This is a genomic window from Algoriphagus confluentis (assembly GCF_036245625.1).
Taxonomy (GTDB): Bacteria; Bacteroidota; Bacteroidia; order Cytophagales; family Cyclobacteriaceae; genus Algoriphagus; species Algoriphagus confluentis.
In genome coordinates, this window is sequence record NZ_BTPD01000008.1 from 1 (window position 1) to 230,686 (window position 230,686).

A 230,686-nucleotide genomic window follows, 5' to 3' on the forward strand; every position below is an offset into this window, starting at 1 on the left:
GGTAGATCAATTGAAGTAAAACCGAATGGTCCACTTCGTCAAAGAATCCTTTCAGGTCGATATCCACAATGTCCTGATAGCCATCATTCCTGCCTGTATTCTAAGGTTTAAGCAAGAAGAATTTCAGTTTTTTTACGCGGCGTATTTTAAAGTATCTACATAGTCGGAATTTCGGTTGACAACAGCAAAAGCCCTTGCAAGAAGTTTATTTCTGACAATGTTAAGGGTACTCATTTTGCTTTTTCCCTCCTTGATTCTTCTCTTGTAATAGGTCTTCATTTCGGTGCTGTATTGGATAGCCGTTCCTGCACATAATGTCAGCAGTGTTTTAATTCTCTTATTCGCCAGCGTACTGGTTTTGGTTCTTCCTCGATAGGATGTACCTGACTGGTTGGGAAACGGTGCTGTTCCTGCATAACTGGCAAACTTCCTCCAGCTATCAAATAGGGTAAACCCTTCTGTTAAAACGATGAGTGCAACAGCTGTCTGCGGGCCTATACCTTTGATAGAATTAATCAGCTTGTATTGGTTCAATAACAGCTCATCTTTGCGTAAAAGTTTATCTATTTCTTTCTCTACGGTTTCGATCTGCTTATCCAAACAAGCGATCACTTCGGTATTGGATTTTTGATAGACTTTTAATTTGTTTCCTGAGACAACAGCCTCATATTCTTTGATACGAGTTATATATGCTGCTCTGTCTTTTACAAGTCGCTCTCTGTAATTAAACAGCTTTTTGAGGTCCTGGATGACCTTTTTGGGAAGAGTAGTAGGGATAATCTTCTCCTGCTTTTCATAGAGATATTCAGTTATATCTTTTGAATCTGCCTTGTCAGACTTCCCTCTTCTTATTCCTAAAGATCGCTTTAATTCAAGTCCTGAGATGATACAAAATGGAAGGGAGTGCTTCTCAAGAAACAAAGCAAGTTCTGAAGAGTAAATCCCCGTGGATTCGAATCCGAAAAGCAATTCTTTAGCAAGTACTAATCCAGAGTTTTCCATCACCCATTCCACCAGCTCCTGATACCCCTGTTCATTATTATCAAAGACTGCGTGACAGTGGTTGATCTTCAGATAGGCATCAAGGGTAGATTTACTTACATCGATTCCGATAATTGATTTGAATTTCATAATTTAGATGTTGAAGTTTAACGAAAGAGAGTTGCGGAAACTAAAACCTTTATAAGGCCTTCAAGCCTAAAATTCTAACTGGTTACTGGCAACTCAATTAAGAATGGGGACTGATACAGGCACTAGGTCACTAGCCTATGCGGCAGGAAAGTTCACCCCATTCTTTTTTAATTTATTAAATCTCTGAGTTACTTAATAATCGGAAAGATATTAGCTCTGATATTCCCAAATAATTCTCCTTTGCAAACCTAAAGGTCGGCAGACAGGGATGTTTTTCAGGGCTTGTGTTAGAGCCTTATGGATGTTCTTTTCGGGACGGAAGCCATAGCTGTGATCTTCGAATGTGAGTTCATATTTGGTCATCAGTACTTGGCTTACCGCCTGTTGGAGCCATCTGTCTACCACTGTGGGAACTCCAAGTAATCTGGTCTTTCCATTACTCTTGGGAATTTCCACTCCCTTGATAGGTTTGGGTACATAACTATGGTTGAGGATGGAGGTCAGAAGGCTGTTCCTATTGCTTTCCAGAAAGGAAAACAGTTCGGTGACCATCATATCGTCCACACCTGCCGAGCCTTTGTTCTGCACCACCTTTCGGTAGGCTTTGAAGAGGTTCTTACGGTTAAGTACTTGTTCTATCATTATTAAAACTGGTAACCTTGTCCGCTTAGGAAAAGGCTATTCCGCAGGACGGAACTCCTCATCGAATTTGGACGTAATCCAATGTTCAGTCCTTCGCCAGTTTCATGAGGCCTCCATAGTTCTTATGGCTCGTTTCTGCTAGCTACTATGACCTCTGCTGACTTCTCTTGAATGTTCTCGACATCCAGAGATCTCCCCAGGTAAGAGCATATTCCTTCCCCCAATCTCCACTGGATCTACCAGGCAGGCACTTGATGGTTCCCCACCCTTGGGACGTCAGTATGCTGTGCTACCTTATCCGACCTGTCAGGCCTCCTTATCCAGTTCCTGTTCGTTGGAACCGGGGTTTGCAGGCTCGCTTCCTTCAGTGCATGCCTTACGACAAACCACCTTGCGACTTGCTAATGCTTCAGGGCGTTACCCCCGCGCATAAGGGACTTTCACCCTCTGGAATAATTTGATATCTTCGATATCAGATGCCCATGCTGGGCACACACAGCACCTTGGATACAGCGAGCGGTTCCAAGTAAATAGAAAGTTTAGTATCTTAAGAAGTTAGGAGTAGGCTGGAAGAGAACGGCTCCGAATGCCCGCCGTCTCCAAGCTGAATCCCGTTGTGCGTCATTTAAGGAGTGCGTTAATTAAACGAAAAGAATCAGTCACACAATTGAGTTTTTACGAAAATCGGAATTGAAATATTTTTAAAATGATACAAATTAGACTTATTGCCATATTTTAAATCTCCAAAAACTATCACCCCTACCCCTCCTAGTCCTTGACTTCCAAAAAGCAAACTTCAGAGATCAGGCAAATTAATACCCGAATACCTGCAGGATTTGGGTATTTTCCAGGAAATAGTAAATAAAAAATGCATTGAGGCAGATCGCCGAAATGCTGTTCATCCCCATGGCCCAGGAATAGCTGGCATATTTTTCATCCTTTCGGATAAATCCAAACCAAATCAGAAAAAATAACATCACCGGAGCCATAGCCCCCAAATAGACCCAAAGGATCGAATCCTGATTTTTATCCAAAAAGTACCAAACGAAGGCCAATCCGGTCAGTGCGAAAAAGAGGCTGGAAAAAAGAAAAGTGCCTTTTATTCCCAGCTTCAGGCTCAGGGTCAAATCCCCCCTTCGGGAATCTTCCCCATGCTGATAGACCTGAGTAAGCGGGTAATTTCCCCATAGCATCAGACTGGTCAATAGCCCCGGTGTCACAACGTGGGCCTTGAAAATCACATGCCAACCCAGATCACTTAGACCTGCGTAGGCCATCGCAAAGGTGAAATACCCCTGAAAAAATCCGGCAATCAACCAGCTCGCCCAAGGGTACTTTTTAATCCGGATGGAAGGATGACTGTAGGCCATGCTGACCAGTCCATAGACTGCCAGCATGGAGGCGAAACTCCAGCTGATCAACGCTCCCAAAATCAGGGCAATCACAAAAAAACTTTGAGCCAGCCAAAAAAGGTCTTGGGTGACTTTGGGTGGATTTTTCAGGCCTCCTATGCTCTCCTCATCCCGATCAAAAAAGCTGTTGTATCCGTTGCTGGAAGGGTAAAGAAAAAGGTGCAGCGCCAAAAACACCAATGCGAGCCTACCCTCATTGAGATTGGGAGTCAAGGCCAAAGCAAAGAAAAAAACAGGCATCAGGAATAGAGAAAATGGGATTCTCAAATGACTGATGCTGGAGCGGGTGATCATAGGGATAGGGATTAGATAAAATAACCTTATTCTTTGGGCTTAGTTGTCAAAGAGACAGACCAAAATAGAAATAATCGCTTAACTTGAATCAATGAATCCCAGCATAATTAGTATCGGGCTTGCCAGTCCCGGAGATCCGATTTCCCAAGCTGAAATTGCCCGCTTCATGCAGACTGCCCATCAATTGGATGAATTGGAAAGCAGAAAATTGGGGTTTTTGTACAAAATGTCCGGCATTGAGACCAGACACAGCGTCTTGAATGATTTTGAAAAAAAGGATTACCGGGATTTTTCTTTTTTTCCAAAAAATAAAGAACTGAGCCCGTTCCCTGGGACCAAAGCCCGAATGGAAATCTTCCAAAAAGAAGCTCCCGGGCTGTCTCTCCAGGCATCCCGGACTGCCTTGGATCAGGCTGGAGTCACCCCCGAGCAGGTCACCCATCTGATTTTGGTCTCCTGCACGGGCATGCTCGCGCCGGGAATAGAAATGGGCCTCATGAATGGATTGGGAATCCCGGACTCAGCCGAGCGGTTTTGTCTCCATTTTATGGGCTGCTATGCGGCCTTCAGCGGGATCCGATTGGCTGATAAAATCATCAAAGCAGAACCGGAAGCCCAGGTTTTGCTGGTTTCGGTGGAGCTGTGTACCCTCCATTTTCAGAAGGAATACACCGAAGACAACCTACTGGCCAATTCCCTTTTTGCGGACGGAGCGGCGGCTGCCCTGATCAGAAAGGATGAGTCGGGACTGAAAATCAACGATTACCTGAGCCAAGTCCTGAGAGAGGGAGAAGAGGATATGGCCTGGGGAATTGGTGATTTTGGATTTGAAATGAAGCTGAGCAAATACATCCCCAACCTTTTGGATCACGGAATCAGAGAGCTTTCGGCCTTGTTTGAAAAAAAATTCAACCTCTCAAAAATAAGTCATTTCGCTATCCACCCGGGAGGAAAGCAAATCCTTCAAAAAGTGCAGGAGGCGTTTGGATTAGCCCCTGAGGTCAATCTCCACGCCATGGAGGTCTTAAGAAAGTTTGGAAATATGTCCTCAGCCACTATTCTTTTTGTACTCGAACGAATGATCCGGGACCCCCATGTATCGGGAGAGATCCTTTCCCTCGGTTTTGGACCCGGACTGACACTGGAAACCCTCCACCTCACCAAGCAATGAGCCGATTTGCCCAAAGAAGTACCCAAAAAGAGCTCATGGACGACCTGGATTGTTCTGGTCCTGTTTTGGAACAGACCCTCCGGGAACTGAAAACCATCAATCGCTGGCTGGGCGGAAATCACGTGACTACCGACGGTTTGGAGACCCTGATTCAGGCTTTTCCCCAACCTTCCTATTCCATTGCAGACTTAGGCTGTGGGGGGGGAGATATGATCCGAATCATGTACGAGTGGGCAAAAAAGAGACAAATCAAGGCTGATTTCACCGGAATTGACGCCAATCGGAACATTATTGAGTTGGCCAAGGTTAGACAAAAAGATCTGAATCCCGTACGATGGGAAGTGGGCAATGTTTTTGATCCGGAATTTTCGGCCAACAAGGTAGATTTTGCCACTTGCACACTATTTACCCATCACTTTACTGATCGGGAACTGGTAAATTTATTGATTGCCATTCGGAAAAAAACGAAGTTGGGCTGTGTCATCAATGATCTTCACCGACATCCTTTGGCTTATCATAGCATCCGAATATTGACCAGACTGTTTAGTAAGTCTCCGATGGTTCAACACGATGCTTCCCTTTCTGTACTGAGGAGCTTTTCCAGAAATGACTGGAAAACCATTCTAAAAGAAGCCGGAATCGAAAATTACCAAATCCGTTGGTTTTGGGCTTTTCGATGGCAAATTTGTATAACGTTTAACTAATTAATCATCAATTTTCTAAACTATGGAACTTTCACCGGATACCATCAAAGTACTTTGGGAAGAGGGAATCAGTCTAGCTGCCCAAATCGTCCCTTCACTCATTTTTGCCCTTTTATTTTATCTGATCGGTAAATTTATCGTCAACAAGTTAGTCAAAGGGTTTCGCTTGATTCTGGAAAAACGGGAGGCAAACCCCTCTCTGAACAGCTTTTTGGTAGGACTGGTCAAGGCTTTACTTTATGTCTCCCTGTTTATTGGTGTAGCCACGATTTTGGGTGTGCCCATGTCTTCCTTTTTGGCCATTTTGGGTGCTGCCGGTTTGGCAATTGGTCTGGCCTTGCAGGGTTCCCTGTCCAATTTCGCAGGGGGAGTTTTGATTTTACTTTTCAAGCCCTTTAAAGTGGGCGATGTGATTACCGGTCAAGGTCATACCGGTACCGTCAGCAAAATTGATATCCTCTACACCCATCTGTTGACTTTTGACAATAAAGAAGTAGTCATCCCCAACGGAAACCTGGCCAATTCGGATGTGGTCAACATTACCGCCCAGCCGACCCGGAGGGTAGATTTGACAGTAGGGGTATCTTACAGCACGGATTTAAAGAAGGCAAGACAGGCTATTTTCGACATCCTGAAAAACGACGAACGGGTACTTCCCGAACCTGCGCCTGTGGTATGGCTGAATAATTTTGGGGACAGTTCTTTGGATCTGGTCATTCGCGCATGGGCAAAAAAGGAGGATGTCTGGCCGGTATATTTTGAGACCATGGAAAAAATCAAAGAGGCTTTCGATCAAAACGATATCGAAATCCCATTCCCTCAGCGGGTGGTTCATCAGCTATCTTGATTGAAGGAATTCAAACAAAAAGGCGACAAATTCAGAATTTGTCGCCTTTTTCATGACCTCCCAAATCAGGATCTTGGAAGGGTAACCGTTCGGGTAGTACCATTGAAAGTGATGGAAACTTCCCTGTCACAGGTATCCGAACCGAAATCTATTTCGATTGCTCCTCGCGTCTCTACTCTGATGAGCATTACCCCTTCGCTCGGCATCCTGATACCTGAGCGAATGCATCGTTCTGCAAATATCAGTGGAGAGGTGATTTCCACCACGTATGAATTCCCTTTTCGGTTGACTCCACGACTGCCGCCATCTACTGCATAGATGATCCCTCGGTTTTCATTGGGTAAAAAGACCCGTTTGGTTTGTCTGGATTCAAAAGTTCTGAAAGTGCCATCAGGCCAGGTTACTTTCCCTCCCTCGACCACTGTTTTGAAGGTAAAGAATCGATCGTTGGCATTAAATCCCTCATTAGTCAAAACTCTTATTCCCTCGATCTTACGATCATCCACATAGTAGTTTTCGAAAGTAGTAGTGATTACTGTACCCGGTGCCCAATATCTTCCGGTATAGCTAACGATGATTTTACCCTTTCGGGTGACTCCTCTCGGACTGGTACAACCTTCTCCGAAATCAATAATCATTTTCTTTTCATTGGGAAGCCACTCGATTTTTACCCGTTCGCAGAGGTCTTCCTCTAGGGTTACGAGAGTTCGGTCGGTGAAGCCATTCCTTTGAAATCCAGTCAGGGCTACTTCATCCACGTCTTCCAAAGTGGCAGTGAGGTCCATTTCTTGGGAAGTTTCCTCCGTGTCATTAAGCTGATCCGTAGGGTTGGCATCTTCTTCTGAGCTACAGGCAGAAATCAAAAAGAGGCCTGCCAGCACAGAAATCTTAGCAAGGGACAAATAAGTTGGTTTCATGATAGATAGATTTTTGTGAAAACTGCCCTTTGGACTTGCCTTGGAGAAATTGGTTTAATAGCGGACCAAAATTTCTTCCAAAGATTTGCGCTGAAGGTCAGGAACATAGGTTTCTTCTTTGGCAAAGCCTACTGGAAGCAGGAGAAAAGGTTTTTCATTTTCGGGCCTGTTCAGAATTTTGGAAAGGAAATTCATCGGACTGGGTGTATGCGTCACTGTGACCAAACCGCACTGATGAATAGCTGCAATCAACAAGCCACAGGCAATCCCCACCGATTCCGATACATAATAGTGTTGAATCTTCTCCCCGTTTTGGATTCCATACGATTGCTTAAATACGACAATCAGGTAGGGAGCTTCTTCCAAAAAGGGTTTTTCCCAATCGGTACCCAAAGGCTTCAAGTCAGCTTTCCAGTCTTCGGGCATTCGCTGGGAATAGCTGATTCGTTCTTCTTCCTCAGCGGCTTCACGTATTTTCTTTTTGATATCCGGATCGGAAATGAGACAAAACGTCCAAGGCTCTTTGTGTGCACCGGAGGGGGCCGTGCCTGCCGTTAGAATAATATTTTCCATCACCTCCAAAGGAACAGGACGGGAATCAAATTCCCGGACGGTTCTTCTGAGGTTCATTTCCTGAAAGAATTGCTTGGCCTTTTCTTTCAATTCGGCTTCTGTAAGCTCTGGCCTCCGGTAGCGGACATGCAAGTGGCCGTTTATTTCTTTTTTTTCCATTTCATAAAAAAGGCTATCCCTAAAGATAGCCTCCTCATTGGAATTAAGTAGTGGTATTAGTCTATGGTAAACATTTTAGCTCCTCCCGGGTAGGTGATTTCTACAGTTTTGTCACAGGTGCCAAATCCATAATCGACCGAGACCGTAATCTGGGAATAGGTAAAGCTAAGCACCCCACTGCTCGGGATATAGATCCCTTCGTCCACACAGCTTTGCTTTACAATCAATGCATCCGTAACCGCGGCAGAATAGTTTTTCCCATCTCGACTGAGTCCCGAGGCAGTTCCGGTAATGGAGGCTTCGTAGCCCGACTCGCTCAAAGAAACCACCCGGGTTTGATCAGAAGTATAGGTCACTGAAGAATTATCAGGCCAAGTGATTTTCCCGTTTTCGATTTTCACCCGAAGGGTAATTCGGCTATTGACCAAATCAATTCCTGCATTGGTAATGGTACGGGTCCCATCGATCCGGATGCCGTCCACTTCATAGCCTTGGAAAGTGGTGGATATGGATGTTCCCGGAAAAAGGAAGTTGTTCCCGGTATATACCATTGTGATTTTTCCCTTTCTCAGCACTCCATTTGGACTGGTACATCCCTGTCCAAAATCCACCACAATGGTTTTCGTATTCTGATTGTGATTGACACTGGCTCCGGCGCAAAGATCCGCAGTAGCGGTGGTCCTCAATCCCAAACCGCTGCTCTGAAGAACTTCCAAAGTCAAATAGTCCAAATCTTCAAAGGCAGCGTTGATCACAAATTCATCCTCCACCAAATCCAAACTTGGCTCCGGAACTACGGGGTCAGAATTCTCTCCGCATGAAAACATGCCAACAGAAAAGACTGTCAAAATTAAAAGAGAGAGGTGAGTTATCTTTTTCATAGGCTTTAATTCGTTAAAAATCAGGCAAATTTATTTACTATTTTCTTCATTTTTTGTAGGAACAGGTTTTTTATTCCTTGGTTTACCTACACATCCTATATTCTGAGTAAGCGATATTCCCTCAGGCAATATTCCCATTCCTTCTCGGGGATCCCATTCCTCAGTATCCGGAATGGGGAGTTTGGGCAGCTTTTCTTTCGATTTCATTTGGAGTAGGATTGGATTGGCAACCTTTTTCTAACGCCCTGAGTGCGAATTTTTATCTTTGACCATGGGAATATTTGATTTTGATCCTCAAGGTCTGGAAGACAAATTGAAAAGTACGAAAAAAAGAGAGTCAATTCTTTCACTCGGTAGGTTAATCGCATTTTTTGCAATTCTGGGACTCGGGGTTCTCAGCATCTCAGACTCACTGGGGTGGCTGGTTCCGACCCTAGGTCTGGGGATTGTTTTTCTCTACCTGATCCGAAAATTCAACCACACCCTGGATCAGCAAAAAATCTATCGTGCGCTGGCCCTTTTGGCAAGCCGAAAGGCACAACGTAGGGACAGAAACCTGAAAGGGCTTGATTCGGGGGCGGAATTTGCAGATAAGAACCATCCTTATTCCGGGGATTTGGATCTTTTTGGGGATCATTCCCTTTTCCAACTGATCAATCACACCTATTCTCCCGCTGGCAAATCGAAGCTGGCCCAGGTGATGAAAGAGTCTTTCAGTCCTGAAGAGTCCCAACAAAGAAATCTAGCAGTACAATTTCTTTCCAATCGTCCGGATTTTCTGCGGGCTATGGAAGCTTCAGGAGTAGCTTTTGCGAAAGATATTCCGCTTTCCGAAGCCTGGAAAAAATGGTTGGGAACCCAGGAAAAAAGACCGAAGATCAATCAAGTTTTCGCAGTATTGGGACCTTTGGGAGGTCTCTTCCTTTTGGGCGCCACCATTTGGGGAAATCTTCCCCAAGGGTATTTAGGATTATGGGTAATTCTGGGTACGGTAGCGCTAAGTCTGGTTTTTAATCCGCTTAAGCAAGCAGCAGAAGCCCTTCCTGTCTCCTCTCTTTTAAGGTCGTTCAGCGTACAGGCTCATTGCATTGAGCAAGAGACTTTCCCAACTCCTCTTCTGGAGGGAGAAAAAAGAAAACTTTTTGGCGGAGACAGATCCATAAGTCTCCAACTGAGTCAACTGGACCAACTGGCGCTTTGGGTACAAAACCGAATGAATCTGCTTTATATCCCGGTCAATCTTCTGTTCTGGACAGATTTTATCCTTTATGATCGGCTTTTGTCCTGGAAATCCAAAGCGGGCCCATCTCTTTCTACCTTACCAGAACATCTCGCCGACTGGGAAGTTTGGGTGTCCTTGGGTGCATTTGAACTGGAAATGGAAGGGAAAGGAAAAACTCTTTGGGCTCCAGAACGGCTATTTGAAGCCGAACAGATGGTTCATCCACTCCTTTTGCCTATCCGGGCTGTCCCCAATTCCCTGAAATTGGATGAAAATCAGAAATTAGTGCTGTTGACCGGTGCCAACATGAGCGGAAAAACCACCTTTATGCGCACCTTAGGCACCAATTGGGTTTTGGCCCAAATGGGCCTTAGCCCCTTTGCCCAATCCCTCACCTTAGGAGATTTCAAGCTGTATACCAGCATGAGAAATACCGACAACCTCGGCGAGAGTGTAAGCTCTTTTTACGCAGAGCTATTCCGTATCAAAACCCTGATAGATCGGCTGGACTCGGGAGAGCGGGTTCTTTTTCTCCTTGATGAAATTCTAAAGGGAACCAACACCGAGGATCGAATTTCCGGATCAAGGGCTTTGGTGGAACAGATTCTTCAGACCCGCGGATTCGGAATCATCTCGACCCATGATATCGAGTTGGCCGATTTGGCCACTACCCAAAAATCGGTCAGCAATTACTCCTTCCATTCCGAAATTCAGGATCAGGAAATCCGATTTGACTTCCTTCTCAAGGAGGGTGCTTGCCCAAGTTTCAATGCCCACAAATTGATGGAATTGATGGGAATCAGGTTCGGGCAAGGATAAGCTCGGACCTTTCCTTGATGGAAAGAAAAAATTAATTTTCATAGGAAAATATTCACAATGTTTTTTAGATTTCGGGAAGTCAATTAGATTCATCGAGAAAAACCAGAATCCGCTTGGCTTGAACTTTGTTTGAATTATGCAGAGCAAACCTTCTCTTTGAGAGGATAAAGCTTCCATAAGTAACTTTTATTTAACCTAAACTAAAAAGCCATGAGTTCTCTTTTGTATTTCATCGCAGTCATTTTAATCATCGGATGGATTTTTGGGGTGTTTGTCTACAGTGTTGGGGGATTAATCCACATTTTGTTGGTCTTTGCAGTGATTGCTATTTTGCTGAGACTGATTCGGGGAAAGGGAGTCTGATCTTTCTGGAATTTCCAAGATTTCGGGGATAAATCCTTAATTTTGGGTCTTCTATGACCCATATCTCTCAAAATCAGATTTTAGGTGTTTTGGGTGGCGGACAGCTCGGAAGAATGCTCATCCAGTCTGCCATCAATTACAATCAGGAAATTCATATTCTCGATCCGGATCCGAATGCTCCCTGCAAGGATATTGCACAGCAGTTTCAGGTCGGATCACTCAAGGATTTCGACACGGTTTATGCCTTCGGCAAAAGCTGTGACGTGATCACCGTGGAGATCGAGGCGGTGAATACCGATGCTTTGCAAAACCTGGCCGATGAAGGGAAAAAAGTTTTTCCTCAACCTCATATCCTGAAATTGATTCAGGATAAAAGGGAGCAGAAGAAGTTTTATGCCCAGCAAGGGATTCCAACGGCAGATTTTGTCCTGACTGATACCAAAACCGATGTCATTTCCAAAAAGTCCTTTCTTCCGGCAGTCAATAAGCTGGGAAAAGAAGGCTATGATGGACGTGGGGTTCAGATTTTGCGAAGCGAGGCCGACTTGGATCAGGCTTTTGATGCACCCGGATTGCTTGAAAAATTGATTGACTTTGACAAGGAAATCGCAGTGACCGTAGCCCGAAATGAAAAGGGGGAGCTGACCGCCTACCCGGCTGTGGAATGTGCTTTTCATCCTACGGCCAACCTGGTTGAATTCCTTTTTGCGCCTGCTGAAATTTCCGCCGAAGTAGAAGCCAAAGCTCAGGAAATCGCCAAAGCCGTCATCCTGAAACTGGGCATGGTCGGAATTTTGGCCGTGGAAATGTTCGTAACCAAAACCGGCGAAGTCCTGGTCAATGAAATCGCACCTCGTCCGCACAATAGCGGTCACCATACCATCGAAGCCAACTTCACTTCTCAATTTGAGCAACATCTGCGCTCCGTGATGAACTGGCCCCTAGGCAATCCCGACCTGAGATGTCCCGCTGCCATGATCAATCTGCTTGGCGAAGATGGATTTTCTGGCCCTGCCATCGTGGAGGGAAAAGAAGAAGCCATGGCAGAAAAGGGAGTATACATTCATTTGTATGGAAAAAAACTGACCAAGCCTTTTCGCAAAATGGGCCACGTGACCATTTTGGATGAAAATGTGGAAAGTCTGAAAGCCCGAGCACACCGAATCAAAGAATTGATCAAAATAAAATCAAACGCATGAACCCTCAGGTAGGAATCATCATGGGAAGTCAGTCTGACCTCCCGATTATGGCAGAAGCTGCCCAGTTTCTCGAAGAACTCGGAATCGCTTACGAGCTTACTGTGGTCAGTGCGCACCGCACACCTCAGCGGATGATCGACTATGCAGGTTCGGCACGCGAGCGTGGGATCAAAGTGATCGTGGCAGGAGCGGGGGGGGCTGCCCATTTGCCTGGGATGGTGGCTTCCCTGACCAGTCTACCCGTGATTGGAGTCCCGGTAAAAAGCTCCAACTCGATCGATGGTTGGGACAGTATTTTATCCATTCTCCAAATGCCAAGTGGGATTCCCGTGGCAACGGTTGCACTCAACGGAGGGAAAAACGCAGGGATTCTAGCCGCTTCTATCGTGGGTGCTTACGATGCTGAGATCGGGAAAAAGATGGATGCTTTCAAGACAGGACTTCGTGAAAAAGTCGAAGCATCTGCCGCCCAGATCGAGGAAAAAGGCTGGAAAGCGGTGTTGAAGAAATGATCAATGGCCAATTTTCAATGATCAAAATTCAATAACCCATACCACCCCATGAACTGGAATAAGCCTATCAAATTCAAATTCGGTGGTGAGGATTGGGAAATGCCCCTTTCCACCCTGCTTTTGCTTATTTTTTTGACCCTGATCTTAATGCTGGGAGGTGCTTGGTTGGGGTTTCAGTTTGGGGCAGGACAGGTTTAAGTTTGAATCTGAATTATGTGATTGTAAATTTTATGTAAGGGAAATGATCTTTTCCTTTCATTTAGTAACAATTGTCTTTTTTTAATTTCTATTCAGTTTTTCCATAATTTGATTAATTCCTTCACCAATCAACCGAATTATGAATACAAAGCGATTATTACCCGCCGTATTTTCCATGGCCCTAACCCTATCATTCGTGGGGTCATCCCACCAAATTCTGGCCTAGTCTTCTTGGACATCTCCCACTTACCAAAAAGAGGCTGATCGCAAAGTGATCGTGCTGGCCAAAACCACCAATTCCGGTGCGAAGCGAATGCTCGAAAATGAAACAGTTGCAGAACTCAAGGCAAACGGAATCCAAGCCATTCCTGCGTATTCCAACTTTATTGAGGCGGATTTGGTATCAGAGGAGACATTTATGGCCAAAGCCAATCAGCTGGAAGCGGATGCCTTGCTCGTCTATACCTTCAATCCCCCCACCACGGAGTACAAAAACTCACCCACAGTAAGTGCAAGTGCAGGAGTACCGGTACGGGTTGGGATTTTTAGTGGCTTTTTGGGAACCAGCGTCCCTGTTGCAGGTGGTCCAAAGCGGGTAGAAAAATTCTCCGGTTCAGTTTCATTTTTCAACAAACAGGGACCGGATATGCAGTGGACATTGAATATCGGAGGGAAAATCGGTTCGGAAGCATCCAAACAAGCTCGATCTGTCTCCAAAAATGTGGTGAAAACGGCAATCGGTGACGGGATTTTTTGATTCAAAATCCCAAGAGAAGGGAGAGAAAGGAGGAAACTTTTCCAAAGTTCCAAACTTTGGAAAAGTGGATTCCCTAACTTGAACCCATGAATCACCTGATCCAACTAAGACATACCCTCCACCAATTCCCAGAAACCGCTCTTGAGGAAAGACAAACCGCTCAGCGGATTTTAGAGTTTTTTCGACCTCTTGCCCCCGATCAGACCTACCAAAATTTGGGAGGAACAGGTCTAGCTTTCCTTTTTAAGGGGAAAAAACCCGGCAAAAGGCTGCTCTTTCGCTGCGAACTGGATGGATTACCAATAGAGGACTTGAACCCGAGCGATCACCAAAGTCAGATTCCCGGCAAAGGACATCTCTGCGGACACGATGGACATATGACGATTCTTTGCGGTTTGGGTGAAAAACTAGCTCAAAACCGACCTGAATCCGGAGAGGTCGTGCTTCTTTTCCAGCCGGCAGAAGAGACTGGAGATGGAGCGAAAGCTGTCCTTTCGGATTCCAGATTTGAGCAAATACGACCTGATTTTGCCTTTGCACTGCATAATCTACCCGGCTATCCGCTCCATCAGGTGGTGATGAGAAAGGGAACTTTTGCCGCAGGAAGTACAGGGATGACCATCACACTGACCGGCAGGACCTCTCATTCCGCCCATCCGGAAGCCGGTATCAATCCCGCCGAGGCACTTGCGAAACTGATTCAAGAATTGCCCAAGTTGCCTCAGGAGGCAAATGGCTTTGCTTTGCTGACTTTGATCCATGCAGAATTAGGAAGCTTGGCCTTCGGTACCAGTGCGGGTAAAGGAAGCCTGAGTATGACTCTGAGAGCCTATGATCAGCAAGACCTGGACGAACTGATAGAAAAAGTAAAGACCACAGCTGAAGCCATTGCCACATCCGAGCAATTGAAAGTTGAATTCTCTTTTGTCGAACAATTTGCAGTTTCGGTCAACGATCCAAGTTTGTACCCAGAGGTGGAGAAAGCCGCCAAGGGTCTTGGTTTAAGTTTGATCGAAAAGTCAGACCCCTTCCGTTGGTCAGAGGATTTTGGCTTGTTTTCCCAGATTTGTCCATCCTTTTTGTTTGGTTTGGGTGCAGGGGAAAATTGCCCACAACTCCATGAAGGAACCTATGATTTTCCGGATGAAATGATTGAGACGGGAGTGGGCATGTTTTGGAGCCTTATCAAAAATTCCTAACAATCACCCTTTTTTCAGAACTCAGGAAACGTTTCCCCTACCATCCTCCACCAAGCGCCTTATACAACACGGCATAACTGCTCAGCAATTCCTGCTTGGTGCCTGCATAGTTGAGCTGGGCGTCAAAAGCCTGCCTTTGGGACTCCAAGTATTCCAAATAGCTGGTGACACCCTGATTGTATCGCTCCTGGGAAAGGTACTGCGCCTTGACCGCCGCTACCACATGTGCCTCCCTCGCGATGAGTTCTTTTTTCAGGGAGCGGATGTTGGCCAAGGTATTTTCCACCTCCTGATACGCATGCAGGACTGTTCTTTCGTAAGCCAAAATGGCCTGCCGGGTCCGGCTTTCTTCGATATCCACTTGTCGCTGCAAGGCTCCCCAGTTGAAAATCGGTCCAGCCAAGGAAGCCCCGATATTCCAGGAAGCACCATTACTTCCAAGCGCTGAAAACTGGGTTCCTGCCACGCCGATTAGCCCGCTGAGAGAAATATTCGGCAGTCGGTTTGCTTTGGCAGCCCCGGTGACCGCATTCTGCGCGATGATTCCCTGCTCCGCTGCCAAAACATCGGGGCGTCGAGCCAGCAGCTGCATGGGCAGTATCTCAGGAATAAAAATATCCAAAGACTGCTCTCTCAGTGGAATTCCTGCCTCTATGCTTCCCGGAATATCCCCGGTGAGCACGCGGATCAGATTTTGGGTCTGAACAATCAGCCTTTCCCAGATAGGCACACTTCCGGCGGCTATAGCAGTCTGGATTTGAGCTTGATTGAGATCGATTTCGGCTATGATTCCTTTTTCAAAGCGGGCTTCGATGATGGTCTCCATGCTGTCCCTCAGCGCCAAGGTTTGCTGGGAGATTTCCAGACTTAGTTGGTACTCCAAAAGCTGAAAATAGGCATTAGCCACCGTACTGACCAAGCTGAGTCTAGTCGCCCGATAGCCTTCAGCCGAAGCCAAGATATCCGCACGTGCGGCTTCGTTGAGTCTTCGGAATTTACCCCAGAAATCAAGCTCCCAACTCAATGACCCAAAGCCTGTTAAGAGATTGCTGGTTGGGATGGAGTTGTTAAAGGCAAAATTACCCCTGCTGGCACCGGCACTGTAGCCCACTGCCGGGAGCATTTGGCTTTTTTGGACGGCCAAGGCACTTTGGGCTTGCTGAATGGTCTCCGCTGCAATCAGGAGATCCTGATTTCTTTCCAAAGCCTTTGCCACCAAGGTATCCAAAACCGGATCCTGAAAAAGATCAAACCAAATGATGTTTAGCGTAGAATCCAACTCAAGGGTATCTACCTTTACCTCTGAAATCGTTTGGGAATATCCCGGATCATTTTGTTGAAATCGATCCGTGACCGGCACCGTCACCCCCTGATAATTCTGTCCCGACTTACAGGCAGCCAACAAAAGACCTGCAAAGAAAATTAAGCTTAGCTTCTTCATGGCTGAGTGGATTTAATTTTTTGAAGGTCTCTTTTCTCTTCATACTTGGCTAGCTTCCCTACCAATACAAACAGCATGGGATAAAAGAACACCCCAAGCAGAGTCGCTACCCCGATTCCTCCCAGAAGGGCCATTCCCATGACCTTTCTCGCTTCTGCCCCGGAGCCGGATGCTAAAATCAAGGGCAAAACCCCAAGGATAAATGAGAATACCGTCATCAAAATGGGTCTGAACCTGAGTTTGGCAGATTCCACTGCGGCATCGAAAAGAGTAAGCCCTTCGTCAAACTTAATCTTGGCAAACTCGACAATCAGGATGGCATTTTTAGCCGCCATTGCGATCAGCATGACCAAGGATATCTGAGCGAAAATATTGTTCAGATAAGCTTCATCGACCAATCGAGCCAAGTAGAGAAACAAGAATGCTCCAAATAAGGCAAATGGAGTACCCAAAAGAATCGCGAACGGCATTGACCAGCTTTCGTACTGAGCCGCCAAAATCAAAAAGACAAAGAGAAGAGAAAACGCAAACACTATTCCCGCCTGTCCGGAGGCTTTTTTCTCCTGATAGCTCATGGCATTCCAGCTGTAGCTCATGTCATCCGGCAATACTTCTGCAGCTACTTCTTCCAGGGCATCCAATGCTTGGGCAGAGGAAAATCCGGAAGCAGGAGTCCCGGTGACTTCTGCAGAACGATAGAGATTGAAGCGGTTGGTATAGTCTGGACCCGCAGTTTTTTTGACCCCGACAAAACTGGAAACCGGAACGGACTCTCCTTCACTGTTTTTGACATAGAAAAGTTCGAGGTCATTTTCGTTTTGACGATACTCAGGTTCGGCTTGAACATAGGCTTTGTACAATCGCCCAAACCGATTGAAATCATTCACATAGGCCCCTCCCAAAAATGCAGCAAAGGTGGTGTAGACGTCATTCATTCGAACTCCTGTTTTGAGCAATTTGTCCGAATTGATCTCGATGGAGCGCTGAGGGACGACCGCTTGGAAGGTCGTAAAAGCCGAAGCGATTTCAGGCCTCTCCTGAGCAGCTTTGATAAATGCATAGGTGTTTTGAGCTAAATAGGCCGGGTCTTTTCCTCCCTTATCCTGAATCATGATGCTGAATCCGGAGCCATTACCCAAACCGGGGATGGCCGGTGGGCCAAAGCTGATCGCCATTCCTTCTTGGATTTCTTTGGCAAAAATCCGGTTCAATCGAGCCTGCATTTCCCGGGCAGTGGTCTCTCGCTCGTCCCAAGGCTGTAGGGTCAGAAACATAAAGCCGGTGTTGGGAATAAAAGCATTCGCAAGCAAACTGAATCCAGAAAGACCCGTTGCATACTTCACCTCAGGCTGGCTGAGGACAATCTGCTCGATCTTTTTCATCACCGCATCCGTCCGCTGCATGGAAGCGGCATTAGGTAGCTGCAGGTTGATATAAATGTAACCTTGGTCTTCTTCAGGCAAGAACCCTCCGGGAACCATGGAACCAAAAATCCCAGGAGCAACCAAAGAGATCAGAATGTAGAAGGCTCCACGTTTGAGTTTTCCGGCAAATACTTTCGTAACACCTGTATAGCTTTCGGTACTTCGGTCAAACCAGGCATTGAATTTCCCAAAAAACCTCCCCAAGAACCCCTTACCTGCTGCCTCGGGTTTTTTCAAAAGCAAAGCACAAAGCGCCGGGCTCAAGCTCAGCGCATTGATCGAACTGAAAATTACCGAGATAGCAATTGTGATTGCAAACTGCTGATACAACTTGCCGGTAATCCCGGCCATAGCAGCTACCGGGACAAACACGGCCACCATAACCAATGTGGTCGCGATAACCGGGGCAGTTACTTCCTTCATGGCGTGCGTGGTCGCATCTTTGGGACTCATCCCTTTTTGAAGATTGACCTGAACAGCCTCCACCACCACGATGGCATCGTCTACCACGATCCCGATCGCCAACACCAAGCCTAGGAGAGAGAGGGTATTGATCGAAAATCCCAAAAGTGGGAATACCATAAAGGCCGCAACAAGGGAAACCGGAATCGCCAAAGTAGGGATCAAGGTCGCTCTCCAATCCTGGATAAAAAGGAAAACGACCAAAATCACCAAAACCAAGGCGATGATCAGCGTTTCGATGATCTCATTGATTCCGGCTATAATGGGCTCGGTAGAGTCCAGAGAGACATCATAGGCGATACCTTCCGGAAAACCTGCCTTCAACTCTTCCATAGTCCCGATCACTTCCTCTGCCATAGCAACTGCATTGGACCCAGGCGATTGGTATAGGGCAATGATCGCACATTCTTTTCCATTGAGGCGGGTGAAGGCATTGTAGGATTCTACGCCCAGCTCCACCCGGGCAATATCTTTAATCAAAACCTGACTTCCGTCAGAGCCAGACCTTACGACCACGTTTCCAAATTCTTCTTCAGTCACCAAACGATCCGGAAGCTTCACGGTGTAGGTGAATTCCGTCCCGGCTGGAGCTGGTTCTGAGCCAAATTTCCCTCCCGGAGCGATTACGTTTTGCTGACGGATCGCATCGGTGATTTCCGGAATGGTAATCCCCAACTTCGCCAATCGATCCGGTTTGACCCAAATACGCATGGAATAGTCACTCGCTCCCAAAACCACCACCCGTCCGATTCCTTTGAGTCGGGCCAGTTGATCCTTAATGTTGATGCTGGCGAAATTGCCCAAAAACTGCTGATTGTAAATTTCCCCGGGAGAAGTGAGAGTGATCAGCATGAGAATATTGGGCATGGACTTTTCGGTCTTCACTCCAAGTCTTTTCACCTCTTCAGGGAGCTTGGGAGTAGCTGCTGCAGCCCGGGTCTGGGTAAAGACTGTATTCATATCCGGATCGGTGCCCAGATCGAAAGTCACATCCAAAGCCAAAGTACCGTCATTTGCATTGGTGGACTTCATGTAGAGCATGTTTTCCACTCCGTTGATTTCCTGCTCCAGCGGAGAGGCCACCGACTGCTCTACGGAGATTGCATTGGCTCCGGTAAAGGCAGTACTAACTCTGACCACAGGAGGGGTGATCGCAGGATATTGCTCAATAGCCAGTCCCAAAATGGATATCCCTCCCACAATCACCATGAAAAGTGCAATGACTATCGCAACAATGGGCCTTCTGACGAAGAAGAGGTGTTGGTTTTCTTCCAATTTGCTCATGGCCTCAGTCTTTGTATTGAGATTCAAATTGGAAAGGAACCGGCTCGATCACCAGTCCCTCGGCCACTTTTTGCAAGGCCTCTAAAACTACCTGATCTCCCTCCTTTAGTCCGGAATCAATTAAGTAGTAATCCCTGTATGGGCCTAGAATCTGCACCTCCTGTTGCCTGACTTGATTCCCTTCGCCCACCACAAAAACAAAAAACCGACCCTGAAACTCATTCACAGCCCGCTGGGGAATGATTACCCCGTTTTCTACAGATCGGATAGAAGCCCTCACTCTGGCAAATTGACCGGGACGAATCAGGCTTTCAGGATTGGGAAAAGTGGCCTGAACCAAAATGGTCCCCGTATTGGCATCGATCTGACGATTGATAAAGTCCACATAGCCTTCGTGATTGAATACACTTCCATCTGCCAGAATAAGTTTGAGGGGCTGAGATCTTTGGGCTTGATTGTGATTTTCCTGATACTCTCTGAAAAGCTGTAGATAGTCATTTTCTGAAAGGAAAAATTCCACCCTGACCGAGTCAATGATCGAGACTGTATTTAAGATAACCGGGTTGGGGTCGCGTCCCACAAATTCTCCTACTTTAGCATTGGTCTTGCCGATCAATCCGCTAATGGGTGACTTGATACTGGTATAGCCCAATTGGATATTTTGAAAATTCACACGGGATTGGGCTGCCTCTACCATGGCCTCTGCTGATTTTTTCTTACTGATGGCAGCGTCCAGATCTTTTTGGGAAATAGCATTGATCTCCGCCAGAGGCTGGTACCTCGCCAAATCATTTTCTGCCTGGGTCAGAGAAACCTTGGCCTCGGCCAATTGGCTCATGGCCGTGTTGACATTTTCTCTCAAAGGGTCAGGATCGACGGTGTAGAGCAAATCCCCTTTTTTTACCATTCTCCCTTCCTGAAAATGGATTCCCTCCAAAAACCCTTCCGTCCTCGCCCGGATGGGAATGTCCATCTTGCCATAGATCTGTGCCACAAAGTCTTTTTCCAAATTAACCTTTTGACTGATCACATCAATCACATGGATTTGGGGCGGTGGGGGGGCTTGGACGGTTTGGTCTTTTCCGCAGGAAAAAAGTAAAAGAGTCAAACCAATGGCAGCGAATCTTGATTTCATGGAAATGGAATTTTTTAAATTCTCTGGTAATTTACCTGAAAAAGCAAATTATCTTAGCCAAACCCCATTCCTGATTCCATTTACCAAGTGTTTTTTCAAAAAATTCATACAAAAAATCCCGAAGATCTCTCTTCGGGATTTCATTTTATTTTTTGCTCTGGGCTTTTTTCATCGGATTGTCTCCCATTGAAGCTCCTCGGACTCCGCCTGCACCTTTGAATAGTTCAAAGCGTGTGGGCTGATACTGTCTTGGCCAATAATTGCTACTTTCGTCGATGTCAGCAGTCTCCCGCTTGGGATCAAGTACGAAGCGAACCACTTCTTTTTGCTTAGCAAAAACTTTGGTCACCTGAGACTCATTTTTTCTCCAGATTTCTGCTGGAATTCGCTCGATCTCAGAAGTGCCATCGGCATAGTGGAATTCGATAATCAAGGGCATCACCAAACCACCGACGTTTTTGAAGGTCATTTCGTAGAAATTCATGTTGCTGTTGAGCAAGGCTTTTTCCTTTTCAGTCAAGCTAGCCATGAATTTCTTGTAGGCATCCTCATCTTCCGGTGTCACGGTAAATGGATTGTAGCTGTTGTAGAAATCACGGGTGGCCGGGTCGGCTTCGACTACGGTTTGTTCCACGTCAGTTTTATTATACTCTTTGGAAACGTAGGTTTCTTCCCGGTCAAATTCAGCCTTTACATCCGCCTTTTTCTGAGCAGGAGTTCGGTTGTCCAGCTTGTACCAGCTTACATTTTCGATGGAAATATCCACCGGTTCCGTGTCATAGAACCAACCTCTCCAGAACCAATCCAAATCTACAGCGGATGCATCTTCCAGCGTTCTGAAGAAATCATCCGGAGTTGGGTGCTTAAACATCCATCTTCTAGAATATTCCTTGAAAGCGAAGTCAAACAACTCTCTGCCCATGATAGTCTCCCGAAGGATATTCAAAGCAGTGGCAGGTTTGGCATAAGCATTTGGTCCAAATTGGATGATGTTTTCAGAATTGGTCATAATCGGCTCGAGCAAGTGCTTCTCACTTCTCATGTAAGGCACGATTTTGTGAGCTGGACCCCGACGGGAAGGATAATTTCTATCCCACTCTTGCTCAGCCATAAACTGCATGAAGGTATTCAAGCCTTCGTCCATCCAAGTCCACTGACGCTCGTCGGAGTTGACAATCATCGGGAAAAAGTTGTGCCCTACTTCGTGGATAATCACGGAGATCATCCCGTACTTGATCGCATCAGAGTAAGTACCGTCTGCGTCCGGACGTCCATAGTTGAAGCAGATCATCGGATATTCCATCCCGTTGCTCGCCTCGACAGAGATGGCTACAGGGTAAGGATAATCAAAGGAATGTGCTGAGTAAGACTTCAGCGTATGAGCTACCACTTTGGTGGAGTACTGCTCCCAAAGGGGATTTCCTTCTTTGCCGTAGTAAGACATGGCCATCACATCTTTTCCAGCCAATTTCACTGCCATGGCATCCCAGATGAATTTTCTAGACGAAGTCCAGGCAAAGTCTCGGACATTTTCAGCCTTAAATACCCAAGTCTTTTTGCCGGATGCTTTCTTTTTCTCCAAAGCCTCTGCCTCTGCCTGAGTTCGGATGATCACTGGCTCATCGTAGGTCCGCTTAGCCTTGTTCCAACGCTCCAGTTCGGTGGAAGAAAGGACTTCCTCAGGATTCTGCAGTACCCCAGTCGCACCGACCATGTGGTCAGCAGGCACGGTGATCCGCACTTCGTAATCCCCAAAAGTCAAAGCAAATTCTCCTGAACCCAAAAACTGCTTGTTTTGCCAGCCTTCGAAGTCAGAGTACACGGCCATTCTTGGAAACCACTCCGACATGGTGTAGAGGTAGTTGCCGTCTTTTGGGAAAAATTCATAACCCGGACGGCCTCCGATAAATCCCATTCGGTCGGTGATGTTAAAGCTCCAGTCGATGGAGAACGTAAAGGACTCTCCAGCTTTAAGTGGCTGAGGAAGATCCACGCGCATCATGGTCTTGTTGATGGCGATATTCAGAGGATTGCCATCAGCACCTTTGATCGAAAGGATTTTGATATCGTGATCATCCGAGTGCCAGAGAATTCCTTCCAAAGCCCGCATGGACATCCTAGGTCCTATGCTGGATTCGGTCACTTTTGGGGTGTCGGAGTCTTTGCCCCGGTTGTTTTGATCGAGCTGCAGCCAAAGGTAAGTGAGCTGATCCGGGGAGTTGTTGATGTAGGTAATTGTTTCGGAGCCTTTGATCGACTGATTGTCATCATTGAGTTCGACCTCGATCACATAGTTGGCCTGCTGCTGCCAGTACATATGGCCCGGGGCCCCGGAGGCAGTCCGATACACGTTGGGTGTGCGGAGCATGGTGCCGAGTTGCTCAAATCGCACGGCATGGTTTTGCTCGGTATGCTGAGCCAAGAGTGGGGAGATTCCTGCCAGTCCCAAAGCAGCAATCGTGAGTAGTTTTTTAGTCAAATTCATATTCGATCTTTTTCAATTTTCTAATTAACAACTTGATGTCTAAACAGAAAAGAATTCTGTTTTGGGTGGTTATTTTTTACCAAAATTTGGTTTCCAACATCAGCATACAGGCAATACCCAACACAAATGCGGATACGATCAGTGTCCAGTCCTTTCTATTGACCCCGGCTAGGTGCAGAAGAGAAGTCACCACAAGAAATGAGGCGACAATTACGATTTGGCCCACTTCCAGGCCGATATTGAAAGCCAACAGGGGCTGCCAGATACTGGCTTCTTTTCCCAGTAATTCCTTTAGGTAATTGGAAAAGCCCAAACCGTGAATCAAGCCAAAAAATCCCGCGAAGAAGTAATTCAGAGAGACACCTTTCCCATTGGAAGGTTTGGGCTTAAACAGGGTGACCAAGGCAGTAATGGCAATGGTGACAGGAATCAAAAACTCGATGACATCCGAGCGGACATTGACCACATTGAACGTAGCCAAAGCCAAGGTCAGGGAATGCCCGATGGTAAAGGCAGTGACCAGAATCAGGATTTTTTTCCAGTCCCGAGCCACATAGACGGCGCAAAGGGCTAGGACAAATAAAATATGGTCAAATCCGTTGATATCGAGGATATGCTGAAGTCCGAGTTTGAAGTAAAGCTCAAATGAAGACATAGATGGGTGTAAAGCTTCTGAAAGAGTTAAATTGCGGGCAATAATACACCGAAAATCCCAAATCCGGCTTATTTCCTACACCAAATGCAACACGCTTACATTTTCATTCTTTCCGCATGGATGAGCCTGCTTCATCCTTTCTTTATCAGCCTCACCGAAATGCGGTACAATCCTGCTTCCCAAAAAATGGAAATTGCCCAGAAGATCTTTTGGGATGACCTGGAGGTGGCTATGGGAAATGAACTGAAAGAAAAAGTGGATTTTCTCAATCCCAAGGACAAAGCTAAACTGGAAAACCAAATCAAAACCTATCTCCTGAAGCATAACCAAATCTGGGTCAATGGCAAATTGCTCACGCTAAATTATTTGGGCCATGAGGTGGAAGAGGATGCGGCTTGGTTTTACCTAGAGTCATCCCAGGCGGAAACTCCCAAAACGGTGGAAATGAAAAATACGGTGCTATTGGAGGATTTTGACGGGCAGCAGAATATCGTCCATGTTTATTTTCAATCCAAATCGCCCCGAAGTATGCTTTTGGGCAAAGGAGAGGAAAAGGGGAAGGTGGAGTTTTAAAAAAAGATTTTAGACGCAAGACGCTAGATACAAGACCCAAAGAATTTCCCAATCTTTAACTTTTCCAAAGTTCCAAACTTTGGAAAAGTTTTCAATCCAAAGCTCGAGGTCTTTTAGAAGTAGAAAAACAATAAAGCGTGTCAAGTTAAATTTGGATACCAAAAAAGCCGCCAGAAACTCAATTCTGACGGCTTTTACCATTTTACTGTCGGTGTTTTCCAGTACCAAGTTGGGAAAGACATCTAGTCTATACAAATTCCTTTGTAAAGAAAGTACACCCTTTGTCAAACCAGCTTTCTCCTTTTTTGACTGGAATCAGCTCTGCATCAAAAACATCATCTCCTCGATATCCCAGACCTTGGAGTTCATCACTCCCCAAATATTCATCCATTTCCGGAGCTAGATCAATAACCAATTTATGGTGGATTAAGTAAGCAGCATTTAGCACCAAATAGCGAGGGTCGTTGTTTTCCGGCTCTGCAAACTTCAGCTGGGCCACTTGCTCGAGCATGGAAATTGGAGGATACCAAGAGTCCCCGGCATGCTGCCACTCCCGATCTTCTACCTCCATAGGAGTCAAGGGTAGTCTATAAGTAGCTATCAAGTAGGCAAGAAGTTCCCGGGCTTGCGCTTCGGGAGAAAGTTCAGACTCGTATAGTTCGGTTATTTTTCGGTTGAGTTCTGATTCAGATTCTACCCATTCTTCCAGACTGGGCCAAGATTTATGTTCCATAGGTTTCTTTGAAAATAGAAAGGAAAACCAAAGGCTGTCTCATAAATCGTTTCGTTGTCAGCCTGAGCGGAGTCGAAGGCCATTTCCAGCTTCCCGCACAACATTTCCATCTCGAGACTCTCGTCTCTCAAGTGCTCAATGTGACCAACTCTACTTTTTGAGACAGCCTTTGGATGCTGTTTTATTTATAAAACTGTTTTCGAAGACCATTTGGACCACCCCATTCCTCATCAGGGATTTCCAGAGGTTTGAATTCGATGCCTTTGTCCATTTTTTCGTTCTGGAGTTCGGTTTTTAACTGTTCTGATATAATAATGTCAAAAACGCCAAAGCTTCTAAGATGTAGAAAAGGCAATGAGCAACTTTGTTTCATAAATAGTTTAACCGATCTAATCTTACTCAAATGATTAAGCTTGGCTTTTTCAAATTCTAATTTTTCATTGAGGTTTTGAAACTTTATTTCTTCGAATTTTTCACCAAATTCAATGGGTATTCCATTTTCTTCTTTTTCAACCCAGCCTTCACAGAGTTCAAATATTGACCTATCAAAATCTACCTCATCATCGTCAAATTGAATAAAATCAGTTATCCAATAGTCATTTAAAGTTTTATTTCCCTGAATCAGCGGGCAGGGTATGTACCTTACGTTTCCTTTTCTATTTTTTTCAAAGAGTTCTTTACATCTAGAGGAAAGGATTTTTCGGCTTCCCAAATCAGAGGAAGGTAAATAAAAATCTTTCAAACTAGATTTACCTTTAATGATTTGTTTTGGAGAATTTCCAATACTTGGAATACCATCAAAATTCATATACCCTATGATGTTTTTTTCTTCTACTTTAAGTTCCCTTTTCGCACGTTCACACATGATTTGAAGCTGGTAGTATTTTATTTCCATATTACGTCATTAATTTTTCCTCCTGGAGGGAGAAGTTCTATTTTGGATCTAATTTTTGCAATTTCCTGATTTAAAAATAAATAAGCTTGTTCAGGCGTTGCGTTGGGATTTGTAAGATTGTAATTTTCTAATACAGCAAAGACCCTTTGATTATAGGCGGGGTGATTTGTATTTTGGAGTGACGGAACCGCTATACCATTATTAAATTCATTCATATGAAAAGGATTGTCCTTTGCTTTAGCCGCTTTTTGGATTACAGGATGATTGGCATGCTCCAAAGGTAAGATAGGATTAGCAATGGGAAAGAAAAGCCAGCCCAAGACACATTGGGCTGGCTTTTGGGATTAGTTGTAAAACTGCTTTCGAAGACCATTTGGGCCATACCACTCTTCATCAGGAATTTCGAGGGGTTTGAATTCGATGCCCTTGTCCATTTTTTGGTTCTGGAGTTCGATTTTTACCTCTTCTGTTATTATGAGCTGAAAAATTCCTGTTGAAGGAATAGAAAGAATAGAATAAGGGCACCCTTCTTTTATAAAGATTTTATAAGGATTCAACTCATCCATATACCACATTTCATTTAATTCAAACTCTTTTAAGTGGGCTAAACTTTTAAAAGAAAGAATTTCAATGTTTTTTTCATATTTATCTTTTTGGTTACTTTCTCCCTTAATCAAATTTCGATTTACATATAGAAAATTAGATTTGTTGAAATCCACCCATTCATCGTCAAAAATTACCTTATCTGTAATCCAAAATCCATCCATAATCTCTTTTCCTCTTCGAACCGGGCACGGATAAAATTTAATATTTCCTTTTCGGTTGGATTCTAAAAAAGACTTTGCTTTAGATGATACAATCTCACGCATAGTTAAATTCGAGGAGGGCTGGTAGAAGTCTCGAACTTTTCCTGTTCCCTTTATTTGTTGTGTATGGATTTTGTGATTGGATAAGTCTCTAACTTCTCTTTCTTGGGCTCCTAAGATCAAATCCCCATCATTTAATTCAACATCGTGATGAATCTTAGCTACATTATCCATAATAATTACCTCATAATATCTCATTGGAATATCAGATCATTTATTTTTACAGTTGGGTTATCATTGATTAATTGAGATAATTCTTGCATTTTTTCTTGAAGAAATACCATAGCTTGCTCTGGTGTAGCATTTGGATTTCTTGAATTCCACCTGTCTAAAACACCCCTAATTCTAGTATTATATGCCGGATGGCTCGTATTTCTCCACGAATCTACAGCTACCCCGTTGTCGAATTCATCCATATGAAAAGGATTGTTTTTTGCTTTAGCCGCTTTTTGGATTACAGGATGATTGGCATGCTCCAAAGGTAAGATATGATGTGCATGTTTAGTAGGGTCAGTTAGTCCTATGACTCTTCGAAGGTTGGTCCCTCCAAAAAGAATCTCATTTCCATTTTTGGCCCATACATGGGTGATTCTTATGCTTGTTCCGGGAATTATACCTTTTAGTCTAATTGCGCCTTTTATGGTTGTCGAAAATAGGCCAATGACGGGAGTAGCGGCGACTAGACTGAGATTTCCATTCAAGTTATCCCCTTCCAGATAGTAAAGGCCGGCATTGAGTAAGTCTGCAGGAGTACCAAGCCCTTCTATCATTCCGATCGCATCCAAAGTCAGGTGAATTGCCTCTTTAGCAGTCTCATAATAGAGCTTTGTTGAGGACCAAGTGGGATTTTGATTTTTAAGGATCAAATACTTAGCAATAAAGTAATTTTGAAACATTATCCGGATTGGATCCGAAGTAAAGTCCGCCTCTGATTCTGACAATAATCCCTCGACTGAAAGAATAAACCCTAAGTTAAAATTTCCGGACAAGGCCCCATTAACCCCGGCAGAAATGGTAAACATCGCTGCATCTTGATCTAGGTTGGGATCATTCTGTATGGCGGTTTTTAGTTCCGAAGAAAAAGTAGAATTAGTACTCAAATAAGCTAAATGCCACTGCGATAGTGGATATTCCGTGAGTAGGTTATCGATTTGAGATGCATTTCGAGTTAATGTGAAGGCAGGTGCTCCGAAGTCAGAAGCTGAACAATCCATGCACATCATCGAAGATTGAGGTCGGTCATATGCTTTTCTCATCATAGCAGAACCACAGTTTATAGTTACAATTTGGTACTGCCCCGGGCATCCACATTGATGAGTATGACCTCCATCACATGTGCATTTTGACCAACTAACTCCCCAAATGCAAGGTCCTGAATCACCACCCCCCGAAGGAATCGTTGCTATGTTTCCTCCAGAAGACCCACCCCCACCGTTGAATCCACCAAAATTTAAGGTCACTTCATCGCAAGTAACAGGATCTCCATTACTATCAAAAATCCCATCACATCGTTCGAGAAATTCCGGATTGGAGTCATTGAAAAAGCTTGAAAAAGGAAACCGCTTGATGGTAACCCCAGAAGCGAAAATATCTTGGCTTTCTTCAAAGGCCCGATATTGCGTGCTGTCAAACTCGTATTGCAGGATATATTGCTCAAGTACATTATCTGTACTATCCGCCACTAGAACCAAATTAAAAGTGCTGTACTTATCCCCTTTTTCCAAAAAAGGGACCGTATAGGTTCTTCTCTTTAAAGTATCGGTATTGACAAGTGAAGACTCCAGATCAAAGGTAAAATCCGAAAGTTGACGCATTTGGGCCGATTCGATGACATTGAAGCCAATTCTTTTTTCCAGTCGCTTTCCAAGAGACAGAATCTTGTCTTTGGAAACTTGGCTGATTTGATTATGCCCAATCAATTGTTTTGAAGTTTCAGGCTCTTTAGCCAGTTCTTCGAGGATTTGCATTTCACAGCTCCAAAAAAGCAGGATAAATGCGAAAAAGATAAGATTTCTCATAAGGTTTTTAGTTTGAAAATAAGGGGGGGGGGGGGGGATAATGTCAATACCCTATATAGGGTATTTTTAAGGGGTTTTAAAAAAAATAGACCTGTCTGGTTTTCAAAACCTAACTGGCCTAATGGAAAAAAACCGCCAGAAAATTCATTCTGACGGCTTTCAAAAATTAATAATCAACAAAAGGTTTTTACACTTTTAAGAAAAAGATTTACTCTATTCCTTAAAATCGAAGGATTTAGAAACTCTTCCCTTACCATTCACTTTTTTAAGGTGTCTGCCTTTTTTTATTGTTTAGCCTGTATCCAAAATTAATTTCAAAATTGATTGGCAACCAACCATCTGAACCTGTAAGGTCAAAATAGTAAACTGGCCCTAAACTTCCCAATAAGGTCCAACGCTCATAGTCCCGCTTAAATCCCCAAGTTGGGCCAACGGCCATACTATAGTTCTCGTTGGTTCGGACATTCCCCGCAATCCTTGGACCGTAGAAGAGATAACGCAGCGCCACAAATTTTTTACTTTTTCTACTTCCTGAACTCACCTTGTCCAGGTTGTAGTATTTTCTACCTTGGACATCCAGAAATGGGGCTATCTGACCTTGGAATCCATTCTCTCCAAACATGGTATTCAACTCTGGATAAGATCCATTATACCCGATTCCAACATTGATTTCTAATGTTGTTGTTTTTCCTGTCGGGGTTTCCCATGCGATTCCCGGATTCAACACATTGAGCCGTATTTGTTTTTCTTCCTGTCCAAAGGCGAAGCCTGAAAAAAAGAGAAAAAGGGGTAAAACAAGAGTTAATTTCTTAGTCATTCAATTCTTTGGTTATTCTAATTCCTTTTAATTCACCTAAAAACACCGAAGCACCATAAACTGAAGCTGCCTCGATATCATACATTTTCTTTGCAGAAGATAAAGTAGGTTCAATCACATCTTTTGAAAAGGAATCAAAGGTTCCTATCCCATTGGATGATTTATAGGTGATTCCATAAAACCGATCAATAACAAAACTCAACTCGTTAATATTTTGACCCGAAATTTCATGCCTCGATATGGCCATTTTTATTTCATCTGGAAAAACTACCCGGTATGTTTTTACATGCTCCTGCTTGATTTCATAGGAAGCAGAGACAAAATACTGCTCGGCCTCAGTCCAGATTTCTTTTGTAATCTTAGAATAGGAAGCCTTAAGGATCTTTTTAAGCATTTTTTCAAGCGTGGAATAGGAAATTGGCTGAACTCCTAAAAAGGGTATTCTGACACTAGTTAAATTTCCGCTGGGTAAATCAAAATTGGTGAACTTCAAAATCTCCTGAGATACTTTCTTACTAGGAAAATTTTGGTATCCAATGGGCATAGAATAAGGAACCTTTATATTTAGTAATAATCCATCCCAACCTAGTACAAGTTTTTCGGCCTTTACATTGTTAGTCAAAGCCCAAATTCCAGTCCAACCTTTCTTTTGAAGTTTAGCATTTAGTCCTACTGTCCTATAAAAAAAATAATTAAAGTCGTATAGTTTTACCCTTAGCCTAAATGTTGTGTTGTAATTTTGGGTAAAATCTGAATTACCTCCAAAAGCACTTTCAAAAATTTTACCAACCGCAGTCTTTGCCCCATAATTGTAATTTGTAAATTTTTGATAATCGCCTTTTGGAAGAGCATATTGAGGCTGGGGTGCGAGAACAAGGAAGTCATTTGCCTGATATATTATATTTTCTGAAGGAACAGGAGTTGTGGTGGTTTGCGAACTGCCACCCCCAAATGTATCTTCAAAATAAACATCATCACCTCCTTCGATGCCAGCTAAAGTTCCGCTTGAAACTCTGGCATTTTGCTTACTTTCTTTTTCAAAATGAGAAACAACCTTCAAAAGGTTTTCATAATTATCATTTCTAGTGTAGAAAGTCCCGAAAGGGGTGACCTTAAAAATGGTTTTCTCTAATTCAATTTCCATTTTATCATTGAGAAAAAGCCTTAGAGACATATCTGGTACTAATTCAGAAATAGAATCTACCAGAGTTTCTGCAGGAATTGACCGAAAATTAGGGGATAATTGATCCAAATTATTTTCCAAGGCCTGAGAAAGACTTAAAAAGTTTGGAAATTCTTTTTTCTTAACTTGAAAATCTTGTCCCCCTGAATGGATATTTTCATGATTCACCCTTGAAATCAAATCTTCAAATTCGGCTTTTGATTCAAAAATCAATCTGTCACTCGATGATGATAGGTCGGGTTCATTTTTATCAGCAAAAGGAATTTCAGAACAACTAAAAAGAAGAGAGGTTATGGATAAAAGCAACCCTCGGCTAATTAAGTTTGTGTTTTGTGTTTTCATAAAAATTTGTTTAAGAACGCATCCAATATATCTATCAAAAAACCCTTTAAAAATACCCTATATAGGGTATTTTTAAAAGGTTTTTAAAAAAAACAGACCTGTCTGGTTTTCAAAACCTAACAGGCCTAATGGAAAAAAACCGCCAAAAAAAATTCATTCTGACGGCTTTTTAAAATCCGAAATCAAAAATCCGGAATCAAATCTTCTCAAATATCCTTCTAAAGCTCGTCGCCTCAGCGATTCGGCCATGAAGCTCAGAGATAGCTACACGCTCCTGTTCGGTGGTGTCCCGGTGACGGATGGTGACAGTATTGTCTTCCAAGGTCTGATGATCTACCGCAATACAGAATGGTGTTCCGATCAAGTCCTGACGGGTATAGCGCTTGCCGATGGATCCGGAATCTTCGTAGATGATATTGAAATCGTACTTCAGCAAGTTGACGATTTCTTGGGCTTTCTCAGGAAGTCCATCTTTTTTCACGATAGGAAGGATGGCTGCCTTAACCGGGGCTACTGCTGGATGGAACTTCAGGTAGGTTCTGCTTTTCTCCTCTGTTTTCTCCTCTGTATAAGCATTGCAAAGCGTCAACAAGAACAATCGATCTGCTCCAATCGAGGTCTCGATCACGTAGGGGATGTAGTTTTGGATGATCTCCGGATCAAAGTACTGCTGCTTTTTCTTGGAGTATTCCTGATGAGATTTCAAGTCAAAGTCGGTTCTTGAGTGGATGCCTTCCACCTCTTTGAATCCAAACGGAAACTCAAACTCAATGTCCATCGCTGCATTGGCGTAGTGTGCCAACTTTTCGTGGTCGTGCTTGCGGAGCTTTGCAGCAGGCGTACCCAAAGCCAAATGCCATCTCATTCGGGTGTCGGCCCACTTCTGATACCAATCGAGCTCGGTGCCAGGGCGTACGAAGAACTGCATTTCCATTTGCTCAAATTCCCGCATACGGAAGATAAACTGACGGGCTACGATCTCGTTTCTGAAGGCTTTTCCGATTTGAGCAATTCCAAAAGGAACTTTCATTCGTGCCGTTTTCTGCACATTGAGGAAGTTGACAAAGATCCCCTGAGCTGTCTCCGGACGTAGGTAGATAGTCGAAGCATCTTCCGCTACCGAGCCCACTTGGGTGGAAAACATCAAGTTAAACTGACGTACATCGGTCCAGTTGGAAGTACCGGAGATTGGGCATTTGATGCCTTCGTTGGTGATCAGATCACGCACGCCAGCTAAGTCCTCAGCTTCCAGCAATCTCGCCAAAGCAGCGGTCAGAGACTTGGCTTTTTCCACCTGTCCTTCATTTTCCAGCTTGGCAGCATGTTCTTCCACTAGCACATCTGCACGATAGCGTTTTTTGCTGTCCTTGTTGTCGATCATGGGATCGTTGAAAGAGTCCACGTGACCGGATGCTTTCCAAGTAGTTGGATGCATAAAAATCGCTGCATCGATCCCAACAATATTGCCGGATACGCGGGTCATGGTTTCCCACCACAAGCGCTTGAGGTTGTTTTTTAATTCTACTCCATAAGCCCCGTAATCGTACACAGCTTGCAAGCCGTCATAGATTTCAGAACTAGGGTATACAAATCCATACTCTTTGGCATGGGAAATTATATCTTTCAATTGGGCGTTTTCGCCGGGAGTTTCTGTCTTTGCCATAGGGCGCAAAAATAAGGAAACAAATTGATTTCAAACGTCAAGAACCAAAAGGTATCTCACGAAAATTTGGCTTCTTAAAAAGCAAAAAAACCTCAAAATCATCGATTTTAAGGCCTATTTTAAAATCAATTAGACTACCTAATCGTATACTTAAACCCTATCCCCCCTCTTAGGTAATTTCCATATTCGTTATAAAAAATGGGGGCAACCTCTATCAGAAACCCAAAGTTTTTATTGTTGAAGGGCTTGATCAGCGCGCCTACCGGAATCGCAAAATAAGTCTCATCGTAGTAGCGATCCTTTCGAGGATGGTAATGATCAAAGAGTCCGAGGCCAAGTCCAAAATAAGCGTTTACCTCACTTTTTTGGACAAAATTATAGGCCCCGACCAATTCCAGTCCCAACTCTCTTCCCAGACCCAACCTACCGTCAAAAAAGAGGGTTTTGTCCGGATTGGTGCCTACAGTGATGAAGTTGCGGGTATTTTGAAGATTGATCCCCACACTGACTTGTGCCGAGGAAAGCTTAACCAGTCCCAAAAGAAATAGGGATAGCATGAGCAGCTTTTTCATGGTAAATAACAGATTGGTTTGGAATCTCCTCTTGGCAAAGTCCAAGCCAATTTTGCTTACCAAGCTCCTTCTTCCCGATGGATTTTTCTGCCTTCCTTGGAGGAAATAAAGGCTGCTTCTATCAGTTTCAGGACTACAATCGTCTGGTTTACAGTCACTAGAAGCTTTTCACCTTTCAGAATTGCATCGGCTACATTTTGATAAAAAATGCGGTAGTCCCCTTTTTCAGTTGGAAGCGGGCGCGCTTCATTTTCAAGATAGAGCTTGCCCCAACGCTCTTCCGGTTCTACTCCCCAATTATCCCCTTCGGGTCTTTTTCCATCCTTGAAAGCCTGCTCCTGTACATCCAGAAAAAACTTTTGGTAGCTTCCTTTTTCTCCCAAAAGCAAAAACTTGGGGGTCGCCACATTGACCAAAACTCCCGCAGTCACTCGGGCTTTGAAGCCAGGATAAAAAAGTGAAATATCAAAGTAATCATCAGATACTGCATGAGTGCGCTGTTTTTGGATATCTGCAAAGATGCTGTCAGGTGCACCGAAAAGGAGAACAAGCTGATCGATCAGATGAACCCCCAGATCATAGGTAATTCCATTGCCGGGGACGTCTTTTTCCCGCCAGTTTTCGGAGATCTGAGGTCGGAATCGGTCAAAATGTGACTCCACATAGACCAATCTTCCCAAAGTCCCCTCAGCTACTAGTTTTTGAAGGGTCCGGAAGTCTCCGTCGTATCGGCGATTGTGGAAAACACTGCATACCAGTCCTTTTTCTGAGGCGATCTTTTGAAGCTCCTCTGCCTCCCAAGAGTGAACGGTCACCGGCTTATCGACCACCACATGCTTTCCTGCGAGGAGGCATTGCTTGGCCATCGAAAAGTGGAATTCATTGGGCGTGGTGATGCAAATCAAATCAGCAGCATCTGCAAGCAGCAACTCATCGAGACTTCGGAAAGTCTTGACATTAGGGTATTTTTTCTCGCACTTGTTTGTACTGCGCTCTACGACGGCCACCAAGTCCAAATCAGGACAGACATCGATAAGCGGAGCGTGCATTTTTTCAGCTACGGAGCCGTAGCCGACTAAAGCGGTTCGAATAGGAGGATTCATAGGAAATTCACAAATTCATTTCCTTGGCCTTATTGAGCAAATCGACCATGGAATTGACCTGAAGTTTTTGATTGATGTTTTTACGGTGAGTTTCAATGGTCTGTATGCTGAGGTTCAGCGAATCGGCAATATCTTTATTGATCATGCCTTCAGTGATCATTTTAAGAATTTGGGTTTCCCGGCGAGAGAGCCTGTATTTTTCCCTAAACCCATCAAAAAAAGGACCCTGCTTAGATTGCTGAATCACCCGGTCAAAATTTTTGATATACCTTCCTTCATACACTTCGGTAATCGAGAAAATCAATTCGTCCGGATCGGCATCTTTGAGGATGAAGGCATCAGCACCGAAAGCTACTGCGTCTTTGAAAATTTTTTCGTCGTCGTACATGGACAAGACGATCACTTTGATTCCCGGGTGGTGTTTTTTGCAATGCTTAAGCACCTCAAAACCGTTCACCACTGGCATATTGAGATCGGTGAGCACAATGTCCACCTCATTTTCCTCCAGGTATTCCAAAAGCTCTTTGCCGTTGGGAAATACCTCCTGAACCAAAAAACCCTCATGCTCTTCGATCAAGCCCTCAAGGGCTTTGGCAAACAATTTATGATCATCTGCTAGGGCAATCCGAATCATTGGAAAAAGGTTAGGGTGATTTTTGGTTGACAATTCACTAAGAACTTCTTAAAAATAAGGTTGAATTTTCATTTTGCAAAGGGAATTCCCAATAGCGGATAAAAAGGTTCCTATTTTGGCGGGTATTGTCCGGATTGCATCTGTCCGCTTGTCCATTTTTTCTGTCCGCCATCGGGGTTTGAGTGTACGAAAGCGTACAGATATTTTTGGCAAACCCGTCTAAATCAACGGTTTTGGCCTGTTTTCATTTTGGGACTGCTTTTGGCATTAACTCTCATACGAAAACAAACCAACTTATTTACTGCCATGAATACTTCAATCTTTTCCCAAAAAAACGTCTGTGCGGCTCTGGGTTTTGCCATGGCAATTACCATTGTCCTCAAAGCAAAAGCTGAAACTCAACTAGCACAGCAAACTGCCCGATTTGAAATCACTAAACCAACTACTCCACAAATCGGAACCATAGCTACTCCCGGTCCTGAACTTCTTCAGGTAGACATTTATAAAACTCAGCCTGCCCCCGCGCATACGGCGCCTGAGGTGGGATAAAGAGTGACTCGTAAGGGTTAATTTGGTTGATTGTTTGGTTACAAAAAAGAGACGGGTTTTACCTGTCTCTTTTTTTGTTTGAAGCAAAGCAGGATTTAAACTCTAGCTTATTGCTCCGCATCTATTTTTGATATTTAACTTTCAGTGATGGTATTCAATTTAGCCAAAAAGCTGTTGTAGTATTGCCTTCCGACCTGGACCACTGCTCCGTTTTTGAGGTTGATATCTTTGGTATTGAAGCTTTCGATCTGTCCCAATTGTACAATGAAAGACTTTTGCACTCTCAGGAAAAGGTGGGAAGGAAGAATTTCTTCGATTTCCTTCATGGATTTGCGGATGCTGTAATCCCTGTTTTTAGTAAAGATGGTAACCATGTTTCCATTGGCCTCCACGTAATACAAGTCTTCGTATTGCACCCGCTCAAAAGCATTGTCCGCTTTGATAAATACGGCATCATCCACCAAAAACGGGCTTTCATTGCCGACCTTGACTACGGCTGCTTCCGGAGCAGGCTTTGTCCGCTTATTGTACAGGACGATTTCTACAATCGCGTGAATGTCATTTGTGTTGAAGGGCTTTACAATAAACCCTGCCGGAGCAATTCGCTTGGCCCTTTCGATAATCGTTGGGTCACTGTATGAAGTCACAAAGACCAAAGGAGCATCGACCATTTGCTTGACTATTTCCCCCAATTCGATCCCGTCCTTGTCGCCCTTTAGCTTGATGTCCATGAAAATGAGATCAGGACGATATTTCTTGATGATCTTGATACACTGATTGGCAGAATTGGCGATATCAATATTGACATAGCCCAGGAGTTCTAATATTTCCTGAATGTTTTCTGCGATGCTGATTTCATCTTCTACGATCAGTATTCTTTCGTCTTTCATAGGGCAATAGCGATAGTGCTTTGATGTGTAAACTAAAAGTGAACACCTTTAGTGAAACTAATGTCCAAATTTTCTTTCGAAAATCAAATGCTTTTTTTTGCCTATGAAATCAAAGACTCATCATTTCTTTGAATCTAGCAGCCTGTCTTCGGCTCACTTCGATCCGGTCTCCTCCACGAAGAGTCACTACCAAGCCTCCGTTAAACCAAGGCTCGATCGCTTCCACCCAACCCAAATTAATGATGTGTTTTCGGCTTGCCCTAAAGAATGACTTCTCATCCAGCCTGTCATCCAAGGCATTGAGGGATTTGTGAATCATCGGCTTGAAATTGTCGAAATAGACTTTAATGTAGTTTCCGTCTGATTCAAAAAGACGCACATTCGAAAGTCTCACAAACCAGCAACGGTCTCCGTCTTTGACAAAAACCTGATCATCGAGAGTAAGTTTTTTATTGTTCTGGTACCCTCCGTTTTCCTGATTTTTGGCAGCTCCTTCGATTTTTCCGATCAGTCGGTTGATCGCTTCCTCCAATCGCTTGGGCTCAATCGGCTTCAGGAGGTAGTCCAGAGCATTGACCTGAAAAGCCTTGAGTGCATATTCGTCATATGCGGTTGTGAATATGACATGAGGTACATGATCAAGCTCCTCCAAAAGATCAAAGCCCGTCTTTTCAGGCATTTGGATATCCAAAAAAAGGACATCCGGCTGAAGCTGTTCGATTTTCTCTTTGGCATCATCCACATTGACTGCTTCACCCACTACCTCAACGGTTTCGAGTTGGTTTAGCAGAGTGATCAGCTCTTTTCTGGCCAATCTTTCGTCATCAATTACAATTGCTCTCATTATTATAGGCTTTCGTTATTCTAAAGTAACTCTTTGTTTCGGAATTTTGATTTCGGTTATGACAAATTGGTTTCCCGAGTTGAAGATCCGGAAACTGGACCTATCCCCGTAGAGGAGTTTCAGCCGCTGCTTGGTATTTTCCAATCCATGTCCCCCTTCTTTTTTCTTTTCTTTTGACTTTTGGTTGGTCAGATACCCGCTGTTTTTCACTTGAATATACAATTCGTCCTGGAGACCTTCCCTGCATTTGATCTCGATCAGGCCCCCTTTGACCAAATTAGAAATCCCATGCTTGATAGCGTTCTCCACAATAGTCTGCAGCATCATGGGGGGAATCTTGTAAGAATAGGCCTCATCTTCGATCAGGTAGACCACTTCCAGCCTCTCCTCAAATCGGATAGACTCCAAAGCCAGGTAATCTTTGACTGTCTCCAACTCATCCCCAAAGTCAATCACCTGCTTTTTGTCCATCATTAGAGAAAACCGGAGCATGTTGGAAATACGAGTTATGGCTGTCTTTGCTTTTTCAGGGTCTTCGTCCACCAAAGCCCTCACCGAGTTCAACGCATTGAATATAAAATGGGGGTTGAGCTGACTTTTCAGGTGATTGAGCCGGATTTCATTGATTTTGGCCTCGTACTTCAGGCTGTTGTTGTAATTGTCCAAAAAGTGAAATAGGAAGTAAAGCAGAAACCAAAAGGAGTAATAGAGAAAGCTGACAAAAAGGTTGACCACAATCACCAAAGCCCGAAAATCCTCTCCGGGATTCAGGGTTCCAAAGGCAATGTTGATCAGAATTTGCGCCAGCACATTGACTACCGCCAATGAAAGTAAGGCCAATAAAGTCTGAACCAAAAGCCGGAAAATTCCCAGCTTGAACCACTCGTATGTTTTCACCACATGCCTTAGGGCATGAGTAGACAGTAGGTAAAAACATGCAAGGGAAACAAATGCCCAAAGCTGAACTGAGGAAATCCCCTGAGAAAGCGATGCAAAAAATATGTTGACAAAGGCGAAGCTTCCCCAACCGATGATCTGCAAAATCCAGTACAGCCTGACTCTGTTCATAGTAAGGTCAAATATAGGTCACCCAAAAATTCCCCATATCTTAATTTGATAAAAGGGCGAGTGGGTTGATTTGGGCGTCAATTTGAGCGATTGAGCTCCATGGCAAGAAATTTCCCGGTATGGCTTTGGGGATGAGCTGCCACTTTTTCCGGCGTGCCACTGACTACAATGGACCCACCGGCATTGCCTCCTTCGGGACCCAGATCTACTACATAATCTGCCATTTTGATTACGTCCAGGTTATGCTCGATGACCAAGACGGTATTTCCCTTGTCCACCAACTTCTGCAACACGCCCATGAGTAAATCTATGTCCTGAAAGTGCAGGCCTGTTGTGGGTTCATCGAGGATATAAAAGGTCTTCCCGGTATCCTTCTTGGAGAGCTCTGTAGCTAACTTGACACGCTGAGCCTCCCCTCCGGAAAGCGTGGTGGCGTGCTGTCCCAAAGTGATGTACCCAAGTCCGACATCATTGAGCGTCCTGATCTTTCGGAGGATCTTGGGCTGATTCGCAAAGAACTCTACTGCTTGCTCGACAGTCATATCCAGTACATCCGAGATGGATTTTCCTTTAAACCTCACCTCTAAAGTCTCTCGGTTATATCGCTTGCCTTTGCAGGTTTCGCAAGGGATATGCACATCCGGGAGAAAGTCCATTTCGATCAGTTTCATCCCGGCTCCTTCACAGTCCTCACATCTCCCGCCTTTCACATTGAAAGAGAATCTTCCCGGCTTATAGCCTCGGATTTTGGCCTCAGGAAGCTCAGTAAAGAGCGTTCGAATATCTGAAAACACACCCGTGTAAGTAGCCGGATTGGAGCGGGGGGTCCGACCGATCGGGCTTTGATCCACCTCGATTACTTTATCCAAATGATCCAATCCTTCTATGCTCTGATAAGGCATGGGCTCCTTTTTGGAGTTATAAAACTGCCTGTTAAGAATGGGGTAAAGGGTCTCGTGAATCAGGGTGCTTTTCCCACTTCCGGATACTCCTGTTATCAAAATCAAAGTTCCCAATGGAAGCTCCAAATCGACTTTTTTCAGATTGTTTCCGCTGGCACCTTTGAGGGTAAGAAACTGGCCTTTCCCGGGTCTTCTTTTTTTGGGAACCTCCATGCCCAACTTTCCGCTGAGATATCGGGAAGTCACAGAGCCGTTGTTGAAAATATCCTCCGGGTGTCCTGCTGCTACCACATGCCCTCCATGTCTGCCGGCGCCGGGCCCCATGTCCAAGACAAAGTCCGATTCCAGCATCATGTCCTTGTCATGCTCTACCACCAGGACGGAATTTCCCAAATCCCTCAGGCTTTGGAGAGCTTTGATCAGCTTGACATTGTCCCGCTGATGCAGGCCGATACTTGGTTCGTCCAAAATGTAAAGCACTCCGACCAACTGAGTTCCAATCTGTGTGGCCAGCCGAATCCGCTGGGCTTCTCCGCCGGAGAGGGTCTTCAGCGGGCGATTGAGCGAAAGGTAATCCAGCCCGATATCCATCAGGAATCCGATTCTTTTTCGAATTTCTTTCAAGACCTCCACTCCGATGATTTGTTGTTTTTCGGTCATTCGGCTCTCCAAGTCTACAAACCAATCGGATAAGCCACCGATATCCATCATGGCCAGCTGTCCGATATGCTTTTCATCGATTTTGAAGTGCAGTGCTTCCTTCTTCAGACGGTATCCTTCACAGTCAGGGCAAGTCTGGGTAATAGTAAATTCGGAAACCCAATCCTGAATTTTATCCGAACTTCCTTCTTGGTATTTCTGGAGGAAATTGACAATCCCCTCGAATGTGGTGTGCCACTTGGTCCCGGGATATTTTACCGAGTCTACCGCTACTTCGACTTTGTCCCCGTAGAGCAAAACCTCCACGACCTTTTCCGGAAGGTTTTTAATGGGCGTGCTCATGGAGCATTTGTAATGCTTCAGGATGGCCTCAATCTTTTTAAATATCCAGATATCCCTATACTCTCCCAAAGGAGCAATACCTCCTCGGGTAATACTCAGATTGGGATCGGGGATGATACTCTCCCGGGTGATTTCTTCTGTAATTCCAAGCCCATTGCAGGTAGGGCAGGCTCCGTACGGGGAGTTGAATGAAAAGGTATTCGGTGCCGGTTCGTCATAGGACAATCCTGTCTCGGGATCCATCAGATACTTGGAAAAATGATGGATGTCTCCGTTTTCTTCACGGATCATGATCACCCCTTTGCCATGCTGAAGAGCAGACTTGAGCGATTGGGTGATTCGAAACCGGTCCGATTCCTCCGCTACGATTCGGTCAATTACAATCTCGATATCGTGAATTTTGTATCGGTCCACCTGCATTTTCGGAACCAACTCCATGACTACCCCATCTACCCTGACTTTGGAAAAGCCCATTTTTCGGATTTGCTCGAAAAGCTCCCGATAGTGTCCCTTTCGGCCTTTGACGACGGGGGCGAGGATGTATAATTTTTTCCCCTGAAACTTGGAGAAAAGCTGCTCAATGATCTGATCCTCGGTCTGCCGGATCATTTTTTTCCCTGTAAGGTAGGAATACGCCTCTCCCGCTCTCGCAAAAAGCAAGCGCATAAAATCATAAATCTCAGTCACCGTCCCTACTGTGGACCGGGGATTTTTGGAGGTGGTCTTTTGCTCGATGGCAATGACCGGTGACAGGCCGTTGATCTTATCCACATCCGGGCGCTCCAATCCCCCCAAAAATGAGCGTGCATAGGCAGAAAAGCTTTCCATGTACCTTCTTTGCCCTTCTGCATAGATGGTGTCAAAAGCCAGAGAGCTTTTGCCGCTACCGGATAGCCCGGTCACCACAACCAGCTTGTTGCGGGGGATGCGTATGTCCAGATTTTTGAGATTATGTTCTCTGGCTCCGAAAATTTCAATAAACTCTTCGGTTCCAGCAGGGGATTTACTCATTGGAATAGGGAAAATTTCAAACGGCGAAGTTACGATTTTTTGGGCGGAAGACCGGTCCAAATTCAACTATTCCCAGATGGAATACTGCCATGGAGGCACATTTCAGGCAAATGGCTGATCTATGGAAGGGCTGGGCTGCGAGAACCATACCGGTCCATTTTCGGTCATATACACACAATCCTCGTGTCTTACCCCAAACTCCCCTACAATGGAAATGTTTGGCTCGATGCTGAAACACATGCCGGGCTCCAGGATAGTTTTATTGCCTCGGACAGCATTTCCCCATTCGTGCCCATCCATGCCAATCCCATGTCCAGTCCGATGAGGCAATCCGGGAAGTTTATAATCCGGACCAAAGCCCGCATCGGAAATCACCTTTCTTGCAGCAGCATCCACCGCTTCGAGTGGTGCCCCGATTTGTGCAGCTTTATACCCTGCCATTTGGGCTTCTTTTTCCAGATTCCAGATTTCCAGCTGTCTGGAAGTGGGTTCTGCCCCAAAGACGAGCGTTCGGCTGATGTCCGAATTGTATCCCTCTACCGTGCAGCCACAATCCACCAAGACCACATCCCCAGCCTTCAACACCTGAGGCTTGGTCGTGCCATGAGGAAAAGCCGAGGCCTCGGCAAAATTGGCTAGGGCAAAGGCATGCCTTCCTCCCATTTTCTGATGAGCTTGAGCGACTGCAGCCGAAAAAGCGGAAGGACTTACTCCCTCTTTCAGCGCGGAAAAGCCCAACTTCATTGCCTCGATAGTAAGCTCGGTGGCCCGCTGCATGAGGGCAATCTCCGTCGGAGACTTGATAATCCGGCAAGGAATAGTGACCGGATCTGCACTAACCAAGTCAAATCCTCCTGCTACCTGCCGGAGCCCATCCGCAATAAAAAATCTGACCCGCTCTTCGATCCCTATCTTGCCCGAGCGAGCTCCAGAGTCCAAAATGGCTTTTTTGATCTGCTCATAGGGACTTTCGTCTTCTTCCCAAGGATACACCGCCGAACCGATTGTGATCCGCTCCTCTAGTCGATCCTGCTCAAACTTAGGACAGATATAGCTCACCTCTCCCCGGGCAGGAATCACTACGACCATGGGTCGTTCACTTTGGCCCCAAGTCATCCCGGTGAAGTAATTCATGGAAGTACCCGAGTCCAAAACAATGGCCACCATTCCGTTTTGCCCCATCAAGTTTTGGGCTTTAGCGATTCGACTTTTCCTTTCTTCCAGAGAAATGGGCTGAATATCTTCTACCCGGGAGGTCAATTTTTCCAATTGGGACTCAGTCGAAAGAGTACTCCCAGCCCAAGCTGAAGTGCCAGTGAATAGGGAGGTACCAGCTCCCAAAGCGGTGATTTGCATAAAGTTTCTTCTTTTCATGATTGGATTGGTGGAATAAAGAGTGGCTAGATCATTTCGGGAGCTGAATGTCATAGGCTCGGCCCTTTCGGACATTCAGGTTGCGATCTCTTAGCCAAGGGTTGTATAGTTTGAGTTGTTTGTAAGAGCTTCCCTGACTTTTGGCCCAAGAAGCCAAGTCTTTGATATCTTCATCCACACGGACTGTTTTCAAGTCAGGGTTTTGGTAATAATCCTTTTCCTTCAGGTGAAAACCAAATTCGCCAGGATTCTCAAAAATCACTTTAAATGCCAAAATCCGGAAAAGGTACCGACTTGTCTCCTCATTGAGGTAGAGGTCATAGTAGCTGGAATGCAGCTGCTCTTCCTGTCTACGCGAAAAGCCACTTTGACCCATGTTGTAGCTAGCGGCCACGGCCGTCCAATCCCCAAATTTCGCATGAGCTTTTTTCAGGTATTCAGTGGCGGCTTGGGTGGATTTTTCGAAATGGTAGCGCTCATCCACATCACCCGTCACTTCCAGCCCATACTCTTTGGCTGTACTTTCCATAAACTGCCAAAATCCTCTTGCCCCGGCGGGAGAGACCACATTCATGAGCCCACTTTCTGCCAAGGCCAAGTACTTGAAGTCATCGGGAATGCCTGCCTTTTCCAAAATGGCTTCGATTTGGGGAAAATACTTCCCGGATCGCTTCATCAGTAGGATCATATTCGATTCCCAATAAGCATTCACATAAATCTCCCGCTCCAGTCTTTCCAGTACATCCGGCTCCTCCAGGGGAACTTTCTCCCCGGCAAAGCTCAGTTCCTTGGGCAAATCGAATAAACGAATGGAATCCCGACTACTCGAAGAGGGATAAAGCACAAGTGGTTGCTCCTGAAAAGTGGATTCCACAGAAGGGACTTCGGGTGTATTGGACCAATAAGCCATTGCAGACAGAAAAACAGCCGCAACACAAAAAGTGTATAAAGAAATAAGATGAAAACGGGACATGAAGATATTGGGAAGGGTCAGATGACCAAGGTAATTTTCTTCCGAAAATATACCCAAAAACTTTATGCAAATGGCTTGATTCGGGTGTCTTTATCCTGGTTCAAAAAACTTTATATGATTATCCGCAATGATACCAGTAGATCAAAATGGCCTCGACTTCGCTCGGCCTCTGGGTTTGGAGTTAATTATGGGAGGGGAGAAAACAAACGGTCACCGAGCAAAGTCCAGGTGAAACCATATAAAATTCGGTAACTGGCAGGATTGCGGATAATCGGAAAACTTTAAATTAAAAACCTAAATCAATCCTGATGCTATCGTCAAGCCTTTATCCCTTCATCATTTCCAAAATCTCATCCAAATACTCTCTGGAGTTGGAAAGCCTTGGCACTTTATACTGTCCTCCCAACTTTCCTTTTTTACCCAACCAAGCTTCAAAGAGTCCGGGTGAAGCGGAGTGAAGGATCAGTTGCTTCAAAGCAAGGTCTTTATGCCGCTTGGCATCATAGTCTGAGTTGATTTCCCGAAGTCGCTGATCCAGAATCCGGGTGAAGTCGTCCAGATTTTCGGGAGATTTTTTGAATTCCACCACCCATTCGTGCGCTCCTTTAGAGCCAATCCCTTCAAAGTAAACAGGAGCTGCGGTAAAATTGGTAATGCTGGAGTCTGTCTTTTCACAGGCAAATTGAATGGCGTTTTCGGCATTTTCCACAATGACTTCTTCTCCAAATGCATTGATAAAATGCTTAGTCCGCCCGGAAATCCGGAAGCGATAAGGCCCTGTAGAGGTGAATTTGACCGTATCCCCGATTTTGTATCGCCATAGCCCTCCATTGGTGGAGATGACTAGTGCATAGTTTTTTCCTACCTCTACCTCCTTCAGTGGGAGAATCTTTGGATGTTCATTTTCCCACTCCTCCATCGGGATAAATTCATAAAAAATACCGTAATCCAGCAATAAGAGTAGCTCATCCGAATCCGGCTGATCCTGAACTCCAAAAAACCCCTCAGAGGCATTATAGGTCTCCATATAGCGCATTTTTTCGGAAGGAATTAGCTCTTTAAATAGCGCGCGATAAGGCCCAAAAGCCACTGCACCATGGAAAAAGACCTCCAAATTTGGCCACACTTCCAGAATGTGCTTTGCCTTTTTCAATTCAAGAATACGCTGAAGCAAGACAATGGTCCAAGTCGGGACCCCTGCGATGGAAGTGACATTTTCGTTCATTGTCTCCCGGGCCATTTTCTCGATTTTGGCCTCCCATTCACTCATCAGCGCCGTCTCCAAGGAAGGAGTGCGGGCAAATTGTGCCCAAATGGGAAGGTTTTGCATAATGACTGCTGAAACATCCCCTGCCCTGGCAGTTCCCTCTGGATTCAATGGATTCTTCTCCAAAGTACCCCCAATGGAGAGACTTTTTCCGGTAAATAATTTCGTATCCGGGTGATTGCTAATGTAGAGCGAAACCATGTCTTTACCCCCTTTGTAGTGGCACTCTTCCAGGCTTTCTTCGGAAATGGGGATGTATTTGCTTCGTGAAGAGGTCGTACCTGAAGACTTGGCAAACCATTCGATAACAGTATTCCAGATTACGTTTTGCTGGCCTTTCATCGTCTTTTCGATAAATGGCTTGAAGCTTTCGTAGTCAAAAAGCGGGACTTGGGAAGAAAAATCGGTGTAGGTCTTTATTTTTTCAAACCCATATTTTTTCCCGAATTCTGTCCTGATTCCTGCCTCGATGAGTTCACGAAATGTAGCCTTTTGGACTTCTTGGGGATTATTTTTGAAATGGTCTATCTGTACCAAGCGGCCTTTGAAAAGCCAGGTCATAAACGTATTGAGGACCTCCATCAGTTAAAAATTTTGCGTTTCAGCTCAAATTGGCTTCCAAGGTAAACCTTTCTGACCTGCTCATCGGCAGCGAGCTCTTCGGCTGTTCCGGCTTTTAGCAGCCTGCCTTCAAACATGAGATAGGCTCGGTCAGTGATGGACAAGGTTTCATTTACATTGTGGTCGGTGATCAAAATGCCTATATTTTTGGTCTTTAGCTTGGCTACTATGGTCTGGATTTCTTCTACAGCGATCGGATCCACCCCCGCAAAAGGTTCATCCAAGAGCACGAACTTGGGATCTACGGCCAAGGCACGGGCGATTTCAGTTCTTCTCCTTTCTCCACCGGAGAGCACCATACCCAGATTTTTCCGGACATGGGTAAGGCTGAACTCCTCCAAAAGCATCTCCACTTTTTCCTTTTGCTCAGCCTTGGGCATTTTGGTCATTTCGAGAACGGCCAAAATATTTTCTTCTACGGAGAGCTTCCTGAATACAGAAGCCTCCTGAGCCAGATATCCGATCCCAAGCTTGGCTCGCTTATACATGGGCAAGGAAGTTATCTCTTCCTTTTCCAAAAAAATCTTCCCTTCGTTGGGCTGGATCAGACCTACGATCATATAAAAGGAGGTGGTTTTTCCGGCTCCATTTGGACCTAGGAGTCCCACGATCTCTCCCTGTTCTACTTCGACTGAGATGTCGTTGACCACACGACGGCCTTTGTATATTTTCACGAGGTGTTCGGCAAGAAGCTTCATATCAATCGAATTTGATGTCTTTAATGTAAAGTTGCAAACTGCTTTTGTCCCGGAAGAAGTTTTCCCGGATTTCTGCCAAAATATCAAAACGCATCCTTCCCCGAAGCATATTCACCGTAGTCAGATCCGGATCTTTGGCCCGGTCGGCCATCCCAAACCCCAAGCAGACCGGAGTGGTCAACTGCCCGTCCTGAACGATTTTAAATCTCAAGTGCTTGTCTTTCAATACAGTGACATCTTCTGCATACACATTGCTGATCCGGAAGACCGGCTCGGTATTGCCGGGGCCAAAAGGCGCCATCTGCTTCAAAATATTGTAAAACCGGTAATTGATCTGATCTAATATCAGCTCGTCGTCCACTTCAATCACCGGCTTGAGGTGAATGGCTTCAATCCGGCTTTTGACTACTTGCTCAAACTTGGCCTGGAAAGCAGGCACTTTATCCACACTCAGTGTCAGTCCTGCGGCATATTTATGCCCTCCAAACTGATCCAAGAGGTCGGCGCATTCCGCGATGGCTTCGTATATATCAAAATCCACCACCGAACGTGCACTTCCGGTAGCTTTATTGTTCGACTCGGTCAGAATGATGGTGGGACGATAGTATTTTTCGATACATCGGCTGGCCACGATTCCAATTACCCCTTTGTGCCAGTCCTCTTTGAACAGCACGGTAGAATTCCACTCGGCTTGCATTTCCCGCTCAGCGAGCATTTCAAAGGCTTCCTTGGTGATATTTTCGTCAAAATTCCTCCGGGTGGCATTCACCTCATCGACCAGCTTGGCCCGCTCGATGGCTTCGTCCAGATTGGAAGAAATCAACAACTCCACCGAAGCCTGGGCATGTTCCAGTCTTCCGGAAGCATTGATTCTAGGCCCTATTTTGAAAACGATATCCGAAATTTGGATTTCCTTTTCCACTTTGGCCTGAATGATCAGCGCCTTCAATCCCGGTCTTGGATTGTTATTGATTCGATCTAATCCAAAAAAGGCCAAAATCCGGTTTTCTCCGGTAATCGGAACGATGTCCGCTGCGATGCTTACAGCCACCAAATCCAAATAGGGGTACAGCCTAGACTCTTCTATCCCATGGGATTTGGCATAGGCCTGAATCAATTTGAAACCTACTCCACAGCCACTGAGCTCCTTGTACGGGTAGGCACAGTCTTCTCTTTTGGAATCTAAAACGGCGATGGCTGCAGGAAGCGTTTCGCCAGGTGTATGGTGGTCGCAGATGATAAAATCCACTCCCAATTCAGAAGCTAAGGCCACCTTGTCGATGGCTTTGATTCCGCAATCCAAGGCAATCACGAGTGTAAACCCACTTTCTGCAGCGAACCGGACGCCCTTTTCCGAAATCCCATAGCCTTCTTTATATCGATCCGGGATGTAAAAATCTACATCGGTGTAGATCCCTTTCAAAAAACTATACATCAAAGCCACAGCTGTGGTGCCGTCTACGTCATAATCCCCGTAAACCAGAATTTTCTCTTCACTTTGGATCGCCTGATGGATTCGGTCCACAGCCTTGTCCATGTCCTGCATGAGAAAGGGAGAGTGGAGCTGACTGAGATTGGGACGAAAGTAATCCTTAGCCTGATCAAATGTCTCCACACCTCTGTTGATCAGCATATTGGCCAGAATAGGATTCACATTGATCTCTTTTCCGAGCTTTTCGATGGCTGACTGAGAGGCTTTGGGTTTTTGTTTCCAGACGTACTCCATGAGATAAAATTACAAAAGTAATTGAGATGAGCCCCTCAAAACTACAGAGGGAAGATAGGGTATAAGCGAACATTCGGACCAAAAAGTTTCTATTCTCCCCGATTTCGTCGCCTTTTATCCTGACGATAGTATGACAGAAAAAGCAAGGGAGAAATCAATGCCTTGAGCTTCCAGTTGTTTTTTTCATGAAAACTCAAGCCCGTATCTGCATTTACTTCCCGATACATCCGGAAAGCCGCTACCGCATGAGCGATCACGATGAGAAACAATATGGAATAAATCAGAAGTTCGTTCATAGCAATTCGATTGTCTGAAAACCCGGAAATCCACCGGCCTTTGCAAAGAAAGCTTAGCTGCTTTTCCTGAGAATAAGTGCAGCCCAGTTTTCACGGGTAGAAGTTTTGACCCAATTAAGCCCGAGCTTTTTCCCCAAATCCACCAAATCCTCCACATCCTCAGCGTAAAATCCACTCAACAGGAGATACCCTTCCGGCTTGAGGAGTGTAGCATAGATTTCCATTTCATCCAGAAGCACGTTTTTATTGATATTGGCCAAGACAATATCAAAGGGTCCTTGGGGATTGACCTGCCTGATCGTGCCTAGCCCCATTCGGGTCCGCAAGCCATTGAGGTCAAAGTTTTCATTGCCATTATCCACGCACCAATCATCGATATCAAAAGCCTGAACCTCAGCAGCCCCAAGGAGATGGGCCATAATAGCCAAAATCCCTGTTCCGGAGCCTACATCCAAGACTCGCTTGCCCTTATGGTCTAGTTCTCCCTGATGCTTGAGCATCTGAAAGGTCGTGGCATGATGGCCGGTGCCAAAGGACATCTTCGGATTGATCACAATCTCATGTCGATAGCCCGACTGAGAAGGATGAAAAGATGCCCGCAAATACACCAAGTCTCCCACAGCAATGGGATCGTAGTTTTTCTCCCACTCCTCATTCCAGTTGACTTTAGGCATTTTGCCCTCGGTGAGCTGAATTTGGGCAGCGTCCCGATACCTATCTATCAGGGCATTGAAGGATTGCCTATCGAAGCCATCCTCGGGAATATAGGCATCAATCCCATCGTCTGTTTCTAAAAAAGAGTCAAAACCGATCTCAGATAGCTCAGCGATCAGTATTTCCCTGAATTCTTCCAGGCAGTTGATTTTAAACTCCAAGTACTCCATAGCGATTAGGTTCAATGAGGACACAAAGAAAAGGTCTGCGGAAACACAGACCTAATTTTAATTTTTCCCGAGGGAATGGATTAGAATGACTTGATGATTTCGATAAAGTCTCTGGACTTGAGGGAAGCTCCACCGATCAGTCCACCGTCCACATCCGGCTTGGAAAAGAGCTCCTTGGCATTTCCCGGATTGGCACTACCTCCATAAAGGATCGAGGTAGCATTGGCGATGTCTTTCCCGTATTTGCTGGCAATATGTCTTCTCAGGGCCGAATGCATTTCCTGAGCCTGATCTGCAGTGGCTGTTTTTCCGGTACCAATAGCCCAAATGGGCTCATAGGCGATGACTACTTTTGAAAAATCCTCCGGAGAAAGGTCAAAAAGACTTTCGGTCAGCTGGAATTTAACATTAGCCTCGTGGGTGCCTGCCATTCGGATTTCCAAGGATTCTCCACAGCAGAAAATCGGCGTCAGTCCATTGGCCAAAGCCTGCTTCACTTTGGCAGTGAGCAAGTCATTGGATTCCTTGAAGTATTCTCTCCGCTCTGAGTGGCCCAAAATGACATAGCTTGCTCCGAAAGAGGCCAATATTTTTGCCGAAACCTCCCCGGTGAAGGCTCCTGATTCCTTGTCTGAACAGTTTTGGGCTCCCAAAAAGATTCCTGGAGTATCCCCGATCAATTTTTTTACAGGTAAAAGGTGCGGAAATGGCGGATTGAGTACAGCGATGACATCCTTGATGGATTCATCTTTATACATATTGACAATCTCGGAGGTGAGTTTTTGACCCTCATCGTAGGTCAGATTCATTTTCCAATTGCCGGCAACGATTTTCTTTCTCATGGTAGGCTAAAATTTATTTGGTTTGAAAAAAGAGTAAGCAGGAGTATTTTCAACCAAAATTACCAAAAATGTCCAGCTGGGGAAAAAATAACGACTATCAGACCCCAAAAAATTATTGGTCAGTACAAGAAGCCAAAGAAAAAATCCAAAATTTCTGTGCTTATCAGGAGCGCTGTGCCTGGGATGTAAGGAGAAAACTTTTCGAAAAAGGAATACCGGAAAAAGATATTGAGGACTTGCTCGATTTTTTGAATCAGGAGGGGTATCTGGACGAGGAGCGCTTTGCCCGGTCTTTTGCCCGGGGAAAATTCCGCCTGAAAAAGTGGGGAAAAAACCGGATTCAGCAGGAATTGCGTATGCGAAAAATCAGCCAAGCTTCCATCCGTGCCGGGTTAGAAGAAATCGATCCGGAGGAATACTACGATACCCTTTTGACCCAAACGGAGAAGAAATGGGAGTCCACCCTGGAAAAAGACCTCTACAAAAAACGCTTCAAAGTCATCCAGTACCTAATGAGCAGGGGATTTGAACAGGATTTGGTTCAGGAAGCAGTGGGCAGTTTGCAGTAGGCAGTAATTCCGACTACTGCTTACTGTCAGCTGTCGGGATCATCTCGCTCATAATCTTTGCCGATAGCAAGGAAAGCGGAATCCCTCCACCGGGATGGACACTTCCTCCACAGAAATAGAGGTTTTTGATCTCGGAAGAATAATTGGCGTGGCGAAGAAAAGCCGCAAAGCGATTGTTGGAACTGTTGCCGTAAAGCGCTCCGTTGGCTGAGGAAGTTTTGAGCTCGATGGTGCGTGGCTCGAGAATTTCCTCTACTTCGATAAGCGGCTCCAAGTCGGTCTTCAGTATCCGGTTGATTTTTTGAATGATGGACTTTCGGGCATCAGCGATGAGTTGATCCCAATCCTGTCCTTGATTGTTGGGCACATTGATCATGGTAAACCAGTTCATGCATCCCGGCGGGGCGTCGTCCGGCTTGTATACAGAAGTGATGTTGATATAGACAGTGGGGTCCTCATAGATGCTGCCCAGCTTGAATATATGCTCAAACTCCCGCTTGTAATCTTCCGAAAAGAGGATGTTGTGCAGGTCCAGTTGGGGAAATACCTTCTTGATTCCCCAGTAGAAAATCAAAGCCGAGCTGGATTTGGGCTGTTCCAGGAGCTTTTTGGGTTGCTTTTGTTTTTTCAGAATGGTCTTGTAGGCATTGACCATGTCCATATTGTTGACCACCAGATCCGCCGGGATCTTTTGCTGATTTACTCGAATGCCGGTGGATTTTCCGTTTTCGACCAGGATTTCTTCCACCGGAGAGTTGAAATGAAACTTGACTCCCATGCTTTGAGCCAACTTAAACAGACTAAGGGTGATGTCATGCATTCCCTTTTTTGGAAAAAATGCTCCGATATTGAACTCCAAGTGGGGAATGATATTCAGCGTGGCGGGTGTCTGATACGGATCGGAGCCGTTGTAGGTAGCGTAGCGATTGAAAAGCTGCACCATTTTTGGACTGGAAAAAAGCTCCTCATTAGCCTTGTTCATAGTCGAAAAAATACCCAGTTTGCCCATTCTCAGATAGGACTTGAGGGCCTGAGGGCCGGTCCAAGTACCCAGCTTGTGGAGAGAGCTGTGCATAAATAAAGGAGCGAGATGATCGTAGATGTAGGCCGATCTCCGGAGAGCCTGCCGGACATGAGCGCCGGACTCGCCTAGGCGCGTCTCCACTTCCTCAGCAAATCGATCCAGATCCGACCAAGCCTTCACCTTCTTTCCATCCTCCCAAAAATAGTGGCAGGCTACATCGAGCTTTTGGTATTCAAAGTACTCCTTGGGATCTTTTCCCGCTAATAGAAACAGTTCTTCCACCTGCTCGGGAAGAGTAAAAAGAGAAGGACCTGCATCGAAGCGATACGCTTGGAGTTGGATTTCGGAAAGTTTTCCTCCCGGATAGGAATTGGCTTCGAAGACCTCGACCTGATAGCCCTTGGAAGCCAATCGGATGGATGAGGCTATTCCGGCTATTCCGGAGCCGACGATAACAGCTTTAGCTGGCATGAATGCTAGGATGAGTTGGTTCTAGATCAAAGAAAGTTTCTTTCAACGTTCAAAGAGTCAATTTCTCAAGATTGTTTAAAATTATCTGATTATCCGTAATCAAGCCAGTACATAAATTAGGAGGGATAAGTCTTTCGGGTAATCGACACCGGAAGACCGGCACCAGTCAACGGTACCCCCAGATAAATACGTATCTCTTCGGGACTTTTTTCCTGATGGAAAAGCGAATTTTTCCTATAAAACCTTCATTCTGTTCTGCTTTTAAGGACTTTGACAAATTCTTTCAGCCAAGGAGTCAAAAAAAGGAGCTCATGGACTGCCAAGAAAGCCGTCCCTACTAGCCCGGATTTGCTACACCGAGAGGTCCAAAACCCTTTGGATTAGGTATCGGTTGCACCGGAGTTAGCAAGGCTAGCTTCTGAAAATGGAATTTCCAGGTAAACCTTCCATTTTCCTTCTGCCTTTTTGAGAAGAAAAAATCCTCCGGCAAGAAATTCTGCTTCAAATTCCCGGGCTTTCGCCAATTCCAAAACGGCTTTGAATTTTGAGTCCTTGAGATCCTTGAAAGCCAAAGTCATGTGGGGATGGTAATTCCGGTCACTCAGCTCATCGACGAGATGAAGTTCTTTTTTACAAAAACTCTTCAATGCAGACTGGAGAAGAAGTAAGGGTGCAGATAGCTTCACACTCAAAAACACCACCCTTTTTCCAAAAGTCTGTACCTTCCCCAACTCAACCTTGAAGGGCTTAAATCGCAAAGAAAACCTGTTGAGCTGTTCTATCAAGACTTCCTCCTTGGCTTCATTGTAGGAAAAGGGCATTTTCAGCGTAATATGTGCCGGAGACTTGAGCGCATACTTCACATTGAATTGATCCCGAATCTCAGATTTGATGGATTCCGCCTTTTCCAATATTTCTTTAGGCGGCATAAGTGCCAAAAAATACTTTTCCTTCTTTTTCATCCCTGCTAAGTTACCTCAAATAGGAGATTCAAACCTAAATCAAAAAAACTGTTCTATTTCCCCAATCAATCCTTTAACTTAAGGCAATTAACCCAATTTACTATGAAGTATTTTCCTAAGGTGATGATCGGCCTCGATCTTACTGAAATGGACGACATCCTGATCAAAAAAGTAGCCGCCTTGGTTGAGTTTCTTGGTATTGAAAAATGCTACTTTATTCACGTTGCAAAAAACCTGGAAATCCCTCAAGAAATCCTCAATCAGTACCCTGACTTGATTGCACCCACGGATGAGTCCATCGAAGCAATGATCGCTTTGAAACTGAAGGAGTACCATTTCCCTACCTCTGTGGATACGGAAATCTTTGTGGAAGAGGGAAGTCATCCATTGGACACTTTTTTGCGCTGGGCAAAGCTGAAGGATGTGGATCTGATCATCATGGGACGCAAGGAAGAACTGGCCGGCCATGGAGTTTTGGCTGACGGTGTGGCAAAAAAGGCTCCTTGTTCTATTTTACTCCTGCAGGAAAAGCGCCCGGTGAAGTTTCCCAAAAAAATCATTCTATTGACCGACTTCTCTTCACACAATCATATGATTTACGAATTCGGAGAAAGGATCGCCAAAGACCTCGATGCAGAGCTTATCCCACTCCATATCTATGATGTACCGGTGGGGTATTCCAAGACAGGCAAAACCTTCGAGGAATTTGCCGAAATCATGAAAGGAAATGCAAAAAATGATTACCGGAAATTTATTTCCAAACACGAAAACCCGGCTGCTGAATGTCAGATGCTGCTGAATGATGGAAAAAATATCGGAGTACAGATCTCCGAATTTGCCAAATCGGTGGATGCTGACCTTATTTTGCTGGGATCGAGAGGCCGAACCTCCTCAGCAGCAATCCTGCTGGGAAGCACGGCAGAAAAAGTCATCCATAACAATAAGTATCTTCCCATGCTGATTTTCAAGAAAAAGGGTGAAACCATGGGCTTTTTTGATGCTCTATTTAAGATTTAATCGGCTTGGTCAAGTAAAAACAAGCCTGATCTCCTTTGCCCTCCTGATTGAACAGGAGGGCTTTTTGTTTCATTTCCTTTAGCTCTTTGGAAGTATAGACAGGGAGGATTTGTTGGGGATCCAGGGGCTGATTCCGTTCGTAGGCTTCGGTACCCCAAAATTGAAAAGCGTCCGAATCAAACTCCACCTCTTCCAGGGTAAACCCCGTTTGGTCAGCCAAAATACCCAAACCCGAAACAGACGGGATAATCAAGTGCCGGGGAGCGTCGAGTTGTACCCAATATTCCCGTTTTTCTTTCCAAACTTCAGCATCTGCCACCGGACAACGGATCAGAAGCTGCCCTCCCGGATTGAGCTTTTCAAAGCAAGTGGACAAAACCTGACGGGGATCCTCCAAATGCTCAAAGGAATGGTGCATCATGATCAGATCATACAATCCTTCTGCCTGATCAAAACTCATTTTATACAGGTGGATGCCCTCGTCCAGACGTTTATTTTCTGGAATGAAAGGGTCAAAACCCGACAAATTGGTATAGCCGGAGGCATGAAGTTCGTAAAGCAATTGACCATTTCCACACCCGATATCGGCGATTTTTTGGTCAAAGCGCCGATGCACTTTACCTAACCAGTACCCATAGGACGGAGACAAAATCCCGGCTGCAAGGAAGATTTTCAACCGGATTTTCTTGAGCACCTTTTTCCAATTTGGGGAAGCTTGGAGGTCAAGGAATGAATAATACTGCTCGGGGTAAAAGCTCCCCAAATTCTCCGGGGACTTCTTTAGCTGGATGGATCCGCAGGTAAGGCATTCCTGATAAAGAAAAGACCCGGGAAGTCGAAACATTCGCTCCTGGGCCACGAATTCCTTTTGATCCTTGCTACCGCAAAACCTGCACCCTACTTGGTTCTGATCAATAGGCGTTTTCACGGTTGAAAATCAATTCATAAACGGTCTTGACCATGATTTCCATATCCAATAGAAAAGACCAGTTGTTGATATAAAAGTAGTCCAGCCTCACTCTGGAGCGGATTTGGTGCGGATTCTCGATTTCTCCACGATATCCCCTTACTTGGGCGAGACCGGTTATTCCCGGGCGGATTTTATGGCGGGAATTGTATCGCTCGATTTGGGTTTTGAAGGTCTCATTCATCGGAATGGTATGAGGCCTAGGACCCACGATAGACATATCTCCGCTCAGTACGTTGAGAAACTGCGGCATTTCATCCAAAGAGGTATTTCTGAGAAATGCTCCGATCCGGGTGACTCTGGGGTCATTTTTGGTAGCTTGCTGGGTATCCGCATAGTCATTGGGAGTCATGGACCGAAACTTCAGACAATTGAAAACCCGATTATTCACGCCATTCCTTTTCTGAATGAAGAAAATCGGCCCTTTCGATTCCATTTTGATTAAAATTCCTACAAGAGGGATCAACCAAGAGAGGATAAAGAGGGTAACCAAGCTGGCAAACATCAGGTCAAAAGCCCGCTTGGCCAGGCTATTGATGGGATGATCAAGAGGTATATCATTGACATTGATGACAAAAAAGTCTCCATATCGGGAAAAAGAAAGATTTTTCTCCAGCTGCAAGCTTCCGCCCGGGATCATTTTCACCTTGATGTAATTCTCATCTGCAAAGTCAATGACCTTCTTTACCAACCCCGGTTCTAGGTGCTCGTGAATGTAAATCAAATCCAAATCCAGTCTTGGAGCCTGTTCAAAGAAAGTGGAAATACCCCCTCGGGTCTGATTACAATCCGCCAGATCATCAAAATAACCCAGGAAATTGATGCCAAAATCCTTCCTGATTCTAAAGACATCTGCCAATCTCGGACTTGTCCCGCCTTTTCCGACGATGACCGCATTTCGGTAGTTTTTGCCCTGAATCCGATAGACCCTTAGGGCCATGTGTGTACCTACCCGGAATGACCCCATGAAAATGAGGAGCAAACTGCCAAAACCCAGCATCTGAAGCCATCTGTTTTCTTCCAGCTCCAGTGGGGTCCAAAGAATCGCCATGACGGCCAAAAACCAAAACAAGGTAATTCCCAGATTGCTCAGGGTGTGGTCATAATCTTCAGTCCTCCCGATCTTGTAATCCTTTCGCAAAACAGAGATCAGCAGCCAGGCACCCGCAAGAGGCAGATAGGCAAAAAAGGCTATTTCATTCAAAATACCCAGCTTTTCGAGGAGAAAATCCGCGAGCCAAAGGGTAAAAAGAACTACTAAAAAATCGGTTAGTGTAAATAACCATGGAAAATAGATATCGAATCTTCTCTTCATAAAAATTGGTGATTCCTAAATGGGCTTATTCGCAAATCCGTTAAAATTCTATGCCATTTTTGGCTTTGCGACCTAAAATTAAGAAAGAAATTATCAAGCATGCTTACTTTTGGGATTATTTGTCAATTCTTCACGCCTCTCGGCCAGCTATGCAATTTATCCGAAATCTTTTTGCCTCGTCAGACCATCCTCAATCCCTAGGTGCCAAATTCAGGAAGCAAAGACTGGCGAAATTTGAGAAGCTTTTTTTTAGAAATTTTCGGCTCGAAAAACCCATTCGTATCCTTGACGTGGGAGGAACGGACTATTTCTGGAAACACAGTCAAATCCCTCAAATTCCCAACTTGAGAATCACGCTGCTGAACCTGCACCAGGAAGCACCCAAACACGCGAATATAGAATCCGTAATCGGAGACGCGACTCACATGCCGGAGTTTGAGGAGGGAAGCTTTGATCTGGTTTTTTCCAACTCGGTGATCGAGCACTTGTACACCTACGAGAACCAAGAGAAAATGGCCAAAGAAATCCGAAGGGTCGGAAAAAAATTTTTCGTCCAGACACCCAATAGGTATTTTCCAGTAGAAGCCCACTATGCCTTGCCTTTTGCCCAATACCTTCCGGACAAATGGCTGTTTGCGCTGCTTACCAAAACCCCCTTAAGCAGGATGAAACGTTGGGCTCCTCAAGATGCCGAACAATACATCAAAGAAATCAGACTTTTGAATGAAAAGGAATTGAGAGCGCTCTTTCCGGGGGCAAAAATTCTAAAAGAACAATTCGGGGGACTCACCAAGTCCATCACTGCCCACAATCTCCGCTAATCGGCAAACTGAAGCCGGACTAAGTTGGCATAAAAGCCTTCTTTTTCCTGAATCAGCTCCTGATGGCTTCCCTGCTCTACAATTCGGCCTTCGCTGAGCACGTAGATTCTATCTACTTGCCGTATGGTAGCCAATCGATGAGCAATAATTATCGTAGTCCGGCCTTTCATCAGCTCATCGAGCGCCTCCTGCACCAGTGACTCCGACTCCGCATCCAAGGAAGAGGTAGCCTCGTCCAAAATCAAAATGGCAGGATCTTTCAAAATCGCCCTGGCGATAGCCACCCGCTGTCTTTGTCCTCCGGAAAGCTTCACTCCCCGCTCACCAACCAAGGTATCCAAGCCTTCGGGAAACTGGGAAATAAACTGCCAGGCGTTGGCTTTTTTGGCAGCAGCAATCAGTTCCTCTTCCCTGGCATCCGGCTTGGCATAGGCGATATTTTCACGAATTGAGCCTCCAAAGAGCAAAACTTCCTGAGGGACAATGCCGACTTTGCTTCGCAAGGCTTTCAAATCCCAATCCTCCACATTTCGGTCATCCACACGGATTTCACCTGATTGGCTGGAATAAAATCGGAGTAGCAGCTGGATAAGGGTGGACTTGCCGGCGCCAGAGTGTCCTGCCAAAGCGACTTTCTCTCCGGGATTTACCAAAAAGGAGATGGATTTCAATACCTGAATCTCGGGACGGGTAGGATAACGAAACCCTACTTGATCAAATTCAATTTTGCCTTCAAATCGACCCGCTTTACTTCCTCCTTCGGCTTCCGTATCCTCTCCGAGAATTTCCAGTACGCGCTCAGAGCTACCGATGGCTTTTTGCAACTGGGAATAAATATCTCCTAATCCCGCGATGGACCCTCCGATAAACGTAGTGTATAGCACAAAGGAAACCAACTCACCCACACTCATCTCGCCTGAGGCAACAAGACTTGCTCCATACCACATCACCCCAACAATGCCACCAAAAAGCGCAAAAATGATGAAGGAAATAAATGCTCCCCGGTATTTGGCTGTTGTCAAGGCTACTTTCACTACCCGATTGAGCCCCCTGCCATACCGGTCTGATTCGTAGGCCTCACCCACAAAGGACTTGACCGTACTGATCGACTGCAGCGTCTCCTCTACAATCACATTGGCTCCGGCAAGTTCATCCTGGGTCTTTTTGGAAAGCCTTCGAATAAACCGCCCAAATACCATGGCAATGACTACAAGGACTGGAAATGTCCCGAGCATGAACAGGGTCAATTTCGGCGTATTGAACAAAAGAAAGCCTACCCCTGCCACAAGCGTGATGACCTGCCTAAACAACTCCGCCAAGGTAGTGGAGAAGGTATCCTGAAGCTGACTGACATCTGCCGTGATTCTACTGATCAATTCCCCAGTCCTCCTGCGGTCAAAGAAAGTCATAGGAAGCCGTACCAATCGGGAATAAAGGGCCTGTCGGATATCGCGCATGGAGCGCTCGGATACCAAGGCAAAAAGCCAAACCCGGAAAAAAGAAAACACACTCTGTATCGCCAGAATAGCGATCAAAATCAAGGCGATGGAATTGACATCCGTAACGATCCACGCACTGCCTTGGGCCGTATCAATCAACTTGCCTGCTACGTAGGGAAAAGTGAGCAGCGTGAGTGAAGAAAACAGAAGAAAAACCAAGCCTCCGAAAAACGCCCATTTGTAAGGCATCAAAAACCCGAAAATCCCTCCCAGCTTGCTTAGATTCTGCTTGTTCAACCTCCGCTTCTCCTCAGGCTCCAGAGCAGTTCCTCTTTGTTTTGCCATTATTTATTTGGTGATCAATGGGCAAAAGTAGGGCTTTGCAAACAGAAATGACAAAAAAATCACACCTCAGGATCATTCCTCACCGATTAATCGTCCAGCAAGCGATGAGCCAGTGACTCCCCCAAGGCCGCCGAATGCTTAAATCCATGCCCGGAGCAGGCCGAAACCAAGAGTGCCTTTGAATCTCCTCTCCATGGCTCGATGACAAATCTTGCATCCTCAGTGACGGTATAAAAGCACACTTCTGACCGGATAAAATTTGGCCTGAGACCGGAAATTCTTCCTCTTACCTTTTGCTCCCAAAACTCTTTCTGCTCTTCCCAACTTACCTCACGTCTGAGCAGGTCCGGGTGATCGACCTCCAAAAAAGACTCGGTGGCCATTTTGATGGACTGTCCATCCAGAGAAGGAAATCCATAGATAAAATCCTCCGCATCAGGACCAAAACCCCACATCCATACCGGGGTATCTTTCCAGGAGAAACTGGGATCAACTTCAATCCAATGCAAGATTTGCCGGCAGATCTTAAACCTCTTTTTGGCAGTTTCAGAAAGAAAATCTTTTACCCACCCACCTGCCGAAATAAGGAGTTTTTCAGCCAAATAGGTTTGTTCGGGAGTTCTTAAGCAAAAATGATTGCCCTCCTTTTCTATCCCCAAAACCGGAGAGTCCAAGGCTAGCTCGGCTCCTTGCTCTCCGGCTAATCGAAGTTGGGTCCCTATAGCCAATTCTGGCCTGAGGTAACCGGCTTCTTTTTCCCAGTAAACTCTTCCTGAATTGGGAATCCGGAAGGCAGGAAACTGATCGCTGACCTCCTTAAGGTTTGGCAAAGCATGGGCGATCTGATGGTTTTTGGCAAATCGGGCTGTCCGATCCCAGAAGCCCTCCGAGCCATGCTTGGCCCAGGGTTTTTCCCCCGAATCGATAAGGATCCCTCCCGTCTGGGTAAATATCCGAACCCCACTCTTGGCTTCCAATGCTCTCCAAAGCTCATGGGAGCGCTTGGCCAAAGCTACATAATCCTCTCCTTCTCCCACGGCCAATCGGGTGATTCTGGACTCTCCATGACTTGAACTCAAGGTATGAGGTGGAGCAAATCGATCCAATCCAAGAACCCGCTTACCGGAGAGACTGAGGTGATAGATTGCCGCGCTTCCGACTGCACCCAGTCCAATCACCGCTGCATCGAAGATTTCCTGTTTTTCCATTCCGGGGTTTCTTTTTGATACAAGGTAGACACTCCGGACAATCAAAAAAAAGCCGGAATCAAATCCGGCTGCAATTTTAATTTTTCCCCATTTGGGCATCGATAAGCTCTCTTTTGAGCTTACGTTCGCGCTCGAGGGTATTTTTTCGATGCTGATCAAATTCTTCCTGAACTTCCTCAAGATCCTTTTTGGCTTTTTTGATTTTGCTGAAGCTTCGGAAATATTGCAAAGAGAAAAAGGCAAGAAAACCGGCCAGTACAGTCACCAAAGTCCACATCATCGAGGAATAAACCGTCTTTTGAATATTTATGCCCAGAAAGGAAAAGCTTTCTTTGGCTTCAATGGCTGCTTCCTTTTCTTCAAGGGCTTCATTGAGGGACTGGGTGATTGCTTGGATACTGTCTGTCTTGGTGATTTGAGCATTCTTTAGGTCACTTACCTGTACTCTCATCGTTCGGAGCGAATCCAAAATATTGGATTTGAGTTTCTCCAGGTTCGCCTTTTTTACTACCTCATATTCTTGGAAGTTATTGGAGACCTCATAGATGTATTCAAACTGGCTTTCGATGGTACCGGAATTGAGGGATTTTTCAGAGGTGCTTCCTTCTTGAGCTTGAAGACAAAAGAAAACGCCAAAAAGAAGAGGCAGAAGAAGGGTAAATTTTTTCATCCAGATACTTTTTCAGGTGGTTTTCAATTCGTTTTTCAATAAACGTGCCTTTTTGAACCCAAAGGCATTTTTTTTCAAGTTTAATCCATTTATGAAAAATAAATCTCCAAAAACCGGGATTTCTAATCCATTGAAAATACATCAAGTCAAGAATAATATTGATTTCCAATGATTTATAGTAAATTTCTTAGAAACTTTTCCAAAAACAAAAGCCCAGAGGGCGAATAGAGGGGGAATGGGAGGATGGACTTGGGCAAGTTTTGCTTGCAGGTGGCAGCAGAGCATGGGAAGGCCTTTCCTGGGGCCATGTAAACCTATAACATCAGATGAAACTGAGAACTTTTAAAATTTGGCTTTTTTTACTTCCTCTAGTGGGGGTATTGGGAGTTTTGCTTTTTGTCCAATCCACCAACAACAGAGAAGAGCTGGAGCAACAGCACATTCGGAGCATTGCTTCCCTGAGTAAGGACATTCCTGCTGCGCTTGCCGATTATCTGGTCAGAGTAGACACCTATATTCTCCGAAAAGCTTTTGGAGAACTAGAGGGAGATTTGGGTCAAAATGCCCGCGATGTTCAGGCCTATTTGTCAGGTTTTCAGCCTGAAATCCTATCCCTCCGGTTTGTGGAAAAGTCCAACTTGCCCGCTGAAACGCTAGAAATCAATCAAACCAAGGTGAGAATACGAAACCGGCCCATACAAATCCGAAAAGAACTTCTAGCCACCTTCAATGGAGCAGTCACCTCCAAGAGCTTCATCGTCGGCAAGCCTGAAAACGGGAAAAACAGCTTGCTGATTGATTTGGATGTGCCTATACGGGAGCTTTTCCGAAAACTGGAGAAAAATGATTACACCTTCCAGCAATTTTTTCTCACTGACTCAAAAGGGACTATTCTCTATCCCAAAGAAGAAGAAGGTACGCAGATTTTCGATCCCAATTCGGACACTAAGTCAGACTCCCTGGTCAGCTACAAATCGGGAATATCCATCCAAAACATCAATTACAACCAGAGAATTTACAGAGCATATAGTCAAAGTATCAGACTTGACCCGCTCCAACTTTATTTTGTGGGGATATATGACGATGCTTATTTCCAAAAAGTAGGCCTGAGGATCAACTACAATCTACTAAGCATTCTCCTTTTCACTTTGGTCGTGCTAATTTCTTCTTTGCCCATTCTTACCTTGGTCAATTTGGGTAAAGGTGACAAACTATCTCAGTCCAGAATCATCCAAGTGGGTATTTCTTTGATGGCCTTGGCCGTGGTCATTGGCTTTTCACTTTCCTTCACCAAAAACCGCATTATTCCAGTCGAATCTCTCCACGGGGAAATACAGCAAGCTGTCCGGGAATTTGGAACGAAAATCGCCCACCACGACTCCCTATTGAGCCAATGGGAGGGAGGAGAACCAGTGACGAAAGACCAAGTCAATGAATACATTCTCATCGATCCCAAAAATGGGTTGGTCAAAAATATTCTATTTGTAGGCAACAGCGGAAGTACGGCTCTTCACGTCAAGTTTGGCGAAGGAATATCTTTTATTGACCTCAGTGATCGGGAATATGTGAATTATTTCAATAAGGAAGACAGTAAATCACGGTTTATCAGTTCTCATTACAGCAGGGGAAATGGCAATCTGGAGTCGGTGATTTCTCACAAAGAAAAAAATGGATTGGTCAAGGCCATCACCTACACTCCCGGTCTGAGTAAGGGGCTCAGTGAAGATTTTCGGATTTTGTTGGTTAAAGATGAGGGTTCTCTTTTGTATAAAACCCAAAAAGTGGAGTCCTCCATTTCCAATTTGGAGGAATCAGTCAGTCAGGAAAAATGGAGTGAAATCCGAAGTTTGATGAACAACAATCGGGAAATTTCCCACACCGTAAAGTTGGAAAGCCCAATATATCTCAATGGCCACCATTACACGGCATTGATCAGCAGGATAGAAGACCAGAATTTCGATCATTCCCTATGGAGTATTTTTATGGTAAACATCAATCTTTACCATGTCTTTTCTGCCCTTACCTCTCTGGAAGGAATCGTCTTCATTTTAGGGTACTTTTTGTTTCTTCTGGGTACACTTCTCCTCCAACAAGCCGTCCGAAAAAATGAAAACCGGCAAGGATTCAAATCTTTCCTTTTTGACTGGCTCGTTCCGACAAAAAACCGGCAGGGAAAACTTTTCTTCCTGATGATTTTTTACTTTGGCCAATTTCTGGTCATTCTGGGGATCTTGTATTTGAACCACTTCAACCATCTTCAAACTCTTTTTCTTCTGATCTTCTCTACCCTTCAGATTTCTTTTGCCAATCTGCTCATGGCTAAACTGGAGAATCTCAGAGAGAAGACTGCTCCCAGCGAAATGATTGCAATTTTTCTGGTAGGGATTACCCTCTTGGTATTTACTCTTGCCATCAATCCTGAGACTGGTCGCGCCATGGGGATTCTAGCGGTATATGGTTTGGTTTTTTCCGTCCTTGGGTTTAAATCGATTCAATATAACTTTCTGAAATTCGAGAAAATAGGTTCTCAAAATCAACTCACGATCTATCTGCTGGTCTGGTTTTTCATGATTGGCTTTTTCCCGGGATACCTTATCCAGTCCAAAACCCAAAAATTCGAGCAAGTAATCTGGAACAGTCAGCACCGATCCACTCCCATTGTACACGGAGGAGGATTTGAAGTGTTTGAAAAAGCGCGACGGAGCATGATGGTAGCCCTGACCGACCCTTTTGATCCAAAAATCCAAAATTTCATTGCTCCAGATCAGGCTTTGGTGAAGGCAGCCTGGGAAGGTCAGCCTTTCCGACTTACCAGCAGCTGGATGCCTTTTTTCTTCTTTGGTTTACTCTTGACGGTTACTTTTTTTATTATCCGATGGATTCAAGATTCCATTTTCTTTGACTTCAATCCCCATTTTTCTCAAAAACAAGCCCTGGGTGGACCATTTAACTTTATTTGCTGCATCCATTCGGGCCAAAAATCTCCCGGGCTCCTTGTTTCACCCGCCCACAAGCTTGACTTCCAGTTTGAGTCTTTGCCCAAGGAGGAGGAAATAGGACATCGGGAATCCTATCTTTTCCTTAATGTGCACTGCCTCGAAGATTTGATTTCCCTAGCCAAGATCATTGGAAAAATCAAGAAAATGGAGGGCAAGGTCACCCTCTTTTCCGGCACCCTGTGGAAACAACTCTATTCCAGCCTGAAGACGGACCGGGAAAAGACGGTATTCTCCGAGGCCTTTTCGGATTTTAACTTCAGTGTGGAAGAGATCCATGACCCTTACTCAGCAGGTATTTATTCGGAAGATGAGAGTCTCACCCAGGTCAAACTAAAAAAAGCCTTTTATGCCAACATTTGGTCGGAATTGAGTTTGGAGGAAAAATTGGTATGCTATTACTACGCAGAAGCTGGTTTCTTTAACCCCGCCGCCGAAAGCACTCTCATGGATCTGGCGCAGAAGGGGATTATCAAAGACAATCCTGAATCCAAACAGGAAGGTGGATGGAGGGAATGGCGCTTATTCAGTCCGGTATTCAGGCAATTTATCCTTTCCAATACCAGCCGGGAGGAAATTCAGCTCTTTGAAGATTACGAAAAGAAAAACGGCAATGTCATGGTAGTCCGTACCGCTGCGATCAGCTTTGTATTGATTTGTATCGCCATGGTCGGAATTTTTGACCGGGCATTTTTCAATGAAGCCTACGCCTATCTCACGGGAGGTTTGGGAATCTTGGGTACGCTCTATTCCATGTTCAACCAGGGGATTTCAGGGCTATTCAAAGGAAAAACCAAACCGTGAGCGGAATTTTTGATGAATTGTTAGGGCAAAGAACTTCCCGAAATTAGTTTAGGCAAAAAGTTGCTCCAATGAAATCGGCTCCTCTGATTCTGTTTTTTCTAGCTCTCATTCACTCACTACCGGTGCAAGCTCAGCAGCCCTCTCCTTTGGATGTAGGCATTTACGCTTTCGAAAAGGAAGAGTGGGAAAAAGCGGCCAAGGCCTTTGCGGAATGGTTGAGAGCTCACCCGAATGATGCACAGGCCTTTTGGTTTAAGGCTCAGGCAGAAGAATTTGGAAACCATTTGGAAGCTGCCCTGACGGATTACAATAGCCTGCTGACTTTGGAACCAGAAAACGGAGAAGCCTATTTTGCCAGGGGTCGGGTAAGGTATCAGCTCAAGCAATACGATGAGGCACTCGATGATTTTGAGGACTTTCTGCTCAATCCCACCGGGGAGACCAACCGCATTTTGTTCAAGATTGCCCCGGGAGATCAAGGGGTGTCCGAGGTCACTACTGCCCAATCTTTTACTCCTGATTTAGCTTATTTTCATATGGGGCTGTGTGCCATAGAGCTGAAAAATTATGAATTGGCTTTGAGCTATCTCGATTTGGCCATTCAGGAAAACCCCCGCAAGGCGGACTACTTCGCGGAGCAGGGAAGGGCCCTTTCCCGTCTGGGAGAAAATATGGCTGCGATCGATGCCTACCAGAGGGCATTGGACCTTGACCCCAACCACAAAATAGCCAAACAAGGTCTCGCCGCCACTCAAAACGGCGGGGATGCCATACTCATAGAGGAACTAAATGAACTGATAGCCAACGGATCGGCAAACTATCAGACCTACAAGCAGCGGGGATTTTATCGGATGAATCATCAGGACATGCCGGGTGCTTTGGAGGATTTTTCGGAATCTATACGGAAGAATGATGAGGATCCGGAATCCTATTTCTATCGAGCATGGGCCTACAAAAACCTGAGAAGATTTGACCAAGCGGAGGAGGATTACTCAGCAGCCATCGCCCTAGAACCCCAAAATCCCAATTACTTCCTTGCAAGAGGCCAAGCACGCTATCAAAACGGAAAAGCAGAGGAAGCTTTGGCAGACTTTACGCTTGCAAGCAGCATTGATCCTGAGGACCCGAATCTCCACTACCACAAAGGAATAGCCCTGCATAGAATGGGAAAAGCCCAGGAGGCCTGTCAAGAATGGGTCCTTGCTGCAGAAGGAGGAGTAGGCGCGGCGCTGGAAGCAATCAAAAAAGTCTGTCAGTAAGCTAGAGCTCTTGGACAGGTCTTACTCTCGATGCCAGGATAGCCGGTCTCCAGGAGGCCAAAAGGGTAATGCCAATCACAGTAAGGCCTATCCATACCAAATCAGTGCCTACGATCCGCACCGGATAGGCATCTACCACGGCAGAAGAAATCCCCAAACTGACCAAACCAAATTCCTGCTGCGCCAAAACCAAGGCTATTCCCAAAATCAAACCCAGAAATGCCCCGCTGAGCGCAATCAGCGCGCCTTGCTTTAGAAAAATCCGCTTAACCAGCTTCTCTGAGGCCCCCATTGCCTGAAGCACCGCGATATCCTTCTTCTTTTCTATAGCTAGCATACTCAGAGAAAAGAAAATATTGAAGGAGGCTATAGCCAAAACAAAGGACAGCGTAAGAAAGACAAAGAGCTTTTCCAACTTTACGGTGCGGATCAGGGTGGCATGCTGCTCATCGGTATTTTTGACCAAAAAATCAGGTCCAAGATGGAGCTTAAGCGCTTTCTGAACAGAGGCCACCGAATAGCCCTCAGCCACTTTGATCTCCAAGGAGGTCCTCTTTTGCCCATAGTTGAGCAAATCCCGGACAAAATTCAAAGGCGCAATGACATATTCGTCATCAAAACGCTGCTCAATACTGAAAAAGGCCTTGGGCTCCAATACAGCAGAGTTGTACAATTGGGAAGGGTCTATACTCGCTGCTGAACGGGGTGCCTTGGGATAAAAGACTTTCAGAATCGAATTCGGAGCATCCAGATTGACAGAAAGAAAAAAACCGACTCCTCTTCCCATAATGGCGGCAGGTCTCAAATCAGTACCCAAAGTGGTATCTCCCCAAAAGTAGCCTTTGGAAAATCTACCCTGCTCCAGGAAATTGGGTGAAACTCCCTTGAGCCTGGCTACCAGCTGATTTTGATTGTATTCGACAAGGGCATTGTCTTCAATCACTTCGGTCAATACAGCGACCCCTTCCAGATTTTGAATACTTTTCAGCCAATCCTCCTTTGCCAAAAAGCTTTTCCCCCGGGCAGGCTCGATTTTCAGCTCTGCATCGAAGCTGGCAAACAGACTTCGGATCAAATCCTCCAATCCATTGAACACCGACATGACCACCACCAAAGCAATCGTCCCCACAGCCACCCCAATCATGGAAATGATGGACAGGACAGTGATGAAATTCCGCTTCTTTTTGCTGCGAAAGTACCGGAGAGCAATAAAGCTACTGGTGTTCAAGGTGAATCGTATTAATCTTCCTCTTCTTCTTCCTCCTCAGGTGCAGGTGGAATGTTGAGACCTGAGATGATTTTGTCCATATGCTGGGCATAGCTGGCGGAATCGTCCGGGAAAAAGGCCAGTTCTGGGATGATTCTTACGGATTTTCCAATTCGCTTACCCAAATGATGTCTGATTTCCTTTTTGTGATCATTGATTAAATCAAAAGCTTGGTCCTTATCGGCAAGCAAAAAACTCAAGTTGACTTTGGCAAAGCCCAAATCGGGGCTTACTTCCACCCGAGTGACCGTCACCATGGTGCGCCCGATCAGATGTCGGGCTTCTTTTTGAAAAATCTCTCCCAATTCCTTTTGGATCAATTTGGCGTATTTTTTTTGTCTTTGGCTTTCCATCAGAAGTATTTATGGTACAAATTTAGCGAAATACTTGGGCATGCTTTAATTTCGGGGCAAAACCCAATCCAACTCAACCCAATACCTTGCTTAGATTTTTTAAAGTCAACGATCCGTTTCGCCTCATTGGGGTAGCCCTTCATCTAGTGGTGTTTTCTGTCGTGTATCTGATTTTGTTTCCTTTTCCGATGACAGAACCTCTTCTTCAGTGGATGGTTTTGGGTGAGCGACTGGGAGAGGGCTTTTTCCTCTACAAAGACGTGGTAGACGATACCGGACCGCTCTCCGCTGCTTTTTTTATGGCCATGGACTTTATGTTTGGCCGGAGTCCACTGGCCTATGCGATCTTGGGAAGGATGTTAATCCTCATCCAACTGAGCTACTGGAACTTCACGTTGATTCGTTACCGGGTTTTTGACGAAAACACCTATTTGCCGGCCATTATCATGGCGGCCTTGTTTCATTTTTCCTTCGACATGCTCACACTTTCTCCGGCTTTGCTGGGAAGCACATTCTTGATTTTGGCCTTGAGCCAACTCTTTTCCCAAACTGTTCTCCAAAAAGAAACTTCCGAATCTACCCTTTTGATAGGAATTTATGGAGGAATAGCCACCGGATTCCATTTGAATTTCGGGTTGATTTTCCCTTACATGATCTTTACCGGACTCTTGATTTCGGGTTTTTCTTTCCGGCAGTTGATTTTGGCCATAGTCGGATTTCTGCTTCCGGTTCTCCTCATTTTGGTTTTTTATTTTTGGAATGACAGCCTTCAGGATGCTTTGGAGATCCTTCCTTTGGTCTTTACCTACGATGGATTTTCGTATCAATCGGTGTACAGTTGGCTGATTTTGGGGGCATTTCCCGTCCTACTTGCCCTCTTTGGCTACTTCCTTGGGACATTCCAGCGGGGCTCTACCATCAACCAGCAAAAACAAAGGCAGCTGATCATTACTTGGATGCTTTTTGGTGCGCTTGTTTTTTTCTTTGTCAAAAGGCAGGCGGGTTTTGAGCTGTTGATCTTCTTGCCGGGATTTACTTATCTGATTACCCAGTTTTTCCTCTATGTAAGAAGAACCTGGATCGGTGGTCTCTCCTTTGTACTCCTGATAATGGGTTTGCCTCTAGGGGCCTTATTTTTTTGGAAAAGTCAGACTCAAGGCAACAAGGCATACTTTGTTTCCAAAAATTCCGATTACCCTGCCAAAAATCAAAAGATCATGATTTTGGGCCAAGAAATGGATCTGTATCTGGAAAATCAGCTCGGTGGTCCCTTTTTGAATTATCATCTTTCTCAGGCTTACATCGAGAAAGAAAAAGATTTGGAAGAAAAATCCAGGCTTTATTCCAAAGTGTTTTTGCAAAAACCCGAACTCATTTTTGATTCAGAAGGCGAATTCAAAAAGCTTCTTTTGGAATTCCCCGCCCTTGAGTCCCTCTATTCGGAAAAAACACCCGGGATCTTTGTGAAAGCAAAGCCTTAAATTTTTGAAATTCAGGCTTTTCAGATGTAAATTCAGCTGAGATTCTTTTTCTCTTGGCTGAATTGGACCTTAACCTGTTTTTTTATGAATTCTATTTTTGAATTACTTGATACCTTGGATCCTTCCGAAAAAACCAAGCTGCTCAAGCTCAGTGCCATCAAAAATTCGAAACAGTCCAAGAAGTTCAAATTATTGAAGGATTACATCCTATTCCCATACCGGGAAGATTCAGACTATTGCACCAGATTGTACTCTATCCAGTCTTCTGCTGCTTTTGTTCAGCTCAAGAAACGGGTTAAGGAAGATATCTATGAAATGATACCCTGCCTGGGGGCCAATCAGAAAATTTCCCAGGAAGCCCAAAAGCGCATCGCCTGCACCCAACTGCTCATGCAGAGTCAATACCTGCTATCCAGAGGCCTGGAAAAGGCCGGAAGTAAAACACTGGAAAAAAGTCTAAAGACAGCTGTAGAATCGGACCTTCCCGATTTGATCCTGTGTGTATTTGATACCGCAAAAAGTTTTGGGCTGGAGGGAGTCATCCAAAACCAGGATTTGCCTCAACTGGAACTCATTGTGAAAAGCCACCTTCAGATTTTGGTCAATAGACATGTAGGACAAGACACCTCCAAGTCAGACCAAAATCCGAATCTGGGCTTGGTGCTGAACCATCTCAATTTAGAGCAGAAGCAATGGGAATACCTATCCCTGATTCGGGAGGCTCTTGCCAACAAAGACTTGGAAAAAGCGGAAACCTTACGGAAAAAATCTGTTGCCTTGTTTGAAAAAAGCAAATCCACCGAGGAAATCAATCAGGAATATATCCTGGTCCAACAACGAATTCTAATTCATACCGGCAAATTCAAGGAAGTCATTCTGCGATACAAGTCTCTGGACAATACGCGCTGTCTGGGATTCGAAAACAGACTGGAACACATCCAATACCAATGGCTGGCACTCTACTACCTCGGCAGACTGGAAGAGGCTCAATCCCTACTGAAGAAATCCCTGAGCAAACTTAACCCGGAACTGAATTCCAAATGGAAGTATTGGGAGGCCTGTCTGCATTTTCGAATGAATTCATTTAAATCCGCCCTGAAGCTCATTCACGATTGCCAGCCTCATCTGAAGTATGCGCCGAATTTTTATCTGGGATCCAAAATGCTGGAATTGATGATTCTTTTTGATCAGAATGATTCCGACTGGCTGGATTACAAAATAGAAAACCTCCGAAAGCTGATCTCCAGATGGGCAGGAAAAATCAATCCGAGAATAGAAGGCGGATTCAAGCTTTTCTCCAAAATCCAGAAGAAAAATCTGGACGAGACCTCCGAACTAATCATTACCAATCAGGAAATGACAAATCTAGTCCAAGCCAGAGGAAGGTATTTTTGGGACCCAACTGATTTTGAACTGGTCCGATTTGACTCCTGGATTGAAAAGAGGCTTGAGTGAGGAAAACAAGCATCTTCCCCGCTGATCAGGGCATAGAGCAACAAAAGACAGAGACTGACCCACTAGGGAAAAAAAAGATCACGGGAAAACTCACGTATCCACTATTGAAAGCGGGTATGCACTCCTCCTCAAACCAAAGGATTAGATAGAATTTCCGGTTAAAATCCCCAGGTTAAAATGGAAACGTTAGGTTTCGAAAAATCGGAAGACTATCCATAAATTTAATTTACAACAAAAGTTAAGTAAAGAGGGAAATTCGCCAGTTATTGCAATCTGACAAGAATTTTTAGCCTTTTTTCAAAGAGAATAGATGTCAAACTATTCCTTTCAAAAACCAGTCAATTTATTGATTAATAATACTTTATATTTTTTTATTTTTTAGGATTTTGGTTAAAAACAGATTTTTTTTTCCTGTTAATTGGTATTTGATCTCGCTAGCTTTTTTCAGTTTTTCCAGCACCAAATTTTTACCGATGATTCACTCAGCCTTGGAATTTTTGACCCAGGAGCTCAACTCCTTTATTAAGCTCAAAGTTGGCGATCCGATCACCAACCGGGTGGTCCTATCGAGTGTGACCAATGAACAGGGAATTGCCATACCCGATCAGTCGCTGGGATTATCCCTGATCAATATTGAAGAAGAGCGGACGAGCAAAGACCAGCAAAACCGATTCATCAATGCGGTGGGCAAAGTGGAAAAACGAAACCCGGATATCCAGCTAAACCTCTATGTTTTAATTACTGCCAACTTTCAAAACCGTCTGCCCAACAACTCCTCCGATGACTATGTGGAAGGACTCAAGCAGCTAAGCTATGCCGTTGCTTTCTTTCAGAGTAAAAGTGTGTTTACCCAAGAAAACAGTCCCAGTTTGGCTGGTTTTGACGGGGATTTGAAAAAAATATTCGTAGAGCTTTACAGCTACTCCTTTGAGCAGCTGTACAACTTTTGGTCAGTGGTCGGGGCAAAATACCTCCCCAGTGTCCTGTATAAAGTGAGAACTATCCGTGTCCAGGAAAATGCAATCCAGCAAAGCGGAGATCCGATAGAAAAAATCTACCTCGAATCCAGACACAAGCCATGAACATTCTCTATTCCCGTCTTTTTGAAATCCAGCTCCTTCATGATTTTTTCAAGGATGGAATTTCCCAATCCCTCAGCCTTACTCCGGACTCGTCTACCCATCATCTGCTGAAAAATGGAAGAATGCTCACCCGGTCCCTCCCAAAGGGGATGATTGTTCTTTTTCGTGCCGAGGAAAACCTTACAGATCCGGAGACTCCCCTACAGGTACCCTGCAGATTCAGATTTTTTATCAACAGTTCCAATCCCTCATTTCTCCACACCATTACGGATTGGGACACACCTGTAAAGGAATTCAAAACCGGATCTTTTTTCCACTTTAAAAACAACCCTGCCAATGCCTCCTCGAATCCGACAACACCTGAGACGCTAGGGTATCAAATTCTGGATGGACTCAGACCCAAAGACCTGCTGGAACAAGTAAAACTATCCACTCATCCCGCCTCGGTCATTTTCCGCCTTCGGGACGAAGCAGGCAACCTCATTTCATCAGGAAAAGACAGCGACGGCAATCCTCTCCCTTTGGATTTACCCCTGTCTCCGGATGATTTGGAGATTTTTTCTCTGAGAGTGGACCTGAAAGACAAGGCAGACGGAATTTATTCGCTGGAGCTGAGAAGCCAGACAGATACCGAGACGCTTTTTTACAAGGCCTATTTTTTCTCCAGCGACGCCATTGGCAATACCTCCATGGGTATTATGGAAATCAGCTATGTAAGCAGCCCAGCCAGACTCTACGGGGAAATGGAATACTATGCCCTGAAATTGAAAAGAAAAGCAACCCGCTGGACCTACATCATTGTCAACCAAAACAAAAAACTCAACCTCGGCACCAATCAGCTGTCCATCAGAGACCGAGGGAACCCACTGGGCACTCCCTATGGGATATACACCTTTCAGCAGGATGGAGGAGCTCCTCATCCTGATATCAGAGTCAACAATGCAGAGACCGTCATATTCAAGTCTCAGGTACCGATTCCCTTCTTCGAAAGCCCTAAGCTGAATTTGGAACTTCGACGAACTCCTGGAAACCGGGTGTTGTATGCCAATCTTCCCAATCCTCTCCGAAATGGAATCGCCAAAACCGACGGAGGAGAGGCTTTCAGTGAAATTTTCGTCTTTATCTAAACCTTTCTTTCCCCATGGCAGAATTCAAAACTCCAGGAGTGTACATCAAAGAAATCTCCACCCTTCCTGCCTCAGTGGTTCCGGTAGCTACAGCTATTCCGGCCTTTGTAGGCTACACAGCCAAGGCTGAGAAAAACGGAATTACTATCCCTACCAATAAGCCTACGCGGGTTACATCCTATCTCGAGTACCAGGAAATTTTCGGAGATTCTTTTTTTGAAAATTACCAAATCACCATCAATTCGGATGGTACTTTCGCCATCCCTGCACTCAGCTCGCCTTCCCCCTACTTGATGACCTATCAGGTCTACATGTATTTCAACAATGGCGGGGGACCTTGCTGGATCGTGTCTACAGGAATCTATGCCAACTCTCCTGACTCCAATTCCATTGATGTCAATGAGCTGATTGCAGGAATCCGGGCTCTCGAGCAAGAAGATGAACCCACCCTTCTTCTAGTCCCCGAATCGGTGATTTTGGATGCCACAGACAGAAAATCCCTTCATGACCAGATGCTGGCTCAGTGTGCAAAGCTCCAAGACCGATTTGCACTATTTGATGCCCTTCTGGATACCGGGATGAGCGTTGCAGAAAACGGAAATCAGTTTCGTGCCGAAGTAGGAAGCTCCAATCTGAGCTACGGAGCTGCCTATTTTCCTTCCTTGAGAACTATTCTCTACAGAAACTTCAAAGAAGATGCGCTTACAATCATCGACAACAGGACAGGAGCAGGGCTCGGACCCTTTCACGGACTGTCCCTTGCAGAGATTGGAGCTGGTCAGAAATTTGCCACCGGCACGATCCGAATTACTGATTTTGATAACATCGATGACGATAGCTTCCAAATCGGCGGAGACACGTATTTGGAAGGGTCTGAATTCGACAAGGACACCAGCAATATCACTACTGCAGGCAGCCTTACCACGGCCATCAACACTCCAACCAAAGCCCTCTATGGAGCCAGCCGCGAGGGAGGCTCAAACCTAATCACCCTCAAAGCCAAGATAGAAGGTGAGGCGGGAGGAGACCTTACCCTTACTTACACAGACAATGGAGGAGGAGGGGCGACCATCTCAGGATCAGGGACCTTCACTTGGATAGCTCCGGACAAGGCCCTCTACAATGCCATGGTAGCCGACCTCAAATCCCGGTTGGTGGATTTGTATCCTTCCGCTTCCATGGCAGGGATATATGCCCGGGTAGATAGTCAGCGGGGGGTGTGGAAGGCTCCAGCCAATGAAGACGTCCGGTCTATCAGCAGACCTGTTTTGGCAGTCAGTAGCGAAGAGCAGGGATTGCTGAACGTGGATGCAACTTCAGGAAAATCCATTAATGTGATCCGCTTTTTCCAAGGGAGGGGAAATCTGGTATGGGGAGCACGGACCCTGGCAGGAAACGACAACGAATGGAGATATATCCCAGTGAGAAGGCTTTATCTGTTTGTGGAAGAATCCATCAAAAAGGCCACCGAATTTGTGGTTTTCGAGCCCAATGATGCCAATACCTGGCTTCGGGTGAAGACCATGTGCGAAAACTTCCTGTCCAGTCTTTGGAGAGAGGGAGCATTGGCAGGCGCAAAGCCGGAGCAAGCATTTTTTGTGCACGTGGGTCTAGGCAAAACGATGACGGCCCTAGACATTCTCGAAGGCAGAATGAATGTAGAAATCGGACTTGCCGCAGTAAGGCCCGCAGAATTCATCATCCTGAAGTTTTCCCACAAGCTTCAGGAATCCTAATCTCAACCTCACCATAATCAATAGAACCCATGTCAAACTTCACAACACCGGGTGTTTATATTCAGGAAATTTCCACCTTGCCCGCCTCCATCGCGGCGGTGGAGACAGCCATTCCGGCATTTATAGGACATACACAGAAAGCCGATGGGGGAGCTCTCCGGGTACCTACGCGGATTAGCTCCATGCTGGAATACGAGGCTATATTCGGCGGGCCCAATCTTGAGGGAATATCAGTTAGCATCCAGGACACTTTTACTGGACTTGATGGTCAGCCAGCTACCCTTCAAACCCGGAAAATCACCGCTTCACTTAGCGGCAGTCCTTCGCCTTTCAAAATGTACCCTAGCCTTAGGCACTATTTTGACAATGGTGGAGGCCCCTGCTACATCGTCTCGGTCAACACCTATTCCAGCAATCCCACCAATGATGGACCCACCGTTTTGGGAAGTCTAAGGCATGGGTTGGCTATGCTGGAAAAAGTGGATGAACCTACCCTGATCGTTTTTCCGGATTACATGACCGTGGCCTCGTTTCAGCCCGTTTATACCGATGCCTTGGCTCAATGTGACAAACTTCAGGATCGGTTTGTGATCCTAGATGTCAAGGAAAATACCACGAATCCCTTTCAGGATGCCGTCAATTTTCGAAACAACGGAATAGGCTCCGGAAATCTAAAGTACGGAGCAGCCTACTATCCCAACCTCAAGACTTCCTATTCTTATGGGTTCAACCCCTCCGCAGTAATTCTTGCGCAGAGCCATGAATACAAGGGTTTGGGTACATCCAACCCAGTAATTTCTAACACCCTGAATGGAGTAACTTTAGCTTCTCTTGAAGCTACAGACCCTAGCCTTCATCGAGCCATTTTCGCGGAAATCAACAAGCTCAAAGTAGATCTCCCCCCTTCTCCGGCAGTGGCTGGGGTGTATGCACGGGTAGACAGTCAACGAGGAGTGTGGAAAGCTCCTGCCAATGAGGACATCCGAGGAGTAGTAGGCCCCGCAGTGAAAATCACCAATGAGCAACAGGCTTCCCTCAACGTGGACGCTTCCTCAGGAAAGTCCATCAATGCCATTCGGACTTTCACAGGGAAAGGCACACTGATTTGGGGTGCGAGAACCCTAGCCGGAAATGACAACGAGTGGAGGTATGTGCCGGTAAGGCGTCTTTTCATCTTCATAGAAGAATCGGTAAAAAAAGCCACCGAATTCGTGGTCTTTGAGCCCAATGACGCCAATACCTGGCTCAGAGTAAAAACCATGATCGAAAATTTCCTCTCCAAGCTCTGGAGAGACGGCGCTTTAGCCGGGGCCAAGCCTGAGGATGCCTTTTTTGTCAAAGTTGGTTTGGGTGTGACCATGACCGCACAGGACATTCTGGAAGGCCGGATGAACGTAGAAATTGGCCTGGCAGCAGTAAGACCTGCCGAATTTATCATACTCAAATTCTCTCATAAGCTTCAAGAAGCCTAATCAAAACAGCAAACACTTTAACCTAAATTATTATGGCAGTAGCATATCCTGTTTCCGTCTTTCATTTTCAGGTAGAATGGGGCGGTACCCGTATTGGATTTACCGAGGTCTCCGGCCTTTCCATAGAATTGCAAACCATCGATTACCGGGAGGGCAATTCCCTTGAATATCATGTAACCAAAATGCCGGGAATTCCCCAATACAGCAATATTTCCCTCAAGAGGGGAGTTTTTGCAGCGGACAATGAATTTTTCCAATGGCTAAACACCGTCAAGAAAAACAAAATCGACCGAAGAGACCTCACGATCAGCTTGCTCAATGAAGAGCACGAACCCATCATGGTATGGAAGGTGAAAGAGGCTTGGCCTTGCAAGGTAGAAGGTCCTACGCTCAACTCAACCGGAAACGAAGTGGCCATCGAGACGATCGAGCTTTGTCACGAGGGACTAAGCATAGAGACTACTTAAGCCATGGCTTTTTTCTATCCTCCCACAGGATTTCACTTCCTTGTACGATTTGAAGGGCTAGCTCTCAAATACCCCGGAATTCCCGATGTGGGATTTCAGGAGGTAAGCGGAATAAGCGCTGAAATCGGGGTGGAAGAGTATTCGGAAGGGGGAGAAAACCGCTTCAAACACCGTATGCCCAATCCGGTGAGCTATTCCAATCTTTCGATGAAAAGAGGGATGATGAGTGGGTCCCCTGCTGCCAAATGGTTTAAAAATGCAGTAGAAAACTTCAGTTTCGAGCCTCAGGACATTACTGTGATTTTGCTCAATGAGGACCACATCCCCCTTCAGGCTTGGAATTTTTTCAATGCCTGGCCGGTGAAATGGGAAATTGAAGGACTCAATGCCATGGAAAGCGGATTGATGATCGAGTCAATGGAATTTGCCTATCAGTATTTCAGAAGAATACAACCTTCCGACCTAAGCCCAATTTAACTATGCCCATTGAAATCAAGGAGCTCATCATCCGAACCACAGTGGATACCCAAAACGAAAGGCCAACGGGTAATCAATCCCCTAGCCCAAACACCAATGCATTGATGCAAGGGCTGGAAGAACTGGCCAAGGTGATCAAAGAGAAAAACGAAAGGTAATCAGCGACTATGGCACTAAAGGACATCTTCACCCCTATGGGCGGTCTGGAAAAGCTGAAAATCACAGCTTTTTCGGATGACAACTACGAAACCTCCACCGCGCATTTTGTGGTGATGTACAATCCTACCACTTACAGCCAGGAGGTTAAAAACAAGTGGGTGGCTGAAGAAGGCCTTGCAGACGGGAGACAAAACCAATTTAAGTCTAACCAATCGGAGGACGTTCAGTTTGAGTTTCTTTTTGATGCCACTAGTGCTTCCCCCCCTTCCAAGGACTCCCCTGCCAATTTGGACCTTTCCTATTTGGGTGACCTTGCCCCGGACCGGGACAAAATCGGTGGAGAAAAAGTCTCTGCAATAGAGATCATAAAAGAAGACAAGCACGTGGACCGGGCGATTACCCGTTTTTTGGAGATCACCCAAAAAATCCAGCCCACCACCCATCAGCCCAATTATCTTCAAATCAACTGGGGCGCTTTTCAATTTAGAGGAGTTCTCGAAAGCGCCACGATTAACTACAAGCTATTCAACAATGCCGGATTACCAATTCGGGCCACCGTCACTGCCAAGTTTAAGCAGTCCATTTCCAGAAGTGAACAAGCCGCGGAGACAGGCCGTACTTCTCCGGACCTCACTCATCTGCGTACCGTCAAATCGGGCGATACTCTTCCACTGATGTGCCATCGTATTTATGGAGACTCCTCCTACTACCTGGAAATCGCCCGAATCAATAAGATCAATAATCTCCGCCTGATCCGTGAAGGACAGGAACTCATTTTTCCTCCACTAGCCAAGTAAAAAGCAATGCCCATAGTACCCGTATCAGCCCGTACCAATCCGAATCTTGCCACTTTCAAGATTCTTTCCGAGGGGACAGAAATTCCACCGGAAATCGGCGTGGCTATGATCGCAGTGACCCGAGCCGTAAATAAGCTTCCTGCCGCGAGAATCGTACTGTTTGATGGGGATGTAGCCTCAAGAGACTTTGAGATCAGCGGGGGCGATTTTTTTATTCCCGGAAAAAAAATTACCCTTAAAGCTGGCTACAACAATGACGAAGAGGTCATTTTCGAAGGAATAATTATCAGACATGGTATTGAAGCAAGGGGTGGGGCGTCCAAGCTGATATTGGAACTAAGAGACCCTGCAGTAAAGATGACCATTGGAAGAAAAAACAAATACTTTTTTGACTCTAAGGACTCTGAAATCATTGAAGACCTCATCTCAGCCTATGGGCTCAGCAGCGATGTGGAAGCTACCGCTACCACTCACAAAGAAATGGTCCAATTCTACTGCTCAGATTGGGACTTCTTGGTGACCCGGGCAGAACTCAACAGTAAACTGGTCTTGGTAGAAAACGGTACCGTGAAAATCAAAAGCGCAGAAATTGCTGCCGACGCCAAGCTGGACCTGGAGTTTGGGACTAACGTGGTGGAGATAGAGGCAGAAATGGATGCCCGCACCCAATACCCTTCCAGCAAAAGTAAAGGCTGGGATATAGCCAATCAGGAGCTTTTGGAGCTGGAATCCCCTGATCCGGGTATTGATTTCCAAGGTGATCTTTCCGGTCAGGACCTGGCCGAGGTGATTGGATTGGAGGATTTCACCTTGCAGCATGGAGGAGCCTTTTCAGGCGAAGAGCTACAAAACTGGGCAGATGCAAACATGTTCAAGAGCCGACTCTCCAAAATCAAGGGCCAGCTCAAAATTCACGGAGATAACACCATCAAACCCGGGGATATGGTCCAACTCAGTGGTTTTGGTTCCAGGTTTAACGGAAAAGCTTTTGTCAGCTCGGTGTACCACGAGGTATCCCCCAATCAAAAGTGGTTTACTACTCTGGGGCTGGGGCTGGACCATCGGTTTATTTCTTCGGTGTTTGACGATATTCTGGATGTACCTGCTGCGGGACTGGTTCCGGCCATGAAAGGATTGCATATCGGGAAAGTCACCGGATTGGAAGATCCGGATGGGGAAAACCGGGTAAAAGTGCTTTTGCCCATGATTGATTCCTCTTCAGAGGGAACTTGGGCCAGATTGGCCACGCTTGATGCTGGAGGGGAAGGAGTCAGAGGGGCTGTTTTTTATCCTGAAATAGGAGATGAGGTCATTGTCGGCTTTATCAATGAAGATCCACGCCAGCCCATTATTCTGGGATCCCTGTTCAGCTCGGCCAATGCCAGCCCCATTGAAGTCAATGACGACAATTTCAAAAAAGGGTATACCAGCAAATCTGAGCTAAAACTGCACTTTGACGATGAAAAGAAATCCATAAGGATAGAAACTCCGGGAGGGAGAGTAGTCGAAATGAATGATGAAGATGGCCTTATTTCTCTTGAAGATGAAAACGGAAACAAGGTGATCATGGACAGTGAAGGAATCACCATGGAGTCCTCCGCTGATTTTAAAATCAAAGCCACCGGGGATGTGAAAATCGAAGGAATGAACGTCGATGTCGAATCTTCAGCTCAGTTGACCGCCAAAGGTGGAGCAGGTGCAGAATTTTCTTCTTCAGGGCAGACTGCCGTGAAAGGTTCTTTAGTACAGATCAATTGATTGATGCCAAACGCTGCAAGAGTAGGAGACACAAGTAACCACGGGGGAACAGTCATTGGCCCCGGAGTACCTACTGTGCTTATTGGAGGTATGCCTGCTGCCGTGATGGGAGACAACCATGTCTGCAGTCTTCCTCCCAACAGTCATCAACCCACAGTCAGTGCCTTCCTGTTGGGAAGTAGCACCGTGATGATCGGAGGAAAACCTGCCCTGAGAGCAGGGGATACCTGCGTTTGCGGGGCATCAGTAGCAGTGGGAGCGCCGACTGTCATGATCGGATAGCAGGATTAATTTAAAAATGGAAGCTGGGGTATTGCCAATGCATTTATTGGTGTCCCCTGAACAAGAAAAAAATGAAAGAGAAAAATACCTATTTGGGAAGAGGCTGGGCCTGGCCCGTTAGCTTTCAACAGGAAGTGGGCCAAGTCAGTTTGGCCGAAAATGAGGAGGACATTCGTCAAAGTCTCATCATTCTGCTCAATACCTCCATGGGAGAGCGGGTATTGCGTCCGGAGTATGGCGCCAATATGGAAGATTTGCTTTTCGAGTCGCTCAACGTGACCACAGCCACCTTGATATCCAACCGAATCCAGAGGGCAATTCTTTTTCATGAACCCCGAATCCGTGTGATTCAAGTGGACATGCGTCCTGATTACCAAGGAGGCCGAATCGAGGTCTTGGTTGAGTATCTGATCCTAGCTACCAACAACCGAAGAAACCTAGTCTACCCTTACCTATTTATTGAAGCTACAGATATAGCCCAATGAGCAGCGACTCCTGTCATAGCGTCCATATACCCCATCCGGGAACTCATCAGGCCAACCGCCTCTTGGAAAGCCTTTTGCCCGAATACGTGGCTGTCGACGAGCGGAGTATCGAGGAGTTGAAGCAGTTTGCCATCAAGCTGGCCTTTCAACTGAAATTCATTGAACCTGCAGGAGATACAGGCAAGGACTGGAAAAATTTTTTCACTCAAGAAATTCAGCCTGAGCAACTGACCGCTCCACATTTTTCTCTCTTTCTGGCCTTTCTACAAAACTACACCCTACTTCAAAAAGACCTAAATTCCCTAACGAAAAGGCATTTAGACTTTTTTTACCGGGATGTGTTGAGAATCCGGGAAAAACCCGCCGAGCCCGATCAGGCCTACCTGATTATCCAACTGGCCAAGCATGTCGGAGAGTTTTTGATTCCTTCTCTTACTTCCTTCAAAGCAGGAAAAGATGGATTGGGTTTTCCTGTTTCATTCAGGACCCAGTCCAATCAAGCCGTCAATCAGGCTGAGGTAGCAGAAATAAAAGCCTTGTTCAGAGATGAATTTTCAAGGTTTTATGCATCACCTATAGCCAATTCAGAAGACGGAAGCGGGGGGGAAATCACTCAATCTGAAGGAGGATGGAGTACTTTTGGAATACCCAATGCTCTTTTTCCAAATGCTGACCGCCCAATTGCTGTGGTGGGATTTGCTGTTTCCTCTCCGGTTTTGTCCTTGGCAGAAGGAGAAAGAAAAATTAGCCTGAGTCTGCTTTTTCATCCTGCAGAGCAGCTCTTGGAGAATTTGAACAAGCTGAATCTCAACTCTAGTTTTCGGTTTTGGCTGAGTGGAGAAAAAGACTGGATAGCTGCAAAAACAGGGGGCGAAAAATCCCATGCCCAAGCTATCACAGATGCCTTGAATTTTATCAATTCTGTAAAAACATGGCAGGACATTGCCGGAATCGAGCCTCAGGCCGGCCCTATCTTTGACGATCCGGAGAGAGGGTCTCATCGCCCCTTTTCCGGATACGATATCGGCGAAATCACTGCCAAAAACATCTTGGCTTACAGAGATAGCCTGGACGACAAAGTTTTTGATGAATTGGAGGAGGTAAAAGAAGTGAGGGGAATGGGCGAAGACAAATACCATGACCTGATTTACTCTTTCCAAAAGCAGGCCCATCAAATCATCAACCGAGGATCAGATGGTATTGAACTGATTCTCAATTTCTCCTTGAGCCCAGAGCAAGAGGCTGTAGTCGGGTACAAAGAAGCCGTCCTTCTTCAGAAGTTTTCTACCACACAGCCAGTTTTGAAAGTGGAGTTGGCTCCGACAGCACAGAGCTATTCTTACTCCATGCTTCAAAATGCCAGGCTGAAATCCGCAAAGCTCGGAGTTGACGTCTCTGGGATTCAAAACCTCATCTTGCAAAATGACCAGACAGTCCTTCCTGTAGGGAAAAACATCCACCCATTCGGATTCCGTCCTACCAAAGGGTCCCATTTTTACCTAGGCAGTAGAGAGGTCTTTTCCAAAGGACTGACTAGTCTCGCTATCCAATTGGTTTGGTCTGGACTCCCCTCCACCGGCGATGGTTTCAAAGACCATTACTCAGGATATCCAGTAGCATCCAACTGGGCAAATCTAAACTTCAAGGTAGAACCTACTTTACTAAAAGATAGAGATTGGATGAAAAAACCATCCTCTACTCCTTACTTGCTCTCTCTTTTTGGTCCCGACAATTCTAACCCGCCTTCAGCCACTATCAAGCTAAACTTGGATGGATCATTCCTACAAAACCTGGGTCCCCGTCCGGAATTGGATGAAATTGACAGCTGGGGGCCGGACAAAAAACAGGGATTTTTACGCTTGTCTCTTTACGGTCAGGATTTTGGACACAGCGAGTATCCCAATCTTTTCGCGAGTGAGGTGCTTAAAAAACTGGACAACCCCGATCTACCTCTTCCCAAAGAACCCTATACTCCAGAGTTGAAATCGGTAAGTCTTACTTATACGGCCGAGGACCTTTTTACTCCGGAATCCGGCAAATGGAGCCAGTTTTTTCATATCGGTCCCTTTGGAGAAGCACTTATTCAGGAGAAAAATCCTCCTCTCATTCCTCAGTTCACTGCACAGGGAGAATTGATGATCGGATTGAAAAACCATCTTCCAGGACAAAGCATACAACTCCTATTCCATATTCTGGATGGAAGTGGAAATCCCGAAAAACCATCCCCGGTGGTATCCTGGAGCTATCTGAGTGGAAATACCTGGAAGGCAGTGGACAAGTTGGATCTGGTCATAGATCAGACCCGTGGTCTGATTCAGACCGGTCTGATCCAATTTACTCTGCCCAAGGCAGCAGACTCCAGACATACTCTTTTGCCCGACGGACACACTTGGCTCAAAGCCTCAGTGGCAGAAAATGCCGATGCCTTACCCAAGTTGACCGATATCCTGGCACAGGCTATTGAGGTCACCTTTGACAATCAAAAAAATGATCCCAACCGCCTGGCTCAAGCTTTGACCGCAGGAACGATTTCCAAGCTAAATGTCAGCCAAAATCAGATCAGCAAGATCCATCAGCCTTTTTCCTCTTTTGGGGGAAAAATGGCCGAGGCAGAAGAAAACTTCTACACCCGGGTAGCCGAACGACTCAGGCATAAGCAGCGTGCGGTCACCAAATGGGACTACGAGCATTTGGTCTTGGAAGAATTTCCCGAAGTCTATCAAGTCAAAGCCCTCAATCATACCTACTACGAGGGAAATCTACAGGAATATCGCGCCTTGGCTCCAAGGCATGTGACTCTGGTAATCATCGCCAATGTGCAGAACAAAAATGCATTGGATCCACTCAGGCCCAAGGCCAGCGTCTCCCTGCTCAGCAAAATCAGGGAATCGGTTTTGAAAAAATGCTCAACGGGCGTACTGCTCCATGTAGTCAATCCGGTGTATGAAGAGCTTCAGATCAAAACCAAAGTCCGATTTCTTCCGGGTGTGGACCAGTCGATTCACACCAAAAAACTGGAAGATGACCTAAAAGCATTTCTCTCCCCCTGGGCTTTTGAACCCACAGATCAATTTCAGTTTGAGGGAGAAATTCACAGTTCAGTCATTCTCCATTTTATAGAAAAGCTTCCTTACGTGGATTTTCTGTCCTGTTTTGAACTCTATCATCTGATCAAAAACCCTATCAACGGGCAGCTGATTTCCCGAACCCGGGTAGAAGAAGGCAGAGGAAGCAGAGGAGTTTCCATCCTCGGGTCAGTGGGTACCCTAGGCCGCTATGGAGATCACTTGATAGAGATCCTGGAGACTGAAGATTGCCAATGCGAGGACAATATAGTGCCCGAAAAAGCAGATATCCTCTCCTCAGAGAGCAGCGATATGGAGGAAAAATATTGATCAGCTATCCTATGCAAGAACCCGTCACTATATCCAAAAGCAACTTTCCCAGCCCGGCATCGGATTACCGGCTGCTGCGCAAGGAGGCCTTGGCATACATCCAGCGGCTTTCGGGAAACATTTGGACCGACTACAATGCGCATGACCCGGGGGTGACCATTCTGGAGGTCCTTTGCTATGCCATCACTGATCTGAGCTTCAGGACTCAGTTTCCGATTCAGGATTTGTTGGCAGACCCCAGTGGGTCATTAGCCGGGCAGTTTTTTCAACCTTCACAAATACTTCCTTCCAAAGCGCTTACCCTGACTGATTACAGAAAGCTCCTTATGGATGTGGAAGTCATGGATGAGGCCCCTGATTCAATCTGTCCCAAAGCCGGAGTAAAAAATGCCTGGATTACGCTGAGAGAAAGCAATGAACTCCCCGTATTCCCAGACAGAAAAGCCAAAAAACTAGCTTACCAACCTTTCCCAGCAAAGGAACAGGCCTTGAAAATGGGAATTCTCTACGATGTACTCTTGGAGTTTGATACGGTTCCGGTCTTGGGTGATCTGAACGAAAATCAACTCAGCATGGAAATCGAGCTCACTGAGCATCCTGAGCTGAAAGGAACGATTCTGGATATTCAAATAGAGTTTCCCCGCTGGGACCAAACCCTGGACTGGACGAATTCTCTAGCCATCAAAAAAGCGATTCAGTCCATTGATATCCAATTTCAAAACCTGCCTTCCGGAATCGACCTAAAGGCAAAGATTCAACCCTCTAAAAATATTAAACTGGAGGGCTCCATAATGACCAACACAGGTCCTCAACCTCTGGATGGTCTGCCTACCCTAAGCAACCAAATCAATCAGCTGATCTATCAGGATGAGGAAGGGGCCTTGGTTCAATACCGGCTAAAAACCGATAAAATCAGAGAAATTCTGGCCGAGGTCAAGCGAACACTGCATGCCAATCGCAATCTCTGTGAGGACTTTGTGGATTTTCAAGCCTTGAAAGTGGAGGAAATATTGGTGTGCGCGGATATCGAACTTAGTCCGGAAGCTGATGTGGAAAAAACCGAAGCCGCGATTTTTTCGGCTATAGGCGATTTCCTGTCTCCTCAAGTCAATTTTTACAGCCTCGAAGAAATGATCGACCGGGGCAAAGAAGGCAGTCTTCCAATTCTGAAAATCCAACAGAACCCTGCCAAGCTATGGATCAATCTATCTCAGGAAAACTTCCCCAAACCCGGGGCAAAGCTGAGCATTCTCGGCAGTGGCAACAACGCCGGAACCTATGAGGTATTGACTGCCCGATTATCACCGGATGGTACCTGTGAACTGAGACTTTCTCCCAACTTTTCGAGCTCTCTACTCCGTGAAGATGATCAGGTCTACCTTGGCGATTGGGACAATGCAGCAGGGACACCAACAGAAAAAATATTCGAAGGCCCATTGTTAAAACATGGCTTTATCGATGAGAAGGAACTGACCTTGGCCGAAAGGAAATCCCAAATTCACGTCTCCGACCTGATACACTTGATTATGGATATTCCTGGAGTGGAGGCGGTGAAAAACATTCAGATTGCCAATTTGCCTCAAGACGATCCCAAAGGGACTATTCCATCCAAGAGTGTCCGATGGTGCCTCAAGCTGGCCTTGGAAAAAAATTACATTCCCCGGCTGAATGTACCCCTGAGCAAACTGACTTTTTTCAAAGAAAACCTACCCTTCATTGCCAATAGAGAAGAGGTGGAGGACCTGCTCGAAGATATCCAAAGCGGCAAACGTCCTCAGAAGAAGTCCGGGCTTGTAAAAAACTTCCTTCCACTGAGTGGAGAACATCGGGATTTGGAAAATTATTTTTCCATTCAAAATGATTTCCCCCTTGTCTACGGACTTGGGGAAGATGGCATGCTCCCTCAGGGAGAGGGCCGGCCACAGCCCCATCAGGTAAAACAGCTCAAAGCCTATTTGATGGTTTTTGAGCAATATCTTGCCAACTACCTTTCTCAACTGGCCCATTTAAAGCATCTGTTTTCCCATAAAAATGAAAAGGATCAATTTGGCAATCGTTTGGTGGACCGCACTTATTTTTTCCAAAATCTTTCTGAAGTCATCGTCCAGTCCGACGGAAGGTTAGGAAATAAAGTACCTGACTCAGCCGGGCTATGGAAAAACCTGGGAGACTTAAAAGAACTTCTCGGGGAGATTACCGAAAGCAGAGAGACTTTTCTGATAAGGAGAAATAAATTTCTTAACCATTTGCTGGGGAGGTTTGCCGAGTCGCTGACCGACTACGCCCTACTTTCGGAACGAATCCATGCCCTTCAGGCTCAGGATAAGCTGATCGATGACAAACTCCACCTTTTACAAAACTACCCCGCAATCGGTGCAGGACGTGGACTGGGATTTGACTATTCGATTTTGGATCACTTCTACCATCAGAGAAATCTATCCGGATTAGAAGACCGCATCGGGGCTTTGTACGGAATTCGAAAGAAAAGCTCCGACTGGTTGATTTTCAGCGCTCATTTTGTTTTTGAGGAAAACACAGGTGTATGGTCAGTTCGAGTGGTAGACGATAGTGATCAACCCATTTTTGAGCTTTTGGACAGCTTTCTCACTCAAATAGAGGCAGCAGAAGCCCTTGAAAAAGCCCTCCTACTCGGGTCTTTGAAAGAAAATTACCTTTTGTCCGGAGATCCGGGATCCATTCAAGTTTTACTTGTCCATCTGGGTGTACCCATCGGGGCCAGTATCCGACAGGACTTGATGAGTTCTGCAGAAGGAGGAGACGCGGATATATTGCTGGGCCAAATCCATGAAATCCTACTCGGAGAGTTTATGGAAAATCCTCGTGCCAATAGAAAAAACCTAAGCTTGGGATTGAAAAACTGGGTAAACTACTCCATAAGCACCTCCTTGGGGCCAGGCATTCCTGGTTATGAAGTGGAGTTTCATTTTTTTGACGCTCCTTTTGGAAAAGGAGAGGAGATCCTGTTGGGTAAAATCCTCAGGGAAGTTCCCGGCGAAACGGATCCTGCTCAGCTGGAAACCTTGGCTGAGGAAGATTTTGAAAATCACCTTTGGCAGCTGGTCGCTGCTGCATCAAAACCATCAGGGTATCAGGTTCCCGAAGATACCAAGAACCCTTATCGAATACAGCTCATTGACCCGCTACGAGGAGGACTTTTGGCAGAAAGCTCAGCCGCAGACTTCAATCAATCACTCGCAAAAGCCCTCGAAGATGGAGACTGGGGAGAAGCTTGGCTACTCGCCAAAGGGTCTCCACCAGAATCCTTTCATCTCAATCAGGCAGTATCCCTTGGGTCAAAAATTGTCCTTCAGGGGACTCCTCAAGCTAAAAAAGGAGACAAAATCCTATTTGAACAGGACTTGCTTCTTTCCTCCGTGTCACTCGAAACCCATGAGCTGATGGTAGAAGGGGATTTGAGTCAGGTAATCCAATTCTTTCCGGAAGTTCAGCTTGTTTATACTGATGGAGGAAAAACCTACCTGAAAGAAGTCTCTATCCTTTCGGTACGTTTTGATGGCACCTCCACCCGAATAGTAACGGCTTCAGCGCCCAAAATAAGCTGGGAAGGAGGGTCCATCAGCCTTTCCCGGCAGTTTGAGGTAGTGGATATGGATGGAGCAAAAGCTCTGGTAAGAGGAGAAGAAGAGATGCGGGCCATCGATAAGCTCAAAACTTTCTTTTTGAACCAGTTTTTCAGCCATGAAGGCACACACCTTTTCGAACACATTCTTCTACGCCCCAAACACAAGGGAAAATATTCCTTTTCCGAAGAAGGCAGTCCGGTCACCGAGACCTTGGAAGACCGACTTTTGGATCCCCATTTCCAAGAAGAATGTCAATGCACCCTGGATGACCCTTACACCTGCATGACTCACGTGATCTTGCCGTTTTGGGCTGGCAGATTTACCAATCGGGATTTGAGAAAATTCCTGGAAAACAAATTCAAACTAGAAGCACCGGCACATGTGTTTTTGACGATCTGCTGGATACATCCCAAGCACATGGAACAACTCGAGAGAGCCTGGAAAATCTGGCTGCTCGAAAACCTGAAACAAGCATCACACCCCAAGCAATTAGCTCAGGCCCTTGGGAATCTGATCGAAATACTCGAAAAAGTCCGCAATGTCTATCCCTCCGGTACACTTCATGACTGCGAAGTCGATGACAACCTGGACCAGTCGATCATTCTCAATTTCTCATCCCTGGGCGAATTTTAAACCTGCACGATCATGAGTCAGCTCATCAACAACTACCCCATTTTTGAAGGAAGCCAAGTCCTCACCAGCGACCAGTTGAATCAGCTGGGGGCATATCTGGATCAGCAAAATCGGCTCACCCGGTCCAAACTCATCGGTATGGGCATAGCCTGTGGATTGAAAGTCCTTCCCTTTTCCAACGGACTGAGGATTTCCAAGGGGCTGGGGATTACTTCCGAGGGATTTTTGATCCAGATCGGGAGACAATTTGACGCTTCTCACTATCGCCCTTATTCTCTACCCGAAGGGGTCAGCTACAAGCCCTTCACCGAAGAAAAGGTTGAGCTCTTCGAACTGCTCAGCGAACAGCCTGCCGATGATCCTTCGGTAAAAAAACTGAATTCTCCGGCAAACTTCCTGAACAACAAGTTTGTCCTGCTTTTCTTGGAAATATTTGATCGGGACCTCAAATCCTGCCTGGGAAATGCCTGTGACGATAAAGGAATAGACCGAATCCTCACCCTTCGTAGACTGGTAGTATCTCAGGCAGATTTGAACAAAATCCTGAAATATTCCCAAAACGTAGAGCATGATCTCTCAGTTGATCAGGGACTACCTCTTTTTCCTTTTCCCAAGCCTCGCTTCCGTCCAGATGGGGACGAATCCCTTGAGCCAAGAGCTTTCATCAAGCACTACCAAGAGACAATCAAAAAGGTAATCAACAAAGAATTTTGGGAAGTTTTGGCCAAAGGATATAAGGTCTATGAGCCTATTTTGGAGAAAAGCTTTGCTTTCAAAAATCCTTTTGCAGGAGGAGAAATCCAGAATAAAATCCAAGACTTGATGAAGGCCTTGGATACGGACCCTAAGGACATTTCGGGTATTCAATACCTCTATGACTTTTTCAAAGAGCTTTGCTTAGCCTGGGAGGAATATTTACAGACTGGGGAATCGCTCTGGTTCTCCTGTCCTACGGACCCATCATTGTTTCCGCTCCATATGATGCTGGGAAGGGCGATTTCAGCCAATGAGACTGCAGAAGAATTCTATCGCTTCAGGCACGGATGGATTCAGCCTCCCATCTTCAATGACCAGCGGATTTTGAAAGAAACCCTCGCTCAGCGCTATCGCCGGCTGGTGCTGATGATCGAAACTTTTGAATTGGCCATCCTTGTCAAAAATCAACCGGAGAAGTTTCCGGTCAAAATCACTCCGAGTAGAGAAAAATACGGAAAACTAGGCGAGCGAAGTCTTCCCTACTACTATGCGATCAAATCCAAAGGAAAGTCCGGAAGCTGGTTTAGCCTGGAGCAGTCTTGGCCAGATCCTCAGGAAAGAAACCTGACCTCTTCCAAGAGGGCTGAAATCCTAGGCTACGACAATCAGCCCGATACGCCGAAAAAGGATGGAAAATTTATCGAAAGCCCTTTAGGTTTTGACTTGGAATCTTACCCCTTCTTGCGAATTGAGGGCCATTTGGATAAGCCCATCGAAGAAGCAAAGAAGGCGGTTTCACAGCTAATCCGTTCGTTCAATTTGGATATCGAAGTGGAGGCGCTCCATATTGATAAGGCCGAACTAGCCACAGAAAATCGTTGCCATTGGCATGATTTGCAGGAAGAATATGTTCATCATCGACTGCTGCTTCACGGCACCCTGCTTGACATAAAGGAAATCGCGGATTTTGTACAGCGGGTGAGAAAAGAGGCCATTGAGGAGAATCTTTCTCGGGCCAAAGTGAATATAGAAGAGATGAAGCCCATAGAGTGGCTCAACGAATGGCTGGAATTGCTGCCTACCTGCCTTGCAGACTTGGATTGGTCCGCCTTTCAGGCCGCATACAAGCGCTTGCTTCAGGGGGTATTGGATTTCCTACTGGTCCAAAACAAACTGATTGAGCGGCTCAAACTACCCCCAAACAGCCCCGACTCCTTACTGACACTTTACAATGGCATCCTCCATCGGATCTCTCCAGTACTCTATCGGTTGATTGATCTGGTATATTTTACCAAGCTCAAAAGACTCTATCTGAGCTACCTGCATCGGGTAAGTTTCATGGCCAATTCGAAGCAGTTTGCCCATTTTCTCAAAGCTAATCCCGGAATGACTCATGAGGCAGGTGCCTATCGGGGAGGAACTTTCTTTCTGCTCTACCACAGCAAATCTGACCGGGTGATTGGAGACTTTAGCCTGAAGGGCAAATCCTGCGACTGTGCCTGTATGGATGCCTGCGAAAATTTCGATTGGGGATTGTTGCCTCCTTTTGCCAGACCGGATTTTGCGATCACTCTAGTCAACAGAAAAATCCTCGTAGAAGTCACCTTGAATGACCTGCCTCAGGACAGGTCCTTTACCGTTACCTTACTTGACTCTCTCACCAAAAACGGCGGGCGTGTAGAACACGGACAGTCTAATGTGACTTTCATCTATACTCCTCCGGAAAACTACACGGGCATCGACCATTTTGAATACATGCTCCTGGATACGGAAAGCAAAAAGTCCGATCGGGGAAAAGTGACCATCCATATCCGTGGAGAAGCCAGCGGATGCTATAGCGCCGAAATATTGGCCTGCTGGAATCAAGGTCAAAAATATGTGCAGACCGCACTCAGAAACAGAGAAATTCCACAAGAGAACCTGAACGAAGAACAGGCGATTCAGGCCCTGCTTGCCAGTCTTAGAGAGTCCAAAGGGTTTACCTTGATCGAAATGACTCAAGGAGTCTTGGAAGAATATGAGGCTAAACAAAGACTACTCACCTGTCTGGGTCTGCCGGCTATGGAAGACGACGGGAAAATCCTCGATCAACGAATCCTTGACTACCAAGCCAAAAACTGCGGACCTCAGGAAAACGAATGCAAAACCATGCAGATCAAGGGAACTGTCACGGACTGGCGAACAGGTGAAGCCATTCGTGGCGCTTCTGTCTCAGTCAAAGGCACACAGATGGGCACCAAAACCTCTGACAAGGGAACCTTCGAACTCGACCTTCCTTCCCCGGGACAGACTATTGTCGTCCAGGCTCAGGGATATTTGGAAATGGAGGAATTCATCTGTTCTCAAGACCAGGTGACCATCCCACTCACCCGCTTTGAGCGAGTGGAAGCCAATGGGGTAGCAGTTGACTTTAAGGCATTGGATACCCTGGTCATCCGCGACTTGGCAGCAAGCAGAAACTTGGCTGTGACAGAGGAAATGTCCAAAGACAAAATGATCGAAGTTATCCTCGCTGATAATCCGACTTTCCTGATCAAAGAAGAAGAGCTGCCCAAGCTGAAAAATGATTCCCTGAAATCCATTGCTGAAATCAAGGACATCAGAATTGGAGCTTCTGATAACAAAACCTCGATAATCGATAAAATGATTCGCAGATGAGCAACAGGCATCTCATCCACAGGCAAACTCTCGAACTGAACTACTCCAATGAAGAGCAGGCCAGAAAAGATTTGCCGCAATGGGGAGATCGCTTCCGGTCATTCATCCTTCCCACTTTGGAAGAAGTTTTCGATGAACTGATCCCAAGCCACCGGAAAATACGACTGGAAAAGTTGGAGTTGGATTTGGGGAGAATGGCCAGAAATCTCTCTCGAGAAGAGCTCAAAAAAAGGATAAGAGCAGAGTTGATCGAAAAAATTGGCTACGGCCCAAGAGTGGTCCCTTCCTCTCCTTCCTTGGGCGAAAAAAAACACGTTCATTCTAGGGATATGGAGCAGCTGATTCACTTGGTCAGAACAGGCCAATACCCTTGGTGGATCGGTCTTAATGAGCGTAAAAGCATAGGCACCCTTATTTTTCAAATCCAAAAAGATAGCCCAATTCCACTCCAAAAATGGCTCTTATCCAAGCCTTTGGACCTCAAGCAAAGCTTGCGATTGCATTACCATCTGGGACCAAAAGCCTCCCAAGACCTGCTTTCTTTCCTTTTCCCTGAATCAGAAAGGCGATTGATTCGGATCCTCAGGTTTCTACGAGAGGCTGAAAAGATCTCCTTGCTTAGAAAAAATCTTATGATTCATACTTTTTTCCAAAAAGCCATTGAGCAGGCTTTTGTGCCCCGGCCTGATTCAGGTCTCTGGGGAAAGTGGCTGGATGAACAAGTATTTTCTCCCAAGCCAGAAGTTTCAATTTCCCCTACAGCCTTGGCCGATTTCCTTTTGCTTTTCGCCCAGATTCCTGAAGTGAGAAAGTCTTGGACCAAGTCAGGAGAAAGGAATTGGGCTTTGGCCAGGGAAGTCTTTGTTGGGAAAAAAGAGAGGACAGATGCTCCGGAAAATCAGGCCATAATACAAGCCAAAGCCAAGTTTTTCAAAGCGATTGAAAAACAGGAAAACCCGAAATCAAGCAAACAAAGCCTACTCACGGGAAAAGAAAGAATAGCAAGCCCCGAGGAAAAAATACGTCTTGCGCGATCAAGCCCGGCATTGGAGGAAAGTTATCAGATCCGCAATGCGGGATTGGTCTTGGCTGCACCCTATTTCCCCTTCTTTTTCGAAGGATTGGATCTGACTCGAAACCGGAAATTCATAAGTGAGCAGGCCCAGCTTCGTGCTGTTTTGCTCACTCAGGCTTTACTTGGCACCACCTCAGAACTGGAAGAAGGAGATTTGGTATTGAACAAAATCTTGTGCGGAGTAGGCTTGGATCTACCTATCCCTTTAGAATTGATTCCTAATAAACCTGAGCAGGAGGAAATCCTCAACCTGCTGGACTCCATGGCAAAAAACTGGACGGTCCTGAAAAGTACCTCCGGCAAAAGTATGGCCAAGGGATTTTTCTTTCGCACCGGCATGATCCGGAAAGTAGATCAGGGGTTTCAGCTCCAAATAGAGCGAAATCCCATTGACCTGCTTGTAGACCGCCTGCCATGGACAATCAGCATTATCAAGCTTCCTTGGATGAGCCAAACCCTTTTCACTCAATGGTAAGCTTATGAAACAAAACGCAAAAGCTATACAGCTAGAGCTGGACTGGCTTCATGAGATCCTGAAGACCCGCTCCACTATCAATTCCCGTCCGGAATCGGGGCCAGAAGATCTTTTGGACTTGCCTGCCCCTGACCTGAGCAGAATTGAGTCCGATTATTCCACTCTGATCCAGAATTACGAATTGGGTCCGGCTGAGCGGTTTTTGATCATTTTGGCAGCAGTGCCACACATCCGGCCACAGCTCTTGGACATGTTTACCGCAAGAAATCAACACACCCAGCAGATCTACACGGAATTTGGAGTCAGAAAAGGAAAAACGGGACACGGCATTTTGCCCACCGGAGAAATGGTCCTGTTCATACTTTCAGGGAAAAATCTGGAAAAGCGCTTCTTTTACCAAAGCCTTTTTGATCCTCAGGGTGTGCTGTTTAGAGAAGGGATTATCCGAATCTCCGGTACTGACCCCGAGGAGTCCTTCCTCAATGGAGTCCTTACCCTTTCCCCTGAGATTCTCGAGCTGATCACCACTGGAAAGCCACAAAAGCCGACTTTTGGTCCCGATTTTCCTGCCCAGCAACTGAAAACCTCCATGGATTGGGAGGATTTGGTATTGGAAGAGGACATCCTCCTACAGCTCAAGGAACTCGAAAGCTGGCTAAAACACAGGGATTATCTCTTGGAGGAATGGGAAATGAACCGAATTCTCAAACCGGGATTCAAGGCGCTATTTCATGGCCCTCCCGGCACGGGAAAGACATTGACCGCAGCTCTTTTGGGTAAAAAGATGGGTTTGGATGTCTATCGGATCGACCTTTCTCTGATGATTTCCAAGTACATCGGAGAGACAGAGAAAAACCTGGCCCGGGTATTTGAGAGAGCAGAGCGCAAGGACTGGATTCTATTTTTCGATGAGGCGGATGCCCTGTTCGGCAAACGAACCGCCGTAAATGACTCCCATGATCGCTATGCCAATCAGGAAGTCTCCTATTTGCTTCAGCGGATAGAGGACTTTGCCGGCTTGGTCATTTTGGCTACCAATCTCAAGACCAATTTGGACGAAGCTTTTATGCGAAGATTCCAGTCCGTGATCTATTTCCCCGTTCCGGGATTTGAGCAGCGTCAAGAGCTGTGGAAAAAGGCCTTTCCGAAAAAAGCCCATATGGATCCGGAGATAGATCTCTATGAAATCGCAAAAAAATACGACCTCACCGGAGGCAGTATTCTGAATGCCGTAAGACACAGCCTGTTGATGGCACTGGAAACCAAAGAAAGAATAGTCCGGCTGGAGGATCTCCGGGAAGGGATCCGAAGGGAATATCAAAAAGCAGGTAGAACCATCTAAATCCATTTTGAATGAGAAAAAAGGTCCGAAAAAAGCCTGAGCCCGAGGAGGAAATGATTCCTCAGGTGATAGAGGAAAAAGAAGAAATTCTATCCAAAAAGGAAAAAGAGGGGATGACTCCAGTGGATAAAGAAAAATCGGAGATGAAGACTTCCGAGCCCGGAAAGCTGATGAATCCGCTTTAATCAAGGAATATGGGCGCAGTAGCTGAAAAACTCTTTCCTCCTTCTCCGGCTCTACATGTAGGAGCCCGGATTCAGCCTGCCCTGAAAGTCGGTAAACCTAACGACAAGTTTGAAAAGGAAGCAGAATCAGTCGCTGACCGGGTGATGATGATGCCCACAGCGGATTCACCTCCTTTGATGGCTTCGTATTCTTCAGAAATCCAGCGCCAGCAAGAGGAAGAGGAAGAAATACAGATGCGCCCCCTTTTCCAGGGAATTTCGAGGGTCTCTTTCCAACCCGAAGAAGAGGAGGAAGTCCAAATGCAGACTGAGGAAGAAGAGGAAATCCAAATGTCTCCCATTGTTGAAGGAATATCGAGAATTGCTCTTCAATCCGAGGAAGAGGAGGAGGTGCAAATGCAGGCCGAGGAGGAAGAGGAGGTGCAATTAAAGGAGATAGATGCTGGCCCACGGGAAGTATCTCCTTCTTTGGGCGCTCAAATCCAAACTACCACAGGCGGAAGTCCTCTCCCTTCTGGTGTCCTGAAGGAAATGGGGGCAAAAATCGGAGCTGATTTTTCAGAAGTGAAAATCCATACGGGTCCTAAAGCGGCTCAAATGAGCGATGCGTTGGGAGCTCAGGCCTTTACCCATGGAGGAGATATTTTTTTCAATGAAGGCAAATATCAGCCGGAGACTCCTCAGGGTAAGCACCTCATCGCACATGAACTCACTCATACCGTACAGCAGGGAGCAGCTGTTCAGAGAAGTCCAAAACCTGAAATTTCCACCTCCCAACCGAAAGTACAACGCCTCCCCTATGCGGTAAGAGAGGGACTTTCCCGCTTTGCCAGCTATATACCCGGCTATACTTTGCTTTGCGTGATTATTGGCTATGATCCTTTGGCCGGAAGAAATGTGGAGCGGAATGCAACCAACCTACTCGGGGGTCTTCTCGGGCTGATCCCGGTTTTTGGAACCCTGCTGTTCAACAAACTTACCGAGTTGGGCATCATCCAATCGGCCATGACTTGGGTGGAAGGAGAAATGCAGGCACTCAATCTCACTACAGCACGACTGGAACGAACTCTGGAGCAGGCTTGGGATGAGGCTAGTCTTTTCTCAGGTTGGGATGAAAACATGGCCGTCTTGGACAGGACCTTTGGTCAGCTCTACAGAGACGTGATCACCTTTGCCGGGAGGGTGAAGGACAAGATTTTTGAGCTTGTCAAAGAAGCCCTAATGGCCGGTCTCAAAGCACTCGCGGATGCCTTCCCCGGTTATCCTTTATTGGTCAAGCTTTTGGGCAAAGATCCCCTCACTGGACAGGAAGTTTCCTCAACGACGGCCGAGAAAATTGAAGCATTTCTCCTTCTGATCGGAAAAGAGCAGGAACTGGAGCGGATGAAAGCGGAAGGAACCCTTCAGGAAACGGCAGACTGGATTGACGCTGAACTGGCCGCTTTAAATTTCAGCTTTGAGGAAATCAAAACCCTATTTGATCAGGCTTGGAATGCTTTTTCTTTGGAAGATCTGAGAGATCCTCTGGCTGCCTTCCGAAGGACCATCGCCATTTTTGAGCCTTTCACCACAAGGGTATTCACCTTTGCTGCCAATGTGGCCCTGAAGGTTCTTGAGTTTATCAAAAACGCCCTTCTGGCCCAATTGTCAGCCTATGCCCGAGAGCAACAGGGATATCATTTGATCACAGTGATATTGGGCAAAGATCCCTTTACAGGAGAGGAGGTCCCGAGATCTACCGAGAATCTAATCCGGGGCTTTATGGGACTTTTGCCCGGTGGAGAGGAGCAGTTTCAGCAGATGCAACAGACTGGAGCCATTGCCCGAATGACGGCCAAGGTGGATGCTGCTGTAGCCAGCCTGAACTTCAGCTGGGAATACATCACCGGGCTTTTCCTTACGCTCTGGAATAGCTTTACTATTCAAGATGTCTTCCATCCTTTGGATGCGTTTGTGCGAATCGTCCAGACTTTGGCAGCTCCAATCCAACGCCTGATTTCCTTTGTAGTCACCATTGTACAGATCGTAGTAGAGGTCCTTTTGGTGGTGATGAACTTCCCGATAGAAACGGTTCAGCAGATCATCGCCAATGCCCAAAGTGCTTTTGAAGACATCAAAAGGGATCCGATAGGCTTTCTCAAAAATCTACTTGCAGCTGTCAAACAGGGCTTTGTGCAGTTTTTCAACAATATCGTCACCCATCTTTTGGGAGGATTGAGAGATTGGCTTTTTGGGGAATTGGCCTCTGCAGGAATTACTCCTCCCGCAGACCTGAGCTTCCAGTCCATTTTGGGCTTTGTATTGGATACACTTGGCCTTACCATTGACAATGTTTGGGAAAGATTAGCCCTGAAAATCGGGGAAGAGCGGGTAGCCCAAATCCGGGGAGCTATAGATCAGCTTACTGGCATTTGGACCTTTATTAAGGATGTTTGGGAGCGAGGACCGATCGCTATTTGGGAGTATGTGCAGGAGCAGCTGAGCAATCTTTGGAATTTGGTCTTGGAACAAATCCAAGGCTGGATCATGACCCGAATTGTGGAGCAGGTGGTCGGAAAGCTCCTGGCCATGCTGGATCCCACAGGCATTATGGCCGTGATCAATAGCTTTATCGCTTTCTACCGCGCTGTGCAATCCTTTATCGAGAAGTTCCGGGAGATGCTTGAAATCGTCAATTCCTTCGTGGCCGGAGTGGCCAATATCGCCCGGGGATCGATTGGTGTAGCAGCTAACTTTTTGGAATCTGCCTTGGCAAGAGCCATTCCGGTTGCGATTGGCTTCCTGGCCAATCAAGTAGGCTTGAGAGGTCTGGGAACCAAAATTGCTGAGATGATAGGAGCCCTGCGGGAAAAAATCAACGGAGCCATCGACTGGTTGATAGATAAGGCTTTGGCGGCTGGCGGGGCTCTTTTAAATCTGGGTAAAAAAGCAGCAAGTTCCGCTTTGGGCTGGATTAAGGAGGTCTTGGGTCTGGAAAAACGCTTTGAAGCCAAAGACAAATCCAAGCATCGGCTTTTCTTTAAAGAAAAAGACGGGAAGCCCCAACTTATGCTCAATCCAGATCCGGCAAGCCCACTTCGGGACTGGCTTGATAATCTTCAAATCGATGCAGCCACAAAAGCTAAGGCAGAAGGAGTCGTGGCCAAAATTGAGGCAGAGTATAATAAACCGATTACGGCAACGGATGAAAATGCGATCAAAGACGAAGAACGTGCAAAAGCAAAAGCCATAGGAAAGCTGATGGATGAGTTGACTTTGACCTTGAAAACCATCTTTGATGCTTCTTCAGCCACCATTGTAACCCCAAAATTCGGAACCCTGAAAGGAGAATACGGCACTTGGATGAAAGTGGAAAAATTGGGTACTCCCAATGCCGGGCTGGGTTCCTCGCCATCTGTCAGTGAAGGGACCAATTACCAAACCATCAATCAAAGAAAAAGGGGCAGTGGTTCCTATTATGTAAAAGGTCATCTTCTCAACGAGAAATTGGGCGGGACTGGAAAGGAGTGGGAAAACCTGACTCCACTAAACCGAAGGGCGAACGGAGACCATGAGCGCATCGCGGAAAAAAGAGTGAAAAAGGCAACTGCTGCAGGAGCTTTGGTCAATTATTTCGTGGAAGTAATTTATAAACGAAAGAAACCCAAGATTAAAATAACCTCTTCTTCCTCAACGGAGGATAAAATAAAAGTTGCAGAAGCACAGGTTCCTACCAAACTGGTTTGTGAAGCTGAGATCATAACTCCAGCTGTTTATTCCAAAACTGGAAAAGAAGAAACTTCTCCTTTGATTCCAAAGGGAACAACTATACTCAATGATATCGATCGGGATGCTTACGAAACGTAATTTTTCAAATCTTTTAACACCGATTTATCCCTTCCTTTTTCTGCAATATCGTTACCTTTAGTCCATGATTAAATCTTCCATAAAACTGCTGACAGGCCTAAGTGCAGGCTTGTTGGTCATGGGTTGCAGCAGCTCCTCTTTTCTTTCTGCCCCTCCGATTTCCACCCAAAATACCTCTCCAAGAATCACCGAACTATCCGAAGTGGAATCCCAACGTTGGGGACACTTGGATTTGGTTAGGGATACCGTTCCCGGAATGAGTGTGGACCGCGCCTATTCAGAGCTTCTCAAAAAGAAAAAAGGCCAAACTGTAGTAGTGGCAGTCATTGACTCAGGAATAGATCTGGATCACGAGGATATCAAAAATGTCCTCTGGACCAATCCTGGAGAAATAGCCGGTGATGGAATTGACAATGACGGAAACGGATACATTGATGATATCCATGGCTATAATTTCCTTGGAGAATCCTATCATGAGCAACTGGAATTTACCCGAATCCTTCGGCTGAAAATAGGTGACGAAGCCTTACAACAAGAGGCAAAGGCTGAGTTGGAAAAAAGACTTCCTGAAGCTAAAGGCACCTTGCCTCAACTCAAGCAGATCGAACAGTTTGTGAGTATGGCCCATCAAAACATGGTCAAGGGATTGGGTAAGGAAAATTATTCTTTGGCTGATTTGGAATCCTTTGACCCAAAAAACCCTCAGGAAGAACAGCAAGTGGGCGTGCTGAAGCAAGTGTTTGGTATGGGAGAGGATATACCTGCTGTCCTGAGCAATCTGAATGAAGGCATCGAATATTACTCTGCCCAATTGGACTACAATCTAAATGTGGATTTTGACGGAAGAAAACCCGTCGGAGACGACCCGTATGATCTAAATGACACCGACTATGGCAATGGAAATCCCAATATCCGTGACGAAAAAGAAAGCCACGGAACGCATGTGGCCGGAATCATCGCCGCACAGCGCGGCAACAAGCTTGGAGTGGATGGAGTAGCCAAAAATGTCCAAATCATGGCTATTCGGGCAGTTCCTGACGGAGACGAATACGACAAAGACATCGCAAGAGCTATTCGCTATGCTGCAGACAATGGAGCCAAAGTGATCAATGCCAGCTTTGGAAAATCCTTTTCTCCCAATTCGGAATGGGTTTATGATGCATTGAAATATGCCGCAGCGAAAGATGTGCTCTTCGTCCATGCCGCTGGAAATGATGGAAATGATTTGGACCTCCCTTCCAATCCCAACTATCCCAATGACCACGAAATGAAAAACAGTCCGGAGATCATAGACAATTACCTTTCAGTCGGAGCACTGACCTCCTCCTATGGCCCGGATTTGATTGCTTCCTTCTCCAATTACGGGAAGGTGAATGTGGACATATTTGCTCCTGGCGCGGAAATCTATTCAACCACACCCAACGATGCTTATGAGTTTAAGGGAGGCACCTCTATGGCTGCACCAGCGGTAGCAGGAATTGCCGCATTGATTCGTTCTTACTTTCCTGAATTGACGGCAGCACAAGTCAAGCAGGTTATTTTGGAATCAGGCTTGAGGGTGGATCTTCCAGTCAAGGTCGGAGGAGATGAAAAGAACCTTATTGAAATCTCCAAAACCGGAAAAATTGCCAATCTATACAATGCCTTAATTCGGGCAGCTGAGCTCAGCCAATAAGTGGAAATCTAAAGCAAAAAGCCCCCATTTTCAGCTTGAAAAATGGGGGCTTTTTTATGGGTCCATTTACTTTCAGGTGCAGGCGATTTTATTTACCCGGTTTTGGTGTCTTCCTCCTTCAAAGTCGGTGGACAAAAAGATTTCCGTCAACTTTTCTACCAATTCGTAGGTGATAAACCTAGCAGGGAGTGCCAATACATTGGCATTGTTGTGCTGCCGCGCCAAAGCAGCTAGGTCTTCATTCCAGCAGAGGGCTGCACGGATGCCTTGATGCTTGTTGGCGGTAATCGCCACTCCATTTCCACTTCCACAGATGACTATTCCTTGGTCAAACTCTCCGTTTTCGATCGCTGAACATAGAGGATGAACATAATCCGGGTAATCTACAGAAGCAGAAGAAAAAGGACCAAAATCCTTAACCTCGTAGCCCAAAGACTCCAGCATTTTTACAAGCTTTCCTTTATATTCAAATCCGGCGTGATCTCCGCCTATAGCAATTTTTTTCATGGTTTTATTCATCTTCAGATCCTCGTTTTCTTTGGTATTCCGCCTCTTTCAAGGCCCGTTTCTTTTCCAGTCTTTTGGCAATGCTGATGCCGATTTCATACAATACCAAAATCGGCATGGCGATCAAGAGCTGACTGATTACATCCGGAGGAGTAATGATGGCCGACACCACCAAGATCACCACGATCGAATGCCTGCGGTAGGCCTTGAGCATCTTGGAAGTCACCAAGCCTGACATGGAGAGGAAATAGACCACTACGGGCAATTGGAACATAATGGCTGAGGCCAATACCAGCATAGTCAAGGTAGTGACATAGGAAGTGATGTCAAACTCATTGGTAATGCTCGGATCCAGCTGATAGTTGGAGAGGAAATTGATCGAAAGCGGAGAAAGGACATAGTAGCCAAAAGCCGCGCCTAGCAGAAACAGAAGGCTGACGAAGAACACCGCTCCTCTTGCAGCATTTTTTTCCTGATCATACAGTCCCGGACTGATAAATCTCCAAACTTCCCAAAACACGTAAGGAAAAGCAGCGATAAAACCCACGACAAAACTGGAAGTCATGTGCATGGAAAACTGCCCAGTCATCTGACGGCTTTGGATGGTAAATGGGAGATCATCAATACAAAGCGCAGTAATTCCCAAGGAATTGCCGATTTGACAAAGTATCCGATAGGTAAAGAAATCGATCTTGGACGGGCCCAAAATAAGCTGTCCAAAAACGATGTTTTTGGCCAAAAAGGCCAAAACGGTGAAGATCAGAATAGCGGCAACGGACCGGAGAAGGTGCCAACGCAAGGCCTCCAAATGGTCCAAAAACGACATTCCTTCTTCTTCCTCTTGATATTGATCTAATGCCACTTTGGGGGAGAGTAATTAATACAGGGGAAACTGAATCATCCAATCGTTGACTTCGGATTTGATTTTGGCCAGAGCAGCCTCATCCGCATGATGTTGCAAAGCTCGGTCGATCAAATCCACGATCTTGATCATGTCTTGCTCTTTCAGGCCTCGGGTAGTCACCGCAGCGGTTCCCACTCTCATCCCTGAAGTCACAAATGGTGATTTGGTATCAAATGGCACCATATTTTTGTTGATAGTAATGTCGACTTTGCCCAAGGTCTCTTCAGCGAGTTTGCCGGTCAAGTTCTTGTTTCTCAGGTCGATCAGCATCAGATGATTGTCTGTACCTCCTGAAATGATTTGATAGCCTCTAGATACGAACTCATCGGCCATGACGGATGCATTCTTTTTTACCTGCAAGACATAATGCATGTATTCGTCGGAAAGCGCTTCTTCAAAAGCCACCGCTTTAGCTGCAATGATGTGCTCCAAAGGCCCACCTTGAGTCCCCGGGAAAACGCCCATGTCCAACAGGGAGGACATCTTTCGGATTTCCCCTTTGGGAGTGGTCAAACCCCAAGGATTATCGAAATCATCCCTCATCAAGATCAATCCTCCTCTGGGACCTCTCAGTGTCTTGTGCGTCGTGGTCGTCACGATATGACAATGCTCCAGGGGATCATTGAGCAAACCTCTTGCGATGAGTCCCGATGGATGGGAAATATCCGCCAAAAGCAGTGCGCCTACTTCATCTGCTATCTCCCGCAGCCGCTCGTAGTCCCAATCTCTGGAATAAGCAGAAGCCCCGCAGATGATCATTTTGGGTTTTACGGCTAGGGCCTTTTCTTCCACCTTGTCGTAATCGATCATTCCGGTCTCTTCTTCTACCCCGTAAAAATGCGGCTGATATAATTTCCCGGAGAAATTGACCGGAGAGCCATGGGTCAAATGACCGCCATGAGCAAGGTCAAATCCCAAAATGGGATCCCCTGCCTTGAGGCAAGCCAAGAAAACCGCAGCATTGGCTTGGGCGCCGGAATGGGGCTGAACATTCGCCCAGGTAGCGCCGAAAAGTTGCTTGGCTCGATCGATGGCGATCTGCTCGATTTCGTCCACCACTTCGCACCCACCATAGTACCGCTTGCCGGGAAGCCCTTCTGCGTATTTATTGGTCAATACGCTGCCTGCTGCTTCCATCACCTGCTTGGAGGTGAAGTTTTCAGAGGCAATCAACTCAATTCCTCTCTTTTGTCTGTTTTCTTCCTGGTCAATCAGATTGAAAACCAACGAATCTCTTTTCATAATCGGGGGGTTGAAAGCAATTTATCCGGCCGCTAGAATTTTTCTATTTGTGCCAGTTCATAAACAAGTCCCAAAAATAGCCTGAAAGTCCCTATTATCCAATGTGGAGTGAGACTTCCATTGGCTAAATATCAGGGGAATTTCTGAAGAGAATCCAAGTGGGACTTTCTCCTTTTCTGTGCTGATTCCAATCCTTCCAGCCCAGCAAAAAATAAAGATCTTCATCAATTTCGTATTTTTGGGCATGTTTGACTTTAAGTTCCAACCCGAAACATATTTTTCTGAGGAAGCTACCTCCGTACTTTTGATCCGGATCAGTTTTCCTGAAAGCACCTGGGGAGAACAAATCAGCATTTATGCTCATCAAGGTCAAGGCAAAATCACCTATGAAGCCGTGGATTTTTATGGAAGTGAATACCTGCTTATTACTTCATCGAGCTTCGAGCCTTTGACTTTTGATGATGCTGTCTATTTAGTGGAAGGAATGCAGCTACACCCCGAACAAGAGGAATCCGGTATGCAGCTGGTTTTGGATGGAATCCCGGAGGCAGAAAGTATCTTCTATCCCGAAATGAAACGGTATTTCGCCGAAAAAAGAAAAAACTTCGGATTGGATTAAAAGTCCAAAAGGGCCTGCTTTTGCTCAGATACTTCTTTGGTTCTAAACCAATATTCGTAGGTATCAAAATCCAAACAATCACTCAGCTCGATTCCCTGAAAAATGATTTTCTTCAAAGAATCCATAGGCAACCAAGCACGCAAGGCTCGGATTTCATCCCTCGATAGCTGAGAAAGTTGAATCCATTTTTGCCCATTGATAAAAATCGGTATAAGTTTAGTCATAGAAAAACAGCTTATTTCGAAGCAAAACTAAGCTGATTTTCAAAGGGATACAAAAAAACCAAATTAAATTTATGTTAACCGAAAATAATTTTTAGAATCTTTGGCAATGACTGGAGCAGTAGTAGCATTTGCCTGTTTGTTTTTGGGCCTGATTCTTCAAAAGGTCCCACGCTTTTCAGCTGAAAACGCAGCAAATTGGGTACAGACCTACCTCATCTACATCGTACTCCCTGCTTTGGCTTTATTGTATATTCCCAAAATCAACCCTTCCTGGAATCTGCTTCTTCCCATTTCTGCGGCATGGTTTACATTCCTTCTTTCTTGGGGGATTTTCGGCTATTTGGGAAAAAAGCTGAATTGGGGCAGAAATGTAACCGGTTGCCTGATTATCGTAGCAGGGTTGGCCAATACTTCTTTTTTAGGATTTCCGGTGATTGAGGGGCTTTATGGAAAAGAAGGTCTACCCCTTGCCTTGCTGATTGATCAGGGAGGTTCCTTTTTGCTGGTTTCTTCCCTTTCCATTTTGGTAGGCTCATTGTATGGCAATCACCAGGAAAGTCTGGCCAAAGTTCCGCTACGGATTCTCAAATTCCCACCTTTTGGATTTTTGGCAGGAACACTCGCCATGAGCATTTTACAAATTCCTACTCCGGAGATTTTACTTCCGTTTTTGGAATTTGTAGGGAAAACGATGCCCCCCATGGCTCTTTTGGTCATTGGATTGAGATTTTCCTTGGATATGGAAGCAATCACCTCCCGGTTTTTCTGGTATGGCATGGGCTATCGGCTGATTTTGGCTCCGGCAATGGTCGCTTTGATCTACACCAACTGGATGGACAGCCAATCGTTGGAGTACAAAGTCACCGTGTTGGAAAGCGGCATGGCTCCTATGATTACAGGATCGATTATCGCGATCCAATTTGGACTTCAACCCAAGCTGGCCACGCTCCTTTCCGGATTGGGAATGCCAATTTCAGCGATCACTTTGGGGGTTTGGTATTTGATTTTGGGTTAGCTCTTTCCCCAAAATTCATCCAAAACACCTAGAAACTCAGCGTGGATAGCTCCATTGCTGGCCACAACATTTCTTCCAAAAATGTAATCCTCGCCCCCGGAAAAATCCGTCACTTTTCCACCTGCTTCCTGGACAATGATCACTCCGGCTGCTACATCATAGGAGTTGAGATTATATTCGAAAAATCCCTCAGTGCGACCCGTGGCTACATAACAAAGGTCCACTGCTGCAGATCCCAATCTCCTCAGTCCATGGGTCTTTTGCATCAGGGCTTTCATGGAGTTGAGGTATCGGTCAATAAGTTCAAAGTTATAGTAGGGAAAACCGGTGGAAATCAGAGAAGCTGACAGATTATAAGCCCCGCTGACATGGATTCGGGTATCGTTGCAAAACGCGCCGGAGCCCTTGAGCGCATAAAAGCATTCGTGACGATTGACTTCATAGACCACACCCATGATTACCTCTTGCTCTTCCATCAAAGCAATGCTCACTGAAAAGACAGGAATGCCATGGATAAAATTGGTTGTTCCGTCCAGAGGATCAATAATCCAATTGTATTTTTCCCCCAGGGTTTGATTGGTCCCTTCTTCAGTGATAAAGCCAGCTTCAGGAAGAATAGAAGACAACCTCTCTACGATCATCCGCTCCGCCTCCTTGTCCACATAGGACACCAGGTCATTGAAGCCTTTGTGCTCTACTTTTTCGACGTCAAAATGCTGCCTTTCCTTTCGGATAAAAGAACCCACTTCTTTTGCAATCTGTTGGGTTTTCTCCAAAAGCCGGGCAAGGGTTTCTTTAGTAAGCATGATGGGGGGGTGTATTTGGTTTTTTGACTTGACTAATCCCGAAAATAGGAAAAGGTTTGAAGATTGAACGTTAATTTTCGCTCAAGTTTTTCAATCTTCTGATTTCCAGCGGGCTTGCTTTCGCTCTTGCTTTTCCTCCCGGGTTTCTTTCTTCTCCGGCTTTCCGGCGACGAGAAGGACCAATTCTCCTTTCAGAAGGTGGCTTTCGTAGTAGGAAATGAGCTCAGAGAGGGTTCCCCTTACATTTTCCTCATGAAGCTTGGTCAACTCTCTAGATACTGCGGCCTGACGATCCTCACCAAAAGCCTCCGCAAGTTGCTCGAGAGTCTTCATCAAGCGATGGGGAGACTCATAGAATATCATGGTGCGGGTCTCCTGAAGCAAGGAGTCAATGCGGGTTTTTCGGCCTTTTTTATGTGGAAGAAATCCCTCAAAGACAAAACGATCGTTTGGGAGTCCACTGTTTACCAAAGCAGGAACAAAAGCTGTAGGTCCGGGCAAGCACTGGACCTCAAGCCCATTGGCCAGTACTTCTCTGACCAATAAAAACCCCGGATCAGAAATGGCGGGAGTTCCTGCATCGCTGACCAAGGCAAATACTTCTCCCTTTCGCATGCGCTCTACCAATTTTTCAACGGCCTTGTGCTCGTTGAAAATATGGTAACTCTGCAAAGGCCGTGAAATCTCGAGATGCTTGAGCAAAATGCCGGAGGTACGGGTATCCTCGGCCAAAATAATATCTACGGACCGAAGTACCTCTAAGGAACGGAGGGTGATGTCCTTTAGATTCCCGATAGGGGTAGGGACTAGGTAGAGGCTGACTGAGGGAGTATCACTCATGAAGAGAGCTGATCGATGGCTTTGGCTAGCTTTTGGTCTTTCTCAGTGACCACATTGCCCGCATCGTGTGTGGTCAGTTCAATAATCACCTTGTTGTAGACATTGCTCCAATTGGGATGGTGCTGATGAGCCTCTGCCAGGAATGCCACGCGGGTCATAAATGCAAAAGCTTCCTGAAAATCAGCAAAAGTAAATGTTTTTTTCAATCGGTTATTTTCCTCGGTCCACATAGTTTTTTCTATTTAGAGTGAAATGACGCCTTCGATGGAACTGGCTTGCTCGTAAATCTCGATGACCCGGTCAGCACTCTCCACCATCATCTGCACAGTGGTACTGACATATTTTCCCCCAGAGCTGGGCTTCAGGATTACCTCATGAGTGGGGAATAGAGCACCAACTTCGTCTTCCTTTCCGGAAGGCACAATAAACTTAAACATATACAACATGGGAAACTGGCCTACCGCTTCCAGCTTTTCCTTGAATGAATCTTTATCAAATTTTCTTTCTTTCATCAGATCTATACTTCTGGACGATTTACAAATCAAACAAAAAACCCATGTTTTTCAACATGGGTTCCTTTGTAGCTAATTAAAAGAATTTGTAGCGGTAATCTTTTACATCTGCCAAATCCTGCAGGGCCATCATGATTTGGTAAGACATTCGCTGGGAAGCGTTTTGGGTGAGCTGAGTTTGATAACCCGTGTAGTCTCCGATTTCTCCGGCAGGAGTCAAGGTATTCATCCGGGCTACGATTACCCCAATATCTTCCTGCACAGGTTGGGTAACCTGACCTGACTCTTTCAAGGAAAACAGGGCCCCGATTGCTTTCGGAGCAAACCCTACCCCCGGAATAACAGACGTACTCAATCTCAGGTCGGGGAGGTTGTTCAAAGAGGCGTCATTGAAGACTGCTTTCATTTCTTCCAAAGTAGCCTTGCCAGAAATCTTCTCCTTGATCATCGCTGCTTTTTTCTCATTCATCACCTGCTGCTTCACTTGCTCGCGTACATCCTCCAGTTTGGCATCTCCTTCTTCTTTCTTTGCTACCAATGATGCAACCACATAGCTATTGTCCAACTCAAATACCGGGGAAACCTCTCCAATAGATGCATCTCCAAAAGCCCACATGATTACTGAACGGGCATTGGTCAGGTTGTTCAGGTTTCTTGCGTTGGCATCCACGTTGTTAGCTTGGATGATTCTGTAGTTGTTGTCTGTTGCATTTTCGGTAAACTGATTTCTGTTTCCGCTTTGCGCAGCAAACGTATCCGCATTTCTGTAAGCCTCATCTCTGGTGGCATCAGAAGCGACCAATTCAAGTTCCAGAACAGCAAGTTTGGTATAATCAGACTGAGGCATTTCAGTGACTTCAATGATGTGGTAGCCATATTCAGTCTCCACCAGGCTTGGCAAAAGACCAGTAGCACGAGCTGCATAGGTTGCATTGGCAAAAGGCTCCACGAAGTCTTCTTTGGCAAACCAACCGAGATCACCACCGTTTTGGGCCGTTCCGTCCTGACCATATTGTCTTGCGGCTACAGCAAAGGCAAGTCCGCCTTTGATCTCTTCCAACACACTTTGAGCTTGATCTTTTACGGAAGCTTTTCCGGCATCGTCCATTCCCTCAGTGCTGAATAGGATATGAGAAGCTCTCATTCTAGGTGTACCAGAATACTGGTCAGTCACCTTGTAGGTCACGTAGGTAGAATTGGCAGTGATGAATGGTCCGTAAGTTTCACCTTTTTGAATTTCACCTACATTGCTGGTCAGGCTAGCCGGTAGCTGATCACCGGGTCTGTAGGTTTGGAAAGGGAACTGGACTTCAGAAAATCTGCTTACGAAAGCAGAATCTTCTGTGGCTGCTTTCAACTCTTCTGTAAGCTGAGTAATGTTTGAAATTACATCAGCTGAATCCTGACCGCTAGGCAGAATACTGAAAGACACGTATTCGATATTTGCTGAGTTTCCAACTTGAAACTTGGCCTTGTTCTTATTCAAGTAAGCAGTAAGCTCGCTGTCTGAGATGGTCACTTCGCCATCGGGAATCACATAGTAAGGAATGTAAAGAATAGAGGCATCGGCGATGGAATTTGCTGCTTTGTATTCCATTTTTGCTTCAGCTGTAGTTGCATACTCAGAGGTAGCAAGGAGATTGTCGTATTTCACCCGCTTTCTGGACTGTGCGAAAAGCTGCTCTTGCTGTGCCCAAAAGGCTTGCTGTGCAGGATCCGCAGTCTCCAAGGACTGAAGGAAAGAAATCAACTGATTTTTGTCAAACTGACCGGTCTGAGGGTTCACCAACTGGGCACGGAGTTCAGGCACGATGTTTTTGCCCTGCACCATATCCACAAGTTCTGCATCAGATACAGTCAAGCCTAGCTTTTCATATTCTTCGTCGAAAACCCGCTCCACGATCATTGCCTGCCAAGCCTGCTCTCTCACGGAAACCATTTCAGCCTCTACCGGGGCACGCCCTGTTCTTTGCTGAAAGGAGAATTTGAACTCCTCGATTTTTTGAGAGTATTCCTCAAGCGTGATATCCTCACCCGCTATTTCTCCGACAATATTCTGATTGCTGCTGAGCAGGGTAGAATTGGGACTTAATAAATCTCCACCCAGGAGAAATAAAATCAACCCGCCGGCGATCACACCGATTGCGAGACCTGTCCGCTGTCTTATTTGCTTAATTAACGCCATTATTTTGTACTACGCTTTTTAGAAGTGTCGCAAAATAATAGCATTACCCTGGAAATTCAAAATCCCATCCCAACAAAGTCCAGACTCAAAAAATCTCTGAATCACTGATTTTCAGCCTAACCGTATCTATTCGGTGAGCCTGTTTGGACATCACAGTAAAGGTGTAGCGCCCGATGGTGACGCTTTCACCCTTGTTGGGCAGGTTTTCTGTAAGGGAAAGAATCAAGCCAGAAAGGGTCTCAAAGTCTCCATAGGGCAGTTTCCATCCGTATTTTTCATTCAGATAGTCAATCTCATGCCTTGCGCTTAGCAAAAACTCATGCTCGTTGATCTTTTGCTCCACCAAGTCATCCTGATCGTATTCATCGTCGATTTCTCCAAAAATCTCCTCAATAATATCTTCCATAGAAACAATTCCGCTGGTCCCTCCAAACTCATCCACAACCAATGCCAAGCTTTTTCTTTCCTGGATAAACTGAATCAGCAATTCATTAGCCAAGCCGGATTCCGGAGTGATGATGATCGGAGTCAGGATTTCCTCAATGGTCTTGGGTTTTTTGAACAGCTCCAGCTGATGGCAATATCCAATGACTTCATCTATGGTCTCCCTATAAACGATCACCTTGGAATGACCGCTTTCTTCAAATACCTTTTTCAAATCCTGTATGCTGTCTTCTACCTCCACAGCTACGATGTCTGTCCTTGGAATCATGCATTCCCGGATACGAATCGTTTTGAAGTCCACCGCATTGTCAAAAATCTTCGTATCGATCTCCACTTTTCCATTGGTACTTTGAGATTGACGAAAATGCTCCTTGATAAATGAATTCAAATCAGTAACCGTAAATACCGGCTTTTCCTCGTTGTATTCCAGCCTAAGGATTTTGGTGATAAAAAACCGGGACATCTGCACTATTGCCCAGACCAAAGGATACATGGCCATGTAAATGCCCCAAAAAGGAATCGCAAAAAAACGGAGCATGCTGTTGGGGTTGAGCATAAAAAGGCTTTTGGGAAGAAATTCCCCCGTAAATAGAACCACCAACGTGGAAAGCAAAGTCTGAATGATCAACACAGAACCCTCGTTGTTAAAAAAAGGCGGAAGTAAAGCGCGGATGGGAGGCTCGAGAAGAAAAGCCATAAAAATACCATACAGGACTAGCATAATGGTATTTCCTATCAAGGTGGTTCCGATAAATTGGCCGGGATTGTTGACAAAGCGACCTAAGATCTGTCCTGAAAATATTCCCTGCTTGCTCTGCAGCTCAATCTGAAGCTTATTGGAAGAGATGAAAGCCATCTCCATTCCGGAAAAAAACGCCGAAAAAAGAAGGGTAATCAATACATAGATCAAATAGGAAATTTCCATACTCAGCGTTTCTTTTTCTTTGTTTCCGGCCTAGAATCAGGCTTTGAATCTACGGGATTGCTGTTTTTTCTAAGCTGAAACCAAAACAAAAGCCCTACAGCCATCATAAAAATAGCATAAGACCCCGTAATTCCCACGGTCAATGCCTGGTGAATCCCGATGATAATCAGGGCCAGTGCCAAAGACAAAATCAATACATCTCCCAGCTTCATATTCCTTCTCCCGGTAAGAGGGTACGGCTATCCCTCACCTGCTTCAACTGATAGTTGGAAAAGCTGTCGTCCGCTTCCATTCCCGTCCCGTTGAAGAGGGTTTGCCGTTCCTGTATGGTTACAAATTTATCCGTGTAGATTTTTTTCTCCGCCTGATTCCAAAAGATCTCCTCGGTCTGCAGCTTTTGGTCCTTGATCAGATTCTGTATCTGCACATTTCCTTCACCGCGATACAGATTGGACTGCTTGTCAAAATACCCCCGATCCGCCCGCATGGTCGTCTCCAGAACCCCTTGAACTGTGTAAAATTTGATGTCGATTCCCTCGGGAAATTCCAGATTACCGTTTTTAAACTCCAGCTGAAGCGGAGCTTCAATTTCAGACCGCAATACAGCAGAATCGCTGTGAATCAAAAGCACATCCTTGGCTTCATTGATCGGGCCATCGTAGACTTGGAGGGCATCGAGATTGACTTCCTGCCCGCAGGAAAATAAGCCAAAAACGATACAAATTCCAATCCCAAACAGGCGAAAACTCGAATTCATAGAGCAAAGATAGGTTTTCTTGGAATTCCTTATCAAAAGAAAAAGGGCAGCCTTTCGACTGCCCTACCTTCAGATTATTTCAAAGCTTAGTCTCTAGTAGCCAAAGTCACGGTCTCCCCTACCCAGCATCCGGTACTGATGGAAGAACCTGGCTGTAAACCTTCGGTAAACAATTCCTCTTTGGATGGGAAGCGAGATCTTGCCTCAGCCATTTTGGAAGAGTTGCCTGCGCGCTGATAGGCCGCATGAGCAGCGATAAAGATGGAGTAATCCTTCGCACGGCTTTCACCACCCCTACAGTCATTGAAAGAAGACATGTACAAGTCCCCGATCAGAGAATAAGCAGAAGAGGTCAATTCTGGATCCAAGGAGGCAGCTTCTCTAGCGGCAGTTCTTGCGGCAGACTTTCTTCCGGCTTGCGTATGGATTTTTGCCAATTCCATCTGGACTTCGCCTTTCTGCTTATTGGTTTCGGCCAAGGTCAATGCCTTCTCTAATACTGGCTGTGCTTTTTCGAAATCTCCGGAAGCCATGTATCGCATCGCTCTCACCTGAGAAGTTGCAAAAGTTGGGCTTGTAGAATCTTTCAATTCCAAAGCTGCCATGAAGGAGTTGGAGGAAAAACATTTATACTGTACGGAATATTTGAAAATCTGATCTGCAATCTCCAAGTTGGTCGGATCGGCAGCCAGTTTTGGCCCCATTGTTTTTTCGATGAAGTCACAGTTGATCAGCTCCATATTGATCAATACCTGCTCCAACAAGCTTCTTGAGCTGGTCACATCTTTACCTTCTGCCTCTGATTTATTGAGCAATTCGCTCGCCATGTCATACTTTGCCAAAACCTGCTCTCCGGTATAGGCTTTATTGTAAGCATTGTTTCGGTAAATCAAGTCGAAATAGGCTGCAACCAATTGATGATTGATGTTCCCGTTAAGCTCCATGGCTCTTTCGAAATCAGCTACCACATTTGGAATTCTTTGCTTATCACTCTTAAAGAACTGATAGCCGAAATAGGCTTTGTTTTCGATCCACTTGGGGGCGTTGTCGAAAAGCTCTTCCCTCTTGTCGTAGATCGCCATCACACTATCTTGATAGATTAGCTTTTTGGCTGCATCTTCTGTCTTGTCAGCGGCGCCTTTGTACACATTGACTCCATTGATATATAGAGATTCATTTAGGTTGGGCACATTGGTCAATAGCCAATGCAAGGGCTTGGTTGCCTCAATGAATTGATCAGATTTCATGTAGTCGGTATAGGCGGCGTTGAGTTCACGCGCCTTGGCTTCTTGAGCAGGGTCAGCCGGCCAGTTCCAGCCGTCCTGAGCCTGTACATAGCCAGCCAACAGCATTGCTCCCAGGGCAAGAAAGGTTGATTTAAGTTTCATATCTGTAAGGTTTTAATCGGTTGCTATTTATTTTAATCAGGTTTACCCTAATTTGGTTTCAATTCCTTTTGATTTACTCGAATACTCGCTTGTAAAACCAACTGTTGTCATTCAGGGAAAGGCCTAAGGTAAAGTTGATATAGGTTTCTCTGATCAGTCCGTTCTCCAGTGTCCCTCTTCGTCCTGCTTTAAATGCAAAGTTGATCAGGGACAGTTGATTTACAGGAATAGAGGTTCCAAAGTTGATGCCAATATCTGTGACTTCGGTCTGATTAAGCACGTAAGGAGTCCGCTGATACTCCAATCCAAAGCGGTAAGTAGCCCGCTTGAAGATGTTGTCAAAGTCCAAGTAATCAGGCACAATTTGAAATCCAAGCCCCACTTTTTGGGTCGATTGAAGATTCAGAGGGTCACCGAAAAAATTTCTAAATTCTGAAAAGTCTTGGTATTGACCTTCCAAGCCGATAGCGAATTTGTTCATTTTTTCGTAGGAAACGCCAAATCCATAAAGTTCTGGGATATAAATACTTCCTTTTACATTGTTGGCGATCAGGTCTCCATCCGAATCCGGGTCGCTAGCTTGGTTAATTCCTGCCAATTTTGCAAAACCGGTTCCATTAACCTCGCCTAATCTCTGATAAATGGCACCAAAGTGCAGGTTACTTTTTTCTGCGACCTTTAATTGGTAATGGGCACCTGCCTTGAAGCCTACATCGGAGACTGTTAATCTTTCATAATATTCTGAAGGATTCCCTACCTCTGAGTTGTTTTGGTTGAAAACAAACAACTGATTGTTTCGGATAGAGGACCCGAAAAGGTATGATCCATGGAATCCTATGCTCAGGTTTTTGGCCAAAAGATACCCAAAACTCAGGTAGGCCTCGGAAATACCTCCAGTTCCAGTCAGAAAATTACTTGCAGTCAAGTCCGAGTTGTCCACCTGACTTTGAACCTGCAGGTTGTAATTCACACTGGTCAACTGGCTCAGTCCGATTCCAGAAGTAAATTTCCCCGGCTTAAATGGCAATGAGATCGCGATGTAAGAAATACCTCCACCGTCCACCTGAGAGGATTCCTCCCCATTGGCTACATTGGATTGGTCGTAATTGAATGCTACCTGAAAATTAAAAATGGTATTTCGGGTAGTCAGCGCGGGATTGACCACATTGGCATGCCATCCCGTTCCATAGCTGATGCCCAAGCCTCCCATGGCCTGATTATGTGTGAGTCCGGAATAGTTGAATTCCCCTACGCCCAGCGCAGAATACACAGAGGAACTGTTTTGGGCGTAGCCCGAAAAGATGACAGAGAGGGTGCAGCAAACACCCAGAAATTTCAACCCTATTTTACTCAACATTGTGGTTTAGAATACAATTCAGTCCGTGCAGAACCAAATTTGGGACTACAAATATGTGGTCTTTTGCCAATGAAACAAAAGAATGAGCGTCTCCCCCGCAGATAAATACCCGAATTTCAGGAAATTTAAGACCAAAGGCTTCTATATGCCCTAAAAGTTCATATTCCAAGCCAAACCAAACCCCCGATTGCAAACATGAAACGGTCGTATCCCCGACAAAAGACTCGGGTTTGGTCCTTAGGTCCACCAAGGGAAGTCGGGCAGTAAAGGAATTCATCGCTTTGGCACGCATTTCCATTCCGGGACTGATCACCCCTCCAAGAAATACTCCATGCTCATTCACTACGTCGTACGTCACACAGGTGCCCAAATCTACAGCGAGCACAGGTCCTTTTCCAGCCCTACTCCAGGCGCCTACAGCTGCCGCTATTCGGTCCAAACCTAAGGTATGAGGGGTGGCATAGCCATTTGAAATGGGCAGAAGGGAATTTGAGCTCAGAAAATGAAAAGGAAAGGGTAGTTTCTTTTTGAGCTCCTCCTCCGAATAGCGAACTGAACTGATCAGCACCTGAGCGTAAGAGTGTCTGTTCCATTCCTTCACAGCTAGCTCAAGAGAGGAAAAAGTATCCTCAGCAAGAAGCTTTTTCCCTTTAAACACTGCCGATTTGATACGGGTGTTGCCTATATCCACTACGAGATTGCTCATCGGGGACGAAAATAGACAGAAATTAGCCCGAGGCTTTTTCCTTCCTCCAATTATCTTTGATACACCGCGTTACTTAACAATCTTTAACCCGCTGTCTCATGCCTTACTCCACTTACTCCATGATCGGTCTCATGTCCGGCACTTCCGGTGACGGCCTGGATGTGGCTTTTGTAAACTTCAAAAAAGAACAGACTTGGCAATTCGATCTTGAAGAAGCCAAAACCTATCCTTTTCCGGAAGGCTTGGCGAGCAGACTCTCCCGGGCTCATCTACTTTCAGCCTTGGATTTGGCACTTTTGGATGTTGAATTTGGCCAATGGATGGGAGAGCAGGTAAAAGCTTTTTGTCTGGAATTTGAAGTAAAACCCCGCGCGGTGGCTTCACACGGGCACACCGTTTTTCATCAGCCTCAGCAACGGCTAAGCCTGCAGATAGGCAATGGCTGGGCCTTGTATCAGGCCTCAGGCGAGCAGGTAATCAATGATTTTAGAATGCGGGATATCCAATTGGGTGGTCAGGGGGCCCCTTTAGTGCCGATGGGAGATCAGCTCTTGTTTCCACAGGTGGACTTTTGCCTGAATCTTGGAGGCATCTCAAATATTTCCTTCGAAAAAGGAGGTAAGAGAGTCGCCTTTGATATCAGCCCATTTAATTTGCTATTCAATGCCGAGGCCCAAAAACTCGGCAGGCCTTATGACGACAGAGGTGAATGGGCTAGATCCGGAGAGCTTCATCTTCCTTTGCTCGATGAGCTCAACTGCTTGGATTACTATCAAAAGACAGGGGCCAAATCCCTGGGAAGGGAGGACATGGAGCACATTTTTAATCCAATTCTTGAAAAATCTGGGCTGCCCTCCAGGGATCTCCTCCGCACACTTACCGAGCATTATGCCTATCAGGTAGCGCAGGTGATTTTGGAAAACAAAGTCAAAGAAAAACCCATGATCCTGATCACAGGAGGAGGGGCTTACCATACCTTTTTTGAGGAGAGATTGAGCCATTACCTCAAGCATTCCTGGGAGAAATATGCTGCCAGCAAAGAGCTGATCGAGTTTAAAGAAGCCCTGATTTTTGGATTTTTGGGACTTTTGAGGCTCTTGGGGGAGACCAACACCTTAGCTTCTGTCACCGGGGCAGAAAAAGACAGTTCGGGAGGAGTGATTTACTCCTGACCGGTTATCCCAAAGCCTTGAAGCAGACATTTTTATTTTTCTATTTTTGGGCCTGAATATAAACCCAATAAAAAGATGCAGGAACTGCTCAAAAAATTTGAGAACAAGCAGCCGGAGATTGTCTTTGAGTGGAGCGATAGCGAGACTGAAGCAGAGGGCTGGGTAGTCATCAATTCCCTCAGAGGAGGAGCCGCAGGCGGAGGTACACGGATGAGAAAAGGATTGGACAAAAGGGAGGTAGAATCCTTGGCCAAGACTATGGAAGTGAAGTTTACCGTATCAGGACCGGGCATAGGTGGTGCCAAATCCGGGATCAATTTTGACCCGGCTGACCCCAGAAAATCAGGGGTACTCGAGCGATGGTACAAGGCAGTCATGCCTTTGCTGAAAAACTACTACGGCACTGGCGGAGATCTCAATGTAGACGAAATTCACGAAGTGATTCCCATCACAGAATCCTATGGACTCTGGCATCCACAGGAAGGTATAGTCAATGGACACTTTCATGCCAACGAACCTCAGAAAATCCGCAAAATCGGTCAACTCCGCCAAGGAGTCTCTAAGGTGCTGGAAGATCCCAAGTTTACTCCCAACGGCCCAAAAAAATATACCGTAGCCGATATGATCACCGGATATGGAGTCTCCGAAGCAGTAAGGCACTACTACAGTCTTTGGGGAGGAGAGCTTAGGGGAAAACGTGCCGTGATCCAAGGCTGGGGAAACGTAGGGGCAGCTGCGGCCTGCTTCCTTGCGGTAGAAGGAGTCAAAATAGTCGGCATAATCGATCGGGACGGAGGATTGGTCCGGCAGGAAGGGTTTTCATTGGATGAGATCAGAGAGCTTTTTCTTTCCCGTAAAGGAAATAAGCTTACTCACGATTCCTTGATTCCGTTTGAGGAAATCAATGCGAAAATCTGGGATTTAAATAGTGAGATTTTCATTCCTGCGGCAGCTTCCCGACTGATCACACAGGAACAAGCTGGCAGAATGGTCAAGGCCGGCTTGGAAGTCATTTCCTGTGGGGCCAATGTGCCGTTTGCAGATCCGGAAATTTTCTTTGGCCCTACCGGACTCTGGACCGATGAGCGGGTGGCTGTAATTCCTGATTTCATCGCCAACTGTGGGATGGCCAGAGTTTTTGCCTATCTCATGAGTGACAAAGCCGAGGTTACTGATCAGGCGATTTTCAATGATGTCTCCCTAACGATCCTAAAGGCTTTAACCAAAACTTTCGAAAAGAGTCAGGCCAAAACAAAGATTGCTCAAAAATCCTTTGAAATAGCCTTGGCACAACTCGTGTAAAAACCGACTACCCATATCCCCCGGATGCATTATCTTTTGGTAAAATCATCCGGGGGTTTTTCATTCCGTTTGGACAATTCCCCTCAAAAATTGTAGTTTAGCAGTTGCTCTTTTTGGTAAAAAAGTTTCAAAAAAATCGATAATTTATCCAAATAGAGAACCCCAGCCCATTCAATCGACCCAATGAAGAAATATCTAATAAGTTTTGCGCTACTTTTCGGAATATTATTTTTTGGACTCTCGGAAGCCAGTGAGACTCTGGCAAATGGAATGGATAATTCGGTGGAATTAATCCAATCTGCTGTGGATTCAGACCCCACTTCCGGGGATGGCTCGGAGATTCATGCAGAGGAAGACCACGGGGAAGACCACCATGCTGCACCGGCTTGGCTGGTGATCCCTTTTGTCACCTTGCTGTTGATGATCGCTACGGGACCCTTATTTTACGAACACTTTTGGCACCATAATTACCCTAAAATCGCTGTTGGTTTCGCCATTTTGGTAGTTTTATATTACCTTTTTGTGTTGGGCAATGTCCACGGGCCTGTGCATGCATTGGCAGAATACGTCCAATTTATTGCCCTACTCGCCTCCCTTTATGTCGCCTCGGGGGGAATTTTGATTGAAATTGATAAAAAGTCCACCCCGACTGCAAATGTAGCGTTGCTTTTGATTGGAGCAGTAATATCCAACCTAATCGGGACCACAGGAGCTTCCATGCTTTTGATCCGGCCCTTTATCCGGCTCAACAAGAATAACATCCAGCCTTATCATATCGTCTTCTTCATTCTGATGGTCAGTAATGTAGGAGGTTCCCTGACTCCTATCGGAGACCCACCTCTTTTCCTAGGCTTTCTCAAGGGAGTCCCATTCTTCTGGACCATTGAGCACAATTGGCCCGCTTGGGCCATGGCCTTGATTTTACTCGCCCTGATTTTCTACTTCGTCGATAAGAGATTTGGTCAGGCATCCGATGAGGAGTATGCAGAGGAAATCACCTACACCAACAAATTTTCTATGGTGGGAACGAAAAACTTCGGCTGGCTGCTCGTGGTGATTTGTGCCGTCTTTCTGGACCCGAATGTGATTGAAGGGGTACCTGCGATAGAGTATGATGGACAGAAATTTTCCTATATCCGGGAAGTCATTATGCTTTCTGTAGCATTCTTTTCCTATAAATTTGCCGATCAGCGGGCACTTAAAGGCAATGAATTCAACTTTGAACCCATTCGTGAGGTCGCCTTTATATTCATCGGAATATTCGGAACGATGATGCCAGCCTTGGAATTGGTCGGCAATTTTGCCAAGTCTCCGGAAGGTGCTGCTTTGATCACGCCAAATACTCTGTATTGGGGGACAGGTACCCTTTCCGCTGTACTGGATAATGCTCCTACTTATCTGAATTTTCTGGCAGCTGCTATGGCTTCCGAAGGATCGGATATCAGCAACATCGCCCAAGTCCGGGAATTTGCCGCCAATACGATGAATGATTCCGATACCACCTTCCAGTTGCTGGCTATTTCGATCGCCTCCGTCTTCTTTGGGGCTATGACTTATATCGGAAACGGGCCCAACTTTATGGTCAAATCCATTGCAGAGCAAAACGGAATCAAAATGCCTTCTTTCTTTGGCTACATTATCCGATTTACTATTCCGATCTTGTTGCCTATCCTATTCCTTGTTTGGCTGGTGTTTATTGCCTTTGCTTAATTATTCCATTCTGATTATCCGCAATGATACCACATGACAAATTAAATTAGTAGATATGAAGGCCCATGTTTAGTAGCCTAAGATCCAAAGGATCGACACAATTCATAACCCCCGGTGTAACCGGGGGCAAAGTCAGAATAGTAGAAAATGAGCCCTGAAGGGGTGAATAGTCGAAGTTTCACCCCTCCAGGGCTCAACGAAGGGAAATTTTCAATTGCTACCCTGCACTTCGTACAGGGTCATGAATGGTTTGGCTCCTTCGGAGCTACTTAAAAATTCTGCGAAATTCTCAAAGTCTTAATCTGCATTTACTTTAGTGCTGGTACAATTGCGGATATACATTTATTCCATTTACTCCAATGTGCCTTCTCAAGAATCAAAATCTCTTGAGAAGGCTTTTGTTTTTTAGCTCAACCTCTTTTTCTACAACGGAAAACTATTTTTTTCATAGGTTTTGAAATTTTCTGCAAGGCTTCTTATTAAATTAGTAATTTCAAAGAAGTTGACTTCCTCATTTTTCTCCAAAAATGAAAAAACCGGCACTCTCCATATTGTTTCTGCTCGTCATCTTATTCTCCTGTCAGGAGGAGGATTTTCTTCCCCGTTGAACTCAATTGATGCTTAATCCCAATTTATCCCAGTTCCCCGACTCGGTAAATCCATGGAAGCCTTCCAATCCTGACGGAATCCAGATGGGGGTAAGCAGGGAGGTTTTTATGAGTGGAAATCGATCCTTGTTCGTTGAAAACCCAGTTCGGGAAAAGGCTTCCGCCGCCTCTTGGTCACAAAATTATACTGGGCCAATGCCTGAACCGGGAAGTACTTTAGAACTGGTCTGCTTTATCAAAGGAAAAAATGTCCAAGACCTAACTGCAGGTGGAAGGGTATATATTATGGTAAGGACATTTCCCCAGATTAATCAAATCAGTGGAGTATCTACCGCATTGGATATGCAAGGCGATTTTGATTGGGTTTTGGTAAAGGCAACTTTGGAAAACTTTCCGAAGGATGCAGAACGAGTCGAGGTAAGTCTCAATGTAACCAATCTCACCTTGGGAAAAATATATTTTGATGAAATCAATCTGACCGTAAAGTAAATCCAGCCTGATTCCTGTTTGCTACAAGCTAAGCTCCTGATGCCGAAAACAATCCGTCAGGTGATCATTGATCAGTCCGGTCGCTTGCATATGGGCGTAGATGGTCGTTGATCCGAGAAATTTAAAGCCTCTCTTCTTCAAGTCTTTGGCCAAAGCATCCGATTCTGCTGTGGTGACTGGATAAGGTTCGCCCCGTTTCAGGGCATGTTGAATGGGCTTGCCCCCTACAAAACTCCAGATATACTTGGAAAAAGTCCCGAATTCAGATTGGACTTCGATAAACCTCCGGGCATTGGTGATGGCGGCCTGAATCTTCAGCCGGTTTCGGATAATGCCCGAATCCTGGAGCAATTCCTCCACATAGCTGTCCGGAAAATCTGCTACTATCCAGTAATCAAAATCGGCGAATGCCCTTCGATAGCCTTCTCTTTTCTTCAATATGGTAGCCCAGCTCAATCCAGCTTGGGCCGATTCCAAGACCAAAAACTCGAAGTGTACCCGATCATCATATACAGGTACTCCCCATTCCGTATCGTGGTAGTGGATGTATTCCGGAAAACCCAGACACCATGGGCAACGAATGATTTCAGAAGAAGGCATAGAAAAGGCTTTGGATAAAAGTAGCCAAGAATTGGGAATTCCTATTTTAGGGCCTTATTTTTTCCGCTTTACCTATCAATTAAAAAATGCATTACACCTCCCTCCTTGAAGTCAGTGCCGGGTCTTATGCCCAAAACATTGAATTTCTCAAATCAAGAATCTCACCTCATACCCAAATCTCTGCCGTGGTAAAGGGCAATGCCTACGGACACGGAATTGCCCAAATGGTAGAAATAGCTGAAAATGCGGGAATCCGGCATTTTAGTACCTTCAGCTCGGATGAGGCGAGAAAGGTCAGGGCTGCGAAAAAACAGGAATCCGAGATCATGATCATGGGGATGCTCTACCCGGAAGAATTGCCCGAGTTGATTGTTCAGGATATCCAATTCTACGTTTTTGATTTTTATCGTTTAGAAAGAGCCATTCAAGCGGCCAAAATGGTCGGACAACCTGCCCAAATCCATGTGGAAGTAGAAACCGGGTTTCACCGAACCGGCTTCGAAAAGGGCCTTTTGCCCCAACTTATCCCTGTTTTGAAAGAAAACCGCGAGCATTTGGTCCTAAAGGGAATCTGTACTCACTATGCCGGAGCAGAAAGCTCTGTAAATCATGATCGGATACGGGAACAGATTAATAAATTCAAGGAGTTCAAGAAGATTCTTGAAGGAGAAAAAATTTACTTCGAACGCACCCATACCGCTTGCTCCGCCGCCACTTTACTTTTTCCTGAAACTCATGCGGATATGGTGCGGATCGGTATTGCCAGTTATGGTTTTTGGCCGACACAGGAAACCTTTTCCCTATTGAAGCACACATTGGAAAAGGAAAATCAAAATCCACTAAAGCGCCTCATTACTTGGAAATCAGAAATCATGAGTTTCAAAAAAGTGGCAAAAGGAGAGTTTGTGGGCTATGGCATGAGCTTTTGTGCTCCTCGGGATTTGAATTTGGCCATTGTGCCAATCGGCTACTCCCATGGATACGGAAGAAACCTCAGCAATCAGGGGCAGGTCTTGATTCAGGGCCAATTTTGTCCGGTGATTGGGACAGTCAACATGAACGCCATCGCTGTGGATATCTCCCATTTGGAAGCCTGCAAACCCGGAGAAGAAGTGATTTTGATTGGTAATCAGGGGGAAAATGAAATCACTGTCGCCTCTTTCGCAGAAACCTCACACTTAGTCAACTACGAAATGCTGAGCCGACTTCCTTCGGAGATTCCCCGCAGGGTGGTGGACTAGTAGAAAATGATGGTTTTGTTGCGGAAGGGCAACACCTTTCTGTCAAGATGGTATTTGATGGCCTTGGAGAGCGTCACTTTTTCTACATCCTGACCGATTTGCACCAATTCGGAAACAGTATTGTGATGCCGAACCCGGGCTACTTCCTGCTCGATAATCGGCCCAGCATCCAACTCCTCTGTGACATAGTGGGCAGTGGCACCGATGATTTTCACTCCCCGTTCGTAGGCGGCATGATAGGGTCTTGCCCCAACAAATGCGGGTAGAAAAGAATGGTGGATATTGATAATCCGATTGGGAAAACTTCGGATAAAGTCTCCGGAAAGAATCTGCATGTACCTGGCTAAGACTACAAAGTCCACTTGATGCAATTTCAAAAGCTCAAGCTGACGGTTTTCAGCATCTGTTTTGTTTTGAGCTGCGACGGGAATGTGGTGAAAAGGAATTCCGAAAGCCCTGACTACATCTCCCAAATCGCCATGATTGGAAATCACCAAAGGGATATCCACCTCCAACTGTCCCGAATGATGCCTTCCCAGGATATCAAAGAGGCAATGAGAAAGTTTACTCACAAAAATGGCCATCCGTGGTTTGGGAAAATTGAAATGAAGGGAAAACTCCATCCCAAATCTTCCAGCAACCTCCTCTGCAAAACGGGCGCTGATCTCATTTTCTTTAAGCGCAAAAGAATCCAACTCCCAGGAAGCCCTCATGAAAAATCTCCCCATCTCCTCATCCACATGCTGATCTACTTCCAGAATATTGCCCTGATAGGTAAAAAGAAATCGGGAAACTTCAGCCACAATTCCCTTTTGGTCTGGGCATTGAATGATAAGTATAGCCTTTTTCATAGCTGTAAAAATTTAGGTTCGTTATGAATTCCAGATTTTCCATGCAGCTTCAGCCTGGAGTTCGAGCATATCTTGCCCGTTTTTGGCTTTTCCCCCCCGATCAAGGCATTCCTGCATCAATCTGGTAATCGGAGGATTGTAAACCAAATCATAGACCAAATTGGAAGCAGTCAACTGATCCAATGGCAAATCAGGAATTCCTTCCACCTTGGGAAAAGTCCCCAAAGGAGTGGTATTGATCAGGAGAGGGTAAGTGGACAAAAGTCCAGATTCCGATTGGAGCTGCTGATAGCTCAGTGTGTGTTCTCCTGGACTTCGGGAAACCGACAAATACTCCACGCCCAAATCTTCTAGGGCTTTTTTCACCGCCTTGGAAGCTCCGCCTGTGCCCAATACCATTGCAGGGGGAATCTGATTCTCCAACCACGCTTGGAGGGAATGCTTGAATCCAACGTAATCGGTATTGAATCCTTTCTTCTTTCCTTCTCTAATTCGGATACAATTCACTGCTCCAATCGCCTGACAGGCAGGGTCCAACTCATCCAGGAAGGCCATCACCTGCTCTTTGTACGGGATGGTCACTGCCATTCCCTCCAGCTCTGGATTTTCCTCCAAAACCCTTGGAAAATCCCCGATTTGAGGGATTTCATACAGCTCAAACTGACAGTCGGCCATGTTCTCATTTTCAAACTTTGCGGTGAAGTATTTTTTGGAAAAAGAATGTCCCAAAGGGTAGCCGATCAGTCCGAATTTTCTCATGCTTTCTGCAATTTGGAGGCCAGCCATTCGATCAGCAGCACAATCCCGATTCCTCCGAGGAAAGCCAAGATGGCAGAAAGAATAAGTGGTTGCTCGCCTACTTTATCTAGGTACTCAGTAGGCAGAATATTTTCTGTCAAAAAAGGCTTTTGTTCTCCACTTGATGAAGTCCTCCAAGCAGTGACGATTTTCCATGGCCAAAGCTCATTGACCGAACCCAGCATAAATCCGGAAAGTAAGCCTATCGTCACAGAATAGTATTTTTTGAGCAAGTAAGCAATTACCCTACTGAAGGATAAAATTCCTACCGCACAGCCCGAAGCAAAAATTGCAAGAGTCAGCAAATCCTTATCAGACACTGCCTTGAGGATCGTCTCGTATTTTCCCAAAATCAAAAGAATAAAACTCCCGCTGATTCCCGGCAAAATCATCGCACAAATAGCGATAGCACCTGCCAAAAAAGTAAACCAATAGGCATCAGGTGTAATAGTAGGAGGGAGATTGGTCACCCACCAAGCCAGCGCGGTGCCTAAAATCAAAGCTAATATCACCCCCAGATGCCACCTTTGTATATTTTTAAGGATCAAAAAGGCACTGACCAAAATCAACCCGCAGAAAAAAGACCACAAGGGGATGGGGTGCTCTTCCATCAGGAATGTAATCAAGCGAGAAAGCAAAAATATGCTCGACAGAATTCCCAATAGCAAGCTGAGGAGAAAGGTACCGTTCACCGCCCGGTAGAATTTCTTGACTTCCAAGTCCTTCAGCAAGTGTAGGTTGGTCAAATTGAAGGAATTGATGCTGTCCAGAAGGCGGGGATAAATTCCAGCAATGAGCGCAATTGAGCCCCCGGAAACTCCGGGTACAATATCAGCAGCTCCCATGGCCATTCCTTTTAGGTAATTGAGCCCGTATTTTTTGATGCTATTCATAAAAAAGAAAGGCTGACCGACAAGCCGGTCAGCCTAAGTGAAGTTGAATGTTTTAGAGCTTGATTTCTCCCAAGAAGTGGTCGAAAGTATCTCCCCTAAGACCCAAACGGATCGTTTCCAAAGGAATCACTTCAGAAGGGCTGATATTTCCCAGATTGACATTGGCTCCCAAAAGTTTGATAAACCAAACTTGTTGGGATTTTTGAGGAGCTTCCCAGATGATTTTTTCTTCCGGCACCTGGGTAAGAATTTCCTCCACCAGACCTTGACGCACTTCACCAGAATCCCGGAATAAGCCTACATTTCCTCCTTCCCGCGCCTCACCGATCACCTTCCAAGCACCGGCGCTAAGCTCTGTCTGCATCTGCTCGATCCACTTGTAGGGAGGGATGATTTTGGCGGCATCCTTGGAACCCACTTCAGAAAGGACGGTAACCTGCTGAGCTAGGGTAGAGATAAATTCACACTTTTTGTCGTGATGGAGAGATATCGACCCGTCAGAGACTTCAGCAAATTCCAGCCCGTATTTGTCCAGTACCTTTCTGTAATCTTCAAATTGGCCCCGAACGATGAAGGCTTCAAATAAGGTTCCTCCAAAATAAACAGGAATGCCTGCTGACTTGTACACTGCTATCTTTTCAGCCAGATTTTTGGTCACGTAGGAAGTAGCCCATCCAAGCTTGACAATGTCCACATAATCGGAACAGCTATCGACAAAGTCCTCTGTTTCTCTGAGGCTCAATCCTTTATCCATAGCCATAGTGAATCCTGTAGTACGTGGCTTATCCGTCCGTACAGGGATATTCTTCAATTCGTAATTCATTCGCCAGGTTTTAATGATTAGAGGGAGGGATGGTCGTCCCTATACTGGGCAATGATCTTGTAGATCGCCTTTTGTTGCTTGAGTTCGGGCATTAGGTCATACAAGATGGTGTGCCTATCAAAGTCCAAAGTTAAGGCATTTTCCAAATATGAAAACGCTTCTTTGTATTTGCCCATTTTTATTAAGTAAACCACCATGCGATAGTGAAGTTCTGCTTCTTCCGGGGTTTCGTCAATTCCCTCTTTGACCACATCGATTGCCTCCTCGAATCGGTTTTGCTCAAAATAGATCACCGAGAGGTTGACATAGGTCTCCATGATTCCGGGCTCCAGGTTGATAGCCTCTTCATAGGCTTCTGAACTTGCCTGAAGATTGCCCAAATTGAATTCTGCATCGGCCAGACCTACCCAGTAATTGGGATTGTCTTTATTGAGGTTGAGTGCTTTTTTGAAATAATGAATGGCTTCAAAATACTTTTCCTTTTTGAGCATACACATGCCCAATCCAAACCAGGCATCGTCGTATTCTTCATCCAGTTTTGCTGATTTTTTGAAATACTTGAATGCCTCGTCTATTTTCCCCAGTTTTTCGTAGGCCGCTCCCATGTAGCAGCAGTTCTCAGCATTGGCCCCTTCGCAGTTGATTGTATTTTGATACGCTTCTAGGGCCGCTTCATACTGTTGGGTATTCATCAGGGAGTTGCCCATATTGAAATGGGCAGAAGCAAAGGAGTCGTCTATCAAGAGAGCATATTCATAGGCACTGATCGCTTCCTCAAATCTTCCCAGACGATTGTAAACCACGCCCAAGTTGTACCATGCTCCTGCAGAATAGGGATCCTGATCGATAAATTCCTGGTAAAACTCCAGAATTTCGTCAAAAGAGCCCTCCTCTTCGGTAATCATGGCCAATTGGAATAGGGCATCCTCATGATTGATCCGATTTTTGACGGCTTGCTTGAAATAATCACTTGCCTTGGTATTGTCCCCTTTGGCCCGATATAAGTTCCCTAGAGAATAATACACTTCGGCTTTATCTTCAGCCAAAGGCAAGAAGTTTTCCAGCAAATCAATACCTTCTTGAGGGTTTCCTGCCAAAATATTGGCGTTAGCCAGGGCAAGGAGGATTTCTTCGTTGTTTGGGGAGAGGTTATTGAGGTTTTCCAGAATGGAAAGCCCTTCATCCAGTTCATCATTGAAAATCAGACATTGGGCCTGAAGTAGTCGGATTTCTACGGAAAAGGGGAATTTTTCCAAAGCAAATTCAGAAGCTCTGAGTGCTTTGAGGAATTTCTGCTGATCAAAGTAAAAGCGGATGATGTCTTCCAGTTCTTCTTCTTCGAAATAGAGGTCCAAATTGGATTTCAGGGAATTTTCAAAACGCTCAACGAGCTTTTTGTCTTCTTCCCAGTCGTGATCATGATCTCCGGTCATTCGAATAGGTTAAGGTTTTCATAAGATACCAATAAATCGAGTAACGAAAAATGTCCTGAGGTTAAAATTTGTTGGTCAGAATAGATTTTTTTGGGGACAGATTCGGGTTTTCGCTACGGTTCACCTCAACAGCAATTGGCAAGAATAAGTTTACTTTTCCTTTTTGGTGGCCCATCGGATACTATCCTCCAAGGAATGATAACGAAAATCAAGTAATTCCTGTACTTTTTCATTGGTGAAAAAGATCTTCTGCTGGGCAATGCGTATAGTTTGGCTGTTCAGAAGACTCTTCCGTATACCGAGAGCTTTTAGCATTCGATTAAAAAATGAGGCAAAACCTGCCCATTTTCTGGAAATCGGGATAAATGGTGCGCTCAAGGATAAGATCTCCGCCACTTTTACGAAAAAATCTCTGTAAGCAATGCTTTCTTTATTCAAGATAAAGCGCTCCCCCCAAGCTTCTTTTTCGACCAGCAGTCTTGCCAACCGGGCTGCATCACGGACATCGATGTAATTGAGGTCTCCCTTGGGGTAAAATTTGTTTCTGTTGATGACGTACTCCAAAATAGCGGTACTGCTCCGGTGATGGTCAACTTTACCAATCAAAATACTCGGATTGAGCACCATTACTTCCAATCCTTCTTGCTGTCCTCTCCATACCTCGAGCTCTCCCCAGTATTTTGAAATGGCATAATCCGTATTGAGAGGAGACTCCACCCATTTGAAATTTTCGTCCAGTACGTTCAGTTCTTGTGAGCGGCCTATCGCAGCCACCGAACTCACATGGAGTAGTCGGCCCACCCCCTCGAGCAGCATCGCATTGACCAAATGAGCAGTACCTTGGGTATTGATGGCATAGAGGCCCTCCTTTTCTCCGGGATGCAGGGAGACCATCCCGGCTGCATGAATCACCAGATCCATTCCCCTGATGGCTGATAGCAGTGACTCCATGTCCCTTACATCGCCTTCGTGCCAGTGGATTTCAAAATCCAGGGACTCGAGCAAGTCAAGCTTGGAGTCTTTTCTTTTCAACCCGTGAATTTTCCCCAATTTGGAAAACTCCCTGGCTAAAAAACTGCCATAAAGGCCTGTGATACCGGTGATGAGAATGTTCATAAAAAGATCAAAGTCTGGAATTGATCCATTCCATATTTTTGATTTTTTGGTAGATTTTTTGGTTTTTAGGTAATGTTCCCAGCATATCGATGTATCGGCTATTGTGGCAGTCAGTCCCCAGAAAAGAAACCACCCCCCGCTCAATCAGCATTTCACCAAATTCCTTTACCTGTTTGGAATAAAACCCGGTCAGGGAAAGAAGGTTGACCTGAAAAATCAATTTTCTGTCGATAAGTTCTTCTTGGAGCTTTTTGTCAGAGAGCAGATACTGATATCTTTCCGGATGGGCCAAGACGGGCTGAAATCCCGCCATTTCCAAATTAAAAATGATATCCAAAAGCATCTGTGGCTTATTGATGAAGCCCGTCTCGACCAAAATGAACTTGTCCCCGAAGGTGAGCATATCCTCGCCTGCTTTCACTTTTTCCAAAAAAATCTCATCCATATAATACTCCGCTGCCGCATCGATTTCAAGGGAAATTCCTGCTTCTCTAGCGGCTTTTCTCAAGTCCTCCAAACCCAAACGAATAATTTCCGGTGTATTGCGGTAGTATTCGGACATAATATGAGGTGTGGTGATGATCTTCTTCAGACCAAACCCTTCCAGTGACCTAAGCAAGGTCAGCGATTCTTCCATTGACTTAGAACCGTCATCTATGCCGGGGATCAAATGAGAATGCATATCCGCACCCAGCCAGCTCAAATCCAATCCTTCAATTACTTCTTGCTTTCTTTTTAGAAAATCCAACCAGCTCATCAGAGTCCTCCTGTTTGTTCTTTAAATTCCTGAATGCTAGGCCAAAGTTTATCTTTTTCTGAGATAATCGGATCACTTACTCCCCAATCTATACCCAAGGCAGGATCATTCCACAAAATTCCCCCTTCGGATTCGCGATTGTAGTAATTAGAACATTTGTAGACAAATACAGCATCCTCCAAAACAGCAAACCCATGAGCAAATCCCTTGGGAACATAAAAAAGATTGAACCGCTCTGAATCCAAAACAGTGGAAAAATACTTCCCGAAAGTCGGTGAGTCTTTCCTCAAATCTACCACTACATCCAGCACCTTGCCGCTTACTACCCGAACGAGCTTGGCTTGAGCATGAGGCTCATGCTGAAAATGCAGTCCTCTGACCGTTCCTTTCTGAGAAAATGACTGATTGTCCTGCACCCACCTCTCTTCTATTCCCAAATTGGTAAGCCAATCTTCCCGAAATGACTCCAAGAAATATCCTCGGTCATCATGAAAGATTCGCGGAAAAATTTCCACCAGGCCATCCAGATTGGGTATCTTGCGCAACTCCGCCATGAGGATATATTTTCTTCGGTTTATTGGAGGGCAAAATAACCACTCTACCAGAGAGTATCCTAACTATTGTGGGGAAATATCCCCAAATTTGCACTAAGATTCCACCAAAAAGGTTGAGTTTTAAAATCCTCAAAGGCAGGCCAATTGCCGGATAAGGCAAGCGCTTTCCCCCGAATATCATACCATGAGTAAACTTTCCAGAAAAATAAAAAACCTCTACGATACCGCACCCAAGGTAGAAACTGCTGTTTTGGTGACCCTGATCCGACAGCAGCAAAGTGAACAGGAAATTGAAGAACATCTTGAAGAACTGGCTTTTTTGGCTGAAACTCTCGGTGTGAAGACGCTCTATCGATTCACCCAAAGAATGGAAAAACCAGATATCCGGACTTTTGTGGGAAAGGGAAAATTGGAAGAAATCCTAGCCTATGTGGAGCATTTTGGGGTGGACATGGTCATATTTGACGACGACCTTTCTCCCTCCCAAATGCGGAATCTAGAGAACGAGCTGAAGGTGAAAATCTACGACCGCTCTCTTTTGATTTTGGATATTTTCTTGAAAAGAGCCCAGACCGCTCAGGCCAAAACTCAGGTAGAACTGGCCCGATTCCAGTATTTGCTCCCCAGATTGACCCGAATGTGGACCCACCTAGAGCGGCAAAGGGGTGGAACAGGTACCCGGGGCGGTGCCGGTGAAAAAGAAATCGAAACGGATAAGCGGGACATCCGCAATAAAATCACCCTACTCAAAGAGAAGCTGAGGGAAATCGAAAAGCAGGGAGTGACCCAAAGAAAGGGGAGGAAAGGTGTGGTCAGGGTAGCCCTGGTAGGATATACCAACGTGGGGAAATCTACCCTGATGAATCTAATCACCAAAACGGACATCCTCGCAGAAAACAAGCTTTTTGCCACGGTGGATTCCACGGTAAGGAAAGTCGTCTTGGATAATGTCCCGTTTCTCCTCTCAGACACCGTCGGATTTATCCGCAAGCTCCCCACTCACCTGATAGAATCATTTAAATCTACTCTGGATGAAATCAGGGAAGCAGATCTATTGGTTCATGTGGTGGACATATCCCATCATGCTTTTGAAGATCATATTGCCGTCGTTTCTCAGACTTTGAGAGAAATCAAGGCCGGTGACAAACCCGTGCTGCTGGTATTCAATAAAATTGACCAAGTCCAGCAGATGCCCACCGAAGAGGAATCCATGCATATCAGCGAGCATGAGCTTCAGGAAACCCGTTATCTGGATTTCAAAGCCCTTTCAGATGCTTATGAAAAGAAAAATGGAATCAAGCCTGTTTTTATGGCAGCTGGCACAGGAGAAAACGTGGATGGATTCAGGGATGCTTTGATCGCAGAGGTGAAAAAACAACACAGGAAAATCTACCCTCACTATCTGGAAGATGAGGTGGTAGATTGGAAAGGGAAATCTGAAGAATAGAATTCCTTAAAATCCGGGAATAGAAATGCCATTCACTCTTCGGTACAGATTCAAGGCATATTTGTCTGTCATTCCGGCTACAAAATCCACTAAAGCTCTCAGCAGCGGATAAGGATTCACCTCTGCGCCCCAGCCTTTCATCGGAAAATCCTCCGGAAGGAGCCTAAGGATGCTTTTGTCCTGTCCGGAGAAAGCTTCCGGCTGGTAAAAGTGGTGATAGAGGGCCTTGGAAAATACGGAGAGCAAGCCCTCCAAAACCTGAAAACCGGCGGCTTCTTTTTCCAGAACCACCTTGGACCGGTAGATTTTTTGGATCGAAACCCGGGAAATCTCAGCAAGGGACTTGGCCGAAGGAATCATATCCGTGAGCGCCTTGTCAAAAGTCCCTTTGCGCATGTTTTCTTCGTATTTGGCAAACACCTCCACGGATTCCTGAATCAGCTTGCCGATTGCAAGAGCACGTAAAGCTCCCAAATTCTGATTGATTGACCGATCTTTCAGTTTTTCAGGGTCAAAGAGATTTCCCAGGATAGGCTTGAGCAAGTCTACCGTATCCTCAAAATCCACCAAGCCCAGTGTGCATCCGTCCTCCAGGTCGATGATGCTGTAGCATATATCATCAGCTGCCTCTACCAAAAAAGCCAAAGGATGTCGAACCCAAGAATCGCTGCTCAGTTTTTCTATTCCCAAGACCTCAGTCATCTGCTCAAAATCAACCGACTGATTGATGAAAAATCCATACTTTTTCTGGCTCTTCCGAGCGATATCCCGCTGAACAATCAGGCTGGGTCTGGGATATTTGGTAAAAGCCGCCAAAGTAGCATAGGTCAGTTTCAGCCCTGATTCTTTGGATACAAGCATTCGAAAACCCTGGGCATTCCCCTCAAAATTGATCAAATCAGCCCATTGATCTACCCGCACATGCCTTTCCCAGCATTTCCCATCGGGATGAAGGCGAAAGAAATCTGAAATAGCCTCCTCACCGGCATGCCCAAAGGGAGGGTTTCCGATATCATGGGTCAAAGCCGCAGCTGCTACTATAGCGCCTATGTCAGAGGAGTCGATACCTTGAGATTGAAGGTTTGGAAATTTCTTTATTAATAACTCTCCAGCACCTTTGCCAAGTGACCTTCCCACACTGGAAACCTCTAGACTATGGGTCAACCGGGTATGGACAAATGCCTGGTCAGGAAGGGGAAAAACCTGAGTTTTATCCTGAAGATTGCGGAAAGGCGCAGAAAAAATAATCCGGTCATAATCGATCTCAAATTCGCTTCGGCCCGCATTGGAGTTCACTTTCAACGGATTATCCCCAAATCTTCCTTTGGCCAGAAGTTTTTCCCATTTCATCATGCCCAAAAATAGAAACACCTATTCAAAAAAATCACATCAGCCGGTAATATTGAAAAGGACAATTTCATCCTCTTGTCCCAAAATCATCCGGGAATGAATCAATTAGACTAACTTTACTGCGTGAATCACTTCAAAATCAATCTCAGCTTTTTCTTTTGCCTACTTTTGGGATTTTCCTGCACTGGCCCTGACGAAAGCCCAAAGGCCTTAGTCAATATCTTTTTGGTAGATGCCCCTGCTCAGTGGGATTCGGTGGTGGTAGAACTTCAGGGTGTGGAGATTGAATTGGTAATCTCCGGTAGAGAAGGGCAGATAGAAACCGTCTTTTTACCCTATGAACCCGGCAATAAACAGGTCAATGTTTCTCTGCTAGTCGGAGGGGATATTCTTCCCATTTCCAGAAGAGAGTTTCAGATCGGAAATATCACCAAGGCCACTTTGAGATTGGGTACCAATAATCTACTCTATCTGGGCGAACGAGCCTATCCTCTTCGCCTTCCAAACGGGCAAACGGACTTTCCGGGAGATCTTTCAATCAGTATGGAGCCGGGAATCTCTTACGATATAATCGTGGATTTTGACTTGGAGAAATCAATTCAAGTCACCCAATCAGACCCGCTTACTTTTTCTTTTCAGCCTACTTTGGACATCAAATCAGGAATCGGACAGGGAACGGTACAGGGGAGCGTATCCCCCACCACTCTCAAGCCCGCCATCTATGCCATTCGGGATTTCGATTCCCTCAGTACCCATATGAACCCTAGCGGAACTTATGTATTCCGTCTCGATCCGGGAACCTATTCTATCTATGTGGATCCAAAGGATGCCAGCTATCTTCCGGACACTTTGCAAAACATTCAGGTAAGAGAGGGGCAGCGGACTAATGCAGAACGCATCACACTCAGCAAGAAATAAGCATGCATAAGAAGGAGTACATGCAACGGGCCCTTGAATTGGCTGAAAATGGAAGCGGATTTGTAAGCCCCAATCCAAAAGTCGGCTGTGTGATCGTGTATCAGGACGAGATCATAGGAGAAGGATGGCATCAGCAGTATGGGGGGCCTCATGCAGAAGTAAATGCAGTGAATTCTGTAAAAAATCCAGCTCTGTTTTCAGAAAGTACGGTCTATGTTACTTTGGAACCCTGTGCGCATTGGGGAAAAACCCCTCCCTGTGCCAATCTTTTGGTAGAAAAAAGAGTGAAAAAAGTAATCATCGCTGCCAAAGACAGCAACCCCTTAGTGGGAGGGAAAGGAATTGAAATCCTGAAAAATGCAGGAATTGAGGTGGAAACAGGCATTTTGGAAAAAGAAGCCCGATGGCAAAACCGACGCTTTTTCACCCAAATCGAAAAGAAGCGTCCCTATGTGATCCTCAAATGGGCGCAAACTCAGGATGGTTTTATCGCTCGCCAAAACTTCGACTCCAAGTGGATCAGTAACTCCCAAAGCAGGCAGCTTGTCCATCAATGGAGAGCTGAAGAAGATGCGATTCTGGTAGGAAAAAACACTGCCCGATATGATAATCCCACACTCAATGTCCGGGATTGGGTGGGGAAAAACCCACTCAGGATAGTCATTGATTCCCAGTTGGAACTTCCTCAGGAATTGCATCTTTTTGACCGAAAAATTCCTACGCTGATATTCAATTCCATTATGGAAAAAAAGGAGGAAAATCTGGAGTGGATCAAACTAGACGGTATTTCTCCAAGTTCGATTTTGGAATCTCTGAATACACGAAGAATCCAAAGCCTGATCATAGAAGGGGGAAGTCATGTGCTCAGGCAGTTCATTGAATCCGGACTTTGGGATGAATGCAGAGTATTTACCTCTACTACCCAATTTGAAGAGGGAATTCCCGCTCCCCAATTGAACCAAAATTCATCAGAAACCCTTTTCATCGGCACAGACCGACTTGATATCAATTACCATGGCTGAATCCCTATTTCTTCCCGAAGCAGCTACCAAAGCTGAGAAGTATGAATCGCTTATCCCGCAAATCGAAGCCTTGATTACTGGTGAGCCCGATCTTTATGCCAATCTGGCCAATATCACAGCAGCACTCAGAGAGGCATTTGGCTTCTTTTGGGTAGGTTTTTATTTGGTGAAAAACGAGCAGCTCGTACTCGGACCCTTCCAGGGGCCAATCGCTTGCACCCGGATTAATTTTGGAAAAGGGGTTTGTGGAACAGCCTGGAAAGAAAAGAAAACCCAGCTCGTGCCGGATGTAGATGCTTTTCCTGGGCATATTGCCTGCAGCTCTGCTTCCAAGTCAGAAATCGTAATTCCAGTTTTTAGAGGAGAGGAAGTGGCGATGGTTTTGGATGTAGATAGTGACCAACTTGCCGACTTTGACGAGATCGACCAAAAATACCTTGAAGAACTGATGGTGATTTTGGGAAAGAGCTTGTAAGCAGGAGACAAATTCTTAACTTATTGGTATATAATTACATATATGCCAAAGATTTTCGAATACTTCGGAATTATACTTTTCTTTTACTCTAATGAACATGAACCCATTCATGTCCATGCTAAAAAAGGAGAATTTGAATCCAAAGCTGAGTTCGAGATTATAGAAGGGCAAATTGAAAAGATAACTATTAGTTCGGTTTTCGGAAAAAGGCCCTTGAAAAACAATGATTTAAAACATTTCCAGGAATTTTTGGATAAGTTTGGTTTAAAAATCGTTGAAAAGTGGGTAGACTATTTTATATACCATAAGAGGGTCGAGTTTGAAAAAATAAATTCAAAACTAAAGTGATAATTCAGGTTAATAAATATCAGGAAGACAATCCCATTATCGAGGTAATTCTGGCCACATGGATTGCTGATTATGTATTAGAAATAAAATTTAGTGATGGGAAAACCAATAAGGTTGATTTTAAAAAGTTTCTTAGTAATTCATCTCATCCCGAAATCAGAAAATATCTCAACCAAGACTATTTCAAATTATTTAAGATTAAGGATGGAAATTTGATCTGGAATGATTACGAAATGATTTTTCCAATCGAAGACCTCTATTCAGGAATGATTCTATGAAATTACAAAGGATCTGACCACTTTCAGAGTCTTTTCCTTCGCTTCAATCATCCCCATATGGCCTACTCCTTCCAGTTCGACATACTGGGTAAAAGCCTCATTTTGTTTTCTGCTTGCTTCAATTTTTACTGCACCGTCTTCGGTTCCTGCTATCAGTAACTTTGGACCTGAAAAATTCTCAAGCACTTCCAGTCGATCCTTCCGGTCCCTCATCGCTCGGGAATAGCCAATCAATCCCTCGAGACTGGACCTTTTGGCATCTTCAATTGCATTCTGGATTTCAGCTGCCAGCTCTTCTCTTCTGGCTTCAGGAAAAAGTGGGGGCACAAAGGAGGTGACAAACTTTTCTACCCCATTCTTTTTGAGAAAAGCAACTGTCCGGTTTCTCATTTCTTTTTTCTCCTCATCATCGGCAAAAGCCGTGGAGTGAAATAATCCCAAGGCTTGGATTCTGCTTCCCATCAATTCCAGCAAGGCTAAAGCAACATAGCCTCCCAGGGAGTGACCAATGACTATGGGATTTTGAATATGCTGCTCTTCCATCCACTCCTCCAACTGCACCGCCACTTCTTCCAAAGTGATCCGATCTCTTTCAATTGGAGAATCTCCAAAACCCGGCAGATCCGGACAGATCACCCGAAAATCAGAGGAAAGAGCTTCCGCAAAAGGAATCCACATGTTTCCGCTTTCGCAAAAACCATGTATGAGGACGACCGGTTTACCCTGTCCCTTTTCAAAAAAATGGATCATAATGCTTGTGATTAGGCAATCTGCACCTCTGCTAGAGCGCGTACAGCTTCAGCAATACCTTCTGGGTCAAATCCGCATTCTCTGTGAAGCTCAATCTGCTCTCCGTGCTCGATGATAGCATCTGGAATACCCAAGCGCTTTACTTGCGCATAGTAACCGTGGTCCATCATCCATTCCAGCACGGCAGATCCAAAACCTCCCATCAGGGCTCCGTCTTCAACGGTAATTACCTTCTTGAATTTACCAAAAACTTCATGTAGCATCTCTTCATCCAGCGGCTTAACAAAGCGCATATCATAATGCGCAGGGTTCAATCCTTCTTTAGTCAAAGTCTGACAGGCATCCACAGCATAATTGCCAATGTGCCCAATGGACAGGATTGCCACATCTTCTCCTTCTTTTACTATTCTTCCCTGGCCGACCGGGATTTCTCTCATTGGAGTTTTCCATTCTGGCATGACTCCATTTCCGCGAGGATAACGGATTGAGAATGGGCCACCAAACTGAGTGGCTGTATACATCAAGTTTCTCAACTCTTCTTCATTCATTGGGGCGGAGACCACCAAATTGGGTACACATCGGAAATAAGCGATGTCGTAGGCCCCATGATGCGTAGGTCCATCCGCTCCGGCAAATCCCGCTCTGTCAAGACAGAATACTACCGGAAGGTTTTGCAAGCAGACATCATGGATGACTTGGTCATAGGCCCGCTGCATAAAAGACGAATAGATATTACAGAATGGTACTAAACCCTGGGTAGCCAATCCTGCAGAAAAGGTCACCGCATGCTGCTCTGCAATCCCCACATCAAATGCCCGGTCAGGCATGGCCTTCATCATAATGTTGAGCGAAGAACCCGAAGGCATAGCCGGCGTCACTCCCATGATACGGGAATCCTTTTCGGCTAATTCCACGATTGTATGACCAAAGACATCCTGGTATTTAGGAGCTTGAGGTGAAGTAGGCACTTTTTTGAAGATCTCTCCGGTCACCTTGTCAAAAGTCCCAGGAGCATGCCAAGTGGTTTTATTTCCTTTTTCGGCCGGCTCATAACCTTTGCCTTTCACGGTCACACAGTGAAGAATTTTTGGGCCCGGAATATCTTTAAGGTCTCTTAAAATTTCCACCAGGTGATCCACATCATGTCCGTCTACAGGACCAAAGTAACGGAGGTTGAGGGATTCAAAAAGATTGCTCTGCTTTAGTACGGCAGATTTGATTGCTCCTTCGACTTTAGAAATCACTTCTTGGGCACTGCTGCCAAACTTACTCAGTTTGCCCAGCATTTTCCATACTTCATCCTTCACCTTATTGTAAGTGTGAGACGTGGTAATATCCGTTAGATAATCTTTGAGCGCTCCGACGTTGGGATCAATGGACATGCAGTTGTCATTGAGAATGATCAACAGATTGGTATCGCTCACACCAGCATGATTCATGGCCTCAAAAGCCATCCCGCCAGTCATAGATCCATCACCGATCACGGCCACATGCTGAATGTTGGATTGCTTGTATTTGGAGGCTACGGCCATTCCCAAGGCTGCGGAAATGGAGGTACTGGAATGGCCCACTCCAAACGTATCAAATTCGCTTTCTTTTCTTTTGGGAAAGCCGGAAAGGCCTCCGTACACCCGGTTGGTATGGAATTGATCTCTACGCCCGGTGAGAATTTTGTGCCCGTAAGCCTGATGCCCCACATCCCAAACCAACTGATCTTCAGGGGTATTGAGCACATAATGCAAGGCAACTGTCAGTTCAACCACACCCAAACTGGCCCCGAAGTGGCCCCCGTAAACGGATACATTGTCGATGATAAACTGCCTGAGTTCATCGCAAATCTGAACCAGATTGTCTTTCGAAAATTTTTTTAAATCCGCTGGGGAATTGATCTGGGAAAGAATCGGTCCGGGTGATATAGACATAGTCGAGTGAGTTTCTTTTAGTCTGGAAACAACTTGCAGGCCAAAGAGTTTGTTTGATTAGGAAATTCAACTGCTCAATTTTATCCAAAGTGCATTATTTGGCTGAGCCCCAATTATTTTATTTGAATTGAATATCTTTGGCTACAAGGAGGCAAAATTAACCCAAATATTTAAATATCCGGTGAGTTTCGAGATCAAATTACCCTTATTCGAAGGACCGTTCGACCTTATGCTTTTTTTTATTGAGCGGGACGAACTGGATATTTATGACATTCCTATATCCAAGATTACCAACGATTTCCTGGAGTACATCCATCATTTGGAAAAAATGGAAATCGAAGTAGCCAGCGAGTTTATTCTGTTTGCTGCTACCTTGATGAAAATCAAATCCAGAATGCTGCTTCCTCGTCCTGATCTCAACGAACACGGAGAAGAGATTGATCCGAGGGAAGAACTCGTCAGGAACCTTTTAGAATATAAAAAGTACAAATCTGTGGTAGCCGACCTTTCTGACATGGAATCAGATCGGATGGCAAAAGAAAAAAGAGGGAATATCCTGAGGGAGCTTCAGGCACTAAGTAAGGTAGAGGATGTCGATGCTGAAATGCAGCATGTGGACCTTTACAAACTCCTCAAAGTATTCCAAAGATGCATGGCCAAGATGGCCGCGAGAACTGAGGAAACCAAGCACACGGTAATCCAGTATCCCTATACCATCGAACAGCAAAAAAATTTCGTTTTGGAAAAAACCAGCTTTAAAAAACAAGTCCCATTTACCGATTTCATTGATTACAAACCAGAAAAGATTTTTGTGATTTACACCTTTCTCGCTATACTCGAGCTCCTTCAGCTCTCCCAAGTCACGATTATCATCGGAGAAGGGTACAACAATTTTTGGGTAGAAAAGACTGAGCCTGTCGCTGCAGCCTGATTATGAAGGTAGATAACAAAAAAATCTTCCAAACACTCAACCCCAACAAGGTTTGGGTGCCTGTTCTAATCGGGTTGGGGATTGTTTTTGCCATGTTTTACATGGATCCCAATATCAATGCGTCCAATCTCAAGTCTGTTTTTGACGCTTCCACACCCTATATCCTTTTGGCAATTCTGGTGATCTTTTTTAGGGACCTTGGCTACGTCTATCGAATTCGGGAGATTACAGACCGGCATCTCACATGGACACGGGCAATCTATGTGATTATTCTATGGGAATTTGCCTCGGCGGTAACCCCCTCAGTGGTAGGAGGTACTGCAGTAGCTATTTTTATTCTGAACAAAGAAGGAATAAAGATGGGGAAAGCCATTGCCTACGTAATGGTAACCGCAATCTTGGACAACCTGTTTTTTGTAATCGGTGCTCCGATCATTCTCTACCTGGCGCAGGGTAATATCTTTCCCGACAGCAAACTTTTGGAGACCCAGCTTGGGGATAGCCTGCAGGCAATTTTCTGGCTGAGCTATGGGCTCTATGCCGGATACAGTCTGGTTATGGCCGCAGCCCTTTTCTATAAGCCCCGGGTATTTAAGTGGGTTCTGATCAAGATTTTCTCGATCAAATTTCTTCGTAAATGGAAACACGATGCCCAGGAGTATGGCAACCAAATCATCGAAGCCTCCCGACAACTGGCAGGAAAAACGTATAAATACTGGCTGCCAATCATCGGGATTACGATCTTTATCTGGTCCTCCCGATATCTGATGCTCAATGCCCTGATTGGAGCTTTTGTTGAACTGGACCTGATGGATCATGTGATCGTATTTGCGAGGCAGGTGATCATGTGGATCGTCATGATGATCTCTCCGACACCGGGCAGCAGCGGTACGGCAGAGTTTTTCTTCGGTCAGTTTTTCAGTCAGTTTTTGGGGGGTTACACTTTTGTAACCAGCATCTTATGGAGGCTTTTGTCCTACTACCCGTATTTGATTTTGGGTGCGATTTTCCTTCCAAGGTGGGTGCGGCAAGTCTTTTTCAAAAAGAAAAACAAAGTCCAAGAATCAGAAGAAGAGGAGGAATAGATGATTCAGAGTCTGAAACCGGAGGAAATTCTAAGTATTACAGGAGGAAAACTTCTGGGAGTTTCTGCTGATGCTGAATTTAGCCAAATTAGTATTGATTCCAGACAAATTCTACAGCCTTTCAAGACTCTTTTTGTAGCCCTGCGGGGAGCAAAAGCAGACGGAGCAAACTTTATCCCTATTCTCATCAAGCAAGGAGTGCAGCACTTTCTGGTCCATGAGGATTTTGATACATCAGAACAAATGCTTTCCCAAGCGCTTTTTATTTTGGTAAAAGACACCAAAGTCGCTCTTCAGCAGTTAGCGGCCTATCAACGCTCCCTTTTTACAGGTCCGGTACTGAGCATAACGGGAAGCAATGGAAAAACCATCACCAAAGAATGGCTTGGCCAACTCCTTAGCCAACAATTCAGCGTAGCCAAAAGCCCAAAAAGTTACAATTCCCAAGTGGGGGTGCCTTTGTCTGTTTTTGGGATTCATCCTTACCACCAAGTAGCCATTTTGGAAGCCGGCATATCCAAGTTCGGAGAGATGGCCACTTTGGAGAAAATTATTCGTCCGGATTTGGGCATTTTTACCAATATAGGCAGCGCACACGAAGAGGGCTTTTCCACCATACGGGAGAAAATCCGGGAAAAGCTAATTCTCTTTCGGGAATCCAAGTTTTTGATCTATTGCCGGGATCAAAACCTACTCAGTCAGGAAATAGAAAATGGGGTGGACGCCTCCAGATTGATCTCATGGTCTCAGAAAAAAGACGCTGATTTTAGAATTTCTTACAAAAATGGAGACCATCGGACCCGTGTAGTCTTAGTCAAAAAAAATCTGAGTACCTATACCTTCCAAGTCCCTTTTTCGGATCAGGCTTCCTTGGAAAATGCCACTCATGCCTTGGTGGCGGCTCTGACATTAGGAGAAGACCCCAAATCGATTCAGCAGGGGTTGGATCAACTGCGCCAAGTGGATATGAGGCTCACCCTGAAGCCCGGAATCAACGATTGCCTTCTGATCGATGATACGTACAACAATGATCTGGCAGGGCTCAAAGTAGCCTTGGAGTTTATGAGTCAGCAGCGACCTAAGAGGCAAAAAGTGCTGATTCTTTCCGATCTTCTCCAGCAAGGCTCACCCGAAAAAATCTATGCTGAGGTGGCTGATCTCATCCGATCCTACCGGATTGACAGGATTTTGGCAGTGGGAAAGGAGATCAGAAGACTCGCTGATGCCTTTCCTCAGCAATCCGATTTGTTTCATACTACGGAAGATCTGCTCGAATCCCTACCACTTACCTCTTTTCAAAATGACCTGATATTGGTAACCGGCGCACGGGATTTTGCTTTGGAGAGGATAGTCAATCGCCTGCAGCAGCGGATTCATGGGACAACTTTGGAAATCAACCTCAACGCCCTGACTCACAATTTCAATTTCTACAAAAGACAGCTAAAGCCAGGAACCCGAGTTATGGTCATGGTCAAGGCCTTTGCTTATGGTGGAGGGGCTACAGAAATTGCCAACCATTTACAGACCTTGGGTGCCGACTATCTTGCAGTAGCTTTTACAGATGAAGGAGTCGCTTTAAGAAATCAGGGTATTCGCCTACCCATTATGGTATTGAATCCCGTCGAAGCGTCCTTCGACCTGCTTCGGGAATATCAGCTGGAGCCTGTGGTATTTAGTCCCGTTTTTTTAAAAAAACTTGGTATGTATGCTTCCTTGCATCAAATCAAGATTCCTATTCATCTCGATTTGGATACAGGAATGCATCGATTGGGCTTTGAATCAAAACATCTTGCAGAGCTCAAAGGCTTGATCGCAACCTATCCTGAACTAAAGATCGCCAGTCTTTATACTCATCTGGTGGGTGCGGACGAGGAAATTCACCATGACTTTTCCTTGAAGCAGCTCGAACAGTTTATGGAGATGAAAAAAGAGATTGAATCCATTTTGACCTATCGACCACTGATTCATGCACTCAATTCTGCCGGGATTATTCGCTTTCCGGAGTATCAAATGGACATGGTCCGACTGGGAATCGGGCTGTATGGGGTAGAAGTCACCGGAAAGCACCATCATGAGCTGAAGGCAGTCAGTACACTAAAAACAACCATCTCCCAGATTAAAACGCTTGCTCCGGGTTCTACCGTGGGTTATTCAAGAAGGGGTCAACTTCCTGAAGGAGGCACCATCGCTACCCTTGCCATCGGCTATGCAGATGGATTTGACAGGAGATTTTCGATGGGGAAAGGCTATGTCTTAATCCGGGGAGAAAAAGCTCCTGTGATCGGAAATGTGTGCATGGATATGACCATGGTGGATATTTCCCAAATCCCTGAAGTCAGAGAAGGGGAGCAGGCCATCATCTATGGAGAAGGAATCCCTCTGCGGGATTTGGCTGATCGGATCGGAACCATTCCTTATGAATTACTGACCAATATCAGCTCAAGGGTAAAGCGGGTTTACTATTTGGATTAGCATCTTTTTTCCTAAATTCCCTCATGTATCTGAACAAAAAACGCCTCGCCCACATCGTATTTGATTCAGATGACCGGGCATCCAAACTCTTCGATATTGTTCTTTTAGTACTGATTTTCGGATCGGTTACAGTCGCTATTTTGGATTCCGTTGGTTCACTACACGACAAATACGGGGAGTTATTTTATGTGCTGGAATTGGCCTTTACTTTTCTTTTCACCATTGAGTATGGGCTTCGAGTCTGGCTTACGAGCAAGACATTCAAGTATGTCACCAGCTTCTATGGATTGGTGGATTTATTAGCCATTCTTCCTGTTTACCTCAGCTTTTTTGTGGCCAATACGCAACTGTTGTCGGTAGTACGGGCGCTTCGCTTATTGAGAATAGTCAGAATTCTGAAATTGGGCCGATATCTCGCCGAGGCGGATTTCATCGGAGATTCTTTGAAAGCCAGTGCTGCAAAAATCCAGATGTTCCTTTTTTCAGTATTGACCATCGTGCTGGTTATGGGTACTTTGATGTTTGTCATCGAAGGTCCCGATCATGGATTTACGAGCATTCCGGTTTCTATGTATTGGGCAATTGTGACTTTAACAACGGTAGGTTTTGGAGATATTACCCCTTCTACCCCATTAGGCCAATTTGCAGCCTCCCTGATTATGTTGTTGGGCTATGCAATCATAGCTGTACCTACCGGGATTGTCACTTCTGAGATGGCAAACAGAAAGAGAAAAAGCCACTACGAAAAGCTCAAGACCTGTTTGCACTGTGGTTTTGACGCATTGGAGCCAGAAGATAATTATTGCAGAATCTGTGGGGAAAAGAAGGCCTAGCCCCGCCAAAAGTATTTTTTGCTTAAGTCCTGAGCGGAATAAATACCCCCTTTTCCACTGCACAAATAGGCCGTCAGACAAGCCAATCCCAGAAAAATACCTGCTTCATATCCAAATAGCTCCATGCCCATCACCGTACAGGCCATTGGGGTATTAGTAGCTCCGGAAAAGACTCCCACAAAGCCACATCCCGCCAATAAGGCCAAAGGAAGCGGAATCCAGACAGAAAGGGCATTGCCCAAAGTAGCTCCGGTAAAAAATAGCGGAGTGACTTCCCCTCCTTTAAATCCCGAGCCCAAGGTCAGGCCGGTCAAACCGATTTTTGCCAAAAAATCATACCAAGGCAAAGGCGTCTCAAATGCTTCTAAAATTCTCGGAACCCCCAAACCGATATAGGTATAGGCATCGGTCAAATATACCAAGCCTGCCACCAATACTCCCCCCACCAAAGGACGGAGAGGAGGATAGGAAATCACCTTATTGAACGCCGCTCCAATCCAATGCCCCGTTTCTGCGAAAAGTCTTCCGGCTAGCCCAAAGGCGATCCCGGCAACAAGAATCCACGAAAGATTGATTAGCGTATGCGGAGCTATCTCGGGAATGGAATACGAAGTATGGCCCACTCCCCAAGCCCACTCACAAATGACGTGGGCCACCCAACCCGACCACACTGCAGGAAAAATTGATCGCGGCCTGAATCTGCCGGAAAGCATCCACTCTAAAGAGAAAATAGCACCAGCCCATGGAGTACCAAATACGGAAGCAAAACCTCCTGCCACTCCACAAATCAAAAGTATTCTCCTATCCTCGGCATCCAATGGAATCCACTTTTGGATTTGATCGGCCAAGGATCCACCCATTTGCACTGCAGTCCCTTCCCGTCCGGCCGAGCCACCAAACAAATGCGTAAAAATCGTCCCAAACAAAACCAAAGGGGTCATTCGTAGAGGAATCGGATTTTTGGTTTGATAGAGCTCCTCCAAAAGAAGATTATTTCCCTGCACAGAATTGGCCCCATAATGGTAATAAACATACCCGATACCGAATCCAGCCAGAGGCAAAAGAGCCAAAAGCCATAGGTTTGCTTCACGGGTTTCAGTAGCCCAATCCAGCAAAACCAAAAAGATGGCCGAAGCTGAACCGGACAAAATGCCCACAAGCAAACCAAATCCCAACCATTGGAGTAGATATCGAACCAAAATCAAGATGTAGATTGTAACTAGCGAAGAGCAAAGAAAAGAATCGACTCAGAGATTTGGAATTAAATGACAATTATTAATCGCTCAAAACTGATCGGGAAAGTGTTGCAAATCCGTACATTTCAACCAATCCTTGGATTTTGGGTTAAATAAAAAAATCAAGTATGAATCACATTCTCATCACTGGAGGTTCAGGCCTAGTCGGTCAGCAAATCACCCGACTTTTGGAAAAGAAGGGCTATCAAGTAGCTTGGCTGAGCCGGTCTGCCCAAGGGCAAAAGAGTTTTTTGTGGGATGTGGAAAAAGGAAAAATTGATCCGGAAGCCATGGAATGGGCAGATTCCGTGATTCATTTGGCCGGTGCAGGAGTCGCTGAAAAGCGCTGGACTCCAGAGCGGAAAAAGCTGATTCTAGAATCCAGAACCCAAAGCACAAAACTGCTTTATTCTGCAATTGAAAAGGCTATCAACAAACCAAGCACTTTCATTTCTGCCTCGGCAGTAGGCTATTATGGATTCAATACCGGAACAAAATTAGTGGATGAAAACAGTCCCGCGGGAGATGACTTCCTGGCCCAAGTGGTGATTGCCTGGGAAAATGAAACCAAAAAAATGGAAGCCCTGCACCTACGGACCGTTCTTCTGAGAATCGGGATTGTGCTGGATGCAGACGGCGGCGCATTGGGTGAAATGCTCAAGCCTCCTGTAGCTGCCCCCTTGGGCTCAGGTGATCAGTGGATGAGTTGGATTCATATTGAGGATTTGGCCAGGATGTTTGTTTTTGCCTTGGAAAAAACCACCCTACAAGGAGTATACAATGCAGTCGGACCCAATCCGGCTACCAATCAGCAACTGACCCAAGAGGCGGCTTCTGCCAAAGGGAAGCCCTATTTGGGAATCGGGGTGCCGGGTTTTGCCCTCAAATTGGTTTTGGGAGAAATGGCCGCGATGGTCTTGGGAGGAAATAGGGTGTCTTCTCAGAAAATCCAAAAAGCTGGATTCCAGTTTGAGTTTTTCGAGCTTTCGGCGGCTTTGAGAGATATTTTTCACCAGTAAATAATCGCATTTTCAAATAGGTCATAGTATTAAGGCTCGGGCCAGAGGCTTTATGAGGAATTTAAGCCTTTCCTTATTTATTCTTAAACGCGAGAAAAATATAGCCTCCCAATATCCCTAAAAGACCTCCAATAAATAGGGGTGAAAAGAAATAGCCTATTGTCATCGTGTCGTCAAAACCAGCCTGAACCACTTTGTATACCAGGGTCGAAAAGATCAAAAGGATCAACAAGCTTAGCCAACTTAACATTCTTGTGACAAGTCGATACTGCAATTCAGCATTTTCGGAAGTGATTTCCACGGGGATATTCAGAACGTGAGGGATACTTCTGAAAAGACCCAAGAGCAAGTAGAGGAAAACTCAAATACAGGGAAGAATCCAAATGGTATTTTTTGAGCCAAATCCGTCAGGTTTCCCCTCTTGATTGAAATGAATGGGAATCGTATCTGGAATTTCCGAAAAATAAATCAGTGGGTAAATCAAAAGAAACCCCAAAACACACAGATTGAGGATTTCCAAAACCCAATCCAAGAGTCTCTTTTCGAGCTTAAGTATAGGTCTTTCCATACATTGACTCAAATCCGCTTATTCCTCCCAATGGCAAACCAAAGAATGGTCCCCAGCAAGGGAAGCAGGAGCACGATCAAAATCCAAATCAATTTGTCATTGGAATTGGCAAATCGACTGGTCACCACATCGTAAATGGTGAAAGCGTAGACAAGAAATCCGAGTATTTTCAGCATAGCTTAAGCAATTTTCTTTGTTCCTCGGCCCAATACCAAGTAGGCAATTGGTCCAAATCCCTGGGCAAAAAGGAGTATCACTATCCAGATTAATTTCATATTCTGATCCTTAAACTCCGACTGAATCACATCAAGGATGCAATAAACCCATAAAATGAAATAGGCTAGGGAAAAGAGGAGAAAAATCAAAAATCCTCCACCGATATTTTGAATAAAGGCTAATTCCATATTTAATCTTTTAATGAGTTGGAAATTTTTGAAAAATCAGGATTAAATCCCCTTTTTTCCTTGGTCCTTCTGCTCATGCTCAGGTAGAGAAAAGTCCCTACCATTGGAGCAAAAAGAATCAGAATTATCCAGATCAACTTTTGATTAGGTCCTCGAAAGTCACTTCTTAAACAATCGATCAAGGCGTAGACCCAAAACCCAAAATAAATGAAGATAGAAAGTTGCCAAAAAATCAATCCATACGAAGGTGTAATCAATTCCATGTCGTTTGTTCTATTATTTTTACCACCCGTCTAAAATAGCTTTTTTTGATCAAAGTAGTTAAGAATTTAGTCAATTGATAAAATTTCACTCCATGAAAAAGTTCACCCTATCGGTGCTTTTAGCTCTGATTGCATTGCTCACATTCGCTCAGGATCTGAGTTATTACCTTCCCAAAGGATACACTTACAATCCCGCCATCCCGACGCCCAAGCAGGTTTTGGGCTACGAAGTAGGAGAATGGCACGTCACCCATGATCAGCTGGTCATGTACATGAAAGCCGTGGCTGAAGCCTCAGATCGGGTGATCTTTGAGGAAACAGGTCGCTCTTACGAAAAACGACCGCAGACGCTCCTGACTATTTCTTCACCTGCCAATCTGGCCAAACTAGATCAGATCAAAGCCGATCGGGCCAAACTCCGTGAACCCGGAAGCTCGGTGGACATACAGAATATGCCTGTGGTCATGTTTATGGGCTATTCTGTCCATGGAAATGAACCCTCTGGGGCCAATGCCTCCCTTTTGGCGGCATATCATTTTGCAGCAGCGAATGAAATCGCCTCCGAACTGGAAAACATCGTCCTCCTTCTCGATCCGGCCATCAACCCCGACGGATTAAACCGCTTTGCCTCTTGGGTCAATTCTCACAAGGCCTACCACCTCAATGGAGACCCCGCAGGCCGGGAATACAACGAAGCCTGGCCGAGAGGACGGACCAATCACTATTGGTTTGATCTTAACCGGGACTGGCTGCCTGTACAACATCCCGAATCCAGAAATCGGGTACGCGTGTTCCAAAGCTGGCTTCCCAATATTCACTTGGATTTCCACGAAATGGGAACCAACAGCACCTTCTTTTTTCAGCCAGGTGTTCCATCTCGGGTCCATCCTTTGACTCCAAAAAAGAATTTTGAACTGACTGAGAAAATCGGAACCTACCACGCCAAAGCCTTGGATCAAATCGGGTCGTTGTACTACAATCAGGAGAACTACGATGATTTCTACTACGGAAAAGGCTCTACCTATCCGGATGTACAGGGCTCCATCGGAATCCTGTTTGAGCAGGCTAGCTCAAGAGGGCATTTACAGGAAAGTGCCAATGGGCTGTTAAGCTTTCCATTCACCATCAGAAATCAGTTTACTGCCAATCTTTCTTCCTACCAGGCCGCCAAAGAAATGCGCGTGGAGCTCAATCAGTGGATGAAGGATTTCTACACCGAGATAAAAAACGAAACCACTGCTGATGTCAACAAGGCCTACATTTTCGGGACCCAATCGGATGATGCACGCAGCTTTCATCTGGCAGATTTGATCCTTCAGCATGATATCAAAGTCTTTTCCCTGAATGAAGACGTGACCATCAACGGACAAGAGTTCAAAAAGGAAAACTCCTACATCGTCCCTGCCGATCAACCCCAATACCGATTGATCAAGGCTATGTTTGAGACCCGCACCACCTTCGAGGACAGCCTTTTCTATGACATCTCAGCTTGGACCTATCCCATGGCTTTCGGTCTGGACTACATGGCGCTAAACAGCAAGATTCTGAATTTGGCCAGTGTCAGCCCTGTCGATAAAAACTCATTTACTCTTCGGGAAGGACAGGTCATCGGTCAGCCGGGAGCCTATCAGTATGCCATGGAGTGGACTGATTACTATGCGCCCAAGGCAGCCTATCAGTTGATGAAAGCAAAGTTTCTCGTTCGGGTATCCAATACCGAGTTTTCCACAGAAGAAGGGAAGACATTTGGTAGAGGCACGCTTTTGATAGGAAAAGGAGAATCGGGAATGGACGATTTGGCCTTCCACAGCAAGCTTCAGGAAATCGCCAAAATGTCCACCGTGGATATCCACGCGCTGACGACCGGATACACTTCCGGAGCCAATTTAGGATCCACCTTCATGAGTCCTCTTGATGCGCCAAAAATTGCACTTTTGGTTGATGGCGGTGTGGATAGTTACGAAGCAGGAGAGATTTGGCACCTGCTCGATCAGCGAATGAATATACCGATCACCCTGCTTCCTCTGGATGCCATGTCAGGAGCCAATCTGTCCCGATACAATGTAATCATCATGGCCGACGGCAACTACGGAAGGCTGGGAGGCTCTGGTGCCAATGCGATCAAGTCTTGGGTCAGTGCCGGGAATACCCTGATTGCAAAAGGAGGAGCAGTTCGTTGGTTGATCCAAAATGAAATCGGAAACTTTGCCCAGCGAATGGTGGATAATTCCGAAAAAGGTTTGCAAAAAAGCTATGCGGATTATGACAATGCCACCGGAGCCAAAGGAACCTTTGGGGCCATCTTCAAAGCCAACTTGGATATCACCCATCCAATAGGCTATGGCTATCAGGAAAGAGAAATCCACACCTTCCGAAATGATAACTTCTTCCTCGAGCCCTCTTCCAATCCGTACGCCAATCCTTTGGTTTATACCCAAAACCCATTAGCCTCAGGCTATCTCCACCCGAGCAACTTACCGGGATTGCAGCAAAGTGCAGTGATTAGGGTGTCTGCAGTAGGCAGAGGAAGAGTCATCGGATTTGCTGATAACATGAACTTCCGGGCATTCTGGTTTGGCACCAACAAGCTGTTTATGAATGCCATTTATTTCGGACAGGTCATCGATGGGGGTACAGCCCGCTGATGCATCGAAATCCTGGCTTGAAAGTCAGGATTTCTTTTTGTTTGTTCTTGTTTGCCAAAAATCTTAACATCTTATTTCCATGAAAAAAAATCTAAATCTTCTGATTCTCTTCCTGTTGGGAATGACTTCAGCATTTGCCCAGGAAATGAGCTTCGAAGAATACAATCCCCCCTCCACGCTGAAAGTCCCCCAAAATCCGGTCACTCGTGCCAAATTCCCCTTTGTGGATATCCATAGCCATCAGGGAGGCATCAATGAGGAAAAAATCGATCAGCTGGTCAGAGAAATGGAAGAACTCAACATGGGAGTGCTGGTCAATCTGAGCGGAAGAGGATTTGGCAGGGGAGACAGCAATACCCAACAGGAATACATTCGAGCTATGATCAGGGAGTTCAATACCCATGCACCGGGAAGATTCATGGTATTTACCAATCTGAATTTTGCTGGATTTGGGGATGAAAACTGGAGCCGAATCGCTGTCAAGGAGCTGGAAGAAGATGTAGCTGCAGGGGCTGTGGGTCTGAAGATCTACAAAAGTCTCGGGCTCAACTCCAAAGACATCAATGGCAACCGAATCCCCGTGGATCATCCCGATTTGGATCCGGTATGGGCAAAAGCCGGGGAATTGGGAATCCCCGTGCTCATTCACTCAGCAGATCCGGCGCCTTTCTGGCAACCTATGGATGCCAACAACGAACGGTGGCTGGAACTGAAACTGAATCCCAACCGAAAGCGATCCGATACCGACCCGGTGCCCTTTGAGCAAATCATCGCAGAGCAGCACAACGTATTTGCAAAGCATCCCAAAACCACCTTCATCAATGCCCACATGGGCTGGATGGCCAATGACCTCGACGCCGCGAGTGCGCATTTGGAAAAATATCCCAACGTCAACTTTGGCATCGGAGCGGTGATTGCGGAGTTTGGAAGACAGCCGAGAAGAGCCAAAGAGTTCTTTATCCGATATCAGGACAGATTGCTATTCGGCAAAGACGCCTACAACCCCGAAGAATTCCACACCTACTTCCGGGTTTTGGAAACTGAGGACGAATATTTCCCCTACTACAAAAAGTACCATGCCTTTTGGGCCATGTATGGATTGGGGCTTCCGGATGAGGTATTGAAAAAAGTGTATTACAAAAATGCGCTGCGAATCGTGCCGGGAATGGATAAGTCACAATTTCCGGATTGATAGATCTTTTAAAAAAACTGCAAAGGCCAAGGATTCAAGATAATCATTGGCCTTTTTCCTATATGATAAGTTGCTTTACAAACTGCCTTGACTCTGTAAAGAAAATTGGAAAATCTTAGCAAAGACTCCTGCTTATGTAAAGAAAAGCTTGTTTCCTTTACCTATCGCACTCCCCATGTAAAGCAAATGTTTCCTTTATTTACAAAGTATGGCTTGAAAACCGGTCCATTTATCCAAGTCTGAGATCTCGGAGTTTCCTGCATGACCGCTGCCAAATATTTGAATCAACTGGCTGCCGATGGAGCCCTTCGAAAAGAAAGATTAGGAACGGGGAATTAATATTCAAACGAGTGGTTTTTTGCCTTGCTGAGTAGCAGGAAAAATGAATAGCTCACAGACGACACAGATATCTACAGATCAAATTTATCTGTTTTCATCTGTGTGATCTGTGAGAATATTCTTACTCTTGGCAGCGAATAAATTTTATTTTCCTAATTGAATTATTCTTTTGCTACTCTTTCATCACAATACTCGCCACAAAAATTCAGGCTATCTGCTTGCAGGAACAGTATCGATCTTAATGGGGCTAGCTGTTTGGATTACTCCTTTCTTTTTGGAGGTATCTACCCCTATTTCCAAAATACTTTGGGTTGGCGGAATCCCTTTACTGTTGGGTTTGGGATTGATTTCTACATTCTCCGGCACCTTGATTGATTTTGAGAAGAAAAAGATCAAAAGATATCAAAGCATGTTGTGGGTAAAAGCCGGCAAATGGGAACCTCTTCCCGGGATAAATCATGCTGAATTGATCCACCATACCTATCAGCACCGCAACCTCCCCAATGGAATCAGCCCTACAATTTCTTCTGAAATAACCACCTACAAGTGCGTGCTAAAGCTGGAAGGAAATGAGCTGCTGGTGTTTGATTATGCCAGGGAGAAAGATGCGATTCGTGCCTTGGCACAAATCCAGAAAGGGCTTCAATTGTGTTGATCTCACAGATGACACAGATTTTCACAGATTTTTATCTGCGCTCATCTGTGCCATCTGTGAGCAATTTTTAAAACTTCATTCGTAATCCCAGTAGGAAATTGGTCCCTGCCTGAGGATAGTAGAAGTTTTCGGTGATCAATTCCCTTCCTGTATCTCCCGGCACAAAGTAGCTGAACGTATAGCCGTTTGGCTCATATAGCTCATTGAAGATATTGTTGATCAGTAAGTTGACTTCCAAGCCTTTGAAAAACCTCGGAGTAGCAGAATAGCTGATTCGCAAGTCATTGGTAAAGAACGCATCCAGCGATCTGGCTTCATTGGCCGTATTGTCCAAAAACTGACGACCCACGTACTTACTCAGCCAGTTAAGGGAGAGGTTTTTGCTCGGCTTAAACTCAATAATCGCAGAACCTACCACATTTGGAGAGAAGGCGATATCCGTGTTGGTATAGGTAAACGCCTCTTGCTGAAATTCCTCTACGCTGTAATCGTCGATGTATTCGGTAAACTCCCGGATTTTGTTTTGGCTGAAAGCAATATTCCCACCCAAAGTCCAAGCCGGAGATAGGGCATAGGCTCCATCCAGCTCAATGCCTGCCCGGTAGGAAGAAGCCACATTTTCCCGAATGTAGGCTCCGACATCGTTAATTTGCCCAGTGAGGATCAGTTGGTCTTGGTAGCCCATGTAGTAGAAATTGGCGTTATAGGTGAAGTTGCCAGTCTTTGCACGTACCCCTGCCTCGATATTGTTGAGCCGTTCGGGTCTTGGGACTTCGGTGATGGGATTGTCAATAAAATCCGAGCGGGTAGGTTCTCGGTTAGCCACGGCAAAGCTCGCATACCAAGTTTGCGGACCTTTTTCGTAGGAGAATCCAAACTTGGGATTAAAAAAGGTGTAAGACTCCTGACCGTCCACGATTCGCTGATCGTCATTAACCCCAAAGAAGGAATAATCTATCCCTCTCACCTGCAAATCTCCGAATAGATTCAATCCGGGTTTTACCTCAAAGGTCGCTTTGGAATAGATGTTCCGATCGTCTTTTACCGCATTGTTGTCGTAGTAGCGATCACGGATATCCGTATTTCCTGCCACCCGAGCCCAGATGATTTCTCCAAAATGATCCCCGTCGTAGCGATTGGCTCCACCACCGATAATCAGGTCAAGGCGTCCATCGTCCGAGATATAATTTGCCGATCCCACAAATCCGAAGAAATCATTGTCCAACCAGCGACGACGGATGATATCTGTGCTTTCGATCAGCTCATTCCCAATCTGAACCGGCGACAATCCATAATTTTCAAACGCATCATCCTCTCGGTACTGCTCAAAATATCCTCTACCGTAGGTGTAATGCAGGGCCAAATTGGTTTTCCAGTTGGACCCTAGGATGCCGGTATAGATCAACTGATAGTGATCCTGCTGGTAATTGTCCGTTTCGTTGTCGTAGGTGTAGAAGTTGTAGGTTCGGTCATTTTCCAGCTTGGATTCCGGCAGTCCGTACCAGCTTTGGTAGGTTTGCTCCCTTCCGGAGAAGGCAATCAGCTTGATCACGCTTTTTTCCCCGTAATATCCACCGGAAACAAACCAGCTGCTCAAATCTGAAAAGGCCCGGTCCACATAGCCGTCAGAGGTGATTTTGGATAGCCGGGCATCCACCGCAAAGCGATTGTTGAGCAAGCCTGTCCCAGCTTTGACCGTATTTCTCCAGGTGTTGAAAGAGCCAAAGCCATTGTCCAACTCAGCGTAAGCCTCATTCCTTCGCGTGTCAGTCTGGAAGTTCAGACTCGCTCCAAAGGTGGCCGCCCCATTGGTAGAAGTGCCGACTCCCCGCTGGATTTGGAGGGATTCGACCGAGGAGGCAAAATCAGGCATATTCACCCAGAATACCCCATGGGATTCAGCATCATTGAGGGGGATACCATTGATGGTGGCGTTGATTCGGGTCTGATCGGTCCCTCTGATTCTAAGGCCGGTATAACCTACCCCGGCTCCGGCATCCGAGTGGGACACTACCGAGGGGGTAAAATTGAGCAGGATGGGAATGTCCTGACCCAAATTTCTCTTGGCGATCTCTGCCTTGTCTACCGTGGTAAAGGTAGTTGGCGTGTTTTCGGAAGCACGGGTAGCAGAAACAATAAACTCTTCAGTAAGGAAATCCTTAGGTTCCAATCGGATTTCTATGAGTTCCTGTGTAGGTAAGGTTGTACTTGTCTTTAGTGTCTCATAGCCCAGGTAGGAAACCCGGATTTCAACATTTCCGGAGGGCATTTTACTAAGGACAAATACCCCATCGCGATCGGTGACTGCTCCTCTTCCGGCATTTTCAGCCCAAACAGAGGCTCCCACTAACGGAAGCTGTGACTGGGCGTCCACTACTTTTCCTTTGATGCTGTTTTGAGCCCAAAGAACTGAACTGGCCAAGCAAAGCGCGAGGCCAAAGATTAATTTTTTCATGATACTTATTCCCTTTCGGGAGGTTGAGTGAAACATGGGAAAGCCTAGGGGAGGTTTCCGTTGATTGTTTTACCCGACAGCAAAGCATTCAAGTCATCACTTGCCCAAAGGGTACCGCTTTGGTCAAATTCTTAGAAATGTTTACTCTGCTTTCTCATTTCCCTTCGCCGGCATTACCCGGATCAGGTCGTATGGGTATGATCTCAGCCCGTTGTATTAAGGCACCCCTTATGATCTGGGAACAAAGGTAAGCGTGAAAAGTTTTTTTCCAAGGCCTTAGCTTCAATCCCTTTTTCATAAATTATAGGCCAAACATCAAACCCAAAGCCGTATGCGCCTTTTTAAATTGACCTCAGGAACCCTTTTGGAGACAGATTCTGAACTACTCCTTGGCCCAGAACTCGACTGGGATCAACTACTCGGAAGAGAACATCTACCCAAACTATTGAAGTCCGAAGCCTCCCATTGGGAAAAAATCTCTGCAGAAGATGCCGAACAGCTCAAAGCAGAAGGCCTTTTGGCACCGATGGGCAATCAGGAAATCTGGGCCGCTGGGGTCACCTATTACCGAAGCCGTACTGCACGGATGGAAGAATCTCAAGATGCAGGAGGTGCTGACTTCTACGATAAGGTCTATGGAGCAGAACGCCCCGAGCTTTTTTTCAAAGCTACACCAAGCCGGGTATCCAATCCCGGGGATAAAGTGAACATCCGAAAAGATTCTACTTGGGATGTCCCCGAACCGGAACTGACCCTGTTGATTTCTCCCTCAGGCAAAGTGCAGGGCTTCACCGTAGGCAATGACATGAGCAGTCGAAGCATAGAAGGGGAAAACCCACTCTATCTCCCTCAGGCGAAAGTATATCAAGGCTGTGCTTCTGTGGGTCCTTGTATCCTGCTGCAAGAAGAAATGCTTCCAGACGCTACTGCTATCCGCTTGGAGATTATCAGAGACGGTGCTATGGCCGCCTCGGGAGAAACTACGTTGGCACAGATGAAAAGAAAACCCCAAGAATTGGCCGATTGGCTATTTCGGGCTAACACCTTTCCGATCGGTTGCCTGATGATGACCGGAACGGGCATTGTGCCGGATAATTTCACACTCCAGGCAGGAGATGTGGTCAAAATCACAATTGATGGAATTGGGACTTTAGAAAACCCGGTAGGAAGAATATGAATGTCACCCGAGCGCTGGTATGCGTCCCCTGTTTATGGATCGGAATATCCTTTTCCATAACGGCTCAGAATTTCAATTACCAACAGGATTTCGAAGACTTCCTTGCCAGAGCCCAAAACCCAAATAATGAATATTTCTACTCTACCCTGTTGGCAAGATTTAATCAGGGAGACACCACCTTAAACGGTCGGGAAATTCTTCACCTGTTAATCGGGTTTACTTCAGAGGAGGAATTCAAGCCCTACGAATATTTTCAAAAAGAACGGGAGATTTTCAATTGGGTGGAAGAAAACGAATACCTAAAAGCACTGGAAAGTGCCGATTCTCTTTTGGCAAAAGTGCCAGTTAGCCAACAAACTATTTTGAGCAGAGCAGCCGCGCTTTATTATTTGGAGAGACCAGAAGAATCCGGATTGGAAATCTGGAAATTTCAAAAGATCATGGAAGCGATGGCCTGGTCTGGAGATGGAACAAGCCCAGAAACAGCCTTTTTTGCCCTAGGACCGGCAGATGGGCAAAATTTTATCCAATTATTCCTGGGCCAATCGATTGGAACAATGGGCTCGGGAAGTGATCAGTTTGGCAACTTTGTGGATATTTTGGAAATGGTGTTTATTGATGAAAAGGGTGAGCAGCAGGCCGTACCTGTCTATTTCCAGATCGAACACGCCTCCAAAACCCTGGAAAAAATGCTAAAAAGCACAGAAAATTAGGAGCGTCTATTCAACATCAATTATGTCGCTTTACTTTCAAAAACAAGTTCAACTTCCAGCCTTTTCCCAAGGCTATCATTTGATCACAGAGCAAGTGGAGCAAGCTCTATCTGAAATCCGACAAATCAGGATCGGATTTTTACAGGTTTTTCTCCAGCACACTTCAGCAGGACTCTGCATCAATGAAAACGCAGACCCAACGGTCCGGAAAGATTTCCAAACCTTTGTAAACGAGCTCATTCCGGAAACTTATCCACGGTTTATCCACAATTACGAGGGTGCAGATGATATGCCTGCACACATCAAGAGCGCTTTTTTCGGAACAAGCCTGCAAATCCCTATTTCCGGTGGAAAACTTGCCTTGGGAATTTGGCAGGGGATTTACCTCTGCGAATTCAGAAAAAATGGGGGACCAAGAAATTTAGTTTTGACAGGGTTCGGATTGGAAAAATAATCTTCCGCCTATCTATTCTGCCATTGATCAAAATAATGAATCAAAACTCCCGGCAGAAAGTAATTTTGGTGACCACCTTCCGATTATGAAACTTCCTTATCTCCTGATTATTCTGGGGTTGTCATCTTCTGTTTCTGCATTTGGCCAATCTTCCCCCAATCCGGAACCGAATGCATTTGCCTTTTTGCTGAACGAGCCTATCCAGCTGGATGGAATGCTCGATGAGGAAATATGGACCAACCCAGAAGGCTGGAATACGGGATTTATGCAATATTTCCCTTCGGATACCTCAATGGCCGCTGCTCAGACCAAAATCAAAGTAGCTTTTGATGGAAACAACATCTACATCGCCGCCATCATGGAAAATCTCGGGCCCAGAAAATATGTCTCTACTTCCCTTCGAAGAGATTACCGAGGTGAGCAAAATGACGGTATCAGCTTCGTTTTTGATACATTCAATGACAAAACCAATGCATTCCAGTTTGGAGTAAATCCCTACGGAGTACAGCGTGAAGCTCTATTGGCAAATGGTGGGGCCCAATCCCAAGACTTAAATCTTGCTTGGGACAATAAATGGTATGCCGAAGCCAAAATCATGGAAAATCATTGGCAAGTGGAAGTAATTATTCCTTTTTCCACCTTGAGATTCAATGACGGAGCCCAAAACTGGAACGTCAATTTTTACCGAATCGACAGTGATAAAGGAGAAAGAAGCTCCTGGTCCCCGATTCCGAGAAATTTTCCCATCATTTCTACAGCCTTCAGCAGAAAGCTGATCTTTGAGAAGGCATTGGAAAAATCTTCAGCCAATATTTCCATCATTCCCTATGTCGCTGCCCGAACCTCCAGAAATTTCCTGGAAGGAACTCAGGAGGACCTCACCCCGACTGCAGGAGGAGACGCCAAAATAGGAATCGGACCTGCATTGAATCTGGACTTGACATTCAATCCGGATTTTTCTCAGGTGGAAGTGGATGAGCAGGTGACCAATTTGGACCGTTTTGAGATCTTTTTTCCGGAGCGAAGGCAATTTTTCCTGGAAAACGCCGACCTCTTTGACAGCTTTGGTCAGCCGCGTTCCCGTCCTTTTTTCTCCAGAAGGATAGGAGTGGACATTGACTCTGCAACAGGACAAAATGTGCAGAGTAAAATCATCTACGGCGCCCGCTTGAGCGGAAAAGTTACCGATGACTGGAGGGTAGGTCTGATGAATATGCAAACCGCTACCGATGAGGATGCCGGAATCGCGGGGAAAAACTTCAGCGTGCTGGCAGTGCAACGAAAAGTCTGGACACGAAGCAATATCGGATTGATTTTCGTGGATCGGGAATCTTTGGCTGTGGACGAATTTCAGCAGCTTTTTGATCCCAATGCCTACAACAGGCTGTTGGGAATGGACTTCAACTTAGCCTCTGCAGACAACAGATGGACTGGTAAAGTCTTTTATCATCGGACCTTTGAAGCAGGAGAAACAGAAAATCCTTATTCCTTCAATGCCTATGTGCTTTATTCTGATTTGCATTGGAATTGGAGTTTCAGCTATCAGGACGTGGGAAAGGAGTTCAATCCCGAGGTGGGATTTGTTCCCAGAAAAGATTACAAGCGACTTAATCCGGATGTGAGCTATCTTTTTTATCCCAATTCCAGACTGATCAATCGCCACGGGCCCAGTCTGGAGTTTGAGGGATTTTGGAATGAAACGCTAGGTACCACTGACCGAGACGTCAACTTAGGCTACGAGGTCCGATTCAATTCCCTGGCAAGGTTGGAATTGAGTCTAAGAAATCGATACATCTACCTGTTCAATAATTTTGATCCCACAAGAACCGGTGGAGAGGCCCTTCCAGCAGGATCTGACTATCGCTTCAGAAATCTCTTGGTAGATTACCGTAGCAACCCCAGAAAAATATTCAACATAGAGGCAACAGGAGAGTTTGGACAATATTTTACGGGAAACATCCAGCGCGTCACGAGTCAGATGGGGGTGCGACTAGGCTACATTGCCAATATCTCCATGAATTTCAATTATGCCCGAATTCGACTGCCGGAACCACAAAACGATGCGGATTTGATCCTTGTCGGGCCAAGGATTGACCTGACATTTACCAAGAATCTATTTTGGACCACTTTTATCCAATACAACAATCAGATCGACAACCTGAATATCAACACCCGCCTGCAGTGGAGATATGCCCCAGTTTCGGATTTCTTCTTGGTCTATACGGACAATTACTTCCCGGGAGACTTTATGCCCAAGCAGCGATCCTTGGTGCTGAAGTTGAATTATTGGTTGAATCTGTAAGAATTGAATTGATAGAGACTTCAGAAGGATCTACCAACACTTAACTCATTTACTCGCCTCCACCCGTACTTTTTTTCCTGTCATCAAGATTCTTCTGTAGCCATTTTGGGTGTCCGAGCTTACTTCTTTGCCCAAAATTTTCACTTTGGAAAACTCTTCAGGAATCTCGATGGAAATCCCCCATTTGGACTGGGTCTGCTCCACCTCAATCACCCGAGCTCCCGACTTATCCACATAGCTAAAGTTAATTTCATTGTCCCCCACAATTACTTTTTGAATAGAGGCCTCTTCCCAAGAAGAAGGCATTTGAGGACGGATGTAAATCACCCTATTTCCGGCATCAGGCTGAATCCCAAAAAATTGCATGACGATCGGCACCCCAAAACTATACATGTTCCAAGCTTGGGTAAACATGCCATAGTCGGGAGAAACCTCGTACATGGAACCCGGCAGGGCAAAACCAAAACTTCTGGTCATCCGCTTCAGGTAATCCAATCCCTGATCCGGATTGCCGTAGTTGTTTTCTCCAATGGCCGAAACCCCTGTGGGCAAAGTCATCACCGCTCCGGTGTAGGAAAAACTCTTACTTCCGGCAAAAGACCCATCTTCATTTTCAGCCTGCTCATCCCGATCGATTCCCGTCACGAAAGTGCCGAAAGGATTGGTGTATTTTTTTGCGGTTGCCAAGGCGATTTTGGCTTTCTCAGGATCGGCAACCCCTGTTTCCATAGGCGTATTGACTACCCAATTGTGATAGAGTACAAAGCCTTGCTTTTGTCCTTTTGGTAATGTGGATAACTTGGCTTTTGTTGCTTTCAATTCATCCACAGCCCAAGGTTTGTCCAGGGTATCAGCACGGATTATCGCATCTTCAATCAGGTGTAGCGCCTCTTCAGCTGTACCGATAAAATCTGCATAGCTACCGAATTCTTCCACCCAAAAATCAGAATTGATCTTTGCAGCCAAAGCCTCAGCCGTATGTTGATAACGTTTGGAAAGTTCAGTTTTGCCGAGGATTTCAGCCATTTTTGCCGCATCGGCAAAGGCTTTTTGGGAATAGGCGGCAACATCAATCATCTCGGATTTGAGCCCATGGATCTCCATCATCCCATAGCCATCGGCCAGAAGATTTCCGTCTTTGTCATTTTCCCGAAGCAACCAATCCAAACCCTTTTCAATTGAAGGGAAATATTTTTCCAACAATTCCCGGTCTCCAGTCCAGCGGTATACTTCCCAAATGGTAGAAGCCCATTGGGGAGTCTCGTTGATATTTCCAGGATTGAATACCGCTCCGTTGGTACTGACTTCATGTACAATCCTGCCATTCCCGTTTTCTTTTTCCGAAAGATTGTGGATAAGTTCCAAAGTAGAGTAAACCAAATCCTTCCGACCAGTCGCAATCAAGCCCTGAATCGTGTATTCACTATCCACTCCAAACCACCAGGGATAATCCTGCAAGCCTGCTCCAAAACCCCTTCCGATTCCGGGCACGTCCCGCACCAGCCAATCTGTATTGTATTTGATCCACTCAAAAGCTTTTTGCAAATCTACGTCTGGAATCTTTATTTCCGAAAGTGTGGCCAAAGTCTCGTATCTTCTTTTCTTGGCAAACCAATCAGCATCTAAATTTTTCCTTAGATCTACCAAGGTTTCCATAGCCTTCAATTCACTTTCGGTAGAACCCGCAATAAAAACAGGAATAATCTGCTCAGCGCCAGCAGGGATAGTTACCTCCAGTGAAAAGCCTACTGCAGCACCGTTCCCTTTTGAAGAGAAAGTACAGGAAAGCCCATCCTGAGGGGAAAGTGAAACTCCCTCAGTCGTACCCCAAACAGTAAACCAAGGATTGCCTTGGTCTTTGGCCGAAAAAGTATTGGTCAGTTCATCAAAGGAAACCATATCTGCCTGATCGATCATTCCTGTACGCTCACCCAGCCAGACCGGCATCAAATCTACAAAGGCATTAAACTGAAATCGAACCTTTTTTTCTGACTTATCCACATTTTTGATTCGAAAAAGTACTGTCAATCCTTCCTTTCCGTCTGGGACAAACTGAACCCGCTCCACTTCGACACCAGAACCTTCCAAAGGGAAATGATGGAGATTGCTGAAGGGATAATTGGTAAAAGTCTTTGCCTGATCGAGACAATAGGTCTGCTGATCCCAACTCACAGAAGCAGTAAATCCATCCATCAGTTTGATGGGATGCAGCCAAATGCCTCCCATCTCTCCCTCTACGTGCCAACCCAAATCAGGAAACTGACCATTTTGATGTCCTATAAGGTAAATGCGGTCGCCTGCCGCCGAAAAAGGAGAAGCCAAATAGTCTGCCTTACCGGAAAGCCCTTCCTGCGTAGCTAAGTCTTCGAAAATCCTCAATTCAGGAGTTGTGGTTCCTTGACAGGAAAAAAGCAAAACTGAAGCAAGAAGAGATAACGTTTGGTTTCGCATGGGTTTTTGATTTTTGACCAAAATAGCCCACGAAAGGAACAATAACAGGCTACTTCTCAAAAAAAAACAGGGCCTGAACACAGGAAATCGATTTCTCCCAAAAAACAAAAATAAGGAAATATTTTTTGTGGAACTTTTCAAACACTTTTCTTAAACACCCTGTTCGCAAGTCATGAAGTACAACAGGGTTCTGGTTTGGTTTCGAAATGACCTCAGAGTTTCAGATAATGAAACCTTGTCCAAGGCTATCCAATTGGGAAAAGAAGTTCTCCCGGTTTATGTCTTGGATCCAAGACAATTTGATACAATGGAAATAGGATGGCCAAAGACCGGTTCCTTCCGGGCCCAATTCCTTTTGGAATCCTTGGAAGATTTGCAAAAAACCTTCAGGGAGCTTCGTGGAGATTTGATAATTCTAAGGGGGAATCCGGAACAAGAGCTGCTCAAACTAGCGGAAAAAGCTAAGGTTGATGCCATCTTCTTTTCCAAGGAAGTGACTTCTGAAGAAAGAAAAGTAGAAGCAGCCTTGGAAAAAGGGGCTTTTTCTTTGGGGATCCCTACAGAAAGTTTTTGGCAGAGTACACTCTATCATAAGGATGACTTGCCTTTCCCGGTAAACCAAACCCCAGAAGTATTTACTCATTTCCGAAAGGAAGTGGAAAAGTTGAGTAAGGTAAGACCGACTTTCCCCAATCCTTCAAAAATAAACTATACTAAAGAAGTGGATATCTCCTCGACAGGTATCCCATCCCTCAAAGAACTTGGACTGGAGAAACCCGAGCCTGAATCGAAGTCGTGGATGAAGGTGAAAGGTGGAGAGCGATCAGCGTTCGGGCGACTTCAGTCCTATTTTTGGGATAAAGATTTACTCAAATCCTACAAGGAAACCCGGAATGGGCTGATTGGTATGGATTACAGCTCCAAATTTTCTCCATGGCTGGCTTTGGGGTGCATTTCTCCGAGGTCCATATTCGAGGAAGTGAAAAAATATGAGCGTCAACGAAAAAAGAACAACAGCACATATTGGCTGGTATTTGAATTGATTTGGCGGGATTATTTTCGCTTTATCGCCCAAAAGCACGGAGATAAAATATTCCATGTGGGGGGAATAAAAAATCAAGTGGACTCCTGGCGCAGAGATAAGTCTCAATTTGAGGCTTGGGTGGAAGGGAAGACAGGAGTCCCCTTTATTGATGCCAACATGCGTGAGCTCAAAGCCACGGGATTCATGTCCAACCGAGGTAGACAATTGGTCGCAAGCTTCCTAGTCAACGACCTGGGTGTTGACTGGACTTGGGGAGCAAGCTATTTTGAAAGCCAATTGATCGATTATGATGTCTGCTCTAATTGGGGCAACTGGATGTATGTGGGTGGTGTAGGCAATGACCCGAGAGAAAACCGCTATTTCAATATTCTCCGTCAGGCAAAAAACTACGATCCCAATGGAGATTATGTGCGGATTTGGGTTCCGGAACTTGCGCCACTTTCTGGATTCTCCATCCACCAGCCTTGGGAACTGTATTCGAGTCAATTACGCGAATTAAAAATTCAACTAGGCCATACTTATCCACAGCCCTTAGTCAAAATTTCCAGTCTGGAGAGAGTCTAATTTCCCTTAGGATCTCTTTTTACCAAAAACTTTCTGTTTGCTTTCCAAAACCAAAAATATTGGGAAACTAGAATAAACAAGGTCATAAAACCCAACTCCGACCAAGTCTTAGCTTCTTTCGCTACCGAAAAATCGAAAGTTAGGGTAGGATAAACATTAGCCTGCACAAAGACGAAATAAAAGACCATAAAGAATCCCATCAAGAACAGGGTGGTCTTGGATTTTAAGTATTCCAAAAAATCCTTCATTTTTTCCAATCCATTTGAAAGGATGCCAAATCCGCTGGAATCTGCTTTTTCCGCCTCAGCTCCATCTGATAGAGATATTCACCCAATTCGGTGAAAAAAGGCAAGCCAATGGAGTCCGTCTCATAGGTGTCGTCATTGAGTGTTTGGTTATCATTAAAATACCCTACCGCGCAAACAAAAAACTCTACCCCGTTTTCAAAATCCACGAAATAACTTCCGTCGATCAGGTACCCATAGGACCAACCTGTTTTGTTGAAAATGCGGAATCGATTGGGAATCGGCTCTTTTGACGTTCCAAACTTGAAGAACTTAGAAAACCCATCGTAATACTCTACCGGGTCATAGGAAGGATAGTCGCTTTCGGCAGGAAACATACTCATGTATTTCAAAATGAATTTCCTATGCTCCTCATTGATGGCGAATCGTTCAGACTCCAAAAAGGACTCAGGAAAAATCAGGCGCTGTACGACTCCGTGCAAATCCGATAATGCAAACTTATTCTTATAGGAGAAATCCATAGGTTCCTCTACCAAGGTTCCTTTTACATAATACGCCTTCCCAATTTTAGGATTTCCAGGCACGACATAGACACTGTCAGATTGCCTTTCAGGAAGTTCTAAGAGTGTTTTTCCGGACTTATCCACAAATCGGATAGGGTTGAAATTTCTGTTTTCCTCAGGAGTAGCCGGAAAACTCAGGCGCTGCAAAATGATGGTGTTGTCCAATCCTTTTTCCCGAAGCTTCCGATTGACGTAGTCCATCCCCATCAGTTCATACAGTCGATTGGAGGCATCATTATCCGATACCAAAAGAATCTTTTTGATATAGTGACCGATGCTGGGAAGACCTGATTCGGAGGTAGAATCAGCCAATGCCGGCACTTGGGAAGGTTTCACGGAATCGGTCAGCATGTTTGTCTCGAGAGTCAAACCCTCGATTTGCTGTTCTTCGAGCCATTCCAAAGCCAAAACTGCAATTGGCAACTTCACCGTAGAGGCTGGATAGAAATAATGGGTATCATCCACATGAAGCGGAAAATCCGTGAAAATGGGCTTGCCATGCTCGTTTCTGTCAATCCGGGTAAAAAGAATTTGAACCTGATATTTTTCCGGATCTCCCAAAACTTTGGAGAGCATTGGATAATCATTTAATCCATCCTCAAAAGGAATTGGCTCTTGGTTTTGGCAACCGAAAACCCAAAAGAGAAGCAACAAAGAAGCTAAGCGTTTGATCATTTTTCTGACAATTGATACAAATATTCAAGTAAGACCATCAAGTCACCCAATGTATGGAATCCGGAAAGGACGACACGGCTGATTTTTGGACTATCCGGCTTGGGATAGGGGAAAGAGGAGACAATAATGCCCTTTTTCTCCAGACGATCCGCCAAAGAATCGTCCTTGAGAATAAATACCGGAAAATGTCTCGATCCGGTTACAGAAGAAAAAGACCGGGTTTCCTGACTGAAGATCGCCGAAAAGTCCCTGATTTTTTTGCTTTGTACCTGATAGATTTCCTGAGTCTCTAAGAAAGCCTGAAGATTGGCCGGAGAACCGGGAGAAGCACCGGTAAACACCGTTTGTGATTTCATCCCCCCGATTACTTCCTTTTTGCCAAGGATGATTCCGGCAGGCATAGCCAGGCCTTTTCCCAAAGACCCGGAAACGACCAAATTGATTTTCGGGTCGATCCAGTGGGAATAAGTTCCAAAAACCCCTTTTCCCAATACCCCAAAAGCGTGACTGTCATCAATCAGAAGTGTGACTTGATGTTTTTGGGCGATTTCTTTGGCCCATTCATAGGAATGGATTTCAGCCTTTAGCGGATCCACCGCATTGCCCAGAATAAGAATTTTTCGGGAAGAAAGTAATTCTGACTGCTCTAAACAATGCTTTTTCCATTGTGTAAAATTTAATTGGGAATCAGGAATCAAGTCAGCAGGTAAGATCGCAGGATGGGCATCAGGAGCAATCCAACAAAGATCAGATTGTGGATAAAGCCACTTCCAAGCGGTAATTCCTGCCAAGTATCCGGAACTCATTACCGCAGCAGCTTCTGCCTTTGCTTTTTTGGCAAAAAAGGCTTCAAACTCATCAAACACCTTCAATTGAAGATTATTCACCCGACTGAGCCCATGATTGAACCCATACTGCCGGATGCAATCGAACAATACAGCTTCGTAAAGGGGATCTTGGTCCATACCCAAATAGGAGGTCCCGCTGAAAAAAAGATACTCCTTTTTCCCCACCTGAAACTCAGGTCCCAACCGATGCCCAAGGCGAATTACTTTCAAAACAGAGGCTTATTTGGCAAAAATTTGAGAAGGATCCTGAAAGGATTTGAATTCGAGGGCATTGCCACAGGGGTCCAGGAAAAACATGGTCGCCTGCTCACCCACTTCCCCTTTGAACCGAATGTAAGGCTCGATCACAAACTCGGTCCCGTGAGCTTTGAGCTTATCGGCCAGCTGATGCCATTCCTCCCAGCCCAAAATCGCCCCAAAATGCCGTACCGGAACATTTTTCCCATCCACTTCATTCGTTTTCGCATTGGCCAATTCTTCCGGCTTGATGTGGGCAGACAGCTGATGGCCAAAGAAGTTGAAATCGATCCACCTATCGGTACTTCTTCCGATTTCGCAGCCCAGGAGATCTCCATAAAATTGGCGGGTTTCTTCGATATCCCGAATCGGGAAGGCTAAGTGAAAGGGTTTAAATTCGCTCATATTGCTTACTTTTGAAATAAATTTTTAAGTGCAAAAGACTTTTCCTCCCTAAAGATATGTCAAAAAAGAAGAAAGTATCATTGGTTTTGAGCAGCGGTGGGGCGAGGGGCTTGGCACACGTAGGAGTCATTCAGGAATTGGAGAGAAGAGGCTATGAAATCTCGGAAATCGCCGGATGCTCCGCTGGAGCTTTGGTGGGTGGAATGTATGCAGCAGGGAAACTGAATGACTTTCGGGACTGGATTTGTAATTTGGACCGAATAGATGTCTTTTCTCTGATGGATTTTACCTTCTCCAGCAAGGGATTTATTAAAGGGGAAAAGGTGTTTCATGCCTTAAAAAAAGTGGTGCAGGATTACAAAATCGAGGATTTGGGACTTGCCTTTTCCTGCAATGCAGTCAATGTAAAGACCGGTAAGGAACATATTTTCAAGGAAGGAAGTCTTTATTCCGCCATTCGTGCCTCCGGTAGTATTCCCTCAGTATTCCTGCCTGCCAAGGTTCAGAATCAGTTTTTTATCGATGGGGGAGTCTTAAATCCCATACCCATATCGCTTTTGAGTCAGTCCAAAGGTACCCTGCTGGTAGTAGTAGATGTCAATGGGCTGGAAGAGGATTACATTTCCCCGCCAAAGAAAGATCCCTCGGGAAAGAGCTTCCTGTCCATGCCCAAATGGCTGAAAGAATACCAACAGAAAATGAAGCAATTTTTCCCGGATGAGGAGAAAGAAGCCAAGGAGGTCTCCTATTCAGCCCTCGACTTGGTCACCCGTTCTTTTGACCTGCTTCAGGATCGGTATTGTGAGATGATGCTGGAAAAATATTCAGTTGATGTTTTGATCAAGGTGTCCAGAAAACAATCCGGAACACTGGAGTTTCACCGATCTGCAGAAATGATAGAAATCGGAAGAATCAAAGCCGAAAAGGCCCTGAATGCGATCGAAAATGGAAATAACTGAACTCAATCGCCTCCTTGGCAATGTGGATATCTACCTCTTGGACCAGATCCTAAAAGGTAGATTCGCCAAAGAAATGAAGATCCTCGACGCAGGATGCGGAGAAGGAAGAAATGCCGTGTACTTTATCCAAAAGGAATATCAGGTTTTCGGGATAGACTCCAACGAGACCGCTATTCAGTATTGCCGGTATATGGCCAAAAGTCTGAATCCGGAATTTGATATCCACCGATTTCAAAGGGGTCGGTTGGAGGAGATTCCTTTTCATCACCAAGCCTTTGATGCCGTAATCTGCTCGGCAGTTCTCCACTTTGCAGAAAATGTGGATAACTTCTGGCAAATGGTCCGGGAAATTCATCGGGTACTTAAGCCGGGAGGCATTTTCTGGTTTCGGATGACCACGGATTTTTGTGGGATCTCGGGGAAAAGTGAACCGCTAAAAAACGATAAATTCGGCCTTCTTGACGGTTCAGAGCGGTTTTTGCTCAATTCCAGCCATGTGGATAACTTGCTTCAAATGGGTTTCCGCTTCCTGGAGCATCCCAAAACCGTCCATGTTCTCGGCCTTCGGGAAATGGGAGTTTTTTTGTTGGAAAAGGTCTAGTTTGACAAGTCAATTTACAAATCCATGGAGCTACAATATGCCTTAGAATTGATCGGTACTTTTGTCTTCGCTATTTCCGGCGCTTTGGCAGTTAGGGAAAAAGAACACGATCTCTTTGGCGCAGGATTTACCGGATTCATAACGGCTATCGGTGGAGGAACACTCCGTGATATTTTGCTGGACAGCTATCCCTTGGTTTGGATCGGGGATATTCATTTTCTCTATTCCATTTTGCTGGGAATCTTAGCGGCCTTCCTTTTTCCCAACCTTCTGAGCCGTCTTCGCAAGACCTTTTTCCTGTTTGACACATTAGGCATTGGGTTTTTTACTGTTTTGGGAGTGGAAAAAGCACTGAATCTCGGAGTAAGACCCGAAATCGCGGCCATTATGGGAATGTTTACTGCCGTTATGGGTGGAGTCATTCGGGATACCTTGACCAATGAGATTCCTATTCTATTTCGGAAAGAAATCTATGCTTCGGCCTGTTTGGTCGGGGCAGTTGTTTATTTAATATTTGACTATTTAGGATTGGAACGAAACTACAATCTATTGATCTCCATGAGCATCATCATCTCGATCCGCATGATTGCTATGAGGTACAAGTTGAGCCTTCCCCGCTTGGATTAAGAAAAAAGTGTTCTTTTGGAGCGGATAAAAGAAAGAATCGGCTTTAAAATTTGGTCGAGAAGCGTTTTTATCTAATTTTTCCTTACTTTATTCCATATTTTGAAAAAGAAACTTTTCAACGCCCTTAATGAACCCTAAAGACAGCATAGACTGGAGATCGATTTTTGATCCGACCTCCCTGGTTTACATCGTAGTTGGAGTTGCTTTTGCAGCAGTTGCATTGGAGGCATTCATGCTTCCCAACAAGTTTCTGGATGGAGGAGTAACCGGAATCGCCATTTTGGTGAATTTGGGATATGGAGTGGACTTGAATCTGCTTTTGGTCTTACTGAACATCCCATTTCTGGCTTTGGGCTGGAAGAAAGTGGGCAAAACCTTTGCTATTCAATCGGCTTTTTCAGTGTTTTTGTTGACACTTATACTCCATTTTGTTGAGTTTCCCACGGTTACTCAGGACAAGGTTTTGATTGCGGTTTTCGGGGGATTTCTGATGGGCACGGGGATCGGCTTGATCATCCGTGGGGGAGGCTTGATAGATGGTTTTGAGGTGATTACGGAGTATTTTCAAAAAAACTCGGCCCTCTCAGCCAGTGAAATCACCGTTTTTCTCAATTCCCTGATCATGCTTTCGGCTGCATTTGTTTTTGGCATAGAACCTGCCATGTATTCTATCCTGACCTATTTTACTGCTATCAAGACCACTGATTATGTGGTGGAGGGATTTGAAGAATACACTGCACTCACCATCATCTCCAAGGAGGATGATAAGGTGAAGGAGCTGATCGTCAAGGAATTTGGCAAGGCGATCTCGGTATATAAAGGGGAACGGGGCTACCTACCGGAGACCTTTCATATTCATCACCCCTGTGATATCATAATGACCGTAGTAACCCGACTGGAAGTACACCGGATCAAACTGGCGATTCAGGCCATAGACCCAAAGGCTTTCTTCTATGTGCAGACCATCAAGGAAGTCAAAGGAGGAGTCATCAAAAAAGTCGGAAAAAAACATGACTGATGGAATTTGAAACAATCCAACATACGATCTATCGGGATATTCTGGAAAAACTTCCGGCCCACCTGACCTACCACAATCTGGCGCATACCGACTATGTGCTTCAGCAGTCTGTCTCACTGGCCAAGGAGGAAAATGTGGGGCCCTATGATCTGGAACTGCTAAAACTAGCGGCACTTTTTCACGATACCGGATTTATCGACAACCCCAAAGATCATGAAGAAAAAGGCTGTGTGATCGCCGAAGGGTACCTTTCCCAAGCCTATTCCACCGAAGACCTGGATAAAATCAAAGGCATGATCATGGCCACCAAAATCCCCCAAAGCCCCAAAAACCATCTGGAATATATTCTTGCCGATGCGGATTTGGAATACCTGGGAACGGATCTATTTGAAGAAGTAGGAGAAAATCTATACACCGAACTCAAGCATTTCAATCCCAGCTTTACCCGGCAGGCTTGGGACGAACTTCAGTTGGTGTTTATGGAAAAGCACCACTACCATACCGAATACTGCCGTCAAAACCGCGAACCCAAAAAGCAGGAAAATCTGCTGACGGTGAAGAAGCGATTGGGGTTGGTTTAGTCAAAAGGTAAACTCCATCACCGCAAAGCCCAATTCATCCTCCACATTGACATAGGACCAAAGCTTGCCGTTTTTCCAAAAGTAATTTTCAGGAACTTGTTTCAAACCCTCGATTTTAGTTTCGCCCAAAACCTTGAAGTCTTCATCATAAGCAAAAAGAAATACTTCGAATTTGGATGGATCTCCTTGTTTTTCGCCCAGAAATGTTTTTTTGCCCAAGCGCAAATACATCTTTCGGGTTTCGTCCCAAAGCGGCTCCATGTAATTTAATTCTGCAAAAACTTTTCTTCGATCTTCCCTAAACTCGGCCTCATCAGTGGGGAGATTGTTAACCTTTACCTGCATGCGATTGGGGAACTTTTGATGCTGGATTGGGATAAATGTGAGACTATCTGTGCCAATATCAAATCGGTATAGCCCACTCATAGAGCCTGCAGAAAGGAAGATTTGGCCGTTTTCGAGTGATATATAATTTCCGACTCCAAAGTATCGAACCATTTTGGTCTCTCTGGAAATCGTAGTCAGGGTTCCGGAAAATTCATTAACCGCTTTCATTTCCGGGACAGACTTTCTTCTCAGTGTTTTGGTTGACGGATCAATTATAAAAAGTTCTTTTTCTTTGAATTCTTCTCCTGAAGGCTGAGAGAAGATTCGATATTTCTCGAAATCAAAAATTGCCTTTCCATAAATCTGATAAAGATTTTCAGCCAAAAGCTTATCAATTCCTTCTGGCATGATATTCAAATTCTCTGTTTTCTCTCCCTTGAAATTGTATTTACCTAGAGTATTAAACCCATGGATAAACAGTTCTTCTTTTCCACTTACCTGGAACCCGAGCAGATAAGACCCTATGCCATCGGGACCTTCTTTTTGAAAGGGCGTTTTCCGCACTAGCCTTAAGCTATTGAGGTCAACCTCTACGAGATTCAAAGGATCCCTTTCGAAAAAATACAGAGTATTCCCATCCTCGCTGATTACTTTGGCTCCGAGACCACTGTTGAGAACAAAGAAATCCTCCCCTGCATCGATCAAAACTGTATCCACTGTAAAACTCAGATTCTCCAAGATATTTCCTGATTCGGTCTTTTCAGAGGAGTTTCCTCCACAGGAAAACAGAAGAGGAAGACATAGAAGTAGGGTTAATTTTCTCATAGTTTGTTAAAATTTAAAATCAATCACCGCAAACCCCAATTCATCCTGCACATTGACATAGGACCAGAGCTTGCCGTCTTTGAAAAACATGGGCATTTCAGGCGAAATCTCTAGGAATGTTTCTCCAAGCTGATTTAGGTCCAAATCAAAAAGCGTCACCACATTTTTGTACGACTTTTTACCTCCTTTCGGACTATCCGGTTCTTGGGAGAATCTCCAAATCCGATTTTGAATCGGGTCAAAAACATATCCGCCAAATCGCACTTGGCTTCCCGATTCTTCCATAAGGTTCTCCAATTCCGGAAAGGATTCAGCGATTGACTTTTCAGGCCTTTTCTTCTCATCGGCAGTAAGCTGAGAATGATGGGACTTTAACATCAAAGTATCCTTGGCCAAATCCAAAATATACCCCTCATTGAAATGCACTGAAGAAACAATAATTTTCTGGTCCACTTCCGTAAGAAAGATCCGCTCCACCGTACTCATCCTGAGGGCTCCATCTTCGACCAGCTTAAAAGCAAAAGGGTCTAATTTCTTACCCAGATCGAAGGGATATTTCTTGGCAGCCAGATCCTGAAGGGACACAACCAACATGCCAGCTTGGGTCTGCCCTTTTGAGAAATAAGTGGAAATGAAAAACTTGCCATCCGCCGTCACCATAGCTTCTGAACCAACCGCATCTTCGGGTTCCAATCCACTGAGCACCTCAGGAGTCAACTTGATCAAGGTCATCGAGTCCAAACTGGGATTGAAAATCCGTAATTCCCACAAACCGATAAAGTAGATGTTCCCTTGATTATCCATTTGGATCAATTGAGCATCTCCTGTTCCCAAAGGCCCTTCCCTTTCCATGCTAATTTTCTTCAAAAGAGTCCGGGAATCAAGGTCAAACTGCTCTAGCTCATAATCTTTGGGAATGAAGTTGAAAAATTCACTTTGGTCTTGGGAAACAGTGGATCCTGCCAATCCCCACTGAAGAAACAAAAGCTCTTCTTTGGAATCGATCATCACCGTATCCAGCGTAAAAGTCAGATTCTCTAAGATATTTCCTAATTCGGTGTTTTCAGAGGAGTTGCCGCTGCAGGAAGACAGAAGAGGAAGACTTAGAAGCAGGGTTAATTTTCTCATGGTTTGTTAAAACTTTAACTCCATCACCGCAAAGCCCAGTTCATCCTCCACATTGACATAGGACCAAAGCTTGCCGTCTTTGAAGAAGGTGAATTCAGGCACATTGGTCAATTCGGGCAGAAATTTTTCCCCTAACAGTTTCAGATCGGCATCATAAACAAAAAAGTAAACTTCCGCGCGCTTGTACCAGTTGCCTTCTGCATCTTTAATCGGCCTATACCCAAAGCGGAAGAATTGCTTTCGCTGTTCATCCCAAATCAATTCCCTAAAAGCAATCTGATTCATTTGCTTTTCCATAGCATCTTCAAACTCTTTTTCATCGGTAAACACATTACTTTCAAAATCACCGGTTTTTCTTTTGGGGACTAGTTGATGTTCGAATTCAACCAAGCGCAAAGAATCCTTTTTGTAGTCATACACATACAGGTCAGAGGTGACCGAACTGGTGATATGAAGCGCTTCATTCATGGTTCTCAGCCAAATGTTTTCACCGGTCCTCGCCATCCTTTTTTGCTCTTCGAGTCGTAACAACAAGGTTAATTTTAATGTCTGAAGCATGTTGGGCAGCTCGATACTCTTTCCGGTTTTCGCGTTGGGATTAATTATCAAGAGTCTGACTTCCTTTTCAGAGGGGTCTAGCCTAGTAAGAGCAAACATTTGCTTCTCATCATGGGAAAGGGTAATTCTATTGGTGATCAAGCCTTCTTCATCCACACCCAGTCCTTCAATTTCTTTGAAATTGAATTTTAAGCTTTTTTCTTTCTGACCATTCTTGGTGTAGGTTCCGACATTAATCATGGGAGAAGTGATCAAAAATCGATCATTGGCCAAGGATTGGATACTGGGAGGATTAAAACCAACTGCATTAGGTCCTTCTTTAGAAAATGGATAACTACCAATCAGCTCTAATTTATCCAAGTCTATTTCATTGATCATAGTCTTTCTCATGTCAAAAAAGTAAAGGGTCCTAGCATCCGAAGAAATGGAGGACCTGTTGATTCCATACCCCAAATCAATGATTTCTCCTTTGGGATCGACCACTACCGTATCGATGGCGAGCGTCAGATTCTCTAAGATATTTCCTGATTCGGCATTTTCAGAAGTATTCCCTCCACAGGAAAAAATGAAGGGCGCTAAAAAAAACAGAAAAAGTTTTCTCATAGAAAATAAGTTTTCTACTAAGAAAGCGAGAATAAACTAAGATCAAAAAACTATCTAGAGTTTTTGAGAATCTTAACGATTTACTGCTTTGATGATCAGGTCAAAAACTGCTGTGGGTTGGATTCGTTCCGTGTCAAGAATGCTGGAATCCCCAACCAAAAGCGGCTTGTCCAAGTCCGACTCGGGAATTCGCCCGTGAGCGCCCTTCACTAAGGTTGCATCCAAGGGAATCACATCCATCAAGTAGCGGAAACCCAGTTTTTTCTTCAGCACCTTGGAGCCGATTTTCAGAATCGGGATTTTGATCGCGGGATCCAAAACCAACTCAACAGGATCGTACCCGGGTTTGCGATGGATATCCACGCAGCGCGCATAGTCAGGTGCTTTGGCATCGTCCAGCCAGAAATAGTACGTAAACCAAGAATCTGCATCGGCGATCACCACCAAATCCCCCGAACGGTCGTGATCGAGGTGGTAATCTTTTTTGCCTTGGAAATCCAACACTTTTTCGACACCCGGAGTCTTTTCCAGCAAGGCTTTGACTTCTGCAAGTTTGGAGTGATCGTTGACATGGACATGGGCGACTTGATGATCCGCTACCGCAAAAACAGCGGAGGTTCCCGCATCTAGCGTCTCTCGACCCAATTCATTTTTCACCTGAATCCAGCCCTTTTCCCGGAAAATCCGGTTGAGGTGAATCGGATTACTCACACTCGTAATGCCATATTCAGAGAGCAGCAGGACCTCAGCACCCCGATTTTCAAAGAAGGTAATCAGGTCCTTGGCCAAGTCGTCTACTTCGCGAAGGTCTTTAGCAATCTTAGAAAAGTCAATGCCGTATTTCTGCAGATTGTAGTCCAGATGGGGAATATAGATGAGATTCAGAGTAGGATTGTACCAATCTTCCACCTTTTTGGCTGCCTCGGCGATCCACTTGCTGGATTCGATGGTCGTATTCGGCCCCCAAAAGGTGAAAAGCGGAAACTGACCTAACTCCGCCTGTAGTCGGTCGCGCAGCTCCATGGGTTGGCTATGGCAATCGGGCAATTTGCGGCCATCCGCCGGATAGAGAGGACGCGGAGTCACGGCATAGTCGGCTGAGGAGTACATATTGTACCACCAGAACATATTGGCTATGGTGAACCCGGGATTCTCTTTCCGGAGGACTTCCCATACCTTTTCAGCCTGCACCAGCTTATTGGACTGCCGCCAAAACTTGATCTCGCATTCATCCTGAAAGTACCACCCATTGCCCACAATGCCGTTTTCGGTGGGCCACTTTCCAGTTAGATACACGGATTGAGCCGAGCACGTCACTGCAGGAAGTACAGGTTCGACCACGGCTTGCTTTTTGGAAGCAATCCAATTTTTCAAAAAAGGCGTATGCTCTCCGATCACTCGGGGAGACAAGGCAACGATATCCAGGACTACGGTCTTTTTCATAATTTTTAATCATTTGGCAAAACCAAATTTTATTTACGAATTCAGATTTACGATTTACGACATCCAATTGAACTTCAAACCTTGTTCTCAAAAAGGATAAATCCTGAGAAAAAGCCCAAAACTACTCCGCTCCTCGTAAATCGAATTTCAACAATCGTAAATGCACAGATCATTAAGACTTTCTCAAATGCTCTTTATGGCTTCGACTTTGCTCAGCCTGACACCACGGTCAATCTGAGCGGAGTCGAAGGGCTATTTTACTTCATCTCTCCGATCACCCAACTCAACTCCCTAGCAATTGACTCGCCCAAGGTCAGGTGTGTGTCCTCAGGCAAAACTTCCCAAGTGTAGGTCTCTACTTCCAGGTGATTGGTGATTTTTGGATAGGATAAAATTTGATTGAGTACAAGGGAAATGTCGCTTTGAGTAGACTGGAATGAGCCATAGTTGTCCAAAAATACCGGAACATGGAAGTGAATCCTCCATTCCAAATCCTTGGTTTTTCCCAAGTGTTCGATGGCCTGAGGCAAGTCGGGATAAGAGGCAAACTGACCGTCTTTTTTTCGAGCGACGACTTGATGCAGGTAGGTCGATTCGGCAAATTCTTCCAATCGCTTGCTGAGTGTAAACCGCTCCACGGCGGACTCCGGAATCATCACCTTCAGCGCAGCCGAAATCTGAATCTTTCCGATTTGAATCCCTGCGGATGCCAACTTCTTGAATGTCTCAGCAGGATTTTCATACACGATCGCAAAGTGACATACATCGTAGCAGGCCTGAATGTGGGTTTTGATCAGCTTTTCCGCCTCATCAGTTGAAACTCCTAGCATTTCAGCTAAGGCCATTTTCCCTTTGGGCAACAGCCAATTATGGAAATAGCTGATCAGTTCATCCGAATTTTCCAGTATTCCGTCAGGCTCTGGCTCTATGTCCAAATGCAGGAGCTTACCGGTTTCCTGATGGATTTTCACCAACTCCTCCACCACCTCCATCAGGTGATCCGTAGATTTTTGGATCGCATCATTTTTCTTCTTTTCGGAGGAAAACCAATGCCGGTAAGAAAGTGGGGAAGTGGAAATTCCTCCCTCCATTCCTTCAGGAAGGAGTTGGGCTAAAATCCGAAAACTCCGGATGGTGTAATCCTTTCGTTCCGGTGTAGTCCAATCTGGCGTGTGGACATTTTCTTTCACCTTGGTCCGGTGAAAGCCTCCATAGGGAAAGCAATTCAGGGTAAACACATACGCATTTGCCTTTTTCAACCAGTCCTGAAACTCCCGCATCCGCTCCGGACGCTGCAATATCAGGGATGCCTCATGAGAGAGGCGGAGACCAATTCCGAAAGGACCTTTGTGCTTTAGCCGATTTTTGACCTCAGGAATATAGATCTTGAGGTTTTCGAAGGTTGCATCCCAGGTTTCTCCGGGATGGATATTGCTGCAATAGCTGAGGTGAAAGTCATGGATTTTCATAGGCTGGGAAAAAATCAGGAAGCGTGAATGGCAGACTTTTTCTCTAACCTACGGAGAATTTCCACAGATTTAAAGATCAATTCTGGATCCATTTCATGCACTTCCACCCCTTTTCCCAACTTTTCCAGGAGCATAATGGTCAATTGACCGCCTAAGTGTTCTTGGAATTCTTTTAGTCCTTGGATCAGATTTTCTCCCTGCAATTCCGGAGCAAAAAGCTCAAAACCCAGCGTATGCATCAGATTGATGATTCGGTTAAAATCGGACTCGGTAATTCGGCCTTGTAAATAGGAATAGGCAGAATCCAAGGCAATCCCGATGGCCACAGCCTCCCCATGGCGGATGCGGAAATCGCTCAATTTTTCCAATTTATGTGCGGCCCAATGTCCGAAATCCAGGGGTCTGGAGCTTCCAAATTCAAAAGGATCCTTGCCTGCAATATGGTCCATGTGCATTTTCGCAGAACGAATGATATGGACTTTCATAGGTTCCATCTCTCTTCTGGCAAGTGCTTCTCCCGCATTTTCCAACCACTCGAAAAAACTCAAATCTTTGATCAACGCCACTTTGATGGCTTCGGAGATTCCTGCTCTCCAGTCACGGTCATCCAGCGTTTTGAGGAAATTGAAATCATTCAATACCGCGACAGGCGGAACGAAGGTCCCTAGGTAATTCTTTTTCCCAAAGGCATTGACACTGTTTTTGACACCTACAGCGGAGTCATTTTGGGACAAAACGGTGGTCGGAATCCGAATCAGGCGAATGCCCCGATGGGAAATGGCCGCGGCAAAGCCCACCATATCCAGTACAGCACCGCCACCGATGGCTGCAATGTAGGAATGACGGTCGATCCCATAGAGATGCGTCGCTTTTACGATCTTTTGGTATTCGGATTCCTCATTTTTGCAGGCCTCCCCCCCGATTGCAATCATTGGTTTGGCGGCTAAGGTGAATACATCTGCATGTGCCAAAGCATAGTTTTTCACTTCAGAGATCAAGCGGGGATGCGTATCGGCCACTCCGCTGTCGATGACAAAAAGTACCTTGGGCACGCGTTCGCCACGAAGCACATTGGCGAGGATTTGATTTTGTGGATCAAATAGATTCTCGGTAAACGCTACCGGGTAGCGGAAAGGAACCGAAAAGGACTGTTCGAGAATCGTATTCATGGTTTGCAAGCAATAGGTTATTCGGGGTTTTCTTTCAATACAAGTTGTGAAAGAAATAGGTTTAAATCGGGCCTAGGTTACAGCAAATTTTTTGGCTAACCAAAGGGAAATGGGAAGAAGCAGCAAAACGATGATTCCAATGGGCCATCCCGAAAAGGCAGAAGCCAAAGAAGCATTGACAAGGATGAGTGAAATCACAGCTGCTTTCACCGATTTGCCGATGAATTTGGGTTCTTGTGTTCGGATGGCTTTTGCCAAAGGCGGAAAGATCATATAGCCGAGCAAAGCTAAAAAAGGAATCACTTGCAGGTATCCCGGACTCTCCAGATAGGCCAAGCCAAAAATCGCCAAGAAAATGGAGGCATACATAGCACCTCCTGCGAAAAGAGCTTTTCGGTTTTTTCCATGCACCTCTCCCCGGCTGATCATGGTAATAGCAGAGACATAGATCAAGGGCAAAAGGCATATCGGCCAGATTTTCTCCAGCACTTCCGGAGCTACACTCACCCCAAGAAGGAGATTTCCGGATCTGCAAAGACCCATATTGATCGGCCCGAGGATGCGCTGATGCTTTCCCCAATAATCATACAGCAAGGCACAAGCAGCAATGGAAATAGCTAAAATCCCGGCGATTGGATTGACCTGAAAGGCACAGATCACTCCAAAAACCAAAAGCAAGGAAGACATAAAAAAAGCAGCATTTTTGGAGGCTCTTCCACTCGGAATAGGGCGCTCAGGCCGCTCGATGGCATCCAAATCAACATCTGCGACATCATTGAATGCGACTCCACCTGCATACAAACCAATAGTACTCAATGAAAGCCAAAGTAGATTCCACCAAAATTGCTGGTCTCCATAGATCCAGTTGGTGGCCATATAGTCCCAGGCACCTGCAATGGCAAAACCCGCCCAGATGTCTGCGATCGCAGTGATCACATTGGCTGGGCGGGTTAGCTGTAGATAAGCGAAAAGCTTGGTGTTTTTCATGGATTAATTTTCTACCCGATCGGCAGGACCTTCGACCCGAGGCACCTGACCTCCGCGAAGTATGGAATTTCCTCCCAATTTTTTGGTCTGATCGATCGGCGGAGCTTTGAGCCAATCGTCTTCATGCATTTGTCCACTGAGACCGAATACCGTCAAAGCATTTTGATAAGTAGTCAGACGCACATGCTCTTCCGGAATTCCCATTTTACGCATGAGGGCGGCTGTCTTTGGCACGGCGATCGGATCAGAAATCCCCCAATCCGCTGCTGAGTTCACGATGATCCGCTCGGGTCCATATTGCTTGACAATCTCAACCATGCGCTCGGAACCCATTTTGGTATGTGGATAAATGGTAAATGCTGCCCAAAATCCTCTATCTAACACTTCCTTGACCGTCTCTTCGTTGTTGTGATCTACGACCACCCATCCCGGATCCATGCCATGCTCTTCGGCCACGTCCATGGAGCGGGTTGTTCCTTTCTTTTTATCTCGATGAGGAGTGTGGATCAATACGGGAAGATTGACATCCTTCGCTAATTCCAGTTGAAGTCGGTAAAAACGATCTTCGGCTTCGGTTTGGTCATCGTAACCGATCTCCCCGATAGCCACTACGCCTTCCTTACCTGCATAAAGCGGAAGTAATTCCATCACCTGCTCAGCCAGGGGCACATTGTTGGCTTCCTTGGAATTCAATCCCATAGTGCAATAGTGAACGATTCCAAACTGACTCGCTCGGAACCGCTCCCAACCGACCAGGGTGGAAAAGTAGTCTTTGAAGGATCCTACTTCCGTACGCGGCTGACCCAGCCAAAAGGCTGGCTCTATAGTGGCGACGATGCCTGCCTTTCGCATGGCTTCGTAGTCGTCGGTGGTACGGGAGACAAGGTGAATATGGGGATCTATGTACATTTCCATGGTTGTATCGATGTGGATAAGTGTCTGAAATTATTTGAATTTAGCCTGATTACGCTCTTTTTTCCTGAAAATCTTTTCCGATTTTTTCCCAAGAAATTTCTCCGTATTCAATGGCGGAGACTGTTTCGGGGAAGGATTTAAGCAGGTCTTTAGCTGGCGCAAAGTCGGATTGGTAGGCAGCCAAGACTCCTGCTTCGGATTCCAATTGATCTTCAGAAAAGACGACTTTTTTCAGGTCTTCCAGCAATTTGTCATTGAGAAAAGGAACCACCAAACGCCACAATTCAGGCATCACAGGCCGTCCGGCTGCCCAGCGCTCATGGGCAAAATCCGAAGCGATTTCCGCCAAAGCCTGATTTCTCCTTTCGTCCAAGCCCGAAATCCGATATATCGGACGCTGCATAAAGATGGATTTCAGGACCATTTGGTTCCAGTTGGCCTCCGGAAATCTTTCCTTGGGATAGGGGTTAGTTAAGGCGATGGCATCAAATACCAGAGTCATGTTGGTTCGGCAGCCTTCGATCGCTCGGGAAAGCATTTCCTCCGGATAAGGCATTAGCGGCAGAGCCGAATACAAGGCCTGTTGCTCATGCAAGTCTCCCGTTTCAAATAGCAGATTGACCGCTTTGAGCCAAGCTTCTTTTCCGGGGCCAAATTTTAATAGTAAATACGTCCTTGCGGTCTGCAATACATCCCAATGCAATGGGTTAAAACCGGTAACAAAGCCACTTGCTTGATTTATTTCAGTTTCCGTCAAATTCAGTTGATCCTTTTTGAAAAACCGGGAAGCTTGGGAAAACGCCAAGAAAAACTTGGTGGGCGATGCGTCAGAATTGATTTTTTCGGTTTGGGATTTCAGCCAATCAATTGATTTGGAATTAGCCCTTGAAGCCAAAATACCTTCAAAAAAAGGCGATAAGTCAGTTTGGGTTTGCATGTTTTTCTCCGGGTTTGAAGCGGAGTTAAAGTAAATCCAAAAGCCTCAGAAAAGCCAAGGGAAATGTGGTAAAAGGAAGGTGAAAAGGCCAATCCTGATTAAAATCATGAAGAATTTACTCTGAGGAGAACCTTATTTTTGAATAAGAGGTTAGATTTACATAAATAATGATGCAATACTGCATATAAATCCATGAGAACAACCATCGAAATTCCCGAAGAACTGATCGAGGAGGTAATGAAAATAACCGGCTCAACTACCAAAAGCCAAGCTATAAAGTTGGCTCTGGAGGAAAAAATCGCCAGAAACAAGAGGAAAAGACTAATCAACATGAAAGGATCAATAGATCTGGATATTGATTTAGATGTTTTAAGAGATAGAAAGTAGAATGAACAGATCTTCGGTTTTAGTAGATAGTTCCGTTTGGATCGAATTCTTCAAAAACTCTAGGCCTACTCATTTAGATCAGTTTCTTGAAGAAGATATAGTTTCCACTAACGACATTATCTTATGCGAATTAATTCCAAAATTAAAGCTTCAACGAAAGACAGAAGCTATTGAAAGCTTGTTTTCAATCGAAAAGATCCCATTTGCTATTGATTGGGACTTGATAAGGCAATATCAAATTCTTAATCTCAAAAATGGAATAAACAAGGTTGGTATTCCTGACTTGATCATTCTACAACAAGTGATTGAAGAAAACCTGACTTTATATTCTTTTGATAAGCATTTCAAATTGATGCAAAGCTTTTTGAACTTCAAATTGATCTCCTGAAATAACCTTTTAGAAAAAATTCTAAGAGGTTGATAATCCATAAAGCCATAAGTATTGAAACTAATTTCGGATGAAAACCAACCTCCAAAAAATGCTAGACGGAGAGGCTTATGACTCCCGTGATCCCGAACTCCTCGAGCTTTACCATCGGGCCCGGGCCTTAATTTTAGCTTACAATACGTGTGATAGCCGGGATTTGGAAAAGAGAAATGAGCTAATCAGTCAACTTTTGGGAAAAGTGGAAAAAGGCGTTTGGATCGAAACTCCCTTTTTCTGCGACTACGGAATCAACATCGAAATTGGGGAAAACACCTTTGTCAACACCAATTGCATGTTTCTCGATGACAACAAAATCAGCATCGGAAAAAACGGTCTGATCGCTCCCTATGTGCAGATTTATACGGCAACCCATCCGCTAAAAGCTTCCGACCGGATCTATCAGGTGGGTGACAGCACTCGCTATCATACCTCCACCAAACCGGTGACCATTGGTGATAATGTTTGGATTGGAGGCAATTCAGTGATTTTTCCAGGCGTGACCATCGGCAATAATGTGACGATCGGGGCGGGTTCGGTAGTGACCAAAGACCTGCCGGATGATGTGCTGGCTTTTGGAAATCCCTGTCAGGTGGTAAGGGAAATGTGATTTTTCTATCCCGTAATCTCCAAGGTTTTTAAAACCAAACGTTCACCCCTTAATCCTAATTGATTATCTTTGTAAACAATCAATTAATTCTATGAAAAACTCTTTAAAATTTGCTCTGATCGGGGCATTACTTTTGACAGGTACAAGCTGCGCTACACACAGTGCCTACACAGGAAATCTCAAGTCTCAGAACACTCAGGTGATTTTATCCCAAGACAATTTTAAAGTCGGAGAAAGAGTACAGGGAGAAGCAAAAGCAACTTATGTTTTCGGATTAGGAGGATTAAGCAAAAAATCCCTTGTAGAGTCCGCAAGATCCAATATGTATCAAAATGCTAATCTAGAAGGAGGGTCAAAAGCATTAATCAATGAAACCTTTTCTGTCAAAAACTCTTTTTTCTTCTTTTTCTGGAAGCACCAAGTGAATGTATCAGCAGATGTAGTTGAATTTACAAAGTGACATTAAACCAGCCAAGCGCTGGTTTTTTTATTTCCATTCCACCAACGGTTAGCCTAAATCTTCCCCACACTTTTATTTTTAGGATCTAAACTAGATCCCTATGAAAAAAATCTATCGCTACGGCCTTGGGCTTTTGCTTTTGGTGTCTGTCAAAGTACAGGCTCAAAATCAACAAGTCATTGATGCGATAATCAAAGAAGCCAGTGAAAACTCTCAACTTGAAACGCTTGCCCACGAACTTCTGGACGGAATCGGACCGAGACTCGTGGGTACTCCACAAATGCAGCAGGCCCATGATTGGACCGTAAATCAATACCAATCCTGGGGTATCGAAGCAAAAAATGAAAAATGGGGGGAATGGAGAGGTTGGGATCGTGGTACCACCCACATCGATATGGTCGAACCTTGGGTAAGAACCTTGGCAGGAACCCAACTGTCCTGGAGCCCATCTTCGCCTGAGGGTGGGTTGACTGCCGAAGTAATCGTTTTGCCGGATTTGCAAGACTCGGTAGCATTCCAAAATTGGCTTCCATCCGTGAAAGGCAAATACGTCATGATTTCTGCCCCGCAACTTACCGGACGTCCAGATGACAACTGGGAAAAATGGGGAACCGAAGAATCTTTCGAAGCCATAAAGGAAAAAAGAGCCGCCTTGGAGAAAGCTTGGCTGGAACGCACCCAAAAAACCGGTAAAAACCGAACTTCCCTACCGATAGCATTGGAAAATGCCGGCGCTGTGGGTGTGGTCACCTCCTATTGGTCCAGGGCTCTGGGCGCAAATAAAATCTTCTCTGCTTCGACCAGACAAGTCCCAACAATTGATCTCTCGATCGAGGACTACGGAATGTTATTTAGACTGGTGGAAAGCGGCAAAAAACCGAAAATCCATGTCAATGCCCAGTCCAAAGAAACCGGACTACAGCCTACCTACAACAGCATCGCACAAATCAAAGGCTCCGAAAAGCCAGAAGAATATGTGATGCTGTCCGCTCATTTGGATTCTTGGCAAGGAGGCACTGGAGCAACCGATAACGGTACTGGTACTATCCTGATGATGGAGGTGATGCGAATCTTAAAGAAAGTCTACCCGAATCCTAAGCGGACTATATTGGTGGGCCACTGGGGCTCGGAAGAACAAGGTCTGAACGGTTCTCGCGCTTTTGTGGAGGACCATCCGGAAATGTTGGAAAAAATCCAGGTGCTTTTCAACCAAGACAATGGAACCGGACGAATAGCCAATATCTCAGGACAGGGATATGTGGACAGCTACGAATACCTGGGTAGATGGCTCAACAAAGTACCAAGAAACATCACGAGAGACATCGAGACTTCCTTCCCTGGCAATCCGGGTTCGGGCGGAACCGACCACGTTTCCTTCGTGGCCGCTGGAGTCCCTGCATTTAACTTGAGTTCTTTGTCTTGGGATTATGGCACGATCACTTGGCATACCAATCTGGATACCTATGACAAATTGGTCTTTGACGACATAAAAAATAACGCGATCCTGACTGCTATCTTAGTTTACATGGCCTGTGAAGAGGAAAATATGGTGTCAAGAGAACGAAGAATTCCAATTGATTTCCGTACCGGCGAACCGACAGACTGGCCTACTCCAAGATCTCCGACCAGACAGGGAGGAATTCTATTTCAACGAATCTCGAGATAAAAGAGGCTGATGCGAATTTGTCACCTTACTAAAAATTGTGAGGCATATTCAAAAGTGAAATTTGACGCAAATGGCCGAGTGGATGACCCTTCAACATTTCTAGAAATAATGGATTAAATCTAGATACGAAAATTAAGTCAGCCCGAGCGGAGTCGAGGACCCTTCGACTTCGCTCAGGGTGACTAAAATCCTATTACAATGATTATTCTCGGTGATTGACTATTTTACTGATTGCAACAAATCTAAGACTCAATTTGACTTTTTGAAAGTCCTAAATTAGTTCACCATCTCATCTATTTCCTTTCTAAAAGCGAGCTGCCATCCCAATTTTTTCTTTTGACATCAGGCACAGAAATGTCCAAAAAATCAATCAAACTGGGCAAAATATCCACCATGGCTGCTTTCCCTGACCGAAAGCGATCATTAAGGTTTTTGGCATTGGTTACCATCCAGATTTCCCGCTCGGAGTCGCTTTGTCCTCCATGGTCTTTAAAATCGGGAGCTTTTCTCCCATGATCGGTCGTAATCCAAATCAACCATTCTTCTCCATAGTTCTTTTCCCGAGCCTGAACCGCCTCCCAAATTCTGCCAACCTGCTCATCAGCTAATTCTATTGCCGAAGTCAATTGCGGGCTTTTGCCAAATCGATGGCCCATATCATCGGTAAATTCCAGATAGACCCATGACAAATCAGGAGCTTCGGTTTTCAGAATATGAGCGGCTTCAAAAGAAACCAGATTATCGATTTTTCGGATGTATTCCTTGTCCAAATCATGTGGATAAGTCAGCGTATCTTTTTCAAAACCATCGAAAATAAAGTCCAATTTCAAATTTCCGGTTTCATTTAGCCCCTCTCCCAGGAGTTTGGTTCGATTATCCTCCCAGGTAGAAAAAATAGCCAACTTGGATTTTGGTTTTGCTTCCCGCATCATTCTGAAGATCGTCCAATAGGAGTAATCGGGAGCGGCAATGTCATTGTCCCAGACGTTATGTTTGTTGGCCCAAGTCCCGGTCAAAAGAGAGTTGTAACCCACCGCAGAGATGGTTGGCGTCTCGGACGGACCACCTTTTTCACCCCCGGTATATGCTCTTGCATATCCACCGAGCTTGGAGATTTTGTCCAGATTTGGCGTCTGAGCTTTTTCCAATTCATCCGCAGGAATCCCGTCCAAAATAATAAGGACCACTTTTTTTTCTTGGGAAAAGGAGAGAATAGGAGACAACAGAATTAGCAGAAAAAACAGTGATCTACAGCGCATAATTTTCAATATAGCACCCAAAAGACTTGATACCCGATACTTAATTCTCATTTCAAAAGCTCCCCTTTACTTGTCTAAATACTTCCTCGCCCATTCAAGAAAATAGGGCCAATTGGGCCCAACCGTGTGGCCTCCCTCATGCTGTCGGAAAGCCAAATCTCCTGCATCCAAAAAGGTCTGAATCGGAGGGAATTCATGGCTTGGCAAAGGTTTTTTTCCCAACAATTCATACACCGGTCCTGCCAAAACAGCTGCTTCAAACATTCCTTTGGCATCAATCCACTGCCCCTCCACCGTGGGAGAACCTACGGAAATGAACATGGATCTTGGTGCACAAAGCGCAATCAATTCGTGTGCATCGATGGGCAAAGCATCCTGATTGAGCGGGCCGGCATAACGGATAAAGTTGGGCGTAAACCAATGATACTCTCCGGATGAAGCCAGATTCTCGATTTGCTCTCCAAAAATCCGCTTGAGCATTTTGGCACCCCCAGCACCTGAGGACCCTATCAACCCAAGTGCGAATCGCTCATCGTAGGCCAAAGTAACCAAAGCCGCCTTTCCATATCGGGAAAGTCCTTCGATTACCACTTTCTTGGAATTGATATTAGGATCGGTTTCCAAAAAGTCCAAGGCTCGACTTGCTCCCCAAGCCCATGCTTTCAGGGTTCCCCAGTCGTCCAATTTTCGTGGCTCTCCTTTATTCACAAGTCCAATAATTCCGAAGCGAAGACCGGCACCGTTATCGGCTTGATAGCTAGTGGGAATTAAAATACCAAAACCCCAACCCTCAGCCAACACTTGCTCTTGCCAATTAGGCCCGGGAGGTGCAGGAGGTCTTGGCATGCCCGCTGGCCAAACCCAGCCAAACTCCAGCACTAAAGGAACGGACTTATCCACATTTTTTGGAACTCCATATTCCAAATCAATTGACACTTCAATTTTCGGATAATCCGAGTTATCAACAATTCCCTTCATTTTCCGATAGCGGATTGGGATATCCCCGATCAAGGAATCTTTTTCAAAGATCAGTTCCCAATTTACGTCAGGGAGGTTTTGTGGGGTTCTCCCATACATCTCCCGGTCAAACAATTCAAAAAGCTCCCCCCTTCTTCTTTCCCAATCTTCCCTGTTTTTCACTTTTTCTCCGTTTTCAAAAATTAAAGGATCGGGCACATTGACCATGTTGACTTTGCTTTCATCTGCATTGGCTGCATTGGGAGCTTGGGGGTTTCCGGAGGGACCCGGACGGAGGCTGTCTATCCCCAATCGATCCATCATCAGTCGATGATCGGCCTGAGTAAGGCGGTTCAAACTATCCCGCTGGGATTGGGTCATTTGTGGATAAGTATCAAAGAACAAAAAAAGCCAAGCGCATAGAAAAAGGAGAAAGGACTTCATGGATGGTTGAGTTTAATTGGGAAAAAGCTACTAATTAATTCCTGCTTTGAAACAAAAGATTATCTCAGAGGGCCTTGGGACGATTCAAAGGTGAAAACCAGCTTGGAGAGCTTGAGCGGGTTGCTTAACTTGAACCAAACCCCCAACTCATGAAAAAATTCTTCTACCTGCTACTACTTTTCACCTTGCCAATTTTGAGCAATGGGCAAAGGATGGCAGATTATCTCTCGGTTCCCTTTCCCAGTTATCTCACAGCAAGCCCAGACGGGAAAAGCATCGCGTGGGTGTTCAACGACCAAGGAGAGCGAAATCTATTTTTAGCACGCTCACCTGAATTTGAGGCGGTGCAGCTCACTGATTTCAAAGGAGACGAAGGATTGGACTTGGGGCCGATTTCCTTTTCCCCAGATGGAAAAACGCTGCTTTTCGTGAGAGGAAATAGCCGAAACTCTTCCGGACAAGCAGCCAATCCTGCTCAGCTACAAATCAACACGGATAAAAAGATTTATTCTTTAAACTTGGAAACCAAGGAAAGAAGATGGTTTGCTCCTGGTTCTTCCCCGGTCTTTAGTCCGGACGGAGAGCAGGTGGCTTTTTTGATGGGAGGTTCGGTGTACCTGAAAGCCGCAAAAGATACGAGCGAATCGGTCGAGCAACTTTTCACTGCAAGGGGAAGCGCTTCTATGCTGGGCTTTTCCCCAGATGGGAAATTCTTAAGTTTTGTCTCGCAGCGTGGCGATCATTCCTATATCGGTCTTTGGAATTTGGAGAAAAAGGAATTGAAATATGCCGAAACCAGCCTTGATTTTGATGCCTATCCGGCATGGAGCCCTGACGGAAAAAAGCTAACCTACCTAAGAATCCCCAATATCAATAACCTCCTTCCTTTTACTGCCATCAAAGAATCAAACCCATGGAGCATCCGGATTTTCGATGTGGATAAGTGGGAGGGGAAAGAAATCTGGAAGGCAGATAAAGGTCCGGGATCGGTCATGGTGGACGATTTGCCGGCTCAGTCCGAAAGGCTCTGGTGGGCCAAGGACGGTTCCTTGGTTTTTCCTTGGGAAAAAAACAACTGGATGCACCTATATGCTGTAAATCCAAATACCAAGGAGGTCAAACACCTGACGCCAGGAGAAGGTCAAGTAGAATGGGTACATCTATCATCAGATAGAAATTCCCTTCTAGTCATGCATAATATCGGCAACATTGACCGGAGACAGATCTCCCAACTGAACTTATCCACATTCTCTCTTGAATTAGTCAGCGATCCGAAAACCATAAACTGGGGGGCCGTGAAGATCGAAAATGGAATTGCTTTCTTTTCCTCAGACTGGAATAAACCCGGGTGGCCTATGGTCCGGGTAAATGGCCAAACAATAACCTTGGCCGAAACCCTATTCCCCAAAAATTTTCCTGGCTTCCATGCTAAGCCACAGCCCATTAAGCTGATTGCTAAGGACGGATTTGAAAGTTACGGACAGCTCTTTCTACCCCAAGATTATGATCCACAGAAAAAACATCCTGCTGTCATCTTTATCCATGGAGGGAGCCGAAGGCAAATGCTCCTTGGCTACAATTATGGAGCCTACTATTCGAATACGTATGCTGCTCAGCAGTATTTTGCTTCTCAAGGATACATTGCTTTGACCTTGAATTACAGAAGCGGGATCGGGTATGGAATGGATTTCCGGGAAGCAGAAAATTACGGAGCTGGAGGAGCCAGCGAAGTGCAGGACTTGATGGCAGCGGCAGACTTTCTCGCTTCAAGACCAGATGTGGATAAGTCGAGAATAGCTCCTTGGGGAGGAAGCTATGGGGGATACATGACTGCTCATGCCTTGAGTCAAGCCCCAGAAAAATTTCATGTCGGCGTAGACATCCATGGGGTACACAATTGGAACAATGATATTCCTGTTTTTGCCCCATGGTACGAGCCGGAAAAGTTTCCGGAAATGGCGGAGTTGGCGTTTAAATCCTCTCCAATGGCCTATATGGATAAGTGGGTGGACCCGGTGCTTTTGATCCATGGAGATGACGACCGGAATGTGCTTTTCTCCGAAAGTGTTGAACTGGCTGAGGTCCTTCGAAAACAGGGGGTTAAAGTCGAGCAATTGATCTTTCCGGATGAAGTTCACTCTTTTCTACTCCATCGAAATTGGGTAGAAGCTTTGACTGCTACCTTTGAGTTTATACACCGACATTCCTCAGAAAAATGAAAAAGTTATCCACACTCTTCCTACTCTTGGCCTTTGGGGCTTACGCTTCCTTTTCCCAGCAAAAAATCCTGGAAGCAGCCTATCTTCAAGCGGAGCAAAATGGTTTTTCAGGGGTAGTCTTGGTGGCCGATGATGGGAAAATCCTGTCTGAAAAAGCCATAGGTTTTCGCTCATTCGAAGAAAGCATCCTTCTACAATCCACAGATATTTTTGAAATGGCCTCTGTATCCAAACAGTTCACGGCAATGATGGTGATGCTATGTCAGGAAAAGGGGCTTCTCCAATTCGACGACCTGGCAGAAGAATACTTGGACGTCCCATACAAAGGCATCAGTATACGTCATCTTCTCACGCATACCAGCGGCCTTCCCGATTATCAGGCCATCATGGATGCGTATTGGGATAAAAGCAAAGCCGCGGGAAATCCGGATATTTTGGAATACCTCAATCGCTATGCTCCGCCCAAAAGTTTCGAACCGGGAGAAAAATACGAGTACAGCAATACGGGCTATGTCCTTCTGGCAAGTATTGTAGAAAAAGTGACCCAAAAAGATTTCATCGAACTCAGCAGAGAATGGATTTTTCAGCCCTTGGAAATGAGAAACACGGATATCCGCACTTTAGAAGAAAAAGCAAATGTGGATAACTTCGCCGCGGGCTACCTCAAGGATGAAAGTGGAAAATACGTAAATGCCAATCAGTTTCGCTCTTCGGACTACACCCTTTGGCTAGGGAACAGGAAAGGGCCCGGTAGAGTCAGTAGCACTGCGCAGGATTTGTTGATTTGGGACCAGGCTTTGTATACAGGCAAATTGGTCAGTGAAAAAACCCTTAATGAAGCCTTCAGCCCGATGATTTTGAATGACGGAACTCGAAGCTATTATGGTTTCGGCTGGGAAATCGAACCCAAAAGTCCCTATGGAAAAATGGTGATGCATACCGGTGACAATCCGGGCTATCAGACCATCATCGTCCGATTTATTGAAGAAAACAAAACCATAATCGTATTGAATAACAACTACCATCCGGATCAAATCAAACTGGTGGAAGCAGCGACCTTGGCTTTAAGGAAGTGGTAAGAGGATTGAAAAATTGAAAGATTAATAACCCAGATTCTCGATTGCCTCTACAGCGAATTGGAGTCGGGATTCCTTATTTCCTGACACAATCAAAAACGGGAATCCGCTTTCCTTTGCCAGTCTTAGATACTTTTCAAAAAAATATTGGCGCATTTCAAGCTCAGGGTATTCCCGCAAAGGATCAGGTTCCCAAGGCAAATCCGTGTCCGTCAGCAAAATCAATTCGTATTTTCTCTGCTGGATTTCTTCCATCACCCAAGGATCCGTTTTTCCATATTTATGCTCCGACCAAATGTGGATAACTCTCAAATCTGTATCGCAGAAAAGGAATTTTTTGGCTTTTTGCGCCAGCTCATCCTCTTGAAAAATCTGCCCTTTTCCGATTTCGGTCAGATCTTCAAAACGATAAGGACGGTCTATTTTTTCCAGATATTCCCGTGCAAACTCCGGTACCCAAGGTTCTGAGAAATGATTAGCCAAGTCGGCTGCCAAAGTACTTTTTCCGGTAGATTCCGGACCAAGGATTAAAATTCGATTAAGCTTTTGCATAGACTTTGGCAGATTTGATCCAAGCAAATAGTCCCATGGTAGCCAAGACTGTAAAAAACAAGAATTGGAAAGAGGTTAACACCAAGCCCTTGTAGAAATACAAAGGCACCGAAACCAAATCTGTGATGATCCAGAAAATCCAGTTTTCCACCTTCTTTTTCGCCATCAGCCACATCCCAACAAATGCAGAGGCAGTGGTAAATGAATCCCAATAGGGCACGTCACTATCCGTAAAATTACTCAACACAAAAGCTAACAGGGGATAGGAAACCGCAAAAAGCCCGGCACAAATCAACCAGCCTTTTGCATCCAGCCAAGTGACCGGCAAAACCTCCTGATTTTCTTTGGGGTGAGTCCACACGTACCATCCATAAATCGACATGCTGAAGTAGTAGGCATTGATACCCATGTCTGCATAGAGCTTGTATTCGAAGCAAATCCAGACATAAATCAGCGTGGACACAATTCCTGTGGGATAAACCCAAATATGCTCCCGCATGGAGTAAAAGACCGAGACAATTCCAAAAAATACCGCCACCGCCTCCAGCCAAGTCATATTTTGCAGGCCTTCGGCAAATCCATCGAGGAGAAATTGAAAATCCATTTTCGAAGTAAGGAATAGTTTTTTGAACCGCAAGTATTTCTCAACCACAAAGAACACTAAGAAGCACAAAGGATTTTAGATTTGGATTGGGCTATATTTTGAAGAGGAATTAGAATAGATCAACTTTAGCCCTTAAACGACTTTGCGGCCAATCATCCCCTATAAAGGCTTTAGCTTTTACGCTCTTCGCTCTTAAGAAGCCCAACAAAGTCATGGAAGCAGGGAGTCCCGAATAAACTTCAGATCTTTTTTCTCTTTTTCTCGGTGGCCTTTGTGGTAAACTTTTCTCAGCATCCTCTGAGACTTTGCGGTAAAACAACCAAGCCAAATCCACAACTTTTCTCCCACTTGCCGGGTTTGATTGCTAACTTTGCCAGCTATGACTTTGAGCACTTTACCAGCTACCCAAGACATCGACACCCTCGATCCTAAAGAATACATCATCATCAAAAACGCCCGGGTCAATAACCTCAAAAGCCTGAGCGTGGCCATTCCCAGAAATGAATTTGTGGTAATTACCGGTCTATCAGGCTCCGGTAAGTCTTCCTTGGCTTTTGACACCCTTTTTGCCGAAGGTCAACGCATGTATGTAGAAAGTCTGAGTTCCTATGCCCGCCAATTCCTCGGTCGAATGGAAAAACCCGATGTAGAATACATCAAGGGAGTGGCGCCGGCCATCGCCATCCAGCAAAAAGTCAGCACCAAAAATCCCCGCTCCACGGTCGGCACTACTACCGAGATTTATGATTACCTCAAGTTACTTTTTGCCCGAGTAGGAAAGACCTTTTCTCCCCTTTCAGGAAAAGAGGTCAAACACCACACGGTCACTGACATTGTAGACTATATTCTTTCATTCGAGGAAGGTGCCAAAGTGATGATTTCTTGCCCGCTACAAGTGATGAAAGGGAGGAAAATCGAGCAGGAATTGGAGCTTTTACTTCAAAAAGGTTACACCCGAATCCTGATCAATGGTGAGGCATTTTTCGTTGAGGATCTTTTGGGAGAAAAGAAAGTACCCAAAGGAGAATATGAAATCCTGATCGACCGAGCCACCGTCCGAAAAGACGACGAGGACAATCAGTTTCGAATCGCAGACTCCATCCAAACCGCACTTTTCGAAGGACATGGCGACTGTAAAATCACCGTGCCAGAAATAGAAACTCGCTCTTTTTCGGATCGCTTTGAGTTGGATGGGATGAGCTTCGAGCTTCCCTCAGTCAACTTTTTCTCCTTCAACAACCCCTACGGCGCCTGCAAGCGATGCGAAGGCTTCGGAAATGTCTTGGGTATCGATCGGGACTTGGTCATTCCGGACAAGGAGCTTTCGGTCTATGAGGGGGCGATCGCACCTTGGAGAGGAGAATCCAGTAAGCAATGGCTGGAGCCTCTTTTGAAAAAAGGGATCGAATTTGACTTTCCCATTCACCGATCTTACAATGAGCTTAAAGAAAAAGAGCAGGAATTGCTCTGGACTGGAAACAAATACTTTCAGGGGCTGAATGCCTTTTTCGAAGATTTGGAAAGTAAAACCTATAAAATCCAATACCGGGTCATGCTATCCAGATTCCGCGGACGAACGACCTGTCCAGACTGCAGAGGAACCCGCCTGCGCAAGGATGCCAGCTATGTCAAAATTGATGGAAAATCCATCACCGATCTGGTCCTGATGCCCATCGAGGATGCTTTGGCCTTTTTCAAAAACCTGAATCTAGCCGATCACGAAGCCAAAGTAGCCAACCGATTGCTCAAAGAAATCAGCAGTCGGCTGGAATTTATGGATCAGGTGGGCTTGGGTTACCTGACTTTAAATCGACTGACCTCCACGCTTTCAGGTGGGGAATACCAGCGGATCAAATTAGCTACTTCCTTGGGTTCTGCACTTGTCGGATCCATGTATATCCTCGATGAACCCAGCATCGGACTACACCCAAGAGATACCGATCGCTTGGTTGGGGTGCTGAAAGAGCTGAAAAATCTGGGCAATACCGTGATCGTAGTCGAGCACGAAGAAAAAGTCATGAAAGCCTCCGACCAGATCATGGATATTGGGCCGGATGCAGGAGTGAATGGCGGAGAATTACTATTTCAGGGAAAAATTGAAGATCTAATCACCAATGGTAGTACCTACACGGCAAAATACTTGAGAGGTGAGGAGAAGATTTTCACTAAAACCGGCAACCGAAAGTGGAAAGACTCCATCACCGTCAAAGGTGCCCGGGAAAACAACCTGAAAAACCTGACCGTCAAATTCCCGCTCAATACCCTGACAGTAGTGACTGGCGTTTCCGGTTCGGGTAAATCTACGCTGATCAAAAAGGTGCTCTATCCTGCTTTGGGAAAAATGCTGGGTACAGTCATCGATGAGGGAGGAAAATACGACAAAATCGAAGGAGACTACAAGCGAATCACGCAAGTGGAATTTGTGGATCAGGATCCGATCGGCAAGTCTTCACGATCCAATCCGGTGACCTACGTGAAGGCGTACGATGCGATCCGAAACCTCTTTTCGGAGCAACCACTTTCCAAACAACGAGGGTACAAACCAGCCTTTTTCTCCTTCAATGTGGACGGCGGGCGTTGTGAAGGCTGCCAGGGAGAAGGTACGACCACGGTGGAAATGCAATTTATGGCCGACATCCACCTGACTTGCGAATCCTGCAAGGGCAAGCGCTTCAAAAATGAGATTCTTGAGGTCAAATACAAGGACAAAGACATTTCGGAAGTTTTGGACATGACCATCGATGAGGCCTTGGAGTTTTTCAAAGGAAAAAACCAGATCATCAATCGACTTCAACCGCTTCAGGAAGTGGGCTTAGGCTATATCGGCATGGGGCAAAGCTCGAATACGCTATCCGGAGGAGAAGCCCAAAGGGTAAAACTGGCCTCTTTTCTCGGAAAAGGCGGAACCAAATCCGGTGATCATATCCTCTTTATCTTCGACGAACCCACGACAGGCCTCCACTTCCACGACATCAGTAAATTGCTTCACAGTATCAATGCCCTGATCGATCAGGGTCACTCCGTGATCATCATCGAGCACAATACTGAGGTAATCAAATCCGCCGATTGGGTTGTTGACTTGGGGCCTGAGGGAGGAAATAAAGGAGGTCATTTGACTTTTGCCGGTACACCGGAGGATTTGGCAAAGGAAGAGGGGAATTACACGGCGAAGTATGTGAGGGAAAGTTTTCTTTAAGAAAAAACCTTCAAGAGTTGCTAAACCTTGGAGGAATTTGGATATGACTTTTTAGTAGAAAAAAATAGATTTCAGATTTTAAGCTGTATTTTGTCCATGGTAAATCAGGAATTCTAGGATGAAAAATGAGGATATCCGCTGGAAACAACGCTATGCAAATTTCAGTAAAGCCATGGGTCATTTGGAAAAGGCCCTAGAAATTCCTGAACCTGATATGGTTCAAAAGGCAGGGATCATTCAGTTTTTTGAAATGAGTTTTGAATTAGCCTGGAATATGGTTAAGGATTATCTTGAGGGTCAAGGATTTGTGGATATCAAATCCCCAAGAGGAGCCTTGAAAAAAGCATTTGAGGTAAATATTTTGGAAAAAGGCCATGAGTGGATGGAACTGTTACAAGACCGAAACCTGACCGCCCACACCTATGATGAGCAAAAGGCAACGGACATGGAACATCTGATCCAGAATAAATATTTCCCTATCCTGAAAGAATTGCATGACAGTTTCATGCAAAAAGCAAATGAAGAATAAATTTGGCCTTTTGGAATCAGACTTGACTTCGATAGTTGAGGTGATCAGCCGCCACCAGCAGGTTGATCAGGCTTTTATTTTTGGAAGCCGGGCCAAAGGAAATTTCAGACCTGGAAGCGATGTGGATTTGGCTTTGAAGGGCAAAAACCTGGATTTTGAAACGGCAAGTAAAATCGGCTATATCCTAAACGAGGAGACGCTTATGCCCTATAAGTTTGATGTAGTGAATTATCACAGCATTCAGGAGCCTGAGCTGATTAATCATATTGACCGGGTTGGTATCGAGGTTTTCAATCGGAAGAAAGAGTCTCACTCTTTAGAAAGGACAAAGTAATTTTTTAGGAACGAAGCTTCTTGAGCAGTTTTATTTGTGCAAAAACCCTACAAGGGTTTGGAACCCTTGTAGGGTTAATTATATTCGCATCGCAAACAGGAATCTTAGCTCAGCTGGTTTAGAACGTCCCGTTGGATAACGGGAAGGTCTAGGAGTTTAATTCAACTTGGCTAAACTACTGAATTGAAAAAACTGAAAATTGGAATCTTAGCTCAGCTGGTTTAGAGCGCTGCTTTGACAGAGCAGAGGTCATGGGTTCGAATCCCTTAGATTCCACTGGAAAAGCCACGAAGGCACAAAGTCGCGAGGATTTTGTGCCTTTTTTCATACGCTTTGGTTTTTGAGAAGAAAGATCACAAATAATTGTTTTTCAGAATTTTACTGAAAAATTACCTTCAATTTTACTATGAAAATCGTAAATCAAACTTTCGATTTTCATGGTAAATACTTTTAAAAAATATATTTACAGCAGATCAACAAAGATTTGATTCGTTGATGTACGCAGATCTGTTTCTGTCATTATTCTGCGATTTTCTCTCCAATCATCTGCGGGAAAAATCTGTGATATCTGTGACTTTTTCTGTGTAAATCTGTGGGAAACTAACATGCTTACATCACCACAACCCCTTTTCCCAGCATTTTGCGATCCAAGATTGCCTGCAAGGCTTCCGGTGCTTCTTCCAAAGAATAGGTCCTCCCGATATGCTGCTTGATCTTTCCTTCCTGAATCCAGGTGACGAGTTGGCGGATATTCTGGAAACTGGCTTTTGCCTCCACTTTGGAAAACTGTCCCCAAAAGACGCCCATAATAGAACAACCTTTGAGTAAGGGTAAATTCATCGGGATTTGAGGAATTTCCCCATTGGCAAAGCCCACAACCAGATAGCTCCCTTTCCAAGCCATGCCCCGGAGTGCCGGTTCTGTGAATTTTCCCCCAACCGGATCATAGACCACATCCACGCCTTTGCCATCGGTGAGCTCTTTGATGCGGGTTTTGAGATCTTCCGTCTCGTAGTTGATGGTGAAATCTGCACCTTTTTCCCTGCAGAGGGCAAGCTTCTCTTCTGAAGAAGCTGCTGCAATGACTTTGGCCCCCATCAGTTTCCCTAGCTCCACTGCGGCTAAACCTACTCCACCTGCCGCCCCAAGTACGAGCAAAGTTTCTCCGCCCTGGAGATTTGCCCGATCCTTAAGCGCATGGTAAGAAGTCCCATAGGTGTAAAGTGTAGTCGCTGCCACTTCGGCAGAAAGACCGGGAGGCAAGGGAAACACCCGATCGATATCCACAGCGACCTTTTCCGCAAAGCCACCCCATCCACAAAGCGCCAAAACCGGCTGCCCGATTTGGAATCCCTGTACCTGATCGCCCAAACCGATGATTTTTCCCGCTACTTCTCCTCCCGGTGCAAATGGCAATTCCGGCTTAAACTGATACTTGTTTTGAATAATCAGCACATCGGGAAAATTGACTCCGCAAGCCTCCACCTCGATCAGGATTTGATTTGAGGCAGGACTGGGATCGGGAATTTCCTTTACCGTTAAGGTATCAGGAAGGCCAAATTGGGTACAGAGTAATGCTTTCATAGTTTTTGAATAGCCGCAAAGGGAAGAATGTGTTACTTATGACTTATAGTAAACCAATTTCTTTTTAATTTCGGTTATAATCAAAAATTCAAGAAATGACTCGGGAAAGCCTAATCCAAAAGACTCTTCAGCATTTGGCTCAATTACCAGATCAGAAAGTGAAAGAAGTCTCTGACTTTGCCGAGTTTTTATTATTCAAAATTGACAATCAGATCCTAACCGAAGGAATTCAAAAAATGGTATTTGAGTCCAAATCATTCGATTTTCTGGAAGAGGACGAGGAGATTTATTCTGAGGATGACCTTAAAGAAAAGTACAAGTGAAGAAAGGCGATTTGATATTAATTCCATTTCCCTTTTCTGATTTGACGGGAGCTAAAAATCGACCTGCTCTAGTATTAATTTCCAATGAATTAGATGTAACCGTTTCTTTTATCACCTCTCAAATCAAATGGTCCTCAAACCATGACATCGTTTTATTCCCGTCTTTACTAAACGGCATAAAGGTGAAATCGCTCGTTAGACTTAGTAAAATGGCAACGGTAAGTAAAGACCTAATTTTGGGAAAGTTGGGGGAATTATCCCAAAAAGAGTTAAATGATGTGGACAAAGGCTTGATTGATCTGTTCCATCTTAAGCCTTGAATTAATCTGATATTCAACTTAAACTTTTTCTCCTCAAGGATAAATCTTTGCGACCTCAGCGCCTTCGTGGCAAAAAAAGAAAATTCCTAGGCAAATCCTTCCGAAAGGAATAATTTTGAGGCCTTTAGAACTTAAACTTACCCAAATATGTCTGCCACTTCATTTATTGAAAAAAACAAAGACCGCTTCCTCAACGAACTGATGGATCTCCTGCGAATTCCATCCGTCAGCGCAGATCCCAAATTCAAAAATGACGTCTTTGCGGCAGCTCAGTTTGTCAAAGAATCACTGGAAAAAGCCGGGGCCGATGTAGCCGAAATCTGCGAGACTCCGGGCTACCCGATCGTCTATGGGGAAAAAATCATTGATCCATCTCTCCCTACCGTATTGATCTACGGCCACTACGATGTGCAGCCGGCAGATCCGTATGAACTTTGGGATTCTCCCCCTTTCGAACCCGTCATCAAAAAAACTGCAATACATCCCGAAGGAGCCATTTTTGCCCGAGGATCTGCCGATGACAAGGGACAGTTTTATATGCATGTCAAGGCTTTCGAAGCCATGATGGCATCCGGTGATCTGCCCTGCAATGTCAAATTTATGATCGAAGGGGAAGAAGAAGTGGGTTCTGACAACCTGGAGGGCTTTGTCTTAGCCAACAAGGAAAAGTTGAAGTCAGATGTCATTTTGATCTCGGATACCCACATGATCTCCATGAAAGACCCATCCATTACAGTAGGTTTGAGAGGACTGACCTACATGGAAGTGGAAGTGACCGGTGCAAACAGGGATCTTCACTCGGGCACTTACGGAGGTGCCGTTGCCAACCCGATCAATGTACTATGCAAAATGATTGCCTCGCTCAAGGATGAAAATGAGCACATCACCATTCCCGGTTTTTATGACATGGTCCAGGAATTGACCCAAGAGCAGCGTCAGCGACTGAATGAGGCGCCTTTTGACCTAGAAGAATACAAAGGCAAACTCGACATCGAGGATGTCCATGGGGAAAAAGGGTTCACTACCATCGAGCGAGTGGGCATCCGACCAACCCTCGATGTAAATGGCATCTGGGGTGGGTACACCGGAGAAGGCGCGAAGACCGTATTGCCTTCAAAGGCCTATGCAAAAATCTCGATGCGCCTCGTTCCGGATCAGAATTGGCATGAAATCGCGCAGCTTTTCGAAGCGCATTTCAAAGCTATTGCACCCAAATCCGTTAAAGTAAAAGTCAAAGCTCACCATGGTGGTGCTCCCGCAGTAGTGTCTGATTCATCGATCGGCTACCAGGCAGCGGAAGCAGCGATGGAGGAAACCTTTGGAAGAAGACCAATCCCAACCCGTGAAGGTGGTTCGATTCCTATTGTGGCTTTATTCCAAAAGGAATTGGGAAGCGATCCGATTTTGTTTGGATTTGGCTTGGATACCGATGCCCTTCATTCTCCAAATGAGCATTACGGGGTGAAAAACTATTTCATCGGCATCGAGACCATAGCAGCTTTCTTCAAGCACTTCAGAATGCTCAGCGGAAAGTGATCAATTCGCCAAAAGCCCTTGGTCAAGGACTTAATTTCGAACCTGAAGACCTTATTCCCTGTTTGCCAGAGTAAATCAACACCTCACATGACCCCAAATTCTCAAAAGATCGGTAGGCTCCTGCTTCCGGTTTTTCTTTTGATCTCCTTCTTTGCCCAAGCTCAATTGGTGAAGCCTCCCAAGTGGACCTTTACTCTTGAGCCATCAACCTTACAAGTAGGAGAAAATGCCATGCTGGTCATGGAGGCGGAGATTCCCATGGGTTGGTACGTGTATTCCAATGATTTTGACAAGGATCTGGGACCACTTTTGACCGAATTTATACCCGCTGAATCTGGAGATTTTGCGATAGCATCCCAACTCAAAGCGATCAATCCCAAGAAAAAGTTTGATGAAGTATGGGAAGGAGATGTAACCTATTTTATGGGAAAAGGGCGATTTGAGCAGCCTGTGACCATTAAAACTACTTCCGGAACGATCAAAGGTTCGCTCGAATACCAAATGTGCTCCGACCTCACTGGGCAGTGCATCAATTACGAGCAGGATATAGAAATTGAGTTTAAAGCGAAAGAAGGAGCTCCAAAGGCACAAGCATCCATTGAAGAAGCCGCTCCGACTATTTCAGATGAAGTTAAAATAGATACAGCAATCTTTTCTCACGATTCGATAGCCACAGAAACTCCGTTTGCTTTGGCAGAAATCGAATCAGAAGTCATTACCCAGACCCAAGACTTTACTGCCGAAGGTGAAAATGAGTCTGTCTGGGGATTTATGGTTTTGGCTTTTCTGGCAGGATTGGCGGCATTGATCACGCCTTGCGTGTTTCCGATGATCCCGATGACGGTAAGCTTCTTTACCGGTCGATCCAAGAAGCGATCCGAAGGCATCCGTCAGGCGGTTATTTATGGGATATCCATCATTGCGATCTATACCGTGGCAGGTACTGCTGTTGCTGCGATTCAGGGTCCTGAATTTGCCAATTGGCTGGCAACTCACTGGCTTCCCAATCTCTTTTTCTTTGGCATTTTTATCTTCTTCGCGCTGGCATTTTTGGGAATGTTTGAATTGACTTTGCCTTCCAGCTTGGTGAATAAAGTCGATGCCAAGGCAGAACAGGGGGGCCTGGCAGGAATCTTCTTTATGGCCTTTACGCTAGTCTTGGTTTCATTTTCCTGCACAGGACCGATTGTGGGTTCGATACTGATTTCTTCTGCGGGAGGTGAATTGGTCAAACCTGTGTTAGGAATGTTCTCTTTTGGGCTAGCCTTTGCAATTCCATTTACACTGTTTGCGATTTTCCCGGAATGGATGCAGCGCTTGCCGAAGTCCGGCGGTTGGCTGAATTCTGTAAAAGTAGTCTTGGGCTTTTTGGAGTTGGCCTTGGCTTTCAAATTCCTTTCCATTGCCGACTTGGTTTACCATTGGGGTATTCTGGATCGGGATATTTTCTTGGTGATTTGGATTGTCATATTCGGAGCTTTAGGGCTTTACCTTTTGGGAAAAATCCGACTTCCCCATGATTCCAAGTTGGAGTATATCAGTGTTCCCAGATTACTTTTGGCCTTGCTTACCTTCATGTTTGTGGTCTATATGATTCCCGGCCTTCTCGGAGCGCCTCTCAAATACCTCAGCGGGTACTTGCCTCCATTGACCACACAGCAATTCAAAATCGGGGAGGGGGGAGCTATTTCAACCACATCTCCCAAATCAGTGAAGTATGGAGATATCCTTCAGATTCCCTATGGTATCGAAGGCTATTTCGATTACCAGGAGGCTTGGGCTGCTGCGAAAAAAGAGGGGAAACCTCTCTTGATCGACTTCACCGGGCACGGATGTGTCAACTGCCGAAAGATGGAGGAAAATGTCTGGTCTGATCCACAGGTGTTGGCCCGTTTGAAAAATGATTTTGTGATGGTGGCCTTATATATCGACGAGCGATTGGAGCTTCCCGAAAGTGAGTGGTACACCTCGAGTTACGATGGCAAGGTGAAAAAAACCCTCGGCAAGCAAAACGCCGATTTCCAGATCACCCGATTCAACAACAATGCCCAGCCCTACTACGTGATCCTAGATCATAATGAGCAGCTCGTGGCTAAACCAAGGGGATACAATACAGATATCGGTGCTTTTGTGGAGTTTTTAGATGGGGCGAAGAAAATATTCAATAAGCAAGGACAATGAATCAATTATCAAACTCAATGGTCAATTTTCAATTTTTTTTTCCTTGAAAATTGAGTTTTGGTTATTGAAAATTGATCATTGAAAAAGCCTCGAATCAAAAGGAAAGTCTTCCTGACCGACAATTTGGATCGCTGAGAAATCCGGATGTTGTAGATTGATCAAAAAGTTAAAATCACCTGGAACCACGGCTGAAGGTACTTTCAGAAAACAGTTTTTCCGCTCGGCTACAAATGCATCTCCAATTTGTTGGGTATCCAAAGCATGCGGAAAACTACTCCAATTGGAAGGTAAAGATTCTTTGGAAAGGGTTGAAATAGAAACGTAACTCGGAATATCAATCTCCACCATCACATAGTCTTTTGGCAAAATGGATAAGGAAAGGTGAACCGCCACTTCAGCCATGGCCAAAGCCCGACTGTCCGCACAATAAATCAGCTCAGTTCCTTTGGAATTCCATCGGTTGCCACAAAGAGCCGCCCCCTTTCCGGACAGTTCTATTCCATACTTTTTCCGAATCAGTCGAAAAACCCGCATCAGACAAAAACGCCCTGATCGATCCGCTGGAGCTCACTCAGCACCAATTCTTTGCCGTAAGAATCCCGAAGCAACTCGATTGGACGCCGATTCCCAAGGGCATGACTGCTGGCATTGAGCCAAGCTGCAAAGTTCTCCGCCGAATCAAACACCTCTAAGCCTACCACCGTCACCTCCATGAGCTCGATGATCTTCTCCGAATGAATCGAGCGAAAAACGTAATCCGATTCCTTTTTGTAGCGCTGAAGGGACTTTAGAGAGATGTCCAAAAAATCAGACCACTCCTGATCAGAAAATGGGGTCAATTCCTTAATCGACATAAAAAGCGGATTCGGAATCCCCTGACGAATCACATCCACAACCATCATCCGATCCGAGAAAAACCGTTTTAAAGGTACCTCCTGTAGGGTAGAATAGGTTGAATAGCGAGGAAGACTCTTGACATAAGTAGCCATCTCCTCGGCTACGGAATTTAATTGGATATAGTCTGAATCACTCATGGCTAAGAAATTTGTCTTTTAATTTACGACATTTTTCCAAAAATGATTTCCTTCTACTCATTTTTTTATCCAATCTTAAATAATTACCCCTCTATGATTCGATTTTTCACCGCCTTCTGTACAGCCTCCAACTTATTGTGGACCTGGAGTTTGGCGTAGATATTCTCGATGTGTTTTCGGACGGTTTTGGGTGAAATGAATAGGTTTTCACCAATTTGGTTGTAATTGAGCCCTTTGGAGGTTTGTTCCAGAATTTCAATTTCTCTTGCTGTCAAATTGATTTCTTCTTTGGCCTCTTCAAAATTGGGTGGATTACGAAGGAGCTTCAAGGCCTTCATTGCAATCGAAGGCGTCATCGCTGCCCCTCCCTCCAATGTATCCAAAATTCCCCGATGGAGAGTAGGTGGATCCACCTCTTTCAAAAAATACCCATTTGCCCCAGCTTGGATCGCTTTGAAAATATTCTCGTCGTTATCAAAAACGGTGAGCATAATGATTTTAATCTGAGGGTACTTTTGAGTCACTTTTCCAACAGCTTCGATTCCATTCATTTTGGGCATTTCGATATCCATCAAAATCAACTGAACATTGGAATCCTCTTCCAGCTTTTTAAGCAGCTCCTCACCATTCATCGCCCAAAACTTGACCTCCAAGTCCTCAAATAAAGTAAGCTTATCCCGGACCGCTTTCAGCAAAAAGCTGTTATCTTCTGCAATTGCAATTTTTATTTTCATCTTTTCATCAGTTTAACCGACACTTACGAGTGTACCTGAACCCGGCTGAGTCTCCACTTTCAATTCCTTTCCTATTCGCTCTGCCCGACTTCGCATGGTACTCATTCCATTACTTTCCAGACTGTGCTCATCAAAGCCTTTTCCATTATCCATTACGGAAAGAATGATTTGGTTTTTACCATTTTGAGCAATGAAAATTTCTATTCGCTCTGCCTCAGCATATTTAATTGCATTGTTAAGCGCTTCCTGTGCGATTCGATAGAGGTTGATTCCTTCAAGAGAATTTAACTGAATTTGAGTATCCAAACCCTCATCCATTTTAAGTTCAAAGTTTACCTGGGGACAAAAATCCTTCGCCTTTTGGATCAATCCAGCAAGTCTTAACTGAAGATCCTCCAGGGAGATGGCATCTTTATTCATCGCCCAAATGGTATCCCGAAGTTCATTGACTGTTTCCACCGTAAAATCTGAGATCTGATCAATCTTTTTCCCTAAAACTTCCTTGCCAAAATCAGCAAACTTCAAGTGATTGAGCGAAGAGACAATAAAAGTCAACTGTGCCCCAATATTGTCATGCAGCTCTGCGGCTATTCGGTTTCGCTGATCATTTAGCCTCTTTTGGGTCTCTTGCTCCGCAAAAACAGCCTGAAGCTTGGCCTCCTGTTCCAGATGTCTGTTTTTGTTTTTCTGCTGATAATAGATGAAAAAAGAGGTGCCAAGAACTATCAGAAATCCTAACAAAAGAATCAAAAGAAGGACATTTCTTGACTTGGACTTTACTTCCTCCTCAGCCAATGCTGCCCGGGATTCGGCAAGTTCTCTTTCTTTGGCTTCCACCTCATAGAGGGTTTGAATCTCCCCAATCATCCGCACCCGATCTTCTTTGAAAATCGAATCTTTGAGCTCAGAATACCTTTCCAGATAAGATATCGCTTGCTCTAAATCTCCCTTTTTCTGCTGGAAACGGAATTGGTCATACAAATAATCCCGTAGCTTCTCTCTGGATTCAGAGAGGACCACATACTTGTACGTAGAATCCATGAGCGTTTCAGCTTTGGAAAAATCGCCTATGTTGTACGCAATTGTCGCTAGATTATTGTAATTGGAGGCGATCTTGTACTTATCCCCTGACTTGGTGTTGTAGTAAAGGGAAATATCAATCCACTCCTTGGCTTCAATAAATTTCCCCTGTTTGAGCAGGGTATTTCCGATATTATTGAAGGTGTTGGTAAAGGAGGAACTGTCCATCTGGGGGTAGAGATCCAGCACCTGATAGTGGAAATAGAGAGCGGAATCCGGCTGATTCCAATCGTCAAAATTAATCCCAACAGCGTTAAGCGTAAAAGCCTTGACCTGAGGACTTGGATCAGAATACTTACCTAAAATTTCCAAACCCTTTTTGGAAAACTCAACCCCTTTATCATACTGCTCCATGTCATGATAAACGATAGAAATATCAGCATAGGAATAGGCCATCCGATTGGAGTCACCAACTGCCCTTGCGCTTTCCAAAGCTTTTTGTCCATAGAGCATGGCCTTCTCCCAATCTCCGAGAATGGACTCCAAATAGGTCAAATTGTTGTATGCCCGAATAAAATAATAGGAATCCTCTTCCAGTTTTAGCAGCTCCAAAGCCTTGAGATTAGACTTGACCGCTTCTCTTCTTTCTCCTTTTGTTCTTTGATATCGCCCCAAAAAATAAAAATACAAGCCGGAATCTCTCTGAGTGGGTAGTTGGATTAGTTTTTCTTCGAAAATTAGCCTTGCAGAATCCTTTTGACTCAAGGCAGCCTCCAATCTCTTGGAAATATCCTGAGAATAAGAAGAGAAAAAAGAAGGAAGTAAAAGCAAAGCAAGGAAAATACGTCGCAGCATATCACTCATTCCGGAAAGAAATGAAGATAAAAAAACGGCTTTCCTCTCCAAAGAAAAAAGCCGTAAAGAATTAGAATTCGCCCCTTTAGTAAATCTCTTCCAGTATCTGGGCCAACCTCACACTGGCTGCAATGAGTCTTTCTTCAGCGATAGAATAATTCTCATACATGTATTGATAGCTGATCCGCTTGTTTTCAGGAAGATTGTATACCATCGGACGATAGCTGACAGCCTCCTTCAGCCAGTCTTCCATGCTCGCCGAACGGTACTTTGATTTCATTTCAGGAGTCAATCTACGATAGAGTTCTTCTCCGATTTCGGAATAGCTCATTCCCTGCCGCTCGATCATTCCACTGTCCCAAAGCGCATGGAGATTGGTGGGCTGACCAAAAAACTCAATTTTTACGTCATTCCCTCCACGGTCTTCTCCAGTACCGACATGCAGGGGCTGATGAATGTCTTCCACCATATGGATCAGCATTTTGAGCTTTTCTGCCTCCGTTTTTGGGTCCAGTCCCCCTTTTTTCAGTTCCTCTTTCAGCCTTTGTATCGCTTCAAATGCATCTCCTCCTTGCTCCTGAATCTCGGGGTCGTATTCCCCATTTTTACTGGTCAGGTAGTGCCAAGTAGTCGCATAGTCGTAGGCCCGATCAGAGCGGATTTCATCCATCCAAGTCCCGCTTCTGCCCAAAGACATGGGGTAGAGAACTTTTTCCACCTTTTTGAGTGTGGATCTTTTCATTTGCTTCTCAGCCATGAGACCGATCAAATAATGACCCAACTGCCCCCAGGCAAAAGCCTGAGACACGGTCAAAACCATGACCACGGTGAGGATTGCTGTTATTCTTGTTTTCATAGGGAATTAAAAAAGCGAAGATATCTCCTCGCCTTCAATTTGGGATTAGTTCTAGATTATCAATTTGCTAACTCGGAAACTGCCAGCCAAGCCATCAGGCCTGCGCCGATTTCCAAAGCTTCTTCTTCAATATCAAAAGTTGGGGTGTGGACACCAGATACAATACCTCTAGCTTCATTACGGGTACCCAATCGGTAGAAGCAGCCGTCGATTTCCTGTGAGAAAAAGGCAAAATCCTCCGCTGCCATCCAAATATCCAAATCGAGGACATTTTCCTCTCCAAGAAATTCTCTTGCAGCATCCATAGACCTTAAAGTAAGCTCTGGATCATTTTTGAGAAAAGGATAGCCTTTTCTGATCTCAAAATCCAACTTTCCTCCCATGCCTTCTACGATGCCATGAGCGATTTGCAACATTTTTTGATGAGCTTTTGCCCTCCACTCCTCATCCAGGGTACGGAAAGTCCCTTGGATTTTCACTTCATTTGGAATCACATTGGTAGCTCCAAGACCTTCGATACGTCCAAATGAAAGAACCGAAGGAATCTTTGGATTGGCTACCCGACTGACAATCTGTTGCAAAGCCACAATTAAGTGAGAGGAGATCAGCACCGGGTCAATAAACGTCTCCGGCATGGCTCCATGACCACCTTTACCGCTCACTGTGATGTAGATTTCATCGGTACTTGCCATGTACAAACCTGGGCGGAATCCCACTTTCCCTGCAGGAATAAAGGGCATGACATGCTGCCCGATGATCGAATCAGGTCGTGGGTTTTCAAGCACTTTATCCTTAATCATCAAAGATGCTCCTCCGGGAACCAACTCTTCACCTGGCTGAAAAATTAGCTTGATTGTCCCCTCGAATTGATCTTTTACTTCATTTAGAATTTTGGCTGCTCCCAAAAGAGATGCAGTATGTGCATCGTGACCACAGGCATGCATTACCCCCGGATTTTGGGATTTGTAGGGGACATCATTGGCCTCCACAATAGGGAGCGCGTCCATATCTGCACGAAGAGCCACTACTTTTTTGTCTGGATTTTTACCCTTGATCAGTGCTGCCCAGCCTGTATTGGCCTTGGACTCCACTTCCGTTATTCCTATTTCTCCCAGTCTTTTTTTGACAAAAGCCGCCGTCTCAAATTCCTGAAATGAGAGTTCAGGATGAGCATGCAAATGCCTTCTTGTAGAAATAATTTCCTCCTTGTAGGCTTTTGCCAAAGATTTAATTCTGTCTTTCAGCATTCGAGTCTGTTGTAGGCGAGACGTATTCTTTTCTCTGGAATCTATCCTGGATAATTCGTGCGGTAGGGAAAGAGCCCTTGATTTGGGAAAAAACTTTCTGTGCTTCAAACTTATAGGCATACCTCCCGATTTTCAACAAATATCTGGGTTGCTGGTATTGCATTTCAGCCTTGATGTCAGGGAAGTAGGTTTGGAGTTCTTCTTGGGTCTTGAAAGCTTGATCCCGGTTTACTCCGGAGTAAACCAGAACCGTGTAACCGCTGAAATAGAGCTCTGATTTGTTCTTTTCGAATCCTTTCTTTTGAAGTTCCAGCAACTGATTGTCAACAGCCTGAACAGAGATTTCCATCTCCTCACTCTTTTGGTTACTCAGCTTTTCTTCAAAATCTTCGTACTCAGGCAAGGTCATGGAAAGATCTTCTTGGTAGTTGGCATAAACATCTGCCCCGGAGGTATTACCCGTCTGGGAAGCCTTACAGCCCACCATGACTAAAATAACCAAGAAGATTCCCCAATTGATTTTCATGAGCTTTAGTTTTCTATTACCACGCATTTTCCGTCCGCGATATCCTGCTCTACGGCTTTGTATTTGACATCGGTTTTGGTCGTGCCATTGGTGTATTGAACAGAGACTTTGTCGTTTCTGCCATAAGATTTTTCAGACTTTCTCGGTGCCACTACCTGAGGAGCCGGCCTTCCGGCACTGGCAGCAGCTACGGCTGCTCGTCCGGCACCGGGATTGAGACTGCTTCCTACCTCTGCTTTGGAGGCCTGAACTTTTGGTTCGGCTGCCCGCTGGGCTTGGGCCTGCTGTACCTGTTGAGGGTCTTGCTTGGGCAGATCAGCCCGAGTCAAGAAGGAAATCATATCCTCATTCAGTTTACCGATAAACCGCTTAAACATTTCAAAAGCCTCAAATTTGTAAATCAAAAGTGGGTCTTTTTGTTCGTAGACGGCATTTTGGACAGACTGCTTCAGATCATCCATATCCCGGAGATGTTCTTTCCAGTTTTGATCGATGATGGCTAGAGTCACATTTTTCTCAATTGCTCTGATCAATTCTCTGCCTTCGGACTTCAGCGTTGATTCCAAGTTGCAAACTACACCAATCTGCTTGATGCCATCGGTGATCGGCACCATGATGTCCTTTACGGTAGCTCCTCTTTCCTCAAATACCCTCTGGAAAATCGGAAGAGCAGTCTGCCTGATCAATTCATTTTTCTTGGAGTAATTTTCAAATGCCACCTTATACAACTCTTGGGTCAAGGTTTCTGCACTTTTGCTTTTCAGATCATTTTCAGAAATAGGATAATCTACCCCAATGGTCGTGAAGATGTTCATTCTCAGATTTTCATTATCCTCGGTAGATTTGCCCATCACGATGAGACTTTCGCAGACATCGTAAAGAATATTGAGGATATCTAGCTCCAAGCGCTCTCCTTTAAGGGCATTTCTTCTTCGCTTGTACACTACTTCCCGCTGGGAATTCATCACGTCATCGTATTCCAAAAGACGCTTTCGGGTACCGAAGTTATTCTCCTCCACTTTGCGCTGTGCTCGCTCGATAGACTTAGTGATCATGCTGTGCTGAATCACCTCGCCCTCTTCCAGACCCATTCGGTCCATCAACTTGGCGATTCGATCCGAGCCAAACAATCGCATCAGAGAATCTTCGAGAGAGACAAAAAACTGGGATGAACCCACATCTCCCTGACGCCCGGAGCGACCTCTGAGCTGACGGTCTACTCGTCTGGATTCATGTCTTTCGGTACCGATGATGGCCAAACCACCGGCCTTTCTTGATTCCGGGGTCAATTTGATATCCGTTCCCCGTCCGGCCATGTTGGTTGCAATGGTCACGGTTCCCGGTTTTCCGGCCTCGGCTACGATATCGGCCTCTCTGGCGTGTTGCTTTGCGTTGAGTACCTGATGAGGAATTTTCTTCAGGGTGAGCATTCTGCTCAATACTTCGGAAATCTCCACAGAAGTGGTACCCACCAGCACCGGTCTACCAGCTGCGACTAATTCGTTGATTTCGTCTGTGACAGCATTGAATTTTTCCCTAACGGTCTTGTATACCTTATCTTCCCGGTCAGCTCGGATGATTGGCTTATTGGTAGGAATCACCACCACATCCAGCTTGTAAATTTCCCAGAACTCTCCAGCTTCTGTTTCCGCAGTACCGGTCATACCAGCCAGCTTGTGGTACATCCGGAAGTAGTTCTGCAGCGTAATCGTAGCATAGGTCTGAGTAGCATCCTCGACTTTTACGTTTTCCTTGGCCTCGATAGCCTGATGGAGTCCATCGGAATAGCGACGGCCTTCCATTACCCGGCCAGTCTGCTCATCTACGATTTTCACTTTGCCATCAACCAAAATGTACTCCGTATCCCGCTCAAACATACAATAGGCTTTGAGCAACTGGTTAACGGTGTGAATTCTTTGGGCTTTTACCCCATAATCCTTGATGACCTCTTCTTTTCGGATAAGTTTTTCTTTGTCATCCAGACTTTCGTCTTTTTCCAATTCGGCGATGACTACTCCGATATCCGGTAGTATGAAGAACGTCGGATCTTCATTTTTGGAAGTCATGGCTTCAATCCCCCGATCGGTCAGATCGACCACATTGCTCTTTTCATCAATGGTAAAAAACAGAGGCTCATCCGCCTCAGGCATGTTTCTCTTGTTGTCCTGAAGGTAGTAATTCTCAGTCTTTTGAAGAATCACCCGAATCCCCGGTTCGGAGAGGTATTTGATCAAGGGCTTATATTTCGGAATACCCCGATAAGCTCTGAAAAGGGCCAATCCTCCTTCCTTTTCGTTTCCGTCAGCAATTTGCTTTTTGGCCTGTGCCAAAAAGCCCTGTACCAGTTTCCTCTGCTCATCAACCAAAGCCGAAACTCTTGGCTTCATCGCATCAAACTCATGCACATCTCCACGGGGAACCGGACCTGAAATAATCAATGGGGTCCTTGCATCATCGATCAAAACCGAGTCCACCTCATCCACCATGGCAAAGTGGTGCTTGCCCTGCACCAAGTCTCCGGCCTCACGGGCCATGTTGTCCCGCAGGTAATCAAAGCCAAATTCATTGTTGGTACCGTAGACGATGTCTGATCCATAGGCTTTTTTTCTTCCCGGAGAATTAGGCTGATACTTATCTATACAGTCTACAGTGAGTCCATGGAATTCAAAAAGAGGGGCATTCCATTCCGAATCCCGCTTGGCCAGGTAGTCATTGACGGTCACCAGATGGACTCCACGACCAGATAGCGCATTCAAGAATGCCGGCAGGGTGGACACTAAGGTCTTTCCTTCCCCGGTGGCCATCTCGGCAATTTTGCCCTTATGCAGCACCATCCCTCCGATCAGCTGCACATCGTAGTGTACCATATCCCAGACTACCTCATTGCCTGCTGCCATCCACTTGTTGTGCCAGATGGCTTTTTCACCTTCGATGACTACATTGGATTTGCTGGCTGCAAGTTCTCGATCCCGAAGGGTAGCTGACACTTCCAGCTTTCCGTTTTCTTTGAATCTTCGCGCAGTCTCTTTCACCACTGCAAAAGACTGAGTCATGACTTCGTCCAGGACTTTCTCCAGCTCGGTATCCCTATCTTTTTCCAGCTTGTCGATCTGATTGAAGAGTTGATCTTTTTGCTGGATCGCATCTACTGGAAGACCTTCGATCTGAGCTCGGATCTCCACGATTTGATCGTCGATGGATTTGAGCCTTTCATTGATCACTGACCGGATTTCGGTAGTTTTTGCTCTTAGCTCATCGTCAGACAAGCGGCTTAGGCCTGAAAAAATCTCATTGATTTCTTTAACTCTTGGAAGCAGTTCCTTGATATCTCTGTCGGACTTGGTGCCGAATACTTTGGCCAATCCTTTTGCAATAAATTCTAGCATGTTTGTGTATTGAATCCCCAAATAGGGCTTTAAAATTAATTCCTTTTTATTAGAATTGATAATTAACCATCCGGTTCTACAGGTTTGGCGGAAGGCTTATTTTGCCGGAAAAGACCAGCTCAGCCGGGCCAATAAGCCAGATATTATCAAAACCTCCTTTTTTCCCCATCTGGAATTTAACGGAAAGCTTTCCTCCCAGGGTGTTGATTTTGATTAAGTTTTGATTGTTTTTGGATCCAAAAGCTAAGGCCGCTGCAGTCACACCCGTGCCACAGGAAAGGGTTTCATTTTCGACTCCTCGCTCATAGGTCCGAACGAATATTTCATCCTCAGCGAGCGGCTGAACGAAATTGACATTGGTCCCTCCCGGAGAGTAGACCGAATCATAACGAATAGTTTTTCCCTTTTCGAACACGGGATAGGTATGAACATCCTCAACCAATCGGATATGATGGGGAGATCCGGTATTTACGAAGAAATCCTCCGCCCTGCTTTCGATAGTATCAACATTTCCCATCAAAAGCTCCACCTGACCTCCGGAAATCAAGGCTTCATGGGGACCATCGATTGCCAAAAACCGAGTCTTGGAAGAGATAATTCCGAGAAAGGAGGCAAAAGCTACTGCACATCTTGCTCCATTTCCGCACATACTTTCGCTTCCGTCGGCATTGAAATAGATCATCTCAAAATCAAAATCCGGATGATTTCTGATCAGGATCAACCCATCAGCTCCTATTCCAAACTTTCGATCACAAAGCTGTCGCACCAGCCCCAGATTCTTTTCGTCCAATCGCCGACCTCGGTCATCGACCATGACAAAATCATTGCCCGTACCCTGATATTTATAGAAAGTGATTTCCATTAAGAAAATTTTTAATTATCCAGACAAAAATTTGTCCAAGGACCAATCTGCCTACAAACATAACCAAGATGTCAGGAAATCGGACGGAATGTCTGATTATCAATTTTTAATCCTAGCGAGATTGCCTAATTTCAGGCATTGAATCTGTATTAACCTTATTATTTATATCATGAAAAATCTAGAAAACGGATTGAGCAGAAGGGAATTTTTATCCAACACCTCCAAAGCAGGTCTTGCGGTAAGTTTAGTAGGAACAGGCATCCTGAGTGCTTGCTCCGGTGAAGTGAAAGGAGACAGCAAGGCCATCTTGGCGACCAGTTTTTCTCAGACACCTCTAGCCTACGATTTCTCTGCGCTTGCTCCGCATATCGATGCCATGACCATGGAAATCCACTACACCAAGCATGCTGCCGGATATGCTAAAAATTTAGGCGATGCCATAGGGGAAGAAAATGTGGATACCAACAAGCCTTTGGAGGATCTTCTGGCCAATATTTCCCAGTATTCTACCAAAATGAGAAACAATGGAGGCGGGCACTACAACCACGAATTGTTCTGGAAAGTCATGTCTCCCAATGCAGGCGGGCAGCCGGAAGGGCAGCTTGCAGAGGCCATCAACAGTTCTTTTGGAAGCTATGAAACCTTTGTTGAGCAGTTTGAAACGGCTGCAAAAACACGGTTTGGATCAGGCTGGGCTTGGCTGGTAGTCGGAGAGGATAAAAAGCTGGCCGTAGGCTCCACTGCCAATCAGGACAATCCCCTGATGGATATTTCTGATTTCAAAGGAACCCCACTTTTGGGAATCGATGTATGGGAACATGCCTATTACCTCAACTATCAGAACAGAAGACCGGATTACGTAACGGCCTTTTGGAACGTAATCAATTGGAATGCAGTCTCTGACCGATATATGGCGGCAATCTAATCCGGAAAAAGCATCCAGAAAAAGGCCGGTTTTCCGGTCTTTTTCATTTATTTCAAAACTCAAATCAACCTTAAATCATGCAAGACCCTAAGTCACTTACCTCAGTAGCCCTTTTTCATCAAACCTTCAAGCACCCTGTACTTCCTGAGCCTACGATTCCTTCCGAAACACGATGCAATCTCCGGGTTTCTCTTTTGTCTGAAGAACTCAAAGAATTGGAAGAGGCAATCGAAAATAAGGATCTGGTCGAAATCGCCGATGCCTTGTGTGACTTGCAGTATGTGCTCTCCGGAGCGATTTTGGAGTTTGGCTTGGGAGAAAAATTCAAGGCCCTTTTTGACGAAGTACAGCGCTCCAATATGAGTAAAGCCTGCAAAACGGAGGAAGAAGCAAAAGCTACGGTAGCTCATTACGAGGCAAAAGGCACTCCATGCTTCTACGAAAAGGAGGGGGACCTATATCTGGTTTTCAGAGAAGGGGATCACAAGACCTTAAAGTCAGTAAACTATTCCCCGGCGGATTTGAAGGGGATATTGGAGAGATAAATTCCACTTTCTTGACTGGGGAAAAATGGCCTTCTTCTTCAGGATGGCAAAAATAACCTTCAACCGATTTGTTTATTGATACCTAAAAAAAGAAGGACCAAGTTTTCATTGGTCCTTCTTTGAGAAATTATTTGGGTATGACGGTCACCTCAAGGGAATGGTAGACATTTCTTCTGGCTTCCAGTTCTTCGGTAAATTTTGCCACCCATTCATTCCTTTCGTCCCTGCTGTAAGTTTTCACAATTCTAATGCTTCCTACCCCCACTCGATAGATATAGGCATTTCCTTCTTTTTCCAAGTCGGAGGCATTTTTATTTACAATATTTCCTCTGGTACCATCCTGTCGGATAAGCTGAAACTGAAAAGCTCTAGGTTCTACTTCCGTACTGAATTTGGCCTCAAATCCCCCATTGGAAATCGTATACTCCACGCCGGTTGGAGACAGCGGAGTTTGTCTTTCACTTACTGGCACCCAAATTTCCCAACTGGTGATGAATTGTATCTTATCCTCTATTCGGATGACTGCTACGTCTTGCCCGATTTTGGTCCGATTGGTGCCCTGCTTGATATATGTGCTTACTTTGACGGTATCGACTGCGTTGGTGGGAACGCTTCCTGCCTTGATTGAGGCAAAATACTTCACTTTGTTTTTGGAACTCGAGAAGCTTTTTCCTTCATGGATATCGTCGAATAGGTACCCAAATTTCCCGGTGGTGGACCATTCGTATTCAATCACCTGCCCGTCTGCCACAGAGGATTTGATAAAAGCCGTCAGCTCCCGGCTGTTTTCAGGGGATACTTTTGATTCTCTTGGCTCCAAATTGATTTCGATCTCCTGCGCCTTGATTTCAAAGACCTCCAAACTCCTGGAGCTTTGAATATCATGAACTTTTCTTGCGTAGTCAGTTCCCTTCAGCATGAGATCGATCGTGGTCAAAATCTTGGCTTTTCTGATGGCGCTTTGCTTGAAGTCTTCCAAACTAGGTTTGGGAAGATTTGCTGGGGCGTTTTCCCAAATCGTCTCTGCTGCTACCCGCGCCAAATCCTCAAGAAAAATCGAGCCGAACTGATTATAGCCTATGGTAAAAAAGTCCCTGACCGCCTCGGATAGCTCTCCGTTTTGCACTTTTTGACTGACGCTGGGCATCTGGTCCAGATAGCCCGCGGTAGCAATGATCATCGCCTCCCAGAAATCCTGCTGTGTTTTGGGAGCTCCTGTATTTTTGGCTGCAGTGGCTTTGGTAGTAAGGCCGTCCGCAATCAACGGCACGACAAAATCAAGGGTAAAGGTCAAAAGCATGAGTTTGGTCCGCTCGGAGATTTCAGCCTGATTGAGATTTTGTCCGCCTTTTCCCATACCGATGGCCCGCAGCTGCCAGGTGGCTTCCTTTTCATTCAGACTCAAGGGAATTTCTATGGGATCGGTATTGACCCGAAAGGACTTCTCAGTATTGCCCAAGAGGTATTCATAGACCGTTCCCGAAAAGCTGGTAATTCCGGTGACCACGGGGATTTCCACGATTTTGTCCGCACTCTTCTGATTGCTTGATCCTGGAAATTCATTGATCGCTTCTTCTTTGCCTGACTCATCTATCCTTTTGGTCTTGTAGAGAAATCCCGTCGCCCGCCTTCTGAAGGTGTTTGCGATCTCAAACTGGCTCAATCCGATCTGGTATACTTGGATACCGCTTTTGATTTCCCCATCCACCAATAAGTCGGAGGCCTTTGTCTCCTCACTGATGCGGGCATCAGGAAAATTAGGATCCAATCCCTTAATCATTTCCCCTAAGAGTAGCCCAAGGTTGGGATCGGACAGGAAGTAAGGATCCTTTTCAAAAGCCTGATCCACTTGGGACTTCCACTCTGGCCAAATGGGAAAAGACTCTACTTCCGCAAAAAACGGAGGCGCAAGTTCAGGCTCGAAAAATGGCCCTCCCAAGCCCCAAAACAGCAAGGTTTTGGCCGTCGAGGTCAAGTCAAGTTTTAGCTGATTAGCATCAATTACTCCGGCTAAAAGGAGTCGATCCTGCCGGTCCAGAAGATAGGCAAAAGCAGATTCGGAGGGAAATTTCATCACCTTCCCGGAGTTCTGTTCATTCAGCGGACTGGATTTGTCCCAAGACCAAAGGGAAGCGCCGGTCAAATCAGGGCTTTTTCCCTCTGGAAATTCTACAGTCACGCTGTAGGTCTCCAATCCTGCCAAAGGATCTGGGGTTACAGGATCTTGGGGAAGGATGTCTTCTTCTGTATTGCAGGAAAGACAAAGAAGTGTGGCTAGAAAAATGTAGGAGAAAATTCTTTTTTTCATGATTTAAGAAGTTTAAAGAGGAAGTAAGGTCTTATCTCCAAAGCAGATTGAGCCCAAAAGCAAACTGGAAGGTATCATCGGCAAATAGGGACGGATGGGTGTATATTTCTTCATTCAAGGAAGTAATCTGCTTGCCAGTGACCAGATTGACTTCTATGTCGAAGGGCATTTTGCCATCGGTGAGCTGGTAGGTTGGAATCAGGGTACCATAGCCCCAAGAAAAGCCGGCTCGATTACCGGTGACCCAGATATCCCCATCGGATTGAATACCCGAGGGACCTTTTTCGGTGAAATATCCAATCCTGAAGGCCAGTCTTTCGAAAAACCAAGCCTCAGCACCAACCCCAAAAGCGGTACTAAGCTCATGATCTGTATTATTTTCGGGGCCTCCCGGAAGGTAATCCTGAAATTGAAGATCGAGTCGAAGGTCTACTGCCTGAGCCCCGTCTCTAAAGTATGCCTTGCCAGAAGTAAGACCAGAACTAAGAGGAAGCTGGAAAGAGTACCCGGTACCCAGTCTGAGGATAATGGGCAAATAACTGATGGACATCCAGTCCTGATATTCCTGATTGGTCTCGCCATTGAAGAGGAAATTAGAGAGGGATAAGGCCCCAAAAAACTGCTGATTTCGGATCTTTTCAGACTTGAAAAACTTTACCCCTTTTTGGTATTGAGCCCCAAGACTTGGGATAAAGTCGGAATTGGTCTTTTCTCCATTTACTGCATTTTCCTGCATCATATTGGCACTGAGGCCGACCTGGAGGCCCTCCATAAGCTCATATGCAGCCAAAATGGAAATAGCCCGCTGAGAGAAGAAATCGGTGTCAAATGTTCCACCACCGATAATGGTCGTCCATACGGGATCGGGATTCTGATAGTTGAAATAGGAAAGACCGACGGAAATTTTTTCTTTCAGCCTTACCGCCCCTCCTACGAAATAATATCTGGAATTTGGTCGATAAGAATGGCCGTTGGCATAGTTAGCGTAGGCCTGAATGGGAGCCTTTGAACTCCCGATGGCTGCAGGATTGTAAAAGGAATTTTCGATTCCGGCTCTGGTCAGCGTAGTGAAACCCATCCCCTGGGCTCGGGCACTGGTGGATTGATTGTTGTACAACCCAAAGTAACCAGGAGGATAATAGTAGGTGGTTTGGGAAAAAACAGGGCAGGACAGGAAAAGCCCGAAGAGTAGAAAGAATAGCTTTTTCATAAGACAAGTAAGTAGTGGTTTGCTTAATCATCGTGGGGAATTGAAAAAAGTCATCAAAGTATTTTTTAAAAAAGTCATTGGTGGAGAGAGGACTTACTTTATCACCAATGACTTTTCTACGTTCTGTGGCTATGCATTCTTAGCCGGGATCTTTCAATCGGATGACGACCTGTGCTTTGCCCACAAATTTAGAATTCACCTCTGCCGCAATTGCCGCACAATTGGGAGGTCCTAAATTTACAGGTCGGCTTTGGGTTTTGAAGGCTACGATGAAAGCCCTGTACTTTCCGTCTTCCTCTGGAGTTTTATTGGCACTCCAACTAGCTGTTTGGCCCAGAAAATTACCTCCTGGAGTCAAGTCTATGATTTTGGCTGTGTAGGAAATTGCATTTGGTTCGGGCTCCACCAGAAACTGTAACCTTGACCCACAGGTATAGAATTTATCCGAGTTGTTTTGGAAACTGGTGAGCGAAAGGTCTACCGTAATGATTTTGATATTATCTGAATTGTCAATCTCGATATCCAGGGTCAATTCCTCGTAAAGAAAATACTCTCCATCTACTGCTGATTTCTCATAAATTCTCGCCTTGACCGTCTCCCTTCCTTTTTCTGTGTCCTCATCTGTCACTAAATAATTGATCCAGTTTTCATCATAGGTGGTGATGACGGTCCCGTTTTCTGCAAATTTCACTAAGCGCCCGTGTTTTCCCTCGGTGGTCCACACCACCTTTTTCCCTGTGAAATCTGCGTCTCGTTGATTCACTGGCTCGATATAGAGTTTGGCTGTATTTATCTGATCTTCCTTGCCGGAAAGTACTAGACCTCCCGGTTTTAGGATATAGGTGCTCTTTTTCAGATTGAGGACAGTAGTGTCCCTACCTATGAGCTGATTTTTGTAATAAGCCTCCACATAGACGTATTCGAAGTTGTTTTCTTCAGGGAGATCTGAGGCGCTGGTCTCGGAGTAATAAGTGATTTCTTTGTCCGAACTGTCAAATGACTTGCCCTTGTTACCTTTTTTGTCCTGGATGTAGCCGTATTTTCCAGAAGTGCTCCATTTGAAATAGGGGAAATTATCGCCCCCTTCTTCTTCTAAATTTTTGATTTCGGCTTTGATTTCTTTATTGCCTCGACTGGAGACGGTAGCTTCGGCAGGAAGCAGGCTGACTTTGGCAGAGCGGGCTGTGACTGTCCATTCCTCAAACTGACGGGAATTTCTAAAATCCAGACCAATTCGAAGAAAATCCCCTGCCAAAAGGGCCGAATTCAAAACTTTAAGGACTCTTCCTACACTTTCAAAAACCTCTTCATATTTGCTGGCGTCTACTTTGGGAAAATCCTTCACGTAGTCTTTTCCAAATTCAGTCATGATGTCAAAGCCTGTGAAAGCCATCTCCTTAAAACTAGATTCAATTAGGCCTGTTTCCACTTTTTCGATTCCTTTTTTCAAGGCAGCAGCATATTGACCTTTTTTTATTTCCTCATAAACATCGGGGCTAGCCTTTAAAAACAATTCAGTCTTTTCGATAAAAGCCTCAACTCTCCCATTTTTGATATCAATCCCACCTTCTTTCAGATCTCCCTTGTACCCAAAAATCTCCATGATGAGCGGGAACATAAAATCAATGGCAAAAGTCTCCACTTCCAGCCGGGTCAATTTGAGGAACTCTGCTTCGGTTTTTGGATTGGTCGAGCTTATTCCTGGGCCTACGATATGCAGCTTATACTCGGCCTCACTTTCCTTATCTTCCAAAGGCAAGGATGCTGGACCACTTGTTTTCGCTGCTATTTCCGATTGTGTATTTTCCACCAGACTGCCCAGTATCCCTGTTAAAGAATTGGCAGCTGAAGCTGGGTCAATGGGAAAATCCTCTTTGGCTGGTGTACTGCCTCCTAAGTTGGTTATAAGGGTTGTTTTCACCCCGGATTCATCCTTTGAAGATACTTTGTACAGGAAAGCATGCGCTCTTCTTCGATAGGAATTGGTGACGGAAATTTTTCCCAGGTCGCTTTCAAAAACCTGAATACCGCTTTTGATATCTGCCGCATCTACTTGAATATCGGATACTTTGGTTCGGATATCCAATTCATTGGGTTCGGGCATGATTTGCTTTAATACTTCCTTCAATGGCTCAACAAAAATCCCCTTGGAAAGGATGAGTGGATCTTGCTTCCATAATCCTTCAAATTCTTCTCTCCAGGAAACTGCGGGAGAAATTTCATCTATTTTGGCAAAGAAACTTGGGGCATTTTGTCCGGGAATTAACCATAATCGGGTTCCTTGGTACAATAACACATCCGCAGTGGTCTGAGGAGACAGTTTGTTTTGATCACTCGAAAGGTAACCCATCAGAACTATTTCCCCATTTTTATCCAAAAGAAAGGTAACACTGCCTTCGCCGGGAGTTGCAATTGCCTTTGCCTTACCTTCACTTCCAACAGGGAATCTTTCTCCAAATGAAAGCAATTCAGCTCCAGTTAGGTCCAAAGAGCTTCCCTCAGGCAAGACAATCTGTACATCTTGAGTTTGATAATTTACGGGCGGGTTTTCTCCTACAGGGGGAGTGGTCGGATCGGTAGGATTTGCTGGCTCGGTGTCTTCCTGACAAGAAATAGTCAAGGCCACCAAAAAGAGGAAAAGTAACTTTTTCATAAGACAAGTAAGTAGTGGTTTGCTTACTCATCGGATGGTTTTCAAAAAGTCATCAAAAGTGCAAAGATTATTCTTGAATTTTTTGCAATAGCTCCTGAGCCTCTGGTTTTTCCAAATTAGACAAGATGAGTTTAGCCGCTTCCATTTCTCCCTTCTTCAGATAAATCAAGGCAAGATACCAGCTGGCATCTTCCTTGAATTCAGAGGAATCTTCATCGGCTACCTGCTTCAAAAGTTCTTGAGACAAAGGGTAATTTTCCATTTCCAGATGAGCCATAGCCACAAAATACAGCAGCGTGTCATCGGCAGGGTCCTCTTCTAGAAGGAGCTCCCATCGTACCAAAGCTTCCCTATATTTTCCTTCTTTAAAATCCACCATCCCCCGGTCAAATTCATATGAATCTGAGCCCGACATGGCAGTAATCAATCCCGGGTCGGTCTGGTAGTAGGCCACAAAAAGTTTTTCATTGGAACTTTGGAAAACGCTCTGAAATCCCCACCAACCTACTAGAATCAGAGAAACAGTTGCCGCCACGGCCAAAATCCATCTCGGAAAAGGATAGGTTTTGGATGGACTTTTTCCTATTACTTCCTCATGGATTTTTTCAAGCTCCGCTTTGACCAAGATAGACTCCAAGTCTTCCCGAAGCACTTTTATCTGCTCCACCTTGATCAACCAATCAGGATCCTCATTTTCCAATACCTTCACCTCTTCCCGCTGACTGTCAGATAAAGTGCCCTCCAGCCATCCTTCGATGAGTTCGTATTCGGCCGGGCTGATGTTTAGGTTATTTTCCATTAGGGTTTCATGATTTTGCGGAGAGTCTCCATGCAGCGGTATTTGTTGTTTTTGGCGGTCTGTGCAGTCCAGCCAAAGTTTTGGGCAAGTTCGGGAAGGGATATTTTTTCAAAATAAAACTTCCTCAGTAACTCCTGACAGTTTTCCCCAAGCTGAGAAAAGGCCTTTTCCAGCAGAGTTAATCGTTCTTCCTGATCCCCGGTTTCTTGTTTATCTGATCTTTCGATGGGAAATACACTCAGAGATTGCTCTTTTTTGAAACGACTGGATCGGAGAAAGTCCAACCATTTATTTTTTGAAATCTGATAAAGAAATCCCTGTAGCGCAGTGCTGTTTTGGGGTTGGAAATCTCCGGATTTTACCTGCTGCCAAACTACCAAGAAAGCTTCCTGAAAAATATCCTTTGCCTGATCCTCATCTCCATTGTTTTGCAAAAGATAGCTTCTGACTTTGGGAAATATGTCTTGATAAAGCAAGGTCATGATTCTTCGATCATTATCTCTGATTCCACTGATGAGTTCTTGCTGCGATAGGTGATTGAGAGAATCTTTTGGCATAGCTCGCTAATTGCCAAAAAGATACAAGTAAATCTATTTTATCCCAAGGACTGCAAGGCAGGAAGAGGGATTAGAATTGGTCAATGTCTTGGTAAATATTCGTATTGGTCGTCAGCAAATTGACCATCAAGGCATCATGAGCTCTGGCGAAAGTGCTGTTGTAGTTGGACTGGGTATAATCCCCATTTCCGTTGAAGATCAGTGCCACGGCCATGCCGTTGGAATGGAACATGTAGCCGGATCTCGTCCCCGGCAAGGCTCCATAGAAGAACTTAAACTGATTGGAAATAGCAATTCCATTGGCAAAGTTTCCATTGGCTGTGGAACCTTGGATAAACTGATTATAAATCGCCGATTGAAGTAGGTCAGGACGGGAAGGATTCCCATCAATGGCTGTGACAAATCTCAGCAAATCGGGAGCCGAAGTGACAATCCCAGCGTCGCCGTCTCTTCTTTCCAGATTGAAATTATATTCGAATCCTTTTGTGGCACCCTGTCCGTAGTACACCGCCTCATTGGGCTGTCTGCCCTGAACTCCATTCTTGCCAAGTACGGTCGATTTCATCTCCAGAGGATCGGTAATCCGCTCTTTGATAAACTGGGCAAAACTCTTTCCGGAGACCTTTTCTACCACCCGCGCTGCTACAAAATAGTTGGTATTGATATACCAATATTGGGAACCGGGGTCAAAATTCAAGATACCGTTGTCCATCATCCAATCGAAATAGCCCGCATTGGTTCTTTGCTGTTCATAATCAATTGCGTCCCGATTTCCTGCCACTACCCAGCCTCCTGAGGTCATTTGAAGCAGATGCCGGACAGTCACTTGTAAGACACGATTGGAATAGGCCTTCGTTCCATAAGTGGTGCCGAGAATGCCTCCGTCTCCGAATACTTTGTCATCCAGGCTGATTTTTCCATCCTGAACCAAGAGCATGATTGCCAATCCTGTGAAGGTTTTGGATACACTGGCAACCCTCATTTGAGTTTGGGTTTGCATCGGCTTATTTTGGGCCTGATCTGCCACTCCATATGCTTTTTGGTAGACCAGCTTGCCATTTTTGGAGATAGCCAGACTCGCGCCTGGAATAGTGTATTGAGAAATAAAACCCTCGATCTGACTGTCAATGACAGCTAGATCCTCCTGAGTGGCATCCGGCTTTGGGGTAGGAGTAGGATCTGTGCTTTCGGAACAGCCAATCAGGCCGACCAAAAGTACTATACTTAAAAATCGAAAATGGGTTAGGATGAGCTTTTTCATAAACTTGGGAAGGTTTGATATTTACCTGCTCATCGAACGCCACATCCCAAAGTCATCAAATTGAAAGAATTTTTTTTCGATAAATCCAGATCAAACATAGGCATAGAGCTACCAATCCCCATGCAATCCACAAGATATGGGACTTTGGCTTAAGAGAAACCGGCTCAGGATTTCCCAAAATGATGAGACTTGCCCAAAAAGAGGGGTCCAATTCCCGCCCTTGAGACTGGGATAAATAGCTCAGTTTGGCCTTCCTCAGCGCTTCATCTTTGGGCATTCCTTCCTCTAAAAAACTGTAGAAATCCTCGGCAATCCTTACGCTTGTTTTTTCATCAATTTTGCCCAGGCCGATGAGCATCGCTTGGGTACCGGAATAATTAAAGGCATGTGCCAGAGAAATCATTCCTTCTCCCGGTGCATAAGCAGGCTTACCGGATTCGCAGGCCAGGAGTACGGCAAGCTCCGAACTCAAATCCAACCCGTAGATTTCACTGGCGAAAAGTTCGTGGGGCTCCAAAGGGTTTTCGGAAGATTTGGCAAAAATCAATCGGGAATCGCTCGGATTGACATTGCTGGAAAATGCATGGGTCCCCAAATGAAGAATACGGGATTTTCCGGCTTCCTTTTTAAAATTGGCCACGGTGGATCCACTTTCCAGAAATACTTTGGATTCAAATCTGGCCGAAATCTCCTCCACCAATCTTCTGGTGAAAGGCTGAGGAATCAACTCCAGATAGCTTTTGTCCACATATTGTCTATCACTGAAAGATGCCTGATAGGACTGCTTCATCTGGTCAAAAAAGCCCGGAGCAAAAGCAACCAATTCATCTTTGTAGGCATTGGGGCTTTGTTGGTCTAGTAACAACAGTCCATATTGGTACGAAAAGCTGTGCTTTTGCAGTAGGGAGTGAGCGATAAGATCCGACCATTTAGAAACAGGCTCTTGGCTCAATGCTTCAAAACTCAAGTTGAAAAGCAATCCTTCTGGAATGATAACAACGCGATGAGTTTGAAGTTGAGCTAGTGCTGGTTTCCAGAGTTGCTGATACAATTCATGGAAAAGAGCAGGCTGATATTTGTTATCCGAGGACTGAACTGCCAGCTTTTGTAACAGGGAAGAAAGAGTTCGGGTGTCTAAAGGGATCAGTTTTTTGTTTTTTCCACGGATGACCAATACCTGCCACTCCTGACCAACCTGTAGGTAGCGGAGGTAAGTCATGTCCGGGTTGAGCTGGGAAAAGACACGCTTTAGAATACTTTCACTGCTTTCGAAGTGGAGTTGAAAATAGGTCGGATAGGTTCTCCTCAGCGTATCCAAAAAGGCTGTCCATTCCTGATTGGCTTGGGTAAATTCTTCTAAATTATCTGCTTCTTTTTGAAGAGAGGCTGTCAAGCGTTCCTTTAGGCTTTTTTCCCGTTGGAGAATCTTCTCCGGAATGCCCCCGTACCTTACCTGCTGATTCCTTTGAAGCCTTGAGCGAATCTGACGATATCGGGCATGCTCGTGGTAAGCCAAAAGCCGATCGAGGTGAACTTCTGCACCACTTCTCTGATACAGATCGAGCTCGACCTGCTCCAAAAACTCAAAGTACTGCCGGTTGAGGTCAAGTTGGATGCTGATATCCGAGGGTTCAAAAAGAAAATCAGACTGGGAATCCAAAATTTCAAGCCCTTCCAAAAGTTCCTTTTCAATGGATTTCAAAAGCTCCGGCTCCCGATTGCTTAGGTTGTAGCGATTTTTATTTCGAATCAGGATAAGCTGAGGCTTCTGAAAAACGGCCTGAAGAGAGTCCCGGACAGTGGTGCGACGGCTTACCAGGGTGTTCCAAAGTGCAAAAGCCTCTGAGATGGTTTGCTGGGATTTCTGGTATTGATTGCCCAATTGATAGATGGTTGCTTGATTGACCGCCTGATTCAAATCCAGATACAAATTGTCTGAATTGATCTCAGCCAGATAAGCTCTGGCAGTCTGGGAAAGCGAAATAGCCTCTTCGCTTTTCTGATTTTCTGCCAGAAAGAGAGAAAAATTCTTCAGAAAATCCAGGTAAATCACGTCAAACTCTCCCTGCAACTCTTCTTCGAAAATTACTTTGGCCTTGCGATAGAGGGAGTCTGCTGTAGCTTCATTTTGAAGAAAGTCCTCCATTCTGGCCAAAGTGTGAATCCCATCCCCCTGCCAATAGGCACTCTCCTGCTCACTATTCTTCAACCTGCTCAGCCCGTCTTCCAGGTATTTTCTTGCCTCTTCCAGATCTTGGGTATCAAAATAGATTTGTCCCAATAGGATTCGGGATTTGGTGGTATTGAGGTTTTCTTCTCCAAGCTCTTCCGATTTTCTCTGAAAGGAATACTCCAATAGCTGCTTAGCCCGGCTGTATTGACCCTGCTGCTTATATAGGCCGGCAAGATTATCCAGAGAACTCAGGTAGTCTTGCAGGACCTTTTGGTATTCCAAGGCATCAAGATCAGTAGCCATGTATTTTTCGCGGAAAAGGATGGTCTGATTCATGGACTTTTCGGCAGCATCGAAGTCACTTTGGGCCATCTGAACTCCAGCCAGATTATTGAGAATGATGCTTTTGCGGTAGAATTGATTTCTCGGATTGGATTCCAGAAGGTCTATGGCCTCCAGTGTTTTCTGGTAGAAATAGGCTGCAGAATCGAGATTGGACGTGAAGTAGGCGATATTCCCGAGGTAACTATTGGCGAAATAGATATGCTCAGCATCATTTTCGGCAGGTTTGATTTGGAGGACTTGAGCGAGATGTTTTTTGGCTGCGGGAAGGTCCATGTTTTTTACGGCCAATCCACCGAGATTCACATATAGCCCGGCAAGCACTTCCGAGCTTAGGTTTAGGTCTTTTTTTGCCCAATCCAATGCGAGCAAAGTCTGTTCATAAGCCAATGTGGTATTGCCAAGGTATTCGTACCAGTTGGCCAAGCTTTTGGCCATTCTTCGGCGAAAAGCAGGGGTTGAGGATAACCTTTCCCAATCCAGATATACTTTTTCGAGCTTTTGATTAGCCTGAGCTGAGGGATTATTTGCTTGGAGAATTCGGCCATACAAGACCAGATAGTCCGGCAGGCTGTCATAGGCCTTGGCCTGGATCAAGTATTGGCTGAAGTCTTGAATTTGGCTGAGTGCTAGTGAGGACTCACCATTTTCAATCATTTTTTCCCAGGAAGCTTTAGGAGAGATTTCCTGAGCCAAAAGTGTAGAGGATAAAAAGAAGAAGAGCAAGATTAAAAATCTGTCCATGGGAGATGAGCGCTAAGTTACCTTTAACCGGCATCGATTAAGATAGAAAAAAGTCATCGGAATTAAGGGAATTACCTCTATGATCAGATCCTGAGGAAAACAAAAAGCCCAGCATAGATGCTGGGCTTCAGTACCAGGAGCGGGAATCGAACCCGCACGGCCTAAAGGCCACAAGATTTTAAGTCTTGCGTGTCTACCTATTCCACCATCCCGGCTTCCTCTAGTTTTGTCTAGAGCCTCAGGCTTCTTGCATGCAAACGTCCTGAAATGACAAAGCCCTTTTTCAAGGGCTTTGGAGCGAGAGACGAGATTCGAACTCGCGACCCCGACCTTGGCAAGGTCGTGCTCTACCAACTGAGCTACTCTCGCTTGTTTGGCCTGACCGTTGTCAAGGCGAATTGTGGATGCAAAGGTAAGGCGAGAAAATATTTTTGCAAGAACACAAGGAATAATTTTTTTGACAGTGCCACAAGTAGACTGACAATCAAGTGTATCTAAAACTCATAGGATGCGAGAATTTTTACCATTTCGCCCACATTTTTTGCTCCTAACTTTCGTAAAATGTTTTTTCGGTGAGTAGATACCGTGTTGAATGAAATACTCAGCAAATCAGCGATCTCTTTGGATTCCTTTCCCTCCAAAATCAAAGAGACGATCTCCTTTTCTTTTTGCGTGAGGTTTACCGCCTTGTCGTCCGGAGAGCCTTTGCTTACAAAAATCTTGCTTCCATCATCCCGGGTATAAGTATAATCCCAATCATAACTTTTTGCCTTGGGAGGGGATGCCAAGCGAACGATAATATGGAGATCCATGATGAAATTCCCTTTCTCATCAATCACATAAGGCCTCACCTTCGATGTCATCCAAATGACCTCCAAGGTAGTTCGATGAACCCACCGAGTAGTATAAGAAAACTGAAAAGTATGCCGCTCAGTTAAAGAAAGGCTATGAAAAACGTCAAAAACTATCTTTTGAAAACGGAATAATTCTGGCCGGTCCTCTTCATGAATCATCGTAAAAGAAGTTTCCATTCCCTTTTTTCGAAACATTGACTCAGGATACCCTGAAATCTCTTCCACATTGCCTGTAAAAAAAGCCAGATTTAAGTTTCTATAATCGAAACAGGCAATGACCAATCCTTCTTGTATACCAATGTTTTTTGCAAGAGTCTCAAGCTCATTCAAAAGCTTTTTTTCGTCCAACCTCCCCTTGAATTCCTGCTCTTTCCATTCTTGGAAAAATTTGGTATACTTTTTCTGTTTCTTTAGGTCTTTAAGCAATACTTTATCCATAAAAAACCTAGTGTGTTAAGTTCCAAAATTGAATATAGCAAGGTTTTGAGATTTAACTTATTCTAATTTTTTCTTAATCTCGTGAAGTTTTAACAAAGCTTCAATAGGTGAAATGGAATTAATATCGATACTTTCTAATAATTTTTTTGCTTCTGAAAATTTAGGGTCCATTTCAAATAAGGACAACTGGTAATTGTTTTTGGGAACGGCCCTAAAGCTTTCCTTTTTTTCAGACAAGGCCTTGTCTTTTTCCAAGTGAGCCATGATTTCTGCTGCTCTCAAGACGACAGGGTTTGGCATTCCGGCCATTTGGGCTACATGAATCCCAAAACTGTGTTCACTTCCGCCTTCTTTTAGCTTTCTCATGAAAATGACCTTGTTACCTACTTCTTTCACCGATACATTGAAATTTTTGATCCGTGCAAAATCTTCGGTCAATTGATTTAACTCATGGTAATGGGTGGCGAAGAGGGTTTTTGCTTTGAAATTGGGATGGTTATGCAAAAACTCTACAATGGACCATGCAATGGAAATGCCATCATAGGTAGAAGTGCCTCGGCCTATTTCGTCCATCAAGACCAGGCTTCGATCCGAAAGGTTGTTGAGAATACTCGCTGTCTCGGTCATTTCGACCATAAAAGTGGATTCTCCCTTGGAAAGATTATCAGAGGCCCCTACACGGGTAAAGACCTTGTCGATGATTCCTATCCGTGCAAATGTAGCCGGAACAAAGCTTCCCATCTGAGCCATCAGGACGATCAGGGCCGTCTGCCGAAGCAGAGCGGATTTACCGGCCATATTTGGACCGGTAATGATAAGAATTTGCTGACTGTCGTGATCGAGATAGATGTCATTGGGCACATAGTGCTCACCGGGAGGAAGCTGCTTCTCAATGACCGGGTGCCTTCCGTCTTTAATTTCCAAGGTCTCGGTGTCAGAGATTTTTGGTCTGCAATAGCCATTTGACAAGGCCACTTTGGCAAATGATATCAGGGCGTCCAAAGTCCCCAAAATCCGGGCATTTTGCTGAATAGGGGTGACGTATTGGGCTGCCTCATTGACCAATTCCTGAAAGTATTTCTGCTCCATGGAAATCATCCTCTCCTCCGCATTCAGGATCTTTTCCTCATAATCCTTCAGCTCAGGAGTAATGTATCGCTCTGCATTCACCAAGGTCTGCTTTCGGATCCATTCCTGAGGGACCTTGTCCCGGTGTGCATGGGTGACTTCCAGATAGTATCCAAAAACCTTGTTGTAGGAGATTTTTAGGGAGGAAATACCAGTATTTGCAATTTCCCGCTGTTGAATCTGCACCAAAAAGTCCTTTCCCTTATTGGCCAAACCCCTGTATTCATCCAACTCAGCATCGACTCCGTCTTTAATTACTCCGCCCTGATGGACCAGCATGGGAGCATCCTCCTGCAGCTCCCGTTCGATTTTCTCCAAAATATATTCACAGGGATGAATCTGATCTGCAAGGCGTTGCAATGTTGGGTTCTGTTGGACCTTTAATAGTTCCTTTATCGGCAGGGTGGACTTTAGTGCCCGCTTGATTTGGTTCATTTCCCGTGGGTTGGCCCTTCCCACCACCACTTTGGAAATCAGACGCTCCAGATCGCCGATGTGTCTGAGCTGACTGAGAATCTCTTCAATCAAGGTTGAGTTTTGATAGAAAAATTCCACTGCATTGAGCCGCTCTTCAATCAATTTTTTCTCTTTGAGGGGCAACACCATCCATTTTTTCATCATTCGTGACCCCATGGGCGTCACCGTCTGATCCAAAATCTGAATAAGTGGCACTCCACCTTCATGCTGCGCGAAAACAAGTTCTAGATTTCGGATGGTAAACTTGTCCAGCCAAACATATTTCTCCTCGGCAATTCTTGAGATGGAAGAAATATGTTGTACTTCTTTGTGCTCTGTCTCTTCTAGGTAGTGCAAGATGGCCCCTGCGGCAATGACTCCGGAGTCTAAATCCTCGATGCCAAAACCTTTCAGGTTGGCTGTACCAAAATGATTTTTAAGTTTCTCGTAGGTAAAGTCAAACTGAAAGACCCAGTCTTCACAGTGAAAATTGATAAAATCGTTCTTGATGAGCTCAGTAGCTGTTTTTTTAGCCGCCTTGGAGAAAATAATCTCAGAAGGAGCAAAGCTTTGAAGGAGCTTTTCCACATAGGAAGAACTTCCCTCCGCACACATGAATTCTCCGGTAGACACATCCAAAAAAGCGATCCCGTGCTTTTCTTTCCCAAAATGAATGGAGGCCAAATAGTTGTTTTTCCGCGTGTCCAATACCTGATCGTTGTACGATAGCCCTGGAGTGACCAACTCTGTCACGCCACGCTTGACAATTCCCTTGACCATTTTGGGATCTTCCAGCTGATCGCAGATAGCCACCCGATTTCCTGCTCTGACCAGCTTGGGCAGATAATTGTCCAGGGAATGGTGGGGAAAACCAGCCAACTCAATATGAGAGGCCGCACCGTTTGCCCTTTTGGTCAGGACAATATCCAGTACCTTGCTGGCCACAATCGCATCTTCTCCAAAAGTCTCATAAAAATCCCCGACACGGAAAAGCAACAAAGCACCGGGATGTTTGGCTTTGATGGCATTGTACTGCTTCATCAGCGGGGTTTCTTTTCCGTCTTTGGACTTGCTCATGAGTTGAGAGAAATGGGTTACTTTTGGAATGAAAATGAGGGTTGAAAATAGCCGAATTAGTCAAGGAGTTCAAACAAGATGAAAAAATTAAGCATGGAAGAACTGGACCGAATGTCTGTCCAGGAATTTAAAAAAACCGAAAAATCGCCCTTAGTAATCGTCCTCGATCAAATCAGAAGCCTCAACAATGTAGGTTCTGCTTTTCGAACTGCGGATGCCTTCCGGATAGAAAAGATTTACCTCTGTGGAATCACAGGAACCCCACCGCATCGGGATATTCAAAAGACCGCTTTGGGAGCTACCGAATCAGTGGATTGGGAATATTGCCTAAACACCATCGAAGCAGTAAAGAAATTAAAAGAGGAAGGCTATCAGATCTGTGCCTTGGAGCAGGTGGACCGATCGATCAATCTAAATGAATTTTCTCCTGAAAAGGGCAAAAAATATGCATTAATCTTTGGAAATGAGGTGTTTGGAGTGGAAGAAGAAGTACTCAAATCCTGCGATCATGTCTTGGAAATCCCGCAGCTCGGCACCAAGCATTCTTTGAATATTGCTGTTTCTTTGGGTATTTCCGTTTGGGATATGATGGTCAAATTGGACCAGTTTTAAGCCCTGATTAAAACTCGAAATGCTCAGCTTACGGGGTTTTCAAAAGCCCAAATCCACCAGTTTCAGGTGGGTTTTGATCAGGTTTGAACTTGCCTTGGCTACCGTTTTGCCGGATTCTTTCCGGATAATGGCCTCCCAGTGATTGAGATTGGATCCAGAGCGAATCAGTTTGGCGGTGACTTCCAATACCTCGCCGGCTTGGGCAGAGGAAAGAAAATCAACATTGAGATTGATACTGGTCATCAAAAACTCTGACCCAGCAACAAAATTTCCCATGCCAATCACATCATCCAGCATCAGAGAGGCTACCCCTCCATGCAGTACTTTTCCCGGATTGCACATTTCCGGGCGAACGGTATACTGCACCTTGATGTGATGGTGATCGATTTCCAGAAGTTTTCCTGCAAGCCAGTTTCCAGCTGCTGAAGGGGTTTTGTCCAAGGTTTGTCCGATTTGGGACTGAAAATACATCAATCGGGTAGAAGCTTCCATTACTAGTGGTTTAATTCAAAAGCCGAAAATAATCCTCCATTACCGTTTTCAAAACGGAAAGCTCATTTTCCTCTGCCCAAAGGAGAAAAGTATTATTTCCCACTTTCAGCTGAAATGAATAATCCTCCTCCAAGTAGGGTTTCAACTGGCTAAGGAGCTGAAAATGATCGGAATTATTTCCGTTGGAAAAGTTTAGAATTGCCGATTCTTCGCCTTTCTGGGCAATGATTTGGATGGGATAATCAGCCTTTTTCAATTCGAAATAAAGGTAGGCTTCGTCTTTGGCTGGATTGAGAATAATCACCGGGAAAAAGCTGGGAATAGAATCGGATTCGACCCGTTTGGAATGTCTGAATAGGGTCATTCCCGCATCTCTCCTCACTTCACGGTCGTAGTGAATTCCACGTACATTGAGAAAATAAATCCGATTGGCGTCTGCAGCAAGGAAAGATCGGTCCTTACCGGAATTATCTGCTCTATATCCGTTGAAAAAGGAAAATAGTAAAACCATTCCCAAGGAGGAAAAGATGAAAATTTTCAAAATTCGGATGATTTCCGGGCTCAGAATAGGGTCTCGTGCAGGCATGCCAAAATCAGTCAGAAGGATAACCGATGGGATCTCAAGATGGTTTACCTCACGTACGATCCGGCATTCATGTCAATAGATGTTCCGGTAGCGTGGTCAGCCAATCCTGAGCACAGCAAAGTAACCATGGGGGCGATGTCCTCAGGCAAAGTCAGTTCTTTTAGTGCAATATCCTTAAGCGCAAAATCTTCTCCATATTCCGAGAGGATCTCATTAGCCATATCCGTACGGGTAAATCCAGGGGCGATAAGAAAAGCTTTGATTCCGATTTTTCCATAATGCCTTGCTATAGACCGGGTTAGGCTGACCAAAGCCCCTTTAGAAGCAGCATAAGCCAAGTAATCCGTCGTATCTCCCCGAAAAGCAGCCCGGGATGAAATCATCACAATTCTCCCGTTTTCCCGAGCTTTTGCCTGGTCCACAAATTCCTTGCAGAGAATACCCACAGCCGTGGCATTGACAGCCATGACTTGATCCCATATTTTCAGCCATTCACCGGTAGGCAAAGTATCCGGTGCGGAAGGGGAAATTCCGGCATTGTTCACCAGACCGGTCAAAGGTCCAAACTCTTTCACCAGTCGGGGAATAAAGCCCACTACTTCTGCAGACTGAGAGAGATTACAAGGAGCCAAATGTGCTGGATTTTTCAACTGAGCCAAGAGACTTTCTGCCTCGGACTTATTGGAGTTGTAGTGAATAATCACCTCAGCACCTGATTCAGAAAGTTGTCTAGCTATCGCCCGCCCGATTCCCCTGGAGGCCCCGGTTACCAGAATTCTTTGGTTTTTAAGTGAAATGTTCATGATTTATCTGCTTGTCCAGTTCTCCCTTAAGGCCAAATGCTGGATATGGGCTAAATGGTGGGAAGAATGCCATGCATACATCAGCGTGACTTCTTCCAATTTTGGGGTTTTCTTGCTTTCAGGATGAAAATAGGTCTTTTGAAAATCCGCTTTTTCCATAGAATTCAATAGGACAATCCATTTGGAGTGAATAATCTGGATCAGCTGAAGTGATCCTTCCACAGGCATTGAATAATCTGCCAGATTGGCC

At 45.3% G+C, this 230,686-nt stretch carries 204 protein-coding genes, 3 tRNA genes and 1 riboswitch (1 of these 208 cut by a window edge); of the genes, 87 read left to right on the plus strand and 120 right to left on the minus strand.

Annotated elements, in window-relative coordinates; all coding sequences use genetic code 11:
* Nucleotides 1-132: 132 nt before the first annotated feature.
* The 3 genes from AAA943_RS12760 to AAA943_RS12770 form a co-directional block, all read right to left on the minus strand.
* Nucleotides 133-1,131, minus strand: a complete 999-nt coding sequence (locus AAA943_RS12760) for an IS110 family RNA-guided transposase (RefSeq protein ID WP_338224645.1) — start codon at nucleotides 1,129-1,131, stop codon at nucleotides 133-135.
* A 210-nt stretch (nucleotides 1,132-1,341) separates the two neighbouring features.
* Complete coding sequence (locus tag AAA943_RS12765) at nucleotides 1,342-1,773, minus strand: hypothetical protein (protein WP_338224646.1); 432 nt, start codon at nucleotides 1,771-1,773, stop codon at nucleotides 1,342-1,344.
* 812 nt (nucleotides 1,774-2,585) lie between these two features.
* Nucleotides 2,586-3,479, minus strand: a complete 894-nt coding sequence (locus tag AAA943_RS12770) for a UbiA family prenyltransferase (protein WP_338224647.1) — start codon at nucleotides 3,477-3,479, stop codon at nucleotides 2,586-2,588.
* A gap of 91 nt (nucleotides 3,480-3,570) precedes the next feature.
* Here AAA943_RS12770 and AAA943_RS12775 point away from each other — a divergent pair, with 91 nt between their 5' ends.
* The 3 genes from AAA943_RS12775 to AAA943_RS12785 are packed head-to-tail and all read left to right on the plus strand — an operon-like array spanning nucleotide 3,571 to nucleotide 6,201.
* Nucleotides 3,571-4,650, plus strand: a complete 1,080-nt coding sequence (locus AAA943_RS12775; RefSeq protein ID WP_338224648.1) for a type III polyketide synthase — start codon at nucleotides 3,571-3,573, stop codon at nucleotides 4,648-4,650.
* Entirely contained in the window at nucleotides 4,647-5,354 is a 708-nt protein-coding gene (locus AAA943_RS12780) for a methyltransferase domain-containing protein (protein ID WP_338224649.1), read from the plus strand. The genes AAA943_RS12775 and AAA943_RS12780 overlap by 4 nt, the downstream gene beginning before the upstream one ends.
* A 22-nt stretch (nucleotides 5,355-5,376) precedes the next feature.
* Entirely contained in the window at nucleotides 5,377-6,201 is an 825-nt protein-coding gene (locus tag AAA943_RS12785) for a mechanosensitive ion channel family protein (protein WP_338224650.1), read from the plus strand.
* A 65-nt stretch (nucleotides 6,202-6,266) separates the two neighbouring features.
* Here AAA943_RS12785 and AAA943_RS12790 read toward each other — a convergent pair whose 3' ends face one another.
* Genes AAA943_RS12790 through AAA943_RS12805 form a run of 4 tightly spaced genes read right to left on the minus strand, consistent with a single transcriptional unit; the run spans nucleotide 6,267 to nucleotide 8,938 of the window.
* A complete protein-coding gene (locus AAA943_RS12790) occupies nucleotides 6,267-7,118 on the minus strand; it encodes a hypothetical protein (RefSeq protein WP_338224651.1) in 852 nt (283 codons plus the stop codon).
* Nucleotides 7,119-7,172: 54 nt separating this feature from the next.
* Nucleotides 7,173-7,850: a nitroreductase family protein gene (locus AAA943_RS12795; RefSeq protein ID WP_338224652.1), complete on the minus strand. Its 678-nt coding sequence runs from the start codon at nucleotides 7,848-7,850 to the stop codon at nucleotides 7,173-7,175.
* A 56-nt stretch (nucleotides 7,851-7,906) separates the two neighbouring features.
* On the minus strand, nucleotides 7,907-8,731 hold the full coding sequence (locus AAA943_RS12800) for a hypothetical protein (RefSeq protein WP_338224653.1): 825 nt from the start codon (nucleotides 8,729-8,731) through the stop codon (nucleotides 7,907-7,909).
* A gap of 30 nt (nucleotides 8,732-8,761) precedes the next feature.
* A complete protein-coding gene (locus tag AAA943_RS12805; protein WP_338224654.1) occupies nucleotides 8,762-8,938 on the minus strand; it encodes a hypothetical protein in 177 nt (58 codons plus the stop codon).
* A gap of 64 nt (nucleotides 8,939-9,002) precedes the next feature.
* Here AAA943_RS12805 and AAA943_RS12810 point away from each other — a divergent pair, with 64 nt between their 5' ends.
* The 7 genes from AAA943_RS12810 to AAA943_RS12840 all read left to right on the plus strand — a co-directional run bounded on the left by AAA943_RS12810 (nucleotide 9,003) and on the right by AAA943_RS12840 (nucleotide 15,000).
* Nucleotides 9,003-10,772: a MutS-related protein gene (locus tag AAA943_RS12810; protein ID WP_338224655.1), complete on the plus strand. Its 1,770-nt coding sequence runs from the start codon at nucleotides 9,003-9,005 to the stop codon at nucleotides 10,770-10,772.
* A gap of 210 nt (nucleotides 10,773-10,982) precedes the next feature.
* Entirely contained in the window at nucleotides 10,983-11,135 is a 153-nt protein-coding gene (locus AAA943_RS12815) for a lmo0937 family membrane protein (RefSeq protein ID WP_338224656.1), read from the plus strand.
* A gap of 53 nt (nucleotides 11,136-11,188) precedes the next feature.
* Nucleotides 11,189-12,334, plus strand: a complete 1,146-nt coding sequence (locus tag AAA943_RS12820) for a 5-(carboxyamino)imidazole ribonucleotide synthase (RefSeq protein WP_338224657.1) — start codon at nucleotides 11,189-11,191, stop codon at nucleotides 12,332-12,334.
* Nucleotides 12,331-12,846 (plus strand): 5-(carboxyamino)imidazole ribonucleotide mutase, encoded by a 516-nt coding sequence (purE, locus tag AAA943_RS12825; RefSeq protein WP_338224658.1) that lies wholly within the window; start codon nucleotides 12,331-12,333, stop codon nucleotides 12,844-12,846. The genes AAA943_RS12820 and purE overlap by 4 nt, the downstream gene beginning before the upstream one ends.
* Nucleotides 12,847-12,894: 48 nt before the next feature.
* Nucleotides 12,895-13,044 carry a hypothetical protein gene (locus AAA943_RS12830; RefSeq protein WP_338224659.1) on the plus strand — a complete coding sequence of 50 codons (150 nt, stop codon included), beginning with the start codon at nucleotides 12,895-12,897 and terminating at the stop codon, nucleotides 13,042-13,044.
* Between the two features lie 277 nt (nucleotides 13,045-13,321).
* Nucleotides 13,322-13,801: a hypothetical protein gene (locus AAA943_RS12835; RefSeq protein ID WP_338224660.1), complete on the plus strand. Its 480-nt coding sequence runs from the start codon at nucleotides 13,322-13,324 to the stop codon at nucleotides 13,799-13,801.
* 86 nt (nucleotides 13,802-13,887) lie between these two features.
* Entirely contained in the window at nucleotides 13,888-15,000 is a 1,113-nt protein-coding gene (locus AAA943_RS12840) for an amidohydrolase (protein WP_338224661.1), read from the plus strand.
* A gap of 37 nt (nucleotides 15,001-15,037) precedes the next feature.
* Here AAA943_RS12840 and AAA943_RS12845 read toward each other — a convergent pair whose 3' ends face one another.
* The 5 genes from AAA943_RS12845 to AAA943_RS12865 all read right to left on the minus strand — a co-directional run bounded on the left by AAA943_RS12845 (nucleotide 15,038) and on the right by AAA943_RS12865 (nucleotide 23,886).
* Nucleotides 15,038-16,441 carry an efflux transporter outer membrane subunit gene (locus AAA943_RS12845; RefSeq protein WP_338224662.1) on the minus strand — a complete coding sequence of 468 codons (1,404 nt, stop codon included), beginning with the start codon at nucleotides 16,439-16,441 and terminating at the stop codon, nucleotides 15,038-15,040.
* Nucleotides 16,438-19,611 (minus strand): efflux RND transporter permease subunit, encoded by a 3,174-nt coding sequence (locus AAA943_RS12850; RefSeq protein ID WP_338224663.1) that lies wholly within the window; start codon nucleotides 19,609-19,611, stop codon nucleotides 16,438-16,440. Before AAA943_RS12850 ends, AAA943_RS12845 begins: the two co-directional genes overlap by 4 nt.
* Nucleotides 19,612-19,615: 4 nt before the next feature.
* Nucleotides 19,616-20,746 (minus strand): efflux RND transporter periplasmic adaptor subunit, encoded by a 1,131-nt coding sequence (locus AAA943_RS12855; RefSeq protein WP_338224664.1) that lies wholly within the window; start codon nucleotides 20,744-20,746, stop codon nucleotides 19,616-19,618.
* Nucleotides 20,747-20,891: 145 nt separating this feature from the next.
* Nucleotides 20,892-23,231: a M1 family metallopeptidase gene (locus AAA943_RS12860; RefSeq protein ID WP_338224665.1), complete on the minus strand. Its 2,340-nt coding sequence runs from the start codon at nucleotides 23,229-23,231 to the stop codon at nucleotides 20,892-20,894.
* A 76-nt stretch (nucleotides 23,232-23,307) separates the two neighbouring features.
* Nucleotides 23,308-23,886, minus strand: coding sequence for a HupE/UreJ family protein (locus AAA943_RS12865; RefSeq protein ID WP_338224666.1), 579 nt, complete (start codon nucleotides 23,884-23,886; stop codon nucleotides 23,308-23,310).
* Between the two features lie 84 nt (nucleotides 23,887-23,970).
* Here AAA943_RS12865 and AAA943_RS12870 point away from each other — a divergent pair, with 84 nt between their 5' ends.
* On the plus strand, nucleotides 23,971-24,459 hold the full coding sequence (locus tag AAA943_RS12870) for a DUF6702 family protein (RefSeq protein WP_338224667.1): 489 nt from the start codon (nucleotides 23,971-23,973) through the stop codon (nucleotides 24,457-24,459).
* Nucleotides 24,460-24,706: 247 nt separating this feature from the next.
* Here the strand turns inward: AAA943_RS12870 and AAA943_RS12875 are convergent, their stop codons facing one another.
* The 11 genes from AAA943_RS12875 to AAA943_RS12925 form a co-directional block, all read right to left on the minus strand.
* On the minus strand, nucleotides 24,707-25,192 hold the full coding sequence (locus AAA943_RS12875) for a hypothetical protein (protein ID WP_338224668.1): 486 nt from the start codon (nucleotides 25,190-25,192) through the stop codon (nucleotides 24,707-24,709).
* A gap of 181 nt (nucleotides 25,193-25,373) precedes the next feature.
* Nucleotides 25,374-26,057, minus strand: coding sequence for a hypothetical protein (locus AAA943_RS12880; RefSeq protein WP_338224669.1), 684 nt, complete (start codon nucleotides 26,055-26,057; stop codon nucleotides 25,374-25,376).
* A 20-nt stretch (nucleotides 26,058-26,077) separates the two neighbouring features.
* Nucleotides 26,078-26,407, minus strand: a complete 330-nt coding sequence (locus AAA943_RS12885; RefSeq protein WP_338224670.1) for a hypothetical protein — start codon at nucleotides 26,405-26,407, stop codon at nucleotides 26,078-26,080.
* A 24-nt stretch (nucleotides 26,408-26,431) separates the two neighbouring features.
* Entirely contained in the window at nucleotides 26,432-27,151 is a 720-nt protein-coding gene (locus AAA943_RS12890) for a hypothetical protein (protein ID WP_338224671.1), read from the minus strand.
* A complete protein-coding gene (locus AAA943_RS12895; RefSeq protein WP_338224672.1) occupies nucleotides 27,148-28,971 on the minus strand; it encodes an AHH domain-containing protein in 1,824 nt (607 codons plus the stop codon). Before AAA943_RS12895 ends, AAA943_RS12890 begins: the two co-directional genes overlap by 4 nt.
* Nucleotides 28,972-29,236: 265 nt before the next feature.
* Nucleotides 29,237-29,788 carry a hypothetical protein gene (locus tag AAA943_RS12900; RefSeq protein ID WP_338224673.1) on the minus strand — a complete coding sequence of 184 codons (552 nt, stop codon included), beginning with the start codon at nucleotides 29,786-29,788 and terminating at the stop codon, nucleotides 29,237-29,239.
* Nucleotides 29,781-31,313, minus strand: a complete 1,533-nt coding sequence (locus AAA943_RS12905; protein ID WP_338224674.1) for a hypothetical protein — start codon at nucleotides 31,311-31,313, stop codon at nucleotides 29,781-29,783. The genes AAA943_RS12900 and AAA943_RS12905 overlap by 8 nt, the downstream gene beginning before the upstream one ends.
* A 196-nt stretch (nucleotides 31,314-31,509) precedes the next feature.
* Nucleotides 31,510-32,976: a glycine--tRNA ligase gene (locus AAA943_RS12910; protein WP_338224675.1), complete on the minus strand. Its 1,467-nt coding sequence runs from the start codon at nucleotides 32,974-32,976 to the stop codon at nucleotides 31,510-31,512.
* 134 nt (nucleotides 32,977-33,110) lie between these two features.
* Nucleotides 33,111-33,548: an outer membrane insertion C- signal gene (locus tag AAA943_RS12915; RefSeq protein ID WP_338224676.1), complete on the minus strand. Its 438-nt coding sequence runs from the start codon at nucleotides 33,546-33,548 to the stop codon at nucleotides 33,111-33,113.
* A gap of 56 nt (nucleotides 33,549-33,604) precedes the next feature.
* Nucleotides 33,605-34,651, minus strand: coding sequence for a Gfo/Idh/MocA family oxidoreductase (locus AAA943_RS12920; protein ID WP_338224677.1), 1,047 nt, complete (start codon nucleotides 34,649-34,651; stop codon nucleotides 33,605-33,607).
* A gap of 7 nt (nucleotides 34,652-34,658) precedes the next feature.
* The gene (locus AAA943_RS12925) at nucleotides 34,659-35,285 is read right to left on the minus strand and encodes a response regulator (protein WP_338224678.1); all 627 of its coding nucleotides are present in this window, start codon (nucleotides 35,283-35,285) and stop codon (nucleotides 34,659-34,661) included.
* 306 nt (nucleotides 35,286-35,591) lie between these two features.
* On the opposite strand from AAA943_RS12925, the gene AAA943_RS12930 reads away from it, so the two are divergent.
* Complete coding sequence (locus AAA943_RS12930) at nucleotides 35,592-35,834, plus strand: hypothetical protein (RefSeq protein ID WP_338224679.1); 243 nt, start codon at nucleotides 35,592-35,594, stop codon at nucleotides 35,832-35,834.
* Between the two features lie 134 nt (nucleotides 35,835-35,968).
* On the opposite strand, the gene AAA943_RS12935 is transcribed toward AAA943_RS12930, so the two are convergent.
* The 12 genes from AAA943_RS12935 to tpiA form a co-directional block, all read right to left on the minus strand.
* On the minus strand, nucleotides 35,969-36,724 hold the full coding sequence (locus AAA943_RS12935) for a LytR/AlgR family response regulator transcription factor (RefSeq protein ID WP_338220459.1): 756 nt from the start codon (nucleotides 36,722-36,724) through the stop codon (nucleotides 35,969-35,971).
* A gap of 109 nt (nucleotides 36,725-36,833) precedes the next feature.
* Complete coding sequence (locus tag AAA943_RS12940; protein WP_338224680.1) at nucleotides 36,834-37,568, minus strand: LytR/AlgR family response regulator transcription factor; 735 nt, start codon at nucleotides 37,566-37,568, stop codon at nucleotides 36,834-36,836.
* Between the two features lie 15 nt (nucleotides 37,569-37,583).
* Entirely contained in the window at nucleotides 37,584-38,636 is a 1,053-nt protein-coding gene (locus tag AAA943_RS12945; RefSeq protein ID WP_338224681.1) for a sensor histidine kinase, read from the minus strand.
* A 77-nt stretch (nucleotides 38,637-38,713) separates the two neighbouring features.
* Entirely contained in the window at nucleotides 38,714-41,551 is a 2,838-nt protein-coding gene (gene uvrA / locus AAA943_RS12950; protein ID WP_338224682.1) for an excinuclease ABC subunit UvrA, read from the minus strand.
* A 102-nt stretch (nucleotides 41,552-41,653) separates the two neighbouring features.
* Complete coding sequence (locus tag AAA943_RS12955; protein WP_338224683.1) at nucleotides 41,654-42,925, minus strand: M24 family metallopeptidase; 1,272 nt, start codon at nucleotides 42,923-42,925, stop codon at nucleotides 41,654-41,656.
* A 31-nt stretch (nucleotides 42,926-42,956) separates the two neighbouring features.
* Complete coding sequence (locus AAA943_RS12960) at nucleotides 42,957-43,898, minus strand: lytic transglycosylase domain-containing protein (protein ID WP_338224684.1); 942 nt, start codon at nucleotides 43,896-43,898, stop codon at nucleotides 42,957-42,959.
* Nucleotides 43,899-44,223: 325 nt separating this feature from the next.
* A complete protein-coding gene (locus AAA943_RS12965) occupies nucleotides 44,224-45,747 on the minus strand; it encodes a GH3 auxin-responsive promoter family protein (RefSeq protein WP_338224685.1) in 1,524 nt (507 codons plus the stop codon).
* Nucleotides 45,747-46,484 (minus strand): LPS export ABC transporter ATP-binding protein, encoded by a 738-nt coding sequence (gene lptB, locus AAA943_RS12970; protein ID WP_338224686.1) that lies wholly within the window; start codon nucleotides 46,482-46,484, stop codon nucleotides 45,747-45,749. Before lptB ends, AAA943_RS12965 begins: the two co-directional genes overlap by 1 nt.
* A 1-nt stretch (nucleotide 46,485) precedes the next feature.
* Nucleotides 46,486-48,210: a single-stranded-DNA-specific exonuclease RecJ gene (gene recJ, locus AAA943_RS12975; protein WP_338224687.1), complete on the minus strand. Its 1,725-nt coding sequence runs from the start codon at nucleotides 48,208-48,210 to the stop codon at nucleotides 46,486-46,488.
* An 89-nt stretch (nucleotides 48,211-48,299) separates the two neighbouring features.
* Nucleotides 48,300-48,506, minus strand: coding sequence for a hypothetical protein (locus AAA943_RS12980; RefSeq protein WP_338220450.1), 207 nt, complete (start codon nucleotides 48,504-48,506; stop codon nucleotides 48,300-48,302).
* 53 nt (nucleotides 48,507-48,559) lie between these two features.
* Nucleotides 48,560-49,390: a 50S ribosomal protein L11 methyltransferase gene (gene prmA, locus AAA943_RS12985; RefSeq protein WP_338224918.1), complete on the minus strand. Its 831-nt coding sequence runs from the start codon at nucleotides 49,388-49,390 to the stop codon at nucleotides 48,560-48,562.
* A gap of 80 nt (nucleotides 49,391-49,470) precedes the next feature.
* Complete coding sequence (tpiA, locus tag AAA943_RS12990; RefSeq protein WP_338224688.1) at nucleotides 49,471-50,232, minus strand: triose-phosphate isomerase; 762 nt, start codon at nucleotides 50,230-50,232, stop codon at nucleotides 49,471-49,473.
* Nucleotides 50,233-50,300: 68 nt separating this feature from the next.
* Here tpiA and AAA943_RS12995 point away from each other — a divergent pair, with 68 nt between their 5' ends.
* Nucleotides 50,301-50,801: a regulatory protein RecX gene (locus tag AAA943_RS12995; RefSeq protein ID WP_338224689.1), complete on the plus strand. Its 501-nt coding sequence runs from the start codon at nucleotides 50,301-50,303 to the stop codon at nucleotides 50,799-50,801.
* A 13-nt stretch (nucleotides 50,802-50,814) separates the two neighbouring features.
* Here the strand turns inward: AAA943_RS12995 and crtD are convergent, their stop codons facing one another.
* Both crtD and AAA943_RS13005 read right to left on the minus strand, forming a co-directional pair.
* Nucleotides 50,815-52,296 (minus strand): 1-hydroxycarotenoid 3,4-desaturase CrtD, encoded by a 1,482-nt coding sequence (crtD, locus tag AAA943_RS13000; protein WP_338224690.1) that lies wholly within the window; start codon nucleotides 52,294-52,296, stop codon nucleotides 50,815-50,817.
* Between the two features lie 380 nt (nucleotides 52,297-52,676).
* Nucleotides 52,677-53,258, minus strand: a complete 582-nt coding sequence (locus AAA943_RS13005; protein WP_338224691.1) for a 2'-5' RNA ligase family protein — start codon at nucleotides 53,256-53,258, stop codon at nucleotides 52,677-52,679.
* Between the two features lie 102 nt (nucleotides 53,259-53,360).
* Here AAA943_RS13005 and AAA943_RS13010 point away from each other — a divergent pair, with 102 nt between their 5' ends.
* Nucleotides 53,361-54,275 (plus strand): universal stress protein, encoded by a 915-nt coding sequence (locus AAA943_RS13010; RefSeq protein ID WP_338224692.1) that lies wholly within the window; start codon nucleotides 53,361-53,363, stop codon nucleotides 54,273-54,275.
* On the opposite strand, the gene AAA943_RS13015 is transcribed toward AAA943_RS13010, so the two are convergent.
* Together AAA943_RS13015 and AAA943_RS13020 are read right to left on the minus strand one after the other, a co-directional pair.
* Nucleotides 54,265-55,203 (minus strand): class I SAM-dependent methyltransferase, encoded by a 939-nt coding sequence (locus AAA943_RS13015; protein WP_338224693.1) that lies wholly within the window; start codon nucleotides 55,201-55,203, stop codon nucleotides 54,265-54,267. The two genes, AAA943_RS13010 and AAA943_RS13015, sit on opposite strands and share 11 nt — an antisense overlap.
* Nucleotides 55,187-56,557 carry an exopolysaccharide biosynthesis polyprenyl glycosylphosphotransferase gene (locus tag AAA943_RS13020; RefSeq protein ID WP_338224695.1) on the minus strand — a complete coding sequence of 457 codons (1,371 nt, stop codon included), beginning with the start codon at nucleotides 56,555-56,557 and terminating at the stop codon, nucleotides 55,187-55,189. The genes AAA943_RS13015 and AAA943_RS13020 overlap by 17 nt, the downstream gene beginning before the upstream one ends.
* Before the next feature lie 149 nt (nucleotides 56,558-56,706).
* On the opposite strand from AAA943_RS13020, the gene AAA943_RS13025 reads away from it, so the two are divergent.
* On the plus strand, nucleotides 56,707-57,378 hold the full coding sequence (locus tag AAA943_RS13025) for a class I SAM-dependent methyltransferase (protein ID WP_338224696.1): 672 nt from the start codon (nucleotides 56,707-56,709) through the stop codon (nucleotides 57,376-57,378).
* Here the strand turns inward: AAA943_RS13025 and AAA943_RS13030 are convergent.
* From AAA943_RS13030 to AAA943_RS13040, 3 genes are all read right to left on the minus strand, one after another.
* Nucleotides 57,375-59,162, minus strand: coding sequence for an ABC transporter ATP-binding protein (locus AAA943_RS13030; protein ID WP_338224697.1), 1,788 nt, complete (start codon nucleotides 59,160-59,162; stop codon nucleotides 57,375-57,377). The genes AAA943_RS13025 and AAA943_RS13030 overlap by 4 nt on opposite strands.
* An 86-nt stretch (nucleotides 59,163-59,248) precedes the next feature.
* On the minus strand, nucleotides 59,249-60,370 hold the full coding sequence (gene solA, locus AAA943_RS13035) for an N-methyl-L-tryptophan oxidase (protein ID WP_338224698.1): 1,122 nt from the start codon (nucleotides 60,368-60,370) through the stop codon (nucleotides 59,249-59,251).
* Between the two features lie 76 nt (nucleotides 60,371-60,446).
* Entirely contained in the window at nucleotides 60,447-61,040 is a 594-nt protein-coding gene (locus AAA943_RS13040; protein ID WP_338224699.1) for a hypothetical protein, read from the minus strand.
* Between the two features lie 326 nt (nucleotides 61,041-61,366).
* On the opposite strand from AAA943_RS13040, the gene AAA943_RS13045 reads away from it, so the two are divergent.
* Both AAA943_RS13045 and AAA943_RS13050 read left to right on the plus strand, forming a co-directional pair.
* The gene (locus AAA943_RS13045; RefSeq protein ID WP_338224700.1) at nucleotides 61,367-64,840 is read left to right on the plus strand and encodes a hypothetical protein; all 3,474 of its coding nucleotides are present in this window, start codon (nucleotides 61,367-61,369) and stop codon (nucleotides 64,838-64,840) included.
* A 68-nt stretch (nucleotides 64,841-64,908) separates the two neighbouring features.
* A complete protein-coding gene (locus AAA943_RS13050) occupies nucleotides 64,909-66,099 on the plus strand; it encodes a tetratricopeptide repeat protein (RefSeq protein WP_338224701.1) in 1,191 nt (396 codons plus the stop codon).
* Between the two features lies 1 nt (nucleotide 66,100).
* Here the strand turns inward: AAA943_RS13050 and AAA943_RS13055 are convergent, their stop codons facing one another.
* Both AAA943_RS13055 and rbfA read right to left on the minus strand, forming a co-directional pair.
* Entirely contained in the window at nucleotides 66,101-67,327 is a 1,227-nt protein-coding gene (locus tag AAA943_RS13055) for an FtsX-like permease family protein (RefSeq protein WP_338224702.1), read from the minus strand.
* Nucleotides 67,328-67,338: 11 nt separating this feature from the next.
* Nucleotides 67,339-67,719, minus strand: coding sequence for a 30S ribosome-binding factor RbfA (rbfA, locus tag AAA943_RS13060; RefSeq protein WP_338224703.1), 381 nt, complete (start codon nucleotides 67,717-67,719; stop codon nucleotides 67,339-67,341).
* 86 nt (nucleotides 67,720-67,805) lie between these two features.
* Here rbfA and AAA943_RS13065 point away from each other — a divergent pair, with 86 nt between their 5' ends.
* From AAA943_RS13065 to AAA943_RS13165, 21 genes are all read left to right on the plus strand, one after another.
* Complete coding sequence (locus AAA943_RS13065; protein WP_338224704.1) at nucleotides 67,806-69,200, plus strand: hypothetical protein; 1,395 nt, start codon at nucleotides 67,806-67,808, stop codon at nucleotides 69,198-69,200.
* 84 nt (nucleotides 69,201-69,284) lie between these two features.
* Nucleotides 69,285-70,655, plus strand: a complete 1,371-nt coding sequence (locus AAA943_RS13070) for a hypothetical protein (protein WP_338224705.1) — start codon at nucleotides 69,285-69,287, stop codon at nucleotides 70,653-70,655.
* A 473-nt stretch (nucleotides 70,656-71,128) separates the two neighbouring features.
* A complete protein-coding gene (locus AAA943_RS13075; protein WP_338224706.1) occupies nucleotides 71,129-71,737 on the plus strand; it encodes a Pvc16 family protein in 609 nt (202 codons plus the stop codon).
* On the plus strand, nucleotides 71,734-72,864 hold the full coding sequence (locus AAA943_RS13080) for a hypothetical protein (RefSeq protein ID WP_338224707.1): 1,131 nt from the start codon (nucleotides 71,734-71,736) through the stop codon (nucleotides 72,862-72,864). Before AAA943_RS13075 ends, AAA943_RS13080 begins: the two co-directional genes overlap by 4 nt.
* A gap of 14 nt (nucleotides 72,865-72,878) precedes the next feature.
* Entirely contained in the window at nucleotides 72,879-74,600 is a 1,722-nt protein-coding gene (locus tag AAA943_RS13085; RefSeq protein ID WP_338224708.1) for a phage tail sheath family protein, read from the plus strand.
* Between the two features lie 29 nt (nucleotides 74,601-74,629).
* On the plus strand, nucleotides 74,630-76,072 hold the full coding sequence (locus tag AAA943_RS13090) for a phage tail sheath family protein (RefSeq protein WP_338224709.1): 1,443 nt from the start codon (nucleotides 74,630-74,632) through the stop codon (nucleotides 76,070-76,072).
* A 32-nt stretch (nucleotides 76,073-76,104) separates the two neighbouring features.
* Complete coding sequence (locus AAA943_RS13095) at nucleotides 76,105-76,539, plus strand: phage tail protein (RefSeq protein WP_338220427.1); 435 nt, start codon at nucleotides 76,105-76,107, stop codon at nucleotides 76,537-76,539.
* Between the two features lie 3 nt (nucleotides 76,540-76,542).
* Complete coding sequence (locus tag AAA943_RS13100; RefSeq protein ID WP_338224710.1) at nucleotides 76,543-77,016, plus strand: phage tail protein; 474 nt, start codon at nucleotides 76,543-76,545, stop codon at nucleotides 77,014-77,016.
* A 2-nt stretch (nucleotides 77,017-77,018) separates the two neighbouring features.
* A complete protein-coding gene (locus AAA943_RS13105; RefSeq protein ID WP_338224711.1) occupies nucleotides 77,019-77,174 on the plus strand; it encodes a DUF5908 family protein in 156 nt (51 codons plus the stop codon).
* 9 nt (nucleotides 77,175-77,183) lie between these two features.
* Nucleotides 77,184-77,972 (plus strand): CIS tube protein, encoded by a 789-nt coding sequence (locus AAA943_RS13110; RefSeq protein ID WP_338224712.1) that lies wholly within the window; start codon nucleotides 77,184-77,186, stop codon nucleotides 77,970-77,972.
* A 6-nt stretch (nucleotides 77,973-77,978) separates the two neighbouring features.
* Complete coding sequence (gene vgrG / locus AAA943_RS13115) at nucleotides 77,979-79,730, plus strand: type VI secretion system tip protein VgrG (protein WP_338224713.1); 1,752 nt, start codon at nucleotides 77,979-77,981, stop codon at nucleotides 79,728-79,730.
* Nucleotides 79,731-79,733: 3 nt separating this feature from the next.
* Entirely contained in the window at nucleotides 79,734-80,012 is a 279-nt protein-coding gene (locus AAA943_RS13120) for a PAAR domain-containing protein (RefSeq protein ID WP_338224714.1), read from the plus strand.
* A gap of 71 nt (nucleotides 80,013-80,083) precedes the next feature.
* Nucleotides 80,084-80,497, plus strand: a complete 414-nt coding sequence (locus tag AAA943_RS13125; protein WP_338224715.1) for a GPW/gp25 family protein — start codon at nucleotides 80,084-80,086, stop codon at nucleotides 80,495-80,497.
* A complete protein-coding gene (locus AAA943_RS13130; protein WP_338224716.1) occupies nucleotides 80,494-83,892 on the plus strand; it encodes a baseplate J/gp47 family protein in 3,399 nt (1,132 codons plus the stop codon). Before AAA943_RS13125 ends, AAA943_RS13130 begins: the two co-directional genes overlap by 4 nt.
* Entirely contained in the window at nucleotides 83,817-88,130 is a 4,314-nt protein-coding gene (locus tag AAA943_RS13135; RefSeq protein ID WP_338224717.1) for a hypothetical protein, read from the plus strand. The genes AAA943_RS13130 and AAA943_RS13135 overlap by 76 nt, the downstream gene beginning before the upstream one ends.
* A gap of 12 nt (nucleotides 88,131-88,142) precedes the next feature.
* On the plus strand, nucleotides 88,143-91,484 hold the full coding sequence (locus tag AAA943_RS13140) for a carboxypeptidase-like regulatory domain-containing protein (RefSeq protein ID WP_338224718.1): 3,342 nt from the start codon (nucleotides 88,143-88,145) through the stop codon (nucleotides 91,482-91,484).
* A complete protein-coding gene (locus tag AAA943_RS13145) occupies nucleotides 91,481-93,034 on the plus strand; it encodes a contractile injection system tape measure protein (RefSeq protein WP_338224719.1) in 1,554 nt (517 codons plus the stop codon). The genes AAA943_RS13140 and AAA943_RS13145 overlap by 4 nt, the downstream gene beginning before the upstream one ends.
* A 4-nt stretch (nucleotides 93,035-93,038) precedes the next feature.
* Complete coding sequence (locus AAA943_RS13150) at nucleotides 93,039-94,376, plus strand: ATP-binding protein (protein WP_338224720.1); 1,338 nt, start codon at nucleotides 93,039-93,041, stop codon at nucleotides 94,374-94,376.
* 11 nt (nucleotides 94,377-94,387) lie between these two features.
* Nucleotides 94,388-94,561 carry a hypothetical protein gene (locus tag AAA943_RS13155; protein ID WP_338224721.1) on the plus strand — a complete coding sequence of 58 codons (174 nt, stop codon included), beginning with the start codon at nucleotides 94,388-94,390 and terminating at the stop codon, nucleotides 94,559-94,561.
* Nucleotides 94,562-94,570: 9 nt separating this feature from the next.
* Nucleotides 94,571-98,407 (plus strand): eCIS core domain-containing protein, encoded by a 3,837-nt coding sequence (locus AAA943_RS13160; RefSeq protein ID WP_338224722.1) that lies wholly within the window; start codon nucleotides 94,571-94,573, stop codon nucleotides 98,405-98,407.
* Nucleotides 98,408-98,471: 64 nt separating this feature from the next.
* Nucleotides 98,472-100,082: a S8 family peptidase gene (locus tag AAA943_RS13165; protein ID WP_338224723.1), complete on the plus strand. Its 1,611-nt coding sequence runs from the start codon at nucleotides 98,472-98,474 to the stop codon at nucleotides 100,080-100,082.
* Nucleotides 100,083-100,154: 72 nt separating this feature from the next.
* Here the strand turns inward: AAA943_RS13165 and rpiB are convergent, their stop codons facing one another.
* Genes rpiB through glyA form a run of 3 tightly spaced genes read right to left on the minus strand, consistent with a single transcriptional unit; the run spans nucleotide 100,155 to nucleotide 102,735 of the window.
* On the minus strand, nucleotides 100,155-100,589 hold the full coding sequence (rpiB, locus tag AAA943_RS13170) for a ribose 5-phosphate isomerase B (RefSeq protein ID WP_338224724.1): 435 nt from the start codon (nucleotides 100,587-100,589) through the stop codon (nucleotides 100,155-100,157).
* A gap of 4 nt (nucleotides 100,590-100,593) precedes the next feature.
* Nucleotides 100,594-101,451 carry a twin-arginine translocase subunit TatC gene (tatC, locus tag AAA943_RS13175; protein ID WP_338224725.1) on the minus strand — a complete coding sequence of 286 codons (858 nt, stop codon included), beginning with the start codon at nucleotides 101,449-101,451 and terminating at the stop codon, nucleotides 100,594-100,596.
* Nucleotides 101,452-101,466: 15 nt separating this feature from the next.
* Entirely contained in the window at nucleotides 101,467-102,735 is a 1,269-nt protein-coding gene (gene glyA / locus AAA943_RS13180; protein ID WP_338224726.1) for a serine hydroxymethyltransferase, read from the minus strand.
* A 244-nt stretch (nucleotides 102,736-102,979) separates the two neighbouring features.
* Here glyA and AAA943_RS13185 point away from each other — a divergent pair, with 244 nt between their 5' ends.
* Nucleotides 102,980-103,354 (plus strand): UDP-glucuronosyltransferase, encoded by a 375-nt coding sequence (locus tag AAA943_RS13185; protein WP_338224727.1) that lies wholly within the window; start codon nucleotides 102,980-102,982, stop codon nucleotides 103,352-103,354.
* Here AAA943_RS13185 and AAA943_RS13190 read toward each other — a convergent pair.
* Nucleotides 103,351-103,578, minus strand: coding sequence for a hypothetical protein (locus tag AAA943_RS13190; RefSeq protein WP_338220408.1), 228 nt, complete (start codon nucleotides 103,576-103,578; stop codon nucleotides 103,351-103,353). The genes AAA943_RS13185 and AAA943_RS13190 overlap by 4 nt on opposite strands.
* Nucleotides 103,579-103,684: 106 nt before the next feature.
* Here AAA943_RS13190 and AAA943_RS13195 point away from each other — a divergent pair, with 106 nt between their 5' ends.
* Nucleotides 103,685-104,593, plus strand: coding sequence for an AEC family transporter (locus tag AAA943_RS13195; RefSeq protein ID WP_338224728.1), 909 nt, complete (start codon nucleotides 103,685-103,687; stop codon nucleotides 104,591-104,593).
* Here the strand turns inward: AAA943_RS13195 and AAA943_RS13200 are convergent.
* From AAA943_RS13200 to AAA943_RS13250, 11 genes are all read right to left on the minus strand, one after another.
* Nucleotides 104,590-105,399 (minus strand): inositol monophosphatase family protein, encoded by an 810-nt coding sequence (locus AAA943_RS13200; protein ID WP_338224729.1) that lies wholly within the window; start codon nucleotides 105,397-105,399, stop codon nucleotides 104,590-104,592. The two genes, AAA943_RS13195 and AAA943_RS13200, sit on opposite strands and share 4 nt — an antisense overlap.
* 90 nt (nucleotides 105,400-105,489) lie before the next feature.
* Entirely contained in the window at nucleotides 105,490-106,239 is a 750-nt protein-coding gene (rsmI, locus tag AAA943_RS13205) for a 16S rRNA (cytidine(1402)-2'-O)-methyltransferase (RefSeq protein WP_338224730.1), read from the minus strand.
* The gene (locus tag AAA943_RS13210; protein WP_338224731.1) at nucleotides 106,236-106,469 is read right to left on the minus strand and encodes a 4a-hydroxytetrahydrobiopterin dehydratase; all 234 of its coding nucleotides are present in this window, start codon (nucleotides 106,467-106,469) and stop codon (nucleotides 106,236-106,238) included. The genes rsmI and AAA943_RS13210 overlap by 4 nt, the downstream gene beginning before the upstream one ends.
* 12 nt (nucleotides 106,470-106,481) lie before the next feature.
* Nucleotides 106,482-106,751: a DUF493 domain-containing protein gene (locus tag AAA943_RS13215; RefSeq protein WP_338224732.1), complete on the minus strand. Its 270-nt coding sequence runs from the start codon at nucleotides 106,749-106,751 to the stop codon at nucleotides 106,482-106,484.
* Nucleotides 106,752-106,827: 76 nt separating this feature from the next.
* Nucleotides 106,828-108,936: a peptidylprolyl isomerase gene (locus AAA943_RS13220; protein WP_338224733.1), complete on the minus strand. Its 2,109-nt coding sequence runs from the start codon at nucleotides 108,934-108,936 to the stop codon at nucleotides 106,828-106,830.
* Between the two features lie 85 nt (nucleotides 108,937-109,021).
* A complete protein-coding gene (locus tag AAA943_RS13225; RefSeq protein WP_338224734.1) occupies nucleotides 109,022-110,305 on the minus strand; it encodes a hemolysin family protein in 1,284 nt (427 codons plus the stop codon).
* A gap of 2 nt (nucleotides 110,306-110,307) precedes the next feature.
* Nucleotides 110,308-110,517 carry a hypothetical protein gene (locus tag AAA943_RS13230; protein ID WP_338224735.1) on the minus strand — a complete coding sequence of 70 codons (210 nt, stop codon included), beginning with the start codon at nucleotides 110,515-110,517 and terminating at the stop codon, nucleotides 110,308-110,310.
* On the minus strand, nucleotides 110,514-111,062 hold the full coding sequence (gene lptC / locus AAA943_RS13235) for an LPS export ABC transporter periplasmic protein LptC (RefSeq protein ID WP_338224736.1): 549 nt from the start codon (nucleotides 111,060-111,062) through the stop codon (nucleotides 110,514-110,516). Before lptC ends, AAA943_RS13230 begins: the two co-directional genes overlap by 4 nt.
* Nucleotides 111,063-111,148: 86 nt before the next feature.
* Nucleotides 111,149-112,450, minus strand: coding sequence for a tetratricopeptide repeat protein (locus AAA943_RS13240; RefSeq protein WP_338224737.1), 1,302 nt, complete (start codon nucleotides 112,448-112,450; stop codon nucleotides 111,149-111,151).
* 73 nt (nucleotides 112,451-112,523) lie between these two features.
* Nucleotides 112,524-113,807 carry a BamG family beta-barrel-assembly machinery protein gene (bamG, locus tag AAA943_RS13245; protein ID WP_338224738.1) on the minus strand — a complete coding sequence of 428 codons (1,284 nt, stop codon included), beginning with the start codon at nucleotides 113,805-113,807 and terminating at the stop codon, nucleotides 112,524-112,526.
* Complete coding sequence (locus AAA943_RS13250) at nucleotides 113,797-114,513, minus strand: type III pantothenate kinase (protein WP_338224739.1); 717 nt, start codon at nucleotides 114,511-114,513, stop codon at nucleotides 113,797-113,799. Before AAA943_RS13250 ends, bamG begins: the two co-directional genes overlap by 11 nt.
* Before the next feature lie 98 nt (nucleotides 114,514-114,611).
* On the opposite strand from AAA943_RS13250, the gene AAA943_RS13255 reads away from it, so the two are divergent.
* The 4 genes from AAA943_RS13255 (at nucleotide 114,612) to AAA943_RS13270 (ending at nucleotide 119,794) form a co-directional block, all read left to right on the plus strand.
* Entirely contained in the window at nucleotides 114,612-115,685 is a 1,074-nt protein-coding gene (locus tag AAA943_RS13255; RefSeq protein WP_338224740.1) for an anhydro-N-acetylmuramic acid kinase, read from the plus strand.
* 75 nt (nucleotides 115,686-115,760) lie between these two features.
* Entirely contained in the window at nucleotides 115,761-116,987 is a 1,227-nt protein-coding gene (locus AAA943_RS13260; RefSeq protein WP_338224741.1) for a Glu/Leu/Phe/Val dehydrogenase dimerization domain-containing protein, read from the plus strand.
* Between the two features lie 183 nt (nucleotides 116,988-117,170).
* On the plus strand, nucleotides 117,171-118,697 hold the full coding sequence (locus AAA943_RS13265) for a sodium:proton antiporter (protein ID WP_338224742.1): 1,527 nt from the start codon (nucleotides 117,171-117,173) through the stop codon (nucleotides 118,695-118,697).
* A 617-nt stretch (nucleotides 118,698-119,314) separates the two neighbouring features.
* A complete protein-coding gene (locus AAA943_RS13270; RefSeq protein WP_338224743.1) occupies nucleotides 119,315-119,794 on the plus strand; it encodes a hypothetical protein in 480 nt (159 codons plus the stop codon).
* A gap of 21 nt (nucleotides 119,795-119,815) precedes the next feature.
* Here AAA943_RS13270 and AAA943_RS13275 read toward each other — a convergent pair whose 3' ends face one another.
* A complete protein-coding gene (locus AAA943_RS13275) occupies nucleotides 119,816-120,394 on the minus strand; it encodes a DNA-3-methyladenine glycosylase I (RefSeq protein ID WP_338224744.1) in 579 nt (192 codons plus the stop codon).
* A gap of 86 nt (nucleotides 120,395-120,480) precedes the next feature.
* Here AAA943_RS13275 and alr point away from each other — a divergent pair, with 86 nt between their 5' ends.
* A complete protein-coding gene (alr, locus tag AAA943_RS13280) occupies nucleotides 120,481-121,635 on the plus strand; it encodes an alanine racemase (protein ID WP_338224746.1) in 1,155 nt (384 codons plus the stop codon).
* Here alr and purU read toward each other — a convergent pair.
* From purU to rfbC, 8 genes are all read right to left on the minus strand, one after another.
* Complete coding sequence (gene purU / locus AAA943_RS13285; protein WP_338224747.1) at nucleotides 121,632-122,486, minus strand: formyltetrahydrofolate deformylase; 855 nt, start codon at nucleotides 122,484-122,486, stop codon at nucleotides 121,632-121,634. The genes alr and purU overlap by 4 nt on opposite strands.
* A gap of 21 nt (nucleotides 122,487-122,507) precedes the next feature.
* A complete protein-coding gene (locus AAA943_RS13290) occupies nucleotides 122,508-123,245 on the minus strand; it encodes a shikimate dehydrogenase family protein (RefSeq protein WP_338224748.1) in 738 nt (245 codons plus the stop codon).
* Nucleotides 123,242-124,177 (minus strand): DUF368 domain-containing protein, encoded by a 936-nt coding sequence (locus AAA943_RS13295; protein WP_338224749.1) that lies wholly within the window; start codon nucleotides 124,175-124,177, stop codon nucleotides 123,242-123,244. The genes AAA943_RS13290 and AAA943_RS13295 overlap by 4 nt, the downstream gene beginning before the upstream one ends.
* A 52-nt stretch (nucleotides 124,178-124,229) precedes the next feature.
* Entirely contained in the window at nucleotides 124,230-125,000 is a 771-nt protein-coding gene (locus AAA943_RS13300) for a phosphosulfolactate synthase (protein ID WP_338224750.1), read from the minus strand.
* A 17-nt stretch (nucleotides 125,001-125,017) separates the two neighbouring features.
* Entirely contained in the window at nucleotides 125,018-126,433 is a 1,416-nt protein-coding gene (locus AAA943_RS13305; protein WP_338224751.1) for a tetratricopeptide repeat protein, read from the minus strand.
* Nucleotides 126,434-126,583: 150 nt separating this feature from the next.
* Nucleotides 126,584-127,549: an NAD-dependent epimerase/dehydratase family protein gene (locus AAA943_RS13310; RefSeq protein WP_338224752.1), complete on the minus strand. Its 966-nt coding sequence runs from the start codon at nucleotides 127,547-127,549 to the stop codon at nucleotides 126,584-126,586.
* A 7-nt stretch (nucleotides 127,550-127,556) separates the two neighbouring features.
* Nucleotides 127,557-128,306, minus strand: coding sequence for a tyrosine-protein phosphatase (locus tag AAA943_RS13315; protein ID WP_338224753.1), 750 nt, complete (start codon nucleotides 128,304-128,306; stop codon nucleotides 127,557-127,559).
* Nucleotides 128,306-128,860, minus strand: coding sequence for a dTDP-4-dehydrorhamnose 3,5-epimerase (gene rfbC / locus AAA943_RS13320; protein WP_338224754.1), 555 nt, complete (start codon nucleotides 128,858-128,860; stop codon nucleotides 128,306-128,308). The genes AAA943_RS13315 and rfbC overlap by 1 nt, the downstream gene beginning before the upstream one ends.
* A 184-nt stretch (nucleotides 128,861-129,044) precedes the next feature.
* Between rfbC and hflX the strand changes: the two genes are divergently transcribed.
* Nucleotides 129,045-130,307, plus strand: a complete 1,263-nt coding sequence (gene hflX, locus AAA943_RS13325; RefSeq protein ID WP_338224755.1) for a GTPase HflX — start codon at nucleotides 129,045-129,047, stop codon at nucleotides 130,305-130,307.
* A gap of 6 nt (nucleotides 130,308-130,313) precedes the next feature.
* Here hflX and dgt read toward each other — a convergent pair whose 3' ends face one another.
* The gene (dgt, locus tag AAA943_RS13330) at nucleotides 130,314-131,660 is read right to left on the minus strand and encodes a dGTP triphosphohydrolase (protein ID WP_338224756.1); all 1,347 of its coding nucleotides are present in this window, start codon (nucleotides 131,658-131,660) and stop codon (nucleotides 130,314-130,316) included.
* Nucleotides 131,661-131,780: 120 nt separating this feature from the next.
* Between dgt and AAA943_RS13335 the strand changes: the two genes are divergently transcribed.
* Genes AAA943_RS13335 through AAA943_RS13355 form a run of 5 tightly spaced genes read left to right on the plus strand, consistent with a single transcriptional unit; the run spans nucleotide 131,781 to nucleotide 134,698 of the window.
* The gene (locus AAA943_RS13335) at nucleotides 131,781-132,575 is read left to right on the plus strand and encodes a DUF4382 domain-containing protein (RefSeq protein ID WP_338224757.1); all 795 of its coding nucleotides are present in this window, start codon (nucleotides 131,781-131,783) and stop codon (nucleotides 132,573-132,575) included.
* Between the two features lie 2 nt (nucleotides 132,576-132,577).
* Nucleotides 132,578-133,597 (plus strand): bifunctional diaminohydroxyphosphoribosylaminopyrimidine deaminase/5-amino-6-(5-phosphoribosylamino)uracil reductase RibD, encoded by a 1,020-nt coding sequence (ribD, locus tag AAA943_RS13340; RefSeq protein ID WP_338224758.1) that lies wholly within the window; start codon nucleotides 132,578-132,580, stop codon nucleotides 133,595-133,597.
* Complete coding sequence (locus AAA943_RS13345; protein WP_338224759.1) at nucleotides 133,590-134,072, plus strand: GAF domain-containing protein; 483 nt, start codon at nucleotides 133,590-133,592, stop codon at nucleotides 134,070-134,072. Before ribD ends, AAA943_RS13345 begins: the two co-directional genes overlap by 8 nt.
* Before the next feature lie 42 nt (nucleotides 134,073-134,114).
* Nucleotides 134,115-134,420: a DUF4160 domain-containing protein gene (locus AAA943_RS13350; protein ID WP_338224760.1), complete on the plus strand. Its 306-nt coding sequence runs from the start codon at nucleotides 134,115-134,117 to the stop codon at nucleotides 134,418-134,420.
* Nucleotides 134,417-134,698, plus strand: a complete 282-nt coding sequence (locus AAA943_RS13355; protein WP_338224761.1) for a DUF2442 domain-containing protein — start codon at nucleotides 134,417-134,419, stop codon at nucleotides 134,696-134,698. Before AAA943_RS13350 ends, AAA943_RS13355 begins: the two co-directional genes overlap by 4 nt.
* Here AAA943_RS13355 and AAA943_RS13360 read toward each other — a convergent pair.
* Together AAA943_RS13360 and dxs are read right to left on the minus strand one after the other, a co-directional pair.
* Nucleotides 134,693-135,448, minus strand: coding sequence for an alpha/beta fold hydrolase (locus AAA943_RS13360; RefSeq protein WP_338224762.1), 756 nt, complete (start codon nucleotides 135,446-135,448; stop codon nucleotides 134,693-134,695). The two genes, AAA943_RS13355 and AAA943_RS13360, sit on opposite strands and share 6 nt — an antisense overlap.
* Nucleotides 135,449-135,459: 11 nt before the next feature.
* Complete coding sequence (dxs, locus tag AAA943_RS13365; protein WP_338224763.1) at nucleotides 135,460-137,370, minus strand: 1-deoxy-D-xylulose-5-phosphate synthase; 1,911 nt, start codon at nucleotides 137,368-137,370, stop codon at nucleotides 135,460-135,462.
* Between the two features lie 181 nt (nucleotides 137,371-137,551).
* Here dxs and AAA943_RS13370 point away from each other — a divergent pair, with 181 nt between their 5' ends.
* The 4 genes from AAA943_RS13370 to AAA943_RS13385 are packed head-to-tail and all read left to right on the plus strand — an operon-like array spanning nucleotide 137,552 to nucleotide 142,691.
* The gene (locus AAA943_RS13370; RefSeq protein WP_338224764.1) at nucleotides 137,552-138,301 is read left to right on the plus strand and encodes a segregation and condensation protein A; all 750 of its coding nucleotides are present in this window, start codon (nucleotides 137,552-137,554) and stop codon (nucleotides 138,299-138,301) included.
* 2 nt (nucleotides 138,302-138,303) lie between these two features.
* On the plus strand, nucleotides 138,304-139,386 hold the full coding sequence (locus tag AAA943_RS13375; protein ID WP_338224765.1) for a lysylphosphatidylglycerol synthase transmembrane domain-containing protein: 1,083 nt from the start codon (nucleotides 138,304-138,306) through the stop codon (nucleotides 139,384-139,386).
* A complete protein-coding gene (locus AAA943_RS13380) occupies nucleotides 139,387-141,858 on the plus strand; it encodes a bifunctional UDP-N-acetylmuramoyl-tripeptide:D-alanyl-D-alanine ligase/alanine racemase (protein ID WP_338224766.1) in 2,472 nt (823 codons plus the stop codon). It begins immediately after the preceding gene.
* A gap of 23 nt (nucleotides 141,859-141,881) precedes the next feature.
* Entirely contained in the window at nucleotides 141,882-142,691 is an 810-nt protein-coding gene (locus AAA943_RS13385; protein ID WP_338224767.1) for an ion transporter, read from the plus strand.
* On the opposite strand, the gene AAA943_RS13390 is transcribed toward AAA943_RS13385, so the two are convergent.
* On the minus strand, nucleotides 142,688-143,890 hold the full coding sequence (locus tag AAA943_RS13390; protein WP_338224768.1) for a voltage-gated chloride channel family protein: 1,203 nt from the start codon (nucleotides 143,888-143,890) through the stop codon (nucleotides 142,688-142,690). The two genes, AAA943_RS13385 and AAA943_RS13390, sit on opposite strands and share 4 nt — an antisense overlap.
* A gap of 164 nt (nucleotides 143,891-144,054) precedes the next feature.
* On the opposite strand from AAA943_RS13390, the gene AAA943_RS13395 reads away from it, so the two are divergent.
* Nucleotides 144,055-144,945 carry a TIGR01777 family oxidoreductase gene (locus AAA943_RS13395; protein ID WP_338224769.1) on the plus strand — a complete coding sequence of 297 codons (891 nt, stop codon included), beginning with the start codon at nucleotides 144,055-144,057 and terminating at the stop codon, nucleotides 144,943-144,945.
* A gap of 361 nt (nucleotides 144,946-145,306) precedes the next feature.
* On the opposite strand, the gene AAA943_RS21900 is transcribed toward AAA943_RS13395, so the two are convergent.
* The 4 genes from AAA943_RS21900 to AAA943_RS13410 are packed head-to-tail and all read right to left on the minus strand — an operon-like array spanning nucleotide 145,307 to nucleotide 146,180.
* A complete protein-coding gene (locus AAA943_RS21900) occupies nucleotides 145,307-145,513 on the minus strand; it encodes a DUF1648 domain-containing protein (RefSeq protein WP_420915606.1) in 207 nt (68 codons plus the stop codon).
* A gap of 8 nt (nucleotides 145,514-145,521) precedes the next feature.
* A complete protein-coding gene (locus AAA943_RS13400; protein ID WP_338224771.1) occupies nucleotides 145,522-145,689 on the minus strand; it encodes a PLDc N-terminal domain-containing protein in 168 nt (55 codons plus the stop codon).
* A 3-nt stretch (nucleotides 145,690-145,692) separates the two neighbouring features.
* Nucleotides 145,693-145,917 (minus strand): PLDc N-terminal domain-containing protein, encoded by a 225-nt coding sequence (locus AAA943_RS13405; RefSeq protein ID WP_338224772.1) that lies wholly within the window; start codon nucleotides 145,915-145,917, stop codon nucleotides 145,693-145,695.
* A 2-nt stretch (nucleotides 145,918-145,919) separates the two neighbouring features.
* Entirely contained in the window at nucleotides 145,920-146,180 is a 261-nt protein-coding gene (locus AAA943_RS13410; protein WP_338224773.1) for a PLDc N-terminal domain-containing protein, read from the minus strand.
* Between the two features lie 92 nt (nucleotides 146,181-146,272).
* Here AAA943_RS13410 and AAA943_RS13415 point away from each other — a divergent pair, with 92 nt between their 5' ends.
* The 3 genes from AAA943_RS13415 (at nucleotide 146,273) to AAA943_RS13425 (ending at nucleotide 151,011) form a co-directional block, all read left to right on the plus strand.
* Entirely contained in the window at nucleotides 146,273-148,825 is a 2,553-nt protein-coding gene (locus AAA943_RS13415) for a M14 family metallopeptidase (protein WP_338224774.1), read from the plus strand.
* A 79-nt stretch (nucleotides 148,826-148,904) separates the two neighbouring features.
* Nucleotides 148,905-150,017 (plus strand): amidohydrolase family protein, encoded by a 1,113-nt coding sequence (locus tag AAA943_RS13420; RefSeq protein ID WP_338224775.1) that lies wholly within the window; start codon nucleotides 148,905-148,907, stop codon nucleotides 150,015-150,017.
* Nucleotides 150,018-150,525: 508 nt separating this feature from the next.
* Nucleotides 150,526-151,011, plus strand: a complete 486-nt coding sequence (locus AAA943_RS13425) for a hypothetical protein (protein ID WP_338224776.1) — start codon at nucleotides 150,526-150,528, stop codon at nucleotides 151,009-151,011.
* Nucleotides 151,012-151,078: 67 nt separating this feature from the next.
* On the opposite strand, the gene AAA943_RS13430 is transcribed toward AAA943_RS13425, so the two are convergent.
* Nucleotides 151,079-153,466, minus strand: a complete 2,388-nt coding sequence (locus tag AAA943_RS13430; RefSeq protein WP_338224777.1) for a TonB-dependent receptor — start codon at nucleotides 153,464-153,466, stop codon at nucleotides 151,079-151,081.
* Between the two features lie 142 nt (nucleotides 153,467-153,608).
* A riboswitch (TPP riboswitch) is annotated at nucleotides 153,609-153,705 on the minus strand.
* A gap of 92 nt (nucleotides 153,706-153,797) precedes the next feature.
* Here AAA943_RS13430 and AAA943_RS13435 point away from each other — a divergent pair.
* The 4 genes from AAA943_RS13435 (at nucleotide 153,798) to AAA943_RS13450 (ending at nucleotide 158,112) form a co-directional block, all read left to right on the plus strand.
* Nucleotides 153,798-154,643: a fumarylacetoacetate hydrolase family protein gene (locus tag AAA943_RS13435; protein ID WP_338224778.1), complete on the plus strand. Its 846-nt coding sequence runs from the start codon at nucleotides 153,798-153,800 to the stop codon at nucleotides 154,641-154,643.
* Complete coding sequence (locus tag AAA943_RS13440) at nucleotides 154,640-155,356, plus strand: DUF4919 domain-containing protein (RefSeq protein WP_338224779.1); 717 nt, start codon at nucleotides 154,640-154,642, stop codon at nucleotides 155,354-155,356. The genes AAA943_RS13435 and AAA943_RS13440 overlap by 4 nt, the downstream gene beginning before the upstream one ends.
* Before the next feature lie 22 nt (nucleotides 155,357-155,378).
* Nucleotides 155,379-155,810 carry a secondary thiamine-phosphate synthase enzyme YjbQ gene (locus AAA943_RS13445; RefSeq protein WP_338224781.1) on the plus strand — a complete coding sequence of 144 codons (432 nt, stop codon included), beginning with the start codon at nucleotides 155,379-155,381 and terminating at the stop codon, nucleotides 155,808-155,810.
* Nucleotides 155,811-155,895: 85 nt separating this feature from the next.
* Nucleotides 155,896-158,112 (plus strand): DUF5916 domain-containing protein, encoded by a 2,217-nt coding sequence (locus tag AAA943_RS13450; protein WP_338224782.1) that lies wholly within the window; start codon nucleotides 155,896-155,898, stop codon nucleotides 158,110-158,112.
* Between the two features lie 45 nt (nucleotides 158,113-158,157).
* Here AAA943_RS13450 and AAA943_RS13455 read toward each other — a convergent pair whose 3' ends face one another.
* The gene (locus tag AAA943_RS13455; protein ID WP_338224783.1) at nucleotides 158,158-160,563 is read right to left on the minus strand and encodes an alpha-L-rhamnosidase-related protein; all 2,406 of its coding nucleotides are present in this window, start codon (nucleotides 160,561-160,563) and stop codon (nucleotides 158,158-158,160) included.
* Between the two features lie 172 nt (nucleotides 160,564-160,735).
* Between AAA943_RS13455 and AAA943_RS13460 the strand changes: the two genes are divergently transcribed.
* Entirely contained in the window at nucleotides 160,736-162,172 is a 1,437-nt protein-coding gene (locus AAA943_RS13460) for a DASH family cryptochrome (RefSeq protein ID WP_338224784.1), read from the plus strand.
* Here the strand turns inward: AAA943_RS13460 and AAA943_RS13465 are convergent.
* The 4 genes from AAA943_RS13465 to AAA943_RS13480 are packed head-to-tail and all read right to left on the minus strand — an operon-like array spanning nucleotide 162,169 to nucleotide 165,145.
* Complete coding sequence (locus AAA943_RS13465) at nucleotides 162,169-162,420, minus strand: hypothetical protein (RefSeq protein WP_338224785.1); 252 nt, start codon at nucleotides 162,418-162,420, stop codon at nucleotides 162,169-162,171. The two genes, AAA943_RS13460 and AAA943_RS13465, sit on opposite strands and share 4 nt — an antisense overlap.
* Nucleotides 162,417-163,655: a serine hydrolase gene (locus AAA943_RS13470; RefSeq protein WP_338224786.1), complete on the minus strand. Its 1,239-nt coding sequence runs from the start codon at nucleotides 163,653-163,655 to the stop codon at nucleotides 162,417-162,419. The genes AAA943_RS13465 and AAA943_RS13470 overlap by 4 nt, the downstream gene beginning before the upstream one ends.
* Nucleotides 163,652-164,713, minus strand: a complete 1,062-nt coding sequence (locus AAA943_RS13475) for an aminotransferase class I/II-fold pyridoxal phosphate-dependent enzyme (protein WP_338224787.1) — start codon at nucleotides 164,711-164,713, stop codon at nucleotides 163,652-163,654. The genes AAA943_RS13470 and AAA943_RS13475 overlap by 4 nt, the downstream gene beginning before the upstream one ends.
* 9 nt (nucleotides 164,714-164,722) lie before the next feature.
* Nucleotides 164,723-165,145, minus strand: a complete 423-nt coding sequence (locus tag AAA943_RS13480; RefSeq protein ID WP_338224788.1) for a VOC family protein — start codon at nucleotides 165,143-165,145, stop codon at nucleotides 164,723-164,725.
* 56 nt (nucleotides 165,146-165,201) lie between these two features.
* Here AAA943_RS13480 and AAA943_RS13485 point away from each other — a divergent pair, with 56 nt between their 5' ends.
* The 5 genes from AAA943_RS13485 (at nucleotide 165,202) to AAA943_RS13505 (ending at nucleotide 168,931) form a co-directional block, all read left to right on the plus strand.
* Nucleotides 165,202-166,104 carry a patatin-like phospholipase family protein gene (locus AAA943_RS13485; protein WP_338224789.1) on the plus strand — a complete coding sequence of 301 codons (903 nt, stop codon included), beginning with the start codon at nucleotides 165,202-165,204 and terminating at the stop codon, nucleotides 166,102-166,104.
* Nucleotides 166,091-166,705: a class I SAM-dependent methyltransferase gene (locus AAA943_RS13490; protein WP_338224790.1), complete on the plus strand. Its 615-nt coding sequence runs from the start codon at nucleotides 166,091-166,093 to the stop codon at nucleotides 166,703-166,705. Before AAA943_RS13485 ends, AAA943_RS13490 begins: the two co-directional genes overlap by 14 nt.
* 24 nt (nucleotides 166,706-166,729) lie before the next feature.
* A complete protein-coding gene (locus tag AAA943_RS13495) occupies nucleotides 166,730-167,332 on the plus strand; it encodes a trimeric intracellular cation channel family protein (RefSeq protein WP_338224791.1) in 603 nt (200 codons plus the stop codon).
* Nucleotides 167,333-167,459: 127 nt separating this feature from the next.
* Nucleotides 167,460-168,350, plus strand: a complete 891-nt coding sequence (locus AAA943_RS13500; RefSeq protein WP_338224792.1) for a YitT family protein — start codon at nucleotides 167,460-167,462, stop codon at nucleotides 168,348-168,350.
* Nucleotides 168,350-168,931, plus strand: a complete 582-nt coding sequence (locus AAA943_RS13505) for an HD domain-containing protein (RefSeq protein WP_338224793.1) — start codon at nucleotides 168,350-168,352, stop codon at nucleotides 168,929-168,931. The genes AAA943_RS13500 and AAA943_RS13505 overlap by 1 nt, the downstream gene beginning before the upstream one ends.
* Here the strand turns inward: AAA943_RS13505 and AAA943_RS13510 are convergent, their stop codons facing one another.
* The 9 genes from AAA943_RS13510 to AAA943_RS13550 form a co-directional block, all read right to left on the minus strand.
* Nucleotides 168,932-170,083 (minus strand): DUF4221 family protein, encoded by a 1,152-nt coding sequence (locus AAA943_RS13510; protein WP_338224794.1) that lies wholly within the window; start codon nucleotides 170,081-170,083, stop codon nucleotides 168,932-168,934.
* Between the two features lie 6 nt (nucleotides 170,084-170,089).
* A complete protein-coding gene (locus tag AAA943_RS13515) occupies nucleotides 170,090-171,211 on the minus strand; it encodes a DUF4221 family protein (RefSeq protein ID WP_338224795.1) in 1,122 nt (373 codons plus the stop codon).
* Between the two features lie 6 nt (nucleotides 171,212-171,217).
* Nucleotides 171,218-172,372 carry a DUF4221 family protein gene (locus tag AAA943_RS13520; protein WP_338224796.1) on the minus strand — a complete coding sequence of 385 codons (1,155 nt, stop codon included), beginning with the start codon at nucleotides 172,370-172,372 and terminating at the stop codon, nucleotides 171,218-171,220.
* 72 nt (nucleotides 172,373-172,444) lie between these two features.
* Complete coding sequence (locus AAA943_RS13525; RefSeq protein WP_338224797.1) at nucleotides 172,445-173,815, minus strand: alkaline phosphatase family protein; 1,371 nt, start codon at nucleotides 173,813-173,815, stop codon at nucleotides 172,445-172,447.
* Between the two features lie 257 nt (nucleotides 173,816-174,072).
* The gene (gene eboE, locus AAA943_RS13530) at nucleotides 174,073-175,284 is read right to left on the minus strand and encodes a metabolite traffic protein EboE (protein ID WP_338224798.1); all 1,212 of its coding nucleotides are present in this window, start codon (nucleotides 175,282-175,284) and stop codon (nucleotides 174,073-174,075) included.
* A gap of 14 nt (nucleotides 175,285-175,298) precedes the next feature.
* Nucleotides 175,299-176,453 (minus strand): 3-dehydroquinate synthase, encoded by a 1,155-nt coding sequence (locus tag AAA943_RS13535; RefSeq protein WP_338224799.1) that lies wholly within the window; start codon nucleotides 176,451-176,453, stop codon nucleotides 175,299-175,301.
* A 72-nt stretch (nucleotides 176,454-176,525) separates the two neighbouring features.
* Nucleotides 176,526-177,440, minus strand: a complete 915-nt coding sequence (gene eboC / locus AAA943_RS13540; RefSeq protein ID WP_338224800.1) for a UbiA-like protein EboC — start codon at nucleotides 177,438-177,440, stop codon at nucleotides 176,526-176,528.
* A gap of 3 nt (nucleotides 177,441-177,443) precedes the next feature.
* The gene (locus AAA943_RS13545; protein WP_338224801.1) at nucleotides 177,444-178,355 is read right to left on the minus strand and encodes a TatD family hydrolase; all 912 of its coding nucleotides are present in this window, start codon (nucleotides 178,353-178,355) and stop codon (nucleotides 177,444-177,446) included.
* Between the two features lie 49 nt (nucleotides 178,356-178,404).
* On the minus strand, nucleotides 178,405-179,292 hold the full coding sequence (locus AAA943_RS13550; RefSeq protein WP_338224802.1) for an EboA domain-containing protein: 888 nt from the start codon (nucleotides 179,290-179,292) through the stop codon (nucleotides 178,405-178,407).
* Between the two features lie 192 nt (nucleotides 179,293-179,484).
* Here AAA943_RS13550 and AAA943_RS13555 point away from each other — a divergent pair, with 192 nt between their 5' ends.
* The 5 genes from AAA943_RS13555 to AAA943_RS13575 all read left to right on the plus strand — a co-directional run bounded on the left by AAA943_RS13555 (nucleotide 179,485) and on the right by AAA943_RS13575 (nucleotide 182,839).
* Nucleotides 179,485-179,679, plus strand: coding sequence for a type II toxin-antitoxin system VapB family antitoxin (locus AAA943_RS13555; RefSeq protein ID WP_187174583.1), 195 nt, complete (start codon nucleotides 179,485-179,487; stop codon nucleotides 179,677-179,679).
* Nucleotide 179,680: 1 nt separating this feature from the next.
* Nucleotides 179,681-180,067 carry a PIN domain-containing protein gene (locus AAA943_RS13560; RefSeq protein ID WP_338224803.1) on the plus strand — a complete coding sequence of 129 codons (387 nt, stop codon included), beginning with the start codon at nucleotides 179,681-179,683 and terminating at the stop codon, nucleotides 180,065-180,067.
* A 70-nt stretch (nucleotides 180,068-180,137) separates the two neighbouring features.
* A complete protein-coding gene (locus AAA943_RS13565) occupies nucleotides 180,138-180,713 on the plus strand; it encodes a sugar O-acetyltransferase (RefSeq protein ID WP_338224804.1) in 576 nt (191 codons plus the stop codon).
* Between the two features lie 91 nt (nucleotides 180,714-180,804).
* On the plus strand, nucleotides 180,805-181,173 hold the full coding sequence (locus tag AAA943_RS13570) for a DUF6567 family protein (RefSeq protein ID WP_338224805.1): 369 nt from the start codon (nucleotides 180,805-180,807) through the stop codon (nucleotides 181,171-181,173).
* Nucleotides 181,174-181,273: 100 nt separating this feature from the next.
* On the plus strand, nucleotides 181,274-182,839 hold the full coding sequence (locus tag AAA943_RS13575; RefSeq protein WP_338224806.1) for a M20/M25/M40 family metallo-hydrolase: 1,566 nt from the start codon (nucleotides 181,274-181,276) through the stop codon (nucleotides 182,837-182,839).
* Between the two features lie 293 nt (nucleotides 182,840-183,132).
* On the opposite strand, the gene AAA943_RS13580 is transcribed toward AAA943_RS13575, so the two are convergent.
* Both AAA943_RS13580 and AAA943_RS13585 read right to left on the minus strand, forming a co-directional pair.
* A complete protein-coding gene (locus AAA943_RS13580; RefSeq protein WP_338224807.1) occupies nucleotides 183,133-184,098 on the minus strand; it encodes an alkaline phosphatase family protein in 966 nt (321 codons plus the stop codon).
* Nucleotides 184,099-184,164: 66 nt separating this feature from the next.
* Nucleotides 184,165-185,499, minus strand: coding sequence for a glucuronyl esterase domain-containing protein (locus tag AAA943_RS13585; protein ID WP_338224808.1), 1,335 nt, complete (start codon nucleotides 185,497-185,499; stop codon nucleotides 184,165-184,167).
* A 149-nt stretch (nucleotides 185,500-185,648) separates the two neighbouring features.
* Here AAA943_RS13585 and AAA943_RS13590 point away from each other — a divergent pair, with 149 nt between their 5' ends.
* On the plus strand, nucleotides 185,649-187,718 hold the full coding sequence (locus AAA943_RS13590) for a S9 family peptidase (protein ID WP_338224809.1): 2,070 nt from the start codon (nucleotides 185,649-185,651) through the stop codon (nucleotides 187,716-187,718).
* Nucleotides 187,715-188,797, plus strand: a complete 1,083-nt coding sequence (locus AAA943_RS13595) for a serine hydrolase domain-containing protein (protein WP_338224810.1) — start codon at nucleotides 187,715-187,717, stop codon at nucleotides 188,795-188,797. Before AAA943_RS13590 ends, AAA943_RS13595 begins: the two co-directional genes overlap by 4 nt.
* 21 nt (nucleotides 188,798-188,818) lie before the next feature.
* Here the strand turns inward: AAA943_RS13595 and AAA943_RS13600 are convergent, their stop codons facing one another.
* Entirely contained in the window at nucleotides 188,819-189,346 is a 528-nt protein-coding gene (locus AAA943_RS13600) for an AAA family ATPase (protein WP_338224811.1), read from the minus strand.
* A complete protein-coding gene (gene pnuC / locus AAA943_RS13605) occupies nucleotides 189,333-189,950 on the minus strand; it encodes a nicotinamide riboside transporter PnuC (protein ID WP_338224812.1) in 618 nt (205 codons plus the stop codon). The genes AAA943_RS13600 and pnuC overlap by 14 nt, the downstream gene beginning before the upstream one ends.
* A gap of 379 nt (nucleotides 189,951-190,329) precedes the next feature.
* Here pnuC and uvrA (AAA943_RS13610) point away from each other — a divergent pair, with 379 nt between their 5' ends.
* The 4 genes from uvrA (AAA943_RS13610) (at nucleotide 190,330) to AAA943_RS13625 (ending at nucleotide 194,285) form a co-directional block, all read left to right on the plus strand.
* The gene (gene uvrA, locus AAA943_RS13610; protein WP_338224813.1) at nucleotides 190,330-193,146 is read left to right on the plus strand and encodes an excinuclease ABC subunit UvrA; all 2,817 of its coding nucleotides are present in this window, start codon (nucleotides 190,330-190,332) and stop codon (nucleotides 193,144-193,146) included.
* A gap of 118 nt (nucleotides 193,147-193,264) precedes the next feature.
* A complete protein-coding gene (locus AAA943_RS13615; RefSeq protein WP_338224814.1) occupies nucleotides 193,265-193,675 on the plus strand; it encodes a nucleotidyltransferase substrate binding protein in 411 nt (136 codons plus the stop codon).
* Nucleotides 193,665-194,009: a nucleotidyltransferase family protein gene (locus AAA943_RS13620; RefSeq protein ID WP_338224815.1), complete on the plus strand. Its 345-nt coding sequence runs from the start codon at nucleotides 193,665-193,667 to the stop codon at nucleotides 194,007-194,009. The genes AAA943_RS13615 and AAA943_RS13620 overlap by 11 nt, the downstream gene beginning before the upstream one ends.
* 201 nt (nucleotides 194,010-194,210) lie before the next feature.
* Nucleotides 194,211-194,285, plus strand: a tRNA-Val gene (locus AAA943_RS13625).
* Nucleotides 194,286-194,618: 333 nt separating this feature from the next.
* Here the strand turns inward: AAA943_RS13625 and AAA943_RS13630 are convergent.
* A complete protein-coding gene (locus AAA943_RS13630; RefSeq protein WP_338224816.1) occupies nucleotides 194,619-195,593 on the minus strand; it encodes an NADPH:quinone oxidoreductase family protein in 975 nt (324 codons plus the stop codon).
* Between the two features lie 95 nt (nucleotides 195,594-195,688).
* On the opposite strand from AAA943_RS13630, the gene AAA943_RS13635 reads away from it, so the two are divergent.
* From AAA943_RS13635 to AAA943_RS13650, 4 genes are all read left to right on the plus strand, one after another.
* On the plus strand, nucleotides 195,689-195,916 hold the full coding sequence (locus tag AAA943_RS13635; RefSeq protein WP_338224817.1) for a hypothetical protein: 228 nt from the start codon (nucleotides 195,689-195,691) through the stop codon (nucleotides 195,914-195,916).
* On the plus strand, nucleotides 195,913-196,236 hold the full coding sequence (locus AAA943_RS13640) for a type II toxin-antitoxin system PemK/MazF family toxin (RefSeq protein WP_338224818.1): 324 nt from the start codon (nucleotides 195,913-195,915) through the stop codon (nucleotides 196,234-196,236). Before AAA943_RS13635 ends, AAA943_RS13640 begins: the two co-directional genes overlap by 4 nt.
* Nucleotides 196,237-196,383: 147 nt before the next feature.
* The gene (locus AAA943_RS13645) at nucleotides 196,384-197,772 is read left to right on the plus strand and encodes a dipeptidase (protein WP_338224819.1); all 1,389 of its coding nucleotides are present in this window, start codon (nucleotides 196,384-196,386) and stop codon (nucleotides 197,770-197,772) included.
* An 87-nt stretch (nucleotides 197,773-197,859) separates the two neighbouring features.
* Nucleotides 197,860-199,953, plus strand: coding sequence for a protein-disulfide reductase DsbD family protein (locus AAA943_RS13650; protein ID WP_338224820.1), 2,094 nt, complete (start codon nucleotides 197,860-197,862; stop codon nucleotides 199,951-199,953).
* 75 nt (nucleotides 199,954-200,028) lie between these two features.
* Here AAA943_RS13650 and AAA943_RS13655 read toward each other — a convergent pair whose 3' ends face one another.
* The 9 genes from AAA943_RS13655 to dapF all read right to left on the minus strand — a co-directional run bounded on the left by AAA943_RS13655 (nucleotide 200,029) and on the right by dapF (nucleotide 210,473).
* Nucleotides 200,029-200,487, minus strand: a complete 459-nt coding sequence (locus AAA943_RS13655) for an RES family NAD+ phosphorylase (RefSeq protein WP_338224821.1) — start codon at nucleotides 200,485-200,487, stop codon at nucleotides 200,029-200,031.
* Nucleotides 200,487-200,987 (minus strand): type II RES/Xre toxin-antitoxin system antitoxin, encoded by a 501-nt coding sequence (parS, locus tag AAA943_RS13660; protein WP_338224822.1) that lies wholly within the window; start codon nucleotides 200,985-200,987, stop codon nucleotides 200,487-200,489. Before parS ends, AAA943_RS13655 begins: the two co-directional genes overlap by 1 nt.
* Before the next feature lie 83 nt (nucleotides 200,988-201,070).
* A complete protein-coding gene (locus AAA943_RS13665) occupies nucleotides 201,071-201,721 on the minus strand; it encodes a response regulator (protein ID WP_338224823.1) in 651 nt (216 codons plus the stop codon).
* 12 nt (nucleotides 201,722-201,733) lie between these two features.
* On the minus strand, nucleotides 201,734-203,605 hold the full coding sequence (locus AAA943_RS13670) for a tetratricopeptide repeat-containing sensor histidine kinase (RefSeq protein ID WP_338224824.1): 1,872 nt from the start codon (nucleotides 203,603-203,605) through the stop codon (nucleotides 201,734-201,736).
* 76 nt (nucleotides 203,606-203,681) lie between these two features.
* Nucleotides 203,682-204,452, minus strand: coding sequence for a S1/P1 nuclease (locus tag AAA943_RS13675; protein WP_338224825.1), 771 nt, complete (start codon nucleotides 204,450-204,452; stop codon nucleotides 203,682-203,684).
* Nucleotides 204,453-204,511: 59 nt separating this feature from the next.
* A complete protein-coding gene (locus AAA943_RS13680; RefSeq protein WP_338224826.1) occupies nucleotides 204,512-205,699 on the minus strand; it encodes a M20 metallopeptidase family protein in 1,188 nt (395 codons plus the stop codon).
* Entirely contained in the window at nucleotides 205,680-206,225 is a 546-nt protein-coding gene (locus AAA943_RS13685; RefSeq protein WP_338224827.1) for an SPOR domain-containing protein, read from the minus strand. Before AAA943_RS13685 ends, AAA943_RS13680 begins: the two co-directional genes overlap by 20 nt.
* Before the next feature lie 5 nt (nucleotides 206,226-206,230).
* Nucleotides 206,231-209,611 carry a preprotein translocase subunit SecA gene (gene secA / locus AAA943_RS13690; protein ID WP_338224828.1) on the minus strand — a complete coding sequence of 1,127 codons (3,381 nt, stop codon included), beginning with the start codon at nucleotides 209,609-209,611 and terminating at the stop codon, nucleotides 206,231-206,233.
* Nucleotides 209,612-209,687: 76 nt separating this feature from the next.
* Nucleotides 209,688-210,473, minus strand: coding sequence for a diaminopimelate epimerase (gene dapF / locus AAA943_RS13695; RefSeq protein ID WP_338224829.1), 786 nt, complete (start codon nucleotides 210,471-210,473; stop codon nucleotides 209,688-209,690).
* A 169-nt stretch (nucleotides 210,474-210,642) separates the two neighbouring features.
* Between dapF and AAA943_RS13700 the strand changes: the two genes are divergently transcribed.
* Complete coding sequence (locus tag AAA943_RS13700) at nucleotides 210,643-211,398, plus strand: superoxide dismutase (RefSeq protein ID WP_338224830.1); 756 nt, start codon at nucleotides 210,643-210,645, stop codon at nucleotides 211,396-211,398.
* Between the two features lie 77 nt (nucleotides 211,399-211,475).
* The gene (locus tag AAA943_RS13705) at nucleotides 211,476-211,943 is read left to right on the plus strand and encodes a pyrophosphohydrolase domain-containing protein (protein ID WP_338220310.1); all 468 of its coding nucleotides are present in this window, start codon (nucleotides 211,476-211,478) and stop codon (nucleotides 211,941-211,943) included.
* A 127-nt stretch (nucleotides 211,944-212,070) separates the two neighbouring features.
* Here the strand turns inward: AAA943_RS13705 and AAA943_RS13710 are convergent, their stop codons facing one another.
* The 11 genes from AAA943_RS13710 to mutS all read right to left on the minus strand — a co-directional run bounded on the left by AAA943_RS13710 (nucleotide 212,071) and on the right by mutS (nucleotide 227,943).
* Entirely contained in the window at nucleotides 212,071-214,251 is a 2,181-nt protein-coding gene (locus AAA943_RS13710) for a hypothetical protein (RefSeq protein WP_338224831.1), read from the minus strand.
* Between the two features lie 31 nt (nucleotides 214,252-214,282).
* The gene (locus AAA943_RS13715) at nucleotides 214,283-215,461 is read right to left on the minus strand and encodes a PorV/PorQ family protein (protein WP_338224832.1); all 1,179 of its coding nucleotides are present in this window, start codon (nucleotides 215,459-215,461) and stop codon (nucleotides 214,283-214,285) included.
* A gap of 139 nt (nucleotides 215,462-215,600) precedes the next feature.
* On the minus strand, nucleotides 215,601-218,114 hold the full coding sequence (locus AAA943_RS13720; RefSeq protein ID WP_338224833.1) for a hypothetical protein: 2,514 nt from the start codon (nucleotides 218,112-218,114) through the stop codon (nucleotides 215,601-215,603).
* Between the two features lie 67 nt (nucleotides 218,115-218,181).
* Complete coding sequence (locus AAA943_RS13725) at nucleotides 218,182-218,913, minus strand: tetratricopeptide repeat protein (RefSeq protein WP_338224834.1); 732 nt, start codon at nucleotides 218,911-218,913, stop codon at nucleotides 218,182-218,184.
* Nucleotides 218,913-219,470 (minus strand): RNA polymerase sigma factor, encoded by a 558-nt coding sequence (locus AAA943_RS13730; RefSeq protein WP_338224835.1) that lies wholly within the window; start codon nucleotides 219,468-219,470, stop codon nucleotides 218,913-218,915. The genes AAA943_RS13725 and AAA943_RS13730 overlap by 1 nt, the downstream gene beginning before the upstream one ends.
* A 70-nt stretch (nucleotides 219,471-219,540) precedes the next feature.
* On the minus strand, nucleotides 219,541-220,731 hold the full coding sequence (locus AAA943_RS13735) for a serine hydrolase domain-containing protein (protein ID WP_338224836.1): 1,191 nt from the start codon (nucleotides 220,729-220,731) through the stop codon (nucleotides 219,541-219,543).
* A 55-nt stretch (nucleotides 220,732-220,786) separates the two neighbouring features.
* A complete protein-coding gene (locus AAA943_RS13740; RefSeq protein WP_338224837.1) occupies nucleotides 220,787-223,990 on the minus strand; it encodes a CHAT domain-containing protein in 3,204 nt (1,067 codons plus the stop codon).
* Between the two features lie 131 nt (nucleotides 223,991-224,121).
* A tRNA-Leu gene (locus tag AAA943_RS13745) sits at nucleotides 224,122-224,205 on the minus strand.
* Between the two features lie 78 nt (nucleotides 224,206-224,283).
* Nucleotides 224,284-224,359 (minus strand) — tRNA-Gly (locus AAA943_RS13750).
* A 125-nt stretch (nucleotides 224,360-224,484) separates the two neighbouring features.
* Nucleotides 224,485-225,282 carry a helix-turn-helix transcriptional regulator gene (locus AAA943_RS13755; RefSeq protein ID WP_338224838.1) on the minus strand — a complete coding sequence of 266 codons (798 nt, stop codon included), beginning with the start codon at nucleotides 225,280-225,282 and terminating at the stop codon, nucleotides 224,485-224,487.
* Between the two features lie 57 nt (nucleotides 225,283-225,339).
* The gene (gene mutS / locus AAA943_RS13760) at nucleotides 225,340-227,943 is read right to left on the minus strand and encodes a DNA mismatch repair protein MutS (RefSeq protein ID WP_338224839.1); all 2,604 of its coding nucleotides are present in this window, start codon (nucleotides 227,941-227,943) and stop codon (nucleotides 225,340-225,342) included.
* A 78-nt stretch (nucleotides 227,944-228,021) separates the two neighbouring features.
* Here mutS and AAA943_RS13765 point away from each other — a divergent pair, with 78 nt between their 5' ends.
* Nucleotides 228,022-228,555 (plus strand): RNA methyltransferase, encoded by a 534-nt coding sequence (locus tag AAA943_RS13765; protein WP_338224840.1) that lies wholly within the window; start codon nucleotides 228,022-228,024, stop codon nucleotides 228,553-228,555.
* Nucleotides 228,556-228,594: 39 nt separating this feature from the next.
* Here AAA943_RS13765 and AAA943_RS13770 read toward each other — a convergent pair whose 3' ends face one another.
* The 4 genes in view from AAA943_RS13770 to AAA943_RS13785 are tightly spaced (at most 44 nt apart) and all read right to left on the minus strand, a layout consistent with a single transcriptional unit that may run on beyond the window.
* A complete protein-coding gene (locus AAA943_RS13770) occupies nucleotides 228,595-229,047 on the minus strand; it encodes a PaaI family thioesterase (protein WP_338224841.1) in 453 nt (150 codons plus the stop codon).
* 10 nt (nucleotides 229,048-229,057) lie between these two features.
* Nucleotides 229,058-229,633 (minus strand): hypothetical protein, encoded by a 576-nt coding sequence (locus AAA943_RS13775; RefSeq protein WP_338224842.1) that lies wholly within the window; start codon nucleotides 229,631-229,633, stop codon nucleotides 229,058-229,060.
* Between the two features lie 44 nt (nucleotides 229,634-229,677).
* Nucleotides 229,678-230,436 (minus strand): SDR family NAD(P)-dependent oxidoreductase, encoded by a 759-nt coding sequence (locus AAA943_RS13780; RefSeq protein WP_338224843.1) that lies wholly within the window; start codon nucleotides 230,434-230,436, stop codon nucleotides 229,678-229,680.
* Nucleotides 230,437-230,439: 3 nt separating this feature from the next.
* On the minus strand, nucleotides 230,440-230,686 hold the final stretch of the coding sequence (locus AAA943_RS13785; protein WP_338224844.1) for a YfiT family bacillithiol transferase. The gene runs 299 nt beyond the window's last position; only the last 247 of its 546 coding nucleotides appear in the window; the start codon falls outside the window, past its right edge; the stop codon is at nucleotides 230,440-230,442.

What these genes read in the sequence shown, in the direction of transcription:
- AAA943_RS12760 (WP_338224645.1), bottom strand. Translation starts at nt 1,131, where the DNA reads ATGAAATTCAAATCAATTATCGGAATCGATGTAAGTAAATCTACCCTT.
- AAA943_RS12765 (WP_338224646.1), bottom strand. Translation starts at nt 1,773, where the DNA reads ATGATAGAACAAGTACTTAACCGTAAGAACCTCTTCAAAGCCTACCGA.
- AAA943_RS12770 (WP_338224647.1), bottom strand. Translation starts at nt 3,479, where the DNA reads ATGATCACCCGCTCCAGCATCAGTCATTTGAGAATCCCATTTTCTCTA.
- AAA943_RS12775 (WP_338224648.1), top strand. Translation starts at nt 3,571, where the DNA reads ATGAATCCCAGCATAATTAGTATCGGGCTTGCCAGTCCCGGAGATCCG.
- AAA943_RS12780 (WP_338224649.1), top strand. Translation starts at nt 4,647, where the DNA reads ATGAGCCGATTTGCCCAAAGAAGTACCCAAAAAGAGCTCATGGACGAC.
- AAA943_RS12785 (WP_338224650.1), top strand. Translation starts at nt 5,377, where the DNA reads ATGGAACTTTCACCGGATACCATCAAAGTACTTTGGGAAGAGGGAATC.
- AAA943_RS12790 (WP_338224651.1), bottom strand. Translation starts at nt 7,118, where the DNA reads ATGAAACCAACTTATTTGTCCCTTGCTAAGATTTCTGTGCTGGCAGGC.
- AAA943_RS12795 (WP_338224652.1), bottom strand. Translation starts at nt 7,850, where the DNA reads ATGGAAAAAAAAGAAATAAACGGCCACTTGCATGTCCGCTACCGGAGG.
- AAA943_RS12800 (WP_338224653.1), bottom strand. Translation starts at nt 8,731, where the DNA reads ATGAAAAAGATAACTCACCTCTCTCTTTTAATTTTGACAGTCTTTTCT.
- AAA943_RS12805 (WP_338224654.1), bottom strand. Translation starts at nt 8,938, where the DNA reads ATGAAATCGAAAGAAAAGCTGCCCAAACTCCCCATTCCGGATACTGAG.
- AAA943_RS12810 (WP_338224655.1), top strand. Translation starts at nt 9,003, where the DNA reads ATGGGAATATTTGATTTTGATCCTCAAGGTCTGGAAGACAAATTGAAA.
- AAA943_RS12815 (WP_338224656.1), top strand. Translation starts at nt 10,983, where the DNA reads ATGAGTTCTCTTTTGTATTTCATCGCAGTCATTTTAATCATCGGATGG.
- AAA943_RS12820 (WP_338224657.1), top strand. Translation starts at nt 11,189, where the DNA reads ATGACCCATATCTCTCAAAATCAGATTTTAGGTGTTTTGGGTGGCGGA.
- purE (WP_338224658.1), top strand. Translation starts at nt 12,331, where the DNA reads ATGAACCCTCAGGTAGGAATCATCATGGGAAGTCAGTCTGACCTCCCG.
- AAA943_RS12830 (WP_338224659.1), top strand. Translation starts at nt 12,895, where the DNA reads ATGAACTGGAATAAGCCTATCAAATTCAAATTCGGTGGTGAGGATTGG.
- AAA943_RS12840 (WP_338224661.1), top strand. Translation starts at nt 13,888, where the DNA reads ATGAATCACCTGATCCAACTAAGACATACCCTCCACCAATTCCCAGAA.
- AAA943_RS12845 (WP_338224662.1), bottom strand. Translation starts at nt 16,441, where the DNA reads ATGAAGAAGCTAAGCTTAATTTTCTTTGCAGGTCTTTTGTTGGCTGCC.
- AAA943_RS12850 (WP_338224663.1), bottom strand. Translation starts at nt 19,611, where the DNA reads ATGAGCAAATTGGAAGAAAACCAACACCTCTTCTTCGTCAGAAGGCCC.
- AAA943_RS12855 (WP_338224664.1), bottom strand. Translation starts at nt 20,746, where the DNA reads ATGAAATCAAGATTCGCTGCCATTGGTTTGACTCTTTTACTTTTTTCC.
- AAA943_RS12860 (WP_338224665.1), bottom strand. Translation starts at nt 23,231, where the DNA reads ATGAATTTGACTAAAAAACTACTCACGATTGCTGCTTTGGGACTGGCA.
- AAA943_RS12865 (WP_338224666.1), bottom strand. Translation starts at nt 23,886, where the DNA reads ATGTCTTCATTTGAGCTTTACTTCAAACTCGGACTTCAGCATATCCTC.
- AAA943_RS12870 (WP_338224667.1), top strand. Translation starts at nt 23,971, where the DNA reads ATGCAACACGCTTACATTTTCATTCTTTCCGCATGGATGAGCCTGCTT.
- AAA943_RS12875 (WP_338224668.1), bottom strand. Translation starts at nt 25,192, where the DNA reads ATGGAACATAAATCTTGGCCCAGTCTGGAAGAATGGGTAGAATCTGAA.
- AAA943_RS12880 (WP_338224669.1), bottom strand. Translation starts at nt 26,057, where the DNA reads ATGTGTGAACGTGCGAAAAGGGAACTTAAAGTAGAAGAAAAAAACATC.
- AAA943_RS12890 (WP_338224671.1), bottom strand. Translation starts at nt 27,151, where the DNA reads ATGAGATATTATGAGGTAATTATTATGGATAATGTAGCTAAGATTCAT.
- AAA943_RS12895 (WP_338224672.1), bottom strand. Translation starts at nt 28,971, where the DNA reads ATGAGAAATCTTATCTTTTTCGCATTTATCCTGCTTTTTTGGAGCTGT.
- AAA943_RS12900 (WP_338224673.1), bottom strand. Translation starts at nt 29,788, where the DNA reads ATGACTAAGAAATTAACTCTTGTTTTACCCCTTTTTCTCTTTTTTTCA.
- AAA943_RS12905 (WP_338224674.1), bottom strand. Translation starts at nt 31,313, where the DNA reads ATGAAAACACAAAACACAAACTTAATTAGCCGAGGGTTGCTTTTATCC.
- AAA943_RS12910 (WP_338224675.1), bottom strand. Translation starts at nt 32,976, where the DNA reads ATGGCAAAGACAGAAACTCCCGGCGAAAACGCCCAATTGAAAGATATA.
- AAA943_RS12915 (WP_338224676.1), bottom strand. Translation starts at nt 33,548, where the DNA reads ATGAAAAAGCTGCTCATGCTATCCCTATTTCTTTTGGGACTGGTTAAG.
- AAA943_RS12920 (WP_338224677.1), bottom strand. Translation starts at nt 34,651, where the DNA reads ATGAATCCTCCTATTCGAACCGCTTTAGTCGGCTACGGCTCCGTAGCT.
- AAA943_RS12925 (WP_338224678.1), bottom strand. Translation starts at nt 35,285, where the DNA reads ATGATTCGGATTGCCCTAGCAGATGATCATAAATTGTTTGCCAAAGCC.
- AAA943_RS12930 (WP_338224679.1), top strand. Translation starts at nt 35,592, where the DNA reads ATGAATACTTCAATCTTTTCCCAAAAAAACGTCTGTGCGGCTCTGGGT.
- AAA943_RS12935 (WP_338220459.1), bottom strand. Translation starts at nt 36,724, where the DNA reads ATGAAAGACGAAAGAATACTGATCGTAGAAGATGAAATCAGCATCGCA.
- AAA943_RS12940 (WP_338224680.1), bottom strand. Translation starts at nt 37,568, where the DNA reads ATGAGAGCAATTGTAATTGATGACGAAAGATTGGCCAGAAAAGAGCTG.
- AAA943_RS12945 (WP_338224681.1), bottom strand. Translation starts at nt 38,636, where the DNA reads ATGAACAGAGTCAGGCTGTACTGGATTTTGCAGATCATCGGTTGGGGA.
- uvrA (WP_338224682.1), bottom strand. Translation starts at nt 41,551, where the DNA reads ATGAGTAAATCCCCTGCTGGAACCGAAGAGTTTATTGAAATTTTCGGA.
- AAA943_RS12955 (WP_338224683.1), bottom strand. Translation starts at nt 42,925, where the DNA reads ATGAAAAGAAGAAACTTTATGCAAATCACCGCTTTGGGAGCTGGTACC.
- AAA943_RS12960 (WP_338224684.1), bottom strand. Translation starts at nt 43,898, where the DNA reads ATGTCCCGTTTTCATCTTATTTCTTTATACACTTTTTGTGTTGCGGCT.
- AAA943_RS12965 (WP_338224685.1), bottom strand. Translation starts at nt 45,747, where the DNA reads ATGGAGGTCCTCAATACGTTTATGACCTGGCTTTTCAAAGGCCGCTTG.
- lptB (WP_338224686.1), bottom strand. Translation starts at nt 46,484, where the DNA reads ATGAAGCTTCTTGCCGAACACCTCGTGAAAATATACAAAGGCCGTCGT.
- recJ (WP_338224687.1), bottom strand. Translation starts at nt 48,210, where the DNA reads ATGGAGTACGTCTGGAAACAAAAACCCAAAGCCTCTCAGTCAGCCATC.
- AAA943_RS12980 (WP_338220450.1), bottom strand. Translation starts at nt 48,506, where the DNA reads ATGAACGAACTTCTGATTTATTCCATATTGTTTCTCATCGTGATCGCT.
- prmA (WP_338224918.1), bottom strand. Translation starts at nt 49,390, where the DNA reads ATGGAGTACTTGGAGTTTAAAATCAACTGCCTGGAAGAATTCAGGGAA.
- tpiA (WP_338224688.1), bottom strand. Translation starts at nt 50,232, where the DNA reads ATGAGAAAGAAAATCGTTGCCGGCAATTGGAAAATGAATCTGACCTAC.
- AAA943_RS12995 (WP_338224689.1), top strand. Translation starts at nt 50,301, where the DNA reads ATGTCCAGCTGGGGAAAAAATAACGACTATCAGACCCCAAAAAATTAT.
- crtD (WP_338224690.1), bottom strand. Translation starts at nt 52,296, where the DNA reads ATGCCAGCTAAAGCTGTTATCGTCGGCTCCGGAATAGCCGGAATAGCC.
- AAA943_RS13005 (WP_338224691.1), bottom strand. Translation starts at nt 53,258, where the DNA reads ATGAAAAAGAAGGAAAAGTATTTTTTGGCACTTATGCCGCCTAAAGAA.
- AAA943_RS13010 (WP_338224692.1), top strand. Translation starts at nt 53,361, where the DNA reads ATGAAGTATTTTCCTAAGGTGATGATCGGCCTCGATCTTACTGAAATG.
- AAA943_RS13020 (WP_338224695.1), bottom strand. Translation starts at nt 56,557, where the DNA reads ATGAAGAGAAGATTCGATATCTATTTTCCATGGTTATTTACACTAACC.
- AAA943_RS13025 (WP_338224696.1), top strand. Translation starts at nt 56,707, where the DNA reads ATGCAATTTATCCGAAATCTTTTTGCCTCGTCAGACCATCCTCAATCC.
- AAA943_RS13030 (WP_338224697.1), bottom strand. Translation starts at nt 59,162, where the DNA reads ATGGCAAAACAAAGAGGAACTGCTCTGGAGCCTGAGGAGAAGCGGAGG.
- solA (WP_338224698.1), bottom strand. Translation starts at nt 60,370, where the DNA reads ATGGAAAAACAGGAAATCTTCGATGCAGCGGTGATTGGACTGGGTGCA.
- AAA943_RS13040 (WP_338224699.1), bottom strand. Translation starts at nt 61,040, where the DNA reads ATGAAAAAATTTACCCTTCTTCTGCCTCTTCTTTTTGGCGTTTTCTTT.
- AAA943_RS13045 (WP_338224700.1), top strand. Translation starts at nt 61,367, where the DNA reads ATGAAACTGAGAACTTTTAAAATTTGGCTTTTTTTACTTCCTCTAGTG.
- AAA943_RS13050 (WP_338224701.1), top strand. Translation starts at nt 64,909, where the DNA reads ATGAAATCGGCTCCTCTGATTCTGTTTTTTCTAGCTCTCATTCACTCA.
- rbfA (WP_338224703.1), bottom strand. Translation starts at nt 67,719, where the DNA reads ATGGAAAGCCAAAGACAAAAAAAATACGCCAAATTGATCCAAAAGGAA.
- AAA943_RS13070 (WP_338224705.1), top strand. Translation starts at nt 69,285, where the DNA reads ATGAATTCTATTTTTGAATTACTTGATACCTTGGATCCTTCCGAAAAA.
- AAA943_RS13075 (WP_338224706.1), top strand. Translation starts at nt 71,129, where the DNA reads ATGATTCACTCAGCCTTGGAATTTTTGACCCAGGAGCTCAACTCCTTT.
- AAA943_RS13080 (WP_338224707.1), top strand. Translation starts at nt 71,734, where the DNA reads ATGAACATTCTCTATTCCCGTCTTTTTGAAATCCAGCTCCTTCATGAT.
- AAA943_RS13085 (WP_338224708.1), top strand. Translation starts at nt 72,879, where the DNA reads ATGGCAGAATTCAAAACTCCAGGAGTGTACATCAAAGAAATCTCCACC.
- AAA943_RS13090 (WP_338224709.1), top strand. Translation starts at nt 74,630, where the DNA reads ATGTCAAACTTCACAACACCGGGTGTTTATATTCAGGAAATTTCCACC.
- AAA943_RS13095 (WP_338220427.1), top strand. Translation starts at nt 76,105, where the DNA reads ATGGCAGTAGCATATCCTGTTTCCGTCTTTCATTTTCAGGTAGAATGG.
- AAA943_RS13100 (WP_338224710.1), top strand. Translation starts at nt 76,543, where the DNA reads ATGGCTTTTTTCTATCCTCCCACAGGATTTCACTTCCTTGTACGATTT.
- AAA943_RS13105 (WP_338224711.1), top strand. Translation starts at nt 77,019, where the DNA reads ATGCCCATTGAAATCAAGGAGCTCATCATCCGAACCACAGTGGATACC.
- AAA943_RS13110 (WP_338224712.1), top strand. Translation starts at nt 77,184, where the DNA reads ATGGCACTAAAGGACATCTTCACCCCTATGGGCGGTCTGGAAAAGCTG.
- vgrG (WP_338224713.1), top strand. Translation starts at nt 77,979, where the DNA reads ATGCCCATAGTACCCGTATCAGCCCGTACCAATCCGAATCTTGCCACT.
- AAA943_RS13120 (WP_338224714.1), top strand. Translation starts at nt 79,734, where the DNA reads ATGCCAAACGCTGCAAGAGTAGGAGACACAAGTAACCACGGGGGAACA.
- AAA943_RS13125 (WP_338224715.1), top strand. Translation starts at nt 80,084, where the DNA reads ATGAAAGAGAAAAATACCTATTTGGGAAGAGGCTGGGCCTGGCCCGTT.
- AAA943_RS13130 (WP_338224716.1), top strand. Translation starts at nt 80,494, where the DNA reads ATGAGCAGCGACTCCTGTCATAGCGTCCATATACCCCATCCGGGAACT.
- AAA943_RS13135 (WP_338224717.1), top strand. Translation starts at nt 83,817, where the DNA reads ATGCGAGGACAATATAGTGCCCGAAAAAGCAGATATCCTCTCCTCAGA.
- AAA943_RS13140 (WP_338224718.1), top strand. Translation starts at nt 88,143, where the DNA reads ATGAGTCAGCTCATCAACAACTACCCCATTTTTGAAGGAAGCCAAGTC.
- AAA943_RS13145 (WP_338224719.1), top strand. Translation starts at nt 91,481, where the DNA reads ATGAGCAACAGGCATCTCATCCACAGGCAAACTCTCGAACTGAACTAC.
- AAA943_RS13150 (WP_338224720.1), top strand. Translation starts at nt 93,039, where the DNA reads ATGAAACAAAACGCAAAAGCTATACAGCTAGAGCTGGACTGGCTTCAT.
- AAA943_RS13155 (WP_338224721.1), top strand. Translation starts at nt 94,388, where the DNA reads ATGAGAAAAAAGGTCCGAAAAAAGCCTGAGCCCGAGGAGGAAATGATT.
- AAA943_RS13160 (WP_338224722.1), top strand. Translation starts at nt 94,571, where the DNA reads ATGGGCGCAGTAGCTGAAAAACTCTTTCCTCCTTCTCCGGCTCTACAT.
- AAA943_RS13165 (WP_338224723.1), top strand. Translation starts at nt 98,472, where the DNA reads ATGATTAAATCTTCCATAAAACTGCTGACAGGCCTAAGTGCAGGCTTG.
- rpiB (WP_338224724.1), bottom strand. Translation starts at nt 100,589, where the DNA reads ATGAAAAAAATTGCTATAGGCGGAGATCACGCCGGATTTGAATATAAA.
- glyA (WP_338224726.1), bottom strand. Translation starts at nt 102,735, where the DNA reads ATGAAAAGAGATTCGTTGGTTTTCAATCTGATTGACCAGGAAGAAAAC.
- AAA943_RS13185 (WP_338224727.1), top strand. Translation starts at nt 102,980, where the DNA reads ATGTTTGACTTTAAGTTCCAACCCGAAACATATTTTTCTGAGGAAGCT.
- AAA943_RS13190 (WP_338220408.1), bottom strand. Translation starts at nt 103,578, where the DNA reads ATGACTAAACTTATACCGATTTTTATCAATGGGCAAAAATGGATTCAA.
- AAA943_RS13195 (WP_338224728.1), top strand. Translation starts at nt 103,685, where the DNA reads ATGACTGGAGCAGTAGTAGCATTTGCCTGTTTGTTTTTGGGCCTGATT.
- AAA943_RS13200 (WP_338224729.1), bottom strand. Translation starts at nt 105,399, where the DNA reads ATGCTTACTAAAGAAACCCTTGCCCGGCTTTTGGAGAAAACCCAACAG.
- rsmI (WP_338224730.1), bottom strand. Translation starts at nt 106,239, where the DNA reads ATGAGTGATACTCCCTCAGTCAGCCTCTACCTAGTCCCTACCCCTATC.
- AAA943_RS13210 (WP_338224731.1), bottom strand. Translation starts at nt 106,469, where the DNA reads ATGTGGACCGAGGAAAATAACCGATTGAAAAAAACATTTACTTTTGCT.
- AAA943_RS13215 (WP_338224732.1), bottom strand. Translation starts at nt 106,751, where the DNA reads ATGAAAGAAAGAAAATTTGATAAAGATTCATTCAAGGAAAAGCTGGAA.
- AAA943_RS13220 (WP_338224733.1), bottom strand. Translation starts at nt 108,936, where the DNA reads ATGGCGTTAATTAAGCAAATAAGACAGCGGACAGGTCTCGCAATCGGT.
- AAA943_RS13225 (WP_338224734.1), bottom strand. Translation starts at nt 110,305, where the DNA reads ATGGAAATTTCCTATTTGATCTATGTATTGATTACCCTTCTTTTTTCG.
- AAA943_RS13230 (WP_338224735.1), bottom strand. Translation starts at nt 110,517, where the DNA reads ATGAAGCTGGGAGATGTATTGATTTTGTCTTTGGCACTGGCCCTGATT.
- lptC (WP_338224736.1), bottom strand. Translation starts at nt 111,062, where the DNA reads ATGAATTCGAGTTTTCGCCTGTTTGGGATTGGAATTTGTATCGTTTTT.
- AAA943_RS13240 (WP_338224737.1), bottom strand. Translation starts at nt 112,450, where the DNA reads ATGAAACTTAAATCAACCTTTCTTGCCCTGGGAGCAATGCTGTTGGCT.
- bamG (WP_338224738.1), bottom strand. Translation starts at nt 113,807, where the DNA reads ATGTTGAGTAAAATAGGGTTGAAATTTCTGGGTGTTTGCTGCACCCTC.
- AAA943_RS13250 (WP_338224739.1), bottom strand. Translation starts at nt 114,513, where the DNA reads ATGAGCAATCTCGTAGTGGATATAGGCAACACCCGTATCAAATCGGCA.
- AAA943_RS13255 (WP_338224740.1), top strand. Translation starts at nt 114,612, where the DNA reads ATGCCTTACTCCACTTACTCCATGATCGGTCTCATGTCCGGCACTTCC.
- AAA943_RS13260 (WP_338224741.1), top strand. Translation starts at nt 115,761, where the DNA reads ATGCAGGAACTGCTCAAAAAATTTGAGAACAAGCAGCCGGAGATTGTC.
- AAA943_RS13265 (WP_338224742.1), top strand. Translation starts at nt 117,171, where the DNA reads ATGAAGAAATATCTAATAAGTTTTGCGCTACTTTTCGGAATATTATTT.
- AAA943_RS13270 (WP_338224743.1), top strand. Translation starts at nt 119,315, where the DNA reads ATGCTTAATCCCAATTTATCCCAGTTCCCCGACTCGGTAAATCCATGG.
- AAA943_RS13275 (WP_338224744.1), bottom strand. Translation starts at nt 120,394, where the DNA reads ATGCCTTCTTCTGAAATCATTCGTTGCCCATGGTGTCTGGGTTTTCCG.
- alr (WP_338224746.1), top strand. Translation starts at nt 120,481, where the DNA reads ATGCATTACACCTCCCTCCTTGAAGTCAGTGCCGGGTCTTATGCCCAA.
- purU (WP_338224747.1), bottom strand. Translation starts at nt 122,486, where the DNA reads ATGAAAAAGGCTATACTTATCATTCAATGCCCAGACCAAAAGGGAATT.
- AAA943_RS13290 (WP_338224748.1), bottom strand. Translation starts at nt 123,245, where the DNA reads ATGAGAAAATTCGGACTGATCGGCTACCCTTTGGGACATTCTTTTTCC.
- AAA943_RS13295 (WP_338224749.1), bottom strand. Translation starts at nt 124,177, where the DNA reads ATGAATAGCATCAAAAAATACGGGCTCAATTACCTAAAAGGAATGGCC.
- AAA943_RS13300 (WP_338224750.1), bottom strand. Translation starts at nt 125,000, where the DNA reads ATGAATTACGAATTGAAGAATATCCCTGTACGGACGGATAAGCCACGT.
- AAA943_RS13305 (WP_338224751.1), bottom strand. Translation starts at nt 126,433, where the DNA reads ATGACCGGAGATCATGATCACGACTGGGAAGAAGACAAAAAGCTCGTT.
- AAA943_RS13310 (WP_338224752.1), bottom strand. Translation starts at nt 127,549, where the DNA reads ATGAACATTCTCATCACCGGTATCACAGGCCTTTATGGCAGTTTTTTA.
- AAA943_RS13315 (WP_338224753.1), bottom strand. Translation starts at nt 128,306, where the DNA reads ATGAGCTGGTTGGATTTTCTAAAAAGAAAGCAAGAAGTAATTGAAGGA.
- rfbC (WP_338224754.1), bottom strand. Translation starts at nt 128,860, where the DNA reads ATGGCGGAGTTGCGCAAGATACCCAATCTGGATGGCCTGGTGGAAATT.
- hflX (WP_338224755.1), top strand. Translation starts at nt 129,045, where the DNA reads ATGAGTAAACTTTCCAGAAAAATAAAAAACCTCTACGATACCGCACCC.
- dgt (WP_338224756.1), bottom strand. Translation starts at nt 131,660, where the DNA reads ATGATGAAATGGGAAAAACTTCTGGCCAAAGGAAGATTTGGGGATAAT.
- ribD (WP_338224758.1), top strand. Translation starts at nt 132,578, where the DNA reads ATGCATAAGAAGGAGTACATGCAACGGGCCCTTGAATTGGCTGAAAAT.
- AAA943_RS13345 (WP_338224759.1), top strand. Translation starts at nt 133,590, where the DNA reads ATGGCTGAATCCCTATTTCTTCCCGAAGCAGCTACCAAAGCTGAGAAG.
- AAA943_RS13350 (WP_338224760.1), top strand. Translation starts at nt 134,115, where the DNA reads ATGCCAAAGATTTTCGAATACTTCGGAATTATACTTTTCTTTTACTCT.
- AAA943_RS13360 (WP_338224762.1), bottom strand. Translation starts at nt 135,448, where the DNA reads ATGATCCATTTTTTTGAAAAGGGACAGGGTAAACCGGTCGTCCTCATA.
- dxs (WP_338224763.1), bottom strand. Translation starts at nt 137,370, where the DNA reads ATGTCTATATCACCCGGACCGATTCTTTCCCAGATCAATTCCCCAGCG.
- AAA943_RS13375 (WP_338224765.1), top strand. Translation starts at nt 138,304, where the DNA reads ATGAAGGTAGATAACAAAAAAATCTTCCAAACACTCAACCCCAACAAG.
- AAA943_RS13380 (WP_338224766.1), top strand. Translation starts at nt 139,387, where the DNA reads ATGATTCAGAGTCTGAAACCGGAGGAAATTCTAAGTATTACAGGAGGA.
- AAA943_RS13385 (WP_338224767.1), top strand. Translation starts at nt 141,882, where the DNA reads ATGTATCTGAACAAAAAACGCCTCGCCCACATCGTATTTGATTCAGAT.
- AAA943_RS13395 (WP_338224769.1), top strand. Translation starts at nt 144,055, where the DNA reads ATGAATCACATTCTCATCACTGGAGGTTCAGGCCTAGTCGGTCAGCAA.
- AAA943_RS21900 (WP_420915606.1), bottom strand. Translation starts at nt 145,513, where the DNA reads ATGGAAAGACCTATACTTAAGCTCGAAAAGAGACTCTTGGATTGGGTT.
- AAA943_RS13400 (WP_338224771.1), bottom strand. Translation starts at nt 145,689, where the DNA reads ATGCTGAAAATACTCGGATTTCTTGTCTACGCTTTCACCATTTACGAT.
- AAA943_RS13405 (WP_338224772.1), bottom strand. Translation starts at nt 145,917, where the DNA reads ATGGAATTAGCCTTTATTCAAAATATCGGTGGAGGATTTTTGATTTTT.
- AAA943_RS13410 (WP_338224773.1), bottom strand. Translation starts at nt 146,180, where the DNA reads ATGGAATTGATTACACCTTCGTATGGATTGATTTTTTGGCAACTTTCT.
- AAA943_RS13415 (WP_338224774.1), top strand. Translation starts at nt 146,273, where the DNA reads ATGAAAAAGTTCACCCTATCGGTGCTTTTAGCTCTGATTGCATTGCTC.
- AAA943_RS13420 (WP_338224775.1), top strand. Translation starts at nt 148,905, where the DNA reads ATGAAAAAAAATCTAAATCTTCTGATTCTCTTCCTGTTGGGAATGACT.
- AAA943_RS13430 (WP_338224777.1), bottom strand. Translation starts at nt 153,466, where the DNA reads ATGAAAAAATTAATCTTTGGCCTCGCGCTTTGCTTGGCCAGTTCAGTT.
- AAA943_RS13435 (WP_338224778.1), top strand. Translation starts at nt 153,798, where the DNA reads ATGCGCCTTTTTAAATTGACCTCAGGAACCCTTTTGGAGACAGATTCT.
- AAA943_RS13440 (WP_338224779.1), top strand. Translation starts at nt 154,640, where the DNA reads ATGAATGTCACCCGAGCGCTGGTATGCGTCCCCTGTTTATGGATCGGA.
- AAA943_RS13445 (WP_338224781.1), top strand. Translation starts at nt 155,379, where the DNA reads ATGTCGCTTTACTTTCAAAAACAAGTTCAACTTCCAGCCTTTTCCCAA.
- AAA943_RS13450 (WP_338224782.1), top strand. Translation starts at nt 155,896, where the DNA reads ATGAAACTTCCTTATCTCCTGATTATTCTGGGGTTGTCATCTTCTGTT.
- AAA943_RS13455 (WP_338224783.1), bottom strand. Translation starts at nt 160,563, where the DNA reads ATGCGAAACCAAACGTTATCTCTTCTTGCTTCAGTTTTGCTTTTTTCC.
- AAA943_RS13460 (WP_338224784.1), top strand. Translation starts at nt 160,736, where the DNA reads ATGAAGTACAACAGGGTTCTGGTTTGGTTTCGAAATGACCTCAGAGTT.
- AAA943_RS13465 (WP_338224785.1), bottom strand. Translation starts at nt 162,420, where the DNA reads ATGAAGGATTTTTTGGAATACTTAAAATCCAAGACCACCCTGTTCTTG.
- AAA943_RS13470 (WP_338224786.1), bottom strand. Translation starts at nt 163,655, where the DNA reads ATGATCAAACGCTTAGCTTCTTTGTTGCTTCTCTTTTGGGTTTTCGGT.
- AAA943_RS13480 (WP_338224788.1), bottom strand. Translation starts at nt 165,145, where the DNA reads ATGAGCGAATTTAAACCCTTTCACTTAGCCTTCCCGATTCGGGATATC.
- AAA943_RS13485 (WP_338224789.1), top strand. Translation starts at nt 165,202, where the DNA reads ATGTCAAAAAAGAAGAAAGTATCATTGGTTTTGAGCAGCGGTGGGGCG.
- AAA943_RS13490 (WP_338224790.1), top strand. Translation starts at nt 166,091, where the DNA reads ATGGAAATAACTGAACTCAATCGCCTCCTTGGCAATGTGGATATCTAC.
- AAA943_RS13495 (WP_338224791.1), top strand. Translation starts at nt 166,730, where the DNA reads ATGGAGCTACAATATGCCTTAGAATTGATCGGTACTTTTGTCTTCGCT.
- AAA943_RS13500 (WP_338224792.1), top strand. Translation starts at nt 167,460, where the DNA reads ATGAACCCTAAAGACAGCATAGACTGGAGATCGATTTTTGATCCGACC.
- AAA943_RS13505 (WP_338224793.1), top strand. Translation starts at nt 168,350, where the DNA reads ATGGAATTTGAAACAATCCAACATACGATCTATCGGGATATTCTGGAA.
- AAA943_RS13510 (WP_338224794.1), bottom strand. Translation starts at nt 170,083, where the DNA reads ATGAGAAAATTAACCCTACTTCTATGTCTTCCTCTTCTGTTTTCCTGT.
- AAA943_RS13515 (WP_338224795.1), bottom strand. Translation starts at nt 171,211, where the DNA reads ATGAGAAAATTAACCCTGCTTCTAAGTCTTCCTCTTCTGTCTTCCTGC.
- AAA943_RS13520 (WP_338224796.1), bottom strand. Translation starts at nt 172,372, where the DNA reads ATGAGAAAACTTTTTCTGTTTTTTTTAGCGCCCTTCATTTTTTCCTGT.
- AAA943_RS13525 (WP_338224797.1), bottom strand. Translation starts at nt 173,815, where the DNA reads ATGAAAAAGACCGTAGTCCTGGATATCGTTGCCTTGTCTCCCCGAGTG.
- eboE (WP_338224798.1), bottom strand. Translation starts at nt 175,284, where the DNA reads ATGAAAATCCATGACTTTCACCTCAGCTATTGCAGCAATATCCATCCC.
- AAA943_RS13535 (WP_338224799.1), bottom strand. Translation starts at nt 176,453, where the DNA reads ATGAATACGATTCTCGAACAGTCCTTTTCGGTTCCTTTCCGCTACCCG.
- eboC (WP_338224800.1), bottom strand. Translation starts at nt 177,440, where the DNA reads ATGAAAAACACCAAGCTTTTCGCTTATCTACAGCTAACCCGCCCAGCC.
- AAA943_RS13545 (WP_338224801.1), bottom strand. Translation starts at nt 178,355, where the DNA reads ATGGAAATGTACATAGATCCCCATATTCACCTTGTCTCCCGTACCACC.
- AAA943_RS13550 (WP_338224802.1), bottom strand. Translation starts at nt 179,292, where the DNA reads ATGCAAACCCAAACTGACTTATCGCCTTTTTTTGAAGGTATTTTGGCT.
- AAA943_RS13555 (WP_187174583.1), top strand. Translation starts at nt 179,485, where the DNA reads ATGAGAACAACCATCGAAATTCCCGAAGAACTGATCGAGGAGGTAATG.
- AAA943_RS13560 (WP_338224803.1), top strand. Translation starts at nt 179,681, where the DNA reads ATGAACAGATCTTCGGTTTTAGTAGATAGTTCCGTTTGGATCGAATTC.
- AAA943_RS13565 (WP_338224804.1), top strand. Translation starts at nt 180,138, where the DNA reads ATGAAAACCAACCTCCAAAAAATGCTAGACGGAGAGGCTTATGACTCC.
- AAA943_RS13570 (WP_338224805.1), top strand. Translation starts at nt 180,805, where the DNA reads ATGAAAAACTCTTTAAAATTTGCTCTGATCGGGGCATTACTTTTGACA.
- AAA943_RS13575 (WP_338224806.1), top strand. Translation starts at nt 181,274, where the DNA reads ATGAAAAAAATCTATCGCTACGGCCTTGGGCTTTTGCTTTTGGTGTCT.
- AAA943_RS13580 (WP_338224807.1), bottom strand. Translation starts at nt 184,098, where the DNA reads ATGCGCTGTAGATCACTGTTTTTTCTGCTAATTCTGTTGTCTCCTATT.
- AAA943_RS13585 (WP_338224808.1), bottom strand. Translation starts at nt 185,499, where the DNA reads ATGAAGTCCTTTCTCCTTTTTCTATGCGCTTGGCTTTTTTTGTTCTTT.
- AAA943_RS13590 (WP_338224809.1), top strand. Translation starts at nt 185,649, where the DNA reads ATGAAAAAATTCTTCTACCTGCTACTACTTTTCACCTTGCCAATTTTG.
- AAA943_RS13595 (WP_338224810.1), top strand. Translation starts at nt 187,715, where the DNA reads ATGAAAAAGTTATCCACACTCTTCCTACTCTTGGCCTTTGGGGCTTAC.
- AAA943_RS13600 (WP_338224811.1), bottom strand. Translation starts at nt 189,346, where the DNA reads ATGCAAAAGCTTAATCGAATTTTAATCCTTGGTCCGGAATCTACCGGA.
- pnuC (WP_338224812.1), bottom strand. Translation starts at nt 189,950, where the DNA reads ATGGATTTTCAATTTCTCCTCGATGGATTTGCCGAAGGCCTGCAAAAT.
- uvrA (WP_338224813.1), top strand. Translation starts at nt 190,330, where the DNA reads ATGACTTTGAGCACTTTACCAGCTACCCAAGACATCGACACCCTCGAT.
- AAA943_RS13615 (WP_338224814.1), top strand. Translation starts at nt 193,265, where the DNA reads ATGAAAAATGAGGATATCCGCTGGAAACAACGCTATGCAAATTTCAGT.
- AAA943_RS13620 (WP_338224815.1), top strand. Translation starts at nt 193,665, where the DNA reads ATGAAGAATAAATTTGGCCTTTTGGAATCAGACTTGACTTCGATAGTT.
- AAA943_RS13630 (WP_338224816.1), bottom strand. Translation starts at nt 195,593, where the DNA reads ATGAAAGCATTACTCTGTACCCAATTTGGCCTTCCTGATACCTTAACG.
- AAA943_RS13635 (WP_338224817.1), top strand. Translation starts at nt 195,689, where the DNA reads ATGACTCGGGAAAGCCTAATCCAAAAGACTCTTCAGCATTTGGCTCAA.
- AAA943_RS13645 (WP_338224819.1), top strand. Translation starts at nt 196,384, where the DNA reads ATGTCTGCCACTTCATTTATTGAAAAAAACAAAGACCGCTTCCTCAAC.
- AAA943_RS13650 (WP_338224820.1), top strand. Translation starts at nt 197,860, where the DNA reads ATGACCCCAAATTCTCAAAAGATCGGTAGGCTCCTGCTTCCGGTTTTT.
- AAA943_RS13655 (WP_338224821.1), bottom strand. Translation starts at nt 200,487, where the DNA reads ATGCGGGTTTTTCGACTGATTCGGAAAAAGTATGGAATAGAACTGTCC.
- parS (WP_338224822.1), bottom strand. Translation starts at nt 200,987, where the DNA reads ATGAGTGATTCAGACTATATCCAATTAAATTCCGTAGCCGAGGAGATG.
- AAA943_RS13665 (WP_338224823.1), bottom strand. Translation starts at nt 201,721, where the DNA reads ATGAAAATAAAAATTGCAATTGCAGAAGATAACAGCTTTTTGCTGAAA.
- AAA943_RS13670 (WP_338224824.1), bottom strand. Translation starts at nt 203,605, where the DNA reads ATGAGTGATATGCTGCGACGTATTTTCCTTGCTTTGCTTTTACTTCCT.
- AAA943_RS13675 (WP_338224825.1), bottom strand. Translation starts at nt 204,452, where the DNA reads ATGAAAACAAGAATAACAGCAATCCTCACCGTGGTCATGGTTTTGACC.
- AAA943_RS13680 (WP_338224826.1), bottom strand. Translation starts at nt 205,699, where the DNA reads ATGCTGAAAGACAGAATTAAATCTTTGGCAAAAGCCTACAAGGAGGAA.
- AAA943_RS13685 (WP_338224827.1), bottom strand. Translation starts at nt 206,225, where the DNA reads ATGAAAATCAATTGGGGAATCTTCTTGGTTATTTTAGTCATGGTGGGC.
- secA (WP_338224828.1), bottom strand. Translation starts at nt 209,611, where the DNA reads ATGCTAGAATTTATTGCAAAAGGATTGGCCAAAGTATTCGGCACCAAG.
- dapF (WP_338224829.1), bottom strand. Translation starts at nt 210,473, where the DNA reads ATGGAAATCACTTTCTATAAATATCAGGGTACGGGCAATGATTTTGTC.
- AAA943_RS13700 (WP_338224830.1), top strand. Translation starts at nt 210,643, where the DNA reads ATGAAAAATCTAGAAAACGGATTGAGCAGAAGGGAATTTTTATCCAAC.
- AAA943_RS13705 (WP_338220310.1), top strand. Translation starts at nt 211,476, where the DNA reads ATGCAAGACCCTAAGTCACTTACCTCAGTAGCCCTTTTTCATCAAACC.
- AAA943_RS13710 (WP_338224831.1), bottom strand. Translation starts at nt 214,251, where the DNA reads ATGAAAAAAAGAATTTTCTCCTACATTTTTCTAGCCACACTTCTTTGT.
- AAA943_RS13715 (WP_338224832.1), bottom strand. Translation starts at nt 215,461, where the DNA reads ATGAAAAAGCTATTCTTTCTACTCTTCGGGCTTTTCCTGTCCTGCCCT.
- AAA943_RS13720 (WP_338224833.1), bottom strand. Translation starts at nt 218,114, where the DNA reads ATGAAAAAGTTACTTTTCCTCTTTTTGGTGGCCTTGACTATTTCTTGT.
- AAA943_RS13725 (WP_338224834.1), bottom strand. Translation starts at nt 218,913, where the DNA reads ATGGAAAATAACCTAAACATCAGCCCGGCCGAATACGAACTCATCGAA.
- AAA943_RS13730 (WP_338224835.1), bottom strand. Translation starts at nt 219,470, where the DNA reads ATGCCAAAAGATTCTCTCAATCACCTATCGCAGCAAGAACTCATCAGT.
- AAA943_RS13735 (WP_338224836.1), bottom strand. Translation starts at nt 220,731, where the DNA reads ATGAAAAAGCTCATCCTAACCCATTTTCGATTTTTAAGTATAGTACTT.
- AAA943_RS13740 (WP_338224837.1), bottom strand. Translation starts at nt 223,990, where the DNA reads ATGGACAGATTTTTAATCTTGCTCTTCTTCTTTTTATCCTCTACACTT.
- AAA943_RS13755 (WP_338224838.1), bottom strand. Translation starts at nt 225,282, where the DNA reads ATGGATAAAGTATTGCTTAAAGACCTAAAGAAACAGAAAAAGTATACC.
- mutS (WP_338224839.1), bottom strand. Translation starts at nt 227,943, where the DNA reads ATGAGCAAGTCCAAAGACGGAAAAGAAACCCCGCTGATGAAGCAGTAC.
- AAA943_RS13765 (WP_338224840.1), top strand. Translation starts at nt 228,022, where the DNA reads ATGAAAAAATTAAGCATGGAAGAACTGGACCGAATGTCTGTCCAGGAA.
- AAA943_RS13770 (WP_338224841.1), bottom strand. Translation starts at nt 229,047, where the DNA reads ATGGAAGCTTCTACCCGATTGATGTATTTTCAGTCCCAAATCGGACAA.
- AAA943_RS13775 (WP_338224842.1), bottom strand. Translation starts at nt 229,633, where the DNA reads ATGCCTGCACGAGACCCTATTCTGAGCCCGGAAATCATCCGAATTTTG.
- AAA943_RS13780 (WP_338224843.1), bottom strand. Translation starts at nt 230,436, where the DNA reads ATGAACATTTCACTTAAAAACCAAAGAATTCTGGTAACCGGGGCCTCC.